This is a genomic window from Alteromonas sp. ABH4_454 (genome assembly GCF_056311775.1).
In genome coordinates, this window is the sequence record NZ_CM149972.1 from 2,479,870 (window position 1) to 2,710,555 (window position 230,686).

General features: G+C 44.6%; 178 protein-coding genes, 7 tRNA genes and 5 pseudogenes (2 of these 190 running past the window's edge). 101 read left to right on the forward strand and 89 right to left on the reverse strand.

The annotated features are described in order from the left end of the window. The 4 genes from ACYX4W_RS10885 to ACYX4W_RS10900 form a co-directional block, all read right to left on the reverse strand. On the reverse strand, positions 1–2,435 hold the 5' portion of the coding sequence (locus ACYX4W_RS10885; protein WP_476073189.1) for an efflux RND transporter permease subunit. 613 nt of this gene lie to the left of the window's left edge; the window shows 2,435 of its 3,048 coding nt (coding positions 1–2,435); it begins with the start codon at positions 2,433–2,435; the stop codon falls past the left edge of the window. A 3-nt stretch (positions 2,436–2,438) separates the two neighbouring features. Further along, a complete protein-coding gene (locus ACYX4W_RS10890; RefSeq protein ID WP_476073190.1) occupies positions 2,439–3,572 on the reverse strand; it encodes an efflux RND transporter periplasmic adaptor subunit in 1,134 nt (377 codons plus the stop codon). Between the two features lie 268 nt (positions 3,573–3,840). Next, the gene (locus ACYX4W_RS10895) at positions 3,841–5,778 is read right to left on the reverse strand and encodes a monovalent cation:proton antiporter-2 (CPA2) family protein (protein WP_476073191.1); all 1,938 of its coding nucleotides are present in this window, start codon (positions 5,776–5,778) and stop codon (positions 3,841–3,843) included. Position 5,779: 1 nt separating this feature from the next. After that, a complete protein-coding gene (locus tag ACYX4W_RS10900) occupies positions 5,780–6,430 on the reverse strand; it encodes an NAD(P)H-dependent oxidoreductase (protein WP_476073192.1) in 651 nt (216 codons plus the stop codon). A 291-nt stretch (positions 6,431–6,721) separates the two neighbouring features. Here ACYX4W_RS10900 and ACYX4W_RS10905 point away from each other — a divergent pair, with 291 nt between their 5' ends. After that, the gene (locus ACYX4W_RS10905; protein ID WP_476073193.1) at positions 6,722–7,216 is read left to right on the forward strand and encodes an acyloxyacyl hydrolase; all 495 of its coding nucleotides are present in this window, start codon (positions 6,722–6,724) and stop codon (positions 7,214–7,216) included. A 143-nt stretch (positions 7,217–7,359) separates the two neighbouring features. Here ACYX4W_RS10905 and ACYX4W_RS10910 read toward each other — a convergent pair whose 3' ends face one another. Both ACYX4W_RS10910 and ACYX4W_RS10915 read right to left on the reverse strand, forming a co-directional pair. Beyond that, positions 7,360–9,657, reverse strand: coding sequence for a xanthine dehydrogenase family protein molybdopterin-binding subunit (locus ACYX4W_RS10910; protein ID WP_476073194.1), 2,298 nt, complete (start codon positions 9,655–9,657; stop codon positions 7,360–7,362). Next, positions 9,654–10,145, reverse strand: a complete 492-nt coding sequence (locus ACYX4W_RS10915; protein WP_474855821.1) for a (2Fe-2S)-binding protein — start codon at positions 10,143–10,145, stop codon at positions 9,654–9,656. The genes ACYX4W_RS10910 and ACYX4W_RS10915 overlap by 4 nt, the downstream gene beginning before the upstream one ends. A gap of 285 nt (positions 10,146–10,430) precedes the next feature. On the opposite strand from ACYX4W_RS10915, the gene ACYX4W_RS10920 reads away from it, so the two are divergent. Continuing rightward, complete coding sequence (locus ACYX4W_RS10920; protein ID WP_474855823.1) at positions 10,431–10,790, forward strand: winged helix-turn-helix transcriptional regulator; 360 nt, start codon at positions 10,431–10,433, stop codon at positions 10,788–10,790. Between the two features lie 83 nt (positions 10,791–10,873). Here ACYX4W_RS10920 and ACYX4W_RS10925 read toward each other — a convergent pair whose 3' ends face one another. Further along, the gene (locus tag ACYX4W_RS10925; protein ID WP_476073195.1) at positions 10,874–11,149 is read right to left on the reverse strand and encodes a putative quinol monooxygenase; all 276 of its coding nucleotides are present in this window, start codon (positions 11,147–11,149) and stop codon (positions 10,874–10,876) included. Positions 11,150–11,509: 360 nt separating this feature from the next. Here ACYX4W_RS10925 and ACYX4W_RS10930 point away from each other — a divergent pair, with 360 nt between their 5' ends. Next, a complete protein-coding gene (locus ACYX4W_RS10930) occupies positions 11,510–12,799 on the forward strand; it encodes a diguanylate cyclase (protein ID WP_476073196.1) in 1,290 nt (429 codons plus the stop codon). Between the two features lie 28 nt (positions 12,800–12,827). Here ACYX4W_RS10930 and ACYX4W_RS10935 read toward each other — a convergent pair whose 3' ends face one another. The 7 genes and pseudogenes from ACYX4W_RS10935 to xdhA all read right to left on the reverse strand — a co-directional run bounded on the left by ACYX4W_RS10935 (position 12,828) and on the right by xdhA (position 21,109). Beyond that, entirely contained in the window at positions 12,828–14,108 is a 1,281-nt protein-coding gene (locus tag ACYX4W_RS10935) for a urate hydroxylase PuuD (RefSeq protein WP_476073197.1), read from the reverse strand. A gap of 44 nt (positions 14,109–14,152) precedes the next feature. Continuing rightward, a complete protein-coding gene (gene guaD / locus ACYX4W_RS10940; protein WP_476073198.1) occupies positions 14,153–15,448 on the reverse strand; it encodes a guanine deaminase in 1,296 nt (431 codons plus the stop codon). A 5-nt stretch (positions 15,449–15,453) separates the two neighbouring features. Next, the gene (gene uraH, locus ACYX4W_RS10945; protein WP_476073199.1) at positions 15,454–15,780 is read right to left on the reverse strand and encodes a hydroxyisourate hydrolase; all 327 of its coding nucleotides are present in this window, start codon (positions 15,778–15,780) and stop codon (positions 15,454–15,456) included. Between the two features lie 81 nt (positions 15,781–15,861). Beyond that, positions 15,862–16,365: a 2-oxo-4-hydroxy-4-carboxy-5-ureidoimidazoline decarboxylase gene (uraD, locus tag ACYX4W_RS10950; protein ID WP_476073200.1), complete on the reverse strand. Its 504-nt coding sequence runs from the start codon at positions 16,363–16,365 to the stop codon at positions 15,862–15,864. A 30-nt stretch (positions 16,366–16,395) separates the two neighbouring features. Beyond that, positions 16,396–17,295, reverse strand: a complete 900-nt coding sequence (xdhC, locus tag ACYX4W_RS10955; protein ID WP_476073201.1) for a xanthine dehydrogenase accessory protein XdhC — start codon at positions 17,293–17,295, stop codon at positions 16,396–16,398. Then, entirely contained in the window at positions 17,292–19,670 is a 2,379-nt protein-coding gene (gene xdhB / locus ACYX4W_RS10960; RefSeq protein ID WP_476073202.1) for a xanthine dehydrogenase molybdopterin binding subunit, read from the reverse strand. The genes xdhC and xdhB overlap by 4 nt, the downstream gene beginning before the upstream one ends. Then, positions 19,663–21,109, reverse strand: a pseudogene (xdhA, locus tag ACYX4W_RS10965) (xanthine dehydrogenase small subunit). Before xdhA ends, xdhB begins: the two are co-directional and overlap by 8 nt. 417 nt (positions 21,110–21,526) lie before the next feature. Between xdhA and ACYX4W_RS10970 the strand changes: the two are divergent. The 3 genes from ACYX4W_RS10970 (at position 21,527) to ACYX4W_RS10980 (ending at position 23,460) form a co-directional block, all read left to right on the forward strand. Next, the gene (locus ACYX4W_RS10970; protein ID WP_476054411.1) at positions 21,527–22,171 is read left to right on the forward strand and encodes a TetR family transcriptional regulator C-terminal domain-containing protein; all 645 of its coding nucleotides are present in this window, start codon (positions 21,527–21,529) and stop codon (positions 22,169–22,171) included. A gap of 1 nt (position 22,172) precedes the next feature. Further along, on the forward strand, positions 22,173–23,102 hold the full coding sequence (gene puuE / locus ACYX4W_RS10975; protein WP_476073203.1) for an allantoinase PuuE: 930 nt from the start codon (positions 22,173–22,175) through the stop codon (positions 23,100–23,102). 100 nt (positions 23,103–23,202) lie between these two features. Beyond that, a complete protein-coding gene (locus ACYX4W_RS10980) occupies positions 23,203–23,460 on the forward strand; it encodes a DUF3862 domain-containing protein (protein WP_476073204.1) in 258 nt (85 codons plus the stop codon). A gap of 109 nt (positions 23,461–23,569) precedes the next feature. On the opposite strand, the gene ACYX4W_RS10985 is transcribed toward ACYX4W_RS10980, so the two are convergent. Then, complete coding sequence (locus tag ACYX4W_RS10985) at positions 23,570–24,901, reverse strand: NCS2 family permease (RefSeq protein ID WP_476073205.1); 1,332 nt, start codon at positions 24,899–24,901, stop codon at positions 23,570–23,572. Between the two features lie 324 nt (positions 24,902–25,225). Between ACYX4W_RS10985 and ACYX4W_RS10990 the strand changes: the two genes are divergently transcribed. Next, positions 25,226–26,227 (forward strand): adenosine deaminase, encoded by a 1,002-nt coding sequence (locus ACYX4W_RS10990; RefSeq protein WP_476073206.1) that lies wholly within the window; start codon positions 25,226–25,228, stop codon positions 26,225–26,227. Positions 26,228–26,288: 61 nt separating this feature from the next. On the opposite strand, the gene ACYX4W_RS10995 is transcribed toward ACYX4W_RS10990, so the two are convergent. Beyond that, entirely contained in the window at positions 26,289–26,651 is a 363-nt protein-coding gene (locus ACYX4W_RS10995) for an Hpt domain-containing protein (RefSeq protein WP_474807492.1), read from the reverse strand. A 187-nt stretch (positions 26,652–26,838) separates the two neighbouring features. On the opposite strand from ACYX4W_RS10995, the gene ACYX4W_RS11000 reads away from it, so the two are divergent. From ACYX4W_RS11000 to ACYX4W_RS11010, 3 genes are all read left to right on the forward strand, one after another. Further along, on the forward strand, positions 26,839–28,944 hold the full coding sequence (locus ACYX4W_RS11000; RefSeq protein ID WP_476073207.1) for a two-component system response regulator: 2,106 nt from the start codon (positions 26,839–26,841) through the stop codon (positions 28,942–28,944). A gap of 188 nt (positions 28,945–29,132) precedes the next feature. Then, positions 29,133–30,053 carry a diguanylate cyclase gene (locus tag ACYX4W_RS11005; RefSeq protein WP_476073208.1) on the forward strand — a complete coding sequence of 307 codons (921 nt, stop codon included), beginning with the start codon at positions 29,133–29,135 and terminating at the stop codon, positions 30,051–30,053. Positions 30,054–30,207: 154 nt separating this feature from the next. Then, positions 30,208–32,211 (forward strand): hybrid sensor histidine kinase/response regulator, encoded by a 2,004-nt coding sequence (locus ACYX4W_RS11010; RefSeq protein ID WP_476073209.1) that lies wholly within the window; start codon positions 30,208–30,210, stop codon positions 32,209–32,211. A gap of 134 nt (positions 32,212–32,345) precedes the next feature. Here the strand turns inward: ACYX4W_RS11010 and ACYX4W_RS11015 are convergent, their stop codons facing one another. The 11 genes from ACYX4W_RS11015 to ACYX4W_RS11065 all read right to left on the reverse strand — a co-directional run bounded on the left by ACYX4W_RS11015 (position 32,346) and on the right by ACYX4W_RS11065 (position 46,979). Further along, the gene (locus tag ACYX4W_RS11015; protein ID WP_476073210.1) at positions 32,346–33,512 is read right to left on the reverse strand and encodes a purine nucleoside permease; all 1,167 of its coding nucleotides are present in this window, start codon (positions 33,510–33,512) and stop codon (positions 32,346–32,348) included. A 128-nt stretch (positions 33,513–33,640) separates the two neighbouring features. After that, on the reverse strand, positions 33,641–36,067 hold the full coding sequence (locus tag ACYX4W_RS11020; RefSeq protein ID WP_476073211.1) for a TonB-dependent siderophore receptor: 2,427 nt from the start codon (positions 36,065–36,067) through the stop codon (positions 33,641–33,643). Positions 36,068–36,310: 243 nt separating this feature from the next. Beyond that, positions 36,311–37,864 carry a uracil-xanthine permease family protein gene (locus tag ACYX4W_RS11025; RefSeq protein ID WP_476073212.1) on the reverse strand — a complete coding sequence of 518 codons (1,554 nt, stop codon included), beginning with the start codon at positions 37,862–37,864 and terminating at the stop codon, positions 36,311–36,313. Positions 37,865–38,082: 218 nt separating this feature from the next. Continuing rightward, positions 38,083–38,448 carry an AraC family ligand binding domain-containing protein gene (locus tag ACYX4W_RS11030; RefSeq protein WP_476073213.1) on the reverse strand — a complete coding sequence of 122 codons (366 nt, stop codon included), beginning with the start codon at positions 38,446–38,448 and terminating at the stop codon, positions 38,083–38,085. Positions 38,449–38,484: 36 nt separating this feature from the next. Beyond that, positions 38,485–39,729 (reverse strand): allantoate amidohydrolase, encoded by a 1,245-nt coding sequence (locus ACYX4W_RS11035; protein ID WP_476073214.1) that lies wholly within the window; start codon positions 39,727–39,729, stop codon positions 38,485–38,487. After that, the gene (locus ACYX4W_RS11040; protein WP_476073215.1) at positions 39,722–40,990 is read right to left on the reverse strand and encodes a pyridoxal-phosphate-dependent aminotransferase family protein; all 1,269 of its coding nucleotides are present in this window, start codon (positions 40,988–40,990) and stop codon (positions 39,722–39,724) included. Before ACYX4W_RS11040 ends, ACYX4W_RS11035 begins: the two co-directional genes overlap by 8 nt. A 10-nt stretch (positions 40,991–41,000) precedes the next feature. Beyond that, on the reverse strand, positions 41,001–41,819 hold the full coding sequence (locus ACYX4W_RS11045) for a sulfite exporter TauE/SafE family protein (RefSeq protein WP_179983038.1): 819 nt from the start codon (positions 41,817–41,819) through the stop codon (positions 41,001–41,003). A 195-nt stretch (positions 41,820–42,014) separates the two neighbouring features. Next, complete coding sequence (locus tag ACYX4W_RS11050) at positions 42,015–43,592, reverse strand: gamma-glutamyltransferase family protein (protein WP_476073216.1); 1,578 nt, start codon at positions 43,590–43,592, stop codon at positions 42,015–42,017. A gap of 204 nt (positions 43,593–43,796) precedes the next feature. Next, the gene (locus ACYX4W_RS11055; RefSeq protein WP_476073217.1) at positions 43,797–45,080 is read right to left on the reverse strand and encodes an amidase; all 1,284 of its coding nucleotides are present in this window, start codon (positions 45,078–45,080) and stop codon (positions 43,797–43,799) included. Between the two features lie 346 nt (positions 45,081–45,426). Further along, entirely contained in the window at positions 45,427–45,990 is a 564-nt protein-coding gene (locus tag ACYX4W_RS11060) for a DUF924 family protein (RefSeq protein WP_476073218.1), read from the reverse strand. A gap of 155 nt (positions 45,991–46,145) precedes the next feature. Continuing rightward, positions 46,146–46,979: a MurR/RpiR family transcriptional regulator gene (locus ACYX4W_RS11065; RefSeq protein ID WP_476073219.1), complete on the reverse strand. Its 834-nt coding sequence runs from the start codon at positions 46,977–46,979 to the stop codon at positions 46,146–46,148. Positions 46,980–47,406: 427 nt separating this feature from the next. Here ACYX4W_RS11065 and ACYX4W_RS11070 point away from each other — a divergent pair, with 427 nt between their 5' ends. Both ACYX4W_RS11070 and ACYX4W_RS11075 read left to right on the forward strand, forming a co-directional pair. Further along, positions 47,407–48,033: a CPBP family intramembrane glutamic endopeptidase gene (locus ACYX4W_RS11070; RefSeq protein WP_476073220.1), complete on the forward strand. Its 627-nt coding sequence runs from the start codon at positions 47,407–47,409 to the stop codon at positions 48,031–48,033. Positions 48,034–48,080: 47 nt separating this feature from the next. Then, entirely contained in the window at positions 48,081–49,466 is a 1,386-nt protein-coding gene (locus ACYX4W_RS11075; RefSeq protein ID WP_476073221.1) for a mechanosensitive ion channel family protein, read from the forward strand. 46 nt (positions 49,467–49,512) lie between these two features. Here the strand turns inward: ACYX4W_RS11075 and ACYX4W_RS11080 are convergent, their stop codons facing one another. The 3 genes from ACYX4W_RS11080 to ACYX4W_RS11090 form a co-directional block, all read right to left on the reverse strand. Next, a complete protein-coding gene (locus ACYX4W_RS11080; RefSeq protein ID WP_476073222.1) occupies positions 49,513–50,910 on the reverse strand; it encodes a DUF3080 family protein in 1,398 nt (465 codons plus the stop codon). Continuing rightward, positions 50,907–51,668 carry a pteridine reductase gene (locus tag ACYX4W_RS11085; protein WP_476073223.1) on the reverse strand — a complete coding sequence of 254 codons (762 nt, stop codon included), beginning with the start codon at positions 51,666–51,668 and terminating at the stop codon, positions 50,907–50,909. The genes ACYX4W_RS11080 and ACYX4W_RS11085 overlap by 4 nt, the downstream gene beginning before the upstream one ends. A gap of 63 nt (positions 51,669–51,731) precedes the next feature. Next, positions 51,732–52,616 carry a fructosamine kinase family protein gene (locus ACYX4W_RS11090; RefSeq protein ID WP_476073224.1) on the reverse strand — a complete coding sequence of 295 codons (885 nt, stop codon included), beginning with the start codon at positions 52,614–52,616 and terminating at the stop codon, positions 51,732–51,734. Between the two features lie 449 nt (positions 52,617–53,065). Between ACYX4W_RS11090 and thrS the strand changes: the two genes are divergently transcribed. From thrS to ACYX4W_RS11135, 9 genes are all read left to right on the forward strand, one after another. Then, entirely contained in the window at positions 53,066–54,982 is a 1,917-nt protein-coding gene (gene thrS, locus ACYX4W_RS11095; protein WP_476073225.1) for a threonine--tRNA ligase, read from the forward strand. Positions 54,983–55,094: 112 nt separating this feature from the next. Continuing rightward, complete coding sequence (gene infC / locus ACYX4W_RS11100) at positions 55,095–55,634, forward strand: translation initiation factor IF-3 (RefSeq protein ID WP_179985174.1); 540 nt, start codon at positions 55,095–55,097, stop codon at positions 55,632–55,634. 118 nt (positions 55,635–55,752) lie between these two features. Next, entirely contained in the window at positions 55,753–55,950 is a 198-nt protein-coding gene (rpmI, locus tag ACYX4W_RS11105; protein ID WP_012518091.1) for a 50S ribosomal protein L35, read from the forward strand. A gap of 18 nt (positions 55,951–55,968) precedes the next feature. Beyond that, complete coding sequence (gene rplT, locus ACYX4W_RS11110; protein ID WP_012518092.1) at positions 55,969–56,325, forward strand: 50S ribosomal protein L20; 357 nt, start codon at positions 55,969–55,971, stop codon at positions 56,323–56,325. Between the two features lie 271 nt (positions 56,326–56,596). Beyond that, complete coding sequence (pheS, locus tag ACYX4W_RS11115; RefSeq protein ID WP_015066912.1) at positions 56,597–57,577, forward strand: phenylalanine--tRNA ligase subunit alpha; 981 nt, start codon at positions 56,597–56,599, stop codon at positions 57,575–57,577. A 14-nt stretch (positions 57,578–57,591) separates the two neighbouring features. Further along, positions 57,592–59,979: a phenylalanine--tRNA ligase subunit beta gene (gene pheT, locus ACYX4W_RS11120; protein ID WP_476073226.1), complete on the forward strand. Its 2,388-nt coding sequence runs from the start codon at positions 57,592–57,594 to the stop codon at positions 59,977–59,979. Positions 59,980–59,982: 3 nt separating this feature from the next. Continuing rightward, positions 59,983–60,282 (forward strand): integration host factor subunit alpha, encoded by a 300-nt coding sequence (gene ihfA, locus ACYX4W_RS11125; RefSeq protein WP_012518129.1) that lies wholly within the window; start codon positions 59,983–59,985, stop codon positions 60,280–60,282. A gap of 113 nt (positions 60,283–60,395) precedes the next feature. Further along, entirely contained in the window at positions 60,396–60,941 is a 546-nt protein-coding gene (locus ACYX4W_RS11130) for a hypothetical protein (protein WP_476073227.1), read from the forward strand. Positions 60,942–61,403: 462 nt separating this feature from the next. Further along, on the forward strand, positions 61,404–61,997 hold the full coding sequence (locus ACYX4W_RS11135; RefSeq protein WP_476073228.1) for a hypothetical protein: 594 nt from the start codon (positions 61,404–61,406) through the stop codon (positions 61,995–61,997). Positions 61,998–62,057: 60 nt separating this feature from the next. Here the strand turns inward: ACYX4W_RS11135 and ybaK are convergent, their stop codons facing one another. Together ybaK and ACYX4W_RS11145 are read right to left on the reverse strand one after the other, a co-directional pair. Further along, positions 62,058–62,528, reverse strand: a complete 471-nt coding sequence (gene ybaK, locus ACYX4W_RS11140; protein ID WP_476073229.1) for a Cys-tRNA(Pro) deacylase — start codon at positions 62,526–62,528, stop codon at positions 62,058–62,060. Continuing rightward, positions 62,525–64,996, reverse strand: coding sequence for a penicillin acylase family protein (locus ACYX4W_RS11145; RefSeq protein WP_476073230.1), 2,472 nt, complete (start codon positions 64,994–64,996; stop codon positions 62,525–62,527). The genes ybaK and ACYX4W_RS11145 overlap by 4 nt, the downstream gene beginning before the upstream one ends. Before the next feature lie 98 nt (positions 64,997–65,094). Here ACYX4W_RS11145 and nagZ point away from each other — a divergent pair, with 98 nt between their 5' ends. Next, a complete protein-coding gene (gene nagZ, locus ACYX4W_RS11150) occupies positions 65,095–66,105 on the forward strand; it encodes a beta-N-acetylhexosaminidase (protein ID WP_476075466.1) in 1,011 nt (336 codons plus the stop codon). Between the two features lie 134 nt (positions 66,106–66,239). Here nagZ and ACYX4W_RS11155 read toward each other — a convergent pair whose 3' ends face one another. From ACYX4W_RS11155 to ACYX4W_RS11170, 4 genes are all read right to left on the reverse strand, one after another. Next, entirely contained in the window at positions 66,240–66,755 is a 516-nt protein-coding gene (locus ACYX4W_RS11155; RefSeq protein ID WP_476073231.1) for a cob(I)yrinic acid a,c-diamide adenosyltransferase, read from the reverse strand. A 160-nt stretch (positions 66,756–66,915) separates the two neighbouring features. After that, positions 66,916–68,640 (reverse strand): CsiV family protein, encoded by a 1,725-nt coding sequence (locus tag ACYX4W_RS11160; RefSeq protein WP_476073232.1) that lies wholly within the window; start codon positions 68,638–68,640, stop codon positions 66,916–66,918. Between the two features lies 1 nt (position 68,641). Then, positions 68,642–72,139 carry a transcription-repair coupling factor gene (gene mfd, locus ACYX4W_RS11165; protein WP_476073233.1) on the reverse strand — a complete coding sequence of 1,166 codons (3,498 nt, stop codon included), beginning with the start codon at positions 72,137–72,139 and terminating at the stop codon, positions 68,642–68,644. A 58-nt stretch (positions 72,140–72,197) separates the two neighbouring features. Then, entirely contained in the window at positions 72,198–72,800 is a 603-nt protein-coding gene (locus ACYX4W_RS11170; protein ID WP_474855933.1) for a PilZ domain-containing protein, read from the reverse strand. A gap of 190 nt (positions 72,801–72,990) precedes the next feature. Here ACYX4W_RS11170 and ACYX4W_RS11175 point away from each other — a divergent pair, with 190 nt between their 5' ends. Next, positions 72,991–74,382 carry an FtsX-like permease family protein gene (locus ACYX4W_RS11175; protein WP_476073234.1) on the forward strand — a complete coding sequence of 464 codons (1,392 nt, stop codon included), beginning with the start codon at positions 72,991–72,993 and terminating at the stop codon, positions 74,380–74,382. A 77-nt stretch (positions 74,383–74,459) separates the two neighbouring features. After that, entirely contained in the window at positions 74,460–75,023 is a 564-nt protein-coding gene (locus ACYX4W_RS11180) for a phosphoribosyltransferase (RefSeq protein ID WP_118489551.1), read from the forward strand. 23 nt (positions 75,024–75,046) lie between these two features. Here ACYX4W_RS11180 and ACYX4W_RS11185 read toward each other — a convergent pair whose 3' ends face one another. From ACYX4W_RS11185 to ACYX4W_RS11210, 6 genes are all read right to left on the reverse strand, one after another. Further along, positions 75,047–76,489, reverse strand: coding sequence for a sensor histidine kinase (locus ACYX4W_RS11185; RefSeq protein ID WP_476073235.1), 1,443 nt, complete (start codon positions 76,487–76,489; stop codon positions 75,047–75,049). Beyond that, on the reverse strand, positions 76,486–77,661 hold the full coding sequence (locus ACYX4W_RS11190; protein ID WP_476073236.1) for an FIST signal transduction protein: 1,176 nt from the start codon (positions 77,659–77,661) through the stop codon (positions 76,486–76,488). The genes ACYX4W_RS11185 and ACYX4W_RS11190 overlap by 4 nt, the downstream gene beginning before the upstream one ends. 103 nt (positions 77,662–77,764) lie before the next feature. After that, positions 77,765–78,406, reverse strand: a complete 642-nt coding sequence (locus ACYX4W_RS11195) for an energy-coupling factor ABC transporter permease (RefSeq protein ID WP_476073237.1) — start codon at positions 78,404–78,406, stop codon at positions 77,765–77,767. Between the two features lie 42 nt (positions 78,407–78,448). Then, positions 78,449–79,255 (reverse strand): exodeoxyribonuclease III, encoded by an 807-nt coding sequence (xthA, locus tag ACYX4W_RS11200; protein ID WP_476073238.1) that lies wholly within the window; start codon positions 79,253–79,255, stop codon positions 78,449–78,451. Positions 79,256–79,485: 230 nt separating this feature from the next. After that, positions 79,486–79,653 carry a hypothetical protein gene (locus ACYX4W_RS11205; protein ID WP_476073239.1) on the reverse strand — a complete coding sequence of 56 codons (168 nt, stop codon included), beginning with the start codon at positions 79,651–79,653 and terminating at the stop codon, positions 79,486–79,488. After that, the gene (locus ACYX4W_RS11210) at positions 79,616–80,173 is read right to left on the reverse strand and encodes a heme oxygenase-like domain-containing protein (RefSeq protein WP_476073240.1); all 558 of its coding nucleotides are present in this window, start codon (positions 80,171–80,173) and stop codon (positions 79,616–79,618) included. The genes ACYX4W_RS11205 and ACYX4W_RS11210 overlap by 38 nt, the downstream gene beginning before the upstream one ends. A 271-nt stretch (positions 80,174–80,444) precedes the next feature. On the opposite strand from ACYX4W_RS11210, the gene ACYX4W_RS11215 reads away from it, so the two are divergent. Both ACYX4W_RS11215 and ACYX4W_RS11220 read left to right on the forward strand, forming a co-directional pair. Continuing rightward, the gene (locus tag ACYX4W_RS11215) at positions 80,445–80,840 is read left to right on the forward strand and encodes a DUF2750 domain-containing protein (protein WP_476073241.1); all 396 of its coding nucleotides are present in this window, start codon (positions 80,445–80,447) and stop codon (positions 80,838–80,840) included. A gap of 16 nt (positions 80,841–80,856) precedes the next feature. Continuing rightward, positions 80,857–81,249 carry a SufE family protein gene (locus ACYX4W_RS11220; RefSeq protein WP_476073242.1) on the forward strand — a complete coding sequence of 131 codons (393 nt, stop codon included), beginning with the start codon at positions 80,857–80,859 and terminating at the stop codon, positions 81,247–81,249. Positions 81,250–81,268: 19 nt separating this feature from the next. On the opposite strand, the gene ACYX4W_RS11225 is transcribed toward ACYX4W_RS11220, so the two are convergent. Further along, a complete protein-coding gene (locus ACYX4W_RS11225) occupies positions 81,269–82,567 on the reverse strand; it encodes a glycosyltransferase (RefSeq protein WP_476073243.1) in 1,299 nt (432 codons plus the stop codon). Between the two features lie 492 nt (positions 82,568–83,059). Between ACYX4W_RS11225 and ACYX4W_RS11230 the strand changes: the two genes are divergently transcribed. Then, on the forward strand, positions 83,060–83,905 hold the full coding sequence (locus ACYX4W_RS11230; protein WP_476073244.1) for an HDOD domain-containing protein: 846 nt from the start codon (positions 83,060–83,062) through the stop codon (positions 83,903–83,905). A 37-nt stretch (positions 83,906–83,942) separates the two neighbouring features. Here the strand turns inward: ACYX4W_RS11230 and ACYX4W_RS11235 are convergent. After that, positions 83,943–84,759: pseudogene (locus tag ACYX4W_RS11235) on the reverse strand (acyl-CoA thioesterase). 169 nt (positions 84,760–84,928) lie between these two features. On the opposite strand from ACYX4W_RS11235, the gene ACYX4W_RS11240 reads away from it, so the two are divergent. After that, a complete protein-coding gene (locus ACYX4W_RS11240; protein WP_476073245.1) occupies positions 84,929–86,251 on the forward strand; it encodes a spinster family MFS transporter in 1,323 nt (440 codons plus the stop codon). Between the two features lie 71 nt (positions 86,252–86,322). After that, positions 86,323–87,135, forward strand: coding sequence for an alpha/beta fold hydrolase (locus ACYX4W_RS11245; RefSeq protein ID WP_476073246.1), 813 nt, complete (start codon positions 86,323–86,325; stop codon positions 87,133–87,135). Between the two features lie 123 nt (positions 87,136–87,258). Here ACYX4W_RS11245 and glgC read toward each other — a convergent pair whose 3' ends face one another. Then, positions 87,259–88,545: a glucose-1-phosphate adenylyltransferase gene (gene glgC, locus ACYX4W_RS11250; protein ID WP_476054341.1), complete on the reverse strand. Its 1,287-nt coding sequence runs from the start codon at positions 88,543–88,545 to the stop codon at positions 87,259–87,261. Between the two features lie 626 nt (positions 88,546–89,171). On the opposite strand from glgC, the gene ACYX4W_RS11255 reads away from it, so the two are divergent. Further along, positions 89,172–89,705: an SRPBCC family protein gene (locus ACYX4W_RS11255; RefSeq protein ID WP_476073247.1), complete on the forward strand. Its 534-nt coding sequence runs from the start codon at positions 89,172–89,174 to the stop codon at positions 89,703–89,705. Positions 89,706–89,780: 75 nt separating this feature from the next. After that, positions 89,781–90,935: an MFS transporter gene (locus tag ACYX4W_RS11260; RefSeq protein WP_476073248.1), complete on the forward strand. Its 1,155-nt coding sequence runs from the start codon at positions 89,781–89,783 to the stop codon at positions 90,933–90,935. On the opposite strand, the gene ACYX4W_RS11265 is transcribed toward ACYX4W_RS11260, so the two are convergent. From ACYX4W_RS11265 to ACYX4W_RS11295, 7 genes are all read right to left on the reverse strand, one after another. Further along, complete coding sequence (locus ACYX4W_RS11265) at positions 90,904–91,917, reverse strand: transposase (RefSeq protein WP_476073249.1); 1,014 nt, start codon at positions 91,915–91,917, stop codon at positions 90,904–90,906. The genes ACYX4W_RS11260 and ACYX4W_RS11265 overlap by 32 nt on opposite strands. A 279-nt stretch (positions 91,918–92,196) precedes the next feature. Then, positions 92,197–93,150, reverse strand: a complete 954-nt coding sequence (locus tag ACYX4W_RS11270) for a hydroxymethylglutaryl-CoA lyase (protein WP_474855966.1) — start codon at positions 93,148–93,150, stop codon at positions 92,197–92,199. Continuing rightward, positions 93,098–95,104, reverse strand: coding sequence for an acetyl/propionyl/methylcrotonyl-CoA carboxylase subunit alpha (locus ACYX4W_RS11275; protein WP_476073250.1), 2,007 nt, complete (start codon positions 95,102–95,104; stop codon positions 93,098–93,100). The genes ACYX4W_RS11270 and ACYX4W_RS11275 overlap by 53 nt, the downstream gene beginning before the upstream one ends. Beyond that, positions 95,094–95,894 (reverse strand): enoyl-CoA hydratase/isomerase family protein, encoded by an 801-nt coding sequence (locus ACYX4W_RS11280; protein WP_476073251.1) that lies wholly within the window; start codon positions 95,892–95,894, stop codon positions 95,094–95,096. The genes ACYX4W_RS11275 and ACYX4W_RS11280 overlap by 11 nt, the downstream gene beginning before the upstream one ends. 11 nt (positions 95,895–95,905) lie before the next feature. After that, positions 95,906–97,513, reverse strand: a complete 1,608-nt coding sequence (locus ACYX4W_RS11285) for a carboxyl transferase domain-containing protein (RefSeq protein WP_476073252.1) — start codon at positions 97,511–97,513, stop codon at positions 95,906–95,908. A 253-nt stretch (positions 97,514–97,766) separates the two neighbouring features. Beyond that, positions 97,767–98,936 carry an isovaleryl-CoA dehydrogenase gene (locus ACYX4W_RS11290; RefSeq protein ID WP_476073253.1) on the reverse strand — a complete coding sequence of 390 codons (1,170 nt, stop codon included), beginning with the start codon at positions 98,934–98,936 and terminating at the stop codon, positions 97,767–97,769. Beyond that, positions 98,933–99,340 carry a MerR family transcriptional regulator gene (locus tag ACYX4W_RS11295; RefSeq protein ID WP_179983106.1) on the reverse strand — a complete coding sequence of 136 codons (408 nt, stop codon included), beginning with the start codon at positions 99,338–99,340 and terminating at the stop codon, positions 98,933–98,935. Before ACYX4W_RS11295 ends, ACYX4W_RS11290 begins: the two co-directional genes overlap by 4 nt. Before the next feature lie 351 nt (positions 99,341–99,691). Between ACYX4W_RS11295 and ACYX4W_RS11300 the strand changes: the two genes are divergently transcribed. The 4 genes from ACYX4W_RS11300 (at position 99,692) to ACYX4W_RS11315 (ending at position 104,894) form a co-directional block, all read left to right on the forward strand. Beyond that, a complete protein-coding gene (locus tag ACYX4W_RS11300; RefSeq protein WP_476073254.1) occupies positions 99,692–100,867 on the forward strand; it encodes a thiolase family protein in 1,176 nt (391 codons plus the stop codon). Positions 100,868–100,960: 93 nt separating this feature from the next. Further along, complete coding sequence (locus ACYX4W_RS11305; protein WP_476073255.1) at positions 100,961–102,121, forward strand: alpha/beta hydrolase family protein; 1,161 nt, start codon at positions 100,961–100,963, stop codon at positions 102,119–102,121. Beyond that, positions 102,111–103,346: a kynureninase gene (kynU, locus tag ACYX4W_RS11310; protein WP_476073256.1), complete on the forward strand. Its 1,236-nt coding sequence runs from the start codon at positions 102,111–102,113 to the stop codon at positions 103,344–103,346. Before ACYX4W_RS11305 ends, kynU begins: the two co-directional genes overlap by 11 nt. A 114-nt stretch (positions 103,347–103,460) precedes the next feature. Beyond that, on the forward strand, positions 103,461–104,894 hold the full coding sequence (locus ACYX4W_RS11315; protein WP_476073257.1) for a diguanylate cyclase: 1,434 nt from the start codon (positions 103,461–103,463) through the stop codon (positions 104,892–104,894). A gap of 78 nt (positions 104,895–104,972) precedes the next feature. Here the strand turns inward: ACYX4W_RS11315 and ACYX4W_RS11320 are convergent, their stop codons facing one another. Then, a complete protein-coding gene (locus ACYX4W_RS11320) occupies positions 104,973–106,628 on the reverse strand; it encodes a FapA family protein (protein WP_474855986.1) in 1,656 nt (551 codons plus the stop codon). Positions 106,629–106,753: 125 nt separating this feature from the next. Next, positions 106,754–108,184: an exodeoxyribonuclease I gene (sbcB, locus tag ACYX4W_RS11325; protein WP_476073258.1), complete on the reverse strand. Its 1,431-nt coding sequence runs from the start codon at positions 108,182–108,184 to the stop codon at positions 106,754–106,756. A gap of 233 nt (positions 108,185–108,417) precedes the next feature. Here sbcB and ACYX4W_RS11330 point away from each other — a divergent pair, with 233 nt between their 5' ends. From ACYX4W_RS11330 to ACYX4W_RS11340, 3 genes are all read left to right on the forward strand, one after another. Beyond that, positions 108,418–112,185: an ATP-binding protein gene (locus ACYX4W_RS11330; RefSeq protein WP_476073259.1), complete on the forward strand. Its 3,768-nt coding sequence runs from the start codon at positions 108,418–108,420 to the stop codon at positions 112,183–112,185. A 124-nt stretch (positions 112,186–112,309) separates the two neighbouring features. Next, entirely contained in the window at positions 112,310–113,374 is a 1,065-nt protein-coding gene (locus tag ACYX4W_RS11335) for an isoaspartyl peptidase/L-asparaginase family protein (protein ID WP_476073260.1), read from the forward strand. Positions 113,375–113,555: 181 nt separating this feature from the next. Beyond that, positions 113,556–113,975 carry a CBS domain-containing protein gene (locus tag ACYX4W_RS11340; protein WP_476073261.1) on the forward strand — a complete coding sequence of 140 codons (420 nt, stop codon included), beginning with the start codon at positions 113,556–113,558 and terminating at the stop codon, positions 113,973–113,975. A 227-nt stretch (positions 113,976–114,202) separates the two neighbouring features. On the opposite strand, the gene ACYX4W_RS11345 is transcribed toward ACYX4W_RS11340, so the two are convergent. From ACYX4W_RS11345 to ACYX4W_RS11365, 5 genes are all read right to left on the reverse strand, one after another. Continuing rightward, the gene (locus ACYX4W_RS11345; RefSeq protein ID WP_476073262.1) at positions 114,203–115,165 is read right to left on the reverse strand and encodes a phytase; all 963 of its coding nucleotides are present in this window, start codon (positions 115,163–115,165) and stop codon (positions 114,203–114,205) included. Next, positions 115,149–116,435, reverse strand: a complete 1,287-nt coding sequence (locus ACYX4W_RS11350; protein WP_476073263.1) for a hypothetical protein — start codon at positions 116,433–116,435, stop codon at positions 115,149–115,151. The genes ACYX4W_RS11345 and ACYX4W_RS11350 overlap by 17 nt, the downstream gene beginning before the upstream one ends. Positions 116,436–116,443: 8 nt before the next feature. Then, positions 116,444–116,977: a metallophosphoesterase gene (locus tag ACYX4W_RS11355; RefSeq protein ID WP_476073264.1), complete on the reverse strand. Its 534-nt coding sequence runs from the start codon at positions 116,975–116,977 to the stop codon at positions 116,444–116,446. Beyond that, a complete protein-coding gene (locus tag ACYX4W_RS11360) occupies positions 116,907–117,560 on the reverse strand; it encodes a metallophosphoesterase (protein WP_476073265.1) in 654 nt (217 codons plus the stop codon). The genes ACYX4W_RS11355 and ACYX4W_RS11360 overlap by 71 nt, the downstream gene beginning before the upstream one ends. A gap of 81 nt (positions 117,561–117,641) precedes the next feature. Beyond that, a complete protein-coding gene (locus ACYX4W_RS11365; protein ID WP_476073266.1) occupies positions 117,642–120,347 on the reverse strand; it encodes a TonB-dependent receptor in 2,706 nt (901 codons plus the stop codon). 374 nt (positions 120,348–120,721) lie between these two features. On the opposite strand from ACYX4W_RS11365, the gene ACYX4W_RS11370 reads away from it, so the two are divergent. The 6 genes from ACYX4W_RS11370 to ACYX4W_RS11395 all read left to right on the forward strand — a co-directional run bounded on the left by ACYX4W_RS11370 (position 120,722) and on the right by ACYX4W_RS11395 (position 129,927). Further along, entirely contained in the window at positions 120,722–121,633 is a 912-nt protein-coding gene (locus tag ACYX4W_RS11370) for a diguanylate cyclase domain-containing protein (protein ID WP_476073267.1), read from the forward strand. 162 nt (positions 121,634–121,795) lie between these two features. Beyond that, positions 121,796–122,974, forward strand: coding sequence for a helix-turn-helix domain-containing protein (locus ACYX4W_RS11375; RefSeq protein ID WP_476073268.1), 1,179 nt, complete (start codon positions 121,796–121,798; stop codon positions 122,972–122,974). A 461-nt stretch (positions 122,975–123,435) separates the two neighbouring features. After that, positions 123,436–124,782 (forward strand): Na+/H+ antiporter NhaC family protein, encoded by a 1,347-nt coding sequence (locus ACYX4W_RS11380; RefSeq protein ID WP_474807315.1) that lies wholly within the window; start codon positions 123,436–123,438, stop codon positions 124,780–124,782. A 100-nt stretch (positions 124,783–124,882) separates the two neighbouring features. Next, positions 124,883–128,854, forward strand: a complete 3,972-nt coding sequence (gene hrpA, locus ACYX4W_RS11385; RefSeq protein WP_476073269.1) for an ATP-dependent RNA helicase HrpA — start codon at positions 124,883–124,885, stop codon at positions 128,852–128,854. A gap of 314 nt (positions 128,855–129,168) precedes the next feature. Then, the gene (locus tag ACYX4W_RS11390) at positions 129,169–129,471 is read left to right on the forward strand and encodes a PilZ domain-containing protein (protein WP_118495239.1); all 303 of its coding nucleotides are present in this window, start codon (positions 129,169–129,171) and stop codon (positions 129,469–129,471) included. Positions 129,472–129,672: 201 nt separating this feature from the next. Next, entirely contained in the window at positions 129,673–129,927 is a 255-nt protein-coding gene (locus ACYX4W_RS11395; RefSeq protein ID WP_474856007.1) for a DUF2061 domain-containing protein, read from the forward strand. 109 nt (positions 129,928–130,036) lie between these two features. On the opposite strand, the gene ACYX4W_RS11400 is transcribed toward ACYX4W_RS11395, so the two are convergent. After that, positions 130,037–131,230 carry a class I SAM-dependent rRNA methyltransferase gene (locus ACYX4W_RS11400; RefSeq protein WP_476073270.1) on the reverse strand — a complete coding sequence of 398 codons (1,194 nt, stop codon included), beginning with the start codon at positions 131,228–131,230 and terminating at the stop codon, positions 130,037–130,039. Positions 131,231–131,443: 213 nt separating this feature from the next. Here ACYX4W_RS11400 and ACYX4W_RS11405 point away from each other — a divergent pair, with 213 nt between their 5' ends. Next, a complete protein-coding gene (locus ACYX4W_RS11405) occupies positions 131,444–132,421 on the forward strand; it encodes an NAD(P)H-quinone oxidoreductase (RefSeq protein WP_476073271.1) in 978 nt (325 codons plus the stop codon). A gap of 139 nt (positions 132,422–132,560) precedes the next feature. Here the strand turns inward: ACYX4W_RS11405 and rnhA are convergent, their stop codons facing one another. Then, positions 132,561–133,031, reverse strand: coding sequence for a ribonuclease HI (gene rnhA / locus ACYX4W_RS11410; protein WP_476073272.1), 471 nt, complete (start codon positions 133,029–133,031; stop codon positions 132,561–132,563). A gap of 111 nt (positions 133,032–133,142) precedes the next feature. On the opposite strand from rnhA, the gene dnaQ reads away from it, so the two are divergent. The 9 genes from dnaQ to ACYX4W_RS11455 all read left to right on the forward strand — a co-directional run bounded on the left by dnaQ (position 133,143) and on the right by ACYX4W_RS11455 (position 139,929). After that, positions 133,143–133,862 carry a DNA polymerase III subunit epsilon gene (gene dnaQ, locus ACYX4W_RS11415; protein WP_476073273.1) on the forward strand — a complete coding sequence of 240 codons (720 nt, stop codon included), beginning with the start codon at positions 133,143–133,145 and terminating at the stop codon, positions 133,860–133,862. Between the two features lie 54 nt (positions 133,863–133,916). Beyond that, on the forward strand, positions 133,917–135,413 hold the full coding sequence (locus tag ACYX4W_RS11420; protein WP_476073274.1) for a TIGR03503 family protein: 1,497 nt from the start codon (positions 133,917–133,919) through the stop codon (positions 135,411–135,413). Between the two features lie 216 nt (positions 135,414–135,629). Further along, positions 135,630–135,706 (forward strand) — tRNA-Asp (locus ACYX4W_RS11425). Positions 135,707–135,736: 30 nt separating this feature from the next. Then, positions 135,737–135,813: transfer RNA gene (locus ACYX4W_RS11430), tRNA-Asp, on the forward strand. Positions 135,814–135,843: 30 nt separating this feature from the next. Continuing rightward, a tRNA-Asp gene (locus ACYX4W_RS11435) sits at positions 135,844–135,920 on the forward strand. A gap of 32 nt (positions 135,921–135,952) precedes the next feature. Then, positions 135,953–136,029: transfer RNA gene (locus ACYX4W_RS11440), tRNA-Asp, on the forward strand. Positions 136,030–136,364: 335 nt separating this feature from the next. After that, positions 136,365–137,918: an EAL domain-containing protein gene (locus ACYX4W_RS11445; RefSeq protein WP_476073275.1), complete on the forward strand. Its 1,554-nt coding sequence runs from the start codon at positions 136,365–136,367 to the stop codon at positions 137,916–137,918. Positions 137,919–138,005: 87 nt separating this feature from the next. Then, entirely contained in the window at positions 138,006–138,716 is a 711-nt protein-coding gene (gene lolD / locus ACYX4W_RS11450; protein ID WP_476073276.1) for a lipoprotein-releasing ABC transporter ATP-binding protein LolD, read from the forward strand. Next, positions 138,703–139,929: a lipoprotein-releasing ABC transporter permease subunit gene (locus ACYX4W_RS11455; protein WP_474856019.1), complete on the forward strand. Its 1,227-nt coding sequence runs from the start codon at positions 138,703–138,705 to the stop codon at positions 139,927–139,929. The genes lolD and ACYX4W_RS11455 overlap by 14 nt, the downstream gene beginning before the upstream one ends. Positions 139,930–140,256: 327 nt before the next feature. Here the strand turns inward: ACYX4W_RS11455 and ACYX4W_RS11460 are convergent, their stop codons facing one another. Continuing rightward, positions 140,257–141,603 (reverse strand): dicarboxylate/amino acid:cation symporter, encoded by a 1,347-nt coding sequence (locus tag ACYX4W_RS11460; protein ID WP_476073277.1) that lies wholly within the window; start codon positions 141,601–141,603, stop codon positions 140,257–140,259. Between the two features lie 114 nt (positions 141,604–141,717). Between ACYX4W_RS11460 and ACYX4W_RS11465 the strand changes: the two genes are divergently transcribed. Next, a complete protein-coding gene (locus tag ACYX4W_RS11465; protein WP_476073278.1) occupies positions 141,718–144,267 on the forward strand; it encodes a beta strand repeat-containing protein in 2,550 nt (849 codons plus the stop codon). Positions 144,268–144,359: 92 nt separating this feature from the next. Here the strand turns inward: ACYX4W_RS11465 and astB are convergent, their stop codons facing one another. Continuing rightward, positions 144,360–145,700 carry an N-succinylarginine dihydrolase gene (gene astB / locus ACYX4W_RS11470; protein ID WP_474807293.1) on the reverse strand — a complete coding sequence of 447 codons (1,341 nt, stop codon included), beginning with the start codon at positions 145,698–145,700 and terminating at the stop codon, positions 144,360–144,362. 395 nt (positions 145,701–146,095) lie between these two features. On the opposite strand from astB, the gene topA reads away from it, so the two are divergent. The 4 genes from topA (at position 146,096) to fdhD (ending at position 150,880) form a co-directional block, all read left to right on the forward strand. Further along, entirely contained in the window at positions 146,096–148,756 is a 2,661-nt protein-coding gene (topA, locus tag ACYX4W_RS11475) for a type I DNA topoisomerase (protein ID WP_476073279.1), read from the forward strand. 137 nt (positions 148,757–148,893) lie between these two features. After that, positions 148,894–149,445, forward strand: a complete 552-nt coding sequence (locus ACYX4W_RS11480) for a DUF2058 domain-containing protein (protein WP_334058135.1) — start codon at positions 148,894–148,896, stop codon at positions 149,443–149,445. 39 nt (positions 149,446–149,484) lie between these two features. Next, positions 149,485–150,111 (forward strand): molybdenum cofactor guanylyltransferase, encoded by a 627-nt coding sequence (gene mobA / locus ACYX4W_RS11485; RefSeq protein WP_476073280.1) that lies wholly within the window; start codon positions 149,485–149,487, stop codon positions 150,109–150,111. After that, positions 150,101–150,880, forward strand: coding sequence for a formate dehydrogenase accessory sulfurtransferase FdhD (fdhD, locus tag ACYX4W_RS11490; RefSeq protein ID WP_474807285.1), 780 nt, complete (start codon positions 150,101–150,103; stop codon positions 150,878–150,880). Before mobA ends, fdhD begins: the two co-directional genes overlap by 11 nt. 67 nt (positions 150,881–150,947) lie before the next feature. On the opposite strand, the gene ACYX4W_RS11495 is transcribed toward fdhD, so the two are convergent. Then, positions 150,948–153,272, reverse strand: coding sequence for an FdhF/YdeP family oxidoreductase (locus ACYX4W_RS11495; protein WP_476073281.1), 2,325 nt, complete (start codon positions 153,270–153,272; stop codon positions 150,948–150,950). Between the two features lie 334 nt (positions 153,273–153,606). Here ACYX4W_RS11495 and ACYX4W_RS11500 point away from each other — a divergent pair, with 334 nt between their 5' ends. Continuing rightward, entirely contained in the window at positions 153,607–154,080 is a 474-nt protein-coding gene (locus tag ACYX4W_RS11500) for a GNAT family N-acetyltransferase (protein WP_476073282.1), read from the forward strand. A gap of 143 nt (positions 154,081–154,223) precedes the next feature. On the opposite strand, the pseudogene ACYX4W_RS11505 reads toward ACYX4W_RS11500, so the two are convergent. From ACYX4W_RS11505 to rne, 6 genes and pseudogenes are all read right to left on the reverse strand, one after another. Then, a pseudogene (locus ACYX4W_RS11505) lies at positions 154,224–155,034 on the reverse strand (haloacid dehalogenase type II). An 82-nt stretch (positions 155,035–155,116) separates the two neighbouring features. After that, positions 155,117–155,794: a response regulator transcription factor gene (locus tag ACYX4W_RS11510; protein WP_476073283.1), complete on the reverse strand. Its 678-nt coding sequence runs from the start codon at positions 155,792–155,794 to the stop codon at positions 155,117–155,119. A gap of 27 nt (positions 155,795–155,821) precedes the next feature. Further along, on the reverse strand, positions 155,822–157,408 hold the full coding sequence (locus ACYX4W_RS11515; RefSeq protein ID WP_476075467.1) for a sensor histidine kinase: 1,587 nt from the start codon (positions 157,406–157,408) through the stop codon (positions 155,822–155,824). A gap of 231 nt (positions 157,409–157,639) precedes the next feature. Continuing rightward, positions 157,640–158,773: a phosphotransferase gene (locus ACYX4W_RS11520; RefSeq protein ID WP_476073284.1), complete on the reverse strand. Its 1,134-nt coding sequence runs from the start codon at positions 158,771–158,773 to the stop codon at positions 157,640–157,642. A 74-nt stretch (positions 158,774–158,847) separates the two neighbouring features. Continuing rightward, positions 158,848–160,052, reverse strand: a protein-coding gene (locus ACYX4W_RS11525; protein ID WP_476073285.1) for an IS3 family transposase whose coding sequence is annotated in 2 segments (ribosomal slippage) — positions 158,848–159,680 and positions 159,680–160,052 — 1,206 coding nt in all. Because the reading frame shifts where the segments join, the coding sequence is not laid out codon by codon here. Positions 160,053–160,172: 120 nt separating this feature from the next. Beyond that, positions 160,173–163,631, reverse strand: coding sequence for a ribonuclease E (gene rne, locus ACYX4W_RS11530; protein WP_476073286.1), 3,459 nt, complete (start codon positions 163,629–163,631; stop codon positions 160,173–160,175). 812 nt (positions 163,632–164,443) lie between these two features. Between rne and rluC the strand changes: the two genes are divergently transcribed. Continuing rightward, complete coding sequence (gene rluC, locus ACYX4W_RS11535) at positions 164,444–165,385, forward strand: 23S rRNA pseudouridine(955/2504/2580) synthase RluC (RefSeq protein ID WP_474807273.1); 942 nt, start codon at positions 164,444–164,446, stop codon at positions 165,383–165,385. 3 nt (positions 165,386–165,388) lie between these two features. Further along, a complete protein-coding gene (locus tag ACYX4W_RS11540) occupies positions 165,389–166,096 on the forward strand; it encodes an HAD-IA family hydrolase (RefSeq protein ID WP_476073287.1) in 708 nt (235 codons plus the stop codon). Positions 166,097–166,134: 38 nt separating this feature from the next. On the opposite strand, the gene ACYX4W_RS11545 is transcribed toward ACYX4W_RS11540, so the two are convergent. Further along, on the reverse strand, positions 166,135–166,755 hold the full coding sequence (locus ACYX4W_RS11545) for a Maf family protein (protein WP_476073288.1): 621 nt from the start codon (positions 166,753–166,755) through the stop codon (positions 166,135–166,137). A gap of 153 nt (positions 166,756–166,908) precedes the next feature. Here ACYX4W_RS11545 and yceD point away from each other — a divergent pair, with 153 nt between their 5' ends. The 14 genes from yceD to ACYX4W_RS11615 all read left to right on the forward strand — a co-directional run bounded on the left by yceD (position 166,909) and on the right by ACYX4W_RS11615 (position 178,565). Then, positions 166,909–167,442, forward strand: a complete 534-nt coding sequence (yceD, locus tag ACYX4W_RS11550; protein ID WP_476073289.1) for a 23S rRNA accumulation protein YceD — start codon at positions 166,909–166,911, stop codon at positions 167,440–167,442. Positions 167,443–167,445: 3 nt separating this feature from the next. Further along, positions 167,446–167,616 (forward strand): 50S ribosomal protein L32, encoded by a 171-nt coding sequence (gene rpmF / locus ACYX4W_RS11555; RefSeq protein ID WP_012518206.1) that lies wholly within the window; start codon positions 167,446–167,448, stop codon positions 167,614–167,616. A gap of 15 nt (positions 167,617–167,631) precedes the next feature. Further along, entirely contained in the window at positions 167,632–168,657 is a 1,026-nt protein-coding gene (gene plsX, locus ACYX4W_RS11560; RefSeq protein ID WP_476073290.1) for a phosphate acyltransferase PlsX, read from the forward strand. Continuing rightward, on the forward strand, positions 168,654–169,619 hold the full coding sequence (locus tag ACYX4W_RS11565; RefSeq protein WP_071814538.1) for a beta-ketoacyl-ACP synthase III: 966 nt from the start codon (positions 168,654–168,656) through the stop codon (positions 169,617–169,619). Before plsX ends, ACYX4W_RS11565 begins: the two co-directional genes overlap by 4 nt. Before the next feature lie 99 nt (positions 169,620–169,718). Next, the gene (fabD, locus tag ACYX4W_RS11570) at positions 169,719–170,648 is read left to right on the forward strand and encodes an ACP S-malonyltransferase (RefSeq protein ID WP_476073291.1); all 930 of its coding nucleotides are present in this window, start codon (positions 169,719–169,721) and stop codon (positions 170,646–170,648) included. Positions 170,649–170,657: 9 nt separating this feature from the next. After that, positions 170,658–171,398 (forward strand): 3-oxoacyl-ACP reductase FabG, encoded by a 741-nt coding sequence (gene fabG / locus ACYX4W_RS11575; RefSeq protein WP_474872783.1) that lies wholly within the window; start codon positions 170,658–170,660, stop codon positions 171,396–171,398. A 199-nt stretch (positions 171,399–171,597) separates the two neighbouring features. Next, complete coding sequence (gene acpP, locus ACYX4W_RS11580; protein WP_012518211.1) at positions 171,598–171,837, forward strand: acyl carrier protein; 240 nt, start codon at positions 171,598–171,600, stop codon at positions 171,835–171,837. Positions 171,838–171,917: 80 nt separating this feature from the next. After that, positions 171,918–173,156: a beta-ketoacyl-ACP synthase II gene (gene fabF / locus ACYX4W_RS11585; RefSeq protein WP_476073292.1), complete on the forward strand. Its 1,239-nt coding sequence runs from the start codon at positions 171,918–171,920 to the stop codon at positions 173,154–173,156. Positions 173,157–173,375: 219 nt separating this feature from the next. Then, on the forward strand, positions 173,376–174,233 hold the full coding sequence (gene pabC, locus ACYX4W_RS11590; protein WP_476073293.1) for an aminodeoxychorismate lyase: 858 nt from the start codon (positions 173,376–173,378) through the stop codon (positions 174,231–174,233). A 224-nt stretch (positions 174,234–174,457) separates the two neighbouring features. After that, on the forward strand, positions 174,458–175,477 hold the full coding sequence (gene mltG / locus ACYX4W_RS11595; RefSeq protein WP_476073294.1) for an endolytic transglycosylase MltG: 1,020 nt from the start codon (positions 174,458–174,460) through the stop codon (positions 175,475–175,477). A gap of 81 nt (positions 175,478–175,558) precedes the next feature. After that, entirely contained in the window at positions 175,559–176,248 is a 690-nt protein-coding gene (tmk, locus tag ACYX4W_RS11600; RefSeq protein ID WP_476073295.1) for a dTMP kinase, read from the forward strand. Further along, complete coding sequence (gene holB, locus ACYX4W_RS11605; RefSeq protein WP_476073296.1) at positions 176,248–177,135, forward strand: DNA polymerase III subunit delta'; 888 nt, start codon at positions 176,248–176,250, stop codon at positions 177,133–177,135. Before tmk ends, holB begins: the two co-directional genes overlap by 1 nt. Before the next feature lie 58 nt (positions 177,136–177,193). Next, positions 177,194–177,973 (forward strand): TatD family hydrolase, encoded by a 780-nt coding sequence (locus ACYX4W_RS11610; protein WP_476073297.1) that lies wholly within the window; start codon positions 177,194–177,196, stop codon positions 177,971–177,973. A gap of 34 nt (positions 177,974–178,007) precedes the next feature. Further along, a complete protein-coding gene (locus ACYX4W_RS11615) occupies positions 178,008–178,565 on the forward strand; it encodes a pyridoxamine 5'-phosphate oxidase family protein (RefSeq protein WP_474856066.1) in 558 nt (185 codons plus the stop codon). A 70-nt stretch (positions 178,566–178,635) separates the two neighbouring features. Here ACYX4W_RS11615 and ACYX4W_RS11620 read toward each other — a convergent pair whose 3' ends face one another. The 3 genes from ACYX4W_RS11620 to ACYX4W_RS11630 form a co-directional block, all read right to left on the reverse strand. After that, a complete protein-coding gene (locus ACYX4W_RS11620) occupies positions 178,636–179,268 on the reverse strand; it encodes an SDR family oxidoreductase (protein WP_476073298.1) in 633 nt (210 codons plus the stop codon). Between the two features lie 192 nt (positions 179,269–179,460). Beyond that, positions 179,461–182,415, reverse strand: a complete 2,955-nt coding sequence (locus ACYX4W_RS11625) for a ligand-binding sensor domain-containing diguanylate cyclase (protein WP_476073299.1) — start codon at positions 182,413–182,415, stop codon at positions 179,461–179,463. A 162-nt stretch (positions 182,416–182,577) separates the two neighbouring features. Further along, the gene (locus ACYX4W_RS11630; protein ID WP_476073300.1) at positions 182,578–184,398 is read right to left on the reverse strand and encodes a M2 family metallopeptidase; all 1,821 of its coding nucleotides are present in this window, start codon (positions 184,396–184,398) and stop codon (positions 182,578–182,580) included. Between the two features lie 183 nt (positions 184,399–184,581). Between ACYX4W_RS11630 and ACYX4W_RS11635 the strand changes: the two genes are divergently transcribed. Together ACYX4W_RS11635 and ACYX4W_RS11640 are read left to right on the forward strand one after the other, a co-directional pair. Continuing rightward, a complete protein-coding gene (locus ACYX4W_RS11635; protein ID WP_474856073.1) occupies positions 184,582–184,947 on the forward strand; it encodes a DUF4870 domain-containing protein in 366 nt (121 codons plus the stop codon). Positions 184,948–185,024: 77 nt separating this feature from the next. Next, the gene (locus ACYX4W_RS11640; RefSeq protein ID WP_476073301.1) at positions 185,025–185,366 is read left to right on the forward strand and encodes a CCC motif membrane protein; all 342 of its coding nucleotides are present in this window, start codon (positions 185,025–185,027) and stop codon (positions 185,364–185,366) included. 17 nt (positions 185,367–185,383) lie between these two features. Here ACYX4W_RS11640 and ACYX4W_RS11645 read toward each other — a convergent pair whose 3' ends face one another. The 3 genes from ACYX4W_RS11645 to ACYX4W_RS11655 all read right to left on the reverse strand — a co-directional run bounded on the left by ACYX4W_RS11645 (position 185,384) and on the right by ACYX4W_RS11655 (position 187,583). Beyond that, positions 185,384–185,662, reverse strand: a complete 279-nt coding sequence (locus tag ACYX4W_RS11645) for a hypothetical protein (protein ID WP_476073302.1) — start codon at positions 185,660–185,662, stop codon at positions 185,384–185,386. 180 nt (positions 185,663–185,842) lie between these two features. Then, positions 185,843–186,607 (reverse strand): SDR family NAD(P)-dependent oxidoreductase, encoded by a 765-nt coding sequence (locus tag ACYX4W_RS11650; RefSeq protein WP_474856079.1) that lies wholly within the window; start codon positions 186,605–186,607, stop codon positions 185,843–185,845. A 61-nt stretch (positions 186,608–186,668) separates the two neighbouring features. Beyond that, complete coding sequence (locus ACYX4W_RS11655) at positions 186,669–187,583, reverse strand: haloalkane dehalogenase (protein WP_476073303.1); 915 nt, start codon at positions 187,581–187,583, stop codon at positions 186,669–186,671. A 245-nt stretch (positions 187,584–187,828) separates the two neighbouring features. Here ACYX4W_RS11655 and ACYX4W_RS11660 point away from each other — a divergent pair. The 3 genes and pseudogenes from ACYX4W_RS11660 (at position 187,829) to ACYX4W_RS11670 (ending at position 193,116) form a co-directional block, all read left to right on the forward strand. After that, positions 187,829–189,953: pseudogene (locus ACYX4W_RS11660) on the forward strand (3-hydroxyacyl-CoA dehydrogenase NAD-binding domain-containing protein). A 172-nt stretch (positions 189,954–190,125) separates the two neighbouring features. Continuing rightward, positions 190,126–191,307 (forward strand): acetyl-CoA C-acyltransferase, encoded by a 1,182-nt coding sequence (locus ACYX4W_RS11665; protein ID WP_476073304.1) that lies wholly within the window; start codon positions 190,126–190,128, stop codon positions 191,305–191,307. Between the two features lie 9 nt (positions 191,308–191,316). Next, positions 191,317–193,116, forward strand: a complete 1,800-nt coding sequence (locus tag ACYX4W_RS11670) for an acyl-CoA dehydrogenase C-terminal domain-containing protein (RefSeq protein ID WP_476073305.1) — start codon at positions 191,317–191,319, stop codon at positions 193,114–193,116. A gap of 458 nt (positions 193,117–193,574) precedes the next feature. On the opposite strand, the gene ACYX4W_RS11675 is transcribed toward ACYX4W_RS11670, so the two are convergent. The 4 genes from ACYX4W_RS11675 to ACYX4W_RS11690 form a co-directional block, all read right to left on the reverse strand. Next, positions 193,575–193,973 (reverse strand): DUF3718 domain-containing protein, encoded by a 399-nt coding sequence (locus ACYX4W_RS11675; RefSeq protein ID WP_118495189.1) that lies wholly within the window; start codon positions 193,971–193,973, stop codon positions 193,575–193,577. Positions 193,974–194,283: 310 nt separating this feature from the next. Beyond that, positions 194,284–194,682 (reverse strand): DUF3718 domain-containing protein, encoded by a 399-nt coding sequence (locus tag ACYX4W_RS11680; protein ID WP_476073306.1) that lies wholly within the window; start codon positions 194,680–194,682, stop codon positions 194,284–194,286. A 355-nt stretch (positions 194,683–195,037) separates the two neighbouring features. Continuing rightward, complete coding sequence (locus ACYX4W_RS11685) at positions 195,038–195,994, reverse strand: sugar-binding transcriptional regulator (protein WP_476073307.1); 957 nt, start codon at positions 195,992–195,994, stop codon at positions 195,038–195,040. Then, positions 195,987–196,682, reverse strand: a complete 696-nt coding sequence (locus tag ACYX4W_RS11690; protein WP_476073308.1) for an HAD family hydrolase — start codon at positions 196,680–196,682, stop codon at positions 195,987–195,989. The genes ACYX4W_RS11685 and ACYX4W_RS11690 overlap by 8 nt, the downstream gene beginning before the upstream one ends. A 458-nt stretch (positions 196,683–197,140) precedes the next feature. On the opposite strand from ACYX4W_RS11690, the gene ACYX4W_RS11695 reads away from it, so the two are divergent. After that, complete coding sequence (locus ACYX4W_RS11695; RefSeq protein WP_476073309.1) at positions 197,141–198,856, forward strand: purine-cytosine permease family protein; 1,716 nt, start codon at positions 197,141–197,143, stop codon at positions 198,854–198,856. A gap of 10 nt (positions 198,857–198,866) precedes the next feature. After that, positions 198,867–200,384, forward strand: a complete 1,518-nt coding sequence (locus ACYX4W_RS11700; protein ID WP_476073310.1) for a mannitol dehydrogenase family protein — start codon at positions 198,867–198,869, stop codon at positions 200,382–200,384. Between the two features lie 152 nt (positions 200,385–200,536). On the opposite strand, the gene ACYX4W_RS11705 is transcribed toward ACYX4W_RS11700, so the two are convergent. Further along, entirely contained in the window at positions 200,537–200,929 is a 393-nt protein-coding gene (locus tag ACYX4W_RS11705) for a DUF3718 domain-containing protein (protein WP_474807225.1), read from the reverse strand. Between the two features lie 326 nt (positions 200,930–201,255). On the opposite strand from ACYX4W_RS11705, the gene ACYX4W_RS11710 reads away from it, so the two are divergent. Together ACYX4W_RS11710 and ACYX4W_RS11715 are read left to right on the forward strand one after the other, a co-directional pair. After that, positions 201,256–201,708, forward strand: a complete 453-nt coding sequence (locus tag ACYX4W_RS11710) for a Fur family transcriptional regulator (protein ID WP_474807223.1) — start codon at positions 201,256–201,258, stop codon at positions 201,706–201,708. 34 nt (positions 201,709–201,742) lie between these two features. Beyond that, a complete protein-coding gene (locus ACYX4W_RS11715) occupies positions 201,743–203,074 on the forward strand; it encodes a dihydroorotase (RefSeq protein ID WP_476073311.1) in 1,332 nt (443 codons plus the stop codon). Positions 203,075–203,096: 22 nt separating this feature from the next. Here the strand turns inward: ACYX4W_RS11715 and ACYX4W_RS11720 are convergent, their stop codons facing one another. Beyond that, a complete protein-coding gene (locus tag ACYX4W_RS11720; protein WP_476073312.1) occupies positions 203,097–204,116 on the reverse strand; it encodes a CobW family GTP-binding protein in 1,020 nt (339 codons plus the stop codon). A gap of 185 nt (positions 204,117–204,301) precedes the next feature. Between ACYX4W_RS11720 and ydiJ the strand changes: the two genes are divergently transcribed. Both ydiJ and ACYX4W_RS11730 read left to right on the forward strand, forming a co-directional pair. After that, complete coding sequence (ydiJ, locus tag ACYX4W_RS11725; protein WP_476073313.1) at positions 204,302–207,358, forward strand: D-2-hydroxyglutarate dehydrogenase YdiJ; 3,057 nt, start codon at positions 204,302–204,304, stop codon at positions 207,356–207,358. 17 nt (positions 207,359–207,375) lie between these two features. After that, complete coding sequence (locus ACYX4W_RS11730; RefSeq protein ID WP_476073314.1) at positions 207,376–209,244, forward strand: CocE/NonD family hydrolase; 1,869 nt, start codon at positions 207,376–207,378, stop codon at positions 209,242–209,244. 69 nt (positions 209,245–209,313) lie between these two features. Here the strand turns inward: ACYX4W_RS11730 and ACYX4W_RS11735 are convergent, their stop codons facing one another. After that, the gene (locus ACYX4W_RS11735; protein ID WP_474807214.1) at positions 209,314–210,216 is read right to left on the reverse strand and encodes a LysR family transcriptional regulator; all 903 of its coding nucleotides are present in this window, start codon (positions 210,214–210,216) and stop codon (positions 209,314–209,316) included. A 231-nt stretch (positions 210,217–210,447) separates the two neighbouring features. Between ACYX4W_RS11735 and ACYX4W_RS11740 the strand changes: the two genes are divergently transcribed. Next, positions 210,448–210,903, forward strand: coding sequence for a MaoC family dehydratase (locus ACYX4W_RS11740; RefSeq protein ID WP_476073315.1), 456 nt, complete (start codon positions 210,448–210,450; stop codon positions 210,901–210,903). A 155-nt stretch (positions 210,904–211,058) separates the two neighbouring features. On the opposite strand, the gene ACYX4W_RS11745 is transcribed toward ACYX4W_RS11740, so the two are convergent. Then, positions 211,059–211,223 (reverse strand): entericidin A/B family lipoprotein, encoded by a 165-nt coding sequence (locus ACYX4W_RS11745; RefSeq protein WP_081765829.1) that lies wholly within the window; start codon positions 211,221–211,223, stop codon positions 211,059–211,061. Positions 211,224–211,241: 18 nt separating this feature from the next. Continuing rightward, positions 211,242–212,225, reverse strand: coding sequence for a mechanosensitive ion channel family protein (locus ACYX4W_RS11750; protein ID WP_476075468.1), 984 nt, complete (start codon positions 212,223–212,225; stop codon positions 211,242–211,244). 420 nt (positions 212,226–212,645) lie between these two features. On the opposite strand from ACYX4W_RS11750, the gene ACYX4W_RS11755 reads away from it, so the two are divergent. The 13 genes and pseudogenes from ACYX4W_RS11755 to rpsO all read left to right on the forward strand — a co-directional run bounded on the left by ACYX4W_RS11755 (position 212,646) and on the right by rpsO (position 227,734). Beyond that, positions 212,646–215,351: a TonB-dependent receptor gene (locus ACYX4W_RS11755; RefSeq protein ID WP_476073316.1), complete on the forward strand. Its 2,706-nt coding sequence runs from the start codon at positions 212,646–212,648 to the stop codon at positions 215,349–215,351. A gap of 193 nt (positions 215,352–215,544) precedes the next feature. Then, positions 215,545–215,847 (forward strand): 4a-hydroxytetrahydrobiopterin dehydratase, encoded by a 303-nt coding sequence (locus ACYX4W_RS11760; RefSeq protein WP_476073317.1) that lies wholly within the window; start codon positions 215,545–215,547, stop codon positions 215,845–215,847. A 203-nt stretch (positions 215,848–216,050) separates the two neighbouring features. Continuing rightward, a tRNA-Met gene (locus tag ACYX4W_RS11765) sits at positions 216,051–216,127 on the forward strand. Positions 216,128–216,180: 53 nt separating this feature from the next. Beyond that, positions 216,181–216,257 (forward strand) — tRNA-Met (locus ACYX4W_RS11770). Between the two features lie 53 nt (positions 216,258–216,310). After that, positions 216,311–216,387 (forward strand) — tRNA-Met (locus ACYX4W_RS11775). Between the two features lie 190 nt (positions 216,388–216,577). Further along, positions 216,578–219,904 carry an MHYT domain-containing protein gene (locus tag ACYX4W_RS11780; RefSeq protein WP_476073318.1) on the forward strand — a complete coding sequence of 1,109 codons (3,327 nt, stop codon included), beginning with the start codon at positions 216,578–216,580 and terminating at the stop codon, positions 219,902–219,904. A gap of 14 nt (positions 219,905–219,918) precedes the next feature. Beyond that, on the forward strand, positions 219,919–220,920 hold the full coding sequence (locus tag ACYX4W_RS11785) for a response regulator (protein ID WP_476073319.1): 1,002 nt from the start codon (positions 219,919–219,921) through the stop codon (positions 220,918–220,920). Between the two features lie 301 nt (positions 220,921–221,221). Continuing rightward, positions 221,222–221,680: a ribosome maturation factor RimP gene (rimP, locus tag ACYX4W_RS11790; protein ID WP_118495172.1), complete on the forward strand. Its 459-nt coding sequence runs from the start codon at positions 221,222–221,224 to the stop codon at positions 221,678–221,680. Between the two features lie 45 nt (positions 221,681–221,725). Then, positions 221,726–223,222 carry a transcription termination factor NusA gene (gene nusA / locus ACYX4W_RS11795; RefSeq protein ID WP_474807202.1) on the forward strand — a complete coding sequence of 499 codons (1,497 nt, stop codon included), beginning with the start codon at positions 221,726–221,728 and terminating at the stop codon, positions 223,220–223,222. Positions 223,223–223,246: 24 nt separating this feature from the next. After that, positions 223,247–225,854, forward strand: a pseudogene (infB, locus tag ACYX4W_RS11800) (translation initiation factor IF-2). Positions 225,855–225,967: 113 nt separating this feature from the next. Continuing rightward, positions 225,968–226,369 carry a 30S ribosome-binding factor RbfA gene (gene rbfA, locus ACYX4W_RS11805; RefSeq protein ID WP_118495169.1) on the forward strand — a complete coding sequence of 134 codons (402 nt, stop codon included), beginning with the start codon at positions 225,968–225,970 and terminating at the stop codon, positions 226,367–226,369. Next, positions 226,370–227,341, forward strand: a complete 972-nt coding sequence (gene truB / locus ACYX4W_RS11810; RefSeq protein WP_476073320.1) for a tRNA pseudouridine(55) synthase TruB — start codon at positions 226,370–226,372, stop codon at positions 227,339–227,341. Between the two features lie 123 nt (positions 227,342–227,464). Beyond that, a complete protein-coding gene (gene rpsO, locus ACYX4W_RS11815; protein WP_012518257.1) occupies positions 227,465–227,734 on the forward strand; it encodes a 30S ribosomal protein S15 in 270 nt (89 codons plus the stop codon). Between the two features lie 94 nt (positions 227,735–227,828). Here rpsO and rluF read toward each other — a convergent pair whose 3' ends face one another. From rluF to ACYX4W_RS11830, 3 genes are all read right to left on the reverse strand, one after another. After that, complete coding sequence (gene rluF, locus ACYX4W_RS11820) at positions 227,829–228,587, reverse strand: 23S rRNA pseudouridine(2604) synthase RluF (RefSeq protein WP_474807197.1); 759 nt, start codon at positions 228,585–228,587, stop codon at positions 227,829–227,831. 157 nt (positions 228,588–228,744) lie between these two features. After that, positions 228,745–229,551, reverse strand: coding sequence for a hypothetical protein (locus ACYX4W_RS11825; RefSeq protein ID WP_474807195.1), 807 nt, complete (start codon positions 229,549–229,551; stop codon positions 228,745–228,747). Between the two features lie 206 nt (positions 229,552–229,757). After that, positions 229,758–230,686, reverse strand: the 3' portion of a protein-coding gene (locus ACYX4W_RS11830; RefSeq protein ID WP_118495164.1) for a carbon-nitrogen hydrolase family protein. 628 nt of this gene lie beyond the right edge of the window; 929 of the gene's 1,557 nt are visible here — the last part of the coding sequence; the start codon falls outside the window, past its right edge; the stop codon is at positions 229,758–229,760.

Sequence of the window (230,686 nt, forward strand, 5' to 3'; positions counted from 1 at the left end):
TCTGCATAAACGGCGAGCATGCGCACTCGATTGCGGCGCTTAATGATAGGATTATCAAGGGTCACATCCACGTTGCTGATCACGTCAGCCATGCTGATGTATTTACTTTGTTCCTGGCTCCATACGTTAAGCGAAGCGAGGTTATCAATGTCATAGCGCTGATTAGGGTCGTTGCGCATGATGATAGGTATTAAATCGCTGCCCTCGCGGTAAAGGCCAACAGTTTCACCCTCGTTATTCAGAAGAAACGCAGTGTGCACAGCATCTCGCGTTACACCAATACGCCTGGCTTGTTCTTCCAAGAATACTGGCTCAACAAATGGCACTTTATTACTCCACGACAAACGCACGCTGTCCATGGTTTGTTCTGCTTGGAATATAGCTTCTACGTCACTACTTATCTCACGTAAAACCTCAGGCTCGGGCCCGTATATTCTGGCTTCGATAGCCGCTTTTGCAGAAGGACCTACCTGAAGTGCTTGCACTTTGTACTGCACATTGGGAAAGGTTTCGCGAAGTAACTCAATGATTTCTCGCATTCTAGCATCGCGAGCTTCCACCGTATTGGTTTCTACGATAAGTTGCCCGTAACTTGCGTAGCGGTCTTCAGGTGAGTAAGTCAGGGTAAGACGCTGTGCGCCGCCGCCTATTACGCTGGTGATATTAGCGATGTCAGGCATATCCATCACTTTTTCTTCTAAACGGCGTATCGATTGTTCAGTCGTTAGAATATCGCTACCTTCTGGCAGACGTAAGTCAACAAAAAAGAGCGGAGTAGATGAGTTAGGAAAAAACGCGTTTTTTACGAATTTACCCGATGCAACGCTACCAACTAAGGCAATGACGACAAGTACAATAGTGATATACCTATGATTAATCGCAGCGGTAAGTATTCGTTTATAAACGGTGAAGATAATACCTTTATAAGGGTCATCATCTTCATCATTTGATTGACGCTCTTTATTTGTATTAAACAGCAAGTCGAAAAAGAAAGGCGTAATAGTGAGAGCAGTGATCCAACTTAAAAATAGCGAGAAGCACAGTACCCAAAACAGTGAGCCAACGAACTCACCAGTAGCATCCGGAGAGAGCCCAATAGGTGCGAAAGCGGTAATGGCAATTACGGTGGCGCCTAGAAGAGGTAAGCCGTTTTGAGACACTACGTCTTTCGCCGCCTGAAGCTTAGTTTGTCCTTTTTTAACGCCAATTAACATGCCTTCGGTAACTACGATAGCGTTGTCGACAAGCATGCCGAGGGCGATGATAAGCGCCCCTAAAGAGATTTTTTGTAACTCAATACCTTTGATTGACATCATGATAAAGGTACCAAGAATAGTCAGTACGAGAATAAGCCCCATCAAAACGCCACTGCGCCAGCCCATGAAGAGCAATAGTACAAAAATAACAATGGCCACGGCTTCAACAAGGTTAATCAAAAAGCCGGTTACGGAGTCGTCAACCACCGCTGGCTGGTTGTAAACCGTATTAAGGCTCATGCCGAGGGGCATGCGTTGTTCTAATTCGGCAATTTTAGTATCAAGACGCTTGCCCACATCAACTACATTTACTGCTGACGCAAACGACACGCCAATAGACAGGGCAGGGGTGCCAGAACTATGGTAAAGAAGCGAGGGGGTGTCGTTAAGTTTGCGCTCAATAGTTGCGATATCGGTGAGGCGAATCAGCCCGCTTGCCGGTGAGCCAATAACAACTTGACCTAATGCTTCTAAGTCATCAAATTCGCCGGTGGGCTGTATGGATAAGCGTTTGCCCTGAACTTTAATTGAGCCTGCATTACCCACCACATTTTGCGCAGTTAACAAACCAGCGATTGATTCTGCAGAAACATTGAGGGCTTTCATTTTATCGTGATCTAAAGATACGATAATTTGCTCGCTAACAGTGCCGGCAATGGAGACTTTTTTAACGCCCTCTACAAGTTGGATTTCTCGCTGCATTAGGTCAGCAAAATCTTCTAACTGTTTTAATGAGTAGTCTTCGCTCTGCAAGGTCATTAAAAGTCCATACACATCACCAAAATCGTCATTTACGATAGAGGTGCCAGTGCCCGGAGGCAGGGATGCCTGCGCGTCATTTACTTTACGGCGCAAATTATCCCAGTATTGTTCAAGGTCCTTAGCCTGAACGCTACTTTTAAGCTCCACCGTAATTTGCGATAGCCCTACCATGTTTACAGAACTAATGCGCTTTACGTTGGGTATACGCTGAATAGCCTTTTCAAGCTGTAGCGTGACTTCTTCTTCAACTTGTTCGGGCGTCGCACCTGGATATTGGGTAATAACAAGTGCATTTCTGATAGTAAATTCTGGAAATTCTAGCTGACCCAAGCCAAGAAACGTCACAATACCGCCAACACCTAAAATGATAGCGACCATCCAGCTTATTACTTTTTGACGAAAAAAATACTCGACCATAATTTACAGGCCTCCTTCTTTCGTCCACTCAGTTACAGATTGGCCTTCTTTTACTAAATGAGCACCTGCAGCAACGATTTTATCATCGTCGTTCAACGGACCTTCTACGAGTAAGCCGTTAGAAATTCCCCGTGTGATCATAACTTCTACCGCTTCGACTGTACCTTTTTTTGCATCATTGTTATCTGGTTTGAAGCGCCACACAATGGCTTTGTCTGGCTCTGCATTGTCTGTAACTACAGCGCCAAAAGGGACTAACCAAAGTTTCGCATCAGATTCAATGAGCTTGGTCATATCAAGTAATACGGTAGCGCTCATGCCTGCCAATACATTAATATCGTCTGGTTCTGGCAGGGTAATGGTCACTTCATAGCTAAGTTCACCTTGACGCGTGGTGCTTTCGTGATCCTTGTACATAGCCGAGTAACGCTTTTCTGGCATGCCGGAAAAGGTGACCCACGCCATTTCCGAGGTACGGTTTTCACGGGCTCGAGAGCGATCAATCATGCGCATTTTTTGCTCTGGCAGCTGAAACGTTACGTCAATCGCGCCTGGCATATGAAGCTCGGCGATGGTTTGCTGAGGCACAATGACTTGGTAGTTTTCAACGGGGACAGATGCAATAAGCCCAGCAAAAGGAGCGCGAAGCTCAGTGTAACTGAGTTGGTCTTGTGCATTGGTAAGGCTGGCTTTAGCCGCTAAAAAATTGGCCTTTGCTTCATCAAAAGTAGAGCGGCTTACCGCGCCTTTTTCAACTGACGCTTCCATACGTTCAAACATAGCTGAAGTCACATCAAACTGAGACTGAGCGGTGGCGAGTTGTGCCTTTGCGTCTCTGTCGTCAAGCCGCGCGATAAGCTGGTTTTCTGTCACTTCTTCGCCTGCTTTTACTTTAAGCTCTTGAAGTTTACCGCCAATGCGAAACGAAAGGTTTGAATACTCAGCCGCCTCTACTTGCCCTGGGAATTTGGCGATGGTCTCGTCTGAGTGTTGAACTTTATAAAGCGTTACCGGTGTTGAAGATACAGCTTTAGGTGGAGTAGGGGCGTCTTCGCAAGCACTTAAGCTAGCAAGTGCAGCAAATGCAACCGCAACGCGCACAGCTGCTCGGTTAAAGAGACTCTTTTTAGACAACATGGTAACTCTCCATTTAAATAAACCACTTTCTTATTCCCATTTTGGCGATGGGTTATCTTGTATTACGCGTCTATCCACCATTTTTAAAACGGATGGTATAAAAAACTAATATACGCTAACTTCAATGTACTTAAAGGTTATAGCGTTATTTGTCATTTTCGATCAGATTTTTCGTTCACAAATTCAAGTGCTAACCAGCGAGTTTACGTTAACATCTTCGACCCGTAGTGCGAATGTGCAACAGAGTTATCGCTAAGTTACGCGCTAATTACTTGTCTTCTTTATCTGGATTTTCATCGGGCGCTAGCTTTTCTGCGTACCCTTTAGGCGGCGGAGTCCAACCACGCATTTTCGAATGTTTGTCGTGTAAATCTGCTTTAAGCGCACCTTCGATTAGTGACTCCAGTTCAATAAAGAGCTTAAGGTAATTATTATCAACCCGTTCGCCACTGGCTTCATCCACCCACGCGTGATAAAGCACATCGTTTTGTTGCGTCTCAATATTTTTATAGGCCATCTTTTGTCGTTCAACCTGGAAGGGGTGAATATTGAGTGAGCGTAATGCTTCTGCGCCCATTTCAAGAGCGCTGTGGTACGTTTCTGATACCACAAAATCTGCACCCAACTGGCGCAAGCGATACCCATGACCGCGGTCAAAGGCACGCGCAAGCACTTTAATGTTAGGAAATGCGTGCTTGGCGTATTTCACCATTTCGGCAGCGGTTTCTTTATCGTCTATAGCAATAACTAGTAACGATGCTTCATGGGCGCCAGCAGTATGCAAAATGTCTGGTTTGGATGCATCGCCAAAATAGGCTTTGGTGCCAATCCGTCTGATAAGGTCTATTTGCTCAGAGCGAATATCAAGCACAACGGTATTTACATCGTTGGCCACTAAAAGACGGTTAATGATTTGTCCAAAGCGCCCAATTCCTGCAATAACCACGGTACCTTTTTCGTCGATAACATCTTCGTCACGTTGTGATTTAGCGTTTTTATAGTGAGGAATTATGGCTTTGTCGAATAGGATGAAAAGCCCTGGCGTTAAAAACATAGAAATTGCCACGACTAACGAAAGTACTGAAATGATGTCGCTAGGCAACACGTAGTTTTGCGAGGCGAAACTTAACAGTACGAAGCCAAACTCCCCCGCCTGTGCTAGGCTGAGTGTAAACAGCCATTTGTTCTTACCCTTTATTTTAAATAATAAGGCAATAACAAATAGAACTATGGCTTTAATCAGCATAACAGCAAGGGTTAACCCTGCGATTAACATCGGGTTTTCTGAAAGCACAGAAAAGTTAATACCAGCACCTACCGTAATGAAAAATAGGCCCAGCAATAATCCTTTAAAGGGTTCGATATTGGCTTCAAGTTCATGTCTGAACTCACTGTTGGCCAAAACCACGCCCGCTAAAAAAGCGCCAAGGGCAGGAGAAAGCCCTACTAGCCCCATTAAGGCGGCAATCCCGATAATGAGCATAAGCGCGGTGGCCGTAAAAATTTCCCGTAAACCTGATGCAGCAACAAACTTAAACAAAGGACGGCTTAAGTAGTGCCCGCCAATGGTAAGAAAGGCAATTGAGCTAATGATCACCAGGCCAGAGGCCCAAGGGGCGAGTCCTTCCACTAAATTGAAGCTATCGTGCGAACCTGTGTCGCCGCCTTGCGCGTTGCCTGCTTCTACCAACTCGGGTATGGCAAGTAGAGGAATAAGCGCCAGCATGGGAATAACGGCGATGTCTTGAAACAGCAAAACGGAAAAGGCGCTCTTGCCTCCTTCCGTTTTCTGAAGCCCTTTTTCTTGAAGTGTTTGTAACACAATGGCGGTGGAAGAAAGGGCAAAAATAAGGCCTATTGTAAGAGCAATGCCAAAGGGCTGCTCAAGAAATAAGGCAACGCCGGTGATAAGGGCTGTGGTTAGCGATAATTGCAGGCCGCCTAAGCCTACTAGTTTAGACTTCATGGCCCAAAGCGAACGAGGCTCTAGCTCTAGCCCAACTAAAAACAGCATCATGACTACACCAAATTCAGCAAAATGCTGAATTGCGACAGTTTCGTCACCAACAAGGCCGAATATGGGGCCAATCACTAGCCCTGCTATTAAATAGCCTAATACAGACCCTAAACCAAGGCGCTTCGCAATGGGCACTGCAATTACGGCGGCGACCAGATAGATAAATGCATATAGAAAATAGCCAGTCACATTAATCTCCTTGAGGTGTACAAAGGTCTGCGAGATTCTCGATGCGCTTTGCCTTTTCTAAATCGAGGGTGTTCGACGTTAATTTATTAAGCAGGGTCGTCCACTTACCTCTATGTTCGGCTACCCGGTGTTCTTCTTGCGCAGTACGCGAGCCAAATATTGCAAATGGAGCGATGTAGGTCATATGCGTGATTTGCGCCATTTGCTCTAATGGCTGAAGTAGCTGCCTAATGGTGTAGTGATTGAAACCTTCAGTTTGATAGGCTTCTTCTTTACCGCCTGCACTTAACGCACAGAGAAACAATTTGTCTTTAAGTGCAGTACCTTCATGACCGTAGGCGAACCCGTATTCCAAAACCAAATCTTGCCACTCTTTTAGGATTGAAGGCGTTGAATACCAGTAAAGCGGGAACAAAAAAACGATAACATCGTGATCGATCAAACGTTGCTGCTCCCGTTCTATATCAATATTGAAATCGGGATACTCTGCGTAAAGGTCAATGGCGGTAACGTGTTTATTTAACCTGGCTTCATGAAAAAGCGGCACGTTCACTTCGGAGTGCGTTTGTGCAGGGTGAGCAAACAAAACCAGTACTTTTTTACTGCTCTTAGTGCTTTCAATAGCATGTGCAATGGAGTTTTCGTCGGTCATACATCTCTACTCAGTGTTACAGCCAATGTTTTTTAGCCAATTAGGTTTTGCCTATATTGACAATATTCCCAATCGTCAGCGAGTACCAGTCTAATTCTTAATGCAATATCTACGTTTAGAGCAAATAAGAATGTGTGTTTCCTCAAAGTTATAAGGTTACCAATCTTTAGTAGGTTGAAAAAAGTAACCTAATTACCATTATGAACTAACGAATGGAAATAGTCCCGCCAATAGCTAAAAAAAAGCTTCGACGGTACGCAATTATTAACTTTTACGTAAATCAGTATAACCATGAAAACACCAGTAAAAACTCTCGCACTTGCATTATCTTTACTTTCACCTTTTGCATCGCTTTCCACTTATGCTCTACCTCAAGGCACAGAACTCAAAGCTGGGGCTGCGGTTTGGAATCTGTTTGATGACGCAGACCGTTACGCTTTACATGTGGCCTATGTTCACAAACCGCTTGAATCATTCTATGGCGTGCGACCTACAGTACTTCTGGTAAACGCAGATCAAGGTCAACACTACTTCGCGGCGGGTTTGGCAAAAGACGTCTACCAACACAACGATTTTTCTGTACGCGTTGCTTTTCATGCCGGTATTGTTGATGAGTCTGAAAATTTAGGTGACACCATTGAGTTCTATTCATCACTTTCTGGTTTATACAAGATTTCTGACACCTTTTCGCTAGAGGCTGAAGTTGGTCATATTTCTAACGGTGGGCTAGGGGACACCAACCCAGGTTCGGAGTCGTTTGTATTAAGTGCTCACTATCTCTTTTAGTAAGTAGTTTATATATCCTAAGCGTTCAAAACGCACTTCCATTGAATAAAAAACAACCCGCAAAAGTGCGGGTTGTTTTTACTTTTCTCATCTATTCCATACTTAGTATCAACTTTTTAGTATTAATACTAAATAGCTAGACCCTAAGCGTTCAGCGCCTTTTTAACGTCGCTTGATAACATGGGGAGATGTCGTAACCTTACGCCCACTGCATCATAAACAGCATTACCTACAGCCGGCGCGACGCCAATAACGCCTGGCTCGCCTAGTCCTACTGGAAATTCGTTACTCTCAATGAACTCGATGTCCATATCGGGTACGTCATTCATTCTAAGCGGCTGGTAAGTGGTTAGGTTTTTCTTTGCTACGTAGCCGTCTTTTATCTCATTGTGTTCAAATAGCGCAAGACTAGTTCCCCATAGTAAAGACCCTTCCATTTGCGCCATAGCGCCATCTGGATGAACGACGATTCCCGCGTCAGCCACTACCCACAATTTCTTAAGCGTGATCTTACCGCTACTTTTATCTACGTGAACATGTGCGGCAGTAGCAAGCCATGCCGGCATGGTGCGTTCTTGGCCCGCAGTAACGCTATAGCCAATGCCTTCGTTTTCACCAAGCGCAACATTAGCCGTCTTGTCTTTAAGCTTTTTCAAAGCGTGAGCTAGACGAGTTGCTCCGCCTACGCTTTCAGGCGCCTTACCCGCTTGCTTGCCTTTGCCGTCTAGCATAGACAGTCTAAAGTCTACGGGGTTTTGGTTAGCTTTATGTGCCACTTCGTCGATAAAGCTTTCAAGCCCCCACACTATCCACCCTTGACCTACAGAGCGAAGCCATCCTGGTGTAAAGGTTTCTTGCGCGACTTTGTTGTTTATCACGCGGGCGCGGTGGTGTTGCATGGTATACCAGTGGTCAGCCCCTGAAGCAGAAAATGGGTCAACCTTGCCTTTACCATCAACACCGTCAGGCATAAAACCAGGTGCCATCGCTAGCGTTGGCCAGCCCGCAGCAAGTGCGTGCTCCATACCAGTGAAATTCCCAGCGTCGTCGAAATAGGCGTTAAATAACGACGTCGACGCTGAGCGAGGTTGGTCGAACATGGCATCGTCAGGGCGCATAAAGAGCATTTTAACCGGCTGTCCGGCCGCTTTCGCGGTAAGCACTGCTGGAATAATCCAGTCACCAAACAAACGGCGTCCAAAGCCTCCGCCAAGGTAATATTGGTGAAGAACAACGTCAGAATCAGGAACTTCTGCGGCTTTTGCTACTGCCGGCAGCGTAAGTCCTTGCCATTGATTGCCCGTATGGACATGCCATTTTTCGTCTTTAAACTCAGCAATCGCGTTTACTGGTTCAAGTTGGAAATGACTAGCTGTTGCCGTGGTATACAATGCTTCAATTGATTCAGCCGCCTGCTTTTCGGCATCTAGGATACTTCCTTCATCGACAAATAATGTGCCTTCACTTCGGTCGCGGCAGATTCGCTCGCCTTCTTTTTGAATATCAGCTTCATTAACGTTAACAGTCTTACCTGCGTTATAGCTGACTTTCACCTTATCGATAGCTTTAATTGCCGTGGGATAATCAGAGGCGAGAACCGCAACCCATCCTTCAATGGTACCCGACGGGTCGCTGAGAACTTTGTAGCCTTTATAGCCTGGCAGTGTTTTCGCTTGGCTGTCATCTACCTTGGTGACTTTACTGCCATAACGAGTAGGTGGAAGGATGGGGCGTGCGTACAGCATGTTGTCTACTTCAACATCAATACCGTAAACGGCAGTACCATCTGTTTTAGGAGGTATATCGAGTGCCTTATATTGGTTACCCAGCCCAATAAGATGTTTCTTATTTCCGGGTTTAATCGGTAAGCTCTCTAATTCGTCGGCCGAATAAACCTTATCAATATTGCCGTTCGCAACAATGTCGCCGTAGCTGATTTTCTTGTTGCCAGACACGACGAAGCCCGCGTTAGCTTCACAATCTGATACCGGTACGCCTAATAACTTAGCACCGGCACTAAGTAGCACTTGGCGACCAGCAGCCCCAGCTTGCGACATAGGTTTGTAGGTTTGGAAAACAGACCATGAACCGCCCGTCACCATGTAACCCCATTTGGGGTCAGTATCAACGTGCACAATCGAAACTTTGTCCCATTCGCACTCTAATTCGTCCGCTAAAATACGCGCTAAAGCCGTGCCTACATGCTGCCCCATTTCAGCTTTAGCAATATTCACCGTCACATGACCCTGGGTGTCCATTTCAAACCAGACGTTAGGTGAAAATGTTTTGTTTTTTATGGCTTCTTTAGCTGATAACACGGATGGAATTGCCGAAGCGCCAAACGCCATGAAAAGTGATGTCTTCAAAGAACCCGCCATAAATGAGCGACGAGACAAGTTGATTGTGTCTTTTTTCTCTCTAGATAGGTCTTTAATGCTCATGCGTTTTCACCTTCTGATGAAGCCTTAGGGTCGTAATGCTGTACCGTAGAGTTTGCGGCGCGCTTGATCGCTTTTTTTATTCTTGTGTAAGCCATACAACGACAATAATTACCATTCATGTGATTAACGATGTCTTGGTCACTAGGATTCGGGTTACTATCCAGTAGTGTAGCTGCCTGCATAATTTGACCAGACTGGCAGTAGCCACACTGTGGTACTTGCTCCTCAACCCAAGCTGACTGCAAAGGATGCTCACCATTTAAACTTTCGATTGTATTGACCTTCTTTCCATTAACGAGAGAGACAGGGTAAGAGCATGAACGAATAGCATTGCCATCGATATGAACGGTGCATACGCCGCACATGGCCACACCGCATCCGAATTTAGTACCTTTTAAGCCAAATTCATCGCGAATCACCCAAACAAGGGGCGTATCTGAGGCAGCATCCGTCTGCACTGTTTTTCCATTTAACGTAAATTCAATCATGGTAATCATCACCGTGAAGTTAGAGTCTAAATGCTCTCACCAAGGTAAGACTTGGTTTGAACGGTCTGTTTTGCCTGTGTTTTTTGCCCAACATTATTGTTTACTCGTAACAGTCTTTTGCTTTGGGCTTTAGTACTTTGTGAACCTTTTATTTATAAAGTAGACTAATTGACGAGAGTTATACGACTGTCAGCCAAAATGGTTTATGTGGTATAGTTTAGTTACCTTGTTCAACTAAGCAATTAGTTTACTTTTAGTTACTAGGTGCTTTTTTAAAGGACATTAATGAAAACTGAAATAAAAACAGATGCTAAGGGTAGGAAAACCGTTCTGAATACCTGTACAGAGCCTTGCGCGATTGAGCGCGGCATGCGCTTGATTGGTGGTAAATGGACAGGCTCTATTATTTATCATTTAAAAGATGAGCCAGTTAGGTTTAACGACTTATGTAGAATGCTAGGTGGCGCCAGCCGCAAGATGGTAGATCAGCGCCTTAAAGAGCTTGAAAACAACGGTATGGTGATCCGCAACGTTATCGACTCTCGCCCAATTGCGGTTGCTTATAGTCTCACCGAGTTTGGGCGCTCAGCGCTAGATATTCTTGAACAGTTAAGAGTCTGGTCTGAAAGTCACACTAACGATTAAGCCGTAACGTGCAGATTATAAAATAGTGGAAACGGTGAGCGTTGCTGTTCACCGTTTTAAAACTATCGCTTAAGATAGTTATACTAAATTGATACCAGCGGCAATCTTAGTACCTTCTCAACAAGCGCCCCCGCTTTATCCTGAAAGCCTTTAAAGTGCGCTGTCGCTTCATGAGCATCAAGCGCAGTTTGAGATTCCCATTTCTCGGTTATAACAAATACACCGTCGCCAGATGAATGTAGGTCATACATTATTGCGCCGGTCTCTTCACGGCTAGCTTCAACTAGCGGTGTTAAAGTTTCTAACAGCCTGCTTGGCTGATCAGGTTTAGAATAAATTATGACGGAGAATTCGATCATAACATTGTCCCTTCAAAAAGAGTTAAACATAAGCACCTCAAGAATTTTAGGTTAGCGTTTAAAGCCAAGTCACCACTTTTTTAAGACAAAATGCACCTTTTTGAATTTTGTGCTCTAGATAATGCTGACGCGCACGTAACTTCTTCTATCTAAGCCTTTTTCTTAGTTATATTCATTAGCTAATACAAAAAACTAATCTATACTCACTTATACTTAAGTATAAGTAGCGAGCTTGTTTTTAACGTCCTGATTTTCAAAGGCGCGAAATTAAAGAAAAATAAACACGCTATAAACTAACCTAATGAATTAATCATTATTTTTAAGGCGACGGAATGCACCTATTTAGCGGGGCGATGCCCTATGTTTGAAGAAACTTTTTACTCTTGTCCAATAGGGCTTGCTCATGTAAGTGTGGATGGCAGCTTCATCCGGGTGAACAAACCGCTGTGTGATTTCTTGGGGTACTCAAATGAAGAACTCACCAAACTTACTTTTCAAGAATTAACCTCACCAGACTATTTAGACCGAGATCTGGGTTATTTAGAAAGCCTTTTAAAAGGCGATATTGAGAGCTATACGCTTGAAAAACGCTATCTAAAAAAAGACGGAGAGCAGGTATGGGCCCAATTAACGGTTTCCCTCGTCAGAGACCAGCGGGGTAACCCAGACTACTTTATTTCTGTGGTCGAGGATATCGACGAGAAAAAGCGTATTCAGTCTGAGCTTTTCCAGATCGACGCTTTGTTCAGTAAGATCGTAAGCGCATTTTCGGACAGAACTTTCATTTGGGTTGCAACACCAGACTTTAAAAAACTGCACTACGTTAATGATGGATATGCAAATATTCTCGGTCGCAACGAATACGAACTCTACTGTAATCCTATGAGCTTTATCGACCATGTCCATGAAGATGATAAGGCCCGGGTGCTAAAACAGTTTAGTCAGCGTCCTTTACAAAATTGGGATATTCAATATCGTATTTATGATGCGAAAGGTGAGGTGAAATACCTTCATGACCGAGGCAGTTTAATCTATGACGATAGAGAGATGCAGTCGCTTATTTTAGGCACCGCAGACGATGTAACAAAAGAGAAAACACAGCAGCAAGCTTTGATGAGCGCTGTAACTAAATTAGAACATCTTTCTAAAACCGATTCGCTCACCGGGCTTGCCAACAGAAGAGAGATCTTCAGTCAGTTAAACGATGAGATTGCTCGCATGGGACGAGGTCAAAAAGCGTCTACCCTTGTTTATGTCGACCTCAATAAATTTAAAAAAATAAACGACAAATATGGGCACAAGATAGGCGATAAAGCGTTAGTTGAGTTCTCTAATAAAATGGGTTCGCTTTTGCGAGATAGCGACCGGTTTGGTCGCATCGGTGGCGATGAGTTTGTCATTTTACTCTACGGTACTAATGAGGACGAAACAGCTGTATTTTTTGACAGAATAAAAAACAGTAAATTTGAAATTGATATCGATGGTAAAGATGTCGTTCCTATCAGCTTTAGCGTTGGCTGGGTGCAGTGGAACGAAGGTATCGACTCTGTGCAGGAGTGGCTAGACCGAGCTGATGAGGTAATGTACGAAAAAAAGCAACGTGGGCAAGCTATAGCAGCGAAAAGTAGCGAGTGGAATAAAGCGATGTAGCGCAACCTGCTACATCGCTCATCGTATTTTATTGCTGACGCTGTGCAAACCAGAGAGCTATAACTTGCCTTTCTTCTTCGGTCATTTTTGTCTTGTTCAAAAATGGCATGTCTTTAGTCACAGTGGTTCTTCGTACCACTTGTGGCGCGAACCTCTCAATATCTTCCCATGAATCTAAGACTACGCCTAAAGGTGCCACTTTGAATATCTCGTCGGTGGGTGTGCGCGAATGGCAGCTTACACAATGAGTTGTGATTAAACTTGCCACACGTTCGTCACTAACTACCGATGAAGTTTCGTTTACTATCCCGCTTGTCGGCGGGCTTAATTCAGATTGGTTCGCCAACTGCGAGTTCATAGTTGAAGAAGATAGTGCGTCATCATGACTTAACGGTTGAATTGAAGGTGCTTGTGGCCAAGATACCCATAGCGCGATTGCAAGCATGGCCACAGCGCCAGAGACTAAAATACTTGGTTTAGTGGTACCCACGTGACGCAGGTTAAAGAAATGACGTATCCACGCGGCAGCGGCCATAATGGCAATAAGTACGAGCCAATTTTGCGGATGCTGATAGGTCATAGGGTAGTGATTTGAAATCATAATAAACAGCAAGGGCAGCGTGAAGTAGTTATTGTGCACTGAGCGAAGTTTTGCGCTGGCGCCCCACGCTGGGTCTATATCTTTCTTGTCAGCTACCGCAGCTACCATTTTGCGCTGGTTAGGCATAATATTAAAAAACACGTTACCTGCCATAATAGTGCCAACAAGGGCTCCTACGTGAATATAGGCGCCACGACCGCTAAACCACTGGGTAGACAGATAGCTAACAACACACACTAGAGCAACTAACCCAATACCAAAAGCAAGAGGGTATTTGGCCAATGGGCTACGACATGCAAATTCGTATATGGCAAGCCCACCAAAGATTAACCCCAAACCTAACGATATTGCCGTAGCTGGCGACATGGCGTTGACAGATGGATCAATAAGGTAAGCGCTGGCACCGAAGTAATAAACAATAATCAAAAGGGCAAAGCCTGATAACCAAGTTGTATAGGCTTCCCATTTGAACCAATGTAATGTTTCGGGCATTTTCTCTGGTCCGTAGGCGTATTTGGCTACCTCGTAGAAGCCACCCCCATGAATGGCCCATAAATCGCCTTTGATACCTTTGTCTTGTTTCCACTTAGGTGGCGTTCGCAAGTTGTTGTCTAGCCATATGAAGTAAAACGACGCACCAATCCAAGCTACACCGGCCACAACGTGAAACCAACGTACAAATAAACTTATCCAATCTAGCCACGGCATTATTATTCTCCTTATTTAGGGCCGGCTGGCCCTACAGTAGCTTGTTACTCTTTATCTTCTTTGATGTAGCGGCAGTTACCGCTTATCCACGTCTGCTCAATAGCGCGGTCATCACCTAAAATACTTAGCGCGAAAAACACATCATCGAAGTGTGCATCTTCTTTTATTCTCAACCGTGTTAATTCATCGAACCTTGGCTCTACAACGATAAAGTCTGCGGTAGAACCTGGGTTTAAGTTACCAATTTCATGGTCAAGCGCATGGGCCACTGCTGCGCCTTGGGTCATAAGATAAAACCCTTCCAACGGGCTAATGGGCTCGTTGCGCAACTGACTGACCTTGTATGCATCGCCATAGGTCTTAAACATGTTAAACGTGGTTCCTGCGCCCACATCGGTAGCCATAGCAACATGTACTTTATTAGCACGCGCTGCGGTCATATCAAAAAGCCCGCTGCCTAAAAACAAGTTAGACGTAGGGCAAAACGCAACCGTAGCGCCGCTCTCGCCAAGGCGCGCCCATTCGTTAGGCGTAAGGTGGATACCGTGGCCAAACACTGCGCGCTCCCGCACCAAATTGTAGCTGTCGTAAACATCTAGATAGCCGTCAGCGTTAGGGAATAAGCTTTTTACCCATGCAATCTCGTCTAAATTTTCAGACAGGTGGGTTTGAATGAATACGTCGGGATATTGCTGGGCAAGTTCGCCTAGTGCGGCAAGCTGGGCTTCTGTGCTGGTGGGGGCAAAACGAGGCGTAAGCGCATAGCGATTACGACCCTTGTTGTGCCAAGTCTCAATCAACTCTGCACTATCAGCTTGCGCTGTGTCAGGGCAATCGTTCAGAGCACTTGGGCAGTTTCTGTCCATACACACTTTACCAGCCACTATCGCCATATCAATCTCGCTGGCGGCACTAAATAGTGCTTGGCTACTGCTTTTATGAACGGTTGTAAAAACAAACCCCGTTGTGGTGCCGTTTTTTAGCAGCTGGTTTAAAAATACTTTAGCGATGGTGTCGGCGTGTTCGCTATCGGCAAACTGCATTTCAGTGGGAAACGTGTAGTTTTCTAGCCAACTCAAAAGTTGCTCACCATAGTGGGCAATACTTTGGGTTTGCGGATAATGCAGGTGGCTGTCTATTAAGCCTGGTAAAATCCACTTGCCCGAAAAATCAGTGACAGTGGCGGCAGGGTAACGTTCAGCTAGGTCACTAAACGGGCCAATGTCTTTTATTTCTTTGTTATCTACCAGCAAACCACCGTCTTTAAAAACGGCAATATCATTATCAAATTGTGTGGTTTGTTTAGGAAAGTGCGCAATGCTTGCACGAAAAAGCTGCATGTTTGTTAGCTGCCCCTGTAGCTGCTGAAACCGAATGGAGAGATAAGAAGTGGTACGTGATAGTGACCGCCATTCTCAACAAGTTCAAACGTAATATCAATGTGTGGATAGAAACTGCTGCCATGAGTTTGTGTTAGGTATGGCTTGCAGTGAAATCGCAAGGTATAAACCCCTGCAGCAAAACCATCCTCAACGCCCCAGTTTTTAAAGCGGCCATCACTGTCTGTTTCACCAGAAAGGGTACTGCCGTCAGGTAATGTAAGGGTAAGTCCAATGCCTTGTGCAGGCTTACCTAATGTGGTGTCGAGTACGTGGCTTGAAAGCGTATTCATACTGTATTCCTTAAATAATTTTCAATTCGTATTACTGCTGCATATAGCGTAAGCGTTTTGGCTCTTCTATAACGCAGGGCATTAATCTAATGCTTTATTAATACGCAAAAGGGTTATCTTTATTTGCTCTGCAGCTGCATTTGAAACCTCTAGCTGCGTCGTATTTGGCAGCCTTGCTTGCAAAGCTTCTAGCATGGTTTGCGCAGAAAGCCCGGTAGCGCAGATAATAAAAATAAATCCATGTTTGTCTAAATAGGCGTGATTAGCTTCTTTTAGTTGATGTAAAACGGCCTCAGACGCACTAGCCGCACCTGATTGTTCGCCGGCAGCAATAGCTTTAGTGTTGGCAAACTTTTTACGTAAAGAGTCTACGTCACCAATCATAGGGTGCGCCGTAAAGGCTTCTAGGTAGTCATCATCACTACATTTTGCCCAGGAATCTTTCGCTTGATTAACTATGGCATCGTGATCGCTGTAAGGGCGTGCTTCTACCATTTGGTAGATCCATGCTTTCGCCGCGCAACATTGCTCAAACCAAGAAAATGCTTCGTCAGCGCTTAGTGTATTTAGTTCAGTAAGTGTCACTACTGGTATCCTTTTCTTTTAACTGCACTTTTACTGAGCATTTGCGGGGATCTTCGCGTGCTCGCCCGTATATTTGTCAGTATATGACTCAGTGTTTTTCTCTAAAGTCGCTGCTGCGTCAGTTGCATGAAGACGCTCAATGATTTGCGCTGATATAGAAACAGCAACTTCAATAGGCCGCTTTCCAGGAATATCTCTATTGCCAATAGGCGTGAACAGCCTTGCGAGCGCACTGTCGTCAAACCCGCGCTGGGTTAGCTTGGTAATAAAACGCTTTGCTTTAGTGTCTGAACCTATTAACCCAACGAAAGGCAGGGAAGGCTGCTTTAATGCCTGCTCGGTAATACGGTAGTCCAATTGATGATCGTGGGTGAGAATAATCAACCAGCTATTTTCAGCAAGATGCCTTACCTCGCTCTCGGGCGCTTCTTCCACTACTTTTTGAACGTTGGCTGGTAGCGTCGATGGGAACAAATCTTCTCGATTATCTATCCATGAAATTCGCACAGGCAATTGTGTCAAAATAGGCACCAGCGCTTTTGCGACATGGCCAGCGCCGAAAATGGCGATATGCTGCTGATGAACATTGCACACGTCAAATAGGACCTTTACCGCACCGCCACAGCACTGCCCTAAAGAACTACTTAACGGGTAGCTATGAAGCTCAGTGCATGTTTTGCCCTTAGCAAGATATTCACGGGCGCGAGTAATGGCATCAAACTCAAGGTGTCCGCCACCAATAGTATCAATACTATGTGAAGCGGTGACCACCATTTTACTGCCCGGCTCACGGGGAGTTGAGCCCGCTGTACCTACAACGGTAACCAAAACATAGCCCTCATTACGCTCCTGGCACTCGGCTACAGCCTCGTGCCAATGCGTCGCGCGAAATGAATGCGTTGCACTAAATGAATGGGGGGCGCGACTCATACAGCAGTACCCCGTGGATCGGCTTGTTGATCTGCCTGTTGGATTGCGGCGACAGCATTTAACACGCGTTCGGGTGTGGCTGGCGTATCTAGCTGAGGGTCAACGGTGTAGCCAGATAGACTAGATATCGCATCCTTTAAGGCGCACCATACTGAAATTGCTAGCATAAACGGTGGCTCACCCACGGCTTTTGAGTGGTATATGCTGTCTTCAGCATTTTCTCTACCAAAAAGCTTCACGTTAAACTCCTTGGGCGTATCGCCGATGGCAGGAATTTTGTAGGTTGCCATGTTTTCACTTATTAGCTTGCCTGCTTCATTCCATTTTAGGTCTTCGGTGGTAAGCCAGCCCATACCTTGAATAAACGCGCCTTCAATTTGGCCAATATCAATTGCTGGGTTAAGGCTGTTGCCCACATCGTGAATAACGTTAACCTTATCTACGGTGTATTCACCGGTCAGCGTATCTACAGACACCTCACTCATCGAAACGCCGTAAGCAAAATAGAAAAACGGGCGGCCTTCGCCTGTGTCACGGTTGTACTGCAATTTAGGGGTTTTATAAAAACCGCTTGAAGACAGCGACACGCGATCAAAATACGCTTGCTGAACAAGTTCAGTAAAGGCAATGCTGTTTTCGTCTAGTACAACGTGTTGATTAATAAACTGTACATCACTAGCGCGGTCTTCTAACCCTAAGCTTTTGGCGTAGCATTCAGCCAAGCGGGTTTTTAAAGTAATACACGCGTTTTGTACGGCTTTTCCGTTCAAGTCAGTACCACTTGATGCCGCTGTTGGCGAAGTGTTCGGCACTTTATCCGTACGCGTAGCGGTGACTTCAATCATATCCAAATTTAGACCAAATTCATTAGCCGCAATTTGGCCTATTTTTGTATGTAGCCCTTGGCCCATTTCAGTACCACCATGGTTCACCTGAATACTACCGTCGGTGTATATGTGGACTAGAGCGCCTGCTTGATTTAAGTGCTTTGCGGTGAATGATATACCAAATTTAACCGGCGTTAGCGCTAGGCCCTTCTTGATAACTGGGCTTTCGCGATTAAACGCTGCAATCGCATCTCGGCGCTGCCAATACTGTGCGCTTTCTTCTAACTCGGCAATCATATCGGGTAAAAGGTTGTGCTCTACTTTCATGCCATAGGGAGTAGAACACCCGGTTGTCGGGCCGTATAAGTTACGTTTCCTGACCGATAACGGGTCGCTACCGATAGCTCGTGCAATTTTGTCAATCATGGCTTCGGCCATGATCATGCCTTGCGGGCCGCCAAATCCTCGATAAGCGGTGTGCGATACCATATTGGTTTGCAGTCTGTGACCGACAATATCACTATCGCCTAGGAAGTAGCCGTTATCAGCGTGGAACATGGCCCTATCTACAATAGCGTCTGACAAGTCAGGCGAGTGCCCACAAATGCCATTAATGATCATGCGAGTAGCTTCAATTTTACCTGTTTTGTCAAATGCCACATCAAATTCATTTTCAAACGGGTGGCGTTTACCCGTAACGTGCATATCGGTGAAGCGCGGCAAACGAAGCTTAACTGCGCACTGATTGCGCGAGGCCAGTAAAGCAGCGATACAGGCCCACTGCGCTGCTTGGGTTTCTTTACCGCCAAAGCCGCCGCCCATACGCCTCATGTCTACCATTACGCGATGTAATTTAACGTCTAGCACTTCTGCAACTAGCTTCTGCACCTCACTGGGATGCTGACTAGAGGTGTAAATTTTTATGCGATCTTCTTCATCGGGGATCGCAAGGCTCACTTGACCTTCTAAGTACATGTGCTCCTGACCGCCAATGCTTAGCGAACCGTGAGCTTGGTATTTAGCTTTTTCAATAGTACTGTCAACGCGGGCCGCATGTTGGCCAAATCTATGTAAAGGACGAACGAATGTTTGCTGCTGGTGGGCGGCTTTAGCATCAAGTACAGGTGTAACTTTGTCTACTTCTATTTTGCCTTTTAGTGCAGCTTGTCGGGCAAGGTTTACTGAAGTGGCAAGTACTGCAAACACCGGTTGACCGAAGAACTTGATTTCGCCGTTCGCAAGTAGTGGGTCGCCTTCAAACACAGGGCCAATGTCTTTATGGCCAGGTACGTCATCAATGGTGATGACATCAATAACGCCTTCGCTTTGACGCACGGCGTCAAGGTCTACCGAGTTGATAGTACCTTTGGCGCACTGACTTACACCGACTGCCGCATAAAGCGTACCCAGAGGTTCAACTACGTCATCAACGTAGTTGGCGCTACCTTGTACCTGACGTGTCGCACTTTCGTGCTTTTTAGAAACGTGAACAACACCTTGTTTGCCATTTGTTTCTGAAGGATTTGGGGCATCAATTAACTTACGCATGCTGCACCACCCGAGTTTCAATATGGTTAACTGTTTGGTTTTCTAACCAGAAGCGGTGCCACAAGTTAGCTAACACGGTTTTGCGGTATTGTGCTGTTGCGCGCACATCATCAATAGGCGCAAACGCATCAAATAAGATTTGCTTGCCTAAGGTTAAGCATTCTTTGCTAGCGAACTGTTTACCTTTCAGTGCATTTTCCAATGCTTCACAGGTTGACGGCACAGCAGCCACACCACCAAAGCCACTGGTAATTGCCTCGACCTTGCCATCTTCTAAAGTAACGTTAAATACCGCACATACTGCCGATATATCATCTTCAAAACGTTTTGATATTTTATAGGCGGCCAGTGCTTGATTAGGCTGTTTAAGCGGTATTTCTATTGCGCTTATCCATTCATCATTAGCGAGTGCCGTTTCGCGATAACCCGAGAAGAAAGTGCTAATTGGGACCGTGCGAATACGCTCTCCATTATCTAAATGCAGTATAGCGTTCAGCGCAAGTAGTAAGGGAGGCATATCACCAATAGGTGATGCGTTGGCCACATTCCCACCAATTGTCGCCTGGTTGCGAATAGGCAAAGACGCAAAGCGCGTTACCAGTTCAGCTATTTGTGGAAATGCGTTTAGTAAAAGCGGTGCCGCATCATTGAGTGGGACTGCTGCACCAATAACAAGAGAATGCTCGTTTTTGGTGCATTGCTTAAGTGCATCGATATGTGTGACGCTGATAAGCGTTTCTACGTTTTTTAACTGTTGAGTGAACTGCAAACTTAAATCAGTGCTGCCCGCCACTAAGCTGTGCGTTAGGGTTCGCTTTAATAAGCGCTTTCAATTCTTCGCGCGAGGTTGGCGTATGTACATTGCCTGTACCAGAAGGCTTTTCACCTGACAAAGTGTGTAATGTCGCAAGGGTCTGTTCTTGGCGCTTGGAAAACTGATCATCTGGTGCTTGCTCACATACCGCAAGCGTGGCATCGATAATAGGGCGGTATCCAGTACAGCGGCACAGGTTGCCAGATAAAGCATTCAACACATGGTCGCGATTAGGTTTTGAATTGCTATGGTACAAAGCGAACATCGACATGATAAACCCCGGTGTACAAAAGCCGCACTGTGAACCATGGTGGTCGACTAGCGCCTGTTGCACGGGGTGTAAGTGTTTACCATCGCTTAAATGTTCAACGAACAATAGCTGCTTACCGTGAACTGCGCTCATCAGCGTGATACAGCTATTCACTGTTCGATAGTTTAGTTTTGTAGCGTTATCAGATGATGCTGGTTCTACAAGTACTACCGTGCATGCGCCACAGTCGCCTGCTGCACAGCCTTCTTTAGTGCCTGTTTTCTTACGATGTTCCCGTATAAACTGTAGAAGGGTGAGGTCGGCTCGCGCTTCATTTAACTCAACAACATCGTTATTTATTAGAAAGCGAATCATACTCACACCTTCTTGTTATATTCATTCTTGTATTCATTAATATAGCTGTATTTTTCTAATAAAAGTAGACCATTTGGTCAATTTATTGCTTATAAAAAATGGCCGCGTTATAAAAGGCCATGATTTTGTGCAGATTTATTGGAAAGTTATGTAACGCCTTTCCATGTTTTCTTTAACAAGCAATGTATCAGTTAGTAAAAAGAATAAGGCAAGATTCGTGCTAGGTTTTAAGTTGAATGCAGAATAAATGCTTTCTGGATGGCTCATCTCATTAGTGAGGGCCGCAGGTGATGGGTAACTCTGAACTTTAAGAGCATAGCAACACCTTGGTAATAAATGCTAACCTATCGGAAAGGCATGCAGCATTTATCCTGCCTGTGCGCTTGCAAAGTAGATTGCAAAGGAATTTAGATAATAATGATGAAGGTAAAAAGTGCTGACGCAGGTGTTGGCGCTATGAATAGAAGAAAAATACTCCAAGCCGCAGAAAAATGTTTTGCGCAGTTTGGTTTTAAAGGTACGGCGGTACAGAAGATTGCTGACGAAGCAGGGCTTCCAAAAACCAACGTTCTGTATTACTTCAAAACGAAACAAGAACTCTACGTAGCGGTATTAGAAGAAACGCTTTCATTATGGAATTCTCGTTTTGACAAAGCAACTGTAGAAGATGACCCCGCCGAAGTGCTTGCCAATTACATAGCAGAAAAAATGGAAGTGTCACGCACTCACCCGATGGCTTCAAAGATTTTCGCCATGGAAATTATCAACGGGGCGCAGAACTTAAGCGGATACTTCGATGAAGAGCACGCACTATGGATGAAAGGTCGTCTTGAGGTCATCGAAGCGTGGGTACAAGCAGGAAAGCTTCCTCCCGTTGAAGGCGAATACTTGCTCTATACCATTTGGGCCAGCACTCAACACTATGCTGATTTCTCAGCGCAAATTACCCGACTACGGGGTAAGAAAATGACAAAGGCAGATTTTGAAGACGCCACTAAGCAAGTGGTTAAGCTTGTGCTAGGCGGCTGCGGGCTTGCGGTACCTGAAAGTTTCGAGGTGTAGTATGACGGAATCTGTTTATCCTCGAGATCTAATTGGCTACGGTGAACATGTGCCCCATGCGAACTGGCCGAATAATGCCAAAATAGCTATTCAGTTTGTCTTAAACTACGAAGAGGGTGGCGAGAACTGTGTGCTTCATGGTGATGAAGCATCCGAAATATTTCTATCTGAAATTATCGGCGCACAAGCCTATAAAGACCGTCACCTTAGCATGGAGTCGATTTACGAATACGGCAGTCGCGCAGGGTTTTGGCGTTTACATCGCTTACTTAATAAGTACGACATTCCCGTGACTGTATTTGGCGTTACCATGGCCATGCAGCGCCATCCTGACGCTGTTAAAGCTATGATGGAGTCAGGTTGGGAAATAGCCAGTCACGCCATGCGCTGGGTACACTATCAGGATATGAGTGAAGATGATGAGCGCAAACAAATAGACGAAGCGATTATTCTGCACGAGCAGTTAACGGGTAAGAAACCCGTAGGATGGTACACGGGAAGAACAAGTCCTAATACGCTTAAACTCATAGCAGAGCGTGACGATATCTTATATTGCGCTGATTCTTACGCAGACGATTTGCCATATTACGACTGCCATTACAGCAAGCCGCTACTTATAGTGCCTTACACGTTAGACACAAACGATATGCGCTTTGCTACGCCGCAAGGTTTTAACAGCGGTGAACAATTCTTTACATATTTAAAAGACGCGTTTGACGTACTGTACGAGGAAGGGGAAGAGGCGCCTAAAATGCTTTCTATTGGTCTTCACAATCGCATTATAGGAAGGCCAGTTAGGCTTGCTGCGCTTAAGCGTTTTATCGAGTACGTGAAATCACACGACAAAGTGTGGTTAGCCACGCGAGAGCAGATTGCTCGCCACTGGTTAGCCACTCATCCTAAAGATGGTAGTGACAAGGCGCGTATGTAGCATTTACAGTACGCCTTAGATATTTAAAGTACAGTAAAGTGAAGAGACGAAAGTGAAACAAATGGGGCACTACCGCCTTCACTTAATAAAGGACAAAACCATGAAAACAAAACTAGCCATTATTGCCCTTGGGGCGCTAGCGCTGACCGCATGCTCGAAGTTGACAAAAGAGAATTACGATAAGCTAGAAATGGGCATGTCTCAGGACGAAGTTGAAGCTATTCTAGGTTCAGCCGACAACTGTGGTAAAACAATGGGCACTATGGCGTGTACATGGGGCGCGGAAGACAGTAAACATGTGAAAATCGTATTTATGGGTGATAAAGCAGTTACCTTCACTTACGACGGATTAAAGTAAACCATCAGCATGGTTATACCAGACCCCATAAAAGAAAGGTGGCATTTAAGCCACCTTTTTTATCCAAATTAAGGGCTTGCGCGCAATATCATCTACACGCAACGACAAATTATTTTAAATCTAGCAAGTATCTTAGTAAGAAAACGATAGCTAGTGCATAAGTAAGTGGCGTTACTTCTTTAAACTTACCGGTACCCACCTTAATACCCACATAGGTAATGAAACCAAGGGCAATGCCTTCACTAATACTAAAGGTAAGTGGCATAGCGATAAGTGCAACAGACGCAGTAGCCAAAGCCCCTAAGTCATCGAAATCTACATGTCGAATCGAATCCATCATTAAAATGCCTACCATTAGTAGTGCTGGAGTAGTGGCCATTAGCGGAATGACTTTCATCAGTGGCGTAAGGAAAAGCGACAACAGGAAGCATGCAGACACGACCACAGCGGTGAGGCCTGTTCGTCCTCCCGCTGATACGCCAGTGGCGGACTCAACATAGCTTGTCACTGGCGATGTACCTACCATTGCGCCAGCAATACTCGCAGATGCGTCAGCAGTCATGGCCGGGCCAATTTTCGGTAGCTTGCCTTTTGAGTCCAGCAAGTTAGCTTTGCGAGAAACACCAATTAACGTGCCTATAGTGTCGAACATGTTCACGAACATAAGCGCGAAAATAAGGTCCCATGTCTCGGCGATATGGTCGATAGCGTACCAGAAGTCCATTGCCATAAAAGTATTCGACATAGATTCCGGCATGCCTACAACAGCAGTTGGTGTGGCAGTTAGCATTCCGTTTTCGGTAGGAATAAAGGCACCTATCAAAGTAAGGGTAACGATAGAAATTAATATGGCGCCAGTAACGCGCTTAACCATAAGAACAATAGTAAAAATAATACCAACAAGAGCAAGCATAACTGCAGGCTCAGAAAGATCACCAAGCTGAACAAAGGTTGCAGGGTTATCAACAATAAGTTCTGCATTCTTAAGGCCGATAAAGGCAATAAATAAGCCTATACCGCACTGAACGCCTATCTTGAGAGAAGGCGGGATAGATTCAGCTATTTTGGTTCGCACGCCGGTGAGAGAGAGTATTAAGAAGAGAATACCGTTCCAAAACACAATGCCGAGGGCAGCTTCCCATGGAATTTCGCGGCCAAGGCAGATAGTGAAAGCGAAAAAAGCATTCAAACCCATGCCTGGTGCGAGTGCAATAGGGTAGTTAGTCATCAACGCCATCATCAATGTGCCGATGCAGGCTGCGACTGCTGTCACTGTAATTAGACCTTCTACCGGCATGCCGCTAAGGCCCAAAATACCTGGGTTAACCACAAGGATATAAGACATAGCCGCAAACGTAGTAAGACCTGCAATAATCTCAGTTCTTACCGTTGTACCGTGCTCCTGCAGCTTAAATAGCCGTTCAATAACGTTGTTGGACATCTAGAGTTCTCTGTTTGTGTATTATGTAGTGTTTTGTGCGTTTGAAAGCAATAAACTGACCAATTAGTCAACTTGTTGGTGTGTTTTGTGCTAACTTACTTTTCAGTACAATGATTAAATAACAATCATTGCGTGACTCAAGGTCACTAGCTAGGCAGCACAAAGCCAGCCAAACGGTTAGTAAACAACATAGATGATGTTAAAAAAACCGCAAACAAAAACCTAAATGAGCAATAGAACTCGTTTACAGATAGCATTAAAGATAAACTATTACGCACCAATTAAATGCTATTGCATTATTATGGTGCAAATAAGTGAGGGGCCATGTCGCTGTCATCAATAATTAAAAACATACCAAAGGCCGAACTGCATCTGCACATAGAAGGTAGCTTAACGCCTGAACTCATGTGGCGCCTAGCTGAAAAGCACAGTGTATCACTTCCTTACGCAAGCGTGGAAGAGATTGAAGCCGCTTATAACTTCAAAGATTTACAAAGCTTTCTTGACCTCTATTACGCAGGAGCAGGAGTATTAAGAGATGAAGAAGATTTCTTTACGTTGATGTGGGAATACTTATCTCGGTGCGCTGAAGAAAATATCGTTCATACCGAAATCATGTTTGACCCTCAAACCCATACTGAGCGGGGTATAGGTTTTGATGTGTTTATGCCTGGCTTTTTACGTGCTATACAAAAAGCAGAAAGTGAATTTGGTATAAGTAGCTACCTTATCATGTCTTTCCTAAGACATTTGCCAGAAAGCGAAGCTTTCGAAACACTAGAAGCAGCGAAACCTTACTATCAGCACATCACGGCGGTGGGCCTCGATAGCTCTGAACTAGGGCACCCCCCGTCCAAATTCGAGCGGGTTTTCAAAAAAGCGAAGTCTCTAGGCTTTAAGATTGTTGCCCATGCAGGGGAAGAGGGGCCGGCGTCTTATATTTGGGAAGCGATTGAACTGCTTGACGTGGACCGCATTGATCATGGCGTACGCTGCCAGGAAGACCAAGCGCTCATGGCGCTCTTAAAAGAAAAGCAAATACCGCTTACCGTATGTCCATTGAGTAACTTAAAGCTCTGCGTAATTGACGATATGAAAGAGCACAATATCGTGCAACTGCTAGATGCTGGCTTATTAGTAACGGTTAATTCTGACGACCCCACCTATTTTGGTGGTTTTTTGAATGAAAATTTTGAAGCACTTCACACGTCGCTAAACATAGGTGAGGATACAATTCGCGTGCTGGCCGCAAACAGTTTTAAGGCAAGTTTCTTACCCGAAGAAAAGAAAAACGCATTTGTTAAGCAAGTAACTCGGGCTATGTAAGCGACTTGCAAAAGCAATAGCGCGAGCTTATTAAAGTAAATCTCAATAAGCTCGCTTCGCCCTAAGATTGCATAATAATAAGCGTTTGCTCGATTAAGCTTTTTAGTTCTTCTATGTCTGAAGCTATCTCTGTTAAATCACCTTGCTTGGCTTTATTTTCAATAGATGACGCTTTTTCTCGAATAGCATCAGCCCCTACATCCCCTGATACACCCTTCATTGCATGACTTGTAAACTTGACGGCATCGACGTCTAACTCAGTTGCGGCCTTTTGCAAGGCTTCTTCTTTCTGCGCTATTTGACCTAAAAACATTTCAACGATGCGGTTTAACAATCCTTCGTTGCCGCCGAGCCTGCTTAGCGCAGCGTCTCTATTCCATAATTGTTCTTTGGGAAGCGCGGTATGCGTATGTAACGTATCCATTCTTATCACCAAGCAGTTAACACAGGGTTTGGTAGTATAATAATTGTGCGTCACCAACAGCATAATAGTCAATGAGTTACCCTAAAGTTTGTACTTAAAATAACCAATATAGACTAAAGGTTAATGTTTTTTTGCGTATGTAGGACGATACTACATAAGGAGTTTATAATGTAGTGTGGTAATTCTCATGGAAAATGAGACGAAAAAAGTAGTCATCATTGACGATGAACCAACAACACTCTTGCTACTGGAAAATGCGGTAGAATCTTTAGCAGAAGTCGTTACGGTTTCACAAAGTGCAACAGCATTCTCTGTAGTACAGTCACATCAGCCTGATTTGATAGTCTTAGACATCAGCATGCCTGAGCTTTCAGGTTTTGATGTATGTCAGCAACTTAAAGTATGTCCAAGCACAGCTTCAATTCCTGTTATCTTTGTCACTTCTCACAGCGATACTGAAAACGAGCATCGTGCGCTGTCGCTTGGGGCGATTGACTTTATCCCAAAGCCTATCGATATAGAAATGTGTCGAATGAGGGTGAGAAACCATCTCACGATTCAATCTCAAAAAGCCTTGTTGAAAAAAGTTAACCAAGAGCTTGAGGCTGAAAAAAAACAGCTTGCCATAACATTAAAATCTATAGCTGACGGCGTAATCTCGATTAACGCTGCCGGAGATATCACATTCATAAACCCCGTGGCACAAAGGCTTACCGGACATAGTGTGCAGGATGCTTTAGGCAAGCCTATTGATGAAGTAATGAACCTGCGTGATGCATCAAGCCATGAACCACTGTTAAACCCAGCGCTTTACGCGCTTGAGGTAAAACGCCCCGTAGCTATGTCTTATAACGCAACCCTCGTTAGTAGGCACAACCAGATTTTTAGGGTTGAAGATACCGCATCACCGATTATCGACGATGAGGGCAAAATAAACGGGGCCGTCATGGTGTTTCAGGATGTTTCTGAAGCCGTAGAAATGGCGGTGAAGATGACGCACTTAACCAACCATGATCAGCTTACAGGTTTGCCCAACCGTGTGTTACTTCACGACCGCATCGTCCAGGCTATAGCGCGAAGTTTTACCAGTAAGCAAAGCATCGCGCTACTGTTAATTGATATCGATAACTTTAAATATCTCAACGATAGCCTAGGGCATCAGGTCGGCGATTTCGTTATAGCAACCGTAGCCAAGCGCCTTGCAAACACGTTAGGTCAAAGCGCCACACTCGCTCGAGTAGGCGGAGACGAGTTTGCTTGCCTTTTATCGGATATAGGATCTGGATTCAGTGCAGATAGTATTGCTATGGCCTGTCTTCAGGCGGGTAGAGAACCGATTGAGATAGATGGGAAGTCTCATAGGTTGAGTTTAAGCATAGGAATAAGCTTGTACCCACAGGATGCAGTGAATGCAGAAGAAATGATGCGCCATGCTGACTCCGCAATGTATCGGTCGAAATCGAAAGGTAAAGACACTTTCAGCTTTTTCTCAAAAGACTTACAGCACGCCATGCATCATAGGGTCGAAATGGAGATTAAGCTTAGACAAGCAATTGAAAACAACAGTTTAGCTATCTATCTCCAGCCAAAATACGACTTTAATAGCGGCGAAGTATTCAGCGCTGAAAGTTTAGTTAGAATGTTCGATGAAAACGGCAATGTAATCGGGCCAGACGAATTCATTCCCCTCGCCGAAGAAACCGGACTTATACACCAGCTCGGTAAACAGGTGCTTCAGAAAAGTTGTGAGTTCATTGCTCGTTGTAATGAACAAGGCAAGCACTTTAAAGTAGCGGTGAACGTGGCTGCCAAACAGCTAGCAAACCCCGGGTTTGCGGATGAAGTTGCAGAAATCATTCACGCAACGGGCATTGAAGCCAGTTCAATAGAGCTTGAAGTGACAGAGTCGGCGCTAATGCACGATTTTGAACAAACACGTGATATCCTCAACAAGCTGACCTCGCTAGGCGTTACCATAGCCCTTGATGACTTTGGTACGGGATATTCAAGTTTATCTTATCTACGTCAGTTTCCACTGAACGTTCTAAAAATAGACAGGTCTTTTGTTATTGATATGGACAAGGAGCAGCAAGCTCACGATATTGTCACCGCTATCGTGCATCTAGCCTTAAGCTTGGAGCTGACTATCGTAGCAGAGGGGATTGAAACCCAATCACACTTCAACGGGTTAAAAGCACTAGGCTGCCATCAAGGTCAAGGCTATTTTATGTGTCGTCCCATAGCCATTAACGATTTTTTCGCACAGTTTATCGGTAGTGAGGAAGTCGCCTAACTTATTTCAATAATTCTTAGGTCGTTAGGTGTTTTTCCTAATACCTATAGCGTATCTAAATTCAACCTTTTCAATATACATCTTTCTTTAAGGTGTTAGACTGTAAAGCAAGACTATAATTATTAAAAAAGCTTTATGTTACAATGCGAAATCGCTTGTATGGCTAGCAGGCCGCATTAGAATAAACGATGGACAGAAAAGAAATTAAACCCTATTCACAGTGCAATGTGCTTATTGTCGACGACGAGCCAATGAGTCGATTGCTATTACAATCGATACTTGAAGATGAGTTTCATTGCAAGACGGTCGAATCTGGCAGCGATGCCAATTCCCACTGTGCCGAAGCGCTGCCCGATCTAGTTTTACTCGACATGAATATGCCTGATATAAGCGGATTGGAGGTGTGTGCAACATTAAAAGCTTCTCCTGAAACCAAAGATATCCCAGTTATATTCGTCACATCTACCATGGATATTGAAAGTGAAAACGCGTGCTGGGAAGTAGGTGCATCTGATTTTGTGATGAAACCAGTGAATGCGTCAACGCTAACTCACCGAGTAAAAACACACCTTCAAAACAAGCTGCGTACTGAGTTTCTTGAAATGATGACATTTCACGACCAGCTAACTGGCCTTTACAATAGAATGTACCTGACCAAGGAAATTCCTTTATTGATAAAGCAGGTAGCCAGAGACAAGGGATCGGTAGGGGCAATAATGCTCGACATTGATTACTTCAAACTCTTTAACGATACCTATGGGCACCTTGAAGGTGACTTGTGTCTTCAAAAAGTGGCGCAGATAGTCTCTGATACAGTGAAACGACCCAAAGATGCTGTGATACGTTTTGGCGGTGAAGAGTTTTTAATTATCCTGCCTTATATCGACCGTCAAGGGGCAAAGCTCGTGGCAAATCAGCTTGTAGATGCAGTAGCCGAAGCGAAAATACCTCATGGAAAAGGCATCGAAAATCGTGTTTCTATCAGCGCAGGTTTTGCGGTTTGGAAGGCAACGGAAGTTGTGCAAGACAACCTTGCAGCCTTAATTGAAGACGCTGACGTATCCTTGTTTGAAGCTAAGGAATTAGGCCGAAATCTTGCAAAAGGTTAAACATCGTTAGAGGCCGTATAAACTAGCCTATTGTTTAATGTCGAAAGTGTTGCTTGCACGCTATCATCTAGTGTAATGACGTACTATTCGCTAAATTTGTGATGGCAATGAATGGTACCCCCCTAGTACACGTTTGAGGCTTAGGTAACGAGCAATGGTTTATTTCGACGAGCAATCGAGTTTGAATGTGAAGCTGGAAGAGCAGCTAAAAGCATCGCTTACTCAGTTATTAAATCGTGGTTGTGACTCACTTGGGATATTCCAAGCGCTGCTTTTGCACCTCGAAGAGGATACCGTCAACATCCTTGTTAAAGCCTCATCTGCTTATCCTCCCGGTTTTAAATCTATTCCCTCGTTTGCAAGCTGCACGCCGGTAGACAATTGTTTTCCCGTAAGCAGTGCTAAGTGTTCTCTAGCATTTAAGCAGTGGTTTACGACCTACTTCAGTGCGGAAAAATACATCAGGGGCCAGGTCCACAAGCTTGATGGCGGATACGTCTGTTTAGTGTTCATCAATGCATGCCCAGACCAGCCAAGTAACCTGGATAAAGTGGCGTTGCTCGATGAATGGTTGTCCGTTACTTTGGACAAGTTTCATATAGAAAAAGCTGAATCAACACAAAACACGCTGTATGAAAAGCTACAAAACGTAGCGAATGTTGGTACGTGGGAAGTCGACCTTATTACCAACGAGTTAATCTGGTCGTCTCAAACTCGCCGTATTCACGAGGTGGATGATAGCTACATGCCCACGCTAGATACGGCAATCAGCTTCTACAAAGAAGGGTTTGATAGAAATGAAATAAGCCGTATCGTTTCTCACACTATCGAGACCGGTGAGCCATGGAGCGCAACACTTGAACTTATTACTGCTGAAGGTAATTCGGTGTGGATAGAAACCCACGGCATGGCGGAGATGAAGCATGGGAAGTGCGTTCGCTTGTTTGGGACGTGTCAAAACGTGAATAAATCGGTTCAGCTCAGGTTAGAGTTGGATGCGCGACGCAAAGAGGCAGAAGCCGCGTCGAAAGAGCGTGGCATGTTGCTGTCTAGAATTAGCCACGAGCTAAAAACGCCTTTAAACGGCATTACCGGCATGCTTCAGGCTATAAAGTTTGAAACAAAAGACAACGTAAGAATTACAAAGGCTGACATTGCGTTACACAGTGCCGATCGTTTGTTATCGCTTATAAACGATGTGCTTGATTACACATCAATTATCAATGGGGAATTTAGCCTTAAGCACAGCGATTTTTGTGTTCGCTCTTTGTGCGAAGACATCGTCGATGTGTTTAAAACTAAATGTGCTGAAAAAGGCGTACGGCTTTACGCTGTACTGTCTTTTGATGAAAAGACCTACGTGCATGGCGATGCCGCAAGAATAAGTCAGGTAATAACCAACCTGTTGTCAAATGCCGTAAAGTTCACTGTGAAAGGCTATATTTCAGTGCAGGTTACGCTAAAACATCAAGGCGAGGTTCCCATTCTACTTGCTTCAGTTGAAGACACCGGCGTAGGCATGAACGACGATATTTTGTCACGGATTTTCAGACCGTTTCAGAATGATACCGACAGCGCGTCAGAAGAGCTAAACGGCAATGGGTTAGGTCTATCTATTGTAAACCAACTTGTTGGCAAGATGGGTGGTGAGCTTGAAGTGCGCTCAAATGTGGGTAAGGGAACTTGTTTTGACGTGGCTATTCCCATTGAAATGGCGTTGTTAGATGAAAAAGCCAGTGGCGATGTGGAATTGTCCTCTGAGCTTTTAAGTGTACCTTTAAACATATTAGTAGTTGACGATAACGACATAAACCGCCTGGTCTTAGGGTCTATGCTAGAGAAGTTTAATTACCTACCCGATGAAGCGGAAAACGGAGAAGTCGCAGTACAAATGGCAAGAGCCAAAAAGTACGATATCATTTTTATGGACTGTGCTATGCCGGTATTAGATGGCGTAAGTGCAACGAAAATAATACTGCAAGAAAACCTAATGCCTAAGCATGGCCGAATTATTGCGGTTACCGCCAACACGACAGCCGAAGATAAAGCTAGCTGCAGCGAAGCAGGCATGCAGGATTTTATGGCCAAGCCCGTCGTGCAAAATGATGTAACTTCACAGCTTAAGTTAGCGCTAAATGCAAGATCAGTAGCGGCTTAGGGGCTTGTAATTGTATTAAAATGCAAAGCCCCTCGTTTATTGAAGTTACATGTGCTGCTGCAAATATTTGTAGTAACAGTGACAAATAAATTTGGCTGTTGACAAAAATATTAATGATAATCAGTATTTTGCGTTTATTTAGCGCTAGGTATGTTGCCTTCTACGGAATCCCAGTTTCCAGTGATATAGTCGACAACACGCGAACCTACGTTATACGCCGCTTCAATTGCTGCTCCCATTGCAGCATAACCCTCACCCGAGCTTTCAAGTTTCAAATTTTCTGATGCGCTTAGCGATGGTGGCTGCATAGTAAAATTACTCGCAGTTCTTAAAATCATTACGCGGTTTTTATCTACCAAACCGGCATTATCTAAATAGGTCAAACTTTGAAGCGTAGCCGAGTCTTCCATGCCCGATGTGACAAAGTCTCCTTTGCCCTGCGTCCAATATTCAACCCATTTGTTTGCCCACGTGTTTAGTTTCTCTCCATGCCAAAAAGTAGAGGCAGATAAATGGGCACCCATAGACACATTAGGAAGTACCCTCGCATTAGGTGAGTGGGTGTATTTTGTTCGTAGTGCATCCATTGCCTCGTTGTTTAAAAGTTTGGTGTCTTTGGTCATCGAATAAGCCCATTTTGCCAAAGGAAGGTTAAGCGCGTAAACCTCGCCGTTCGGGCTATTATTCACATTCACTGATTCGGCATTGTCATAAGGCGCGTGAGTAAACAGAGGAAAATAACCTGTACTCCACGTTGAAGGGATTTCTCTTGCATCAATCTGATGTGCCAAGTCACCATCTACAACATAATCGGTCCAAATAGCGCTGCCAATAGTGTTATCGGCAGGGTCGACACCAGCAATGCCAGCTACAAGCCAATAGGCTTTTGACAAGTCGAAACGAGGGTCGAGCCCTAGGGCCATTATAGCCGCTGAAGCACGCGCAATGCCCATACCCGTTACTATGCCAATTACGCCCGTTTCAGTGTTTGCATACACATCGTGAAAGCCGTGGGGCAGTGGGTATTTTGTTGTGAGTTTTTGACGGGCTTTCCATAATTGAAATTCGCCGGGTGCGTCACCTTCATCATCGCCAATTTCAAACATACTCACCACTACCACTTTAACTTCCATAGGCTTTTCTTCGTTGTTGGCGTGAGCTTTGGTAGATAAAACAGTTATTACTAAGCTTATGAATACAGCCAATGCCGCTGGCTTATAAAAAATTGTATTGAGGTTGTGTTTACCAATACGCAATAGCGGAAACTGTAAAAAATGTCGAATGAAGTGGGATAGAGACATAAGATACTCCTAAAAAAAGAGCTCAAGTTTTAAAAAAAACTGAGCTCTTTAGTGAATGTGATGCAGTGAATTAAATCGTCGAACTTCTATCTTGGATAGAAGTTCGACAACACTACAACTAAGCATACTTAGAATGAATAAGTAAATTTAGCATTCCAGTGACGCGGTAGTTCAGGTAGAACAACTTGGCTACCAAACAGATCTGGGAAGTTAGAACGGAAATAACGCTCATCGGTTAAGTTTTTAACGGTTAGGTTAAATGACCAGTCTTCAGCCTGATAAGATAAGCCAGCATTAACTAGCGTGTAAGCCGGTAGTGTTACAGCAGCAGAGAAGCCTGATGCTACTTCTTCAACATCTACAACACTAACGTTAGCGGCATAACCATTTTGGAAATCGTAAGTTGCTGTTACTGTGTAAACGTTTTCAGGAATACCTGCTTTGCGTGCATCTGTGTTAGCGAAGCCTTCACCAATTAAGTTCAAGCCAATTACGTTACCACCAAATATTAACGAAGGATCGGTAAGGCTAGATAAGTCTTCAGCGCCTAAGAAACCAAACTGGCTTCCGTTTTCACGTGCAGTAAGATTGATAACTTTAATGTTAGTGTAGCCCGCAGATACGACTAAGTTTTCGTTCACAACCCAACGAAGTTCAAATTCAGTCCCTTTGTTGTTCGTAGTGTTGTTCGTTACGGTATTCTGACTGCTGAAATCAGTTCTTTCCATCTCGAACGATGAAAGTGCAAAGTAAAGCGTGTCATCTAGCAGTGAACCTTTCACACCAAACTCAAATAGCTCAGAAGTATCGAACGCACCGTCTTCAAGTTGCTCTACACCAATCTCGGCACCTTGACCAGCAATAATGGTCGCTTGTTCAGCGGCAGTGATGTAAGGAATTAAGCCAAATGGTAGTTCATAAGAGATACTGGCATTCCAAGACCATCCACCTACCGTATCTTCCGCAGAAACTGGTGTACCCTCGTTACCTTCAATGCGAGCGCTTGGCAATATAAGGTCTTGACGTGAAGTGGTTTCAATATCAATGGTGTCATAACGTGCTCCAAGAACAAGGTTTAAGCCCCAATCCCAAGTAAGGTCGGTCATTACACCTAAACCTATATCAAGGTAGTTACCATCATCGTAGTTATCATAATTCATGCCTGAACGAGTTGACAGTAATCTTCTGTCTAATGCCGATGAAGGCATAGTCAAATCACGGCGGTTAAAATATTCATACGTAAAGTCATCACCGTGTAAGAAGTCGGTGTAACGAATTGACGGAGAAATTTGGAGTTGTGCTAACAAGCTGTCGTTTTCATACTCTGTAGCGAAAACTAGTTTGTCTTCAACAACCCAGCTATCGTGGAACTGAGAGAAACCATACGCATTTTCATTGATGTTATCGTATGAATCGTAAAAGAACTGGTTACGAATTTCCCAGTTATCTGAGTAGTAAATAGTATCGAAGTAGAACGTTATCGCTTCGTTACCAAGTTGGTCATCTGGTGCAACTAATACTTGGCTGCCGCTTAACGTGGTAGTACCAACATTTTCTAGCGCCATTAATGGAGTAGCTTCATCATCGGTAAATGTTGACCCAGGCACGTAGAAGAAACTGTTACCCGCAATGTTTACTGCACCATATTCTTCATGGCTAATTGAACCGTCGCCATCCGTATCTAAAGACTGGGCAGTACCTGTAATATAAGTACCGTCGTCAATAAGTTCTTGGGTTAAGCGGTTCCAACCAGCAACTTGGTTGCCATCGTAATCATGGTACATACCACCGAATTCGAAGCGAAGGTTGTCGGTAACATCTATGTTGAAAGCGGCTTGTAAAATAGTTTGGTCGGTTTGTGTGTTTTCGTAGTAGCTATCTGAGTTTTCTAGCTCACCGTAAATGTAGTAGCCCATATCTTTGCCAGCAACGCTAGTAGGTCCGCCAACCTCTGCGGTTAAAATGCTTTTATCCCAAGAACCAGTGGTGTATGACAAGGCGCCAGTAGGTGCATCTAGATACTGACCGCCAGAAGCACGGGCAGATTTAGGATTAAAGTTTAGATAACCACCAATTTTAGACGGGCCATAAATGGGAGATGCAGGGCCGCGTACGATATCGATACGGCTAGATGCGCCGATAGGGGTAGGGTAGTTACCCGGGTTATCTAGACGCTTAACGCCACGAAAATATGTCTCACCCGGTGTACCACGTACGTCAAGTGAACCCGCAACACCAAAGAAAGACTGGGTGAACGTACCCGGTGCAAATGCTACTAATTCATCAATATCAGAGACGTTAAAACGTTCCATCTGCTCCTGAGAAATAGTAGATGCTGAACGGGGTGTTTCAAGAATAGATTTACCAAAGCCAAATACCGATTCAACGTCTTGGCCAGGCAAGCTGCCTAGTGACCCAGTTACCTGAATCTTTTCGACATCTTTCTCTTTTACCTCTGTCTCTTCTTGTGCAAATGCTTGAGATGACAAGGCTACCGCCGTTGTCATCGCTAAGGCTTTTGCTAGAGGAGATAATGCGAATGTAGTGTTTTTCATGGTTTCCTCGTTATTTTTAGTTGCCCTTTTTTAGGGCTTTATCAACGCACTATTTCTATTGCGCCTTGCTGTATACAAGAGGTTTAGCAGGATGGGTGCCAACTTCCTAACCAGTTGGTCAACTTTTAACCTGCTCTTAAGTTGCTGAATTATATGGATTTAAAAATATAATGTTGTTCTTATATTGTTATCATTATGTTAACGAATAAGGTTTTTCTTATTTTTGCACCTTCGCAGTGATTTCTATCGTGGTTTTGCACTATAAAGAGCAGGGCGCAGTACTTGGCGCTGCTTTATACCTAATATCGCTTTACGGGGTGAAGTTACTGAGCTGCTGCAATTCTCTTTAGTACGCTTTTTTATCTCTGGGGAAGCGGTTTTGACCGAGTCATCCAAAGCTTCACTAGCATTACCTTCTGAAAGTTGATTGCCGGTGGCGGCTAAAATTTCTGACTTCTCATTTGCGGCTTTTTTCCCGGGTAGCGTTAAATCTAAAATGACCGCCGTAAGTCCTGCTGATGTAACCGGGGAAAGCAGAACATTTTCAAGCCAATTAGGGAGTTCGGCTAAGGCTTCGGGTACCATCATTACACCAATTGCCATGCCGAGAGCGCACGCCGTAACTAAACTGCTGCGTCTATCCAAGGCATAGCTGGCAAGAAGTTTAAGGCCGCCTACTGCAACCATGGCAAACATTACTAATGTTGCACCGCCTAAAACCGGCTTAGGGATGGCCTGAAGCACACCACCCACAATTGGAAAGCAGCCAATAAGTACAAACAGCGCAGAAACAAAGAAGCCCACTTTACGACTTGCAATGCCGGTTAGCTGGATAACTCCATTATTTTGGCCAAAGGTAGTGTTCGGAAACGTGTTAAACATACCGGCCAGTAGCGAATTCACGCCGTCGCCTAAAATACCGCCCTTTATTCTAGTTAAGTAAATTGGACCGCTCACCGGCTGCTTGCAGAAAAGGCTGTTGGCCGTAAGATCGCCCGCTGTTTCTATAGCGCTGAATAAGTAAATTAGCGCAATAGGCAAAAACAGATTGATATCAAATGAGATGCCAAACGCAAATGGCGTAGGAATAGCGACAATAGATAAAGAGGCAAGGCCGCTAAAATCAAGACCTTTTGTGAACCCAACATAAGTTGCACCAATGGCCATGCCAATAAAAATAGCACTTAAGCGTAGCCAATGATTGTGAGATGCGTTTAAAAATACAATAACAAGCAACACGCCAAGACCTACCGCTAGGTTGTCAGTACTCGCAAAGTCTGCTGCATGAAACCCGCCTGCAAGGTCGGTCATGCCCACGTTAATTAAACTAAGCCCTATGGCTGTGATCACAATGCCCGTAGTTAAAGGGGTAATGATACGCTTAAGCTTATCTACAAATAGACTGAATACGACCTCAACAAGCGCACCCGCCATAGTGAGTCCAAACAGCAGTGCTAAGATATCTTCGGGCGTACCGCCATTCGCTTTAACTTGGTTTCCCGCCAAAATCAGCGCGCTAATAAACGCAAAGCTGGTGCCTTGAATAGCGACCAAACCGCTACCTACCGGCCCAATACGCTTTGTTTGTATTGCAGTACCTAGGCCACTAACAAACAGTGCCATGCTGATAAGGTAAGGCGTATATTCGGTAAGTCCTAGTGTAGAGGTAACGATGAGTGTTGGGGTAATAACGCCAACAAAGCTGGCTAATAAATGCTGGAACGCCGCGGTAAGAGAAGGAAGAAATGCCGGGCTATCATGAAGATCGTAAAGTAATTCGCTGTGATTTGAAGACATGAGCAATATTTCTTAATAACAGTTGGTCAATAACTGCAAGATATTGACCAATTGGTCTGCTTGTAATTGCCGCTGTATCACACTGTTTTTAATAGTGAATTTTTAATTCCTATATCTTGATGGATAAGAAGGATGAATGGGTAAGCCCCAATTTGGTGCTTAAACAAAAAAATGCGCTAAATTAGCGCATTTTTTCAAGAGAGATTCGAAGGTTTAATTTAAAGCGTAACGCCTTCATCTAGCGTGACAAAAATTGAGTGACGTACTTCATTGTACATCGCGCGAGAGCAGTGACCTTCACCCTCGGTATCTTCTAGCAGCAGTACATCGCCTGCTCCAAATACATGGCGCTCTCCGTTTGATACTGTAAATTCCGCACGTCCTTTTAAAATGAAAAGCAGTTGTCGTGCTGGGGCAGGGTGCCATTTGAAGTCATAGTCGGCAGGTGTCTCGCGAAAGATAATTTTATCTGCACCAAATTTCTCTGAAAGCATACCGATAGGACCGCCGTCTTTTAGCGCTATTTCAACCTCGCCAAAGTGGCTCTTGCCCGCTTCATCGTTGTAAATCCTTGTTATTTTCATTATCGACCCTTGTTTAAGACTGTACTGATTTGAACATTACACGTGCTTGAGTTTGCTTATGGTTTTATAAAGCACCGACAAACTGGCAGCCACATCCTCATGGGTAATAGACTCAGCTGGGTGATGGCTTATGCCACCCTTACAGCGCGTGAAAAGCATGGCTACAGGGCAAATATCTGCTATAGCCATGGCATCGTGACCCGCACCTGAAGCAAGAATTCGCGGTGCTATACCGCTTTCTTGAACACCGCGTACGAGCGCTTGCTTTAACTGACTATCGCAATGTACCGCAGGCGCACTATGGGTTTGCTCGCGGGTAAGTGTTAACTGCCTAGCTTGCGCAATGTCATCAAATTTTTGCAATATTTCTGCCAATACTGAATCGCGTAAATCGTCATCTTCGCTTCTGATATCAAGGGAAAATCGCGTGCGACCAGATATAACATTTACGCCGTTTGGTGCATTCTCAATCTTACCTACGGTGGCCACTACGCCGGGGCGTTGTAAGCTTATGCTCTCTACCGCTAGTAACATTTCTGCACTAGCGCACAGGGCGTCACGACGCATAGACATGGGCACAGTGCCGGCGTGTCCCGCCATTCCTTCTACGGTAAAGTTAAAACGCTTGGCACCTGCAATAGCACTTACGACACCTACAGGCAGGTTTTCTTGCTCTAAAACAGGGCCTTGTTCAATGTGAAGCTCTAGGTAGCCCAGAATATCGGTGGGGGAAATAGCCGCGCTGTTAACCGCATCGAAACTAAGCCCAAAGTTAGCCATGGCTTGTTCTAGGCTTACACCGTTTTCATCTTTTAAGTGACGCCACTGCTCTTGCCATTTGCCGGTTAGCGCGCGGCTACCTAATAGCGTGGTGCCAAAACGCGTGCCTTCTTCATCACAAAAGCCCACAATGTCGATGTGGAACGGGAACTTAGTTTGGGTGCCGTCGAACATAGCAACCATTGAGATAGCAGCCACTACGCCCAGCATTCCGTCGTACTTACCGCCGTTGGGCACGGTGTCCAGGTGACTTCCTAGAATTAATCGCGGTGCATTGGGCACACTGGAGGTATAGCGCCCCCAAATGTTGCCCACGGCATCTTGCCAAGTGGTCATGCCCGCCTCAATCATCCAGCCAGACGCCAGTTGATTGGCAAGCTTGTGCTGCTCGGTTAAATAGCGCCTGTCTAGGCAAGTGGGATCTTGGCTTAAGGTGCCTAACGTCTCACACCTTGCCATAACTTGGGTCGCTAGTTCAGTAAATTCTACGAATTCACCCATTCGCAACTCCCGTTGCTTTAGCCTCAGCATAAACGCTAAGCGCAGCGTCTACTCCTTTGCCCGCAGGTAGCGCAAACCCTTGCATGCGAAGTACGGTTTCAAGCGATTGGAGTGTATGCAGTACGGCATCTTCTCTGGCGTTGTAGCCCATAGTCCCTATGCGCCAAATCTTACCTTTTAATGGCCCAAAGCTGGTGCCAATTTCAATATTAAAGCGTAGCAGAAGGGTTTCGCGTACTTCTTCGCCGTGAACACCATCTGGAATATGAACACCTACCACGTTGTACATTTTGTGCTTAAGGTTGCCGAATGGTTCAAGCCCCATAGCCTGAATACCGGCAAGCATGGCGTCACCAGCCACTTTGTGACGAGCAATAACGTTTTGCTGACCTTCTTCTAAATGCACGCGTGCACATTCACGCGCACAGTAAAGCATACTGGCCGCTTCGGTATGATGATTTAAGCGCTCTTCACCCCAATAATCCATGATCATGGGTAAATCGAAGTAGTTAGAGCGAATTTTAGGGCCGCGTGCCGCCTCGTGATGGGCATCGCGAATACCGGCTTCAACGTGATGGCGGGTACGTACGGTCTTAACGAACTTGTCGCTAAGGGTAATAGGCGCACTACCTGACGGACCACCCAAACACTTTTGAAGGCCAACCGATACCGCATCTAATTTCCATGCATCAACATCCAGTGGATTTCCACCTACTGACGCGGTTGCATCGCAGTAAAACAAAACGTCGTTCGCCTCACAAATTTCGCCAATATGCTCAAGCGGTTGAAGCATTGTGGTAGATGTATCGCCCTGTACTATGGCAAGCAACTTAGGCTTTACTTCTTTTACTGCTGCTTCTATTCGCTCAGGCGTAAATACTTCACCCCAAGGCACTTCAATGGTGTGTACTTCTGCATCGGCACGCTCTGCAATTTCAGCAAGTAAATGACCGAAGCGCCCGAAAATAGGCACAAGGACTTTGTCGCCTGGCTCTATTGCCGATACTAAAACCGCCTCGATACCCGCGCGCGATGTACCGTCGACCAAAAAGGTTTGCTGGTTTTTAGTATTAAACACATTGCGATAAAGCTGCATTGTCTCATTCATGTAGCCTGTCATTACCGGGTCATACTGGCCCACCAATTGTGTAGACATAGCGCTTAACACACGTGGGTAGCAGTTAATAGGGCCTGGGCCCATTAACAACCGAGGTGGTGGATTAAGTGGCGCGAAAGTACTTGTAGACGCTTCTTTAAACATGTGGGCACTCCTAGATAAGTACTTGCGCTAGCATGCGCAAGCCAGTGATGATAAGAACAACAGCGAAGATTTTCTTAAGTAAACCTGCGTCTAGCTTGTTGGCAATGGTCGCGCCGACTGGTGCAAATAAGACCGTTAGCGGAACAATACAGGCAAAACCTAGCAAGTTTACATAGCCGTATGTTGCAAAGGGGGCGTCAGCAGGTGTGGTTCCTACGAATAACAACGTAAGTGCTGCGGGTAGCGAAATAATTAAGCCTACCGCCGCAGCAGTTCCCACAGCTTTGTGCGCTGGGTAATTACAAAAAGTGAGTGTAGGCACGGTTAGCGTACCGCCGCCAATACCCACCATAGAGCTAAACAAACCAATACAGGTTGCCATTACTGACTGACCTGCACGGCCCGGTAGCCCTTTAAATAGCGCATCTTTTTTGCCAATAAGCATATTAATGGCTGATAAGGTTGCGATAACGCCAAATAACAAAGTAAGGAACGTTGGGTTAACCACGGTTACCGCATAGCTTCCCGCGAGTACCCCAATTAAAATAAATACTGCCCATGCTTTTAGCAGCGCAAAGTCAACGTTGCCTTTACTGTGGTGAGCGCGAATAGAGCTAACTGAAGTAGGGACGATAGTGGCAAGCGACGTGGCCGTGGCAATAACCATGGCACTTTCAGGCGACACGCCAAGCGCTTGAAATAAGAAAAACAGTACCGGCACAATTACAATGCCGCCACCTACGCCAAGCATACCTGCTAGTATGCCGGCAAATACGCCCGTTCCTGCGAGCGATAATATAACCGTGAGGTTATCCATTAAAAACTGCATGTGATTTCTTTCTCTCTAACAATTGTTGCTTTAGCGAATTTGTAAGCGTCGAGCTGTTGCAGATGCGCCCATGTAGGCGCATCCCAGTTAACGCGGTTTAGACAACGCCCCAGTTTGAGGGCGTTAATTGACGCAGATTAGCCTGTGCGTGCTAATGAACGCGTCTTAACGTTATATTTAGCTGTAAGCACGAATCTAGCGATGACCTAAGTAGGCTTTGCCGTCACTTCGAGGGTCGCTCGCGCCGCTAACCGTGCCTTCTGTGTCGCGAATAATGGCACCCGCATGACCCATAAGTTCGTTGCAAGGGTCTACCGTTACCATATCGTGCCCTCTGGCCAGTAAGCTCTCGCCCACGTATTCAACTAGGTCACGCTCTGCTTTTAAGTTGTGGCTTTGATCGCCCCAAGTTCTGCCAAGTAACCATCGACCAAGGGAAATGGCTTTACCAATAGGCTGTCCGTGGTAAATATGGCGGGCAAATAGCGCCGCTTGGGTTTGAGGTTGACCCTCACCGCCCATGGTGCCGTAACTCATACGACGTCCGTCGATAAGCTCGGCAAACGCTGGGTTTAACGTATGAAATGGCTTTAAGCCAGGCGCTAAATATTGGTTACTGTTTGGGTCTAGCGAGAATGAAGTACCTCGGTTATTCCATACAATGCCGGTTTGTGGGCTAACTATGCCTGAACCGAACTCCCAATAAAGAGATTGAATGTAGCTCACCATACGACCTTCTGAGTCGCAGCATCCCATCCATATGGTGTCGCCATGTTTAGCTTCGTGTGGCCACGGCAATGCTTTATCCAGTGAAATGTTTTTTACCATTTCATCAAGCGCGTCGTCACTTAACAGGCTTTGTAAATTTACCGGTGTACGCGACGGGTCGGTTACATTTGCATTGCGAGCAATGAAAGCTTGCTTGGTGCACTCAATCAGTAAATGCACCATGTCTGCATCGGTATTGCCTAAATGCTGAACTTTGTCATAAAGTGCCAAAATAATAAGCGAGGCTACACCTTGCGTTGGTGCAGGCAGGTTATAAAGCTTGCCTTTGCTGGTAGATACTGACAATGGCTCAACAATCGTTGCTTTGTAATTGTTGAAATCTTCAAGGCGAATAGGGGAGCCAGCCACTTCTAAGTCTTCAGCCAGTTTTGCAGCTAATTCACCGTGGTAAAAATCATCAAGCCCTTTATCTGCCAAATGTTTCAAGGTTTCTGAAAGCTTTGTTAGCTTTAAAATTTTGCCTTTTTTAAGCGCCTTGCCTTTAATTAAAAACTGCGCGAAGTTCTCGTCAGCGCTTAGTTCGTCGAAGGTTTTATTACTGGCATCAACTAGGCTTTGAGTAACTTCAATACCCCAGTTAGCTTGGCTTATCGCCGTATCGAATAATGTGTTTAGCGGTAAACCGCTTTGCCATTCATGGCTTATGTCAAGGGCAGCTTTCCAACCGGCTACGGCGCCTGCCATGGTCAATGCAGACTTCCCGCCTCGACTAGGTATAGCATCAGACCCTTCGTAAAATGCAGGCGTTGCGCCTTTTGCTGCTACGCCAGATGCATCAATACCAATAGGTTTTTTGCCCGGCTCACTGATAAGCCAAAACCCGTCACCACCCATGCCGTTCATATGTGGGTATTCAACGGCAATAGAGGCTGCAGCGGCTACCATAGCTTCAATAGCGGTACCGCCTTTTTCTAGTATGTTTAAGCCCACTTGTGATGCTGCGAAGTGAGGGGCTGTAAACGCAATATTAGGTTTTTCACTCATAATTAATTCCTTCAAAAACTCAGCAACCACGCCATCGTGTTTAGCCCTTGTTGGTCTAGAGCTAGGTAAATAGACGCGCGTTCTAGTCTTACTTTCTCTTCTTACTTTCAACTTGAATGCGATAGTGCGCTCTGTGCTTTACTTTAGTGCGGCATAACCGTCACTTAAATGAAGTTAAACAGATACGTTGCGCGCTTTACACCTTTAGCGAGTGGTTAGCGTTTTAGCTAACGCGAGAAGTGCAAGATCGTTGCCTTTTTTGCCCACAAGCGATAATCCGCACGGGGCATTGTGTAGGGTAAACAACGGTAAATGAAGCTGGGGTAAACCCGCAAGCCCGGCTACTGCAGTAAGTGCGAGCAGAGCGTTTCTATCATTTGCCAGAGTCGTATCGTCGGCGTCACATCGAGGTGCAACACCAGGTGTTGTGGGAATAACCAAAACGTCTATTTCTTCAAACAGCCTAGTTAAATGGTTTATTACCACGGTTTGCTGCGCTTTTGCTTGTTCTACATCTTGTGTTGTTATGGTTTTACACCAATCCAAGCGCAACATAATATCGTTAGCGATGTCGGGTTGAGTACTTTCAATCCATTCGCCATGCTGCTGCCAAATTTCACTGCCTTGTAACGTGCGAAATGTAGCGGCGGTTTGTAACTTGTTTAAATCAAGCTGTGCTTCTGATAGCGCAATACAATTATTGCTGTCTTCAAGGGCGTTAAGCCAAGTTTGACAAAGCGATTTGTGAGCTGTTTGCTCAAATAAGTGTGCCGCTATACCCAAGCGAGGTTCGTCAGATATGTCACTTTGCGTAGCGCTATCAAGACAAACATTGGCTACCTTTGTCAGCGTATCTAAATCCCTTGTCATCCATCCCACGGTATCGAACGATGGCGCAAGGGCTACCATGTTGTCGCAAGCGACGGCACCATGGGTGGTGCGAAGCCCCCATAACCCTTGATAGCTAGACGGTACGCGTATAGAGCCACCTGTATCAGTGCCAAGACCGATATCGGCAAGGTGTGCGCTAACGGCAACCGCAGAGCCCGACGAAGAACCGCCAGGTATATGAGCTGGCGCTACCGGGTTCACAAGCGTTTCATAATGCTTATTTTGCCCGTGTAAGCTGTAAGCAAGTTCGTCGGTAATGGTTTTACCTTTAAACGCGGCACCTGCTTTAAGCGTGTTCGCCACGCAGCTATTCGTACTTTTTGGTACGGGGTGCGTAGCCAACCAATCCGGGTTGCCCGCTGCTGTTGGTAAACCTTCCATATCGAATAAGTCTTTTACCGCAAGCCCTAAACCGCTAAGTGGTTTGACTGGGTTACGCGCTTTTTTTGAATCTTCGGTTAACCCTTGGCTTGCCCCGTTATTTAAAGAAGACGTGTCGTCATCACCGTTATTAATGCCATTAAAGGTTGCTTCTAAGTTTTCAATTGCCTGCGTGAACTTTGCATCACAGGGCTTTAGTACAAAAGGAGAACTCACAGCGCGTTACTTATTAGTTATTGTTTCTTTATTAGTCTTTCTATCATGAAACAACTGTTTCACTTTAAAGTCAAGAGAAACGATCGTTGCTTTTCGCTTCAACAGAAATAAATTCCTGACAGGAAATAGAAGAAGGCGTAAGCAAAAACGCAAAGAAAGGCACGGTTATGGCCTATTTTGGCTGATCACGGCTGATTACCGCTAAGCACGTTTACAGAGTTATATGATTTTCTGAGTCTTACACTTCACCTATCTGTCTGCGTTTTTGCTGGATTAACTGACGATAGGTTAATAGGAGTAGGTTAAAGGTATACGTACCCCCATTAGATCGTGGCTGCGGTTATAGCTAAAAGCCTTGAGGGTTTTTCTTTAGAAAGGCAGCTTCTTCGGCTGTCGATTCACGGCCTAACACCGAGTTTCGGTGAGGGTAGCGTCCAAACCTTTCAATAGTCGCCTGATGGCGTTTCTCAAACGTATATTCCCGCTCAAGCCCTTCTTGAGAGAAGAGTTCCATTGCAACATCGTGAATAGCTAACGATTCGCTGTGCATAAAAGGCATATAAAGAAATGCCCGCTGTTGCGGGGTAAGCATTTTATCAGCCTCTACGCTTACCGCTTCTTGAGCCAATATTAGCGCTATATTGTCAGCACTAAACGCATCCGGCTGATTGCGATAAATATTTCGGGAAAATTGATCAAGAAGAATAATTTCGGCAAGTCTACCCGTGGCCGTAGCGCGCCAAGGCCAAAGCTCACCACGCACAGCCGCTGCGCGCAACGAAGAAAACCGTGAAGCAATGGTTTTATCTAGTGCAGAATCTTCCTTAAACCATTGTTCAGGTGACAGTTCACCAAACCAAAAGTCTAGTACACCGTTAGCCTCTTCCATGACTACTCGCGTTTTATCCATATTCACCTCAACTACACGCTTACTGCAGTAAAATTAAAGTCATTAAGACTTATACCTTCTTTTTATCGAAAAAGTTCCATTTTCGCTTGCGAAATCGTAATTGTGTGCTACGACCGCCTTTACAGTATTGCTTAAAAAGTGTGCTATGGGAAGAGTTAACGTTTAGGACTTTCTAGTTCATCCATTTGAATGTAGATATCTGTAATAGCATCAACACGGTCTGCGGCCTTGCTGCCTAAGGCATCATAGGTAAGGTTACATAGGGATGCGACTAAGCTCATCGGCGCGGCGTAGCTATCGAAAGGAGAGTCGCTGCCAATGTGGGTTACAAGGAGGTGGTCTACATCTTGGCGGTAACCTTGGCCTGTAGGGTCGGTTATAAGCACAGTTTTGCAGTGTTTAATGCTGTTCAGAACAAACTTGAACTGGCGGGTCCTGCGGCGAAAGCCGAAAAGCACCACAAGATCGTTCTCAGTGAGATCAATTAGATCTTCACTAAGGGTCTGCCCGGGTTGGGGCAGTACGCGAACCGACGCCCTAATTTGTTTAAGCTGCTGCCTGAAATGAAGAGCAATAGGGTAAGCGTTACGAAACCCAATTAACGTAACCTGACCTGCTGAGGCAAGCAATGTCGCGATATCTCTTAATGCCTCAGACGATGTACCTTCGAATGTATTAGCTAAATTCTTACTATCACTTTCATGCTGTAAAACGCTGCTTGAGGGGTTTACCACAGGTACGCCTTGCTCTCGCAGTTGTACCAATGCGTCTTTGGCTTGTTGGTGCGACTCGAAGCCTAACTGGCGAAAAAAGCGACTTACGGTAGCTTTCGAAGTTCCTGTTTTTTCTGCAATAAATGAGGTGGACTGGCTTAGTACGGCGATTGGATTTTGCTGAATGTAATGCGCGATAGATTTGCCCGAAGGGGACAACGCGGCATAGTGTTTTTCAATCTGTTGTAAAACGTCGCTAGGGCTATTTTTTGTCATTTGTATCGCCTTATACATCTTGTGCAATTATTTCACGACTTTTGTTCGATATACAAACACAACGTGAAATCTACTAGCCAATTCCACTGAAAATCACCAAGGGTTACGATGATAGGAGCGATAAGAACGGATAAATACACTATTAAACGCGGCTCTTCACACTTTATTTTTCGAAACCAAATTTAAAAACTTTAAAGCCAATAATGGTTTACCTAAACGAAGCGCTGTATTGGGCTAAAGTTGCATCTAATTATTTGTTCAGACCATACATTTTGGCACTACACTTTCATAAATACTAACGGTAAAAATTCACGAAAGTGTCATCAGTTGGTAATTATTTTGTTGGCTTAGCTGTTTTTTCAGGTACACCAGATTAACTGGAAAGTTCTACAGCGAGTTCAGCGTGGTCTAAAGAAAGAGGTGAGTTGTGGCAAAGCTGTGGTCTGAATTGATCTTGCTATTTGTAGCAGTTCCTTTTGCCGTTCTTTACTGGATTAAGCATTTTGCAGATTATCTCATGCCTATTTTAGGGGGAATGGGGCTGTGCTGTTTGGCTGTCTTGTTAGCAGATAAACAATTTAAACGTTTTAAATTGTGGCATTGGGAAGATTATCGAATACATTTTAAAAGTACGCTCAGGCTATTTTTGCCGTGGGCGAGCTTATTGGCGCTGGTAGTTTATTTTTTAAAACCCGAGCTGTTTTTACACTGGCCTATGAATCAGCCTTGGATGTGGGTGGCGACTTTGCTGATTTACCCCATAGTGTCAGTTATCCCGCAAGAGATTATTTTTCGTACCTATTTCTTTCACCGTTACAAACGTATTTTGCCTTCCAAATACGCGAGGTGGGCGCTAAGTACCTTTCTATTTGGGCTAGCCCATTTGGTATATGGTAACTGGATTGCAGTAGTAGTTTCTTGGGTTGGCGGTGCTATTTTTGGCTACAGGTACATGCATACAAACTCAACTCCCGTTGTGGTTATTGAGCATGCCATCTGGGGTAGCTTCTTGTTCACTATTGGGTTGGGATCTTATTTAGTTATTGCTTCGTAACAACTTTTGTAAATAGCAATCACACATGAACACCAAGGAGTAGGGTTATGTTCAGTGCTTTTCAAACTCTGGTTCAACAAGATAATGAGACAGACGCGATAGGCAGTTTATCCAGCGCTCAGTCGTTACTCTCGCAGCTATGGGATAGCTTTATTAATCGTTTGCCGGGTATGGCGCTAGGCATAGTTATTATGGTGGCGTTCATCTTATTAGCGCCACATGTTGCAAAAGTTTTAGTTAACCCGCTAACCCGAACTACTACATCTCCGCTTCTACGCTCGGTAATTCAACGAAGCGTTAGCCTACTTTTAATGCTATTTGGTATTTATCTTTTTCTATTTTTGGCTGGGCTTACCGGCTTTGCCATTGCGGTTGTGAGCGGCACTGGTGTAGTTGGGCTTATTCTTGGCTTTGCATTTCGCGATATTGCAGAGAACTTTATTTCAAGTCTTTTGCTTACCATTCAGCGCCCGTTCCGCATAGGCGATATCGTACAAATTAATGACTTCACCGGCATTATTCAGAAAGTGACGGCACGAGCGACAACGCTGGTGGACTTTGACGGTAACCATATTCAAATACCCAACGCGACTATTTATAAAGGTGTGATTAAAAACTTAACGGCTAACCCCCTTATGCGAGGCCACTTTGTTATTGGCGTAGGTTACGACGCTGACATACAAAACGCACAGCGAATTGCCCGAGAAGTTACGGCAGAGCAAGCCAATGTGTTAAGCGACCCTGAACCGCAAATTCTTATTGATGAATTAGGAGCTTCTACCTACAACGTAAAGGTTTACTTTTGGGTGGATGTAGAAAAAACCAGCGTGTTGAAAATGGCTTCTGTGCTAATGCGTAATATCACACAAGCGTTCTTAGACGCGAATATTAGCATGCCGGATGATGCTCGAGAGCGGATATTCCCACAGGGTATGCACCTTAGTGTTGAGAGAAGCGAGGTAGGCTCTCAACGTCGCGAAGAAAACTCAGAAGACAGCCCAGAGCTGAGCCCAGAACCAAAGCCTGAACCAGGTACAGAAGGCAGGGAAAGCGTGTCTACAGGCTTTTCTGGTGGAAAAGAATCGGCCCAAGAAGATGCGGTTGAGCATGCAAGTGATAAAAGTGATAGAGCTAAAAGCAGTAAAAGCACTGACAACTTGAAGAACCAGAGTCGAAATACGAGCCAGAGCAAGAACCCGTTAGGTCACAGCGCGGCTGGTGATTATACTGTTGAGCCCTCAGGTACTTCAGAGCACAGTAACGAGCAGCAAAAAAATAGTAGCCGCAAAGATGATAGCCATAAAAATAATAAGCAACCAGAAACTCGCCAACGGCCGACATCAGCTCAAGATGACGTATCATCAGAAGCGCACGAAATAAGAGAGCAGGCTCGCAAGTCTAGAGACCCAGAAGCTGGGGAAAACATTTTGTAGCAATGCAATTATGTTGGTTTAAGGGGGAAGTGTGTAGCTCTGCCCGTTAAACCGGTGGTACAGGTGAAAGGTTACACCTGCCAAGAAACCCTTGCCACAGGTTAACATGAGCTTTCATAGCGCGACTGTACTCATCAAAACCGTCTTGAGATTGCTGCCTGATATAGTTTTTGAATTCTTCATGCAACGAAGGCTGTTTAAGCCAGTCTTCCCACAAGGGAGCTAGCTTGTAATGGTATTGGTTTACCAAGCTTCCTACAGGCTGTACTTCTTCAATAAAAAATAAATAAAACACGTTGCGCAGTATCTTGGCTTTATCACTAGCGCGGCCTTCCGGGCAGCTTACGGCATCCAGCTCAGTGGTTAGCATGTTAGTAAGTAAAGAAAGGTTTTGCGTTAACGTCTGCTGTGTATGCCACAGCGTAGCGGGTAAACGAGCTGAGCGTATAATTTGCAGCTGTTGTTCTAATTCGCTACTGTCGATAGGGCTTTCGTCGCTGTTTATTGAGTTCTCATTAATAACCTTGTCACTGGTGCTACCATTATCGCCTCCAGAAGCCTTGCCTACGCGGTTCTGGTTGGTGCTTAACGTTTTAGCGCTATGCTTTGATGCCGTTTCGCCAGAAGAAAATGACATCTTGTTCAAGCTGCTTAGGTAAAACAGTGCATTAACACTTGAAAGGGCGTCTTTATTATTTTCAACGGAAAACAGACGCTCAGGTGTATTTAGCGCCAATCGTAATTCTTGGCTCCCTTGAATAAGGTTCGCCCACGTTTTGCTGTAATCTTGTGACTTTTGTTCACGCCAAGAAGCAATAGTTTCGGCCAGTGCCTGATTGTGTTTAGCCACGTTTTTATTTACGCTTTCATTTGGGCTTTTACTTGCACTATCTCTTGCACTGCCACCTGTGCTAACACTTGCACTGCCACCTACCGATAGCGCTGCTTCACAGCTTTTCAATACGCTAAGCAGCTTGCTTTCATAAGCTAGTCTTTGGGACGGCAACTGGCTTTTTCCTAACGATGTATTGCGCTCGGCAACCACAGTGCCTAACTCACAATCTTGCAGCGCATAAAACTCGCGCAAGTTAATGCTAACACCCTCTATAGTATGTTTTAGCGTGGCTGAGTCGGCCAGTTTAGGAAGTGGTGTAGTGATCTTGTCGTTAAATGTATCGGGTAGGGGAGTGTCTAGTACTCTAGAAAGTCGTTCTGCATAATCTTCAATACTCTGCTTTACCGTATCGCCTCCAAAGCATCCGAACAAGGTTACTAAGCTAGCACCGACTATGCTTATACGGCAGAGTTTTATGAATTTACCGCCGCCGTATACATTTGTATCTTGGACGCCGCGTGCGCTGTTATTCTTATAGCCGCGGGCGTTGTTACTCTTGTCGCCGCAGGCGCTTTTTAATCGGAAAGGCAGGTTGCGTAAAGCCTTCATGCTGATGCACCAGTATGAAGGCCGCGACCACCGTCAACATAGATAATTTGCCCAGTAATGTAGGGTGCCGACACTAAAAACGACAGTGTATTAGCAATGTCTTCAGGTGTACCTAATTCGCCCAATGGTATGCTTGATAGCAGTTTGTCTTTTTCTGCATCATCCATTTCCCGCTCTGGCCATAAAATGGCACCGGGGGCGATACCATTTACACGTATGTTAGGGGCTAAGTCTATAGCTAATGATTGGGTAAGCGAAGCTAACCCAGATTTAGCGATTAAATAAACGCTATGTTTTGGAAGCGGCCGGTCAATATGCATATCGACCATATTGATAATGCAGCCTTTATTAGCTTTTAAAGCGGGGGCTAGCGCTTGTGATAAAAACAGGGGGCCTTTTAGGTTGCTTCCTACTAGAGAATCCCAATCATCTTCTAAAATATCGCCTATGGGCGTAGGGTAAAAGCTTGAAGCATTGTTTACTAACACGTCTAGCTGACCCCATACATCTAGCGCCTTTTGGCCTAGTGCATTTACTTCGTCCGAATTGCAAAGGTTGGCTTGTAGGCAGGTGGCAGAATCCGCTCGCTGACTATTTAACTTTTCAGCCAGCGCAAAAGCATCGTCTTTAGAGTGCCCATAATGAATAATAATGCGATAGCCTTCATTGTGTAGCTTACACGCCATGGCTGCGCCTATTCGTTTTGCTGCCCCAGTTATAAGCGCAACAGGAAGTGCCACAGGGCCTGAATTCGTCATAATAAAAGCTACTCTCTATTTTAAATCGTTTGGCGGTTATAAGGCTTGTGTACTGCGCTTTTTTTAATGCCTATAGATGTCTTCTAATATTTGTTCGGCTTGCGCAATATAATGTGCGCCGAATAATAACCCGTGATTTAAAATATGGTAAAGCTGGTAAATTGGTTTTCTTAACGCGTAATTTTTTTCAATTGGCGTGTGCTGGTGGTAGCCATCAAAGAAGGTATTGGGGAAACCACCAAACAGTTCAGCCATAGCAAGGTCAGTTTCACCGTCGCCAACATACACGGCAGGGTCGAACAAAACAGGCCCTTTTTTATTAAAGCCCGCATTACCCGCCCATAAATCGCCGTGAAGCAGAGAAGGGTGGGGTTGATGCAAGCTTAATAAGTGCCTTACCTTTGTGACGATATTATCAATATCACCGTTTTGCTTTGTCCAGAGACCATGCAATGCTAGGCGTTCTAACATACTGCCTATGCGTTTTTCTGCAAAAAAGTCGGCCCACGATGCCATGCGCCCGTTGGTTTGTACGCTGGCGCCAATATAGTTGTCGTGGGGCCACCCATAGCTGGTGTAGGCGTTGACGCTATGTAGCGCAGCAAGCTGCTGCCCTAGTGTAAAATAATCGCTTACGGCAGGCTCTAAGAATCGAATATGAGAAAGTACTAAATACTCCATATTGGGCGATTCGTTAGCCGTGATACCGTGACAAATAACCTGGGGTGTACAAATGGTTTGTGTGTTGGCAATAGCAGTAAGCCCTTCCGCTTCATGGGAAAGTTGCTGGGTGTCGTCGTAGCGCCTCGTTTTTACAAAATACCTGTGGGTCTCATCTTTTATGATGTAGCTTTCGTGAGTGTCGCCACCGCTTACGCGCTCAGCCTTCTGGCAGCTAAAAAATTGCTGGGTTTCATCTGAAATATGTTCGCTAATAAAATGCCACATATTACACACTCTGCTTGGTTTAATGCTTAAGCTCAAAAAGGCAGAAAGGGTGATGTGCAACAATTGGGCTAATGCAATTTAATGTGCATACAAGGGGGCTTGCTTATTCACCGTTATCGCCTTCAACTAAAGTATGGGTTAAAAATGGTGAAATGCATAAATTACGACATCAAATCTCACTAAAAACCTATTAGATATAAACAAAGACTCACTAATTAGTGAATAAAGGCTTTTCAATATTGAAGTTGACCATACACTAGTTATAATCCACCACTTACTTTAATGCTGCTTGTTTAACAAAAGCTAAGTAAACAAGTGCAGCGCGGGTATCTTATTGTTACGCCAACGCGATTAATGTAAAGCAAGTTTCGAGTGCTAAAAAGCACGATTAATTTATTAAATAAATGCATGTGGCGCAGAGTAGGCGTCACCACTGTAAAGGAATTAAAATGCCTGTAATTACCCTTCCTGATGGAAGCCAACGCGCTTTCGATAACGCTGTTTCTGTATTAGACGTTGCAAACGACATTGGCCCTGGTTTAGCCAAAGCAACCATTGCAGGGAAAGTAAACGGTGAATTAGTTGACGCCGTTGATATGATTGACGCGGACGCACAACTTCAAATTATTACTGCAAAAGACGATGAAGGGTTAGAAATTCTTCGTCACAGTTGCGCGCACTTGTTAGGTCACGCTATTAAGCAACTTTGGCCTAACACCAAAATGGCTATCGGCCCAGTTATCGACAACGGTTTCTATTACGACGTTGATATGGAAGAAAGCCTAACCCAGGAAGACTTAGCCAAACTAGAAAAGCGTATGCTTGAACTGGCTAAAACCAATTACAACGTGGTTAAAAACAAAGTGAGCTGGCAAGAAGCACGCGATGCATTTGAAGCACGCGGTGAAAGCTACAAAATGGAAATTCTTGATGAGAACATCGGTAAGGACGACCGCCCAGCACTTTATCACCACGAAGAATACACAGACATGTGTCGTGGACCTCACGTACCAAACATGAAGTTCTGTCACCACTTCAAACTAATGAAAGTGGCAGGCGCTTACTGGCGTGGCGACAGCGACAACAAAATGCTTCAGCGTATTTACGGTACTGCATGGGCTGACAAAAAGCAGCTTAAGTCTTACCTACAGCGCCTAGAAGAGGCAGAAAAGCGCGATCACCGTAAAATTGGTAAAGCACTTAACCTTTTCCATTGGCAAGAAGAAGCGCCAGGTATGGTGTTTTGGCACAACGATGGTTGGTCAATTTATACCGAACTAGAAAGCTTTGTGCGTAAGAAGCTTCGCGAATACGGCTACGACGAAGTAAAAGGCCCATTAATGATGGACCGTACGCTTTGGGAAAAATCGGGTCACTGGGACAAGTACGCTGAAAACATGTTCACCACAGAATCTGAAAAGCGTGAATATGCCGTTAAGCCAATGAACTGCCCAGGCCACGTACAAATTTTCAACCAAGGTTTGAAATCGTACCGCGACCTACCGCTTCGTATGGCTGAGTTCGGCTGCTGTCACCGTAATGAACCATCGGGCGCACTACACGGCCTAATGCGTGTTCGTGGCTTTACCCAAGACGATGCTCACATTTTCTGTACTGAAGAACAGATCCTAGAAGAGGTGAGTGGCTGTATTAAGATGGTGTACGAGACATACGCTGCGTTTGGTTTCGAAAATATCAAAGTTAAGCTGTCTACTCGCCCAGAAAAGCGCGTAGGTGCTGACGAGATTTGGGACAAATCAGAAGCTGCGCTTGCAGATGCACTTAAAGCCAATGATATCGAATTCGATTATCAGCCTGGCGAAGGTGCGTTCTACGGGCCGAAAATTGAGTTTACGCTGCACGATTGCTTAGACCGTGCATGGCAGTGCGGAACCGTACAGCTAGACTTCTCAATGCCAGGTCGTTTAGGCTCTACCTATGTAGCTGAAGATGGCGAGCGCAAAGTACCGGTAATGATTCACCGCGCTATTTTGGGTTCACTAGAACGCTTCATTGGTATTTTGACCGAAGAATTTGCAGGTTTCTTCCCACTTTGGTTAGCGCCTCAGCAGGTTGTAGTAATGAACATTACTGACAAACAAGCTGATTACGCATCAAATTGTGTAAAAAAACTGCAAGATTTAGGGTTTAGAGCAAAGTCTGACTTGCGAAATGAGAAGATCGGCTTTAAAATCCGCGAGCACACACTTAAGCGTATTCCATATATGCTAGTTGTGGGCGATAAAGAAATGGAAGCGGGCGAAGTAGCAGTGCGCTCTCGTCGCGGTGACGACCTAGGCAAAATGCGCCTGGAAGACTTTATTGCCATGGCTCAACAAGAAGTTGTAGAAAAGACAATTAAATAGTTGAGCAATTTGTGTATAATGCACAAGTAAGGTGTCTGCTTTTGGTTTTACTTTAGGTCAATCGACCAACCCAGAAGCAGACAAAAGAATTAAATGTTTGGAGGAATAGCACATTAAAGGCGCTAACAACAAGGCTCAGGGCGACAAAGCCCGCATTAACGATGAGATTAAAGCCAGAGAAGTAAGATTAATTGGCAAAGACGGTGAACAGGTTGGTGTGGTTTCGCTAGCAGATGCTACGCGTGCCGCTGAAGAAGCGAGCCTAGATCTAGTAGAAATCAGTCCGAATGCCGAGCCGCCAGTCTGTAAAGTTATGGACTATGGCAAATTCCTCTTCGAAAAAAGTAAAGCTCAGAAAGAGCAGAAGAAAAAACAGAAGCAAATTCAGGTCAAGGAGATTAAATTTCGCCCTGGCACTGATGAAGGCGATTACCAGGTAAAACTGCGCAACCTGCGTCGCTTTCTTGAAGGTGGTGATAAAGCCAAAGTTACGATCCGCTTCCGCGGTCGTGAAATGGCGCACCAAGACATCGGTATCGATCTACTAAATCGCGTTAAAGGTGATTTGGAAGATATCGCTACCTGCGAGTCTTTCCCACGTCGTGTGGAAGGCCGTCAGATGATCATGGTGCTAGCCCCAAATAAGAAGTAGTAACGGTCTAAAGTTTTAAGGAATCTGCACCCTTAAACACCTTGCTGCTAAACATTAGCCGGTATGAAGTGACTGCAACACGAAAAATACCGATATTAAACAATGCGGAGTTTTAGCAATGCCTAAAATGAAAACTGTAAGCGGTGCCGCCAAACGTTTCAAGAAAACGGGTTCTGGCCGCTTTAAAAGCAAACAGTCTCACTTACGTCACATTCTGACTAAGAAGAGCTCTAAGCGTAAACGTCACCTTCGTGGCAAAAAACTGGTTCATGATTCTGATACCAAATTGGTTCAGCGCATGTTGCCTTACGTATAAGACTTAGGAGACTGATTAATGGCTAGAGTAAAACGCGGCACTATCGCACGTGCTCGTCACAAAAAAGTCCTCAAGCAGGCAAAAGGTTATTACGGCGCACGTTCACGTGTATATCGCGTAGCGGTACAAGCTGTAACTAAAGCTGGTCAATATGCTTACCGTGACCGTCGTCAGCGCAAGCGTCAATTCCGTCAACTATGGATTGCACGTATCAATGCTGCTGCTCGTCAAAATGGTATGTCATACAGCCGTTTCATTAACGGTTTGAAGAAAGCGTCTGTTGAAATCGATCGTAAGATCCTTGCCGACATCGCAGTACATGACAAAGCAGCTTTCAGCGCACTAGTCGAAGCGGCTAAAGGCGCATTAGCTTAATTATTAACTAATTAAGTTTAAGTTCTTTCGGAAAAAGGCGAGCAGGATGCTCGCCTTTTTTCGTTTTTGTGTCCCTAAAATTGCATTGCAAACATAGTCTCACCCAAAAAAACTTATATTTGCTAGAAAATTTGTCAATATCTGCTATCTAGGCTAGCCCTTATATCTGTCACTCGTGTAAACTACCGCTTTTATTTCAGGCAAGCCTTAGCGCACAGAAAAATTCTTCCTATGCTTTGGCCATGCAGTCATCATGTAAATTGAGGAAAACATGGAGCTTGACGCTATTATCAATCAGGCACAAAGCCAGATTGACGCTGCACAAGATGCAGCCACATTAGACCAAGTTAGGGTCGAATTCATGGGTAAGAAAGGTAAACTTACCGACTTACTTAAAGGGCTTGGAAAGTTATCTAACGAAGAACGTCCTGCCGCAGGCCAAAAGATTAACCAAGCTAAGCAGGTTATTCAGCAAGCTATTTCTGCAAAAGGTGAGTTTTTACGCACTGAAGAGCTTAACAAAAAGCTAGCCGAAGAAGCCATTGATGTAACTTTGCCAGGCCGTACTGAAAAGCCAGGTAACTTGCACCCGGTTAGCCGCACAATTGCGCGTATTGAATCTTTCTTTGGCGAGCTTGGTTTCTCGGTAAAGACCGGCCCTGAAATTGAAGATGGTTTTCACAATTTCGACGCTCTGAACATTCCAGCGAATCACCCAGCGCGTGCCGATCACGATACCTTTTATTTCAACCCAGACATGATGCTTCGTACGCAAACCTCTGGTGTTCAAATTCGTACTATGGAAGCGGAAAAGCCACCATTGCGTATTATCTCGCCAGGGCGCGTGTATCGTAACGACTACGATCAAACTCACACGCCAATGTTCCACCAGGTGGAAGGTTTGATGGTTGATAAGAACGTTAGCTTTACCGACCTTAAAGGTATTTTGCACGACTTCTTACATCACTTCTTTGAAGAGTCGCTAGAAATTCGTTTCCGTCCGTCTTACTTCCCGTTTACTGAGCCTTCAGCAGAAGTAGACGTTATGGGTAAAAACGGTCAGTGGCTTGAAGTACTAGGCTGCGGCATGGTGCACCCAAATGTACTTAAAGCTGTGGGTATCGACCCAGAAGAATACACAGGTTTTGCCTTTGGTATGGGCGTAGAGCGCTTAACTATGCTTCGTTACGGTGTTAACGACTTGCGCGCGTTCTTTGAAAACGATCTTCGTTTCCTTAAGCAGTTCAACTAAGGCAGAGAGTACACATGAAATTCAGTGAAAAATGGTTAAGAGAGTGGGTTAACCCGTCGCTGTCGGCACATGAGCTGTCTGAACAGTTGAGCATGGCTGGCCTAGAAGTAGACGGCGTTGAGCCAGTAGCAGGCGATTTTAAAGGCGTGCTAGTAGGTGAAGTGGTTGAGTGCGGTCAACACCCGAATGCCGATAAACTGCGCGTAACTAAAATTAACGTAGGTGGCGATGAGCTACTAGATATCGTTTGTGGTGCACCTAACTGTCGTCAGGGCATTAAAGTAGCAGTAGCGGTTGTTGGCGCTGTATTGCCAGGCGACTTCAAAATTAAGAAAGCGAAGCTTCGCGGCGAGCCGTCTTTCGGCATGCTATGTAGCTTCTCTGAGCTAGGTATTAGCGACGACCACGACGGTATTATCGAGCTTCCAGCCGATGCACCTATTGGCGCAGACATTCGCGATTACCTTGGTCTTGATGACAACGCAATTGAAGTAGACCTTACACCAAACCGTGCAGACTGTTTGGGTATTCGCGGTATTGCCCGTGAAGTAGGCGTGCTTAATAACCTTGACGTGTGCGAGCCTGAAGTAGTAGCGGTAGACGCAACAATTGAAGATAAATTATCAATTACGTTAAGCGCGGATGACGCATGCCCACGTTATTTAGGTCGTGTGGTTAAAGGCGTTAACGTAAAAGCAGCATCGCCACTGTGGTTAGTTGAAAAGCTTCGTCGTTGCGGTATTCGCAACATCGACCCCATTGTAGATGTGACTAACTTTGTATTGCTAGAGCTTGGCCAGCCAATGCACGCATTTAACCTTGCCAGCATTGAAGGCAACATTAACGTGCGTATGGCGAATGAAGGCGAAGCCCTTACGCTACTTGACGAAACCGAAGCTAAGCTGCAAAGCAATACGTTAGTTATTGCTGATGACAACAAAGCGCTAGCAATGGCGGGTATTTTCGGTGGCCTACACTCTGGTGTAACTACAGAAACGCAAGATATTTTGCTTGAAAGTGCGTTCTTTAGCCGTGATGCCATTATGGGCCGTGCCCGTCAGTATGGTTTACATACCGATGCCTCGCACCGCTATGAGCGTGGCGTAGACCCGCTACTTCAGCGTAAAGCCATGGAGCGCGCTACTGCACTAGTTCTTGAAATTTGTGGTGGTGAAGCTGGCCCTGTGGTCGAAGCTGTGGCTGAAGACAAGCTACCTAAGCAGGCAACGGTTACGCTTCGTCGTGATCGCTTAGCTCGTGTACTTGGCATTAGCATTGATGATGCAAAAGTAACGGAAATGCTTAACCGCCTTGGTTTAGACGTTACGCAAACTGAAGCAGGCTGGGAAGCGGTTGCGCCAAGCTATCGTTTCGATATTTCAATTGAAGAAGATTTGATTGAAGAGATTGCCCGTGTTTACGGCTACAACAACATTCCAAACGTGGCGCCAAAAGCTACGCTGGCAATGCTACCTTCGCAAGAAGCTAAGTTGCCGCTAAACACTATGAAGTCGTTGCTACTTAGCCGCGGCTACAATGAAGCAATTACTTACTCGTTTGTAGATCCTAAAATTCAAAACGCATTATTCCCAGACGTGAAAGGCATGGTGTTACCACACCCAATCTCTTCTGATATGTCGGTAATGCGCGTAAGTTTATGGCCGGGGTTGCTAGGTGCTACTGCTTATAATCAGAAGCGTCAGCAACAACGTGTTCGCATGTTTGAAACCGGATTACGCTTTATTCCTCAACAAGATGCGCCTAATGGTGTATTGCAACAGCAAGTAATTGGTGGTGTAGTAGCAGGGCGTCGTAATGAAGAACATTGGGACTTGGGCGACAGCCCGGTTGATTTCTTTGATGCGAAAGCTGACGTTGAGGCGTTGTTGGCACTTACGGGTAAAACCGGCGAGTTCCAGTTCGTTACAGGGCAACATAGTGCGTTGCACCCTGGTATGACGGCAAAAATTTTGCTTAATGATGAAGAAGTTGGCTATATTGGTGCTATACACCCGCAGTTTACTAAATTGCTTGGTGTTAACGGTCGCGTATTTGTGTTCGAACTAGTGGTAGATGCCATTACCGATCGTAAATTACCGTCAGCCGTACCAGTATCGCGCTTCCCATCGAATCGCCGTGATATTGCTATTACGGTTAAAGATGAAGTGCGTGTAGGAAATGTGCTTTCTTACATAGAAAATATTGGCGTAAATCAACTAGTTGCTCTAAACTTGTTCGATGAGTACAAAGGCAAGGGAATTGAGCCTGGCTATAAGAGCCTTGCTTTGTCACTTCATTTACAAGATCCGGATAAAACCTTGGAAGAAGCTGAGATTCAGCAAGCTGTAGATACTGTGGTTAAAGGTCTGGAATCTGAGTTTGGGGCCGCGTTAAGAGAGTAAACTATGGCATTGACCAAAGCCGAGATGGCTGAACACCTATTCGAGAAACTAGGCATTAACAAGCGTGATGCGAAGGATCTGGTAGAGCTTTTTTTCGAAGAGATTAAAGGCGCTCTGGAATCTGGTGAGCAAGTAAAACTGTCGGGTTTTGGTAACTTTGACTTGCGTGATAAAAACGAACGTCCTGGCCGTAATCCCAAAACCGGTGAAGACATTCCAATCAAAGCGCGCCGCGTGGTTACATTCCGCCCGGGTCAAAAACTGAAAAGCCGAGTTGAAAACTCAGAGCCTGTCGACCAATAATCTTTAGGTCGTTACAATACTGAAAAAGAGCGAGATCTCTCGCTCTTTTTGTATTGCTTCTTTTTTACAGTGCACCCGCACTGATTTCTATATGCATGTCTTTGGAGGAAAGTGTGAAAAAAGCACTTGTCGTTCTTGCTATTATTATTGCCGCTATCTTTGCTTGGTTCGCTTATTTGTCGCTAGATGCAGACAATCGAGACCAGAGCGCAGCACAAGTTCCGCTTATTACAGTGATGGAAATTCTTCACGCCAGCGATTTGCAGCAGGGTGTAAAGCAGGCTGTTAAAAATGATGACGCCGAAGCTGTTGATTCATGGATGGTGCAGGCTCGTGAAGTAGGGCAAGCTGCCAGTTTATCTTCAGAAGATATGGATTATCTTAATTCAGAGACTGCGAAAGACTACGTAATTTTTAATGCCAAACGCCAGCTGTATAACGAAGCCTTTGAAGCGCGCTATTACGCACTAGAAGATGTAGATGTACTTAAAGAGCAATACCCTGAAGCTAAAGACTTGTTTGCTCGCACTGATGCTTTGATTAAAAAGCGCGATGACATTATTCAGCAAATTGCTGTAGCTATTTCGGGTAACGAACAGCCTGATGAAGCAGCGCTTGAAGAAGCGCGAAAGCAATGGTTAGCGCAGGCGGGCAATTAGGCTATGTCTTAGGCTATTGCTCGCGCTGCACTTAAACACTCATCAGAAACCTATACCACAGACCAGCTTCATACTCCTTTCTACTTTTCATACTATAAATTTATTGAAAGTTTAATTTGAAAGTGTACGCAATTTGGCGTACATTTGGGGTGCTCAATGGGTTACAAGGAAATAAAGCGACAAATCATTGATTGTCTAAATAAAGGATACGTTTCCCATGAGCAGAGAAACGATATTGATGTTAAAAATCTATTGGCAATTGGGCAAGTGTCGCTAGAGGAGGTTGCCGAAATTATAGGTCGAAGTCGAGGAAACGATTATTCTTCCAGCCTTCATCATTTCGATAGCAGCATTACAGTACATGTAATTAAGACAAGGCTAGCCGGCCATAATTGGTATGTTAAATGGTATTTCGTAGAGCCGAATAGCGTTTTTATTAGCGTCCATCATTAAGGAAAAGATATGAAAATTTTCAAAGTAGGCGAGTCGCAGAAAGCGGCATGTAATAAGTGCCAATCATTTGAAAATGCGACATTTCAATTAAGAGATGTTCCTTTCAGTGATGGTACGGGTGTGGTTAAAAAGGTCTTGGTGGGGGTATGTGATAAGTGTGAAAGTGTGACTGTGTTACCTCACCAATCTACACCTGCGGTTAAACGTCAATATGAAGCAAAGCGAAAGCCAGTGGAAGGACGTTTACCTGCGCACCTAATCGATATTCTCAATTTAGCGACAATGGAAATCGGTGCAACTACAGACTTTGTTCCAAGCATGATGAAGTACTACATTCACTCATTGTCTGAAGATGAAAAGTCAGCGAAAAAGATAGCGAGTTATCTTCAAAATGACTTGGCAAAAGGTAGATCAGAAAAGCGCCTATCGCTAAAAGGGCGTAAGATTTTCGAAGACATAGAGCATCTTAAGTCAATATCACATATAGAAAACACTACTGATTTATTGAAAGGTATAATCCTCAAGATAAACGAAGATGTGCTGCTTAAAAAAAGGCTTAAACCAATCGAAAACCTTAAAAACATAATGGCTGCAGTTGCATAACCAAATACCGCGTAGTTAGTTTTTGCTAGCGCAGTTAACGAGGTTCTAAATTGCGCTAAGTTAACTTACCGAAATATCAGCAAATTGAGCACCGGTCAGCAAAGCCAAATCGGCAGGGGAAAGCGCCACTTCTAACCCTCGCTTTCCTGCGCTTACGTGAATAGCTTGCAGATTTTCAGCGCTTTTATGAATAACGCTTGGTAAGCGTTTTTTTTGCCCCAACGGGCTAACCCCACCTAATACATAGCCTGTGGCAACCATTACCGCGTTTGCCTGCGCCATTTCTACCTTTTTCACACCTAATGCTTTCGCCATTTTCTTTTCGCTTAGCTTGGTGTTTACCGGTACTACAGCAACAGCCAGTTTGTTGGTGTCTGTACTCACCACTAAGGTTTTAAATACGGTATCGGCGTCTAGGTTTAGCTTTTCGACCGCTTCTAGCCCATAGGATGCTGCATTTGCATCATGGTCATACTTTAATACCTTATGGGCTATACGCTTTTTTGTAAGTAGTGTGATTGCAGGTGTCATTCAGCCTCTTTTTTATAGAATGTCCGACTATGGATAGGTTTGCCGGGAAGCAGGGGCGTTGCCGCGTGAGTAGCATAGTCGTTAAAACCTGCTGTAAAAAAATCTGACAGCGGGTGACCGCTCTGCGCACCAGGTAAGGTTAAAATGGCATCTTCTAAATGGCCAGGGCTCACAAAGAATCGCTCAGAAGCACCAAAGCTAGGCGCTTGAACCGCAGGCATGTAGGTATCGCCAAAGCCTTCCACTTGTTGCATATTTAACATGCTTCCTACTAATGGAATTTGACTAGCGAAAGGGTGCTCTACAGATAAAGCGTTGACCTTACCCCAAGCTAAGGTTTCCATGTCAGCTTCTACCGGCGAATACTTATCTAGTAATTTGTGTTTAGCGCGTCTGTAAGCATCTACCAGTAACTCGTCGAAACTTTCGGTGTCGGCAGGCAGCCAGGAATCAGGTTGGCTATGAATAAGCTGCCAAGTGGCAGGCTCAATACCCCTAAGCAGAGTGCGGCTGTTTACGCCTTGTTGGTCTAAGTGTGAAAGCATGCCACCAAAAAGGGTTTGTATTACCTCGCGCCTAAAATGCTTAACTAGGGTGTAGCCCACCGAGTCTTCACACGCGCATTCTTTCCACGCGTTTAAATAAGCAAGGTCTGGTTTGAACTCAATGTCCTGCATGTTGAGCAAGCCGTATAACAGGTGTTGCCACGGAATAAGAAAGCGAGCGTGATTATCTAGCTGAATAGCGTAAAAGTCGGTTTCACTGAAGGTGTCTTTTTCAAAAAGCCTGTCTCTTATTTGTTGCCCGCGAGCGCCAAGGGCATAGCCACCGTCGCCCCAGACTTTGAAATCTTCAGCTGATATTACTCTGGCATTGGCTGTCCATATTCTTCCCATTTCAGGGTTTAATAACATTGGAAGTTGTGTAGCACGTTTTGGCTCTATTGCATCTTGCTGTTTTATTGCCGTGAATGAGGCTTGTTGCCTGTCCATAACCGCGCCACCAGGTAGCCACGCGGCATTGCCGGTTTCATCTACAACAACTAAGTTCTGTGTTGGGATGGCGATGCGTTTGCCTATAGTAATCGCTTTTTGAATGTTCTTTGCTGCGCCGAAATTTATGATACCCAAATTAGCCGCAAATGGATGGTGCGCAACCCAGTTCAGCGCGTAACGTTTGCCGTTAAGTTCTTTTACAGGACCGTATTTGCTTACTTCAAATGTGTATTCATGTTCGCCATCGGGCAGGGGAATACGCTCTGTTACAGTATCGGTAGGCGTTGTTTCCTCTAATTCAATCCAGTCCACATTATCTAGATTTGCGTTAGTGAAACCCCACGCAATATGACCGTTGGTACCCACTACAATTCCAGGTATGCCTGGTAAAGAAACGCCAGTTACCTGAACCTTGTTACCCGATTCTTGGTAGTTAAGTTGGGCGCGATACCAGATGATAGTGACGCGCAAGCCTAAGTGCATGTCGTTAGCTAAAAGGCCTGCACCCGTTGCTGTGTGACTTCCTGTAACAGCCCAGTTATTACTGCCAATGTCAGGAAGCTCAGTGCCGTTATATTGGGCACGAGCAATGGCTGTGTTGTTGCTTTTATCTGGTGTAGGTTCAGATGTGCCATATTTATTGGGTGAAAATTCGATAGATGCTGAATTTTCACTTTGAATGTCGCTTATGGGCTCAACGGTTTTGTTGTCTGAGCCCTGTTCAGCGGGCTCGTCGATACTACTAGCTGGTGCAGTGGTGTCTGTACGAAGAGAGGCAGGGTAGTCAGGTATTTCAGCCTCAAGTAGGGGTATTTCACTGGCGTCTAACGCTGCTTGATAGTTGCTTGGCTGGGTAATAAAGCTATATATATCATTTCCGAAAGTTGAAAGTAGTGCTTCTCTTGCTAAATCTAGCTCTACCTGAGTACCTTGTAGGTCTAAATACATACTGTAAATAACAAGAATACTGTCGGTAGGTTGCCATTGCTTTATATCAACGCCTGCGGCCAGGTATTCAAAAGGCGGCAAGGTGTATTCATCTAGTGCGTCATTAACACCGTGAGCATAGCGTACTAACAATTCTTGTTGTGTTGAAGGCAGGTTCTTGAATACGGCTTTTGCTCGTTTTTCGAATTGGTGAAAGCGGGCGTTCTTATCAATGTCTAGGGCTACATCGCCCACCCATTGCGACAAACTTCCGGAAGCGGCGCGACGCTGTAAGTCCATTTGAAAGAACCGGTCTTGTGCGTGAGCAAAACCTAAAGCGTACGCGGCGTCGAAAATATCGCTGGCGTTAACGACGGCATGACCTAAGCTATCGCGGCTTAACTCAGTAGGTGCGTTTACGTGATAGGTGGCACTATTGCCATCAAGTGCGGGTAAGCTTAGCCGAAGCGATATATAAACCCCCAAAGCCGCTATTAGAAGCAGTGTTAAAACACTTAAAACCAACCACTTGAACCAATTTATCACGTGTAAAACTCCCTATTTTTCTCTATCCTAACCACAGAACTAGCAAAATTGAAGTGATGTTTTATGACACATACAAAGGCGGTGCTGTGGGACCATTAATGTTGGATTGTCAGGCCGAAGAACTTGCGCCTGAAGAAAAGGAAAAGTTAGCCCATCCTGTTGTGGGGGGCGTAATTTTATTTAGTCGTAATTATCATGATAAACGCCAGCTTTCTGCGCTTGTTCAAGATATAAGACGCTATGCCAAGAGACCTGTATTGATAGCGGTTGATCACGAAGGGGGGCGCGTTCAGCGCTTTCGCGAGGGCTTTACCGCAATACCTGCTATGGGCAGTATTTTAAAGCAGTCAGAACATCAGGATGAAAGTGCAGCGTATGCTAAGGCGTGTGGGCTAGTATTGGCACACGAGCTTAAAACCTTAGATATTGATTTTAGTTTTGCGCCTGTGCTGGATATTAACGGTGTATCGCAAGTTATTGGCGATAGAGCATTTGCTGATAATGCAAACGAGGTGATACGTCTTGCTACCCACCTTATACAAGGGTTAAAAACCGTCAATATGCCCGCTATTGGAAAACATTTCCCTGGGCATGGCAGTGTTGCCCCCGATTCTCATGTGGCGCTTCCGGTAGATGAGCGTGATTTCGATGAGATAAGAAGCACTGACATGGTGGTGTTTGAGCGCTTAGTTGAGCGGGCTATGCTTGATGGCGTTATGCCTGCCCATGTTATTTATAACCAAGTGTGCGATAAGCCCGCTGGTTTTTCTCCGAAATGGCTGCAAGATGTGCTTAAGCGTGATTTGGGCTTTGGTGGCGCTGTATTTTCCGACGATTTGTCGATGCATGGCGCGAGTGTTGCCGGAAGCTACGTGGAGCGCGCTGAAGCTGCGCTAGATGCTGGCTGCGATATGGTACTTGCCTGTAACAACCCCGAAGGGGCAGAGAGTATTCTGGATGGATTAGAGATGCGCTTTTCTAACTTAAGTGAGGGCGATTCACAGAAGCAAGAGCGGGTTATGGCGTTATACGGGCGGGTTATGCCGGCAGGGCTTAATGATAAGTACGACAGTGCCGTTAAGCTGGTGAAGCAATTAAGCGAACGGTAGGTTTTTTTAACTCTACCGTTTTGCTCACCAGTTATTCTTGCTGGTTTTTTTCAATGTGCTTTTGCTTGCTCTTTCACTGGTTATGTCGACGACTATTTCTTTACGTTAGTCGTTGGCAAATTAAGACCAGCGTTTTAGACCGCAGTTTCGTCTATTCCAGCTTCTACATTCATAAAGCGCGCAAAGGTGAAAAGGAAATCACTTAAGCGGTTCAAATACGCGTTTACCACTTCTGGTACGTCGTAATGCTTAGATAAGCTAATAACGGCACGCTCAGCGCGACGACATACGGCTCGGCATACGTGAGCCTGGGCTGCCGCTTTACATCCGCCAGGCAGTACGAACGAAGTATTGGGCGGCATTTTGCTTGTAATGGTGTCTATCAGGCTCTCTAAGCTTTCAACGTCGGCTTGCTTCAATGTAGAGCTTGCAGAAATGGCAAAGCCAGCTTGGAACAGGTTACGCTGAATATCGTGCAGCATGGGCTTATGTTCGTTAGCAACATAAGCGGCTAGTAAACCAATGTGGCTATTGAGTTCGTCCATGTCACCGTAGCTTTGTACGACCAAATCGTCTTTATCAACACGTACGGCTTTGTCAGCATAAATCTGCGTACTGCCTTTATCGCCAGTGCGAGTGTAAATTTTCATAAAAACCTTATTTTCTTAACTCATTTCTTGTTCTGCTTTTACGCGCTAAGTCATTAGATGCTGCAAACTAGCAACTAGCAACTAGCAACCAGCGATCAGAAACCAGCGGTTAGCAACCGCAAAGCTGGACGCGCTAATGCTGTAGCTGGCGCGAAAAACGCTACTCGCTAACGTTAGGGCGGTTGTAACGGCGAACCTGAACTACAAACCCGAATAAAGGATGATCGAAGTAGTGCAGTTGAGTACTGATCACTCGGCGCTGCTCGGCTAACGGAACCGATACCAACTTGTATTCGGTTGGTGTTGCTTGGTTAGCTGATGCAGCGTTACTTTCTTCACTGCTAAAGTAGCTTAGCGGCACTGGCTGGCGATAAAACATTTCACCATCTACATGAAGATACGGTACGCGATTAATGTATTTAAGAAATACCTTTATTGTGCCGTCTATCTCCCAAATGGGTGTTCTTAACGCTGCGTCTGATCCGTTATCTTCGTCTTGTTGCACAATCATAGCGGTATCTAGCGCTTTAAGCGCTTCATACTTTATAGCTTGTGGGTTTGAAAGCCGGCGGTCTAAGTCAGCAAAAATATCAGACACGCTAGCTAACTCACCATCACCTAACGATGAAGTATTGTATGTGCTATTCGCATCTTCGCTTGTGCTTACGGGGCTAAATGCGTCGTCGTTTGGCGTATTTGATGTGTTATTAGCGCTTAAACCTGCGGTTGCACCATATCCAAATTCCGACTTGCCATTTTGCGATTGGCCAATATCAGCGGTGGGCTGCACTTGCTCTCGCATATCGCCGTTTAAATCGAACTGCTGTGCATAGTTTTGACCGCCATATAGGCGCACATCAAAAGCCTTATTTTTGCCAAACATAACGGGCTGACGCCAGGTAGCATGAAATAAGCGTTCTAACTGTCGGTTCGAGCGAATTTGACGCGAGATAGATGATAGCGCTTGTTGCTCACTAGTAAGCAGGTGAGCTTTTGAGGCCAATGGCCAATCGTGCCCATCAACAACAATGGGTAAACTTGCAGGGGCAGGGAGCCTGTTGTCTGGCTTGTTTACCTTCCATACTATGGCCGGCTTCAGTGCAGACTGAATTGCCCCCGTGTTATCTGAAATAGCGCTTGTTATTGTATTACTGTTCACGTCGCTCTCTGTCGAGGCCATAACGTTTAGTACAGTGGTAATTTCTGCGCTAAGCCAAGGTTTTGCTTCTTCGCAATATTTAAACTTGGGAACAGCAACGGGCGTAGTTTGTTTTACCCCAAAAAACGATGTCCAGTAGCTAGCGATAGTTTCTGCATCTGGTGCGTTACCTGCAGCTGCTTCATCTGCATAGCTAGGAGCGTTGGTATAACCCGCCGATGAATAAGCCAGGTTACCTTGATTAGAGGTAAATGCGTCGTTCGGCTGCGTGTTAGTATTTTCCGCTTGGCTAGCGGTATTGTTATAGGCGCTGCCAGCGTCGTCAGAATACGATGTTGGTGGCACATCGGTGTGCGGATTTGTGCTTTGCTCGCTATTTGGAATTGATAGCGATAGGAAGTCCACATCTTTTGACGGAATTTTAAAAAGAGAGTCGTTAGGCCACTTTATCGCAGTGTCTGCACCGCATACGGCTAAGCCTTGTTTTAAATGGCTGATATCAGGGGCAATTACATCGCTGATGATGTCTGCCTGAGCGCGAGGGGCGTTTAAGTTGTCGGCTAGCGTAAACTGCTCTTCTAATTCAGACAGTGCCACGTTGCGCTTAAACGCAATCACTTCCACATCGAACCACCAGTTATCGTTGGCATAAGCTGTGGTCGAAATTGTAGTTAAAAATAAGGCGCTAATTGATGCGACTAACGGGCACCAGCGAGATAACTTCATGTTATCGCGACTCCTTTGCAAAATCGGCAATAATATCGCTAATAAACGCGATGCGTTCTTTAGCTGTTTCGGTCTTTTTCACCAAACGCAGTTTTTGGCTTCCTTCAAACTTAAAGGTGTTGGGTTTGGTTTGTACCAAGCTGATTATAAAGCCTGGGTTGACCTTGGTAGTTTCTTTAAACTCTATGGTACCGCCTTGGGCCGACAAGTCTAGTTTTAGAATGCCTAAGTCTTGGGCTTTTAGTTTAATTTCAGCCACTTCTATCAAGTTTTTAGCAGGCTCTGGTAACAGGCCAAAACGGTCGATACATTCTACCTGGAATTCGTCAATGTCGTCCTGCGTTGTGCAGCTTGCCAAGCGTTTGTATAACGATAGGCGAGTGTTAACGTCGGCAATGTAGTCTTCAGGCAACAGGGCTGGAATACGTAATTCAACCTCGGTGTGGCCTGATGTTGCATCGTCTAATGATGGCTCACGGCCATCTTTAAGGGCGTTAACCGCTTTATCGAGCATATCCATATAAAGGCTAAATCCAATACTGGCGATTTGCCCTGATTGGTCGTCTCCTAAAAGCTCACCTGCACCACGAATTTCCAAGTCGTGGGTAGCAAGGGCGAAACCTGCACCTAAATCTTCAAGTTGAGATATAGCTTCTAAACGTTTTACTGCATCTTTGGTCATGCGCTTTGGATGCGGTGTTAACAGGTAAGCGTAGGCCTGGTGGTGCGAACGACCCACACGGCCACGAAGTTGGTGAAGCTGTGCTAATCCTAAATGGTCGGCCCTGTCCATAATAATGGTGTTTGCGCTTGGTACGTCGATACCGGTTTCAATGATAGTGGTACAAACTAGTACGTTGTAGCGCTGGTGGTAGAAGTCGCTCATTACGCCTTCTAGTTCGCGCTCGCGCATTTGACCGTGCCCCATTGCAATGCGTGCCTCTGGAACAATTTCGGCAATCTCTTCTACCGTTCGTGCAATGCTTTCTACTTCATTGTGAAGGAAGTAAACCTGACCACCACGCAGAATTTCACGCATGATGGCTTCGCGAATAACGGCTTTATTACGCTGCTGTACAAAGGTTTTGATTGATAAACGGCGAGCCGGCGCTGTAGCGATAATAGATAAGTCGCGCATGCCAGATAACGCCATGTTCAGCGTACGAGGAATAGGCGTAGCGGTAAGGGTTAGAATATCGACATCGGCTCGTAACGATTTTAGCTTCTCTTTTTGACGCACGCCAAAGCGGTGTTCTTCGTCGATGATCACAAGGCCTAAGTCTTTGTACTTAATATCGCTAGATAGCAACTTGTGCGTGCCTACCACGATATCGACTTTACCTTCGCCAATACGCTCCACCACAGACTTTTGCGCTTTACCGCTGACAAAGCGGCTCATTACTTCAATTTCAAACGGCCAGGCGGCGAAGCGGTCTTTGAAGTTCTCGTAATGTTGCTGAGCCAGTAGGGTAGTAGGCACTAATATAGCTACCTGTTTACCAGCATTTGCGGCAAGGAATGCCGCGCGCATGGCAACTTCAGTTTTACCGAAGCCTACGTCGCCGCATACTAAGCGATCCATAGCGGATGGGCTGCCCATATCATGCATAACGGCAGCGATAGCTTGCGCTTGATCGGGCGTTTCTTCAAAGGGGAAACTGTCTGAGAAGGCTTGATAGTCATCCCAGTTTATATTGTAAGCAAAACCTGGTTTAGCGGCACGGCGTGCATATACATCGAGTAATTCCGCGGCAACGTCACGGACTTTTTCAGCGGCTTTTTGCTTCGCTTTTGTCCAGGCGTCAGAACCTAAAGCGCTTACTGGCGCGCTGTCTGCGTCTCCGCCTGTGTAGCGCGAAATTAAATGGAGTGACGCAACGGGTACGTACAATTTTGATTGTTTGGCGTATTCAATACACAAGTATTCGGTGGCAACGCCGCCCGCATCTAGCGTTTGTAAGCCTAGGTAACGGCCTACGCCGTGGTCTAAATGCACTACAGGTTGGCCAATAGAAAGTTCTGCCAAGTTGCGAATAATGGCACTTTCGTCGGTGGCAGTGCGCTTATCGCGTAAACGGCGCTGGCTTACTTTTTGACCTAGTAACTCTGTTTCCGTAATAAAAAGCAGTTCGCCTTCTTGGGTTTGCCAGCGAAAGCTGTTATCAACCATACCCACCGTAATACCAATAGTTTCGTGGCTTGCGATGAAGTCGCTAAAGCTATCAACAATTGTTGGTTTTATGCCAGCTTTGGCTAGTACGGTTAGCAAGCCCTCTCGGCGACCTTGGGTTTCAGCACAAAACAGTACTTTAGCCCCGTTGTCAGTAGCCTGATTTACGGTTTTAATAAGTCGTTCAGCAGGTACTTTTTTCTGCGAGTTAATCGCAATGTCATCAAGTTTTTCGCACTGAAGGTTGGTAGAACCTTGTTTTTCTTCAAGTACCTTGCTGGAAAGCGACGCACGAGGCCACTGTTTAATGGCACCGAATAGCTCGTTAATGGGTAAAAAGAGTTCGTCTGGCGCAAGTAACGGGCGAGCTAAGTTATAGCGATACTGCTCGTAACGTTCTTGTACATCAGCCCAGAAGAACTCGCTGGCATCTTGCACGTCACCGTGAAGCAACAGCAGGCTTTTCGGGTGAAGGTAGTCAAAAAGCGTAGCGGTTTTTTCGAAGAAAAGGGGGAGGTAATACTCTACACCGCTTGGCATGGTACCCTTGCTTACTTGCGAAAATACGCTTTCAGAGGCGTTGTTGGCGTCGAATTTTTCTAAAAACTGCTGGCGAAAAAGGGTTATCGCTTCTTTATCTGTTGGGAATTCGCGAGCCGGCAACAGGCGAATTTTATTTACCGCTTCGCCAGAGCGCTGGGTTTCAGTATCGAAATAGCGAATAGAGTCGATTTCATCGTCGAATAAGTCTATTCGAAACGGCTGGTCACTACCCATTGGGAAGAGGTCGATAATGCTGCCGCGTACCGAGAATTCGCTATGGCTCATCACCTGGCTAACGTGAAGATAGCCTGCTTGCTCTAAGTTGCGTCTAAATTGGTCTCTGTCTAAAGTGTCGCCTTTATTTAGCATCAGTAGGTACTTTGCTAAATAGTCGGTAGGCGCAAGGCGCTGCATTAGCGTGTTAACAGGAACAATAAAAACGCCTTCGACTTGTTGGGTAAAGCGAAACAGGGTTTCTAATCTTTGCGAAACAATGTCTTGGTGAGGCGAAAAGGAATCGTATGGCAGCGTTTCCCAGTCTGGAAACAGGGTAATGGGCGTATTTTTTTGATTATCGCTTAAGAAAAATGCTATTTCTTTTTCAAGCTTCATTGCCGATGGCGTATCGGCGGTGATTAATACAATAGGGCCTTTGTATTGGTTTAGCGTTTGGCTGATACATAGCGCGGCGCTGCTACCTTGAAGCTGGCCCCATTGTTTGTGATCTTGTGATGAGGCTTCTTTTTTAGGCGCAGGTAATGGAAGCGATAATAAAGTGGCTGTCATGACGTCCTGTTTTTTAAATGCAAGATGAGTTTTACGGCTTATATACTGTTGTTAGGGGCTATTCAGATCCCGCTTTTTTTTCTTTCGCCCGTTTTCTTAGTTGCTGGGTTTGAATATGCAAACTGGCGCGAACTAAAAGCTCCTGGTCTTGCTCTCGAATGGTATTAAAAATAAAGGCGATATGGTAACTATCTTCAACTTGCTCGCAAGTAATTACTTCACCAAAACAAAAAATTGCTGCGGCTTCGGCATCAAGAAAAAGCTTTAGCTCTGCTCTAGTACCTACGTCCAGCGCATCAGACGATTCAATAATTACACCACCACCACCGAGCTTTACGGTTTTGAAACGGTATTCGGGCTCATCTTGTTGATGCAATACAAACGACATCATCAGGTCAATTTTTCGCGACTGATGATTTAAGTATTCCGCCAAGGTTTCGGCGTGATCGCCTAAATTCCTTAAAGGTCTGATTGCCTGCGCTTCTAACGCGGCCATTTCGCTGGCAATGCGAAATGCATAGGGCATCGAGTCTTCAAGGTTGTCCTCATCAGGTACTTTTTCATTGTCACCTAACGGGCGCACATTGGCATTTATGCTGTGCGCAATAGAAAAATACTCATCGAATTGGGCTTTTTTTTGTTCTAGGCTAAGTTCGCTCACATCATTCCTCTGCCACTATTTCTTGTGCCGCTAGTAACTTATAAGTAGTATACCGACCACGTAGTATACCCACTTTACTATTTTGGGGTTAACCCGTCATCTCGCCTTTGGGCTACTTATCTGAATTATTTATTCACTAAGCATAGCTAAATGTAAGGCAGATTACCGTATTACTGAAAAGCAAGGCGCTATGTTTTATCCTCTTTCTGCATTCATTGCTTATCGTTATGCCAAGTCTAACAAAGCAAGCCAAACCAGTTTTGTCTCATTTATAAACCGATTTTCAGTGGCGGGCATCGCGCTAGGGCTAATGGCGCTTATTATCGTAGTATCCGTAATGAATGGCCTAGAAGGGCAGCTAAAACAGCGCATACTAGGCATAGTCCCTCATATCGAAATTACAAAGACTGAAATTACAAAGACACCCATCGCAAGCAACAGCCTTAGCAAGACACCCACTCAAAAAGAAGTTACAGAGACATCCATTGCAAGCAACAGTCTTAGCAAGACACCCACGTTAAAGATGCAAAAAAGTCTTAGCGAGACACCCACCCAAAAAGTTACTTCCCCTAATCCTTTAACGTTAGATGAAATTAGCATGACACCCATTGAAGGCGTTGTTGCCAGTATGGACTACAGGGAGGCAGAAGCCGTAGTGCAGTCGCGCTCAGACTTGCGCGGCGTGCAGGTTCACGGTGTTCAGCCAGATGTGATGCTTGAGCACACCTTAGTTGCAAACCATATGGAGCAAGGTCGATTCAGTGACCTTGCTAGAGGTAGTTTCGCAGCCATCATTGGGCGTTCGCTGGCTATAAAGCTTGAAGCGCGTGTGGGTGACAGATTGCGAGTTATGGTTGCAGGGGCCAGTGTTTATACGCCGTTTGGAAGAATGCCAAGTCAGAGGCTTGTGACTGTAGTGGGTGTCTTCGATATGGGCTCGCAAATGGATGACAAGGTGATGTATATGAACCTTGATGATGTGAATCGCTTAATGAGAGACCCCAAAGGCAGTAAACAATCATTGCGTCTCTTTCTGAATGATGCATTCAATTACCAAGCGGTGGTTGATGAGTTAACAGATAGGGTGGGTGTCTCTGCAAATAATATTAGAACGTGGCGGGAGCGCCAGGGGCCGCTGTTTGATGCTGTAAAAATGGAAAAGAACATGATGACACTCATGTTGCTACTTATTATCGCTGTAGCTGCATTTAACATAGTGTCTGCATTGGTAATGGTAGTAACCGAAAAGCAGGGCGATATTGCGGTACTTCAAACTCAAGGCATGTTGCCCAGTACGGTAATGTGGATTTTTGTATTGAATGGCTTATTTAATGGTATAAAAGGCGCAGGTATCGGGCTTATCTTGGGTGTCTTTATAACTCTTCAGTTAAATAATATTTTAGATGCGATAGGTTCACCGTTGGCGCTAGCGGCTGACGGAAGAGGGCTGCCTATTGAAATGGACGTAGTGCAGATTATCAGCATTACTTTGCTGTCGTTATTGTTGTGCGTTTTAGCCAGCGTTTATCCTGCACGCAAAGCGATGAAAATTGCACCGTCTCAGGCCCTTCAAAATGAATAAATAGTTGAATTTACCGTGCAAAAGACCGTGAAATTCACTATACTCGCGGTCTTTTAAAATTTGCTCAGTGAGACGTCATGAACAAGAATTTTATCACCTCGCAATCGCTTCTACAGGATTCCTTTCGCTTAGCGGCAAAGGTGTATGAAGACGGCTTCCGCCCTGACTTTATTATCGGTATTTGGCGTGGTGGTGCTCCAATTGGTATCGCAGTTCAAGAATTCTTTGAATTTAAAGATACGTCAACCGACCACATCGCGGTACGTACTTCGTCTTACTATGGAATCAATAAACAGTCGAAAGAAATCCGTGTGCACGGGTTACACTACTTGGTTGAAAATGCCAACGCTGACGACAAGTTATTGATTGTTGATGATGTTTTTGACTCAGGCCGAAGTGTTGACGCGCTTATCAAGCAAATTAACAAGCTTATGCGCTTGAACATGCCAAAAGATATTCGCATAGCGTGCCCTTGGTATAAGCCTCAGAATAACACTACTGATATCGTGCCAGATTACTACGTAAACGAAAGTGATGAGTGGTTAGTGTTTCCTCACGAAATCGCAGGCTTGTCAGAAGAAGAGATCCGCGAAGGAAAAGGCGAGTTGGCTGACGTTATGGACATCTTATTCCAAAAGTAACAGCCATATAGCTTTAATAGCGATTACGAATCGCTATCGAACGTATCTAAACCGCACGATTGTGCGGTTTTTTTATTGGCTAAATTCGTTGGAAACGAGAGCGTAAACGTAGTGCCCACGTTAACCTCGCTATCTACGGCAATAGTGCCACCCATGGCCTCAACAATAGAAAAAGAAATATAAAGTCCTAAACCAGTTCCTTTACCTGTAGGCTTAGTGGTGTAAAACGGCTCGAAAAGTTTTTGCAGAGCGTGTTTTTCTATACCACAACCCGTGTCTTTAATGGTGATAACGGTATGGTTATCTTCTTCAAAGGAAGAGACGGTTAACTTGCCTCCATCATCCATCGCTTGCGCAGCATTGACAAAAAGGTTCACCAACACCTGATTCAACTTTCCGGTTTTCCCTTTTATTAGAGGGACTTCCGTTAAGTGCTGTTGAATTTTAATGCGGTGCTTTAATTCGCTATTTACTAACCTCAAGGCATGCGCAATACAGTCATTTACATTAATAGTTTCATCATCAAGCATGTCGGCGTCATGAGAAAATGAACGAAGGCTGGTGATTATGTCAGTGACTCTGTTTAAACCTTCTTCGGATTCTCCACAAATATCAGCAATTTCATCACTTAGTGAATCAATCTTATTGCGCGATTGCCACCGTATTGCTTTTTGCGCTATTTCTAACCTTTTTTTATCGCTAGTACTTGATGCCAATTGCAACACTATGTCCTGCATCTGAGATAGAGCAGGCAATACGTTTCTTAAAAAGTGAATGTTACTATTGATAAACGCTATCGGATTATTTATTTCGTGGGCTACACCTGCTGCTAATAACCCTAGAGAAGCCATTTTTTCAGAATCGATAAGGCTCTTTTCAACTTTGGCTTTTTCTTCTTTCAGCCTCACCGTTTCCAGCGCCATTAACTTGGCCTGCATCCCCATTGCCATTTGTTCCGTAAAGGTGCGATATCTATTGGCCATATCTACGTATTCTTGGGTGTAGTAACCCAGTGATTGATGACAAAAAACAATAACGGCCTGCTGCTGATGTACGTTAAACGGACAATAAAGCACCGATGTGACTGAAGTTTCAAATAATGTCAAGTGCTGTTGCCAAGTAGGCTGTTGTTGAACGTTAAACAATGCAACGGGTTCACTTTTGACCGCTCTAGAAAGGGTATCGTCTATCTCCCAAACAGTATCGAGTAAAGCGTCATGTGTACTATTTATACATTTCATTTTGCCCGCGCTTTCATTTTCTAGCACAAAGCATACTTCGTAGTTGTAAAGCCCCTTAAAAACGCTAAACATCTTCTTGTAAAGATCTATTTCATCCTCAGCGGTAAGCAGCACCCGGGTGCCTTCTAGCAAAGCATCGCTTTCTTTTTTATGAGCCTCAGCTTGTTGTTTCAAGCGGTAAACAAGGGCCAGATCTTCTAAAACGTTTTCGTAATCTTTATTCATTGGGAAAACACTACCGCTGATATCATGAGGTTACCGTGTCTGTTTTTGCCGTCTAAAAATCGCCCTTGTTCGCCAAACGTAAACGGGCCACAAATAGGTAGAGACGGAAACGTTTTTTGTAACGAATTCAACATAGCATTTATCTCATCGCCAACCATTAATCGGCATCCGGCGCAATAAATCATCAATACGCCAACGGGCGTTTTGTTTTCCGGAAGCAGCATAATTGCATTATTAATAACACGCTCTGCACGAGAGGTGAGACTAGTAACATTGCCTTCCATCAAAACCAGCTCTTCGCCTTCTCGGACTTCGGAAAAAACATGAAGGGTCCCATCTTCGTCCACCGAGTCGGGATGGCAGAGAAGATAGTTTACTGCGCCATTGTCCAGCTCAACTGGCTTGCCCAAAGGCGCCGATGAAGTAAGTCCTAATATTTGTCCGCCGTTAAGCTGTTGTGCAATCAAGCCATTAGTCGCATTATTGTAGACAGTGCTGGCTTTACCATTATCGAGTTGTTGAAGTTGTCGGCCTTGAGCTGTAGTGGCTTTAAATACCGTCTCAGTTGGTTTGTAACCAGAGCTATAGCTTAAGCCCAAAGGTGTTGAAGGGTATAGAACTGCTACGGCAACGGTTTGAGGCCCTGAGGAAGTCGTTGTTACTGTGCACCAATTACCTGAAACCGTATTGTCTGCCATTGAGCCCCCAAAGATAGGAACCTTTGTTCCTACGACGCTAGCAAAACCCTCGAGTATGCTTTCTTCATTGCCTGGGGGAAGCGAGCACCAGATAAGTGCTGGACTCTCATAGGGTCTTTCTGCATTTGCCAATGCTTTTTGCAGCGATACTGCTCCCGCTTTAAATGGGCTGCATTCAGTAATGTCGGCACTGCCTACACCGTAAGCCCCGTTTTCATCGTTAATACAGAACAAGGCTAAGTCACAGTTAGGCGAGGCTATGTTGTTATCGCAAAGCAACGCGCCTAAGCAAGAACTAGAGATGAAAAATGGTAGCGCTGTGTCGGTTATAGTTCTTGTAAGTGTATCTAATGATAAATCGGTATTGCCGTAACCGATGAGTAGTGAAGGCCTTTCATTGGCTAAAATACTCTCTAGTTGCGATGTTACGCTTGCAATACCGTCGCACTGTAATGCAAATGTCTGAATTTTCATTTAGCTCTACCACTCGACTTCACTCTTTAATCATAGATTGAAATTAGAAAAAGCTTATTAACTTTTAGTTTAATAAGTGAAGTGATTTGAAGAGGTAAAGGGTTTAATTATCCAGGTAAAATTTGTCGTGGAAGGTATACACCCAAGTTGGCTGGTAAATAACGAGTAGAGTAATAGCCATTCCGTTTAGAAGTGCTTCTGGAAACACTAATAGCGGGATTAGTAAAATATAGTTATCGAAAACGATGTCCCAAGTATATGTACCTTCAAAATAATAGAAGGCGCCTAGCGATAAGGTTTTAAGAGCGATTGATAGTGCGGCAGGAAAAAAGGCACATACAAAGATATATACAAACAGTTGTCTGGGGATATGGTGGAAAGACAACATGTAGAAAAGGTAGGTTGTTCCAATTGGCAAAATAGTTCCAAGCAGACCATTCACACCAAAGTTTTCCCACGTGCCGTAACCTATGAGGTTTGCCCCCAAAAGCGCGATAAACGAGGCAGTAATTGCATTTCTAAAGCCCAACATCAGGGTGAGAACAGAAAGGCCTAGAAAATGAACATCTAAGCCTTCAAAAATCCCTGCCTTAAACAACCAAAGCACAAATAGAGAGGCTGCAGTACCGAATATAAGGTGTTGCTGCTGTTTGTTGCGAGCAAAGTGAGTAAAGTCGATGTGCTTAGCCGCGCCCAGCAAAAACGCGCCATAGATTAGCAATGCCAACAACTGTAATGAACTCACTGGTACTCCTTATATGGGGCTACTTTATTCGCTATCGGCCAACTAGTTATATTCGGCCCAAATTGGGGCGTGGTCGGACGGCTTTTCAATGCCTCTTAATTCATAATCAATGCCAGCATCGTGCAGGCGTGAATGCAAAGTTTTTGTAGCCAGTATTAGGTCAATGCGAAGGCCGCGGTTGTCGTTAAACCCTTTTGAGCGATAGTCGAACCACGAAAACTTGTCATTAGTTTCAGGATTAAGTGTTCTAAAGCTATCCTCAAAGCCCCAATCGATAAGTGTGTTCAACCATTCACGCTCTTCCGGTAAAAAACTACACTTGCCTGTTCTCAGCCAGCGCTTCTTGTTTTCTTCACCAATGCCTATGTCTAGATCTGTATGGGAGATGTTCACATCGCCCATTACAATGACGTTCTCATCCGGCGTATGGTTATCGTTCAAATACGTCATTAAGTCTTTATAAAACTTGCGCTTAGCTGGGTACTTTGTTTCGTGCTTTTCGTTTTCACCTTGAGGAAAGTAACCGTTAAGGATAGTTACGGGTTCGCCAGATTCATCAGTGGTTTTTAAGATGATCATTCTACGCTGGGCATCTTCCTCGTCGGTAGGAAAACCCATAGACACGGAAAGGGCTTCTTTCTTTGCTAAAAACGCTACGCCGTAGTGACTTTTCTGCCCGTGGAAATAAACGTGATAGCCCATGGCTTCCACGGCTTCTACCGGAAACTGCTCGTTGTGAACCTTAATTTCTTGCAAGCCAATAATATCTGGTTGGTGAGCGTCAATAACTGCTTGTAGTTGGTGCAAGCGGGCGCGTATGCCGTTTATATTAAATGAGATTACTTTCATGCTTATGTTTTTGTTGTTTCAACGTTGCGTTAAGTCTACCAGAAACTAAGCAAGCGCTTAACGAAGAACTACCGATATATTAATGCATTCAGTCGATTGGATGGATTAAGTTTATTTATAGCAATGAAGCTTGCGTGCCGCTGGGTAACGTAGGTTTGGCGAGAGCGAAACGAATTACCGCGCGATTTTTGCCTATGGCGGAAATAGCTTTTGTTTTTAACTACGCTATGCTAACTAACTTCAACCGCCTGACTAGTGCTGTCTTGTACGTCAGCATCAGCTAATGTAATCAGATATTCAAACCATGCATTCGCATCTTTTACTGCATCTGCAACAACGCTTTCACTTTCTAAATCGAGTTCAGGGAGTAGCTTTTCGACTTCTTGTTTGAATGACACCCATGCTTTCGCACACCCAGCCATGGCTTGGTAATAGTTTGTAGGTATATCGCGCTCCATGGCGTTTAGCCTTCGAACAATGATATTCGCACCCATCGATGAGCCTAACCATACGTATATAGCTGAAATAGCTTGGCTGGTGGGCGAGACTGCTGTCTGGCATAGATAGTTTGTCGTGGTGGGTGTCTTTGTAAGCCTGCTCTGTGTATGTTTCTGAAGCGTGGATGTCTTTGTTAATTGAATCTTTGGCAAGCGCAAGAATATCTTGATTTAGCGCATCTTGAATTGCATCACTGTTTATCATCGAAGCCACCGATGAGAGGGCTGGAACTTTGAGTTCAGCTCGTTGAACGGCGTTTGCCGCGGCTTGGTGGAACATACTCATGATTTTTAAAATAGCGAGGTATGCCTTTTCATCGAACAAACTGTCTTTGTGATAGATAGAAAATGGGAAAGTATTTTCCAAAATATCGTGGTTTGCATGGGTGTCTTGCTTAAGAGCAGTGAAAAGGTTGCGCATGGTATAAGTATCTTGGCGTTGTTACTGAGTAGTCATTATCGATTGGGCTTTACTTTAGCATGGGTGTCTCTGTAACCGGTAGTGAATTGAAGAAAAGCTAAATAATTTCAAATTAGCTTGGTTGATTGCTGGTTTGGGTGGGTGTCTTTGTAAGGATGGTTTGTTGTTTTTAGCGTGGGTGTCTTTGTAAGAGAGGTTTTGGTGACTATTGCATTGCGCCTTTTGCTGGTGCGGGTATACTTGCCCCAAATTTTGAGATAGGTGAATAAGCGTGTTTCCAGAAACAATTGCAGACAAGTTGAACGATGCGGTCATTGAGCAGGCAATGAAGCTAAGTGCTGAAGAACGACAAGAACTTGTTGTTAGCTATATAGCGAAAGCAAAAGAAATATGGATGATACAGGGCAGTGAAGGCTTTGTTATGTTCGAAGGCGGCGAGAGTGTTCAATTACCCGTATTCCCACATCGCGACTTGGCGCAAAAGTTCGTAGACATAAATGAACTAGAAGGCCAATGCGTAAGCGTTGAATTGGCTGAATTTACAGAAACTTGGCTGCCTGGTCTCACAAAAAATGGTGTGGAACTGGTTATGTTTCCAACAACAAGCGACGTTGAAAACTTAGTTATGACCGCAGAAGATTTAGCTGCCGAACTAAACGGCAACTAAACTGGGCTTATAGCAGATGAATTCGGATGAAACTTTGCTTCCTTTAGCTTCATCGCTTGCCGCTTCGAAAGGGTGGGATGATTTCACTCGCACGCTTATGTTAGCGGGTAAATCTTTAACGCCACTCCCTTTAGACGAACGTTCTTCAAACACAGCTGTTGAAGGGTGTGAGAGCCCTGTGTGGATGGCATATTCAACGGAACAAGGCGGCATAATGGCGTACTCACCAAGTAAGGTGATTCGGGGTGTACTTGCAGTATTACTTGAAAAAGCCAATACCTTGTCCGAAGCGCAGCGTGAAAGTTTTGACTTCGAAAGTTACTTGTCTCGCTGCCACTTAGAGCGATATCTAAGTCAGTCGCGAGGCAACGGAATAAAGTCAGTGATAGCAAAGTTGAAGGGCGTATAGGCGCTTCTTTCTCGCCCCTCTACTTGTTTTTTGCTTCAATCCACTGGCTCATATATTTACTTGCTGCAAGCGTTTGATGCCACAACAAACCTTGCATAAACAAAGCATCCCTATGTTTATCTAGTCCTTGTTTTAACTCACTTATTCTTTCAATAAGCGTCACCTCTGGCTGCTGCTGTTTAAATTCGCTTAGCAAACTAGCCGTATTTTTATTGGCTAAACTCCATATCTTCTCATCTTCATACAGCGCTACGGCTCTTTCAACGTAATCTTGAATAACCGCCAAATTAGAAGTATCAGCATCGCATAGAGCACCAGGCCATTGTGCCGATTGCAGATTTTTAACCTCGTGTTCGACTTTGGCGCTCATCTCGCTATTTACATTAACGCTATCTTCAACAATACCTTCTGCGCCAACCCAGGTTGTGACGCTTGGCGTGCCGCAGCGCATCGCATCAAGCAACTTTCCTTTTATCCCCGCGCCGAATCGCAAGGGAGCGATAAGGGCTCTAGCATTCATCATTACAGACTCAACATCGTTGGCCCAGCCCTTTACTAAGAAGCCTTGTTTCTCGTTGTGAAGTTGCGTTGCTTTCTTAGGTGGGTAAGCGCCGTAAATATGCAATTCAGCATGAGGCAATGCTTTTTTGATTGAAGGCCACAGATGCTGCTTTAATTGCAAAACCGCGTCCCAATTTGGCGCATGGCGAAAGTTACCAATATGGATAAAATGCGAGCGTTGCTCAAAAGATGGGGCAGGGCTAATAGAACGGCCAACTACGAGAGGATGATACTGAAGTTGCGCTGAAGGTACACCGTAGTGTTCAGTCAATAAGGCCATTTCTTTTTTTGAAATAACCAAGGTTAGATCGCTTCGAATAATCGACGCAATTTCTCTTTGGGCCAGTTCGCTATGTAGATGCGCTAGGCTTGCATCGCCATGCTTTTTTACCGCTTCATGTCGTGCTTGGCGAAGGCTATGTAAATCTTCAGTATTAAGCACTCTTAGCGCATTCGGGCAAACTTCTTTTACTCGCCAAGAAAACTGTTCTTCAGTCATATAGCGATCAAAAATAACGACGTCTGGGGCTATCTCTGCAATAAGAGTGTTAAATGAACTGCAGTTTAGCGCCACAGGCTGAACATTTACCCCCATGGCTAGAAGATCGGCTTTGTGCTCGCTGTCGGTGGCGGCTGTTAAGAAAGTCACGTTGAAGTTAGCGGCTAAGCAACGCTCAATAATAGAGAGCATGTTCTGCCCAGCGGCTGAGGAATTTGGCTCGGGCCACACATAGCCGACTACAACAACATTTAACATGGTATGGGTTACAACTCTTATTCAAAAATGTGCCTGAACTGCACCGTTATTTTGCGGCAAATGCTATCACAAAACTACGCACGTCATTAATAAAAGGGGCTCTGCCTTAGAAATTCTAATTCTTATAGGTAATTACCCTAAGTTTTTCTTTGAAAAAGAATTTTAGGTTTGTAAAAACAAGCTGCTCGTTATAATACGCGACGTTCCGGCATGTTAAAGGAACTCCAAAGGTGTATCGTAGTCTAGGGTATTACCTAAATTGATAATGCTCAGGGTTGGAAAAACAGCCTATAATTACAAAGAAACATTAATTAATAGTTACCCTTTTAAGAGTTTTTTTAACTGCCTGATTAGTAAAGAAATCATACTTTTTTACTAGGCGATATTAATTGACCTCTTTAGTTTTAACGCCTATACCTTAATTAAGCTCATGGCGAATGGAGGTGCCTTGAACACGACAATGACAAAGACTGCATTGAAGAGAGTGCACGAATGAATTTAGATGAATTAGTTTCGAAAGCGGAAGACCTCTTTGTTTTACCAGACTCGGTAACGCGACTTAAAGCTTGTATGGACGATGAAGCTTCAAGCATTGACGATATTGGCGATATCATTGCTTTCGACCCGTCATTGGCTACCCAGCTGCTTAGAGTGGCAAACTCAGCACTCTATCGTTTTCCCAATAAGATTGACACCATAACAAGGGCTATCCAGGTGGTGGGGACCCGTTCGACCTACGACTTGGCGCTTGCCTATGGTGTAAGTCAGGCATTTAGCGAAGTAAATGGCCAAGCAATAGACTTAGACAAGTTCTGGGAACAAAGTGTTTCTTGCGGATTATTGGCCAAGTATTTTGCCGATATGCGCAATATTAGAGAGCCCGAAAGACTTTTCGTTTCCGGGCTGCTTCACAATATTGGAGAGCTAGTTACCGTTTCGCTTTTGCCTGAGTCGGCAACCCGTTGTCAGGCGTTTAATGCACGGGTAAGTCCCGCAGAGCTTCAATTTGGCGTATTAGGGTTTACTTACGCAGACCTGTCGGCAAGACTGATTGAAAAATGGGAAATCCCTAGTTCAATTTATACGCCTATTGCCAGTATTCACAAAGGCGAAGATGTAGAGACAAATGTAGAAGATAAAATTCTACAGCTTTCTTACGTGTTAGCACTAGATAACGTAAACCCAGAAATTTATCCAAGCTATCACAATTTAAAACCTGAGATGCACGAGGCGTTGTCGCTAAATCGCGAGGATCTGGAAGACGCGCTAGATATAACTAACCTTCAATGTATTTCGGTTATTTCCTTGTTTAATCCTAACGCGTTTATGCTCTATTAAGGCTAAACGCCTTTAGCCACAGCTAATGCCGTAGCGATTAGTCAAAAATCGCTACGGTTTGTCTGCTTATTGCAATGACTTCGTTATCTTTATCCCAAATTGTCGCTTCCGTGTGACCATAACCGTCAACTTGCCTGTCTAGTATGGGCTTTGTAGCCGAACCAATCGGTAGGGCTCACCGGCTTATGCGGGTGGATAAATTCTAAATTCCAGCTAACCGTGCTAGCAGGTGCCGGCAATTTCATCATTTGCAATAGCGTAGGCGGCCAGGCATCAATCATGGTAATGATGTGTGCATCAGTTATCGCCGCAGGTGCTTGTTTAAACCGCATGAATCCGTGGTAGTGGCTTGTTTTTCTTCGCGTAAAAGGAATACCGCCATCTTCAATGGCTAAGTCGAAGTAACGTAAAAACTTTGGCGTAACTTTAGGTATTTGTGGGATAAATTTCGCCTTGTTAGGCAAAGGCATATCATGCCTTTCGTTATTTTCTACCTTAATACCAGATTCTCTAGCGACCCCGAAACACGCTTGGGAAAAGACGCAGCTTTTGCCGTCTTGAATGGCATGCGCGGTATACTGTGAAACATTTTTACCCGTTCTTAATAGGGTAACTTCGATAGAGAAGGGGGCTTCGAGGGACAAAGGGCCAACAAAGTTAGTAGTAAAAGAGCGTAACACCCGATTATCAGTTACTTGTTGTTTCACAGCGGTATACAGCATACCGGCAGAAATGCCGCCAAACGCCGTTCGTCCTTGACCCCAAGTTTTAGAAATGACGAGCCCGTCAACTTTCCAGGTATTTTCCGATGTTTGTGATAGTTGGGGAATATTGAGCAATTCATCTACTGTCATATTGGCTTGTCTGGTCTGATGAGTTAAGTGGGTGTCATCGTACATTAAGCGCTGTGGAACGAAAAGCCTGAGTTAGAAATTTTCGTTATGTTAACAAATAAGTAACAATTAGTTGTGTATTTTTTTACCAGCTGCGTAGACTGGGATATCGTCACTCAAAAGGACTGTTATGGCCCATACGCACGTTGAAGGTATTCCCGCTAACGAAGCTGGAACATCTAGAAGTTACCGCAATTACGTTCTGTTCATATTAACCTTAGTGTATGCCTTTAACTTTATAGATAGGCAAATTATCGGAATATTATCGCCCTTCATTAAAGCCGATCTGGGGTTAGATGACGCTCAGTTGGGGTGGCTTAAAGGCATCTACTTCGCGTTACTTTATACTGTAATGGGTATCCCAATTGCTTGGCTTGCAGACCGTTATAGCCGGGTAAATATCATCGCAATATCATTAACGCTCTGGAGTGGCTTTACTGCAGCATCTGGATTGGCAGCCAACTACATGCAACTCGCTATTGCTCGTATTGGTGTAGGTATTGGAGAGGCTGGGGGCAGCCCACCATCGCACAGTATTATTTCTGACCTTTTCCCTAAAGAAAAACGCGCTGGAGTTCTGGCTATTTATTCTTTAGGCATTCCATTTGGTGTAATGCTGGCGTTTTTTGCCTCAGCGTTCTTTTTACAGGGCGGATCTGCCGACTGGCGTACGGTAATGTACAGCGTGGGTATACCTGGAGTAATACTGGCTATTTTGCTGAAGTTGACGGTAAAAGAGCCTGCTAGAACAGTTTCTGCGCCAAGTGCAGATGACGCGAATAAGCCAAGTGTTAAATCGTCATTGAAAATGCTGCTAAAAATACCTACGTGGTGGGGGATGGCATTGGGTATTTCATTTGGTTCGTTCGGTAACTATGCAATATCGACTTGGGTCATTGATTATTACGTGCGAGCATTTGCAGGGCTAGATATTACACAACTTCTTATTGTATTTGGCATCATCAACGGTACTGCATACGCATTGGGCGTGTGGTTAGGTGGCTATGTAGCTGACAGGTGGGGCAAGCACAATAAGAAAGCTTATGCCTTACTACCTGCTATCGCGCTTATTATCGGTGTGCCTGCCTTCTATGCATCTTTACAAGTTCAAGATTTGTGGTTGTCGGTTGGGCTTATGGCGTTGCTGTTATTTACAAGTGGCTCTTACTTAGGGCCTAGTTTTGCGATGGCACAAACCCTTGCGCCGATAAACGTAAGGGCGATGTCGACGGCACTCTTCTTCTTTGTTTTAAATATAATTGCGCTAGGTGGTGGCCCTACACTTACCGGTATTATAAGCCAAGCGCTGGTGCCGTCTTTAGGCGAGACTGAGGCATTAAGGCAAGCTTTGATTTACCTAGTAGTTCCTTACGCCATTTCAATTGCTGTGTTCTTATGGACAAGCACGAAGATTGTAAAAGATTGGGAAATGGCAGAATCTAGGGGCTTGTAGTATTATCGATATTTCATGGTAAGGGGCTGATTATAGGCCCCTTTATTGTTTGAATGTGAAGGAGTGTATAGGTGTCCTCGTCAGAGTTGAGTTTTCATTTTGCCCATGCGAACGGGTTTCCTGCAGGAAGCTATAGCGCAATGTTTTCGGCGTTACCCAGTCACTTCAACCGTTTGCACGTTGAGCGATTTGGCCACGACCCTCAGCTTCCCGTAAATGGCAACTGGCGAAATCAGGTTCAAGAACTCATCAAACATATTAAGAAAGAAAATAAAGATCCGCGCGGTGTTTACGGTGTAGGGCATTCGTTTGGCGCCGTAATTACCTACATGGCGGCGTGTGAGGCGCCTGAGCTATTTCGGGGCGTTATTTTATTCGACCCGCCGTTAGTGGTTGGCCCACTGAGTTATTTCTTTAAATTCGCTAAACATACGCCTTTAATTAATAAGCTAACGCCTGCAAAACTCGCACAAACGCGTAATACACGTTGGCCAAGCAATACCGATATGGTTGCGTACTTTCATGGCAAAGCACTATTTAGAGATATGGATAAACGATGCGTAAGAGACTACGTGAAGTCTGTTACAGAGACTAAGGGAGACAATATCTCACTTACATTTAGGGCTGACGTAGAAGCTGATTTATTCCGTAATGTGCCTCATAACCTCGGGAAATACAAAGGAAAGCTTAAGTGTCCTGCAGTATTGGCGACGGGTAGCAGCAGTAATGTATGTAAGCCTGAAATGTACTCGCGGCTAATGAAGCATAATGCAATTGAACATGTGGTATTAGATGGTGGTCACATGTTCCCGTTAGAGCATCCTGAAGCGGTAGCGAGCTTTATTGAGCAAACCCTTACAAGGTGGAGCAATGAGGCGGAGTAAGCGGGTGGGGTCGCTTGTTGGTCACATAAATTGGGCTAAGTAATTAAAGGTTTAGCCGGTTTATTTGAGATTGATTTTGGCGTTATGCGCCAAAACCAATCTCATAGGCTCTTGAAAGGTTTATTAACTCTGTTTGCTTGAGGCGCTTAGTCCACCCACTGGTTGGCCTAGCATTTCACGTGTTACAAGTACCACACCTTTTTCTGAGACACGGAAGCCTCGTGCTTTATCTTGTTCGTGGTCGTAACCAATGGTCGTTCCTTCCGGTATAACGCAGCCGCGATCAATAATCACTTTTTTCAACTTACAATGACGTTTGATTTCAACGTCTGGAAGGATGACGGCATCTTCTATTAACCCGTATGAATGTACACGTACGTTAGAAAAACAAATAGAAGAACGAAGGGTAGAGCCAGAGATGATGCAGCCACCGGAGACAACAGAGTTAATAGCTTCACCACGTCTGTCATGATCTTCCCATACAAACTTAGCAGGCGGTAGTTGTTCTTGGTAGGTCCAAATAGGCCATTTTCTATCGTATAGATTAAGCTGAGGTACGGGCGCTACCATCTCCATATTGGCTTCCCAGAACGAATCAATTGTACCTACGTCACGCCAGTAAGCGTTATCTCCGCCACTTTGTTCAAATGGGTAGGCATATACGGGATGGTCAGCAATTATCGATGGAATAATGTCTTTACCAAAATCACGCTGAGACCCCATATTTTCAGAGTCTACTCGCAGTTGTTCAAATAAAAACTCGGTGTCGAATACATAATTGCCCATAGAGGCTAGGCAGCGCGTGGGGTCGTTCGGAAGCGGGGTAGGGTTGGCAGGTTTTTCTTCAAAACCATTAATACGGTAGTTTTCATCTACGGACATCACACCAAAAGCACCCGCTGCTTCTTCTAGAGGTACTGACATACATGAGACGGTCATTTTTGCACCAGACTCTTTGTGCTTAGCGAGCAAATCACCGTAGTCCATACGATAGATATGGTCACCTGATAGGATCATTACGTATTTTGGCAGTTCATCACGGATGATGTCGATGTTTTGAAAAACAGCATCGGCGGTGCCTTCATACCAACTGTCGGAAAAACGTTGAGACGCAGGAAGAATTTCAACTGATTCACCGAGTTCTTTCTTGAAATGCCCCCAACCCCTGACCAAGTGGCGAATTAAGGAGTGAGACTTGTACTGAGTGACGACGCCAATTCTTCGAATGCCTGAGTTAACACAATTTGATAGGGGAAAGTCGATGATTCTAAATTTACCGCCGAAATAAAGCGCGGGTTTGGCTCGCCAAGTAGTGAGCTCGTGTAGTCTTGAACCTTTCCCCCCAGCTAAAATAAGCGCATATGTATCGCGGGTGAGGTTACTGATGTAACGAGAACTTTGATCTGCCATTTCCTAAAAACTCCTGTAAAAAAGCGACAACTGTGTATCGATAGAAATATAAAAAGAAAACGAGGTGTTGCGATGATAGCGCTATGCATGAAAGGCCCTACTGAACAGGCTTTACTGATAACCTAAACCCATATTACACAAGATAATTTATAATAACAGTGCGATTTTCTTGCTTTGTGATGAAATGGTTAAATTTTTGAATTTTTTGTTGCTTTACGGTTTTTCTAAACAAGACATCCATCGTAGGAGTTAAGCAAGGTTAAGCAAGACACCCATCATAAAATTTATACTCATAAAGTTAAGCAAGACACCCATCGTAAAATTTATACTCATAAAGCATAGTCTAGGTATCCACTATCACAAGGGAAAGGCGAAGTAGCCTGTATTAGAAGGATTTAGAAAGACACTCATCTAAAACTACGAATACCTACATATTTAATGAGACATCCAACTAAAATTACGAACACATGAAAGGTACCTGTACGCCGAAAAACCTTTAACTCCGTTAAAAATAGATGGTTGGGTGTCTATCTAACGGTAATTTCGCGAAAGCGTTAAATGCGACACTAAGTGACATTTGTTAATTAGATGTTATATTTGAATAACTGTTTTTTGTGGAGTCACAGATGGGTGCATTAAAGAAAGTTCTAATGATGGTTGGTGTTGTAATTCTATTGTTTGTAATTACAAGTTTTTTTGTTCCAAATGAATATAGTGTGGAAAGAAAAGTTATTATAGACGCCGAGCCTTCTGAGATATATCCGTATGTCGTTGATTTAAAAGAATGGCAGAAGTGGGGAGTGTGGTTTAAACGCGATCCAAACATGAAGCTTGATTATTCTGGTCCAGATAGGGCTATTGGGATGCGTTCGGAATGGATGAGTGAAACGGAAGGGAATGGCGAGATGGAAATCACGCAACTAGAGCACAACAAACGCGTTCTCTATCGTTTATATTTTCCTGATTTTGACATGGGCTCATCTGGTGTGGTCGAAATAGAATCTACAGTCGACGGTTCTATAGTAACTTGGAGAGATGAAGGTTCGGTCGACAATAATCCAGTAAATAAATATTTCGCGCTGATGATGGATAGTATGATTGGCCCAGATTTCGAAATGGGGCTTGAAAACCTTAAGGTGCTGGTTGAAAACAACGGTTGATATGCGTAACATTTTGATCTGAAAATATAAAAGTGCCGTAAGCAGTGAATTGGTTTACGGTACGTGGCATTGTCCATGAAAGAAAAAAATCTCCTTATTGCCGGCCTTTCTCTTAATAAGCTTGCCGACCTATTAATATCAGCTAAGACCACATTGACGGCAGTGCTCCTAAGTGTTGGTGCTCCACTTTGGATGGTGGGATGGTTAGTTCCTATCAGAGAATCAGGAGCGCTTCTACCCCAGGTTCTTATCAGCGTTTATCTTCGAAAACACGCGCAGCGGCATATCGTTTGGCGCATTGGTATGGCAATACAGGCATTTGCTGTACTCGGAATGCTATTTTCGGTCATGTTCTTCTCTAGCTTCACAGCAGGCGCTTTGCTCCTAACCTCTCTTATATTTCTAAGTTTAGGTCGTTCAGCGTGTTCGTTAACTGTTAAAGATATGGAAGCAGATGTTGCGGCAAAAGGAGAACGCGGCAATTTGATAGGGTTGGCGTCTACTATTTCTGGGGTAGTTACACTAGTAATTTCAATACCTCTGGTTATATTAGATGGCAGTCTTTCTTCAAACGTACTTTTGCTAATTTTAAGTGGAAGCTTAATCTCCTTTGTTTTGACCTTGGTATGTGTGTGGCCCATCAAGACAAGTGTGGACACCGGTAGCGACGAAGAGAAAACCTTTAGTATTAACTTTGACTCTACTGTTTATAAATTTATTTTTGTTAGGGGGCTTTTCGTGCATTCGGCGCTCGTGGCTCCTTATTTCATGATTGAAAAAAATGGTGATGCGCAAGAGTTGCTTCCAATTTATATAGGTGCTGAGGCTGCGGCTGCGCTTTTATCTTCAATTATTTGGGGTAGGCTCTCTGATAAAAGTGCAAAATTAACACTACGGTTATCTGGTTTGCTGGCATTGTGTTCATGTGGAGGGCTTCTTTACTTGCAGTCCAGCTCTATTGTCACATCGGCATTTCTATTCTTTTTGCTTTCAATTGCTCATACAGGAGTGCGGACAGGGAGAAAAACATATAGTTTAGATGTTAAAGATGGCCATGAGCGAACAGAGTTAGTCGGTTTTTCTAACACTGCGATAGGAGTAATTCTATTAGCATTTGGCGCTCTTTACGCTGCGCTAACCCCTGTTTTACCATTTTCAGTAGTTTATATTATGGCCGGAGTACTTTTGGTGGCAGTTGTTATGACTGTAATTCTACCCTCTGAGAAGTAGATTTAAGGTCGAAGCAGAGCGATGCTGCTTTCTGTTTGGCCATCCGCTTTCTATGAGTGCGTTCTTTGAATTTCTGCATGGATGCTGTGTCTCCTGCAGCAAAAGAAAAAGTGTTTTCAAAATCATTGATGACTTTGAGCCAATGAGATTTGCCGAGACCTATTAGCTTTATGTCGTTATTGCTTTCTTGAGTAACGGTTTCTTTATTGCTATCAAGGAGTAACTTAATAGAATCATTAAGAAGCTCACAATAGTTGTTTAGGGTGAAATTTAAGCAAAGGTGATTTTTACTTATCCTTTGACTTTTAAAAGGAATTAGTCCTTTAATCGGTTTGCTATTCAATGCGTTTGAAGCTAGCCTGGTATGTATACTTGTGTGATACGAGTTCTGTATGTTTGTTGCAGCCTTTGCACGAATTGGGTTTAAATCGACATAAGTCATACAGGAAAGTAGAGCCTTTTCAGTTAATAAAGCCTGTGAACGAAAGCGCCCCTCCCAAAATCTACCTGTACAGTTGTCCTCTTTGTTGGCTTTTCTTGCAATAAACTCATTTAAATTCCTCATGAACCAACTGATATCAAAGAGACGTTTTCTATAAACTTCTGCTGTAGCTTGAACTGCATCTAATTCACTATCGCTAAGTAATTCGCCCTTCATGTATTTTTGAGTGAGCAGGGTGCCTTTGTGCATTTTATGCCACTGCTGTAAAACAGTCTGTGTCGGCCAGGAAAGTGCTGCGCTTTTGTTTACGCCTAAAACAACATGAACGTGGTTGCTCATGACAGCATAAGCACAAATGTCTATTGAGAAAACTTTACTTAAAAATAGAAGCCTTTTCTCTACCCAAGATTTTCTATGCTCGTAACTAACATTATTATGTCGATCGTACCCGCAAAGGTAGCTGCGTCTTACGCACCGAGATATACAGTGATAGTAAGGTGTGTCTTGAAGACTGATGAGGGACTTTCTGCTTTGTGCCACTTTGTTCCATCCAGCAAGGTCATATTACTTGAACAGACCTTACCATCTGAGGTGCTGCTCTGTGACCTGAACAGAGGAGCGGTTTTCATGATTGCGCATCAATCACAGTGGGACAGCTTAGCTTACAAAAGCTTACAGAGACATCCATTCTAAGAAAGTTTGAAGACGCATCCATTTTCTTGAAGTTTACAAAGACACCCATCCCAATAATTCTCTTGACGCTTATAATGGGTGTCTTTGTTAGATGTGGTCGTGTGCGCACGCCACAATTACGAAAGGTTATTTGGCCATTAGCGCGTTGGCTGATTTTGATACGGGCGAGCGACCCAATACGTCAGAAATATATGACGAGGCTACAAGCAGCTTATTCATGTCCACTTCTGTGGAAATGTCCATGCCATTCAACATATACAGGACATCTTCTGTTGCGACGTTACCGCTGGCCCCTTTGGCATAAGGGCAACCCCCTAGTCCTGCAACAGCCGAATCTATGGTAGAAACTCCATATCCTAGCGCCGTATACAAATTGACTAATGCCTGCCCATAAGTATCGTGAAAGTGAGCTGCAACTTTGCTGACATCGATCTCTTTTAGTACATCATCAAGCATTAAACTAGTTGATTTTGGAGTGCCCACCCCAATAGTATCCCCTAGTGAAACCTCGTAACACCCCATGTCAATCAGCGCCTTACTGACCTGTGTAACAGCAGTAGGTAAGACTTTACCTTCATAAGGACAGCCCATTACACACGAGACATAACCTCTGACTTTTATTTTATTGTGGTTGGCTAGTTCAAACAGTGCTTCGAAACGCTTTAAGCTTTCGCTAATTGAGCAATTGATATTCTTTTGTGAAAACGACTCAGATGCTGCTCCAAATACAGCAACCTCTTTTACTCCTGATTCTATGGCCGCTTCTAGCCCCTTAAGGTTGGGTGTCAACGCAGAATAACGGATATTCGCCTTTAAATTGAGCGCTTTAATAACCTCACCTGAATTCGCCATTTGAGGCACCCATTTGGGCGACACAAAGCTACCAGCCTCTATACGGTTGAGACCAGTTTCTGATAGAAGCTTTATAAGCTCTACCTTTTGTTCGACACTTAAAGTTTGTTTTTCATTCTGAAGGCCGTCTCTAGGGCCGACTTCGACAATACTTACTTCTTTAGGAAACGTCACATTAAACCTCGGTTGCTTCTTCAGTCGAAAACGCCAATAGCGTGGCCCCACCATCCACTAATTCACCTGGGTTGAAGAAGAACTCTTCTACTGAGCCGTTGTGTGGCGCAATAATACTGTGCTCCATCTTCATCGCCTCCATGACTAAAATTGGAGCACCTTTCTTAACCTGCTGACCTTTCTCAACTAAATGCGCGACTATTGTTCCATTCATAGGAGCACTTAAATTGGCATCATCACCATCACTGTTATCATCACCTAACGAGGGCGAAACTACACTAAACTTAGCATGGGTGTCTTTGTTAAAAAGAGTAAACACCCCATCATTGTCTGAAAACGAAAAAGTTGATTTGTATCCATTGATTGTCGCTTTCAGCGTGTTATTTGTGATCTTGCCACTTACTTCGAAGCTTTCGTTAGCTACCGTAAGCTCCCAGACAGGCTGATTCCCGTGTAGTAGATGTCTTACCTCAACACCGACCTCTTCTTGGCCGCAAAGCAATGTTAGAGTTTCTTGGTGATTTCCATTAGACCGCCACGCACCCGCAGTGGACCATACTTCAGGTGTGCGATTACTCAAGGTAACTTTTCTACTTACTAGGGAAAGTAATGCCATTGCTGGGATATTAGAATGGGTGTCTTCGCTAGCTACATGGTTAAACAACGAATCGTTATGCTTTTCAACGAATGTAGTTGTCAACTCAGCAGCACCGAATGCAGGATGGGTAGCGACGCGCTTTAGGAAGTCGATGTTTGTGCTTACACCGTCAATATAGTAATCGCCCAATGCACTAATCAGGCGCTTGAGCGCTATCTCACGGTTCTCTCCCCAAACCACAAGTTTGGCAATCATAGGGTCGTAAAATACGCTTACCTCGTCTCCTTCAACGACACCAGTATCAACGCGAACTACGTCATTTTCTTTTGGTGTACGCAACAAGCACAGCGTGCCGGTGGAAGGTAGGAACTCGTTGTTCGGATCTTCAGCATAAATCCGTGCTTCGAATGCGTGTCCTGTTAGCGTGAGTTCCTTTTGTTGCTTAGGAAGCGGTTTGCCTTCAGCAATAGTTAATTGCCAGTGAACCAAATCCTCACGGGTGATCATTTCTGTCACTGGATGTTCTACTTGCAAGCGTGTGTTCATTTCCATGAAGTAGAATGAATCGTCTTCATCAAGTAAAAACTCAACTGTTCCCGCACCTACGTAGTTAATGGCTTTGGCTGCCAGTAACGCTGCTTCACCCATTTTCTCTCTTACTGACTGAGACATATTGGGAGCAGGAGCTTCTTCAATAATCTTTTGGTGACGGCGTTGAACCGAGCAATCACGCTCGAAAAGATATACACCGTTACCATGGGTGTCACAGAAAACTTGTATTTCAACATGACGAGGGCGAGTTAGGTACTTTTCAACCAGCATATGGTCGTCACCAAAGCTGGCCATAGATTCACGTTTAGCGGCGTTTAAAGCCTGAGAAAATTCTTCCTCGCTCCACACTTGGCGCATGCCTTTACCGCCGCCACCAGCTGCGGCTTTCAAAAGCACCGGGTAGCCCATCTCATCGGCAGCACCTTTCAACACCGCTTCACTTTGTTCGTCGCCATGATAGCCTGGAACCAATGGAACGCCTGCTTTTTCCATGATGTGCTTCGCGGCAGATTTTGAACCCATCGCTTCTATTGCAGACGCGGGTGGGCCTACAAAGATAATATTGTTTTCTGCACACAAATTTGCAAATTCAGCATTTTCAGAGAGAAAGCCATAACCTGGGTGGATTGCATCTACACCAAGTTCTTTTGATTTCTCAATAATGAGTTCACCACGTAAGTAACTATCTTTTGACGGAGATGGCCCCAGATAAACTGCTTCGTCAGCCATTTGTACATGGAGTGCATTCTCATCGGCGTCTGAATAAACAGCTACAGTTTTTATACCTTGTGCGTTGGCTGTCTTTATAACGCGGCAGGCTATTTCGCCACGGTTTGCGATTAGTAATTTATTTATCATTTTGTACCTCCACCCATGACGCACTGCGCTTTTCTAAAAAGGCTGACAGACCTTCTTGACCTTCATCAGAAGTCCTAACTTGTGCAATAAGTTTGCTCGTTTGTGTGAGAAGGACATCATCAATTTCTTGCGTAGACACCCATTGCACCAAGTCTTTAGCTTTCGCCACTGCTTGGGGGCCATTTTTCAGTATGTTTGATACAATGTCATCTATGGTGCTGTCTAGCTCATCTTCGGTAACAGATTCGCTTAATAAACCTAGTCGTCGTGCTCTACGCGCAGAAAACACTTCAGCGGTTTGAAAGTAGCGTCGGCATACACGTGCCCCCATTGCCTCAACAACGTAAGGGCTGATCGTCGCTGGAATAAGGCCTATTTTAACTTCGCTTAAGCAAAACTTGCTGAGCTTACTTCCAATAGCAATATCGCAACAGGCAATTAAACCAACTGCACCCCCAAAAGCTGCGCCTTGTACTCTTGCTATTGTGGGCTTCGGCATTTTATAGAGCGTCTGTAGCATGGTTGCTAATGCAAGAGCATCACTTTCATTTTGTGCTTCTGTATAACTGGCCATTTTTTTCATCCAGTTAAGATCGGCGCCTGCGCTAAAACTCTTACCTTCAGCTCTTAAAATTAGGGCGCGTACGTTCTCGTCTTCGCCCGCTTTTTTAAACAAACGAGTCAGCTCGATTATCATTTCATCGTTGAAGGCATTGTGTTTATCGGCCCTGTTTAAGGTGACAGTGGCAATGTTTTTATCATCTACGCTGTAAATAACTGATTGTTCCATAACCCGAACTCCTACATTCTAAATATGCCAAAATGGGTGTCTTCGATAGGCTTGTTGAGGGTCGCTGACAGCGATAGCCCAAGCACTAATCGCGTATCCGCCGGGTCAATAACGCCATCGTCCCAAAGCCTTGCAGATGCATAGTACGGATGTCCTTGCTTTTCGTAGGTATCAATAACGGGTTGTTTAAATGCATTCTCTTCTTCTGCGCTCCAAGATTCGCCAGAACGCTCTTTTTGGTCGCGCTTTACCTGTGCGAGAACACCTGCAGCTTGCTCTCCGCCCATCACAGAGATGCGAGCATTTGGCCACATGAAAAGAAAGCGTGGATCATAGGCTCTGCCGCACATGCCGTAGTTACCTGCACCAAAACTTCCGCCGATAAGCACAGTGAGTTTTGGTACATTCGCGCACGCTACAGCGGTTACCATTTTGGCACCGTGTTTTGCGATCCCGCCATGCTCGTATTGCTTACCAACCATAAATCCGGTGATGTTTTGCAAAAACACGAGGGGAATTTTTCGCATGGCGCAAAGCTCGACAAAATGAGCACCTTTGAGCGCACTTTCACCGAAAAGTATGCCGTTGTTCGCAACAATGCCGACAGGGAAACCGAATATGCGAGCAAACCCACAAACAAGGGTAGTGCCATAAAGGGGTTTGAATTCATCAAAATCTGAATCATCAACGATTCGACCAATAATTTCCCTCACGTCGTAAGTCTGGCGACTATCGGCAGGCACGATGCCATATATCTCTTTTGTGTCGTAGCGTGGAGGTTTTATCTCGGCCACGTCTAGGTTTTGAGGTTTCTTACGGTTTAACCTTGAGATAGCATTTCGGGCTAGAGAAAGTGCATGATGGTCATTGTTGGCTAACTGATCAGCAACCCCTGAAATTCGAGTGTGGACGTCTCCGCCACCAAGTTCTTCTGCGGTAACCACTTCACCTGTCGCTGCTTTTACAAGTGGTGGCCCACCTAAGAAAATAGTCGCCTGTTCTTTAACGATAATACTTTCATCAGCCATAGCAGGAACATAAGCGCCGCCTGCTGTACAGGAGCCCATAACGACCGCAATTTGAGGAATATTCTTTGCAGACATATTCGCCTGGTTGAAGAATATGCGGCCGAAATGATCCCTGTCGGGGAATACGTCATCTTGGCGAGGTAAGTTAGCACCACCTGAATCCACTAGATAAATACAAGGTAAGTTATTCTGTTCTGCAATTGTTTGTGCTCTAAGGTGCTTTTTAACGGTTAGCGGGTAGTAAGTACCGCCTTTCACAGTAGCATCATTAGCTACAATCATGCACTCGATGCCAGCAACAATTCCTATACCCGCAACAACTCCTGCACAGGGCACATAGTCGTCATACACTTCCCATGCGGCCAACTGGCCTATTTCTAGAAAAGGTGTGTCTGGGTCAATCAGTGCATTGATTCGGTCACGAGGTAGAAGTTTTCCCCGTGACACGTGGCGTTCAGCCGCTTTCTCACCGCCACCTTTGCAAATTTGTTCTATTTTTTCGACAAGATCATTTACCTGAGCCTGCATATGCTCGGCGTTTGCGATAAATGTTTCGGACTTCGTATTTATACTTGAGCGAAGAACGGGCATAACCCCTCCTTGTGTTGGGCATAGGCGATCGTTGTCGCTTAGCCACTAGTTAGCATGACGATTAGCAAGACACCCATGCCAAGCATTTTCGTTGCGATGGGTGTCTTTGTAATTCATTGGCCTGTAAATAAAGTTCAGCTTTCGTAAATGTCCTAATAAATCTTAGGGTGGGTGTCTTGCTAATTTCTATAAAACAAACAGCGTTTAATCTTTCTTTGTTCAGTAGAATTTGCCTTCCACCCGTAATCCCGATTTACTTCGATTCGTTGAATAGCTCGCGGCCTATTAGCATACGGCGGATTTCAGACGTTCCCGCGCCAATTTCGTATAGCTTGGCATCACGTAATAGGCGCCCCGTCGGGTATTCGTTGATATAACCGTTACCGCCAAGCAGCTGAATGGCATCTAATGCCATTTTTGTGGCGAGTTCTGCTGAGTATAGAATCGCGCCAGCCGCATCTTTGCGCGTTGTCTCACCGCGACCGCATGACTGTGCAACGGTGTAAACATACGCGCGCGCAGCATTCATTTGCGTGTACATATCAGCGACTTTGCCCTGTACCAGTTGGAATTGACCAATTGATTGACCAAACTGCTGGCGGTCGTGAATATAAGGAACAACAATATCCATACATGATTGCATAATGCCGAGTGGGCCGCCGGATAAAACAAGACGTTCGTAATCTAAGCCGCTCATTAGTACACGAACGCCTTCGCCTTCTTTGCCAAGAATATTTTCGGCAGGTACTTCGCAATCTTCGAACACTAACTCGCAAGTGTTAGACGAGCGCATACCAAGTTTGTCTAGTTTCTGTGCGCGGCTGAAGCCAGGAAAATCGCGCTCTACGATAAACGCTGTGATCCCTCTCGGCCCCGCGTTAGGGTCAGTCTTAGCGTAGATAACAAAAGTATGTGCATCAGGACCGTTTGTAATCCACATTTTGTTACCGTTGAGAATGTACTTGTCGCCGCGCTTTTCAGCTTTTAATTTCATACTAACGACGTCAGAACCTGCGTTAGGCTCACTCATTGCTAACGCGCCGATGTGTTCACCGCTTACTAGCCTAGGCAAGTACTTTTCACGCTGAGCGTCGTTACCGTTTTTGAAAATTTGATTAACGCATAGGTTTGAGTGTGCGCCGTAGCTCAATCCGATTCCACCTGAAGCGCGGCTAACCTCTTCCATAGCAATAGTGTGGGCGAGATAGCCCATGTCAGAACCACCGTACTGCTCTGAAACAGTTACACCCAATAAACCCATATCACCAAGCTTAGTCCACAGTTGATTTGGGAATTGGTTATCTGCGTCTGCTTGTTCAGCAAGAGGAGCAATCTCATTTTGTGCAAATTGGTAGACCTGGTCACGTAACATCTCGATGTCTTCACCAAGTCCAAAATTCAAAGTAGGGTAGGAGGTGTTCATGCGATATTTCCTCGTTTTAATTCTGCGAGTTCTTCACGGCAGCGTGCTTCAACATCATCCAGTTCTGTCATTAGCATCTGAATATCTTCTAATTGTTGTTTAAGCACTGCTCTTTTTTGCTCAGTCATTTCAAGCATGGCCTCTAGCTGAATGGCCGAGTTGGGGTTAGTGTCGTACATGTCGAACAGTGTTTTGACTTCAGCAAGGGAAAAACCTAAACGTTTTCCGCGCAAGATAAGCTTTAAGCGCACTCTGTCTTTGTTTAAATAAACACGATTCTGCCCAGTTCTGGACGGGGACATTAGCCCTTGCTCTTCATAAAAACGAATTGAACGAGGAGTAATGTCAAACTCTCGCGCGAGTTCACCTATTGCATATGTTGTTTCGTCTTCGTACTTGCTCATTACACGTACCTTGTTTTTAGCGCTGTTAACACCCTTTATCTTAGCGTGGGTGTCTTTGTAATTAATTTCTCTGTAGTAGGTTGGGTGTCTTCGCAATCGCACTATTGTTTTAAAGCAGCATATTTTTCATACCACTATATTAAAACGTAGTGTTTGGTTGACACATACTTAGTACAGGTTTACGTTAACGTTAATTACATTTTACGTTAAGGTAAAGTAACATTTTGCTAACGTCAATTTTTCATGGTGAAGGTAAAGCATAGTCGCTATTAGAGGTGTTTACTTTTGTATACATCTGTGCGGCCTTCTTCACTTAACTCTATAATTTAAATGAATTTTAAGGGCACGGTTATGAGTAACGAATCAGTAGTCATTGTCGCAGCTAAGCGCACACCAATGGGTGGTTTTAACGGTAATTTGTCTTCGCTTGCTGCGACCAAATTAGGAGAAGTTGCGATTAAAGCAGCTTGTGAAGCGGTGGATGTCTCTGTAATTGATGAAGTCATTATGGGGTGTGTATTACCTGCTGGTGTAGGTCAATCACCTGCACGACAAGCTTCACTGGGAGCGGGGCTTCCCTTAAGCGCAGGAGTAACAACCATTAATAAAGTATGTGGCTCGGGCTTAAAAGCGGTAATGATGGCGCATGACTTAATCAAAGCAGGCAGTGCGACAGCAGTTGTAGCGGGTGGAATGGAAAGCATGAGTAATGCACCCTACATGTTGCCTAAAGCAAGAACGGGTTATCGTATGGGCCATGGTCAAGTGCTAGATCACATGATGCTTGATGGGCTAGAAAATGCTTATGATGGCAAAGCAATGGGATGTTTCGCGCAAGATACGGCCGATGAAGAAAATATATCTCGCGGAGAAATGGATGAATTTGCACTAAGCTCGCTTTCAAAAGCACATGAAGCAATAAATAGCGGTACATTCGTTGATGAAATAGTGCCTGTAACAATTTCGTCTAGAAAGGGCGACACCGTGGTCGATACCGATGAAGGCCCGGGTTCAGCACGTCCTGAGAAAATACCAACTTTAAGGCCTGCTTTCAAAAAAGACGGTACAGTCACTGCGGCGAACTCAAGCTCAATCTCCGATGGTGCTGCAGCACTGGTTGTTATGAGTGAGAGTAAAGCGAAAGAGCTTGGTCTAGCGCCACTGGCACGTGTAGTTGCTCACGCTACAAATTCTATTGAACCTGAAAACTTTACTGTGGCACCTGTAGGGGCAATGGAAAAAGTGTTGGATAAAGCAGGCTGGACTAAAGAAGTAGTTGATCTTTTCGAAATAAACGAAGCTTTTGCAATGGTAACTATGCTGGCAGTCAAGAAACTTGGGCTTGATGAAAGTAAAGTGAACGTGAAAGGTGGTGCATGTGCATTGGGCCACCCAATCGGTGCATCAGGTGCACGTATTTTGGTAACTCTGCTGCATGCGCTTAAGCAACGTGGCGGGAAAAAAGGTATTGCTTCCTTATGTATTGGTGGCGGTGAAGGCGTAGCATTGGCTGTTGAAATGATCTAAACAAAGACCGGCGATAAGATGTCAAAAAATTAATCATAGAGTGCCACCATTTACTTGGTACTCTATGATTTAATTGAAATAAAAACTATCAATATGAAATCTTCTATCAAAGCTTCCTATCCAATCACATTAGCTGTGTTAGCGGCACTCTTGTTCGCGGTAAATACTCAAGCGTCTTCACTTCCGAATGAGGCTAGTGTTGTAAATAACAACGTAACTTACGATGACACCCATGCGAGTGAACGACATTTAGCATCTAATGCCGCTTCGAGGGTGCCTTCGAATGACACCCATGCTAACTCGAAGTTTCATGCAGACCCGCAAGAGTTATTATTTACGTTGGGTGTCACCCAAACAACACCGAATTACAAAGACACCCACGATAATGTACAGAATCTTTCCCCGAAAAACGCTTCGGATGACACCCATGCAAATATTGATGTAAACGCCCATACGAATGAAATACCTCGCGCTCTGACCCAAGTGCCATATTCTGCGTTGGGTGTCTTGCCAACATCAGAGCGTGACAGCCAATTCAGCTATGGGAGTGACCCACTTCAGACTGTGTATGTATGGCATGGCCGTGGTGGGGATGAAAATGAGTTTGCTGGGTACGCCGTTATCTTCGTTCATGGTGGGTGTTGGCTTAATGCATACGGCTATGACCATGCTAAAGGGTTTTATCATGCCTTGGCAGAGCTAGGGATGGGTGTCTATGCAATGGAGTATCGGCGAGTAGGCGATGAAGGCGGTGGTTGGCCCGGTAGTTTGGAAGATGTAACAAGTGCTGTGAAAGCATCTATCGAGAATATTGAAGCTACAGGCGATAGTGGCAATATATATTTGGTAGGGCACTCTGCAGGCGGGCACCTTGGCTTACTTGCCGCACAGCAACTATCGAGTAGCGATGCAGGTACAGGCATTAAACAAGTAATAGGCCTTGCCGCTATAACGAATGTGCAAAGTTATGCCCTTGGTGAAAATAGCTGTCAGACAGCCACGCCACAGTTTATGGGTGGCATGCCAGCTGAAAACGAACGTGAATACCAAATGGCTACGCCAGAAGCAGCTAAAATCAAGCCCTCGGTAATACTAATGCAAGGCAACGAAGATAGTATTGTACCCGAACACCACGCTACAATGCCCGGCGCAAAAAATAGAATAATAACAAACGGTGGTCATTTCGACTGGCTACATCCAGAATCTACGTCCTTTGATGCTTTACTTGAGGTTATGAGTCAACATGATGAATAAGGTTTTTTCTGCTGAGCAACTTGATAAAAAAGATCCGCTTTTTAGCAAGGCGGTCGAATTCTCGTTGCCAAACAATACTATCTATCTTGACGGTAACTCTCTTGGCCCCTTACCCAAGAAAGCGGAAGAGCGCGCCAGTGAGGTAGTAAAAAATCAGTGGGGTGAGGGCCTTATCACAAGCTGGAACAAGCATCACTGGATTTCATTACCACAGCAGGTGGGAGATAAAATTGGTACCATTATCGGCGCAAAGCAAGGCCAAGTAATATGCTGCGACTCGATATCAATCAATTTGTTTAAGGTGCTTAGTGCTGCCTTAAAAATGCACCCTGAAAGAAAAGTCATCGCCACAACAAGAAACAATTTCCCCACCGATATTTATATGGTTCAAGGTTTGCTCGATTTACTCGGCAGTGAATACAGTATTCGGTACGTAGATGAAAACAGTGTTGGTGCCCGACTTGACGAAGATATCGCAGTGCTGATGCTGACTCAGGTAAACTTCAGAAGTGGTTTGAAGCTTGATATGAAGGGTATTACCGAGCAAGCGCATAATAAAGGAATACTTACGCTGTGGGACTTGGCACACAGCGCGGGCGCGTTTCCTGTAGCACTAGATGAATGCAATGTAGATTTTGCCGTGGGTTGTACCTATAAATATTTGAACGGCGGCCCTGGTGCACCTGCATTTATTTATGTTGCCCGACGACATCAAGACGCTTATAAACAGCCTTTATCAGGTTGGATGGGCCATAGCTCGCCATTTTCATTCTCTCCCGATTACACCCCCGATAGCTCGATAAAGCAAAACTTGTGCGGTACGCCAGGTATCATTGGTATGAGCATTTTAGATGCCGCTCTTGACGTGTACGAAGGCGTTTCGATTAAAGCCATTGATGAAAAATCTAAAAAACTGCAAGCCTATTTTATCGCTGAAGCTAAAAGGGCTGGGTTATTAGACGAGCTTAAGGTGGTAAGCCCGTCGCTAGATAATCGAGGTAGCCAGATCGCTTTCGCACACGATGATGCTTATGCCATTTGCCAAGCGTGGATAGCAGAAGGCGTCATCGCCGATTTTCGTGCACCAAATATACTTCGTGTTGGCTTTGCGCCACTGTATTTAAGTTTTGCTGATGTCGAAAAAGCGGTAACGGCGTTGGCTGCTATCATGAGTGAAAAGCGCTATGATCGGGAAGAATTCAAGCAACAGCATAGTGTTACATAGCTAACACATAGCTAAATAGTGACTAAATAGTCGAATTTATTGCATTTTTTGTGTTTAACCTTAATACTTCGCGATTGACTTGTTATTGATGTAACTATTCTTTTGGGTGTGCAGTTGAGAAAAATAAGAAAAGGTCTGCTTCGCACAGTGTTGTTTGTAGGAGCCGCTTTTAGCGCGTTGTTGCAAGCAGCACCTGAGCAACCATTAGCATCTCAAAATTCAATTGAAGTAACCTATTGTATCGACCCTAACTGGGCGCCTTATGAAGCGATAAGAAATGGCATCCACGTAGGTATTTCAGCCCAGTACATGCAGCTTATTGCTGAACTCAGCGATCTTAAGTTTAAGCTTGTTTCTACACAGAGCTGGCAGGAAAGCCTAGAGTTTGTTCAACAAGGCAAATGCCAAGTCATCCCCATGATGAACACCTCTGATTATCGCAAGCAGTTTTTAGACTTTAGTGTGCCGTATTTTGAGGCGCCAAATGTATTGGTTGCTCGAACAGGGATGCCCATGCTGCAGGGCTATTCAGGAATTGGAAATCGTACAGTAGGTATTGTGCAGGGTTACCGCCAAGTCGAATATATTTCACGTCATTACCCTGGATTGCGTCTAAAACTCATCCCGTCCGAGGAAGAGGGCCTTAAGCAACTCGCAAATGGTGAATTTGACGTAATGGTAGGTTCACTAATGAGTGTGAACATGCACATTAATAACCTTGAACTCGAAGATTTACACATAGTGGGTTACGCTGAACCCTTTGACTCTCTCGCATTTGGCGTTAATAAGTCGTTCGGTCATTTAATCGATAAACTTAATGTCGCAATAGAGCGAATTCCAGAGACAAAGAAAGTAGAAATCTATAAGCAATGGAACAACGTGCAAATCCGTTACAGCCGCAACTATACTGCGATGATATTAAGTTCAGCGATTGTATTATTGGGCTTGTTGTGGCTAATTTCTAGAAACCGCCATGTGGGTGGCTACAAGCGCATAATCCAACAAAAAAATGAAGAAATAAGTGCGCTTCAAGCCACGTTGTTAGAGAAAAACAAAACATTAGGTTTTCTTTCGGCTCACGATACGATCACCGGTCTATATAATCGTAATCACATGATACAGCGGGCGGAAGAAGAGATATCGCGCTTTCATCGATTTCATACTACCGCTACATTAATCGCCATCGATTTAACGCCTGTTGATGAAGAGCTATTTTCTCACGACCCTTCTATTCGAGAAGAGATGTTAAAGACCGCAGCTCAAAACTGCCTTAATACTGTACGAGAGGTTGATGTTGTTTCAAGGTTCACTGGGGAGCAGTTCGTCGTACTTTGTCCTCAGACCCAGTTAGACTCAGCAAAAATTCTTGCAGATAGGTTGTTAGAGTGCATGGATACTCATTATCTTCTAAGTGACAAATATAAAACTGCGATTGGTATGGCCGAATTGCGAGACTCAGAAGAGTTCCCAGATTGGCTTGAACGCACTATAAAGGCACTTTATCAGTCTAAGCGGCAAGGCTACGGCAATGTGACCATTGCTCAGTAAAATTGGATTATCCTGTAGCTAAATAAAAAGGCAGATGTGCGAAGCCTGAAATGCCGGCTTCGCTAGCCTAAACATCATCTAAATAATTGGCTCATAATGCCATTGGTGCGAGTCGTAGTGAATTTGAGCGCGATCGTATTCTCTCTCAGAACGCCAGTTTCTATTATTTAATTTAGCAGATACACCCGGATAGAGCCTTTTATTTGCAATAAGCTTTATATCTGTTTGATAGTTTTCTTTTGCGGCTTTAACGTCGTTAGCTTTATTCTCTAACCACTCTAGAAGGGCGCTTTCGTTGTTAAAAAGCTCAAGCGCTTCCGCTGCCTTGCGCTGCAGCTCTTTAGGAATCTTTTTACCCTGAATAAGGTCGATTTTTTCTTTGTGCTTTAGGTTATTCTCGCGAATCTGCCTTAATAACTCATCAAGAGAATCTTTGCGCTCTAGCAGCTGATTAAAACCAGGGCTGAAATCAACTTTTAACGTACTTCCAGAAACAGCGCCGAGTGTTCCCGCTTCAACCCTATCTTGACTGATTATGTCACACGCAAACAAATTGCCCATTGGTTTATCAATTTGCCCAACGATTACCGCACCACCGCAGCGCAGACGACTGTAAGCAAGCTGTCTACCGACAGTTATATTCCCAGCGCACTGGATATCGATGCCTTGGCCATGCTGTACGTGAATACTTCCTGCGGCAACGAGTTTGCACTGGTAGTCACCTTGCTTATCGTTTACCTTGCCCATTGCTCCTTCAGTGATAATGATGTCGCCGCCCGACTCAATGTAAGCCGACTCTACGAAACCGTTAATAGTAACGTCTCCGGCCGCCTTAATTTGCATTTTCTCGGTGACATCGCCATTGACTAGTACAGCGCCTTCATAATTTACATGCCCTGACCCAACGTTAACGCCATTACAAATAAAGGTATCATCTATATTCATAATTTGGTCACGGTATTTAGGCATCCCTGAAATGGATGACATTAATAGGTTTGCGTCGCTATCAGACACCACCGTCCCTGTACCCATTTTAAAGTCCACCCATTCACCAGGGGCGGCAGAGATTGTGTTTCCTTTCACGTCAAAGCCAGAACGACCTTTTGTAGGTGGAGTACGGCGCAGAACAGGCGTGTTTATTTTCACGCATATCACTTCGCCTAAGTTGCGCATGTCAACGCGTTCACCTTCGTTCGTTTGCGGTCTTAGTATTCGTTCAAGTGCGTTCGGAACAAGGGGAATAAATTTGGAGTTTTTTCCATTTCGGGCAGGAAGCCCTTTAGCTATGGTTTCCTCTAATACAGTGCCAGGCGCAGCATTTCTTGCGGCTTTTAGCATGGCGTCTATTTTTTTAGTGCTAACGCCTCGAATCACTCTATTTTTGACCGCTAATGATTTTACGGTCGCAAGGGATGGGAGTTTACCGCCATAGGGGGTAGTGAGGACCAAATTCGCAATCATGCCGTCTTCAGGTACCCGAAATTCAACTTCGGCGTTTTTGCGTTCGCCAATGCGTTCTTGAACCACAGTACCATCACCTGTTTTAAAGTAATGGTTGGCCGTTTCACAGGCTGATTTTAACGCTTTTTCTGACACATACAGACGCTTGGTTTCGCCACTTTCCAACTGCTGTCTAACATCACGAATATCCACCTCTGATGTAAATTCAGAAGGATTGAGCATAATGTTTATATAGGTTCTTGATTTGTCGAAGCTTATTGTAACGCCATTCATGACTACTTATTCCCTTACGCGCGTGTATTGTTATTATCGGCGGAGGTCATCAATTCCTTGACTACATTTTATCCTTTACCGCCTTAGTTCAGCTATCATTAATTTATGATGTTATAAAACCTCCGTCAAAGGTTTTTAGCATACTGATACAGGGCGCGCAGTATGGCCTGCTTGTCGGGGTTGTCGCTGTGCTCGTGAGTTAACGCTTCAAGCCGCATCATGTAATTTTCTAGTGTAATCGAGCCGCCAAATGCGGAGTCTGTTAGTCGAGCCTGACGGTGATACTGCCATTTCGTCATCTCATCAGCGGTAAGTGTATTGGGGTAGTTGCGCGCACGATAACGAAACAGTTGTTTGCGCAATCTTTCGTGCTGTGTTTCATCGCTCAAGGTGGCAAGGTCGTCAGGGGCTGCATCAATAACACGCTCACACCAACGTCTATCTTCGTCATTTAAGAAACCACCGCTATACAAGGCATGGTCTACGTCATGCTCTGTACTTTCACGTTCTTCATCATATACGCCCACAAGTTTAGCAGCTAGATCCTTGGTGTTTGCGAGTGTTTTATAATTGTCTAGGCAACGTTCGCGATCAAGACCTAACCTAGCGGCGTTTTCCTCAGTCATTGCTTTGGCTGTGGTAATAAAAGGGGAGCGATTAATGTGGATAAGTTTAAGACCAGGTCGTTCTTTTGTATCTGAATACGTATCCGCTGGCGCGTAAAGCGCCTGTCTTATTTCTTCGGCTGAGTCGTTTACCACGCTGTCTATATTATGGGATAAATCTATCGCTATAAACGCATTTGAATTGGTTGGATGTTTAGCAATTGGCATTACCCATGTGCAACACCCCTGAGAGGCAGGCAATTTAGAAGATATATGCAAAAGTACCGAAGGTTTGCTTAGGTCAATTTGCTGCATAACCGTATGTTTATTGCGAAGCGACAATGCATACTCAAATAAACGAGGCTGCTTTTCTTTAATAAGCTTTGCCAAAGCAATGGTTGCGTAGACATCGCTAAGCGCATCGTGTGCATTTTCGTGACCAATGTTATTAGCTGCAGTGAGCGATTCTAATTTGAAGCTAGGCGTACCATCTTCTCGTTCTGGCCAATTGATTCCTTCCGGTCTAAGCGCATAACACGCTCTTGCTACATCAATAATATCCCAGCGACTGTTCCCGTTTCGCCACTCCCGTGAATAGGGGTCGTAAAAATTACGGTAAAACATATAGCGCGACACTTCATCGTCAAAGCGAATACTATTAAATCCTACACTACAGGTGTTTGGGGTAGACATCTCTTGGTAAATTCGCGCTGCAAAATCTGCCTCGTTTGACCCATCTCTTATGGTTTGCTGTGGCGTAATGCCGGTAACCAAGCATGCCTCTGGGTGAGGCAGATAATCATTAGCAATGGCGCTCATAATGTTGATGGGTTTTCCAACAACATTTAAATCCATATCTGTTCTGACCGCGGCAAATTGGCAGGGGAGATCTTTTTGTGGGCTGGTGCCAAATGTTTCAAAATCGTGCCACAAAAATGTAGGTGCGTGCATAACCACCATTGCTTATTAATAAAAACCTTGCACGCAGTGTACACCGCGATAATTTTAATACCAAATGCTGTTGGTTTTATACCCAATAATTCAGACATTCGGAAGGCTAGAGTGACGTTGTAACTTACGGTTTTATCGTTTGTTTTTATATAAAAATTTTAGACTGTAAACTTGCGAAACAAACCATCTCTGACTAGTTTTAGGTTATTACAAGTTATACGGAAATTATTGGCTTGTCAGTCCTTCCATCTAAACCAGCGTTTAACGAAGCTAAAAGTACCTTTATATTGGCTACTGTGCTTGCTACCTTACTGATTGTGTTGGTTGTTAGTTTGTTTGAAAGCAGTATAAAAGCGACGGCGGAGAGTCAGGCGTTTGAGGCCTTAGAGAAAAGCGCATTAAGCGTGGAAAATGTCGCCGAAACACAGCTAGTCAAACATCTCAACGCCCTTAATTTTTTGCACCAAACGCCGCCGATAAGCGGAATAGTTAGAGCTACGCAGAACAATAAGTTAGACCCTAAAGATGGCACTACGCTTGAACAGTGGAAGCATCGCTTAGAAACTATATTTGTCGCTTTTATCGAAAATAACACAGAAATCGATCAGTTAAGGGTCATTAAGGTAGACGAAGAAGGGAACGAGTTCTTAAGGGTCGAGCGCGAGGGCGGGAGTGTTTTAATCGCCAGCAATACTGATTTACAGACGAAAGCAACACGCAATTATTTCATTGAAAGCGCTAAAAGTAATAAAGGACAATTTTACATTTCCGATATCAACTTGAATCGGGAATATGGAAAATTAGAATACCCCTACAAAAGCGTCATTCGGCTTTCCTTACCAATCTTTAGTGAAAGTGGCGAGCGTTACGGAATGTTAATTATGAACGTTAACGCGCAGTACATGCTTTCTCAAATGACCCAATCCTTAACGAGCAACCAGTCGCTCTATGTCACTGACCGTGATGGCTATTTTGTAGTACATCCCGATAGCCAAAAATCCTTTTCTAAAGACTTAAACCCGTCTGTAACGTGGCAAAGCGAATTCTCAGTATCTCAATTCAACGGGCGCGGAAAGATTACCTCCAAAAATGAAAGCCAGAGCGTACATTACGCTGTTTCAAGGGCGTTCACACTAGGAGCGAAAGGTCAGGGCTCAGGCTTTTACTTGCACATTTTACTACCGCAATCTCAAGTGAGTGCGCTGATAAATGAAAAGCGGCTGAGCGTTTACAGCGTGATTGGTGTCATCTCTATCATCTTTGTAAGCATTCTGCTTTTTGTTTATCGCAGTAATAAAAAGAATATTGAGCTAGCCAAAGTGCGTGGTGAATCAGCTGCTATTGTGGATATTTCAAAAGATGCCATTTTTAGTGTGGATTCTACGGGTATTGTCAAAAGTTGGAACAAAGCTGCGGAGTCCCTTTTTGGGATCCCCTCCCAGATAATCCTCAATCAGCATTATTCATCTTTCGAACCACTATCCTTATCAGGGTTAGAGGACGAGCTTGTTAAAGGTGGCAAGCAAGTTACTTTCACCACGCCTTATGTCGATGATGATAAAAATGCGCGTTCACTATTGATAACTACCTCAACGATATGGGGAGAGCATTCACAGTTTTCTGGCGTAGCTGTAGTAATTAGAGACATTACGGATGAACAAAAAGCGAAAGATGCCATTGAGCGAGTCAACTTAAAACTTGAAGAGAAAGTGGTAAGTAGAACAAAAGAGTTGGTTGAGGCAACACAAGAAGCGCGTAAAGCAAGTAAGGTGAAGAGTTCATTCATTTCTAATATCAGTCATGAAATGCGCACGCCCCTCAACGGGGTAGTGGGCTCTTTAGCTTTATTAAAACGCCAACCGCTTAACGAGAAGGCTGAGCAACTGGTCTCCATGATGGAAATCAGCTGTAACAACTTAAACGTGCTTATAAATGATGTACTAGATCTTTCAAAAATAGAGGCGGGTAAACTGGATATTAACCAGCAAAATTTCGAAATACTCTCTCTTATCGAGTCTATTGCTAAAGTGTTCGCTATTAAAGCGGCAAGCAAAGGACTAGAGTTACTGGTGGATACCTCAGAAGTACCCAGGATAGAAATTAACTCAGATCCTCACAGAATTAACCAAGTATTGAGTAACCTACTTAACAATGCGATTAAGTTTACCAAAACAGGGCACGTTAAACTTACTCTGTTTTTAAGCGAATCGGTGTCTGACGTTCTGCAGTTACATTTCAGTGTTGAAGATACAGGTGTTGGTATAGCAAAAGACAATCAGCCCAAGCTTTTTTCAGCGTTCACCCAGGCCGATGCCTCAGTGGCGACACAATACGGCGGTACAGGGCTAGGACTATCTATTTGCAAGCAGTTATGCCAATTATTAGGTGGGGATATTACCTTTGAGTCGGAGTTAGGAACGGGGAGTAAGTTTTCGTTTTACATTTCACTTCCCGATACTACATCGGACAATGAAGCAAGTTCTGACAAAATTGAACAAGACGAGAAGTCACTTCTTAGTAACGTTAAAGTTGGCGTTTCATCTGCTTATTTACCGCTGCAAGCGCACATATGTAAACTTGCTGAGTATGTAGGCGCTACTTCTGAAGTCTTAGATGGGCCCGCTAGTGCTATTCAGTGGCAAGATTACAATGTACTTTTACTTGATGAATCCAGCGCTTTAATTGGTGAAATAGACAGAGAATGGGAGCGAAATGAAAAGGGCGGAAAGGTTAGCAAAATGCCCGTGGTTTATATTCTTCAAAAGCTAGAGGGGGCACCCCATGCGTTTACGCATTTGACGCCTTTGTACCTACCTAAACCCCTTTTCCGCTCTACGTTTATAACGGTAAAGCAAGGGTTAGATGTTGTTAAGTATGGTGGTTTGATTAAAAAAGTCACCACTGAAGACAGCCTTAGTCGTGCACCAGAAGCCGAAAATTGGGCTGAAGACCATATTAAATCACACATTTCAATTGAAAATACTCGCTTACTTATCGTTGATGACAATATGATAAATAGGGAAGTGGCTAAGGGCGTACTAGAGTGTTTACCTTGTAAATTATATACCTGCGCAGACGGTGAAGAAGTCGTTGCTTTTCTGCGTAAATGCGATGAAAAAGGGCGTCGTATTCACAGTGTTTTAATGGATTGCCAAATGCCTAAAATGAATGGTTACGAGGCGACTCGTGCTATTCGAGAGGGAAAAGCTGGAGCAATGCATGCCGATGTCCCCATCATAGCGATGACAGCAAACGCTATGCTGGGCGAGAAGGAAAAGTGCTTAGGAGCAGGGATGGATGACTTTGCCACTAAACCGGTTATTGCAGATGTACTTATCCCAAAAGTCAGGCAGTGGCTAGTAAATCAAGTTACCAAGGTGGCTGGCACCGAGCTTGAAAATTCAGATATTGATTCCCAGAGCGCTGAGCGCACCAAAACTTCTTATGCAGAACCCGCCAATAGCACAAGTAATAGCGCGTCGTTGCCCCCCTTAGTAGACAGCTTGCTTGGCGCTATTGATAGAGATTTAGCGCATAGTACTGAGTCTATGCGCTTAATAGACGATTCACAGGAACACAATGCTAGTGATGATGTTCTTGTTCACTCTGAGCCTACCGACGCATTAGGTAAGCCTGAAGTTATTTCTAACGAGCAGGCGAATACAGTAAGTGACGGCTGTTGGGAAAAAGAGGATGCTATAGCTCGCATTATGGGAGATAAAGCTTTGTTCTCTCGGGTTTGTGAGCTCTATTCTCAAAGCGCACCTGAAAAATTTAAACTTTTAGAAAGGGCTGTAGAGAATCAAGACTTTTCACAAATACAAATTCTGTCGCTTAAACTCAAAGGAATGTCTGCTGATATTGGTGCCGTGCAGCTGAGAAAAGATTTTGAATCACTTTGGGAGTTATCAAAAGTAGCTGATTGGGAGAAAGTAAAGGCGTTGCTTCCATCTATCGGCGACGATCTTAATACCTTTTTAGAACTTCTTGAAGTAGCCTAGATTATCATCTTTTAGTGTGTCATCTTAATTCGCTATAAATACGATAATCACATCGCTCGTTTGTGTTGGTTTCATCTGCCACGGAACTAAGCGGTGTTTTATAACTTTTAAAGGAGTTAACCGTTTGAACCTTCCTCGCATTTTTCATCAGTCCAATAAAGCTCGAAATACCTTATGTGTAATTAGTGCCTTAGTAGCTTCGCTAACGCTCGTTAGTGCTAACGCATCAGCGGCTGATACTCACCAAGAAAGCTCACGGGTTGCCATCGCCATTCATGGCGGAGCCGGCACTATTTTAAAGTCTTCGATGACGGCTGAAAAAGAGGCGGCGTATAAAAAGGTGTTAACGCAAGCAGTACAGCACGGTTATACCTTGCTGCAAGACGGTGTAAAAGGTGAAGTCGCGGTGGTAGAAACCATTAAAATTCTTGAAAGCTCACCTTTGTTTAACGCGGGCATTGGTGCTGTGTATACCTTTGACGGCGAGCATGAACTTGACGCGTCTATCATGCATGGCGGCAATAAAAATGCTGGCGCTGTTGCGGGTGTTAAGACAATTCGAAGCCCAATAGAGGCAGCGCTGCTGGTAATGAATGAATCTCCACACGTTATGCTTTCCGGTGAAGGGGCTGAAGATTATGCCAAAGAGAATGGCCTTGAGCAGGTGGACAATTCGGTTTTCGACACTGAGTTTCGCAAACAGGCATTAGATAAAGCGAAAGCTCGTATGGAGCAGGCTTCAAATGGTTATGGCTTACAGCAGGGCAACGAGCGCTTTGGAACCGTAGGGGCAGTGGTACTAGATGGCGAGGGCAACATTGTGGCCGGAACATCCACCGGCGGAATGACGGCTAAACGATACGGGCGTATTGGTGATTCACCGGTGATTGGTGCTGGCACCTATGCCGACAATGAAAGCTGTGCTGTATCGGCGACCGGACATGGTGAGTATTTTATACGATACAACGTAGCAGCAGATATCTGCGCGCGGATGAAGTATCAAGGGTTAACACTAAACGACGCTGCAAATACAGTGGTGAACGATGTGTTAGTTGAAGCTGGTGGTGATGGCGGTGTAATTGCCATTGACGCAAAAGGTAACGTTGCAATGCCGTTTAATTCAGCGGGAATGTACCGCGCGAGCATTGATGTAAATGGCAATGTGAAAGTCGCAATCTACAAAGACTAACCACTGCAAAAAACATTTGTTGTTTTAATGTTAAATGTACTGGCTTGTAGGCAACGAAAGGTCTAATCTTAAAGTGTGGGGGAAAATTGCTTTCACATGTGGTTAATAATAATTGAAGTGCCGTAACGCCCAATAAGTCGCAGTATCGGTCACATTAGGCGCCACGGCTGGAGAATTGAAAATGGAATCGTTGCAAGTCAGTGATTATATGAATACTCACCCAGTGAAGCTTAATGTCGATATGCCCGTTGCGCAGGCTGTCGAAGCGTTGTTAGTCAGTGGGCAAAGTGGTGGGCCAGTGCTTGATGTAAAGGGAAAGGTCGTGGGCTTTTTATCCGAGCAAGACTGTATCGCTCAAATGATAGCCTCAAGCTACTATCGCGAACAAATTTGTAGGGTCGGGGAAATCATGAAAACGCCGGTGGTTTCGGTTAAGCCTTACATGTCAGTGATAGAGCTAGCGCAATTGCTGCTTAAAGAGAAGCCGCGGGTCTACCCGGTAGTAGATGATGATGGTGTGCTTTTAGGCTCAATTAACCGAACGGCCGTGCTTCGTGCCATTGACGTTCAATTAAATGATGGCTATCAGCGAGCAGGCTAGTTGATATTAGATTTTGCGCTGCCTATGTAAGCTTGTCTGCAAAACCTAGGGCTGTCTGCAAAATCTAAGGTGGTATTTGCGATGTTTTAGCTAATGCAACCTTGAGCGCAATTAAACTACAGCGATAAGTCAGCAAGTTTTGAGAGTAAAGGGAGAGGTTAAGCTTTAAACTTCCCCCTTTCTCTATTATCGGCGTGGGTGTTGATGGTTACTCACACCATGTGCCTTTAACCTTGTCTGTTTACTAAATCTCTTATTGCGTTTTTTAGCGTCGTACCTGCGACAAGTTTAAAGTTTTGCTTTTGGCTTGGCATTACGTTTCGGCCATCTTGTACTACCCACAGTCCTTCAGTAAAAGCACCGCCAAGGTTGGCATTTGTTGCTTCTAGCCCGTCAGTTTCCGATACCCCGTCAATTTGTTTTGCCTTGTCAGCAGCAATTTTAACTAGCCCCATAAGTGTTAACGCTTCAGGGTTTTCTTCATTTATGTGATAGATGGCGTAGCTGTTATTGCCCTGACTTGATGCTATGAGGTATTTTTTGTCATCAACGGTAAATAGGGCCAAGCCCTCTACATCAGCTTCAACCGGTGGTGTTATTGCTGAAACAAATGTAGGTGTATTATCGGTAGAGCTGATATCCAGCGCCCAGATGCCTGTGGCCTCTTCACCAAGGTAAGCGGTATTGGTGTGGATATCTACCACGCAGCCTTCAGGCTGTGAGGGAAGAGAGAAGCTCTGACTTAACTTTGCTTCGACTGCTTTGCCTTGGTTGATTGATAATTCATATCGCTCGAAGCGACCACTGGTATCGTTCGCAAATACATGAGCTATACCGTTATTGACAAAAAGGCACATACCATAAATGTCGCTAAGCGTTGTTTTAATCTCACCTAAATGGGCGAGGTTGCCGTTATGATCTATCTCCAAAACAGACAAGCTGTTATGTGTTCGGTTTGAAGCAACGGCAATATCAGTAAATTCTTTTTTACCGTCGATGTTCACAGTGTTTACTGCAACCCGGTACCCAACATCTACGTTATTAACTCTTCCTATCGGCAGGCTCTGATGTTGCTTGCCGGTAAGGTCGTAGGTATTCAATGCGCCTTTTTTGTCGGTGCCAACAATGCGACTTTCTGAAGGAGTCTGTGAGTTAACCCAAATAGCAGGGTCGTCAGACTGCATCACCATAGTTTTGCACAGGCTGAGTTTGCGCTAAGGGTAAAACAGTGGCCACCTTATGTTGGGCAGAAGTATCGGAACCGTTTTGAGTATCATCGTCTTTTTTAGCAAGACACCCATCGTTAAAATATGCGGCGGCCAAACTAGCCGGCAGTTCTACAGAATAAACCCTGCCCGATGCGTCATCATCTACTACCACAGAGATTCCTTGCCCTTCTTTATTTGCAAAAGTAGCTAACTGAATAAATTCAGGTTCTATGCTTTCTGCGGTCCCATCTTCATCGCGCATCAAAGTTACGAACTCAACATGACATTGACTTTGAAGCCATACGCCGCTTTTATCTGGGCTTACCCAACCGACAAGGCGGCTATTTGAATTTAGGGTTGTAGAGGGTAAGACGCTCACGCCTTCTACTGGTGTATCTGCGTCATGAAAGATAAGCGTTTTCTCTAACTCACTTTCTATATGGGCGTTAATCTTCCATGCCCCGGCGAACTCGTCCGCCAAATAGATGTTTTGTGTATCGAGGTCAACACTGCAACTTTTGATGCCAGGGCCTATGGCGAAACTGCGTAGCGATAAAAACTGATCATGGTGCAGTTCATATTGATTGAGAGTGCCTGTGGCATCCACATTGATAATGTGAGGGTGTCCTTGCGCACTCATTGCTGCGCAAATGGCCTCAGAGCCTTTGGCGGGTTGGCTGAGCTGCTGTTGCACTGCCAGGGTGTCAACAGATATGCGATACGCTTCAATATGTTGCGTGTTGTTATTAAACACTACCAAAGACACCCATTGTTTGTTCGTAGAGTTAGCTACTTCAGCGTGGGCAAACGCGTAGCTGCCTTCAATAAATTGAGTTTTACCTTGGCTGTTAGTAAGTGAAATGCCTTTATGCTCGTTTATTTGAAGGTTAATAGCATGGGTGTCTTCGTAAGAGTGACCTTTCTTTGACGACGCTACCTTGAGCGTTTGATTGCCATGGGTGTCATTGTAAGACGCTGTTGGCATGGGTGTCTTTGTAAGCGCTGTGTTTTTTGCGCTGTTAGCATGGGTGTCTTTGTAAGCGTTAGCTTGATCACCTTTTTGGTAATAGAGCGTTTGCTCAAAACCTTTTTTAAGATGTGTAAGCGTAAGTACAGTGCCTGTAGCCGTGCCTTCAGTTTTTGAGGCTGTTGCATTTTGAGCTGCACAGCTAAAGAGTGTGGCTAGAGCACCGGTAAAAACTACGGTCTTTGCTACTGCTCGGTGTAGCCCTTTTGTTTTTTGGTTATCCATTGTCATCATTAATCCTGAATCGTGTTCGGCGAAGATACTGTGCGGGCATTATTCATTGTGTGGGTGTAAATCGTCTTCCCTTTGTGATCGATGTAATGAAGGAAGATGTTTTTAGCTGTCATGCTCACACTGACAAAGCCGCCAGTCGATTTTGCGAATTGTGTAAAGTCGTAGTTACTTACAGGGCGCACTTCTGAGCCGCCACCGGACACTACGTGCACTAGGTCATCCCCGGGTAATTGGTTGTGTTGTAGATCGTGTTCGTGCCCGGCAATGTAAAGGTTCACGCCATGTTCGTGGAAAAGGGGTTCTAACACGTCTTTGATAGCGTCTGTTTTACCGTAGCGTTTACCACTTGAATAAAGTGGATGATGGCCTATGACAACTTTCCAGGTGTGTTGATCGTTGCCTAACATAGTATTTATCCAATCAAGCTGTTTAGATGCCCCTTGTGAGTAAGCTTCTTGGTATTTAGCTTCGCCTGCATAGTCGGGGTTTAGCGGAGACGTATCGATAAACAACAAGAGAGTCTGAGCTTCCATCGTCAAGCTTTAACGTCTTACTGTAATACTGCGCCGGCATTTCCCAACGTCGACTCTTAGTGCTGTAATCTATTTGCGCCTGCCAGTTTCCTCGATAGTCATGGTTTCCCAACACAGGGTACCAGTCGATGAATAAATGAGGTTGATGATAAATGTTTTCGTAAGAAGACAGCCAGTAAGGGTCGTCAACTGAGGCAACACCGTTGTCGTAGAAGTTATCGCCGGTGGTTGCGATAAATTCGGCATCTAGTTGGTAACTTGCAATATCTAGCCATTTAGCAACGTGTTTTTGATAAAAGTGACCGTTGCGGCCCCAATCACCTAACGTTAAAAAAGAAACCGCGTCATCCGGTACCGATAAACCTTCAACAGTGGTGTGCGCATAATAATTATGTGAATACTGCTCGTTGGTAGCCTTCGTATTAATGCTAGCTACGTTAGTTATTGCCGCGGAATAAGCGGGGCTTGTTTGCTCTGCCTCTACAAACTCTGAAGTAAGGCAGCAGGTGAAACAAAACGCAACCGCAAACAAGGTTGCGAATGTTGGCTTTGTGGTAGGGAGAAATGTGGGTAAACCGTGCATGAAAGACTCTCAAAAGCAGATGATGCAAGCTCCACGTTAGAAGCTTGCGAGCATCTGAGCATTAACAACAAATAAAAGTGATTAATTTAGCTGCCAAGTAAAACCTAGCTCAAAGGTACGGCCATACTCTTCGTACTGCGCGTTTTGACTGCGCGTATCAAAGTAATTATAGAAAGGCTCGTCACCTAGGTTAATGCCGTTGAAATACACCTGCATGCTGTCGTTAATGTAATAACGGGCCATGAAATCAATTTGTACATGGTCATCTTCAAACCTCAGCATGTCACCGTCAATTTCTTCGAAGTTTTCACTTTTATACGTGGTAGCAAGTCGTACACTGAAATCATTCGCTTCGTAACCAATGGTTAAGTTGCCAATGCGATCTGACTGGTTAGGTAACTGAGTTTCGAAAGTTTCACCGTCTAAGAATGTGGTGGCTTCAGAGTCCGTGAACGTTGCGTTCGCAGATACAATAAACCCGTTGTTAAAGGCTTTGACCCAAGACAGTTCTAAGCCCGTCAAATCAGCAGAGTCACCATTTATTGGCTGAATAACTTCTTCAAAACCTTCCCAGCCAGTGGTACCTGCAACATCTGCATACACAACAAAGTTGTCGATATTCTTATAGAACAATCCTGCTGAAATTACGCCAATGTCACCGGGGTAGTATTCAACGGACAAATCGACGTTTTGCGCTTCATAAGGTTGAAGCTCTGGATTGCCCACTTCTGCCTCACGTTCAGTTACAAATACGCCGTCGTCTTCTTCGGTTTTACTTTCGATAATTTGAAACGCAGCCACATCTTCAAATTTTGGACGTGAAATGGTTTGCGTGTAGGCGGCACGAAGCTGTAGCTTGTCAGAAAACGTATATCTGGCGTTTACACTCGGTAGCCAGTAGTCATAGTCGCGTTCAGCTTCCCATGGTGTGTTGACCACTTCTTCTACATCAGTTTGTTCGTTTTCAACTAGCTCTACGCGCATGCCTGACGTTGAAAAGTCGGTACGCTCGTAGCGAACACCGGCGACTAAGTGAAGCTTTTCAATGTCAACGCTGCCCATTACGTAGGCGGCAAAAATATCTTCTTCATTTACATAGGTGGCACCGCGAGATTCAACTTCTGAATTAAGGCTGTCTACTTCAAGGCTTGAACGGTTATCGTTAAAGTAACTGCGCATTACGCCGCGATTAAGCCCTGGACCGAAGTCACCGAGTGCATACTCTGGCCTAGCAGTACCAAACTGAGAGGCATCTAGCCCGTCAAAGTCACCATCAAAAATCGTGATGCTGCTGTCTCTATCTTTTTCTCGGCTGCGGTATTTTGAACCGAATTTGAATTCACCAATGTATCCACCCAGGTTAATAGGGCGTGATGCGTCAAATTTAATACTGGTTTCGGTATCTTTGGTGTAGTTATCTTCAAAACTGATTTCATCTACCTCGTAGGTAGATAAGTCCATGGCATCAGCGTTTTGCGACACTGTTGGGCGCATGGTATTTAAATCAGCGTCAATGCTGTCGTTTTCCGTTTTAAATACATAATACAAAGCGTCTGGTTCGTCTTCATCAGACTTTGCATAACCAAGTTGCCAGTTTGCTCTCCATGTTTCTAACTGGTGCTCACCACCTAGTGCCACAGTAAAGATGCTTTGGCTTTCGTAACGATCTTTACTTTCTCTTTCTATTTCCGAGTCTTCACCGTCGAAAGTGAAAATGTTGCCTTGACGGTATTCGTCATCAGAAAATTCGCTGTAAAGTGTGCGAAGGAAATACTGGTTGTTGAAGTCGGGGCGAAAATCAATGTTCAGCGCACTACCTAAACGCTCGCGAGTGATCGTGTAGTCACGTTGCTCCAGTTCGTCATCACCGTTACTTTCAACGTTATCTGAACCAAAGTCTCTGTCAAAGTAAGAGATAGCGCCGGCCACACCCCATTCAGATGAAAGCTTTTTAGTAAAGGTGCCGGACAGTTTAGGACTGGTTTTATCCACTAAATCATTCTGACTTGCTTGTACAGTAACGCTTGCGGTATCACGGGCTTTATCAAAGGCACTTACGCTTTTTACCGCCACAGAGCCACCAATGGCGTCGCCATCCATATCTGGGGTTACAGATTTCGATACTTCTAATGTTTGAATAAGTTCAGAAGGAATAACGTCAAGTGCAACAGAGCGTACGCCTGACTCCGGCGAGGGAATATTTAGCCCGTTGATGGTTACGTTATTAAGGTTTGGGTCGATACCGCGAATTCCTACAAAGCGACCTTCGCCTTGGTCACGTTCTATAGAAAGACCGGGCAGACGTTGTAGCGATTCCGCAGCATTCTGATCAGGAAATTGACCAATAGCGTCTGCCGAAACAATAGACGAGATACGGTCAGATACGCGTTGCTGGTTAATGGCGCTTGCCTGTCCGCTTCGTTGGCCGCGCACCAGAATCTCATCGATGGTATCGCCGCTACCAAATTCGACGGCAGCGCGGGCAATACCATTGTCTGTCACGTTAATCGTTTGCGTGACGGTATCTTCACCAAGATAAGAGATTTCTAGTGTGTAGGAACCTTCAGGAATAGAAGGGAAGCGAAACGTGCCGTCTCTGCCAGCTTCGGTCACAAGTCCTAGCTCAACAATTCTAATTTGTGCGCCTGTATAGCTGCGTGCTTTGGCGGCGTCTTTTACTGAACCAATAATGACACCATCCGCCGCTAAAGCAGGCGACGCAACGCTAAGGCCTAGCGCCGCTACGCAGGCAAGTGTAAGAGAAGAGTACGCGGTTTTAATTTTCATTTATTTTCCAATCAATTAAGCAGTCAATAGGAGTGTGAAGTAAGTGCTAAGTTAATGACTAAGTACCCTAAGAATGCTCCATGACAGTTATATGACGATTGAGTGGAACATGGGGCTTACTTTCGGCAAATGTCGCTAATTCTCAAATCGGTGAGCTAAATTGACCCTGGCCTAAGTTTATGATTTTGTATGGTTTTATCTTGTTTTTTCGCGTTCTTTGAATAGGTTGCCATCAATATGTCACATTGATGAGCCAAACTGACCCTCGACAGTTTCATCAAATTTGGGCAAGACTCTCGTTTTGTTTTAAGCGCTGGAAGCCGCTGGACTGGCGCGTGATGTATTCAATATTAGAGATTTCCAAAGAGAGCATTATGTTTACCTTTACAAATTCAACACAATTTAGACATCACAAGCTTTGGCTGGTATTTACGTTGTGCGTGGTAACTTTGGCGGTTTGCCTAGCTTTTATGTTTGGCAATGCAAAAGAAAGCACCGTGATATCTGGCCTAGATATTGTGGGGGAGGGGAGCATCGCTTTTTTAACGCTTGCGTGGATGCTAGCAGCGCTCGCTAGCCGTCCTCCTGGAAAAGTAACTAGCCTTCTTATTATAGGGCTAGGCTGTTTCTTGTTTTCTGTCAGTTTAGATTTTTTAGACGAATTTTTTCATTACCCCGAAGCCGCTTACTGGATAAGTATGATTGAGTCTTACCCTGCTGCGGTGGGGATGGTAGTGATGACCGCGGCACTTTATCAATGGCACTTAGAGCAGCGTGCGTTAAATTTGCAATTACGACGTCGTGAGTGGGACGTTCGGGATCACGATGCTATCGATCCTATTACTCAACTTTACCGTGCAGAGTATTGGAAAGCACAAATAAGTAAATTACAGCAATCCGGGAAGTCGGCTGTAATTGCCATCATTGATATCAATAACTTCTCTTTGTTCAATCAAAAGCACGGGTATACAGAAGGCGACAGGTATCTGCACGACATTGCGCAATTGGTGATCATGAATTTGCGCCAGCAAGATCTAGCGTGCCGTTACGCTGGTGATAGGTTTGCTATTTTGATGCCAGACGTCTCGCCCATGCAGGCCGATGTTATCTTGAATGATATCAAAGTAAGTATTCAGCATCTGGCTTTTAGACATAGCCTCAATGCCAACGCTATTTACACCACCGCACGCAGTGCTCAAGTGACTTTGTTACCTAATCAGCGCCTTGCGACTGTGCTTAACACCATGCTGTTAGAGCTTGAGCGTTCTCATGACAGTGCAGCGTAGTTTGGACAGTTTGGTGAGACTAGTTGGTGTATGTGCACGAAGATACCTGCGGTGAATATCTAATGGATTTAACACTACCACGGCTCAACGCACTACGAGATTCTGCAAACGAAGATACAGTCTGCAGGTGCTGAACGGTGTCACTCAACACGTGTATCTAGCATGGGTGTCTCTGTAAAGAGTGATGTTGATGGGTTAGCGGTGGGTGTCTCTGTAAATGGTGATGCTGATGGGCTTAGCATGGATGTCACCGGTAGTGATAGTGATGGTAGCTATCATGTAGTGATGTCTAGCCAAGATAAAGTGATCGCTGGGTATTGGCTGATACAGGCAGTACTCAATGTGGCGCTCTCTCGTGGCGGTAATAAGAATAAGCTCTTGCGCGGTACAGGTATTTTTGAGGAGTCGTTACAACACAATTCGTTAGTAAGCATAAACCAATATTCATCGCTGTTAGTCAATGTTCATAGCCAAACCAAAGGTAACGATGTCAGTTTTTTACTGGGTGGTGCTTTAGCCTCGCAGTGGCTTACTAGTCCGCTACATGTGCTTAATACATGTGAAAATATTGAGCAGCTACTTTTACACCTTACTCAACGCCAAACATTTAGGTGGTGTAGCTTACCGCTATGTCAGTTTCAGCGGTTTGAAAGTGCCGACAAAATAATACTAGTGCCTCAGTTTACAGGCATGAGCAGCAAACAGCTTCAGTTCACTCTTGAAGTGGCATTTGCAACGCTGGTGGCGCTCATTAAAAATATTGCGAATAAGCGAATACCTTTGTCTTTTACCTTCACAGGCAGTCGACCGAAAAATATTGCTGATTATGAAACGCACCTTGGGCTTAAATTATCGTTTAATAGCCGCTTTAACAGTATTTGCATTGAAAAAAGGGTAACAAGCCAACCCTTAGGGCTGACGGCTCGGCCTACAGACTCTGTTAAATCGCACGTTTCTTTAGAAAGTTTATCGAGTAACAGCGCAACGCAAACGAAGAAACGGACGTCTATTGAACAGCAAAACAGTTTGTCTTTACCTGATTTTGTGAGGCGTTACGTTTGTACATCCTCCAATACGCAGTCGCCAAATATCGGGTTGCCTGAATTGGCGGAAACCCTAGACGTCAGCGTAGCTACGCTAAAACGGAAATTAAAAGAGTTCGGCACTAGCTATCGCGCTCTGTCTGAAGAAGTTCAACGCAATCATGCGCTTTTACTTTTAACGGTGCACAAGGTGAGTAACGAGGCTGCGGCCAACGCAATGGGTATTAACGATTTGCCCAACTTTCGTCGTACGGTAAAACGACTAACAGGGAAAACCCCTAGCGAACTTAGAAGTTGAACAGAAACCGTAAAACGTGTTCGCCCCTTATTTGTTGAGCATAAGACCTCTGTAATTGACATCTCAGTGCACTATTAATCCTACGATATAATTATGTGACGCTGGCCCTTAACAACAAGATGGCTGTAGTCTCTCTTTAAACAACGCAATACTCTTTGTCGCGTCAGCTTAACGCAGAACTACTATACCTGCCGTAATACGACGCAATTACAAACTTTGTAAGTCTCATTGAGAGGGTAATAATCTGTTAGGCCTGAAATGACATAGTCACTGGAAAGTAAATGTCTTTTCAATATCCTTAAAACCTTTTATCCTTTGCAGCTTTAGCTTTGCATCGTCAAAGACCAAAAAGATATGGTCTTGTTGAAGCTTGTTTTACGCACTCGCACCCTCAAGGTGGCTGTTCAGCGTAGCCTTTAAACTTTTGCTGTTACGCAATTAAAACCAAAAGAGAGTTTTCTGTGCACGAAAATAACGACATTGCACCAAATTCTATCGCACCCAATCCGTTAGGTTTAACGCCTATTTTGCTTTTTGTAATTCTTGTTGTAGTGACAGGAATTACCACAAACGATATTACTGCGATGCCTATTTTGGTGGCGTTTTTTATCAGCGCTGGGTATGGCCTATGTTTAAATCCGAAAGGTAAAAAGGTCAGCTTCTCTGAAAAGGTACAAACCTTTTGTAAAGGTGGTGGTGATAAAAACATTATTCTTTTGGTGCTTATATTCCTGTTAGCCGGTGCATTCTATGCCGTGACTATTGATATTGGTGCTAGGGATGCCACGGTTAACATGGCGCTACAATTTGTGCCTTCCGCACTGATATTGCCGGGCCTGTTTTTGATTTGCTGTTTCATATCATTTTCCATGGGTACCTCCATGGGCACCATTACCGCGCTCTCACCCATAGGTGCAGGCCTTGCCACAAGTTTAGGGCTGCCGGTGGAAATGGCGCTGGGTATTGTAGTGGGGGGCGCTATGTTCGGTGACAACCTTTCGTTTGTTTCAGACACCACCATTGCCGCAACACGAACGCAGGGCGTGCAGTTAAAAGACAAATTCAAAGCAAACTTAATGGTGGCCGTGCCAGCCTGCATCGTAACCATGGCATTACTGCTTATGGTCGATGTTGATACTTCTGGCATTGTTGAAGGCGGCAGCTATGATTTTTGGCGCATAGTGCCGTACTTGTGCATCATTGCTTTCGCGCTAACAGGGTTTAACGTCATCAGCGTACTTGCAGTGGGTATTGCCAGTGCCTGCGCAGTGGGTCTGGTTCAGGGTAGCTTTACGCCACTTTCTATGATGCAAAGCATTCAAAAAGGGATGGGCTGGATGCAGGACTTGGCGATGATTGCCATAACCATAGGCGGCATTGTGGCATTAATGCACGCTAACGGCGGTATAACTTGGTTAATCGAACGCTTAACCCGTAAAGTCACGTCTAAGAAAGGCGCGGAATTTAGTATTGCTGGCTTGGTCAGCTTTTTAGACATTACGACAGCAAACAATACCATTGCGATTGTTACCGCAGGCCCAATTGCTAAAGACCTGAACGAAAAATACGGCGTAGACCCACGCCGTACCGCGTCATTACTGGATATCTTTTCGTGCAGCTTTCAAGGCTTAGTACCTTACGGTGCGCAGCTTTTGAGTGCAGCGGCCGTAGTGGGCATTTCACCTTTGGCCATTACGCCTTATTGCTGGTACCCCATGCTTATTTTTGTGTTTGGTGTGGCGGCCATTTGGTTCGGTTTTCCCCGTTTTAAAACGGCGCAAGACGATGAATTAACCCAAAGCGCTTAAATTCTCGTAACGCTTAACACACTGGCTTTTTAGGGCGGTATCTTCTAGGATCACCGCCCGAATTTTATTGATGATTAGAAACTCGCTTTAGGATGTCACTTTGTCTTCACCACTTGCTATAAAACCTCTTTACAACAAACTAGACGATTGTTTAAGCGCAGATAAGTTTCGTTTGAAGCGCAGGATCACGCAGCTTGCACAAAAAGCTAATGACGCATCTGGCGGTAAAGAAAATGGGAAAAAAGAAGAGACAAAGCATTCAGTAAGCGAAGAAAGCCTTAGAAAGCAGTTCGAGAAGCTAGAAAGCGACATCAACACATCAATAGAAAAGCGCAATTGGCGTCAAAACAACCTTCCTAAGGTTGAGTACCCACCGCTGCCGGTTAGCGATAAAAAAGAAGACATTAAAGAAGCGATTGCGAATAACCAAGTGGTTATCGTTGCAGGTGAGACTGGGTCGGGTAAAACGACACAGCTTCCTAAGATATGCTTAGAGTTAGGCCGCGGTGTAAACGGTATGATAGCCCACACCCAGCCAAGACGATTAGCGGCGCGAAGTGTAGCTACGCGTATAGCCGAAGAGCTAAATACGCCCCTTGGTGAAAAGGTGGGTTTTAAGATTCGCTTTAGCGATCAGGTAAGCGAACGAAGCTACGTTAAGCTTATGACCGACGGTATGCTGCTAGCTGAAATGCAGCAAGACCGCTTTTTAAATCAGTACGATACTATCATCATCGATGAAGCTCACGAGCGAAGCCTCAATATCGACTTCTTGTTAGGCTATCTGCGTCAGCTGTTAGATAAGCGCCCTGATTTAAAGCTTATCATTACCTCTGCCACCATTGACCCAGAACGATTCTCTAAGCATTTTAATAATGCGCCGATTATCGAAGTGAGCGGTCGTACTTATCCGGTAGAAATTCGTTATCACGCGCCAGAAGATAATGATGACGATATTGATCAAAGCGACGCCATCGTAAATGCTGTCGACGAGCTAATGCGCGAAGCGCCGGGCGATATCTTAGTGTTCTTAAGCGGCGAGCGCGAGATACGCGACACCCAAGATGCCTTGAGCAAACAGCATTATCGCAACACTGAAATCGTACCGCTTTACGCTAGGTTATCGGCAGCAGAGCAAAACCGCATTTTTCAGTCTCACAGCGGCAGACGCATTGTTCTTGCCACTAACGTGGCAGAGACCTCATTAACCGTACCCGGTATCAAATACGTAATAGATCCGGGGTTTGCCCGTATTTCACGCTATAGTGCTAGAAGTAAAGTACAGCGACTGCCCATTGAACCAATATCTCAAGCCTCAGCGAATCAGAGGGCAGGGCGATGCGGCCGTGTGTCTGATGGTATCTGTATTCGCCTATACAGCGAAGACGACTATTTAGGGCGTCCGGAATTTACTGACCCTGAAATACTTCGCACTAATTTAGCGTCGGTTATTTTGCAAATGCTTGCTTTAGGGCTAGGCGACATCGCTGCTTTTCCATTTGTTCAGCCGCCTGATAACCGCAATATCAACGACGGTTTTCGCTTACTTGAAGAAATCCAAGCTATTGCGAAAGGCAAAGCTAATAGAAAAACGAAGCAAAGCGGCATGATGCAGCTTACCCCGCTAGGTCGTCAGGTAGCACGATTGCCCATCGACCCACGCTATGCACGCATGGTGATAGAAGCCGAGCGCACAAACGCGCTCAGCGAAGTTATGGTGATTGCGGCGGGGCTTTCAATTCAAGACCCACGAGAGCGACCTCAAGAAAAACGCCAGCAGGCAGACGAGAAACACAGCGAATATCACGATAAAGATTCAGATTTCATAAGCCTTTACAACTTGTGGGTGACGTTTAGAGAACAGCAAAACGCACTAAGCCAAAATCAGCTCCGCAAATGGTGTAAGCAGAATTTCATCAACTATTTACGTATGCGCGAGTGGCAAGACATTGTAAGCCAACTTAAAAAGTCTATTGCTGAACTGGGCTTTGGTATTTCTAAGCAAGAAGCCGACTATCAGGCTATTCACCAAGCTATTGCTAGCGGCTTGCTGTCGCACATGGGCTTTAAAGATAAAGATCGTGAGTATATGGGGTCACGCAATTCACGCTTCTTAATTTTTCCAGGCTCAGGGTTATCAAAGTCTCAGCCAAAATGGGTAATGGCAGCCGAACTGGTAGAAACGTCTAAACTTTTTGCCCGTATGGTGGCAAAAATAGACCCAGCGTGGGTAGAGCCTTTAGCTGAACACGTTGTACAAAGAAGCTATTCAGAGCCCCATTGGTCTAAAAAGCGCGGCGCGGTTATCGCGTTTGAAAAGGTTACTCTGTTTGGGCTGCCCATAGTGATGAAGCGTGCGAAGGTTTATAGCCTTATTGACCCGCCAATCTGCCACGAGCTATTCATCCGCGAAGCCTTGGTAGAGGGCAATACTAAGCTCAATTACAGCTTCTTACAGGAAAATCAGGCACTGCTGGAACAAGCTGACGAATTTGAACAAAAGACTCGACGTCGCGACTTGATTGTAGATGATGAAGAGCTTGTAAGCTTCTACGCTAAACGTATCCCGGTTGAAGCCAATAATGATGCAGCGTTTAAGAAATGGTTTAGGCAGCACGGAAGCAACGACAGTTTAACCTTTAAAGAAGAAGACGTGTATCGTCAGCAGCCTGGGCAGTCGGTAGCGAACGCGTTCCCTGATGTATGGCGTCAGGGCAATATTACGCTGCCGCTACGCTATAACTTTGAACCCAACGCTGAAGATGACGGTGTAACGGCAGTGATCCCGCTACCAGTGCTTAACCAAGTAGACAATGTAGGTTTTGATTGGTTAGTACCTGGGCTAAGGCACGACCTCATAGTAGGCTTAATTAAAACCTTACCTAAGCGTTTGCGACGTAATTTTGTGCCTGCGCCTAACTTTGCGGATGCCTGCCTTGCTGATATCAGTGAAACGGACAAAAACAATCGCCCTGTGCCTTTGCTTGAAGCGGTTAGCGATAAACTTCGTAAAATGACTGGCGTTGTTATTGAAAGCGAAGAGTGGAATTTAGCTCAGCTTGATAAGCATTTAAAAATGCACTTTGCGGTAGTGAACGACAACGGTGATGATATTGCCAAAGGTGACGATCTTCACGCGCTTAAGCAACAGTGCGCAGGACAGGTTAAGCAAACCTTTGAAAAAGCTGCGACACCGGAATTAGAGCGCAATAACATCGAACAGTGGGATTTCGAAAGCTTGCCAGAAACCTTTGTGCAAAAGGTAGGCGGGTTTGAAGTTCAGGCATTCCCAGCACTTGTGCAAAAGGGCGATAAAGTAGATATTGCGCTCATTGAAGAAGCCGATAAAGCGCAGGTGCTACATAAGCAAGGCGTAAATGTCTTGATTAAAAATGCCATGCCGTCACCGCTTAACTATTTGCAAAGCAAATTACCGAACAAAGCCAAGCTGGGTTTGTATTTCAATCCATTTGGGCAAGTGAAAGCGCTGATCGATGACTGTATTTTTGCGGGTATCGACGCCATTGTTAGTGACTATTGCAAAACTAACGACACTGACATTCGAAATAAAGCTGATTTTGAGGCCTGTTTAGAGATCACACGAGCGAATATTAATGACAGAGTGTTAGAAATCGCCAAGCAGGTAGAGCAGGGGCTTACTCTTGCCCATCAGTGCCAAAAGCAAATGAAAGGTAATGTGCCGCTAACCATGATAAACGCCTTAGGTGACTGTAAAGCACATCTTGCGTCATTGGTGTTCCCTGGCTTTGTCTCTCAAATTGGTGAAAGTAGGCTGGACAATTGGAACCGCTATATTAAAGGCTTGGCCCGTCGCCTTGAGAAGCTACCTATTGACCCCAACAAAGACAGAATGCATCAGGTAACCGTAGAAAAGTCGATTAAGGAATGGGAAAAAGCGTGCAGCAAGTATCCTAAAGGTAAAGTGCCACAAGCCCTTATCGATGTGCGCTGGATGATAGAAGAGTTGCGTGTTTCTCTGTTTGCGCAGCAACTTGGTACGGCATACCCCATATCAGCGAAGCGTATAACCCTCTATTTAGCAGACTTTTGATGACGTTCTCGATATAGACAATGTGTAACGCATAGCTTTTCAAGCGCGAAGCGCTTCTACATAGGCTGGTTAATTATATTAAAGCCCCGCAATGCAGCGTATTGTGGGGCCTAATTATTTATACCTAGTAAGCATAGAGCCGTTCTGTTTTATCGATAGTAAAAGATATTCGTCGACTCATTGAGGTAAGACCAATACTACTTTTGCAGCATTGTTGAATAAAAACTAGACAGTTCGATTGACAAGTTATCGCCATCAACCTATAACAACAATTGTAGTCGTCAGCGTAATGCTAAAAATCAGGAGAAGTAGACATGTTGGGATACGACGATAAGCGAAATTTTTTCAGGATGATGGTAAATTCGCCGTGTCAGTTGCAAATTACTGACGATGAGTCGAGCCGCACCATGCAGGCAATGTGCAAAGATATAAGCGCCACAGGAATGTCGTTAGAAGTTGACGAACCCTCAATTGAAGTGGGAACACAGGTGAGTGTTGCTATAGAATCGTCTAGCTCGCAAATCCCTTCTTTGGCAGCGTTAGCTACGGTCGTACGCTGTGAACCAGAATCTGATTCAAGCTGTATTATAGGCGTTGAAATTTCTCAGATGAAATAGGTTATTCCTAGGTAAAAAGGCGAAATTAACCTCGCCTTTCCATCGCTATTACAAGTGTTACAAGTATTCGGTCGTCGCTTATCATTCAATAAATCGAATAAGCCGTTCAGTTTTTTCTATTTTAATCTTTTCTCTCAATTGATAATAATTCTCATTAATGCGAAAGCAAACAGAATCTAAACTTTTGAGAGAGCGATAATTATGAAAAAGACAATTACCTTTGCTGTTATGCACTTTTCAGTAGCCTTTACTGTAGCCTACCTACTTACGGGCAGCTTAGTAGTAGGCGGTGCGGTAGCATTAGTTGAGCCAGCAATTAATACTGTGGCCTTCTATTTCCACGAAATGGTATGGAAAAAATTAGAGGACAAAGAGGCGGTTACTGAAGGGCAAACAAGTGAGTCTTCACAGCAACTATCGAATAGCTTTTCAAATAATATAAGCTTTGCTTCTTAAAATGTAAGGTTTATTGCTCGCTTTCTAAGCTATTTGCATAACCTATCGTTAATTCAATAAGTGAAAGCAGCGCCCAAGTTTCTATAACAACGAGGGCGCTTTTTCATTTCTAATCGTCGGTGACTTCACAAACTAGACCTTTCAAATAGTAGCCTTCAGGGTAGCTACCAATAATAGGGTGGTCAGACGCTTGATTTAGCCTTGCAATGATTTTTATAGTACGGCCAGCATCAAGGGCAGCATCGGCCACAACCTTCTGGAATAAATCGGCAGGCATAAGACCTGAACAGCTGAAAGTTAGCAGCAATCCGCCAGATTTAACAGCATGTATGCCGTACATATTAATGTCTTTATAGCCGCGGGCAGCACGGTTTAGTGTAGCTTTACTGTCAACAAACTTTGGTGGGTCGAGTATGACCATATCGAACTGTTTGCCCTTTTCGTGATATTCACGCAACGCTTTAAATACATCCTTGTTTACATAGTGCGCCTTATCTTCATCTAATCCGTTAATTGCCACATGATGTTTAGCTAAATCTAAAGCTGGTTGAGACACATCAACGTTAGTCACCGACTTGGCACCGCCCGAAAGGGCATAGCAAGAAAATGTGCCTGTGTAGCTGAAACAGTTTAGTACGTCAGCATCTTTTGCGTAGTGTGCTGAGGCGGCACGGCTATCACGCTGGTCGAGGTAAAAACCGGTTTTATGACCATGTTCAATATCAACAACGATATTAATGCCGTTTTCTTTTACCGTAACCTGCATGGGTGGCTCGCCGTGAAGCACGCCTGTTATCGGCTCTAATCCCTCTTTTTTGCGTACATCAACGTCACTGCGCTCATAGACGTGAACATCAGGCATTAGCTTGGTGATTGCCCATACTATCTTATCTCGGTGCTTTTCACCGCCAGCGCTTAGAAGCTGCACCACGGCAACATTGTCGTACAGATCTATAGTAATACCAGGAAGACCATCACTTTCAGACGCTATCCAACGAAACGCATTCGTTTTGGTAGGGTCAAACAAGCGCTTACGCAGCGTTAGCGCAGTTTCTAACCTGCGCAAGAAAAAGCCGTTATCAATGCTTTCGTCTTTTTTAAACGTCCACATGCGAACGCGAATTTTAGAGTTTGGAGAATAAGCGCCTCGACCTAACCAATCGCCTTCAGAGTCAAATACGTCTACCGTATCGCCAACCCGCGCACGGCCTTTTAGCTCAGCCACGGCGCTCTCGAAAATCCAAGGGTGTTTACGGCGAAGTGATTTATCTCTGGAGGGTTGTAATATGACCTGTGCTGACATGTAGGCTCTCGTGGTAGTTTAAACAATATATATCTGTTGTAAGCGACATTAGGCGCTCACGGTAATGGCCGCGATTATACGCATTTAATAGGTTCTGTGTTGAATATTATCTATGCCGACTGGTATAAACTTAGAAGAAACCCAAACTGATTGATAGAGAAGTACATAGACAAATTACGAATAAAATTTTGAAACTAGGATTGGATGCAGAGTATGCGCTATGTGGATTTTGAAAAGGGATGCGGCCCAAGCGAACTGGTTGTAAAGGAATGTGATGGGTTATCGCTAACATCAGGAAAAGTAAAAGTAGAGGTAAAAGCCTTCGGTGTAAATCGAGCAGATACATTGCAGCGTCAAGGTAGTTATCCACCACCGCCAGGGGAAAGTGAAATCCTTGGGTTAGAGGTAGCAGGTGTTGTAACAGAAGTTGCCAGCGATGTTAGTACCTTTAAAGAAGGCGATGAAGTATTTGGTTTGGTCGCAGGTGGTGGCTATGCCACTGAAGTCATTGTTAATCCTGCCCATTTAATGATTATCCCCAAGGGTATGCCATTTTTTGAAGCAGCAGGTCTTGCCGAAGTTTTCCTTACCGCATTTCAGTGTTTACGCACCATTGCTCATATTAAGCCAGCTGAACGTGTCTTAATACATGGGGGCGCAAGTGGTGTAGGGTTGGCGGCCACTCAGCTATGTCGGTATTGGGGCGTATACAGCGCAGTAACAGCGTCAAGCCAAGACAAGCTTAACCTTTGTGAAAACAATGGTGCAGAACATCTAATTAACTACAAACAGCAGCAGTTTGATGACGTTCTGAAAAAAGTATGGCCTGAAGGCGTTGATATGGTACTTGATATGGTCGGTGGCGATTACCTTAACCGAAACCTTAAAGTGCTGAAGCAAGACGGCAAAGTGGTTTACCTAGCCATGTTAGCAGGACGGTATGCTGATAATCTTGATATGGCTTTGCTTTTAGGAAAGAGAGCTACCATTATTGGTACAACACTGAGAAATCGAAGCGACGAGTATAAAGCGGACTTGATACGTGATTTCTCTAACGTATGTTTGCCCGCTTTTGAAAACAAAGAGCTAAATGTAAACATTGATACTCATTACAATATTGATGATATCGACAAGCCTCATGCGCGACTAGAGAACAACGACACACAGGGCAAGTTGGTCATTTCTTGGTAATAGTTCGTGGTAAAAAGCTCTTGGTGATAGTTCGTGGTAGGAAGCCCTTAGTAAAAGCGCGTGTTAAACGTGTTTAGTAAAAGCCACGAGCGAGAGCTTCTAGTGAAGGCTCTCACTAAAGACGCTTTGCTAAGTTATTTTACTTCCCAACAAAGCCTTCATCTGGCTTTGTTGGGTTCGCTTCTGCAGCACCGCGTGCAAGGTCATCACAACGCTCATTTTCTGGGTGTCCTGAATGGCCTTTCACCCAATGCCAGTTTATCTTGTGCCTTTTCACTGCTTCATCTAAACGTTGCCACAAATCTGCGTTTTTAACTGGCTTTTTATCAGCAGTGCGCCAGCCGTTTTTTCGCCAGTTATGGATCCACTGATTAATACCATTTTTTACATACTGACTGTCGGTAGTCAGTTCAACGTTGCAAGACTCGTTTAAGCTATTGAGTGCTTCAATCGGGGCTAACAGTTCCATACGATTGTTCGTGGTGTGGGCAAAGCCATTGCTCAACTCTTTTCTATGCTGTTTATAAATTAGTACAGCACCGTACCCGCCCGGGCCAGGGTTACCTAGACACGAGCCGTCGGTATAAATGTGAATGGTCTTTTGAGCCACAGCGTTTCCTTTAGGTTAACTCGCTTAATTTATCTTGTGTTTTCCCTTAGCGGATTGCAAAGGGGTTGATATACTATCAAAAAATGAAAGTGTAATTATAGTAGAGGTTCCATGCGCCAAATTGTTCTCGATACTGAAACCACAGGTATTGACCCCAAAGAAGGCCACCGCATTATCGAAATAGGGTGTGTTGAAGTTGTTAACCGCCGTTTGACGGGGAATCACTTTCACGTTTACATCAACCCGGGCCGCCATATTGAACAAGAGGCAATTGAAGTTCACGGCATAACCAATGAATTTCTTGCCGACAAGCCTACGTTTTCTCAAGTTGCCCAGGAGTTTGTTAGCTTTATCAAAGGGGCACAGCTCGTTATTCACAACGCACCCTTCGACGTGGGCTTCATGGATCACGAGTTTGGAATGGAAGGTTCAACGAAGGGCGTCATTACCAATCAAATCTGTGATGTACTTGATACGCTGACCCTTGCGCGCCAAATGCACCCTGGCCAGAAAAACAACCTAGACGCCTTGTGTAAGCGCTATGGTATAGACAACAGTCATCGAACTCTTCACGGCGCTTTGCTGGATGCGGAAATTCTGGCAGATGTTTACCTGTTAATGACCGGTGGGCAGACCAAACTTAAACTAGCATCTAGTTCTGGTAGTGATGCTGACTCCACCGCGATAAGAAGAGTTAAGCGAAGCTCAAATAAATTAAAGGTTATTAAAGCTACCGCCGATGAAATAACACAGCATGAAGCTCGCTTGGACATTGTAGAAAAAGCAGGTGGCAAATGCTTATGGCGTCCTCAGCCAGAAGAGGTGTCTTAGCCAAACACATTTAAATAGAAATAAAATAGCCAAACAGTGCAGGAGCAGCGTAGCGTGAGAGTGTGGTTTTCTTGGGGAATTATTTTATCGCTTTTTATACACTTGAGCGCTGGCGCTCAGTCGCAAGAAGACGAGCGCGATGCCGCTAGGCAGCTCGCAGATAGCGCAATTCAAAACCCTCAGTCAAATAATCAAGATGTTGATACCTCGCCCCTTACTGACTTGGGCGACAGCTATACAAACTCAATAAAGCTTTTACAAAACCGATTTCGGGTTGATTACAACGTTGAAGAAATCACCATGGTCTTTTTCAGAGAGTATGGCTCTGCCCCGGTTGTACTTGTGAGACCAGATGGATCTAAGCTGTTTCAGGGGCGAGTGGACGAAGAAAAAGTAGAGTGGTTCGATGCCGATACCTTCGACATGATAACCATTAAAAATCCGGTCCCCGGGCCTTGGCAAGCAGTGGGCCAAGTACTGCCAGAAAGCCGTGTGATGGTTATATCAAATATAGAGTTACATGCCGACCCTTTACCTGATGTTCTATTTGCCGGTGAAATTCTAAAATCTACGGCCTACCTTACAAATAATGGCGAGCCAATTGACAACAAGCAGTTTAGAGATGTAGTCGAGCTTGATATTGAATTTAAGAGCACAAACAACCCTAACTTCGGAAACTTTGGCACAGGCGATCAAAATATTGCTACGTTTCAAGACGACGGCCGAGGAATGGACGAGCGCCCTGGAGATGGTGTCTTTACCGGTCAATTTAATTTAAAAATAGCGGCGGGCGAGTGGAAGCCGGTTTTTCGTGTCATTACCCCCATGTATACCCGCGAGCAAGAAAATCAACCTATTGTCTTACATGACAACCCTGTTTCTATTGACGTAGAAATGAATGGCGGCGGTGACGGCTACCATAAGATCATAATTGATGTTGATCGAGAGCTAGTGGACATCGAATCCTTGCTTGTGGACGGAAAGGTAAAGTTCCCTAATGCAGACATGCAGAACTTTTCTTTGACCGAAGGGGGCAATGAGCCTCGCGAGCATTTAATTGTTGCCTATGAAGAAGGCATTTTTAGAGTAAAGATTACAGCATATGGAACAACAACGAATGGCAGAGATTTTATTTTAGATGTGCCTGAATTTAGTTTTGTTGCTGAGGGGCCGCAAGAGCCTGAAGTTGAAGACCCATTAATAGATGGAAAAGACCCGATTGTTGATGGAAGTGCACCATTAGTTGCGCCACCTGATCTAAACCCTGCCGCTATGACGCAAAATGAAGAGTCCTCGCTAGAAGAAATGGATAGTGGAACGTTGACCATTATCTTGATAGCGGTTAATGGGTCAATTGTACTTATCGGTGTTATTGCTGCGGCGGTTATCATTTTTATGCGTAAAAAGCGTACGTCTCCTAAACCGTTGTCTTCACCGGCAAAGCAATCTCCAGCTACGACTGATGCCGATCTTTCTATGGAAGAAAAGCCGAAAGGTTTGAAAAAGTTATTCGGGATGTTTAAAAAAGAAAGCAAACCGGAAAAATCCTAATGCATGTTTTGTCACAGTTGTGATTATGCGATGTTAAATTGTTCACTTTGAATTTTATTTCGACATAATGTCTATTTAACAGGCAAACAAACCGCAGATGACAATTTTATTAATAAAAAGCGTTGACTCCACATGGGGGAATACGTATTATCTGCGCCGCAGTCAGGGGACAGGGCAACAACACCCAAGTCAACTCACTGATAACATTGAAGATGTGGAGCGGTAGTTCAGTTGGTTAGAATACCGGCCTGTCACGCCGGGGGTCGCGGGTTCGAGTCCCGTCCGCTCCGCCACTCTTTCAATGGTATAACTAAAAGGTCTTCGGAGCGGTAGTTCAGTTGGTTAGAATACCGGCCTGTCACGCCGGGGGTCGCGGGTTCGAGTCCCGTCCGCTCCGCCATTTAGTTATACAGCGCAATCTCGATTATGTGGAGCGGTAGTTCAGTTGGTTAGAATACCGGCCTGTCACGCCGGGGGTCGCGGGTTCGAGTCCCGTCCGCTCCGCCATTAATCGAACAATGCGCGCTTTTCATTATTGCGGAGCGGTAGTTCAGTTGGTTAGAATACCGGCCTGTCACGCCGGGGGTCGCGGGTTCGAGTCCCGTCCGCTCCGCCATTAATGATAAAGAGACATAACAAGTTTTCATTTAAGTTAGTTTCTCTCCCCCTAATCCAAGAAAATAAAGCTTTAATTCTTATTAGCATCCTCTTTAGTTATTTTTCCCGCAAAAGCATTTTTCGCATCACGCATAATAGCCGTTATTAAAACGCGCCAGAAAAATTTCATATCTGTATTTCCTTAGCTTTTAAACCTTTCATTTTTATTTTCAAGAACCACACGTTAAGCATTAAAACTATCTAACAAACAGTAACATGTGCCCTAAAGTCGTAGTGTGTTTTTTTGAATCTGTACTACAGTTAGGACGTTAGCGTTTTACAACAACGGAAATTATGAATAAAAGCGATCAAAAACGGTATTTTCTGGCTGATAATTTAAAAGCGATTGGCGTCTCTCTGTTAAGCGTGGCCTTAGTTACATTTGTTCTTGCCATAGTTATGTTTGTGTTTGTTAGAGAACAAGAGGAAAGCCGTGCTAAAGAGATTTTAGATAATGTACGCGTTGTCTTTAGAGATGCAGAAATTACTCTCGATTATCTCAACGCACTGCCGTATCAGTCTTGTGAACTCGAAAACTTGGCAGAAATGCGCAAAACTCTTTTTCGCTCCCGTTTCGTAAAAGAAATTGGTTTCTATGAAAACGGCGCATTGTTGTGTAGTACCTATCTGGGTATTCTTGAAGAGCCCATACAAGAGGCAACCCCCGATTTTTACACCCAGCTTGGGGATGCATTCTGGATAAATACGCCGTTGCAACTTTTCGATAAGCAAGCGACCGGAACAATAGTTAAACGTGGGCGCTATAACGCTGTGCTTGATATGGATAGCGTTATTGGCTACAGCTTTACCCAAGATTGGCAGCTTTTTTACAATGGTGATCATTTTTACCATATGGCAGGTAACCCAGGGCTTGTGGATACCACGCTTAGCCAAGATGACATGGAAGCGCGTACAGGGTATTTCTCATTGCAATTCATCTTGTGCGATGAGCGCTACAATAACACCTGTTTAAAAGTTAAATCTGACCACGGAAGGGTATTAGATTTACACACGGGTAAGATTGTCTTGTTCGTTTTCGCTATGCTGTTGACGGCCGCGCTCACGCACATGCTGGTGTTTAATTATCTACGTCGTCGACGCTCTTTGGAGTCCAGAGTAAGTAAAGGCTTAAAAGAGCATAAATTTTATAGTCTTTATCAGCCATTTGTCGATTTGGAAACGGGCAAAGTGATTGGTTGCGAAGTGCTAAGTCGCTTTGAAGACGAGTTTGGGCCTATTTATCCTGATGAGTTTATTCCGCAAGTTAAAGAGCAAGAAATGACCTGGGAATTTACTGTCGATATGATTACCACTGCGATGAAGGAGCTTAATGAGAATCCTGATATCCCAAATGGGTTTAAAGTGTCCTTTAACTTGTTTCCTTTCGACTTTACAAGAGAAGACTGTTTAGACTTAGATTTTGCTCTGGAAATGAATGTTAAAAACTTCAAGTTGGTGCTGGAAATTACCGAAGATGAACAGATAGCAACTCATAGTGCGGTTAAGCATATTAAATCGTTAAAAAGTAAAGGGTTCTTATTTGCTATTGATGACTTTGGCGTGGGGTACTCTAACCTAAGCCAGCTAAAAACCTTGAACTGTGACTATCTTAAAATTGACCGAAGTTTTGTAATGGATATGGAGGACAACAGTATTCGTTCTTCGCTTATTCCACATATTGTTAGCATTGCCGAAGGGCTTAATGTCGACCTGATTGCAGAAGGCGTTGAGAATATTGACCAATCTAATGAATTAAAAGGTTTAACAATCGGCTACGGTCAAGGATGGTTGTTTGGCAAGCCTCAGTCTACCGACGCACTCGCTAAAAGTGTCCAAGACACACAATAACGCGTTTTAGCGCTGTTATTTTTCAGTTGGTGTTGGTAGTGTTTAGCGCTACCATTCACCGTCTGGAAACTATAGAAGAACAGTCGCATGCAAGATGTGCTAATTTGCAGCAATATTAATAAAACCTATCAAGAAGGCAGTAATGCCACCCCCGTATTACACGATGTTTCTCTTTCGATAAAAGCTGGTGAACACGTAGCCATTTTAGGCAGTTCTGGTTCAGGGAAAAGTACGCTGCTACATATACTAGGCGGGTTAGATAAACCCTCCAGCGGCGATGTCGAATTTAACGGGAAATCTCTTGGCAAACTATCTGGCAATGCGCTAGCTAAACTTCGCAATGACGAAATGGGGTTTATTTACCAGTTTCATCACCTACTTGGTGAGTTCACGGCCTTAGAAAACGTTGCGATGCCGCTTATAATAAGAGGGCTATCCACAAAAGCGGCCCATACTAAAGCTCAAGCTATGTTAGAAGAAGTAGGGCTTTCCCATCGAATGGATCATTTACCTTCAACCATGTCGGGAGGCGAGCGACAGCGTGTGGCAATAGCCCGTGCGTTGGTTACCGAACCTTCTGTGGTGCTTGCCGATGAACCTACAGGGAATTTGGATGATTCTACAGGGCAACAAATTTATAAGCTTTTGAAAAGCTTAAGCGAGAAAAAGGGGACAGCCTTTGTAGTGGTTACCCACGACACTACCCTTGCTGCGAAAATGGATAGGGTACTGAAGATTAAAGACGGCCGGTTAGCTAGCGAAGCATTGCCTGTGGAGGGTCAAGATGCTCGCCCTTGAATTGGCCAAGAGATTTAGAAAAACACGTTCCGAACAGCGCTTTATTTCGTTTATATCAATGTCGTCGACTATTGGTATTGGGCTTGGGTGCTTTGTTCTTATCGTGCTGCTAAGTGTTATGAACGGTTTTGAAAAAGAGCTAACGAGTCGCATTTTAAGCGTGGTTCCACACGGCGAACTATACAGTAAAAGCGAAAGTGGAATAGAGAATTTAGATGCTCAGCTTTACCGTTTTTCACAAGATAGCCGTATTGCATCGGTAACCCCTTACACAGGGCTAACAGGCATGCTGCAGTCAAAAGGCGAGTTAAAGGCTATTAGCGTTACCGGTATCCCAGTAAATCAGGTTGGTGATAAATACGCTGAAAGAGTAGCTAGTCAAGATTGGCTAAACTTTTCCAAGCAATCTAATGGATTGCTTGTTGGTAAAGGTATTATGTCTTCAATGGCGCTAGATGTGGGTGACACAGTTCAGCTATTGATACCTCAAACCACCCATGATTTAACCTTTAAGGCGCCACGTTCTATTACGCTGACTATTGCAGGGGTGCTATCTGTTGGTGGTGAGCTAGACAATCAGCTTGGGCTGATGCATTTAGCGACTGCGTCGGAAGCTATTGGTATTACCTCTAAAGCCCAGGGTATTCAGTTCACCCTTAACGATCCTTTTTCAGCATACGATACCATGCGAGATATTGGCTATAGCTATCCTCAAGCTGTTTATATGTCTGACTGGACACGTACTCAAGGGCATTTATATAACGACATTCAGCTTGTACGGTCAGTGGTTTATATTGCGCTTACATTAGTGATTGCCGTTGCTTGTTTTAATATAGTGTCATCATTAGTAATGGCGGTAAGAGACAAACAGGCTGCTATTGCGATATTAAAGACAATGGGAGCCACTGACCGTCTAATTCGCAATACCTTTGTACTTCAGGGGGTTATTAACGGGGTTGTCGGCATTACCGTTGGCGTTGCGCTTGCCTTGCTGGTAGCACCAAACTTGTCAGATATTGTGCGTTTTATTGAAACGTTGTTAAATGTAGAAATACTCTCTGGCGATATCTATTTTATTGATTTTCTACCATCAAGCTTACACTGGCAGGACGTGGTAGTAACGGTTGTTGTAGCTATGTTTTTAAGTGTTGGGGCTACGTTGTATCCAGCGCAAAAAGCTGCAAAAGTGTCGCCATCTTCTGCGCTTCACTAACTAATTAAAAAATGAACTATTACGGGTCGATGATAGTTAACTCATGCTTCACCGACCTGTTTCACCGACCCGTTACGCTTGGCAGAGTTGTGGTTTTAGTAACATAGGCGAGGGATCCGAAAGATATAGATGTTTATCGGAGCATTGTTCTAAGGACGGTGGTTCACGGGGTCAATCTACAAGGCTAGTGTTCACGGTTAGGTGGCTAGAAACAGGACAATCAACAAAAAGGCCAGCAAATTATGCTGGCCTTGTTTGTATTTAACGGCTGTTCCTGTGCGCCACTTACATTATGTTGAGAGCGCACTCAGTGGGCTTGAACCTATGCTATTTATTTTTTTCGAAGTGTTCGAAATCCACATCTTCTTGTTTCAAACCTGCTTTAGGGTCGTTATAAACATTCTCATCTAACGCGCCCTCGCTCTTAGCAACAACGCACGACACCATACAATCACCGGTAATATTTACCGCAGTACGGGTCATATCAAGTAGTCTGTCTACGCCGATAATAAGTGCTATACCCTCAACGGGTAAGTTTACCTGCTGTAAAACCATCGCCAGCATAATAAGGCCAACGCCAGGTACACCAGCGGTTCCGATAGAAGCAAGCGTGGCGGTCAACACTACCATCATATAGTCGCCAAGGCTCAAATCAACAGCGTAAACCTGGGCGATAAATACTGTTGCCACACCTTGCATAATGGCGGTACCGTCCATGTTAATTGTTGCGCCTAATGGTAGGGTGAACGATGAAACTGAGTTACCCACGCCAAGTTTGTTTTTCGCTGTTTCCATGGTCACAGGCAGGGTGGCGCTGCTACTTGACGTACTAAACGCAAATAGGGCTGCGTCTCGCATTTTTTTCAACAGAATGACCGGGTTTAAACCTGCCAAAACTTTGAGTAAAACAGAGTAGGTAACTAAGCCGTGAAGGATCAGAACGCCAAATACTAAAAAGAAGTACTTCGCCAAACTCAATATGGTTTCGCCGCCAATGGTTGAGAAGAGCTTCGCCATTAGTACGTAAACACCGTATGGCGCTAGGTTCATGATGATTGTCACTAAGCGCATGATTACCGTATTGATATCTTCAAAGATAGCGGTAAGACGTTTGCCTGCATCACCTGTCATCGCCATTGCTATACCGAACAGTACAGCAAAAACAATGATTTGAAGCATGTTGCCCTGTGCCATAGAGTTTATGGGGTTGCTAGGGAACATATTCACAATAACGTCTGACAGGCTAGGCGCTTCTTTCGCTTGGAACGAGGTTTCCGTGGTTAAATTCAGTCCGTCACCGGGAGAAACCACCAAAGCTATACTCATGGCTAGTGTTATGGCGATTGCGGTTGTGACAACATATAGCCCTACCGATTTTGCACCCAGTCTTCCCAACTTGCTCGGGTCTGATAAGGTACTAGTTCCACAAATAAGAGAAACAAAAACGAGGGGAACCACCAGCATTTTTAAGCTAGCGATAAATATTTGGCCGAGAGTGGAAAATATACCTTCAACAAGAATGTTATACGTTGAGAACTCAAAACCGAATACCGAAAAAGTAAAATCTCCGCTATCATCAAACAATAATTGGAGAAAGACACCAGTCAAGATACCGGCAGCCATGCCGATAAATATGCGGGCAGTTAAACTATACTTATGTGCAGATGAAGACATTAATGTTTCCTGTGCATTTTTATATTTTTAATCTTCCGTAGTGTGCCAGATTCAGTTGATTTTTAAACATAAAAAACGACGCAATTGTCAATAAAAGAGGTTCAGGAACGAATTATGTCGACATTAGCGAGAGCGCTAAGCCTAATTAGCGCAATATTTATGCTAACAGCATGTGGTGGAGGCGGTTCTGCAGTCTCTCGGGATAACACGGATAATGGAAGCGGAGACGACGGTACAACCACACCTACCTATTCGATAGCTTTAACATTAGAAAATGAAAGTGGGGCAAGCGACAACAACTTATCAGAAAACAATAGCTTGTTTGCAGTAGCAACGGTGACGGATGACCAAGGCAACCCGTACTCAGATGCACTGTTAACTTTCACGCTTAGTAACGATGAACTTGCAGAGTTCGGCAACGACACAGGTACTGCGCGCACCAACTCAAGCGGTGTTGCTAGAATTCGCTTGAACGCCAGTACGGCTTCGGGTGATGGTGAAATTACCGCAGCGTTAAGTAGTGGTGAAACAGGGAGTACGACGTTCTCTGCCACAGCGGCAAGCGCCATAGAACCTACTACTATTAGTGTTGCATTATCATTGCAAAATGAAAGTGGAGAGGCCGATAATAACCTTTCATCAAGCAATGGTTTAACGGCAGTGGCAACAGTAACTAATTCATTGGGTGAGCCTCAGGCCGATCTTCTGCTCACCTTCTCATTAAGTAATGATGAGCTTGCTACCTTCTCAAACGATACGGCGACGGCATTAACAAATACCGAAGGTGTTGCGACAATAGGCATGTCGGTTGGAAGCGCCTCTGGCGACGGCGAAGTAACGGCTACTCTAGCTACAGGCGAGAAAGACTCTACTACCTTCAGTTCTGAAGGTAGTACCACGGTAAGTGAAGAGCCTGCTTCTCTTGAGCTTTTCGCTGACAGTATTCAACTGGCATCTAGCGGTAGTGATGAAGTCGAACTTATAGCGTTAGTAAAAAATGAGCAAAGCGTGTTGATGGAAGGGGTCGAAGTGAGCTTTTCTGCAGCAACAGGTGATGGCGTTGAACTTCAGTTAACACAGCCAGAAACCGCTGCCGATGGCACGGCTCGCGCAGTATTGACATCACAGAATGACAAATCAAACCGTACTATTACTATCACTGCTGGAGCAGGTAGCCTTACTGAATCTGTTGATATCACCATTACTGGGACAGAAGTAACTATTAATGGAGCGTCGTCGGTCATTTTAAACGATACCGTTGAATACACAATTCGTCTTCAAGACTCCGATGGCGAGACTATCAAAAACGAAGATGTTGTCTTATCTGCAACCAACGGCACACTTGGCAGTACCACGGTCAATACCGGGGCTAATGGTCAAGCAACGGTATCCTATACAGCCTCCGCTTCTGGAGAAAATACCATTACGGCATCAGCACTTAATGCTGAAACAAGTTTTACGGTACAGGTTCAGCAAGACGAATTTAACTTCGTTAACTTGCCTACTGAAGAAGTGCCGCTGGGCCAAGCACAGACAATCACTGTGCAGTGGCGTCAAAACAACACGCCAGTAGTGGGTCAAGAAGTTACTTTTAGCGCCTCACGTGGCGTAATTGACGGCAACTCAACCGTACAAACCGATGCAGAAGGACAGGCAAGTATCGATATCAGCGCCAACAATGCTGGTATTTCTTCAATTACGGCAACGGCTAGTGACGGAAGCGGTAATGTGTTGGTTTCGGCACTTACTCAAATTGAGTTTGTAGCTACTACACCGCACACACTTATTGCTGATGCATCGCCTGACATTTTGGGTCCTGACGGACAAACCAGCACTATTAGCGCGGTGGTTCGCGATGTGGATGGTAATTTGGTAAAAAACAGCGTGGTCAATTTTACTGTCTCTGATGTATCTACCGGATTTGTATCACCGTCTCAAGCAACCACGGATAGCAAGGGGATAGCGACAACAGTCTTTACGTCTGGCTCAGTTTCGACCCTAGAGTCCGTAGTGATTACCGCGTTTGTTGCTGATGATTCAGCGATTGATGATCAAGTCACCTTGACTGTGGGTGCTCGTGCATTCGATATTTCTTTGGGCACGGGTAATGAGCTAGAAGAACCTACCTCTACATCTTACTTGAAGCGATTCAGTGTATTTGTCTCTGACTCTGCAGGTCAGCCAGTTAGCGGTGTAAGCCTAACTGCGTCTGTCGGCCCTGCAAAATATGTCAACGATGGTGAGTATCGTACAGGGTTCTGGGTCTATGATGACGATGAATCACAATGGATAGCAATAATTAATCAGAACTGTCTGACAGAAGATGTTAACGATAATGGCATCTTGGATACAACTCCAACTAATGAAGACACTAATGGCGACGAGATGCTTACGCCTGGGTTAGTGGGCACCATAACCTTCGCTAACGGCAACGCTGAAACAGATGAAAATGGTTATGCCGAATTAGAGTACCGTTATCCAAGCAGCTATGCGGTTTGGTACGATGCAGTTATTTCCGTTTTTGGTCAGTCTACAGGAAGCGAGGCTCAGGCTTCGATGAACTACACATTGAGTATTTCTGCTGACGATGTAACCGATGAAGGGGCGTCTCCGCCAGCAAACCCGTTTGGTGTGTCTGACCAGTGCACGCTTGTGACACCGTAAGGGTACGGACTCATCTAAGTATTAAAAAATACTTAGAATAAAAAAGCCGGCTGATAGCCGGCTTTCTTTTTAGTTTTCTGCACGTTAAAGCGCTAACCCTGCTGGAACGGATAAACCGAACCAATCTTCAGAATCTGTGTAAGCTCATCGAGAGCCGTGCGTGACTCAATTAGTAGCTGAGGATCGCGTAAGTCATCTTCGCTTAGTTCATCGCGATAATGTTTATCGACCCACGCGTTCAAGCGCGTAAACTGTATATCGTTGATTAACGTGTTTTGATTTACTGCTTCAAGCTCTTGGTCGTTCATAGCAACACGCAGGCGTAAGCAAGCAGGACCGCCGCCATTGCGCATACTTTGTTTAACATCAAAATAGTTAACAGACTTAATTGGCGTACCTAGTGTAACTAGCTTGTCTAAGTAACGTTTAACCGCTTCGTTTTCCTGACATTCAGTTGGCGCGATAATGGTCATATCACCACTAGGAAGCGTTATAATTTGCGTGTTAAACAAGTAGGTTTTAACCGCATCCTGAACAGACACTTCCGCGGTTGGAACTTCAATAAAGTGAAGTGGCTCGCTACCAAATTTTGCTTGCAGCTCTTTAAAGCCCGCTTCTTTTTTATAAAACGCCTGCTCGTGGAAAAACAACACGTTTTGGTTACCTACGGCGATTACGTCGTTGTGAAATACACCTTGGTCGATAACATCAGGGTTTTGCTGCATGTAAACCACTCCATCGTCGTCTAAGCCATGCAGACGCGCTACGGCTTGACACGCTTCTAGTGTTTGGCGAGCCGGGTATTTTGTTGGCGCAGGTTTGCTGGTATCAAAAGCATGGCGACCATAAACAAACAACTCCACGCCAGCCTGACCATAATTGCTGCAAAGTCGAGTGTGGTTAGCTGCACCCTCGTCACCAAAATGCTCGTTATCTGGCAAGTGCTGGTGATGGGCGAAGTGTTTTTCATTGGCGAATGTACCGCGCAGAATATTGCCGGTTACCTGAGGCTCTAATGAGCGATGAAACTTGTTTGTTAGGTTTGCAGGGGTAAAGTGCACACGACCATCGGCAGTATCGGCGCTAGGAGACACAGTGGCGGCATTTGCAGTCCACATGCTACTAGCAGAGCAACATGCTAAGAAAATCTCGCGAGACTGCTTTGCAGCGCTTTCTAGCACACGAGCATCGGAGCCGGTAAAACCTAACCGACGCAGTGCAGCGATATCAGGGCGTTCTTGCGGAGCTAACACACCTTGAACCATTCCCATATCGGCCAACGCTTTTGCTTTTGCAAGACCCTGCTTTGCAGCCTGCTTAGGGCTGCTTTTTGCATTCGCATTGTTTAGGGAAGCGACATTGCCAAACGATAAGCCGGCATAGTTATGGGTAGGCCCAACAAGACCATCAAAGTTAACTTCAAACTGCTTCATACTTTCCCTCATTCTTGTAGTTTTTGCTGTTGACCCCATATGCTACATTCTTATAGACACTGCCATTAAATTGGTAGCAGCTGCAGCGCTTTCGCTTTTGTACAGGGGCAAACGCAGCACTTCTTTAAACCTGAGCGCGTCGTTAGGTCAGGTTGGAATGGCTGGCATTATACGGCTTTTAAGGCCGTTGCCAATCGCACTGCTTATTTAATGTACAGTTTTTGTGCGCGTTTAGAGCGGTGGGAAGAATAAGTATGAAGAAGATCTTGTTTTCCATTCACTTTGTAGATATATGTTAAAAAAGAGCGAGTACCCTATATATAGTGTCGGGCTGCTCCAATTTTCAGAATTTGACGTAAATAGTCATTAAAAATCAATAGGTTTAGTTCAATTATATGGCAAAATCACTGGTCATAGTCGAGTCACCAGCCAAAGCAAAAACGATAAATAAATATCTTGGTAAAGATTTTATCGTAAAAAGTTCGGTTGGCCATGTGCGAGATCTTCCAACGAAGGCGTTAGGCAAAGTAGAGCCTAAAAAACCGGCTAAAGAACTCAAAACTTTAGGCGAAGAAGAGCGTCAAGAATATCTTCGTCGTCACGAATACTTGAAGCTTGTAGACAGAATGGGCGTTGATCCAGAAAAAGACTGGAAGGCTCACTATCAGGTGCTGCAGGGCAAAGAAAAGGTAGTCAACGAACTTAAAAAGCTCGCAAAAGACGCCGACACTATCTATCTCGCAACGGATTTGGACCGCGAGGGAGAGGCGATTGCTTGGCACTTACAAGAACTGTTAGGCAAAAAAGATAAGACTTATCAGCGAGTCGTTTTCAACGAAATTACGAAAAATGCCATTCAAGACGCGTTTTCAGACCCGGGTGAGCTAAATATATCTCGCGTTAATGCGCAGCAAGCACGCCGTTTCCTAGACAGAGTTGTGGGCTTTATGGTGTCGCCACTGCTGTGGAAAAAGATTGCGCGCGGTCTTTCAGCTGGGCGTGTTCAATCGGTAGCGGTTAGGCTTGTTGTCGAGCGAGAGCGCGAAATCAAAGCTTTCGTACCAGAAGAGTTCTGGGACGTTCACGCAGATTTGACCAGCCAGCAAAAAGCTGCGCTTCGCATGTTGGTTGCCAAGCACCAGGGCAATGCGTTTAAGCCTAAAAACAAGGCCGAAACAGATAAGGCACTCGCTGACCTAGAGGGCGCTAATTACACGGTAGAAAGCCGCGAGTCGAAGCCAACGCAGAGTCGTCCTTCTGCGCCATTTATTACCTCTACGCTGCAACAAGCAGCGAGCACGCGATTGGGCTTTGGTGTTAAGAAAACCATGATGATGGCTCAGCGTCTCTATGAAGCGGGTTACATCACCTATATGCGTACCGACTCGACCAATTTGAGCCAAGAAGCAGTAGACAGCGCGCGAGCATATATCTCAGATAATTTTGGTGGAAAATACCTACCAGATTCGCCAATTCGCTATGGGAGCAAAGAAGGCGCGCAAGAAGCGCACGAAGCGATTCGTCCTTCAAATGTGAGCATTAGTGCGGCGAGTCTGGGGGATATGGAGCGTGATGCACAACGTCTTTATGAGCTTATTTGGCGCCAGTTCTTAGCTTGTCAAATGACACCGGCTAAGTACGATGCCACTACGATTAAAGTGGCGGCAGGAGACTATGAACTTACAGCAAAAGGCCGAGTACTTAAGTTTGACGGTTGGACGCGTGTGCAGCCACAGCTTCGCAAAAAAGGCGACGAAGAGCTTATGTTGCCGGATGTGCAGAAAGGCGATGTGCTTGACTTAAAAGCCCTTGATCCTAAGCAGCACTTCACTAAGCCTGTGGCGCGATTCAATGAAGCGTCTTTGGTAAAAGAGCTTGAAAAACGCGGTATTGGTCGTCCTTCAACCTATGCGAGCATCATTTCAACCATACAAGATCGCGGCTATGTGCGTTTAGAAAACAAACGTTTTTACGCCGAGAAAATGGGAGAGATAGTAAACGATCGCCTGATGGAAAACTTCGACGATCTCATGAGCTATGACTTCACGGCTAACATGGAGCAACATCTTGATGATATTGCTGAAGGCAATAAAGATTGGAAAGATGTTCTTAATGAGTTCTACAGCGGCTTCTACGGAAAACTGCTAAATGCAGAGAAAGATCCTGAAGAGGGCGGTATGCGCCTAAATCAGGCAATACCTGCGGGCATTGAATGCGACAAGTGCGGTCGTGAGATGAATGTGAGAACCGCCTCAACTGGCGTTTTCTTGGGATGTTCAGGTTATAATTTACCGCCTAAAGAGCGATGCACCAACACCATGAACCTCACGCCTGGTGATGAAGTGGTGAAGGTGGATGACGAAGAAGAGCTTGAAACAGAAGCACTTCGCTCTAAAAAGCGTTGCCCTAAGTGCGGTACAGCTATGGACAGTTACCTGGTAGACGAGACGCGGAAGCTTCACGTTTGTGGTAATACACCTACCTGTGATGGAACCCTAGTTGAGTCGGGCACATTCAAAATCAAAGGCTACGACGGCCCTATTATCGAATGCGATAAATGCGGCAGTGATATGGAACTTAAGAACGGGCGATTTGGTAAATACTTCGGTTGTACCAACGAGGAATGTAAGAATACCCGTAAGCTGCTTAGAAACGGCGAAGCTGCGCCACCAAAAGAAGATCCAGTCGATTTGCCGGAACTTCCGTGTGAAAAGTCTGACGCGCACTTCATGCTACGGGATGGAGCGTCGGGCATCTTCTTGGCAGCCCATAATTTCCCTAAATCTCGTGAGACTCGTGCGCCGAAAGTGGAAGAACTTGCACGCTTTAGGGATAGAATTTCGCCGAAATTCTATTATCTTGCTGATGCGCCAAAAACAGACCCTGACGGTAATCCTGCGATAGTTCGCTACAGCAGAAAGACTAAACAGCAGTATGTGATGTCTGAAAATGACAGCGGAAAAGCAACCGGATGGTCGGCATGGTATGACAACGGTAAATGGCAGGAGCAAGCAGCGAAAAAGCCTGCGGCTAAGTCAAAAGCCAAGAAAAAGTAATTCAAAGCTAATATAATACTCTTAAGCCTAAACAATAAGCCCGATTTTATTCGGGCTTATTACGTTTTAAGACACACAATGAAGACTTGCAACACGCTTCATGCAAGGTTTATTACTACATTAATAGAGAGTGAATTATGGCCTCTTTACAAGATCAACTTTTAAAAGCCGGATTGGCTGATAAAGCTACGGCAAAACAAGCACGCGCTGATAAACGCAAAAAGCAAAAACAAAAAAATAAGCAAAAACAGCCAGTGGTAGACGAGGCGACGTTAGCGGCTCAAAAAGCGGCGGAAGAGAAAAAAGCCCGCTCTCGTGAGCTAAACCAATTGCAGCAGGAAGAACGTGAAAAACGTTCGATTGCGGCTCAAGTAAGGCAGCTTATTAACGTTAATAAACAGCCTCGTAAGGGTGAAACTGTACTCAATTTTACTCACGATAACGTGGTAAAGCGCATGTATGTGAGCGAAGAAATGCACAAGCAAGTGACAAAAGGTCGTTTGACTGTGGTATTACTTGACGATGCTTACGAACTGGTTCCAACGCCGGTTGCTGACAAGATTGCTCAGCGTGATGAGTCTTCAATTATATATCGCGCCGATCTAGATAAAAGTGGCAGCGATGGAAAAGACGAGGATGAAGACGACTGGTATGCCGACTACGAAATCCCAGACGATTTAACCTGGTAATCTCTTAAAACTCACCACCTTAAGGTTGCCACAATAATAGTGAATAAAACTCTTATCGGACTCGTGTTAGCGGGTGGCCAATCGCGCAGAATGGGGCAAGATAAAGCCCTTATGCGTTATCAGGGAAGTACGCTTATTGAGCGAGCGTCATCGCTATTAAAGGCTGCAGGGTGTGATGAGGTGTTAATTAGCCGTAATGCGCCAAATTTTTTAAATGATAAAATTGATGATGCAGGACCACTGGGTGGTGTGCATGCAGCTCTGGATGTTTTATGTAATTCAAACGAAGGCAAAGGTAGGCCTATTGAATTGCTTGTCCTTCCCGTGGATATGCCCCAGATGACGCCTCAGCTTTTGAAAACGCTAGTATCAGCAGGGCGGGAATCCCAGCGGTCGGTTTACGTGAAAAAACGCTTTTTGCCTTTTTATTTGTCTGTTATGCCCAAAACTAAATCAATGCTAACTCACTACTTGGTTGACCAATACAAACGGCGTGTGGTGGGGTTCTTAGAAAGCCTAGACGCCATTGCTCTTGAGGAAGCTAATCTTGCGCGCTCCAAAAAGGTAAATGGCGATCAAGAAAAACAGAACGAAAAAGTAGCTCGTATGGATGAGGCACAATGGCTTAATGTTAACACGCCAGGTGATTGGCCTGATGACAAATAACGCCGAATACCACGCATTAGTTTTAGATGGCACACCTGAAACTCAACGTTTTACGCTTGCTGAAGAGGTCGCATTAAGCATCAGTTACAACGGTATCAACTATGCAGTAATGCTTGTTACGCCTAAAGACATTGAAGACTTTATTATTGGCTTTAGTTTAAGTAACGACATTATTGAGCACCCCCGCCAGCTTTATGGTATTGAGTTGACATACCACAAAGAGCACATTAATGCTGAAGTGGATATTGCTAACCAGGCTTTTTGGAAGTTAAAAGAAAATAAACGGCAATTGGCAGGTGCTTCGGGCTGTGGGCTTTGTGGTGTCGAAGCGCTGGATAACGCTTTGCCTCAACTCCAACCTGTAGAACCATTGCCCCTACCAGAAGCAAGCTGGTTTAAAGGGTTGCGAGACCTGATATCGCAAGCGCAAGCATTAGCGCAGCAAAGTGGGGCAATGCACGGCGCACTCTATATTGATGCCAAACGCAATGTACTGGCATGTCGTGAAGATATAGGAAGGCATAACGCATTTGATAAGTTAATTGGAGCCATTGCGGCTAATAAGCTTTATCAGAAGGATTGCCTTGTCGTGTTAACCAGTCGCTGTAGCTTAGAACTAGTACAAAAAGCGATAAGAGCAAAATTACCTTTGCTTGTGACACTTTCAGCACCTACGGCATTATCAGTTAAGTGGGCTAACCGCTATGGCGTATCCCTTATCCACGTGCCTAAATATGACTCACCGAGAGCGTACTCACCACAAGTTTAACGGGGCGCGAAGCTAGAGAGTATAGAGCATTTAAGCGGCCCCGCGTTCGGGGCCAAATTCGATAAGCTTAAACTGCAGAGACCGCAATTCGTCCATCCGACTCGGACTTTGAAAGTTTGATCGCAATAAATTTCGACGTTGGCGTGAAGGTTCCGTCGCCGTAGCTTTCTAGAGGTACTAGCGGATTGGTTTCGGGGTAATACGCCGCAGCTTGGCCCGGCGGAATGTCGTAAGCTACCAACATAAACTGTTTAATTTGGCGGGTCTTGCCATCGTTCCACATTGACGTAATATCCACTTTATCACCGTCTTTAAATCCCAGTTTTTCGATATCGCGTTCATTAACAAAAAGGACATCACGGACGCCAAACACGTTTCTGTAACGGTCATCCATACCATAGATAGTTGTGTTGTACTGGTCGTGGGAACGCAGAGTTTGTAAAATAAGGTCGGGCTTTTCACCTTGAGCAACTAGGTCGGCATTTAACAGCGAATCTGGCAGCGAGTTAACAGCAAATTCAGCCTTGCCTGAAGGTGTTAACCAGTGCCTTTCACTTGCTGCGTTACCTAGGTGAAAGCCGCCTGGCTGTGCAAGTTTGGTATTAAAGTCTTTAAAACCGTCTATCGTATCGGCAATGAGTTCACGAATATTATCGTAGTCGCTAATTAAGGCATCCCAGTCTACCGGTGTGTTGCCCAGCGTCGCTTTGGCGATACCCGCGATTATGGCTGGTTCTGAGCGAAGTTCAGGCGAACTCGGCGGTAGTTGACCATAGGAGATATGAACCATAGAAAACGTATCTTCAACGGTTACACCTTGTTGTCCATTGGCCTGCATGTCCACTTCAGTTCTACCCAGACAAGGTAAAATAAGTGCATCCTTACCTGTAGTTAGGTGAGAGCGGTTTAGTTTGGTAGCGATATGTACCGTTAAATCGCATTTTGATAACGCAGCGTGAGTACGGGGTGTATCTGGTGTTGCCTGCGCAAAATTACCGCCTAAGCCGATGAATACTTTAGATTCGCCACTTTCCATAGCCTGAATCGCTTGAATGGTATTGTGACCCTGTTCTCGTGGGACTGCGAAGTTAAACTTGCTTTCCAACGCATCGAGTAAGGTTTCAGGCGGTGCTTCGTTAATACCCACCGTTCTATCACCCTGCACATTACTGTGGCCTCTAACGGGCGAAAGGCCGGCGCCTGGCTTGCCAACGTTTCCTCGCAATAGCTGTACATTTACAATTTCTTGAACTGTAGCAACAGAATGTTTGTGCTGTGTAATTCCCATAGCCCAGCACATGATCACCCGTTCTCCGCGCTTGTACATAGTAGCTGCGTGGCGGATGTCGTCTTTCGATAAACCGCTTTGTGCTTCAATATGTTCCCAACTTGTATTGTCAACTACCGCTAAATAGTCGTCCATGCCGTTGGTATGTGTATTGATAAAATCATGATCGAAGACGGGAGTGTCATTGTTTGCTATTGCTTCCTTCTCCCAGATTAGCAACCATTTCGCAATACCGCGCATTACTGCCATATCGCCGCCAAGGGCAGGTCTGAAGTAAGCGGTATTGGTTGGCGTTGAGCCATTGGTTAGCATTTCAATGGGGTGTTGAGGATGCTGGAACTTTTCTAGTCCGCGCTCTTTAAGCGGGTTTAAACAAATTACTTGCGCCCCTCTACGTACAGCGTCGCGTAGTGGCTCTAACATGCGTGGGTGGTTAGTGCCCGGGTTTTGCCCGATAACAAATATAGTATCTGCTTTTTCAAAATCGTTGAACGTAACCGTGCCTTTACCTACACCAATGGTGGGCTTCATACCTTGCCCTGAGGCTTCATGACACATATTCGAGCAATCGGGAAAATTATTGGTGCCAAACGCGCGTACAAAAAGTTGATATAGGTAAGCGGCTTCGTTGCTTGCGCGTCCTGAAGTATAGAATTCGGCTTGATGTGGTGAACTCAGAGCATTTAAATGTTTAGCGATAAGTGCAAAGGCATCGTCCCATGATATAGGTTCATAATGATCAGTCTGAGCATTGAAGCGCATTGGGTGTGTAAGTCTACCTTGTGATTCTAACCAATAGTCAGTGTGCTTCTTTAGCGAACTTACTGAATGGTTTGAGAAAAACGCTGGGTCGACATAACGGCCGGTAGACTCCCAATTCACCGCTTTAGCACCGTTTTCACAAAACTTCACTAATCCGCTTTCAGGTGACTCGCCCCAAGCACAGCCCGGGCAGTCAAAACCCTTATCTTGATTGGTTTTAAGCATGGCTCGTAAATTTTTAAGCGGCTTCTCACTTTGGATCCAATTTTTAGTCACGCTTTTTAGCGCACCCCATCCGCCAGCGGGTTTGTCGTAAACTTTGATGTTGCGCTTATCACTCATATTTTGCCCCTGTGCCCGCGCGGGTGTTTGCTCATGTATACAAGACCTAGTAGCAAAGCACCTTAACTATTTTTAAATGGTGTTCCAATTAATTACGCCGACTAAATTATAGGGTTCATCAATTAAACGCTTATTTCCAGTCGCCAGTCTTTACAGGAAAGGTGCTACGACGGTTATATTCTTAAGGTAAAGTAGGAGCTTGAGCTTTGTGAGTAAAACGCTATGCGTTACACTAGCAAGTAGGTAACAAGTTGTAGCCTTTTACTTTTAGGTTTTACAGCACCAGTAATAGCGCACTATTTAAACGTTAATAATAAAAACTCATCGGGACAACATGGTTTCTTGGCAATCACTTACATTTAATGAACTTACTAATCATCAACTTTTCGACCTGCTCAAGCTGCGAGTCGATGTTTTTGTTGTTGAGCAAAACTGCCCCTATCCGGAGCTTGATGAAAAAGACCGCCATCCGCAAACCCATCACTTAATGGGTTTTGAAAATGATAAACTTGTGGCGTGTGCACGATTAATTGGTGAAGGCGTCAGTTATCCATCGGTAAGCATAGGCCGTGTGGCTACCAGTAAAGCCTTTCGGGGGAAAGGGGCAGGTAAAGCGCTTATGCGTGAAGCCATTAATCATTGTGAGGCAATATGGCCGGGGTGTGATATTGAAATTGGTGCACAAGAATATTTAAAACGCTTTTATGAGAGCTTTGGTTTTGAAGCCACATCAACCATGTACTTGGAGGATGACATCCCTCATATAGATATGAAGAGACAAGGCACGGCAAAAAGTATAGATCTGTGACTAGCTCAAAAAATCGGTTGGCATAACCTTATAGCTTTGGAACAGGCGTATAGTCAAAGTATTAACTGACCTTGTTCACTCATGCCAACCGATAAGCGGTGCTTTTACGTGCACCTAGAGCCCATCAATCAAGACCCAAATGCTTATTTCGCCTTCGGTAGTTGAGATACCAATTCATCTAGCCCGCTCACTACAGTGTCAGGCGATAGCGCTAGAGGATAGAGTACTTTGCCCGGTCGAGCGATAAACACAGCTTGCCAGACCGGCCTGTTTCGCCCCAGCAATATCCCAACCGTGAGCCGCAACTAACATAGCGTCTTCTGCTGCTATGCCCATTTTTTCAATAGCCCATTCATAAGTGCGTGTATCTGGCTTGTACAAGTTAATATCTTCAACGCTGAGTCGTTCATCGAAATAAGACAGTAGGTCTGCATTTTTAAACTGGGTATACACGCCTTTATTAGAGGAATTGGTAAGGCTTACCAGTTTATAGCCCTTGTCTTTTAGTGCCTGCAAGCCATCACGTACGTCTGGGTGTGGGGGAAGGCTTCGCAAAGGCGTGACAATTGCCGTTTTAGCCTGCTCTTTGGTTAATTCGATACCTTCAATTTCAGCGACCATCAATAGTGAGGCAACGCCAATCTCTCCAAAGGTATGGAAGCGGCCAGTAGTTGAGTCGACCAGCGAGTGATGCAGCATGGTAGAGAACCAAAGCGGTAACAAATCGTCTCGCCCTCCTAATGCTTCACCCACCGAACTGCGCATGGCGGTAAGGTCAAGAAGGGTCTCGTTTACATCAAAAAAGATAACTTTGGGCGCGCGCAATTCTTTCTTTTCGACCTGCATTGCATCGGTATTTCCTGTTTGCGCAAAAACAGGTGATGACAGCAGACCTAGGCCTAAAGCGGTTGCACAGCATATCCGTGATAGTAATGATGAAGGTGAACGAGCCATGATTATCCTTAATTAAGATTTGAACGAGTGTTCAAAATAGGATGGATAAGGTTTTAATGCAATAGCTGATGAGACGAAATGGCTATTTTCGAATGGTTAATCGATATCCATTCCCGCGTAAGGTTTCAATAAATATGGCATCACTGCTATGAAGCTTTTGACGTAGCCTACTGATGTACACGTCAACCACATTGGTCAACGGGTCGCTGTGGCTTCGCCATACTCGGCTTAATATACGCTCTCGAGAAAGGACTTTTTCAGTATTTTCCGCAAAATAATAGAGCATGTCGTATTCTAGTTTAGTGAGTGTAATTTCTTCTCCTGACAGTGTCGCAATGCGAGATTCATCATCGATGTTTAACGGTCCGACGGTTAAGCCTGATAGAGTAACAGGCGTGTTGGTCACTCTTCGGCTTAAGGCCGTTATACGCGCTAGCAGTTCGTCAAAGTCAAAAGGCTTACATAGATAATCGTCTGCGCCTTGTTTTAAACCATTCACGCGCTCCCGTACCTCATCTACAGCTGTAAGTAGCAAAACCATAGGAGCATGAGGGAGAGATTTAATGGCGGGCAACAGCTCTACGCTATCTTCGTCGCCAAACATGCGATCGAGTACGATGATGGCAGGGGACTCGTGTCGAATGCGCGTGACTAAATTGTGCAATGCCGACTCTTCGATACACTCAAAACCTTCCGCGTTTAAGCCTCGCGATAAAAATCGTAGTAAGGGGGCTTCGTCATCAGCAATAAGAATCTTCATTATTGGTATAATCCTAATTCGTCTATGTCATTCAGGGCTAGGTAAATCTGATTGATTTGCTTGGCTTTCTATCATAGGAAGTGTCAAGGTAAACTGAGAGCCTTTACCTAACGTAGAGTGTGCAGTTAGTGCGCCGTGGTGGGCTTCTGCAATGGCTTTTGCGATAGACAAACCTAACCCCATTCCATTGCCTTTGCGTTTTAACCTAACGAAGCGTTCAAACACGTGCTGCAAATCACTTGAAGAAATGCCTTCACCGCAATCAATGACTGATACGTTGATATTCTGGTCTTCGCTTTCAACTCGCAGCGAAATGGGCGTATCTGGATAGGAGTATTTGTGTGCGTTTTCAATAAGAATGGTTAGTGCCTGCGAAATTCTGTCACGGTCGATAAGCACTTGCGCTTTTTCTTTAGCAAGCCATTTAATATCTAGATCTCTGGGCTTTGTAAGTTTTTGCCACGATGGCATGTTTTGAGTAAGCAGGCTGTGTAAGTCCGATTTAACCAAATCCACCGTGAATTCGTGCATCTCGGCCCGCGCCAGTAGCAGTAAGTCATCCACTAACTTACTCAAGTTAACCGCTTGCTCAAGTATGGTCTCCAGCGTTTCTTTGTAAATCTCATTGCTCGCTGCTGCTTGTCTGAGGGTTACCTGCGCTTCGCCGCGTATAATAGTTAGCGGCGTACGCAATTCGTGACTAACATCGGCCATAAACTGACGACGCTTTGCGTCTTGCTTAGTTAGTTTGTCATTTGCTTCTTTTAGCGCGCGAGTGCGGCTCTCCACTTCAAACTCTAAATGCTTGCGATGGGCATCTGCCTGATCTTCATGCTCCTGTAGTCGCGCAATCATAGAGTTAAGCGCTTTCACCAAGTCAGTAAATTCGCTGTCTAGGGTTTCAGGCAAGCGATAGTGATAATTTCCTGATGCGATAGCATCAGTACCAGTACGAATGACTGTAAGGGGTGAATAAAGGGCATTGAATAGCCAGTAGCAACCCAGCAAAATGAAGGGGCAGGTGATAAGACCCAAACTAATTGTAAACCATACAATGCTGGTGTTAAGTGTTTCGATGCTAGCGTTAATACGCGATACCACGCCTGTTTGTCTATTTACAGCAGAGTTAATAGCTTCTCTAAACTGATTGTCGATGGTGACTTCTAATAATGTTTGAAGGCGCTGCTGCTGGTTGAGTGGAGTGCTATCGTTAGAAAGCGCAATAGCCCTAAATTCTGCCACTATGCTTTGAATGAGTGCTTCGAGTTCGTCAGTGTCCTCTACGCTGCCAAGCGTTGCTTCAACTCCTAAGGCTTCACGCTGCGCGAGTTCTAGCGATGTTATCCGATTTAATGCGTTTTCTATTTGCTGTTGCTTGTTTCTAACTTTGGCTTGGTTCGCATTTTTTCCAAATATAAGCTCGTCTGTCAGCTGTTTAAAAAGCCTGTAGGAAACACTGGATAGCTGTTGATGCTCTGACAGTAGCGACTGGGCAAGCTGTGCCTGGGTGAGATTAGTACGGGTTAAATGTGCCGAAATTGCGGCACTTGCCAAGGCTATTAACAAGATAAAAGTAGATAACAACCCAAAAAGATAAAGTTTGCGTTTGTACATGGCAACGACATTGTATTTGTTTGCCACTATATACGCCTAATATAATGTAATGGTGCAGTTTTATTGGTTTTAAAGGCAAAGAGCTGTCGCGTGAACTCTTTAAGGCTCCACTTTAGACAATTGCATTAAAACCATTAGAACAACCATGAAAAGTCGTAAAGTGAGTTTTTGCGAACTTTTGCGAGTGCAGTACTTACGTGATTTTGTATTCAGGGCTGTGCTTTAATCTTTTTACTTTAAGGCGGCTAGGGCGACATTAGTTTGGCCCTTAAGCTCAGCATCTATTTTCCAGTGCTCTGGGCTCCAACCAGATAAGAACCGATAAAAGTCAGCGCAGGCAAAAGGGTACAGCTTTTTCCATTCGGCAATGACGTGCTCAATATCACTGTTTTTGAAATAAAAAGGGCTATCATGGTTTGACGAGCGAGCTTGTAGTGCGTCTTCTAGTGCAAGGAAATACGTATTAAGTAAAGCGTCCCGATGGGCTATATGGGTTTCAGTGGGTAATGCGCTTCCCAAAAAGTAAGCCACATCTTTTATGCCGACACCAAAACCGACATACTGAAAGTCGACGGCGGCACAGGCGGAAAAATCTTCAGTAAAACAGAAGTTAGCCACTTTAGCATCGCCATGTACTAACGTTTGATAGTTAGCACTATCTAAAGTTCTAGAAATGGCCAGAGCGTTTTGTTTTAACAGACCCTCGGGCATGGCTTGAAACTCATCTTCACGTGTAGCTAAGTGCCAATAAGTACCTTCGCTCCACAGCTGTATATTTCGGTTTTCAAATTCACTTCTTACATTAAGAAAGCGCGCGTGAAAGTGAGCTAACCATTTGAGAACGGTTTCGCATCGCGCTGGGGTAAGTGAAGAGGCTGTACGTGAGTAGCCAGCGTGCGCTAAATCTTCCATAACCAGAAGGGAGGCTTCGCCCTGCTGGCTGTGTGCTATGTATTTGGCTGTTGGAAAGCAGGCATCAGTTTGCGGGTGTACTTGGCTATAAAAACAGTTCTCTACGGCAAAAGATTGGCATTTTCGGTTGTGGCTTGCCTCGCCGTTCCAACCTTTGGGGTGTGAAAGGGTGTTTGGCGGTGTGGCGCATTTTACTACAACCTTAGTAACTGGTTGGTAGTTGGCTTTGTGTAGGGTAGTTGAGCTATCTTGTACTTGCTGGATTTCATTTGTACGAGTAGCGCTAACTTTGTTACTGGATTTTGCGGTACCGTCACTAGAGTAGTCTAGTGTGGCACGAAAGCAGGCACCGTAGCCACTCCAAAGAGGCTGGATTAGTTGCGTATCCAATACCCTGGCATTACACACTTGGCTTAACCAATCTATATATTGCTGGTCTACCGTATCTGACATTTCATTCTCAATTCGAACTAAATTTCAAAAGTACACTAATGACTAGTCCTGAAATAGGTTGACACTTATTTCGGTTAAAACGCCCGATGTATTTCATCGGGCGTTTTGTATTTAAGAGCCAAATGTGGCCTCCTACCATTATAGATTGTTACTGACTCTGCAACCATCTTTCTCGCTTCTTCTAAATCTCTTGGCTTATGGAGTAAGTATTCATTTTTAAGAATACCGTTTATCCGCTCTGCAAGGGCGTTTTGATAGCAGTCGTAACCATCTGTCATTGAGCACTGTACATCATGTTTTCTATGGAGTTTTTGATACTCTTCTGAGCAATACTGTATACCTCTGTCAGAATGATGTACGAGTTTTTCGTTTGTACTTTTTTGTTTAAGCGCTCGAGTAAATGCTTGCTTTACTGACTGCGTTCGCATGTTATCGTCGACCTGATAGCCCACAATCTTCCGCGAATAAGCATCTGTAATGAGACTCACATAACTCTCTCCAGTTCGCGTCGGTAAGTACGTGATATCCGCCACCCATAGCTGATTGGGTTTATCCGCTTTTAACCCCGCTTTAATAAGGTTGGGATGACAGCGGAACCGATGATGACTGTTCGTTGTTTTGTGATAGGCACGCTTTGTAGGCACTAATAGACGCCTTTCTCTTAGTAAATTAAAGAGATGATCCCTACCAATATCTATTTTTACGAGCGCAAGAAGATACTGTAATTTCCTAGTGCCGATGCGAGGTTGAATCATTCGCTCATGACGTACGAATTGAATGACTCTAGCCTCATGCGCTTCGCGCTTGATTGAACGAGCACAATGTTGGTAATAGGCCTGGCGAGAAATATTCAGATAACGACAAGCTTTGGCTACGGAAACCCCGTCTATCACTTTTTCCTGGATGACTTTCTTTTGCGCTTTTTTACAACGCTTACTCCATAATCAGTTTCAAGAACATTCACGACGGCTTCAAAGAAATCAGCTTTCATTTTCGTATCAGCAAGCTCTTTCTCCAGTGCCTTAATACGCTGTTCTGGAGTGAACTCTACTTTGGACTTATCCACGCAGTTACCTCGTTTAAGAAACTCAGGTGTACCATCCGTCCAATTTAGACGACCATGCTTACGAAGCCAAACTAAAACCGTTGAACACCCCTGAATCCCGTAGTGGTCTTGTGCTTGTTTATATGTGAATTCGCCTTTTTCAACTTGGTCTACAACGGCCAGTTTAAAAGCGAGGGAATAATCGCGTTGAGTTCTTTTGCTATTTGATTTCATTACACTCTCCAAATTAAGTTTGAAAAGTGTCAACGCTATTTAGGATGGGTCATAACAAACAAAAAAGCCGCTCGAAAGCGGCTTTTATTCATGGGCTAGTCAACCACTAGCAACTGAGATTTATTCAGCCGCTGCTGGCGCTTCAGCAACGTCACTTACTGCTTGAGGAAGTGTTGTAGTTGCTGATGCTCGCGAGTTGGCGTACGACATGGCCGCAGTTTTACCCGATACTGCTAGTGCAGGTCGTGTATCGTCAGCTTTTGCAGTAAGCGCAACATCAACAAAGGTATCGTTCACTTGCGCTGGCAATGCCATAGGGTGAGATGCGCCACGCTTACCTTTACCGCTAGCAGCTAGACTATTTAAAGCTGGAGCTGCCTTTACAGTACGTTGCTCTTTAGCCGTCGTATCCGATGCTTTTGCTTCAGGTTCTGATGGCACATCTGCCAAGTTAATTTCAACTTGTTCTGGCGATGCTGATTCATCTTTAGCTCCTAACGCTGCGCTTGAACTGTCAGTATCAGCAGCCTCAACTGAAGATTCAGCGTCTGCTTCCGACACGGACTCTTCAGATTCACTTGATTGTTCAGTGTTTTGAGTTGCTTTGACCTGCTCAGCTTGAGTGGTAGCGTTATCTTCTGATGCAGTTTCTACAGTCGTAGAAGGCTTATCTTCTGAAGGCTGCTTCTCTTCTGAAGGTTTATTTTCAGCTGAAGGTTTATTTTCAGCTGAAGGCTCTTCATCCGCTGAAGCTTCATTACCTGCTGAAGGTTCATTACCCGCTGAAGGCTCATTACCCGCTGAAGGCTCTGCATCAAACTGAAGTTCGTCCTGAACGGCTTCAACATCAAGCTTGGCTTTTTCTTGCTGGCCTTGGTTAGAAACAGGCTGTTCGTCAGCTGGTGCTAGTTGACCAGGCTCCTGTGCTTGCGTTTCTTCAACAATAGGTGCTTCAGCTTTAGCGGTCGCTTCAACTTCAGCCTCTGGAGCTTGCGGTGAAAGCTCGCCAGGTTGCTTAGCTTGAGTGTCTGCATCGTCAACTTGCTGCGCTTCTTTCTTACGACGTTGGCCTGCGGCACGAACATGGCGAGGTGAACGGCGTGAACGACCACGACCTTCTCGTTTTTGACCTTGTTCTTCACTGTTGGCTTCACTGTTCGCATCAGTAGTCGCTTCAACAGCGTCATTAGCTACTGAAGTTCGACTATCAACTTTATCCGCATCCGATTGAGCCGCTACCGGCTTTGCGTCTACAGATTTTTCAGCTACTTGCTGTTCCGCTTGCGGCGCTGGTTTATTAGCGTCCTGCTTAGACTCAATATTACTTTCAGCTGGCGCCTGTGCTTTCTCTACTTTAGACGACTTAGGTTTTGTATCAGCTTTAGGCTTCTGCTGTACCTGTGCTTCTTTCGGCGCAGGGGCTGTTTGAGCGTCATTTTGTTCTGCAGTATTTACGGCATCATCTTTTTTCACACGAACGCTACGGCGCTTGTCACGACGTTTTCTGCGTTCAGCCACTTCACGCTTCTTCTGCGCTTGGTTTTCTTGCTGCTCGCCATCTTGCTTTTCGTGCTTAGGCTTTTGCTGTTCATCGCGAGGCTGTTGTGCTTTACGCGGCTTACGGCCTTTGTTATTGCGTTTGTCGTCTTGGTCCTGACGCTGGTCTTTTCGCTGATCGCCGCGCGGTTTGCGATTATCCTTCTGGTCACTATCGCGGTTTTGATCTTTGTCTTGGTCACGGCCTTTAGACTGGCTGCCACGACGGTTGTTTTTATTGCGCGGCTTGCGACGACGGTCGTCGTTATTGCGAGTGCGGTTGTTTCTATTTTGGTTACCAGACTGTGCTTTCTTGTCTTTATTGGTTTCTTCTTCGCTTTCGCTACCAAATAAATCGCTAATCCATTTGCCAAAGCGTGCAAACAGCGAAGGCACATCGTCAGCTTTCTTTGCCGGCTCTTCTTTCGGCGCCACAACAGGAGCAGCTGTAGGCGCAACAAGCCCTTTAAGTGCTGGTTCTTCACGTTTGACGGGGGCCGTGGTCGTCGTTTCTGTTTCAGCTTCTACTGCAGGCATTAGCTCTACGTCGTAGCTCGCTTCAGATACAACGTCGTCTGGACGTCGACGCAACACCTGGTAATGAGGTGTATCCAAGTTTGCATTAGGAATAAGCAGTAAATCTACGCCGTGACGCTTTTCAAGAAGCTGAATTGACTTACGCTTTTCGTTAAGTAGATAGGTCGCAACTGGAACAGGCAACTGTGCTTCAATTTGCCCTGTGTTTTCTTTGATGCTTTCTTCTTCCAAAATACGAAGAATAGACAGTGCTAAAGATTCGGTTCCGCGAATAGTGCCGTGACCAGAGCATCGTGGACACACGTGGTGCGCTGATTCACCTAGAGAAGGGCGTAAACGCTGGCGAGACATTTCTAAAAGACCAAAGCGAGAAATGCGACCAAGCTGTACACGGGCTCTGTCACTTCTAACCGCGTCTTTCATACGGTTTTCAACTTCACGTTGGTGACGTACTGGTGTCATGTCGATGAAGTCAATAACTACCAAACCACCTAAATCGCGAAGACGCAACTGACGAGCAATTTCATCTGCCGCTTCTAAGTTAGTATTAAGCGCAGTCTCTTCAATATCACCGCCCTTGGTTGCGCGGGCAGAGTTGATATCAATAGAGGTTAGTGCTTCAGTAGGGTCGATAACAATTGAGCCGCCAGATGGTAAACGCACTTCGCGTTGGAACGCAGACTCAATTTGGCTTTCGATTTGGTAGTGGCTGAATAATGGTACTTCACCACGATAAAGCTTTACACGATTTGCAAAGTCAGGGCGCACTAGCTGAATGTGCTGTAGCGCTTGCTCATAAATGCTGGTTTTATCGATAAGGATTTCGCCGATATCGCGACGTAGATAATCACGAATAGCGCGCACAATAACGTTACTTTCTTGGTGAATTAAGAAAGGAGCTTCGCGCTCTTCAGCTACCTCTGAAATCGCTTCCCAGTGTTTAAGCAGAACTTTTAAATCCCACTCTAATTCTTCGTACGACTTACCTACACCAGCAGTACGCACAATTAGGCCCATACCTTCAGGAAGGTCTAATTTGCTTAGTGATTCTTTAAGCTCAGTACGCTCGTCGCCTTCAATACGACGAGAGATGCCGCCAGCGCGTGGGTTATTCGGCATTAGCACCAAATAGCTACCTGCAAGCGATAGGAACGTAGTTAAAGCCGCGCCTTTTTGGCCACGCTCTTCTTTGTCGATTTGAATAATAACTTCTTGGCCTTCCTTAATCACATCTTTGATGTTTGGACGGCCTTCGAATTTGTAACCTTTAGGGAAATAAGTGCGGGCAATTTCTTTTAGAGGGAGGAAACCGTGACGCTCTGCGCCGTAGTCGACAAAAGCGGCTTCTAAGCTTGGTTCAACGCGGGTAATTTTACCTTTGTAGATGTTCGCTTTTTTCTGTTCGTGCCCTGGGCTTTCAATATCTAAATCGTACAACCGTTGCCCATCAACAAGGGCAACGCGCAACTCTTCTTGCTGAGTTGCATTAATTAACATTCTTTTCATTGTATCTAACTCTGTTTTAGTACAGCCGTTAAGACACAAAATTAAAGTGACATGTGCAAACCCTCACCGCGCAACCTCACGGCTGGACGGGGACCTTGTTGTTGCGTCGCATTATCCCTGGTGGTTGGCCATGTTAGCACCGTTTTTAGCGCTTAATTTTAACTGTTTTCACTTGTGTCTTATTTTTAGACAAAATCGCAAGCGAATTGCAATGGCCACACTGCTTTAGGGATGTCGGGAGCGACTAGCCCTTATTACTGTATTCTTTTTTACGAGCATTTTTATATGCTCGCTAGTCATTTAATTCTGTTAGTTAACGGCAAACTTATTTTATGTTCGCAAGCAATGGCGGTTGCTTTATCACGGCAGTGTAGTCGTTGCCTCTCTAGCTTGGTTGGTCTGAAAAATATTTTTTCATTGCGGATGCTACCAACGCGAACGCCATACTTTTTCGTTTTACAAGTGTGAGTAGCATCGTCGTTCTTTATAGATTGCTATCTCGTTCTCGTTTGTTGTTTTTATAACGCTGAGTTTCACGTTTCTGAAAGGGCGTTTTTTTACCACTTACTATCAAAAACTAAATTGTGAATATTACCGTTCAAAAAACGTCGTTAATTATCGCACCAAAACTGCAAATTTAGCAAGGAAAGCAAGTGAATAAATTGTGTATATCTCAATAAGTAGGCTGTGTACTGAGTACAGACGAATGGCAAAAAAATGTCTTTGGTTAAAATTGCGTCGATAAATGCTTTTTTCAATTATTTATCACTTTCAATTAGCCCAGAGAAATACCAATGAGGTATACTCTGGGCATGAAAGAAGAAGCCCCCAAAAAAGTACGTTTTGTAACGGTTGAAGCCGACTTGGCTGGTCAACGAATCGATAACTTTTTGCGTACGCAGTTAAAAGGCGTGCCTAAAAGTATGATCTATCGCATTTTACGCAAAGGTGAAGTGCGAGTGAACAAAGGCCGTGTTAAACCTGAATACAAACTACAAGCCGACGATTTAGTCAGAATTCCACCTGTTCGTGTGTCGGAAGGCGCACCGGCGCCATCGCCTAAACTCGATAAAATTGCAGCGCTTGAGTCGCACATTCTATTTGAAGACGATCGCATACTTGTTATAAACAAGCCCTCTGGAATGGCAGTTCATGGTGGCAGTGGTTTAAGCTTTGGTTTGATTGAGGGCTTAAGAGCCTTGCGCCCCGATGCCAAGTTTATGGAACTGGTACATAGACTTGACCGCGATACCTCTGGCTGTATTTTAATTGCTAAGAAGCGCTCAGCCCTTCGTCACATGCACGAGCAACTTCGTACGGGTAAAATGGACAAGCGTTATAATGCGCTTGTTGCAGGTGAGTGGCCTAAAACTCGATTTAAAGTAAAAGCCCCACTTCGTAAGAATGTACTCCAATCGGGCGAGCGAATGGTGAGTGTAAGTGATGATGGTAAACCGTCAGAAACTCGCTATCGCATATTAGAAGAATACGCAGGGGCGACCTTAGTTGAGGCATCGCCTATCACAGGTAGAACTCACCAAATTCGTGTTCACTGTTTGCACGCCGGTCATCCTATTGCTTGCGACCCAAAATACGGTGATGCGGATTTTGATGCATCAATGCGCCAGAAAGGGCTTAACAGACTGTTTCTTCACGCTCGCAGTATTTCACTTATACATCCTGCGACAGAAGAGCGTGTGACCTTTACCGCACCCTTAGACAATACACTCACAAATACACTTAAAGCGCTGTAAGTTATGCACTCAAAGAATCAGGCTGTGGCAGCACAGCCTTTCACTTCGTTAGATAAAAAACTGCCTAAGTACAAACTTGTTATCTTTGATTGGGATGGCACGTTGATGGACTCGGCTGCGAAAATCGTCAGTTGCATGCAGCTTGCGGCAAAACAGTGTGATATGCCAATACCTACCTATGACGAAGTGGGTCACATTATTGGCATAAGTTTAAAGCCCGCCATAAAGCAGCTTTTTAAAATTGAAGATGATGCGTTAGCTGAACGTTTAGTCGCAGCGTATAAAGAGGCATTTGTCACCCGCGATACAACGCCGTGTCCTTTGTTTGATGGCGTTGAACAGTTACTTAGCAATTTGAAAGAAGCAGGATGCACATTGGCCGTTGCGACAGGTAAAGCGCGCCGCGGTCTTGACCGAGCTTGGTTACAAACAGAAACGGGCGTTTTTTTCAGTACGTCGCGCACTGCTGACGAGGCAGAATCAAAACCATCGCCGGATATGCTGTTGCAGATTCTCGATGAGCTCGGCTTTGAAATTGAAGATGCCGTGATGATAGGTGACACAACCTATGACATGCAAATGGCCAAAACCATTGGGATGGATAGAATAGGTGTGTCATACGGTGTTCATGCACAGGTTCATTTAGAAGCGTTGTCACCTGTGGCTCTTGTACACTCTGTAAGTGAACTAGAAACAGCGCTATTTAAATAGCGCTGATTTAATAGAGCAGTTCTGATAGAATTAGTGGCTTACTGTGCAGCCATTGCTAATAAATCGACATCGAAGTGTGCGCCCAGTAATTCATTTAGCAGCATTATCGGAAGACCGATTAAACTGTTAGGGTCGCGGCTTTCTATTTTATCGAACAGTAATACACCCAAACCTTCGCTTTTAAAACTGCCAGCGCAATCAAGTGGTTGCTCTTTATCTACATAGGCGCGAATGGCAGCTTCACTGTTATGGCGAAAGAAAACGCGTGTTTCATCTACCTGTGTTATCGTTTTATTAGCGCTAGGTTGGTGAAGGCAAAGTGCAGTATAAAATGACACTTGCTTACCTTGGCACGCGATTAGTTGCTTTACTGCATTTTCAGACGTACCCGGTTTGCCAAGTAACTGAGGCCCTGTGTCGGTTTGTACCAAAGCCACTTGATCGCTACCAATAATAATAGTGTCGTTATTTACTTTTTCTAATTCAGCGGCAACCTTTTGTGCCTTTTGCTCAGCCAAACGTAAACTCAACGCAGTAGGGCTTTCGTTCTCAAAGGGCGTTTCGTCAATATCTGGTGCGTGGGTGTTTACTTGAATTCCAATGTTGGCGAGCAACATTTTTCGGTATTGCGATGATGAGGCGAGAACAAGGGAGGCCACAAATACTCCTTTTATAAAATCAATATGTTGCATAGTTTCAGTTAGTAGTACAATGTTACTTTATCACTGCGCACTACATACAGTGTTTTATTATAGGTTAAAACGTAATTTTGCTTTGACAGGAAGGGGTTGACCCTATATCATGCGCGCCCTATGCAGAAAGTGAAACTCCCTCATTCGGTTGAACCGACTAAAAGTGCCATGAAACGTTCCGATTACCGGGGCGTGATTGTGTCTAAAGATATGGAACGATTGAGTGAAGCAGTTGTCCGATGCAATGACTATGTGGACGCAGAAGTACAGTTCGAAAAAGACGCGCAGGGTCTTACTGTCTTTCACGGCCACTTAGCCACGCAGGTAACACTTATCTGTCAAAGGTGTAATGGTGAACTCGATTATCCCGTGGAAGCGGAATTCTGTTTTACTCCAGTGCAGGGAGAAGAACAGGAAAACGATGACATCATTCCCGAGGCTTACGAACCGGTAGAGGTCAACGACCACGGAGAAGTTAATCTGCTTCAGATTTTTGAAGACGAGCTACTGTTATCTTTGCCAATTGTGCCCCTTCATGCAGAGTCGGAGTGTACAGTGAAGCAGGACGATATGTCGTTTGGAAAGATTGAACCGGAACAAGAGCGACAAAACCCTTTCGCGGTTTTGAAAGAACTTAAGCGAGACCAGGAGTAAGTTATGGCAGTACAACAAAATCGTAAAACGCGTTCTAAGCGCGGTATGCGTCGCTCACACGATGCATTGACAGGCGCGACTTTGTCTGTCGATTCAACGTCGGGCGAAACTCACCGTCGTCACCACGTGACCGCTGACGGTTATTATAAAGGCAAGAAAGTAATCGGCGCGTAATACGGCGACTACATTTTGTCTAAACTAACCATCGCGTTAGATATCATGGGGGGCGATCATGGTCCCCCTGTTATCCTTTCCGCAGCCGTAAAGGCTATCCAACTTCATCCCGATGTGCATTTCACATTGTGCGGTGACGAAAAAATTATCAATTCGAGCTTACAACCCCTTACCAATGTTGAACGCAACCGCGTTACCATAAAACATTGTTCACAAGTGGTTGAAATGGGCGAAGCGCCCACATCAGCGTTACGAAATAAAAAAGACTCTTCTATGCGTCGCGTTATCGAACTCGTTGAGAGCGGTGGAGCAGACGCGTGCGTAAGTGCAGGTAATACCGGTGCACTACTTACCTTGTCTTTCTACTTACTAAAAACCTTGTCAGGCATTGATAGGCCCGCGCTTATTAATATGATGCCGACAACAGGGCACCATAATGTTTTTCTTCTAGATTTAGGCGCTAATGTAAACTGTACGCCTGAGATCCTGTTTCAGTATGGCGTTATGGGTTCAGTGCTTGCGCAAGAGGTAGCGGGAATTGAATCACCACGAGTTGCCTTATTAAACGTAGGCGAAGAAGATATTAAAGGTAACGCACAGGTAAAATCTGCCGACCAGCTTTTTAAAGATGCGCCAGGCATAAACTATATTGGTTATGTAGAAGGTGACGACATTTTCACCGATCATGCGGACGTAGTGGTTACAGACGGTTTTACCGGAAATGTAGCCCTCAAATCCAGCGAAGGGCTGGCTAAGCTGGTGATAAATGAAGTAAAACGCCAGTCACAGAAGAACTTTTATACCCGATTATTGGCAAAAATTGCCTTCCCATTACTGAAATCTATCTATAACAGCGTGAACCCCGACCAGTATAACGGTGCGAGTCTGATAGGATTGCGCGGCATTGTTATCAAGAGTCATGGAAATGCACAAAAAGATGCCTTTTATTACGCCATCGTGCAAGCAATGAAAGAAGCAAAAATGCATTTACCTGAGAAGATAAAGACTAAGATAGAAACGGTATTGTTGGAGCAGCTTTGAGCAAATATTCACGCTTTATAGGAACAGGTAGCTATTATCCCAGCGACGTGCGTACAAACGCAGATTTAGAGCAAATGGTGGACACCAGTGACGAATGGATCACTGACCGTACCGGGATAAAAGAGCGACGTATTATTGGAGCAGATGAAACCGCTGCTACCATGGGTGCAGAAGCCAGTAAAAAAGCCATAGAAATGGCAGGCATCGATCCAAAATCTATCGACATGATTGTGTGCGCTACCACAAGTGGTCGCTATGCGCTTCCAAGCACAGCATGTGAAATTCAACGCATTCTTGATTTAGACGGCATTCCGGCATTTGACGTGGCTGCTGCGTGTGCAGGCTATTGTTATGCATTGAGTGTGGCCGATCAGTACATTAAATCGGGAATGGCTAAACGCATTCTTGTAATCGGAACCGACTGCCTAAGCCGTTTGATAGACCCAGAAGACAGAACCATGGTCATTCTGTTTGGTGATGCCGCAGGCGCGACTATTATAGAAGCCAGTGATGAACCTGGTATTTTATCTACACATATTCATGCAGCAGGTTCATATGGAGACTTACTATACGTAGGCAATCCAACTCGTGGTGATGAGCAGTCAGTTCACGAAAATTGGGGTGTGATGCGCGGCAACGAAGTATTCAAAGTTGCGGTCACCAAGCTTTCAGAAGTGGTTGAACAAACCCTTGCCGCGAACGGTATGCAAAAATCTGATCTTGACTGGTTAGTGCCTCACCAAGCAAACTTTAGAATTATTAAAGCGACAGCTAAAAAGCTGAATATGTCTCTTGATCAAGTAGTGCTTACGTTAGAGCAGTATGGTAATACCTCTGCTGCTACAGTGCCTACAGCGCTTGATACCGCTATCAGAGATGGACGCATTCAACGCGGACAGCATTTATTACTAGAAGCATTCGGAGGCGGATTTGCTTGGGCATCAGCGCTTGTTCGCTATTAGCCTTGCAGATATTTGCCTTGGTGGTTTTTGCCTCGATAGGGGCACTCCAACTCCGACGTTTTCTCGCTTCTAGTAAATTAAAAATAATAAGGAATCGACATGACAAAGACAGCCTGTGTATTTCCAGGACAAGGTTCTCAAAGCGTAGGTATGCTAAAGGAACTTGCTGAGACTTCTCCTATTATCGAAGCAACGTTTAAAGAAGCCTCTGACGCACTTGGATACGACCTGTGGGATTTAGTCCAAAACGATGCAGACGGTAAACTTAACGAAACCCATATCACGCAGCCAGCGTTGCTTGCAGCGAGTGTTGCAATTTGGCGTGTTATTCGCGAGCAGGGCATCGATGTAGATTACTTAGCAGGTCACAGCCTTGGTGAGTACTCAGCATTAGTGTGTGGCGGTGCCATGGATTTTGCTGATGCTATCAAGCTTGTAGAAGCTCGTGGTAAATATATGCAAGAGGCTGTACCAGCCGGTGCGGGCGCTATGTATGCCATTATCGGATTAGACGACGCTGCCATTGCTGATATTTGCCAGCAAACTGCGATTGCTACAGGCGATGTGGTTGCACCAGTTAATTTTAACTCTCCAGGCCAAGTCGTTATTGCTGGCGAAAAGAGCGCAGCTGAACAAGCGGCTAATGCATGTAAAGAAGCGGGCGCTAAGCGCGCACTTCCTCTTGCGGTAAGCGTTCCTTCACACTGTGAGCTAATGCGCCCTGCGGCAGACAAATTAGAAGACGCGCTATCGTCATTGAACGTTAATGAGCCTGCAATCAATATTGTGAATAATGTTGATGTCACTATTGAAACCCAAGGTGATGCAATCAAGAACGCATTAGTTAGACAGCTTTATTGCCCCGTTCAATGGACGCGTACTGTTGAATACTTGGCGGCTGCGGGCGTTGAGCGCGTTATTGAAGTGGGTCCAGGTAAAGTACTTACTGGATTGAACAAACGTATCGACAAGAGCCTTGAATCTCTTGCAGTTAATACACCTGATGGTGTCGAAGCATTAAAACAATAAGGAAACGCAATGAGTCAATTAGACGGTAAAATTGCGCTTGTTACCGGCGCAAGCCGAGGTATAGGCAAAGCGATTGCCACGCAGCTTGCTCAGCAAGGTGCTACAGTTATCGGAACGGCGACCAGTGAAAATGGTGCGCAAGCGATCAGCGATTATCTTTCTGAATTCGGCGGCAAGGGTTTTGCGCTAAATGTCACCGACAAAGAAAGTGTAGATACAACATTAAAAGCAATTAACGAAGCTTTTGGTAGCATCGATATATTGGTCAATAATGCAGGTATCACACGTGATAATCTGCTAATGCGCATGAAAGATGACGAGTGGCAGGACATTATCGACACCAACTTAACTTCAATTTTCACACTGTCAAAAGCGGTACTTCGCGGTATGATGAAGAAGCGTTTTGGTCGCATCGTGAATATTGGTTCAGTGGTGGGCAGTGCAGGTAACGCCGGACAGGCAAACTATGCTGCAGCGAAAGCAGGGGTTATTGGTTTTTCTAAATCAATGGCTCGTGAAGTGGCTTCTCGTGGTATTACTATTAACGTTGTAGCGCCTGGTTTTATCGATACCGATATGACAAAAGCGCTAACCGATGACCAAAAAGAGGCCATTTTCAAAGATATTCCGGCGAACCGTTTGGGTGCGCCTGATGAAATTGCAGCCACTGTTGCCTTTTTAGTAAGCGATGGTGCAGCCTATATTACAGGCGAAACTATCCATGTAAATGGTGGTATGTATATGGGGTAAATTCGCAAAATTTGCGAATTTTCCTTAGTTTGGGGTGGTATTTACCCGAACTTGGATGTAAAAATAGTATTTTACGAATTTCGAATGTCGCTGGTTTGACCAGAAAATTTGTTTAAACTGGTGCTTGCAAGGATGCACCTTGCAAAATAAACTAGCGGCACTTTTATTATCTAGTGACGTTTAAGGGAAACCTAGAATTATGAGTAACATTGAAGAACGCGTTAAGAAAATCATCGTTGAACAACTTGGCGTGAAAGAAGAAGAAGTAAAAGCAGAAGCTTCATTCGTTGACGATTTAGGCGCTGATTCACTTGACACTGTTGAGCTAGTAATGGCTTTGGAAGAAGAATTCGACACTGAAATTCCTGACGAAGAAGCTGAAAAAATTACTACTGTTCAGTCTGCAATTGACTACATCAACGCTAACAAAGACGCTTAAGTCTTAAGTAGCGACAAAGCGGCTCTTCTTACAGAGCCGTTTTTGTATCTCCTACCTTAGTTCCAAAGCGAGGGCTTTTTGTGACAAAACGTCGCGTAGTGGTTACTGGTCTTGGAATGCTTTCACCATTAGGTCTTAATAGCGAAGACACATGGCGCAAACTGCTCGCGGGCGAAAGCGGCATTGGTGAAATCACCCATTTCGATTGTAGTAACTATTCAACCCGTTTCGCAGGTCAAATTAACGATTTTGATCCGCAGGAATACATTGAAAAGAAAGAAACCAAGAAAATGGACCGCTTTATCCAATTGGGTATTGCAGCAGGCAAGCAAGCTTTGGTCGATTCTGGTTTAACTGTTTCACAAGATAATGCGCATCGCGTAGGTGTAGCCATTGGTTCAGGTATTGGTGGTTTAGAACAAATTGAACAAAACCATTTAAAACTGACAAATAGTGGACCTAAGCGCGTATCGCCATTCTTTGTACCTTCAACCATTACCAACATGATTTCAGGCTTTTTGTCTATCATGGAAGGGTTGAAAGGACCGAATTTAAACGTTGTGACTGCTTGTACAACAGGGGTTCATAACATTGGTATTGCCGCAAGAACTATTGCTTATGGCGATGCTGATGCCATGCTGGCCGGAGGCGCAGAAGCGTCTATTACTCCGCTAGGTATGGCAGGCTTTGCCGCAGCTCGTGCGTTGTCATCTCGCAACGACAACCCACAAGCAGCAAGCCGCCCATGGGATAAGGACCGCGATGGTTTTGTTATGGGTGAGGGCGCTGGCGTGGTAATGCTGGAAGAATACGAAGCAGCTAAGGCACGTGGTGCAACTATCTATGCTGAGCTAGTTGGTTTTGGTATGAGTGGCGACGCGTACCACATGACATCTCCACCTGAAGATGGTGAAGGCGCGGCCGCATCTATGCAAAACGCAATAAACGACGCGAAGATGGATGCAAGCGAAATTGGCTATGTTAACGCTCACGGTACGTCTACGCCTGCCGGTGACATTGCAGAAGTGGCTGCGGTAAAGCGTGTATTTAACGATCATGCTCACAAATTACTTGTTAGCTCTACTAAATCGATGACAGGGCATTTACTTGGTGCCGCTGGTTCCGTTGAGGCAATTTTCACTATTTTGGCACTGCGTGACAAAATGGCGCCGCCAACCATTAATTTGGATGAGCCAGGTGAGGGCTGTGACTTAGACTTTGTTGCACATAAAGCAAAGGCATTCAGTGAAGACTACGCACTGTGTAATTCATTCGGGTTTGGCGGTACGAACGGCTCATTGATTTTCAAGCGTATGTAACGCGCTCTAGCTAACACAATACGTTTGAGTTTTACTCACATTCAAAAGGCAGCTTCGGCTGCCTTTTGTTGTTTATATGAACAAATGTAATGTCGAAGATTGTGCGCGTCAGGCTTTCTTCATTGGCGAGTCAAATAATTTGTCACAGCTATAAGTTGTTTGACCAATGCAAGTTGGTATACTTCCCTCAAAGATAGTAACGGCGAACAAGAGTAGGCAGTGATAATTATTCCCAGCGCTACGCCTATTTCATCAAGTGATAGGGCGTTTAATTACGGAGATGGCGTGTTTACCACACTGATGGTGAATGAACACAAAGCAGAATTATTGCCTTACCATTTATCACGTTTAGAGCACGATACCGCTGCCATCAAACTGGATATCGATATAGATACTCTCGAAGCCGCAATCGCTGAACAAATTGAGGCAATAAAGAAAGCCCCAGAAGGAAACGCATCGACAAAGTATGTGTTAAAAGTTCACGTTTCTGGTGGTCAAGCAGGTAGAGGATACGCGCGAAGTGAAGACAGTGAAGCGCTTATAAGATTTAGTCAGCACCCGTACCCGAGCCATTACGATAGTTTGGCTAATAAAGGTGTTAGTGTGATATGTGCTCAAACAAGGTTAGCTATTCAGCCATTGCTTGCTGGTGTGAAGCATATGAATAGGCTAGAGCAAGTACTTGTAAAACACGAGGTAGATGAAGCTGGCGCTCACGACGCTATCGTTTGCGATACCCAAGATAGTATTATCGAAGCAAGCGCAGGTAATCTGTTTTTTTATCTTAATGACGAATGGTATACCCCCTCTCTAAAAGGGAGCGGGGTAAATGGTGTTGTAAGGCAGTGTCTCATTGATTCGCTGTTAAACGATAACAGTGTACTTCACGTTGGGAATTACGACCTTTCTTTTTTACGAAAAGCCAGCGCAGTAGTCATTACTAATGCGTTAATGGGGGTAATGCCGGTGAAACAAGTACGAATGACTGATTTTTCTGTGGTTAATTTTGATGTTAAAAGCGATGCAATTGCTCGCCTAAAGGCACGTCTTACTATTGCAGTGAAAAATGGGCAGTAAAAGAGGTCAGTGAGAAGTCGGCAGTAACAAGTGCACAGTAGAAAATGGGCAGTAAAAAAGCGATCAAAAATAAAGAGTAAAGGCAGCTAGCGAAACAAGCTGGCGCTTAAATTAACATTATAGATGCATACAAGAGAGCTTATGCATTCTAAGTGATTTGAAGAATTAGTCGTAGAACGAAGTAGAATGGAATATAAAACAATGTACAAAAGGGAAGCCCAAGTATGAAACGGGCTGTCATTATTTTACTGTCCCTTGTTATGGTTGCAGTGATTGGTGCTGCATGTGGCATTATGTATGTGTCTGGAAAGGTCACTTCTGAATTAACGCTAGAAAATGAAAGCTTATTTACCATAGAAAGCGGTAGTAATGCTTATCGCACGGTGAAGTTATTGCGTGAAGCAGAAATAACTGATGTGCCACCGTTTGTGGCAAAAGTATGGCTTAAATTTTTTGCAGGCAGCACCTCGGTTAAATCAGGTACATACATGTTGCGCCCCGACCAGTCGTTGGCGGATGTATTTACGCTTTTTACTCAAGGTGACGAGCATTTCTTTGCGGTAAGCTTAGTTGAAGGGCTAACCCTCTCACAATGGATTGAAACACTAAAGCAAAACCCCAATCTTGTTTTCGATTTAGACGAGAATAAATTAGGACAGTTAACTCAAGGTAACGGTGTTGATTGGTGTTGCGAACAGGTATCTCAGACCGAAGGGATGTATTTGGCTGATACTTACTTTTTTACTAAAGGTACAACAGCCAGTGAACTATTGAAGCGAGCTCACCATGCGCTTATTGAGTTTGTCTCTGTTGAGTGGGAACAACGGAAAACGGATCTTCCATTAGCCACACCCTATGAAGCACTTGTATTGGCGAGTATCATCGAAAAAGAAACGGCAGTACCTGAAGAACGTGACATGATTTCCGGAGTATTTGTTAATAGACTCAACAAAAACATGCGCCTTCAAACCGACCCGACGGTGATTTATGGTATTGGCCCCAAATTTGATGGAAATATTACGCGTAAACACCTTCGAACGGCAACGCCTTACAACACTTATGTTATTAAAGGGTTACCGCCAACGCCAATAGCCATGGCTGGCAAAGCGGCGATTCATGCGGCGTTACACCCGCTATCCACTGATGCTTTATATTTTGTAGCGAAAGGTGACGGAAGCCATCAATTCTCTACCTCGCTAGCTGAACACAATGCAGCTGTGCGAAAATACCAGTTAAAACGATAACCCTGCTGTTATAGCTACATAGTACGTAGCAGTGATCTAGCCAGTAGGTTATAGCTAAATGAAAACAGAGTTTAAAAAGTAATGCGCGGAAAATTTATTGTAGTTGAAGGCCTTGAAGGGGCAGGAAAAAGCTCTGTAATAGGGCTAATTGTTCAAGCATTAAAGGGTGCTGGAAAGCGCGTTGAGCAGACTCGTGAACCAGGTGGTACACCTATGGCGGAAGCCATACGAGAATGTGTAAAGCACGACTGGGATGAAGCCGTTAGTGAAGAAACTGAGCTGCTTCTTATGTACGCCGCTCGCGTACAACTGCTTACTAATAAAATATTTCCATCACTCGACGCAGGAGCATGGGTAGTAGGAGATCGACACGATTTATCCTCACAAGCCTACCAAGGTGGCGGTAGAGGGGTAAGTGAAGCAACCATGTCCGCCATTAGCGATATTGCACTAAAAGGGTTTAAGCCAGATTTAACCCTATACCTAGACGTTGAGCCAGCAGTAGGGCTAGAGCGGGCTCGCGGACGTGGCGAGCTTGACCGCATTGAGCAAGCCGGGCTCGCCTTTTTCGAGCGTACCCGTGCTAAATACCTGTCGTTGGCCGAGCAAGATGAATCGATAGTAGTAATTAGCGCAATGCAGCCTATGGAAAAGGTTCATCAAGATGTTATTGCCACTATCACCGATTATGTGACCAACCAAGAATACACTGGCACCGTAAGTGAAAGTAGCAATTCAGTGCAAAACGAAAGTCAGCAGGAGAGAGGGTAATGCAAATGCTGCCCTGGTTTGCTGCAACGTTTTCGACTTTGCTAACGCGATATATGGCAAAGAAACTGCACCATGGCCTACTGCTAACTGGCCCAAAGGGCATCGGCAAAAATCAACTCGCAGTGGGCTTAAGCAACGCGTTATTGTGCAAGCAACCTAGTACCGACGGACCATGCGAGCAGTGTCAAAGCTGCCATTTAAGACAGGCGGGAAATCACCCAGACTTTCACGTGTTGGAAAGTGAAAAGCAGCTAGGCGTGGACAAAATTCGCGAAGGTATTGCCAAGCTCTCTGGTACTGCGCAAATGGGGGGAAACAAAGTGTTGCTGATCCCCCGAGCCGACACCATGACAGAGGCGGCGGCTAATGCGCTATTGAAAACCTTAGAAGAGCCCACAGATAATACTTTCTTACTGCTGATTACTGACAGTATCAACAAGATCATGCCGACCATATTGAGCCGGTGTGAACGACAGATACTTGCGCTTCCGTCTGTACCAGAAAGTTTGAACTACCTTAAGGCTAAAGGCGTAGAAGATGCTAGCGAAGCATTACTGGCGGCCTATGGTTATGCGCCCCTTCGCGTGGAAGAAGCGCTCTCTGGTGACGAAGATATTAGTTATCGCAATTTCAGTGATGGTATGCAGGCGCTTTTAGCAGGTGATGCCAACATGCAGGTGCAAACACTTGCAAATAAGTGGCAGAGCAATGCGCAGCAAATCGCATTGTGGTGCCAACAACTGGCCCGTGACGAATACATGAAACGTCAACAGGCCGTCGACTTTAATCGCTATGTAGCGTGTGTAGAGGCAGTAAAAACGCTCGAACATGCTGGGGTGAATAAATCGATGGTACTTTTTGGGCTGTTAAAACAGTTTCAACGTTAACAGATAAAAAGGTTTTATTTCCTTTTGTCTGAAAGCAATTTATTAATACAGGTGTAGTTTGTTCGTAGATTCTCATTGTCACTTAGACCGACTTAAGCAAGGGCCAGAAGAACTGGCTGAAACGTTAAATTTTGCTAGAACACGAGGTGTAGAGCACTTTCTTTGCGTGTGCGTATCGGTTGGCGATTACGACAGCATGTTAGACGCAGTTAGCCAGTTTGATGACGTTTCAGTATCTTGTGGTGTGCACCCGCTGCATCAAGATGAAGCGTGCAGTTATGAGGAACTGCTAGAGAAGGCGCAGCGTGAAGAAGTTGTGGCGATTGGTGAAACAGGGCTGGACTATTTTTATAGCCCAGAAAGCAAAGATATTCAGTTAACGTCATTCGTCGATCACATCAAAGTAGCTAACGAAACCAGAAAGCCGCTTATTATCCACACGCGAGATGCAAGAGAAGATACCATCAACTTACTCCGTGAACACAAAGCAGCGCATACCAAAGGCGTTTTACATTGTTTTACTGAGTCATTAGAGATGGCACAGGCCGCTATAGAGATGGACTTCTACATCTCTATTTCCGGCATTGTGACTTTTAATTCTGCTGATGAATTACGTGAAGTGGTAAAAGCTATACCTTTAGAGCGGCTGCTTATTGAGACTGACTCTCCTTGGCTTGCGCCTGTACCTCATCGGGGTAAGCAAAACCAACCTGGTTATGTAGTGGAAGTGGCTGAGTTTATAGCAGAGCTCAAAGGTGTATCGGTAAAAGAGCTAGCTGACATCACTACACGCAACTTTTACACATTGTTTTCTTTGGCTGATAAGAAAGCAGCGTAACTAAAAAGCAGTTGGCTTACATGAGGAGGTGGGTATGCCCCAATGGCGACAGGGATTGACAAAAAGTCTACACCAAACCCGCAGTATGCCCGAAAGTCGATATTTTCAGTTAGCTACGGTCGATGGCAGCGGTACTCCGTTTTGCCGAACTGTAGTATTTAGAGGGATGACCGACGAAAATCAGCTAGTTGTTATCTCTGATACCCGAACAGAAAAGTACAGCCAGCTAGAGCAAAACGCTCAAGCACAAATATGTTGGTATTTTTCTAAAAGCAGAGAGCAATACCGTTTCTCTTGCCTCGCTACAATAATCACTGCGAGTCAGGATGTTGACTTAGTTAAACAGCACTGGAATAAGTTGTCGGACGCGGGGAAAAAGCAGTTTCTATGGGGCGAGCCGGGTACGCCTCGTAATGATGGCACAGCGCTTCAAATAGAAGGCGATTTCGATGAAGTGCCGCCTCATTTCTGTGTAATATTATTGGCTATTGAAAGCGTAGATTACCTGAATTTAAGAGGAAACCCACAAAGCCGAGAATGGCATCAAAAAGACGCCAATGGCAACTGGGTGAGCCAATCTCTAATCCCCTAAGGTGCTTTAGGTATATGAATAACCCTCCCGCTGTTGTAATGTTATTAAACAGGGGAGGGATAAATAGCCTTTATAAAACTTGCGAGATAGGCGTGTCGCCCTTAAATAGGTAAGTAGTAATATTTTCACTACTTTCTCTTGCAACACTTTCAACAATAGCCGTTGCCACATCTTCTCTAGGAATTACAGCATCATCTTTATTGCTTGGCATATCAGTGCGTACCAAATGGGTACCTGGTTCGTTTAATAGAGTGCCAGGGCGTAAAATAATATGGTGCAAACCACTGTTAATTAAGTGCTCATCTGCCATGTGCTTGGCAACTAAATAGGGCTTGATTGCCGAATCTACGCTATCAGGGTCGCCTGCACCGATAGAGCTCACCATGATGAATTTAGGTGTACCTGCCGCTTTGGCATAGTTTACTGCGTTACGTGCAGCCCATAGATCGATCATGAGTGTTTTATCTGCACCCGTGTTACCACCCGAGCCCGCGGTGAATACCACCACATCAATTCCTTCAAAATGAGAAGAAAAATCTTTCTCTAGATCTTGCTTTACAACACTAAGATTATCATTTTGTATGTCAGATAGTTTGTCAGGACTTCTCACCGGTGCTAAGACCTTGTGCCCTGCATCTAAAAGCTTTACGGTAGCTTGTTTGCCAATTTGTCCTGAAGCGCCAATCACTAATACATTAGCCATAATGGTATCCTCCTTGCATTTGAAAAGTATTTATCGTTTATCGTTACAAGGTTGCATAGGAAACAATGGCAATATGCGATCATTAACTGCGATGGAATGCTGCCCTAAAGAGATTGGCTGCATTAATTGATACGTGGGGGCAGTTAGCGGAACGAGTCAGATGCTCGACGTTAAAGGGACATAAAACTACAATTATTTAACAACGGCGTTTCGACCAGACTCTTTACCTAGGTAGAGTTTTTTATCTACAGCGTGAATACAGGCATCTACACTGTCATAGTCTTTTATATCTGCGACACCACATGTGATGGTAACGCTGACCGAATGCGGCGGTGCCTCGACAACTTGTTCCGCTACACTTTTACGTAACTTCTCAGCGACCCAATAGGCCTCTTGTACATTTAGTGAAGGCAATAAAATTAGAAATTCTTCTCCACCCCAACGTGCAATAACATCACTTTCCCGTAGGTTATTTTCCAGAGTGTTAGCTATTTTAACCAAAACGGCATCGCCCACGTGGTGGCCATACTCGTCATTAATTCTTTTGAAAAAGTCGATATCAACGATTAGTAACGAAAAAGCGCGGTTGTGTCGTTTAAATTCGTGCCACTCAACTTTGGCTCGTTGGGTGAAATAGCGTCTGTTTTTTAGCCCAGTCAATGAGTCTTGAGAAGATAAAAGCGTCAATTTCTCAACCATGGCTTCGAGGTCTCGCGTTTTTTCTTCTACTTTCAGTGAGAGCTCTGCTGAACGTGCTTTTAGTGCTGAAATTCTCAGCCAAACTATCGTAGTAATGAACAATAAGATAGAGAGTAACAATACACCACGCCAAACTGGCTTATCCCACCATGGCGGTATAACTATAATTTCGAGTTGGGCCTCATCGCTGCTCCAGACGTTTTCTTGGTTTATCGCTTTTACTGTAAAACGGTAGTGACCGGGCTCTAAATTTGTATAGGTCGCCACACGCGCTTTGTAGTCGGTAAATCGCCAGCTATTTTCAAAATCTACCAATTTGTAAGCGTAGCGCAGTTCATTGGCATTCATGTAATCAGTTGCTGCAAATTCAATGGATAGCGCAATATTATTATGGGTAAGTTCTATCTTTTCCCCTAAATTGAGCCGCTGTTGAACGCTAGTGCCATTGTTCTGATCTCTATTTACAGTTTCTACTTTTGTGAGGTGTACGTCAGGAGACCATTTAACGTTGGTAACGTCAGAGGGGTTAAACTGAGTGAGCCCTTCAGCGCCGCCAAAAAGAATCGTGTTATTTTCGGTAGTGGCTACAGAGCCGATGTAGTACCCCGTAGAGAGGGCACCATTTTCTGCACCATAGTAATAAAGAGTATCGAGATCGGGCGCTAGATAAGAAATGCCTACTATTGTTGAAATCCACAATCCATATTCATCATCTTCGACAATGGCACCAATTGAAATCTTACTTAGTCTGCTCTCTGGCTTTATTTGGTTAACGTTGATGGAAGATAAATCATCATTATTTTGAGTGACAAAAAATAAGCCGTCAGCTTGTGTTCCTACCCAGTAGCCACCGCGTTTTGAGCGCGAAATCCACGTCACCACTGTGCTGTCTGTTATTTTGTCCGTGTAGTCACTGATGCTCGTTAACTCACCAGTAAGTTTATTGGCAAAGTGTAAGCCTGTTACCGTGCTGAGCCATGCACTTTCGTTATTTTCAAAAAGGATGCGAGTAGTAAGGGAGAGGGGCCATTGCTTAATAACACGCCCCTCAGACGGGCGATAAACAAATACACCGTCACTATAACCACCAAACCAGATATCACCCTGAGCATCCATGTTTACGCTATAGCCAGATTTACCCTGTAGCGCCACAATTTCAAGCTGTCGTGTTTCATTATTTAATTTTGCCAGCCCACTGCGCGTGGAAACCCAGAGCGTATCGCTAGTTTTATCGTAATAAACACCGGTTAGCTTATCGCTTGCACTATCGTCGGTTGTTCGAGCGTTATCTGGCGTAAATGGCCCCTGGTAAGTTTTATTGAAGGTATCGTAAATCCATAACCCTTTTTCGTTGGTTAGCCATACTTTATTACCCTTGTATTCGGTCATCGAGCCTACAATACGGCCATTTCCCACTTCGGTAGTATAAAAGTTGCTTAGCTCAGGGTTGCTTATTGCAAAACCATCGTCTTTGGTTCCGACGACCACGAGACCCGATTTTGTTTGGTATAGACTTGAAACGCGCTCGTCTCCTGAATCCTTGTCACTGATGGGGAAGCGTAACACTGTGTACGGGCTATGCGCTGTTAAAAGGTTTAAACCTCTTTCAGTTGCTACCCAAACGTCACCATTGCGTTGAAGTAAAATATCCGTAACCGAGTTATCCGACAGGCCCTGTGCTTCACTGGTACACTGTTTGGTAATGACTCCAGGTTCTGAATTGGGGCTAAATAAGCAAATACCATAAGTAGAAGTCCCTAACCAAAATCTTGAACGCTCGGCAGCGACGAGGCGAGTAAAGTTAACACCCTTGTAAGCAACTAATTCTAGCGAGCTTTTAAAAGGGTCGAGCTTATAAAGACCTGAAGTGGAGGTCACATAAAGCGTATTGCCAATGAGCTCTACATCGGTAAGCGTACTCGTAGTATCGGGAAGATAACTGACTAATTCTATGCTGTCGGTTTTCTCGTGGTATCGATACAAATTTCGTTCAGATATTATCCACAGCATGCCGTCGTGCGTGGTTTTCAGTCTATTGATAATCTGTTTGTCGAATGACGATGAAACGGGGAGGGCGTAATGAATAAACTTTTCAGTGTCGACATTTAAGCGGCTCAGGCCACTAAACGTACCAACCCAAATAAACTGACCGTCTAAGCTTGCTTCTAATTGTAGAACACTAAGTGTTTGAAGGCCTGAAGATTCATCCTCGCCCCACATTCCAAAATTTCTAAAGGTATAACCATCAAATTTATCTATACCTGACTGGGATGCTAACCACAAAAAACCGTATTTATCTTCTGCGATGTCAGAAATGGTGACATGGGTGATGCCGCTTTCCATGTCGAATGTATTAAAAGCGGGGGCACCAATTTGTGCGTGTGCAGAAAGGTTCCAGCTAACCAATAAAGTGAGGATAAAGAAGAGGCATGCTGAAGGACAGCGCATATCATTGCAACATTAAGAATTATTCATAAGTGTAAGTTACGCTAATGCCGGGGACTTTCAATAGAACAAAAGTTTAAATCGTACAAAAAAGCCCCATGTTAAAGGGGCTTAATTACTTAGAAATGTTAGCAATAGTGCTGCGATTTAATCTTTATAGAAGCATTACCAACCGCACTGGCGTGTTGCGTTTTGCTCATCCAGCCAGTTTTTAAGTGGCGCAAAGTAATCGGCAATAGTACTTGCATCCATTTGGGGTGAGCCTGTTAGCGTCTCTAGAGCATTCTGCCAAGGTTGGCTCATTCCCATTTCTAACATCTCGTTAAGCGCTTTACCTGCTTCTTCGCTGCCGTAAATAGAGCAGCGGTTTAACGGACCTTCATCACCGGCAATATCACACAGTGCTTTGTGGAATTGGAACTGAAGAATATGCGCAAGGAAGTATCGGGTATAAGGTACATTAGCTGGTACATGATATTTTGCTCCAGGGTCAAAGGCATCAGCACTGCGTTCAACAGGTGCCATTACACCCTGATACTTTTCTCTTAATTCCCACCAAAGCTGATTATATTGTTCAGGTGTAACCTCACCAGACATGACCTTCCAACGCCACTGATCAACCATCAAGCCAAAAGGAATAAAGGCAATTTTATCAAGCGCTACCTGCATCAGCATACCGATATCATTTGATGCGTCAGGGATTTCATCTATCAAATCAATTTGCTTAAGATACTTAGGCGTAATTGACAGGGCTATTGTATCGCCAATGGCTTCATGAAAACCGTCGTTTGCAGAGCCACGGTAAAGCAGAGGCTGGTCTTTATAAGCGCGTTGATAGTAGTTGTGACCTAACTCATGGTGAATAACGTTAAACTCTTCGCCAGTCTTTTGGATACACATTTTTATGCGCAGATCGTCTTTGTCATCCAAATCCCATGCGGAAGCGTGACACTGCACGTCACGTCCTTCAGGTTTTTGAAACATTGAACGTTCCCAAAAAGTGTCTGGTAGTTCTTCAAAGCCAAGGGATGAGAAAAATGACTCGGCCTGTTTAACCATGGCTACTTCGTCATACCCTTGTGCAGCAAGTGCACCGGTTACATCAGGCACTTTCATTTCCTGTTGAGGCTTAACGATGTCGTAGATGTTTCCCCATGATTGCGCCCACATGTTACCCAAAAGATGAGCCGGAATCGGCTGGTCTTGGGGCACTACGTCTTCGCCATAGTGTTCACCTAGCTTAGCGCGAACATGGCAATGTAGTGACTCATAAAAAGGCTCTACTTGCGTCCATAGACGATCTAACTCTTTGGGAAAGTCGTCTGCCGGCATGTCATATTTGCCCCGCCATAGCGCACTTACGTTTTCAAACCCAAGTTCCGCCGCACCTTCATTGGCAAGTGTTACTTGTTCGGCATAAAGTGGTGCCATAGGTTTAGATACTTCACGCCAGCCAGTCCAATACTCTAACAATTTATCGGCATCGCGTAGGGTTGCCATTTCAGCGCTCATTTCGACCAGGCTTTTACACGTACCATCTTCGCTGCAATACTCACCAGAGCCGTACATGGCACTTAAATCAGAACCAATTTTTGCAAGACGCTCAGCTTTTTGTGCATCTGCCGGCGGCGGCATTGTTAAACTATTTTTAAGTAGATCAAGCTGTCTGCGAGTGTCGGTATCTACTTCTACATCGTTAAACTTCGCTGCTTCTTTCGCTAGCTTAGCCACTTTTGTTGATAGCACTTCGTTAAAATAGGCACTAACTGCAGCAGTGTCGAAATTGATATTGGTTGCATAGCTCCATTCTGCATGTGCAGCCGGCACCTGCATTTTCGCAATATCATCCTGCGCTTGCTGTAAGAACTGTTTCGCGTCTTGCGCGGTAAGTTCGGGTTTAGTTTCTGTCTGAGTAGTACTCTCGCCACACCCCATAAGCGATACGCTTACTAATGCTGCTATCAGTGTACGTTTATGATTGAGCATACTTTGTCCTTTAATTATTTTGGTTTTAAAGTGAATCGACGTTCACATAGACATGAGGTAGCATTGTGTAACGCTGCGCAGTTTTTGTAAAACAAATTTGATGTTCGAGTTAAGCTCGCTGCGGCGAAACAATAGACGCTTATATTTATCAAATAAAACCAACTAACTAATAAGGAAGAATTTATGTCAACGGAAGAACCGGTTTATTGGGGGCTTAATGCTCGCAGCTACTGCACACTTATCCACGTGTCGCAATTATCCAGCTTTATTATTCCTGGCTTAGGCATTGTTTTGCCAATTGTGCTTTGGATAGCGCATAAAGATCAAAATGAAGATATTAATCAGCACGGTAGAGTGACGGCAAATTGGCTGCTTAGCCTGCTCGTTTATTCGGTGATTTGTTTTATTCTTACTTTTATCATCATAGGCGCCCTAGGGTTTATCGTACTTGGTTTGATGAACATTATTTTTGCGATAATAGCTGCGGTAAAAGCTAATAAAGGCGAGCTGTGGGTATATCCACTAAGCTTTCAGTTTATAAAACGCTAGCAAAAACGATGAGTTGTCTGTAATTTAAACAATTCATAGGCTGAACATTTAATTATTCATCAAGGAAGAGAAGCACAATGCAAAATCAAACAGATAATAAGATTCCTGGTGCTGCTACTGCTTATTGGACTGCAGTACTGAGCTGTACCCTATTTATTTTCGGTGGGTTTGCAATTGTGTTCTCTTTGCTGTCACTATTTTTGGCTCGCAACGCTAAGAAAAGCCTATCCCTTCCTTACAAGCAATATTCAAACTCATCGACGCTTACCAAAGGGAAAATTATTGCTTACATAGGTTTAGTATTAAACGTTGCTGTTTTAGGTGTCACAATTTGGACTCTGAATACCATTGGCTGGGACGCATGGTCTGATGAATTCGTTCGTAGGTGGAATGAAGGGCTCGAGCAGCATAGTCGTTAACGGCTAGTTATTGAGGTTTATTGTTTACGGTTGAAGCTACCGCTAGGTAAAGCGTCGTGGACTAGATATTGACCTTTCTTTTTGGCGAAAGTTGGCGACGGCAAAATATCAATACGTTTAAAGGTGTTTAGCGCTAGCGATTTGCTTTGACGAATTTTTTTATAACTCTGAGAGGCGGTAGTTACCTTAAGGGTTGATATTGAAGGCGTCGTTTCTTGTGCGAAGCTAAAATTTGAGGCGCTTATAATGGTAAACAGCCCTACAGTGGAAAAAATGTTTTTAATCAGTTTTTTCATCGCACTCTTCTCTTTCACACTAAGAAAAGATCTCGGAGGCGGTTGCACTCGCCTCCTTAATCGACTTTGTTTGTTCCCCTCCATTACACCTAAAGTAGAGAAAAACCTAAAGGCACTGTGTTATACAAAGGTATAGCTTCTTATACTTAGAGCTAGGATATTAATTAGCAATTCTGTTTATCACCATGCGGTTACACCGCCGTCTACGGCTATGGTTTGCCCATTCATATAGCTATTGCCTGGTGACAACATTAGCATCATGGTGTTTACGATTTCTTGCGGCTCGCCCAAACGTTTCATTGGGCTGCCCATGCCAAGCTGTTCCCGTGCCTCAGGGGTATTGTAACCATCCACGTTTAAAATATTAGTTGGGCTATAAAAGGGGCATATGGCATTAACACGAACATTTTTACGGCCATATTCTACAGCTGCGGTACGGGTAATTCCCGACACTGCGTGTTTTGCCGCAGCGTAGGCACCACCTTTAGGCGCTCCGCCTAACCCAGCTAGTGAGCTAACATTGAGAACGTGGCCCTGCTTTTGTGCGAGCATGACTGGAATTTGATATTTCATTCCAAACATCACCCCTTTCACGTTTACAGCAAACTGTGAATCTATAATCTCTTCAGTCATCTGGTGCACAGGCGCTGGATTGTGGGCGATTCCGGCATTATTTACGGCGATATCTAGCCTACCGAAGGTTTCCATAGCTTTATCAACTAGAGTTTTGTTCAGCGATTCGCTTGCTATATTGCCTGCTAGCACCACTACATCTGTTAGCGCTTTTACATCGTTCTGCGTTTCTTCAAGGGCGGTTTGGTTAATATCAGAAAGCACGAGCTTCGCGCCTCTGTTAGCAAGTCCTAAAGACAATAAACGGCCAAAACCACTGCCTGCACCTGTTATCAATACAACTTGCCCGGTAAAGTCGAGTAAAGCGTCCATGGTAAACTCCTAGTGTCTAATATTTATGGAAGTTAAGTCTGTTGATAGTTTCTCGTTGAAACTATTTAAGCTGTGTTTGTTTAACAAACTGAATAAGTAGATTAGCTAGCTCTTCGCCTTTATCTTCTTGAATAAAGTGCCCGCCGTTTTTCACTGTGGTATGGGGCATGCCTTTGCAGCCCGGCACCAGCTTTTGAAATATCTTATCGCCACCTTTAGTGACGGGGTCACTATCACCAAAAGCGGTAACAAAAGGTTTTTGGAAGCCCTTAAGTTTTTCCCAAGCATTTCTGTTCGCTTGCGCCTCTGCATTATCTGGGCTTGTAGGAACAAGTAGGGGGAACATGCGTGCACCAGCCTTATAACTCTCGTCAGGGAAAGGGGCGTCGTAGGCAGCCAGTGTTGCAGCACTTAATTCGGTTGTCGTTGCATTTTGGATAATGGTTGAAGTTGGGAATTGGGGCACGTCCTGAGAGAAACGACGCCATTTGATGAAAGCATCACTTGGTTGGTGGTCACCGGTCGGCAGTCCGGTGTTAGACACCATTACGCCGGAAAAACGGTCTGGCATATCTGCAACGAGTCGCAGTCCTAACAGACCTCCCCAATCTTGGCAAAACAAGGTCACCGGGCCTTTAGTGACCTGTGTAAACCAGTCTTTTGTCCATATCACGTGGCGTGCATAAGAATAGTCTTCTTTTCTTACAGGCTTGTCAGAACGTCCAAAACCAATTAAATCCGGTGCTATCACATTGAACCCTGCGTCAGCTAGCAGTGGCATCATTTTTCGATAAAGGTAGGCCCATGTGGGTTCACCATGCATTAACAGAACTGTATGTCCATCTTGAGGGCCGCACTGATAGTACGCCATCGAAATCACACTACTGATAGTATCAGTGACTTCTACAAACTTAGGGGGGTAGGGAAAATCATCGATATTGTCAAAAGCACTTTCTGGCGTTTTACGGACCTGCATAGATAAACATCCTTTGTAAATAAAATGTAATTTAATGCTCTACGGTTGTTAACAAAAGCATTGGGGAGCGAAGCTGTCAATTAAAGCTTAAGTAAGCTATGTAAGGGGCTACACGGGAAGGTGAGCCTATAAAAGGGGTAGCGGTCATTATTAAAAATTATGATAAATGTCTATAACACCAATAAACTTGGATGATTAACAACACTGCAATAACATCCAGTTAACGTGATAAACAGGACATGGTTATGAGCGAGATGGAAAATAAAGCCGTAGAATATGCAGTACAACAGGGCGTTGCCACACTGACAATGCAGAGCGCGCCTGTAAATGCGCTATCCCGTGCTATTAGAGTAGGGCTAATAGAAGGTATAGATAGCGCACTCAATGACGAAAGTGTCAGTGCAATCGTTATTACATCTTCACTCCCTATTTTTTCGGGTGGCGCTGATATCAGTGAATTTTCTGGCGGCGATCTATCTCCCATGTTGCCTGAAGTGTTAGACAAAATAGAGAATGCGTCTAAACCAGTAATAGCAGTGCTTCCAGGGCCAGCGTTTGGTGGTGGTCTAGAGGTGGCGCTAGCGTGTCACCACCGTATTACTTTTGCCGACAACAAGGTCGGTTTGCCAGAAGTTAACCTTGGCATTCTTCCCGGTGCCGGTGGTACACAGCGTTTGCCACGCCTAAGCTGACGCGCAAACGTCACTGCAAATGATTGTCACAGGTAAACCAACTTCTGTCGTTAAATTACCCGGTGTATTCGACAAAATTTCTGATAAGCCTGAACATTTGCTTGAAGATACCAAAGCGTATTTACAAGGTTTAACACCTGATAAAGCGATAAAGCGTACCAGTGACATTACGCTGACTATGTCAGATGAGACGCAGGCCGTGTTCGATGCAGTTACCGCACAAACTAAGAAAGCGGCTCGAGGTTTCTTTGCGCCATTAAAATGTATTGAAGCTGTGCGCGGTGCATACACGCTAGCGTTTGAAGACGGCCTTAAAAATGAAGGCAAGCTTTTCATGGAATGCATGAACACGCCACAGGCGCGTGCCCAACAGCATTTCTTCTTCGCTGAGCGTGCAGCAGGTCACGTAAGTGATTTTGATAAAAACACCCCAGAGCGCAGCATCGAAAAAGTCGCCATTATCGGTGCAGGCACTATGGGCGGCGGCATTGCTATGAACTTTGCCAACGCGGGTATTCCAGTCACCATGCTAGAGCTTAAAGAAGAAGCGCTAGAGAAAGGTCTGGCCCTTATTCGTAAGAATTACGAAAATTCAGCGAAAAAAGGTAAGTTGACCCAAGAACAAGTAGAAAGTCGAATGGCGCTTCTTTCTGGCACGACGTCATACGACGATCTAGCTGATGTCGACCTGGTAATCGAAGCCGTTTTTGAAAAGATGGAAGTAAAGAAAACCGTATTCTCAACACTTGATAAAGTGTGCAAGTCAGGCGCTATTCTAGCCTCTAACACATCTACTCTAGATATTGACGAAATCGCGACAGCCACCTCTCGCCCTGAAGATGTCATTGGGCTTCATTTCTTCTCGCCAGCCAATGTAATGAAGCTACTTGAAGTGGTTAAAGCTGAGAAGACATCTGCTGAAGTTATTAAAACTTGTATGAAGATGGCTAAGAAAATCAGAAAGGTCGCTGTTTTAGTAGGCGTATGCTTCGGATTTGTGGGCAATCGCATGATTGAACCCTATGGCCGTGAAGCGAACCGATTATTACTTGAAGGGGCAACGCCTGAGCAAGTCGACCGCGTGCTTACCGAGTTTGGCATGCCAATGGGCCCGTTCACCATGGGAGACATGGCAGGTTTAGATATTGGCTATTATGTGCGCCAGTCTCGCCAAGAGCATATCTCTCACGACCCTGCTTATGGTGCTGTAGCAGATCGCCTCGTTGAAATGGGGCGCAACGGTCTAAAAACGGGTCGTGGAGCCTACAACTATGAGCCGGGCAGTCGAGTACCCATTCCAGATCCTGAAGTATTAGAAATTGCTAAGCAGGAAGCTGAACGTTTAGGCGTGGTCCAGCGTTCAGATATTAGCGATGAAGAAATCTTAGTTCGCGTCATGTATTCATTAATAAACGAAGGTGCTGCCATCTTGGAAGAGGGTATAGCGGCTAAATCTAGTGATATTGACGTGATATATGTTTACGGCTATGGCTTCCCTGTGTATCGCGGCGGCCCTATGCAATATGCAGACGAAGTAGGGCTTGGCACTATCTTAGATAAGCTAACGACTTATCGCGATCAGCTAGGTGAGTACGGAAAAACGTGGCTTGAGCCGAGTGACTTACTTGTGAAGTTGGCGCAGGAAGGTGGCACATTTAAAAATTACCAACCCAAGTAGGGATAGGTGAAACGCTGGCGGCGTAAACACTGCGTGTTTTACGCCTGTCGAAACAAATTTTAAATAAAGCTAAGTGGCTGATCTAGGAATCGATGCTAAGAAATTGGCCTTAGATTAAAAGCACTAGCGAAATTTAGGCTGAACATTCAGCCCAACTGAAAGGAACAATACAATGCGTGATGCAGTTATCGTAAGTACAGCACGTACGCCAATAGGCCGCGCCTATAAAGGTGCGCTAAACAATTTGCCGGCCCCTTCTTTAGGTGGTCATGCCATTCAAAACGCAGTAGCTCGCGCAGGTATCGACCCTGCCAGTGTAGACGATGTAGTTATGGGTTCGGCACTTACTCAAGGCAGCGGCGGCATGAATATAGGTCGCTTAGCGGGTCTTGCAGGTGGGTTGCCCGTGACTGTAGCTGGCATGACGTTAGACCGTCAATGTAGCTCTGGTATGTATGCCATTGCTACCGCTGCGAACTCAATTCGCACTGGCGACACCAATATAATGGTTGCAGGCGGTTTAGACTCAATTTCACTTGTGCAAAATAAGAACATGAATATGTTCCGCGCTGTAGACCCTGCACTTGTTGCGAAGCACAAAGATATTTATATGCCTATGCTTCAAACCGCTGAAGTAGTGGGTAAACGCTACAACATCAGCAGAGATGTGCAAGATGAGTACGGTTATCAAAGTCAAATGCGCACCGCAGCAGCCCAAGAAGCAGGTAAATTTAACGACGAAATTGTTCCTATTACTGCAATTCAAGCGGTATTCAATAAAGAAACAGGCGAAACCTCTGAGCGCGAGGTGACCTTGTCGAAAGACGAAGGCAATCGCCCAGAAACAACGTTAGAAGGGCTTAAAGCACTGAACCCTGTTATTGAAGGCGGTTGTATTACTGCAGGTAACGCAAGTCAGCTCTCAGATGGTGCAAGCGCAACAGTAATTATGGATGAACAGTCGGCAGCAAAAGGCAATGCCCAGCCTCTTGGTATTTATAGAGGCATTGCCGTGGCTGGCTGTGAGCCGGATGAAATGGGAATTGGCCCAGTATTCGCCATTCCCAAGCTATTAAAGCAGCATGGATTAACCATGGACGATATCGGTCTATGGGAGCTTAACGAAGCGTTTGCAGTACAGGTTCTGTATTGTCGCGATAAGTTAGGCATTCCAGACGAATTATTAAATGTTAACGGCGGTGCCATTTCTATTGGTCACCCGTACGGCATGAGCGGTGCTCGCATGGTGGGTCACGCACTCATCGAAGGTAAACGACGCGGTGCGAAATATGTTGTTTGCACCATGTGTATCGGTGGCGGCATGGGCGCCGCTGGTCTATTTGAAGTTATATAGGTATTGGGTATGGAAGGTTATAAAGCTCCACAACGTGACGCCATGTTTGTAACACATGAGCTGCTAGATTATCAAAATCACTATCAAAAGCTGGGTTTCGAAGAAGCGTCTGAAGACTTAGTGTCTGCAATTTTTGCTGAAGCAGCTAAGTTTTCTGAAAACACCCTTGCTCCCATTAACGCATCGGGCGATGAAGAAGGGTGTAAGTGGGTTGACGGTGAAGTAACAACGCCAAAAGGGTTTAAAGAAGCTTACCAGACCTACGTTGAGGGTGGTTGGCCAAGTATGTCTCACCCAGAAGAGTTCGGTGGTCAAGCGCTACCTTATTCGTTGTCTTCTATTATCGCTGAGTGGTTCTCTGGTGCTAACCACTCGTGGGCTATGTATCCAGGGCTCAGTCAGGGCTGTATGGAAACGCTTAAGGCTCACGGCACGGAACTACAGCAAAAGATGTTCCTTGAAAAACTGGTTAGCGGTGAGTGGACAGGCACAATGTGCTTAACTGAAGCACACTGTGGCTCTGACTTAGGTATGCTTAAATGCCGTGCCGAGCCTCAAGAAGATGGCAGCTACAGCTTAACGGGCACAAAAATCTTTATCTCTGCCGGTGAGCACGATATGTCTGAGAATATCGTACACATTGTGTTAGCGCGCTTACCTGATGCGCCAGAGGGTACAAAAGGTATTTCGCTGTTTGTTGTACCAAAGTTCAACGTATCTGAAGATGGTGAAAAGCTAGACAGAAACGCGGTAGCCTGTGGCAGTATTGAACATAAGATGGGTATTAAAGCTAGTGCTACCTGTGTTATCAACTTTGATGGTGCTAAGGGCTTCTTAATTGGTCCACCTAACCGTGGCCTAAATTGCATGTTTACCTTCATGAATACCGCGCGTATTGGTACTGGACTAGAAGGTCTTGCTGCATCTGAAGCTTCTTTCCAGGGTGCATTGCGCTACGCGAAAGACCGCATTCAGTTTCGCTCACTAACGGGTCGTAAAAACCCTGATGGCCCTGCTGATCCAATAATTGTGCACCCTGATGTGCGCCGTATGCTACTAACACAAAAAGCGTTTGCTGAAGGCAACCGAGCGTTAGCGGCGTACTGTATGCAAATGGTAGACGTTACGCTCTACGGCGATGATGCAGCAGAAAAGCAGGTCGCAGAAGCTAAACTTGCTTTCTTAACGCCTATTGTTAAAGCGTTTTTGACCGAAACGGCTCAAGAAGCAACTAGCTATGGCATGCAGGTTTACGGCGGTCACGGCTTTATTAAAGAGTGGGGTATGGAGCAGTTGGCGCGGGATACCCGCATTTGCACCATGTACGAAGGGACTACCGGTATTCAAGCGGTAGACTTGCTGGGTCGTAAAGTAATGGGCTCTAACGGCGAGCTTCTGAACGTATTCGTACAAGAAGTCCGTGACTACTGTAATTCACTTCGCGACAACGCGCAGTTTAGCGCTTGGACGAATGCCCTGAATTCTCACCTTGATGAGTGGCAACAAATTACCATGGATATTGGTAAAGCTGCGGCGTCGAACCCTGATGAAATTGGTGCGGCGTCCGTAGATTACTTAATGTATTCAGGTTATGTCACTGTTGCTTACTTCTGGCTTAAAATGGCGGTGAAGGCACAAGAACAACTTGATGCAGGTAGCACTGAAACTGAGTTTTATAAGAGTAAAATTTTAACAACGGGCTTTTACTTTGACCGATTGTTGACACGTACTCGCTCACTGGTTTCTGCAATGCAGTCAGGCGCTGATAACTTAATGTCTATGCCAGAGAGTATGTTTGCCATAGAGTAATTACATAAAATTGAAACAAGTGCGCTAATATATAACGCACTAAAGGCCGAGAAAATTACGTAGCCGAGAAAATGATTGAACCATTGATCATCGGATATGTTGTTTTACTCGGCCTTTTTGTTCTTAAAGTAATTTAGAGGAAGTGAGCACTTTCGTTTTCTCCCAATACACAAAGGTTGATCATTGCCTAACGCTATTGTTATGGGGAGAGCAGGTTGATGCGTTTGATATAAGTGTGTGAGATAGAATTGAACACCATTTCCCACCGATTACAAAGCGGTTTAATTCAAGCGAGTCGCATTGGCTGCAAAGAAAAAAGCCTGAATAGGTATAAAAAGAAGTGATAGATTTTATAGAGACCTAGAAAGGGGTGAGGCCCCTAAAAGGGGCCTCCAGTGCGGCGTCCTGCCGCTACCATGTTGAACCGTTGCATCACATGGTGTGATTAACTTGTTTTATTAGATTCTGCCGTCGAGTTCAGCTGAGATAGGTGAGCTTTGTAGGCCTTGCTCAGCAATCCAAGCTTGGAGTGTTTTGCCGTCAGACTCTGGCTGAGCCAAGTCTTTGCTTGGCATTTTCTTAACAAGAAGTGTACCTACTTCAACTGCATTGTTGGTAATAGCTGTACGGATCAAACTTTGTCCGTTACAAGAGATACCAGAGTAGTAGTCGCGAAGCTTTAATTTGTAGTCTGACTGAACGCTACGCATTTTTTTACGAAGTTCGCCTTTATCATCTGCTTGAACAATAGTGCAAATGTTAGCTAGTGCTTCGTTTATGTCATTAGCTTGCGCTGCGTTAGAGAAAGCTAAAGTAGATGCCGCAATTACTAGAGAAGTTTTAACGATTTTCAACATGGTTAAATTCCTTCGTTTGTTGTTATTAAGATTATGTTTGTTCGTTGAGATGTATTAAACCTGAATCTAAGTTACTGAAAAACATGTTGTAAAATAACAGGGTATACCAAAGTATACCTATGAAAAATAAACTTACTTCCTCGCTCCTTACCTCACTCGATTTTTTAGCTACCAAAGCAGTCGTATTAAACTTTTAAGGGTAAGCTACATAGTAAAAGGCAATAAAAAAGGCCCCGTAGCAGAGGGGCCTTAGTGCAGCATGTGCTGCTACCATGTTGAATTGGTTCACATGGCTTTGTGAAAACGGTATCTAAATTCTGTCGTTAAGCTCTGCTGAGATTGGCGAGCTTTGTAAGCCTTGTTCTGCAATCCATGCTTGTAAGGTTTTACCGTCAGACTCTGGCTGCGTTAGGTCTTTGCTAGGCATTTTTTTCACCAGCAGTGTGCCTACTTCCACAGCGTTACTGGTGAGCGCTGTGCGGATAAGGCTTTGACCGCCGCAAGAAACACCTGCGTAATAGTCGCGTAGCTTCAATTTGAAGTCAGATTGAACGCGACGCATTTTTTTACGCAGTTCGCTTTTATCGTCAGCTTGTACAATAGTACAGATATTTGCCAAAGCCTCATTTACATCGTCAGCATGAGCTGAGTTAGAAAAAGCTAGAGTAGAGGCTGCAATTGCTAGAGAGGTTTTAACGATTTTCAACATGGTTAAATTCCTTCGTTTGTTTTATTAATCGGTTTGTTTGTTCGGGTTTAATTAAAAGACAACCAAAGCGTTTAAAAAATACTCACTGAAATAACTAAGTATGTCGACTAATACCTTATACTAAAGGTGTAAGTGGGTGAGGGGGCGCTATAGCCTTTAGTATATAAGGCATTGGTGAGATAGACGGCGGTTTAGAATTTATTGTTAAAGCACCAAATAAAGTGCAAAAAAACAGCGTTTGATGCCGTTTTTTTGCATTTTAACTATGTCGAAAAGCGAATTAGCGCCCAGTCAGTCTTAGTGGGTTGGCACTAAAAGCACATCAAAGTCCTTTGTTTACTCGGTGGAAGATGTGTTAAATTTCGAGTAATGCTGATGCTGTTCGCTCCGTTGTGATAAGGCCATTTAAAAACTTAGAGCGAAGTGCGCCCCTAATTGCTTTAAATTTACTATCGCCCGCCGCCACGCCAATAACAGGCTTTTCTGGCGTAGCTTTCAATTTAAAGCTCGTTACTTTTTCATTAATATCGCATTTTATGAGTGCACCTTCTTCATTAAAGATCCAACTTATGATTTCGCCACATGCGCCAGAGTCAGACAATACGCCTAATTCGTCGTCGCCGATAAAGCCGTCTTTGTAAAGCGGTGACACGCTACCTAAATTGCCGATACCGACAAAACTAATATCCGCCTGCTCAGCAAGCGCGTGAATGCGTGAAATATGCTGTTGTTGCTGCCACACTTCGCGTTCTGACTTACTTGAGGCTATAACTGGTGTCGGCATGGGGTAATGCTGCGCTTTTACCCTATCAGCAACGTGAACGGCAACATCATATCGTGTTGCTTCGCCGTTATCTGCAATATTGCCTACTAGCGACACTATTTTATGCTGGGGACAATGAAGAATAGATAGTTCATCTGCACATGCTCGAAGAACACGCCCTGTGCCAAAAGCAATGGTTTGTGGCGTATCAAATTTCAGGGCACGCTCTATAGCGGCAGCGCCTGCTTGGCCGAGTCCCTGTGTGGAGTTAGGATCGTCGTCAACGTTGGGTACCACTTCGCAAAATGTAAGCCCGAATTTTTCTTTAATCCCTTGCGCCAATTCCATGCATCTGGCTATGGGATGCTCCAAACGCACCTTGACCAAGCCTTCTGACATAGATAGTGCCACAAGACGCTGAGCGCTCTGACGTGATGTATTAAGGGTCTTTGCAATTTCGTCTTGTGTTTTGCCCCCAACGTAATACATCCATCCTGCTCTTGCTGCTTCGTCTAGTTTGTTGAGTTCGTTTTGTGCTTTCTTACTCATTTATTTTTCTCGCGTCGAAAATGTCAGGGAGAAGAGAATGAAATTCGTCCCATGAATTGAGTGATTTACTGTTATTTGGAATATCAGCTTTTATATCGTTATGTAAATGTGCACCACCGGTAAAATGAAGGCAGGGCATATTGGCGGCTACTGCTGCGGCTAAACCAGGCTGAGAGTCTTCAATAACTAAGCAGTTTTCAGGTTTTATACCCATGGTTGCGGCAGCATGTAAAAACAGGTCGGGTGCTGGTTTACCATTCTTTACCATAGAGCGCGTGAAAATACGTCCCTCAAAATAAGCGAAAAGGCCGGTGCTTTTTAACGCTTTAGTCGTTCTTTCGGGAGAACTGCTTGTGGCAACACAATAGGGAATGTGGCGGGCATCAAGGTTTGTTAATACGTTATTGATGCCTGGTGTCCTTCGCAATGAGTGCTCAAACTTTTCATAGAGCAGAGCGTGAAAGTCCTTTTTAACCACGTCAGTTAACTCAAAGCAAAAGTCCGTTTTTAGTATCTTTTCTACGTGTTCTACGCTTTTACCAAGAAAGTGAGCGATAAAGAACTGCTTCGATAAAGAAATGTTATAGACCGCTAGAATTTCCTGCCACGCTTCCATAGACAGCACTTCGCTATCAATGAGTACACCGTCACAATCAAAGATCACTAACTTTACGGTAGTTGTTTGCAAAGGTTACTTTCCCTCATATCAAAAACACCAGTTATACGAAGACTTCACTACCAAAAGGAAAAGAACATACCATCAAGTTGGTAATGACATAATATAACGGCGTGTACATTTGCCTAAGTGTAAAGTAATTGGTGCTTTGCTTTCTACCTTTTAAAACACTTTAGTAAAGAGCATATCGAAAGCTTATCTTTAATATTCAATTTATTAACAATTGCTGCTTCGCCAATATCCCGTAAGTTCAAAGGATTAGCGTTTTAATAGCGCTTTATTGGCGAAAAAATAGCAAATAATATTGTGTTAAATTTGTACTTACATCGCACTTTGTTTTGTTAATAGGTATTTACAATTCCATTTCCATGTGCAAATATCTACCGAAATGAGATATGTCCCATATAGTGAGCGAATGCTCAAAAGTGATTTTTAATAAGGGACGGCCACCTACAACAAGAGATTTGAAGATGAAGTCAACGTCGAGCGATATTGATATTTCACAAGTAAGCGATGAGCAACTCCCTGTCGCTAAACATAAATTAAAGGGATGGAAGCATTTCATGGGCTTATATGCCGGTGAACATGTTGCCGCAACAGAATTTGTTTTCGGTGCAACGTTTGTCGCCCTAGGCGCCACCATGACCGACATATTGTTAGGCTTACTTATCGGTAACCTACTGGCGGTTTTAAGCTGGACACTAATCACTACACCTATCGCTGTTGAAACCCGTCTAAGCTTGTACTCCTATCTTCAGAAGATAGCGGGCGATTCGATGACAAAACTCTATAACTGGGCGAATGTGATCATATTCACTGTAATATCTGCTGCGATGATCACAGTGTCGGCAACGGCGGTGCGCTTTGCGTTAAATATTCCTGCACAGTTGAACTGGTACCCAACTAATTTAGCCTTTGTCGCTGTAGTGCTAGCAGTAGGGGTTATCGTTGTGTTTGTTGCCATGTATGGGTTTAACGCCGTATCTGACTTTTCTCGCATTTGTGCACCTTGGCTGTTCACTATGTTCATCTGTGGTCCACTTATTCTTATGCCTGCACTAGCAGAATCTGTAATAGGGCAAACGTTTTTAACATCGTGGAACGACTTTATGCACATTGGCAGTACGTCGGTGTGGACGGGGTTAACACAAAGCGGTGAGCCAGGGATTGGTTTATTAGAAGTTATTGGCTTCTCTTGGGCAGCGAATACCATTACGCATTTTGGTCTTATTGATATGGCGCTACTTCGATTTGCAAAGCGTAAGCGCTACGGCCTTTGCACATCAGCAGGTATGTTGTTCGGTCATTATATCGCATGGATTTCAGCGGGTATTATGGGCGCTGGAACCGCGGTTATCGTTCAAAAATCGATAGTTGAACTCGACCCAGGCGATGTTGCTTTCCACGCGCTAGGTCTATCAGGTCTTGTTATTGTTATCGTTGCAGGTTGGACTACCGCAAATGCTAACCTTTATCGTGCCGGGCTTGCTGCACAAGCCATTTTCAAAGATAAGTCACGTACCAAAACCACTGCCGTTGTTGGTATGGTAACGGTGGCCATTGCTTGCTTCCCATTTGTATTTACCAAGTTACTACCGCTGCTAACTTATGCTGGGCTACTTGTTGTTCCAGTGGGTGCAATAGTATTCGCTGAGCATATGATTTTCCCTCGAATTGGGTATACACGCTACTGGGCACATTATCAAAGTCTTACTCATAGCACGCCAGCGGTTGCAAGCTGGGGCTTAGGACTTGTGTTCGGCTTTGGTTTAAATGCTTTAGATGTAATTTCATTCTATTACCTGTTTATACCAACCTGGTTCTTTACTATTGCGGTATATACTGCGCTTGCAGCCAGGTACGGCGCAAAACAGTCATACCCAGAGCAGGAAGCGCAGGTAGAGGCTTTCGATGCACGCGTTGAAGCGCATCAACAACAAGAAGCCGCGTTAGAAAACGACCACGTTGAAGATATCAGCGCTGTAACCAAATTATTGCGCCTTACTTCTGTAGCTAGCCTACTTGTGTCCATCGCGCTAGCAATTAAAACTTTTTCACTTAGTGACACGCTTGCCGTGTACGAATCGAACCGAGATCTATTTTTCAATATTGGGTTCGCGTGCACCGTTATCTATTTCGTTACTGCGTATTGGGCGATGCGTCGCCAAAAAGCGCTTCAAAGCTAATAAGGTTTTTATGCAATCTCAAACGTCTATTTTATTAAACAAAGCTAATTTACCGTCGTTGCCGGCAGGTATTCAGCGCCCAGCCTACGATGTGGAGAATGTTCAAACAGGTATCGTTCACATTGGGGTAGGCGGCTTTCATCGTGCACATGAAGCTATGTACGTAGACAGGCTGATGGCAAAAACCGGCGATTTGTCTTGGGGCATTTGTGGCGTGGGTCTTCGCGAGAACGACCGCGCAATGAAAAAAGTGTTCGATGAGCAAGATAACCTGTACACCTTAGTTGAAAAACATAACGACGGCTCACGCGTTGCGTCAGTTATAGGAGCAATGACAGGGTTTATGATGGCAACGGATAATCCTCAAGCTGTCATTGATAAAATGTCTGAGCCTGAAGTGCGCATTGTTTCTTTAACTATCACAGAAGGTGGTTATAACTTCGATGCGTCTACAGGGGAGTTTATTACCACTAACCCAGACGTTATTCATGACATTGAAAACCCCAAAAATCCAAAACTAGTGTTTGGTTATTTGGTTGCTGCTATTAAAAAGCGTAAAGAAAACAATGTTAAGCCATTTACTGTTATGTCGTGCGACAACATTCAGCATAATGGCCATGTGCTGAAAAAAATGTTGCTCGCTTACATCGAGTTATTTGACCAAGCGTTAGCCCAATGGGTTAACGAGAATGTTAGCTTCCCTAACTCTATGGTAGACAGAATTACGCCTGCTACGACAAACGAAGATATTGTTTCGTTAAAAGCGCAGGGTATTGAAGATAGCTGGCCGGTGGTATGTGAGCCTTTTGATCAGTGGGTTATTGAAGATGACTTTTGCAACACTAAGCCACAGTTTGACGAAGTGGGCGCACAGTTTGTTAGCGATGTAGCCCCTTATGAAAAGCTGAAGCTACGTATGCTAAACGCCGGGCATTCAGTACTAGGGCTAGTGGGTTCAGTTGCCGGTCTTGATACTATCCATGAGAGTGTAGAAGCTGCGCAGTTAAAGCAGCTATTGTCTATCTTTATGGAAAAAGAGGTAATGCCAACCCTAGATCAAGTTGAAGGCATTGATGTATTTGATTATCGCGACACGTTAATCTCTCGTTTTTCAAATCCGTTTATCAAGGATACCTTGGCACGTATTTGCTTAGAAAGTTCAGCCAAACTGCCAGTATTCTTGCTGCCTACGGTACGCGACAACTTAGTAGCAGGTCGCGATGTAAGTATTAGTGCCTTCGTCGTTGCGTGTTGGTCGTATTATTCAGATAAACACGCGTCTCAAGATGGAAAGCCGCTAGAAATCAACGATGTATTGTCTGATACACTTCATCAAGCTGCTCAACAAAACGAAACGGACAGCTTAAGTTTCTTGAAGGTAGAAGAAGTGTTTGGTGAGCTTGCTCAGCAAGAAAAATTTGCTGATGTTTACAAGGTATTCCTTGAGCGTGTCTATCAAAATGAGCCTGTACTTTCGATAAGCGAAGCAATTTCTGAAGAAAAGCTAGCGGTGGCTAAGGCCAGTTAGGTATTAGTTACTCATAAATAAACAAAAGGAGAGTTAATATTAACTCTCCTTTTTTTTAAACTTAAAAAGAAAAAAGCGACCCGGAGGTCGCTTCTTAAAGTGCAGATTTCTCTGCAACCATGTTGAAGTGGTTCACATGGCGTGAAATTGTCTTACAGACGCTCTTGAAGTACCGCTGCGATTGGGCTGTCTTGCAAGCCGTTTTCCGCAACCCAAGCCTGTAAGGTTTTGCCGTCTGCTTCAGGAGCTTGCAAATCGCTTTTTGGCATCTTTTTAACCAGCAACTCACCGGCTTCCACTGCGTTATTTAGCATCGCTGTACGGATCAGGCTATTGCCACTACAGCTTACACCCGAATAGTAGTCTTTTAGTTTCATTCGATAGTCAGACTGAACTGCGCGCATCTTCTTTCTTAATTCGCCTTTATCGTCCGCCTGAACAATGGTGCATATATTTGCTAATGCCTCGCTAACGTCAGCGTGTGCTACTGATGACACACCGAAAGTACCAGCGATAACAAGAGAAGCTTTAACTATTTTCAACATGGCTAATTCCTCAAGTAAATTCTAATAGTTGTTTTCGTTGAGAGAATTAAACGATAAAGCTGACTTAAAAAAAATACATTAGCCAATACTTTGGTATATATCTTTATATCAAAAGGGGGCGAAAGCTTTATTTGATAACCCTAGGCGACCTTGAATTGCTAACACAAAAAAACTTAGGTAGTCGTTAACCAAAATACGGACAGTTTCATAGGACTCATTTTACAGTGCATTTGTTATGTTATACTGTAACATGTTGTTTTTGGTTATTTGCATTTAACCATGTGTAAACAGGGAATAACGTTCGTCGCTATTAGATTGAGGATAGAATGGATCAACGATTTCAAAACTTGCTTGCTATAGCTCAGGATAAATGTGATGGAGACGGACTGCGCTTAACACAGAAGCGCAAACAGGTACTTAATATATTAATTGAAGCGTCGTATCCACTGTCGGCCTATGAAATAAAAGATTTGTATGCAAAGCGGCATGACGAAAATATCAAACCAATGACTATTTACCGAGCGCTTGAATTCCTGTCAGAGGCAAACTTAGTTCACAAACTTAATCTCAACAATAAGTATATAGGATGTGCTCGTGCTAAATGCTGTGAACACCACGGGTATTCGCAGTTTTTAATTTGCGTTCGCTGTGGCGCAGTTGAAGAGTCTATTGTAGACCCTGTTGTTTATGAACATCTTGTCAAACAAGCGCAAGCGTTCCAATGCGAGATTATAACGCCTCACCTAGAAGTCGCGTGTATTTGCGCACGCTGCCAATAATCCCCAATTTTAATTGTTTTATACGAAGGGACTTATGAAGATCATAATCAATAACGCTTCAACCACACCCCATCTGTTGGGGCGAAATGGCCACGACCTTATCACTATTTCACTCGCTATCGAGAAGGGTAAAATCGTTCAGATCTCAGAACGCTCATTATCCTCGCCACAAGAAGCTTCTACCGCAAAACCTTCTGACAAAGTAATTGATGCCACTGGTTTATTCCTCTCCCCAGGTTTGCTTGACCCCCAAGTACATTTTAGAGAGCCAGGCATGGAGTACAAAGAAGATATTGCCTCCGGAAGCCGCGCAGCAGTAAAAGGCGGCTTTACTTCGGTAGTATCAATGCCAAATACAACGCCCACCGCTGATAATGAAGATACAGTAGCCTTTATGGTAGAAAAAGCCAGCACGACGGGGCTGTGTAAAGTCTATCCGACAGGGGCGCTCTCAAAGGGATTAGAAGGGAAAGAGATAACAGATTTTGAGACTCTCCAGGCTGCAGGCGCCGTTGCCATTACTGACGATGGTAAAGGCGTTCAAAATAATAGCTTGTTTAAGCAGGCACTTATCAACGCCAAAGCGCTTGGGATGCCAGTACTCGACCATAGCGAAGATGAAAGCTTATCCAACGGCGGCGCTATCCACGAAGGAGACGTATCTAGAAAACATAATGTAAAGGGAATTAAGGCATCCTCAGAGTCGGTACATGTGAAGCGGGGATGTGAATACAGTTTAGAAACAGGTGGGCATTATCACGTTTTACACGTATCTACCGCTGACTCAATAGAAGCTATTAGACAGGCAAAAGCAAAAGGGGCTAATGTAACTGTAGAGGTTTCACCCCATCACTTATTGCTTTGCGATGAAGATATACCCGTTAAGGCCGATGGTACGCTTGACGCGAATTGGAAAATGAACCCGCCTCTTCGTTCTAAACACGATATGCTAGCGTGTCGAGAAGCGTTAACAGAAGGGGTAATAGATGCTATTGCAACTGACCACGCTCCTCACGCGCCGCATGAAAAAGCTTTGCCTATTGAGAAAGCGCCCTTTGGCATTATAGGGTTGGAGACCGCATTTGCGCTTATCTACACGCATTTTGTCAAAACAGGAAAGCTTAATTTAAATACTGCTATTGATCTTATGAGTAAGCAAGCTGGTGCGATATTTAATATTAAATGCGGACGAATTGAAGGAGGCGCAGATGCAGACTTAGCGCTATTTGATTTAAATACGCCGTTTACAGTAACGCCTTCATTTTTTGCTTCAAAGTCACAAAACTCGCCCTTTATCAACGAAACCTTGTATGGCGAAACATACTATACGCTGGTAAACGGAGAGGTAAAATATACAAGGGCTTAAGCCACCCCTGTTAAGCGGATGATTAGCCGGCGTGTACACAGGCGGCTAATTCATCATCCCAATCGGTATAAACGTTAGCAGCAATAATTTCAATTTTACTTTCAGCACATTCACTTAGCTCACTTTCAACTAAGTCGCCGTCTGCAAGGTTATAGCTAAATATGCCTGTGCTTGTGATCATTACCGCTTTTAAGCGTTCTACTTCTAGCTTATTTATCCAGGCTAATAGCGCATCTCTATCGAATTCTATGGAGGGGGAGTAGCGCCATCCCACAGCTTTAAAACCTTCCCCTTCATTTTCGATTTTTAAAAAGCCTGAATCGGGAAAAGGTCGTTCGTTAATTGAAGGTGTAGGCTCGCTATTGTGGTGATGGTGGGCATGTGCATTCATATCTACAAGCGCATCTGATTTTCCCTGTAATACAGAAAACGGTATTTCACCATGTTCGCAAAGTACGATAGGTGTGTTCTGCTTGCCTCTATTAACGGCATAGTGCGTTAAGTTTTCTTCTTCATTTAGCCCGTACAAATCGCATTTATTCCCTACAATGACATCGGCAATATCAATTTGCTGATTAAACGTGGCATGCGTGGTATAGCGAGGATCGGTTAGCTTTCTTGCATCAACTAACGTGATAGTACGTTGAATATCCAGCACGTCTTGATAGTGTTCAGCGCTTAAGGTTTGCATAACTTCTACAGGGTGCCCTAACCCAGTAGGTTCAATCAGTAAACGGTCGGGTTTAGACTGGGCGAGCAATTGATTTAATGCTATTTGCATAGGTAAGCCTGCAGCGCAGCACATGCAGCCGCCGGGCACCTCTTTAATAAATACTTTCTGCGCATTTTCTGTGATGGAAGTAGACTTTCCAGTTTGCATACCTTGCACAAGCGCACCATCAATACCTATCTCGCCGAACTCGTTAATTAGAATGGCCCAACGCTCGTTTGAAGGTTTTTGCTTCAACAAGTGTAGTAGAGCGGATGTTTTTCCCACACCTAGAAAGCCCGTGATGATGTTGGTAGGTACTGCTTTAATCATATTTATGGTTGCTCTTACTATGCGATGCGTTATTGGAATATAGCCCTATAGGCTATCACACCAACAGGCATAGCCCTATGATACAAATTAGATATGTTATATTATAACAATTAAAAGCCGTACATGCCCAGTTTGACATGTTGTTTCGTTATGGGTTTACCTGTTTTAACAAGGAAATTAAGGAAGTGACTCTCCCCGCCCTAAAATCTGATTCAAATTTAGCTATTCAGTACCGCGCATTCATTGAAAACCTAAGAGCTAGCGAGTTTACCGGTGATATTGACACTAGCTATAGTGCCCGCGTAGCGCAAGCCACTGACAATTCCGTTTATTATAAGCTGCCCCAAGCCGTAATTTACCCTAGAAGTAACGAAGACTGTCAGCTTATCGGGCAATTAGCGGCTAAGTACCCTGACGTGTCGTTTGCGCCTCGGGGCGGAGGCACAGGTACCAACGGACAAAGCCTCACCGATGGTATCGTGGTAGATATTCGTCGCTATCTAAATAAAGTGATTGAGCTAAATGTGGAAGAAGGCTGGGTGAGAGTACAAACAGGGATAGTTAAGGACTCCCTTAACGATGTTTTACGCCCCCATGGCCTATTTTTTTCACCAGATCTTTCTACTAGTAACCGAGCCACATTAGGCGGAATGATAAGTACTGATGCATCAGGGCAGGGGTCGCTTGTGTACGGTAAGACAAGCGACCACGTTATTGGACTAAAAGCGATTTTAGTTAACGGTGAGGTCATTGAAACCGAAAAAATACCCACGGAAATAGCAAAGCGAAAAGCCGATGAAAATACTGCTGAAGGGGCTATCTACAAACAGGCTATAGATACCTGCGTAAATTATAAGGACGAGGTGGAGCGTACTTTTCCAAAACTAAATCGTTTTTTAACAGGGTATGACTTAGCGCACGTATACGATGGTCACCACATCGATATAGGAAGGTTGATTACAGGCGCTGAGGGGTCTTTGGCGTTTGTCACTGAAGCCGTATTAACACTAGATAAAATATCGCCGGTTAAGGCACTGATAAATATTTCCTACCGCTCATTCGATGCCGCGCTGAGGCATGCTCCGCAACTGGTTAAGGCGAAGGCGACGAGTGTGGAAACGATTGATAGTACAGTACTTAACTTTGCCAAAACGGACATAGTTTGGCACGACATACAACACTTGATCACCGACGTTCCCGACGAAGCGCTACTGGGTCTAAATCTAGTGGAATATAACGCCAGCTCGATAGAAGAAATGAAGGGCCACATTGATAGCCTTGAAGCCGCTATTGAAGATGCGATAAAACAAGGTGAAGGGAATATTTCAGGCTACAGAATTACTTATGACAAGGCTGATATTCAACGTATTTACGCAATGCGCAAAAAGGCAGTGGGTTTATTAGGTAAGGTTAAGGGTGAACAGAAACCTATCGCTTTTGCTGAAGATACCGCTGTGCCCCCCGAGCATTTAGCTGATTTTATTGCTGAGTTTCGCGCGTTGCTCGACAGTCACAACCTTAACTATGGGATGTTTGGACACGTTGATGCCGGCGTTTTACATGTAAGACCTGCCCTTGATTTAGCCGACCCCGAGCAAGAGACGCTTATGCATAATCTTTCAGATAAGGTGGTAAAGCTTGTATCTAAATATGGCGGTCTAATGTGGGGAGAGCACGGCAAAGGCTTTCGTAGCGAGTATGGTCCTGATTTTTTCGGTGAAACGCTGTTTAATGAAATGCGCAAAATAAAAGCGGCGTTCGACCCTTATAACCAAATGAACCCTGGAAAAATTTGTACGCCGTTGGGCAGTAAGGATAAGTTAGTTTCCGTTAAAGCGGTCAAAAGGGCGAGTATCGAGCGGGTCATTCCTGTAACGGTTAAACGCGACCTTGCGCCAGCTTTCGAATGCAACGGAAATGGTCTTTGCTTTAACTACGAACCTGCGTCCCCCATGTGCCCTTCAAGTAAAGTAACGTCAGACCGGCGTCATACGCCAAAAGGCAGGGCGAGTATGTTAAGAGAGTGGGCGCGACTGCTATCGTTAAGCGGGCAAATGGACGAAAAGGATGGTGATGGATTATCTTACAAGCAGTTTAAAAGTAACGTTTTCTCTCGTTTTAAGAACACGGTATTGACCAAGAACGCTGATTTTTCTCACGAAGTTAAAGCCGTGATGGACGGCTGTTTATCGTGTAAGTCCTGCACTCACCAATGCCCTGTATATATTGATGTTCCTCACTTCAAATCCATCTTTTTATCTATTTACTACCAGCGTTATATGCGCCCGCTAAAAGATTTACTGGTGGCAAATGTAGAAACGCTAGCGCCTTTGAGTGCAAAAGTGCCCAGACTTTACAACACGCTACTTCAACACAAGTGGGTGACATGGTTTTTAAAGAAGAAAGTGGGGTATGTAGATACACCGCTGTTGTCCTACCCAACACTCGTTGACAGAGTAAAGTCGATTGTAGATACAAGAGATATCGCACAATTAGAACGCCTTGATAAAAGTGAGCGGGAAAAGTACGTTGCTGTGGTACAAGACCCTTTTACCAGTTTTTATGATGCTAAAAGTGTAGAAAGCCTAATAAAGGTTATTAGTAAGATGGGCCTTAAGCCATTACTAGTGCCTTTTAGCCCAAACGGCAAGCCCGCCCATGTAAAAGGCTTTCTAAGCAAGTTTGAGAAACAAGCATTAGGTACGGCAAAGCGGCTAAACCAAATACATGAGTTAGGTATTACTATGGTGGGAGCCGACGCATCGTTAGTGTTGTGCTATCGCGACGAATACCAAAAGTTTTTAAAAGATAAGCGCGGAAAGTTTTTCGTTCATACCATTGATGAATGGTTGGAAGATGCGTTGGCAAAAAGTGTAAACGCAGATATTAATAGTAGTAAGGGTTGTGATAAGAATTTCTTTCTGCTTGCTCACTGCAGCGAGAAAACCGCCATGCCGGATACCACAGCGCGTTGGCAGCGCATATTTCAGCATCTAAGTGTGAACCTTACGCACAAGCCTGTTGGCTGCTGTGGTATGGCAGGAACCTATGGCCATGAAGCATCACATTTAGAAAGCTCTAAAGCACTTTATACGCTAAGTTGGGCCCCTGTTTTCGCTCGCGCGCAAAATGAAACACCTAATGAAGTACTTGTGACTGGATTTTCCTGCCGCAGCCAAGTAGCGCGTTTTGAAGGAAGTAAGCCACGACACCCTATAGAAGTGGTAAACGAAATAATCTAACAACAAAAGGACAGATAATGAAAATGGTAATACGCAGCGTGATGCTGCTGATGGTTTTGTTTGCGGTTAATAATGCCTATGCCGAACAAAAAGATGAAAACCCTAGGGAGGCATATATACGGGCTAACTACACCAAGTATGAGTACCAAATTCCGATGCGTGATGGCGTAAAATTATTTACGTCAGTTTATATTCCTATCGACGATACTAAAAAATACCCAATTATGATGCAGCGAACGCCTTATCGCGTTGCGCCTTATGGAGCAGATAAATATAAAGCTAAATTAGGGCCTAGCCAAGCATTCGAGCAGGAAGGGTTTATATTTGTTTTTCAAGATGTGCGAGGAAAATTCCGCTCCGAAGGCGAGTTCGTCAATATGCGTCCGCAGGATGCTTATAAGCGCGGAAAAAAAGCGACGGACGATGCGACAGATACGTACGATACTATCGATTGGCTGATAAAAAATATTGAAGGAAACAACGGTAAAGTAGGGATGTGGGGTACATCCTACCCGGGCTATTACACGTCGGTTGCCTCAATTAATAGTCACCCCGCGTTAAAAGCGATTTCACCACAAGCACCTATTGCTGACTGGTTTTTTGACGACTTTCATAGAAATGGCGCTTTCGTTACCCCTATGGCATTTATCTTCTTTGATACCTTCGATAAACAGCGAGAGGGAGAATTCTCTTATTGGCCTGAAGGAATGAAGTCAGAAACGCCGGATGGCTACCAGTTCTTTAGAAATTTAGGTCCTCTCACCAACGTTAATGACAAGTACTTTCATGGAGAGCGACCGTTTTGGAACGAAGTTATCCAACACCCAAACTATGATGACTATTGGCAGTCTCGCGATGTTTTACAGCATTTGACAAATACCAAGCCAGCTACCTTGGTTGTCGGCGGATGGTACGATACAGAAGACCTATACGGCCCGCTGTATACTTACCAAGCTATGTCAAAAAACAACAAAGAAGACCATGTTAAGCTTGTTATGGGGCCTTGGTATCATGGTCAATGGCAAAGTGAAAAAGGCGGCGCAGAACTTGGCGAAGCACAGTTTGGCTTTGATACTAGTGCTTGGTTTCAAAAAGATGTGTTGCTGCCGTTTTTCAAAACTCATTTAAAAGGGGCGAAAGAAGCAGAAATAGCTACCGCAACTATGTTTGAAACGGGCAGCAATCGCTGGCGTAAATTTGACGTATGGCCTCCTAAAGTTGGGTCACAGCAAACTATGTACTTAGCAAAAAATGAAAAGCTTGTTACTAAGAAAAGCGATAGTGGCAATAGCGAATACATAAGCGATCCTAACAAGCCTGTTCCTCACTCAGCTAAGATTAGCCGTGGCTGGGATAGACCTTATATGGTAGAAGATCAACGTTTTGCTGCCCGAAGACCTGATGTTTTAGTTTTCGAAACAGATACTCTTGAAAGTGATTTAACCATAGCAGGGGCTATCGATCTCGATTTGTGGTTTTCTACAAATAAATCAGCGGCAGATATTGTCGTAAAGGTCGTCGACGTTTTCCCTTCTATCGACGAGAATAGCAATAAGGTTGATAAGGCGCGCGGTAACCGTCATGAATTGGTTCGCTGGGGCGTATTGCGCGGGCGTTTCAGGGAGAGTATGAGTGAACCTAAAGCGTTTGTTCCTAATTCACCAACTAAAATAGAGTTCGAATTGTACGATCTTTTGCACACGTTTAAACGCGGGCATAAGCTACAGATTCAAATTCAAAGCAGTATGTTTCCGTTTATTGATATGAACCCTCAAAACTATGTAGAAAATATATTTGAGGCAAAAGAAAGTGATTTCACTAAAGCGCTTCACACGATTTACCATGACAAAGATCATCAAAGCGCTATTCATTTTAAAACGCTTTAGCTAGTTTCAGCTTAAGAGAAAGCCCTATATAAATAGGGTTTTTTTATGATTTAGCACAAATGCTTGAAGCTAGTGTTGCTTGAAGTTACTTGCCACTTCCATAATTTGCTCACGCATCCACATATGTGCATAGTCGTGGTCTGCACTGACGTGCCAATACAAGTAGTATTCTACCGGTGGCAGGTCAAAAGGAAGTTCGTAAATAGCTAAATCATAGTGCTTTGCCAAATGAAACGGTAAGCAGGCGATTAAATCCGTTTTTACTATGGTGCTCGGCACGGTTAAAAAGTGCTGCCCACGCATAACCTCTTTTCTTCGTTTGCCCATTTTGTCGAGTGCAATATCTATTGGACCCGCACCAGATTTGCGCTGAGATACGTTGATATGCCCCAAACGCAAGAATGTATCTAAATCCAAACCGTTTTTAAGAGCAGGGTGGTTTTTGCGGGCAAGTACCACAAATCGGTCTTGCGCTATCTTCTCTTTACACAGATGGGGGTCAGTGAATGTAGATGCATCGGCGAAGAAATCTAGCGTACCTGCCGCCATCGCCGATACTACTTGGCTTCGAGGGATCTCATAATTAGTTAAGGCGATATTAGGCGCTAAATTCTGTAAACGAGACACTAGGCGAGGCATGATACTGGCCTCTAACAAGTCTCGGCTGGCGAAGTTAAAAGACTTCTCGGCGGTCAATGGGTCGAACGTGTGGCTTTCCTGAACGCTCTTGCGTAACAATGCAAGCGCCTGCCGGGCTGGCACAATAATGTTCTGTGCTACGGGTGTCGGCGTCATACTGTGACCTGTGCGCACGAAAAGTGGATCGTTCAACATTTCTCTTAATCTGGCTAACGAGTTACTAACCGCTGGTTGGGTGATACACAAGACATCAGCAGCCTTGGTTAAACTTCCCGCCGTATAAATAGCGTCGAATACGGCAAACAGGTTTAAATCAATTCTATTGAGATTCATAACTAGTCCTTTACGGGCGACTACCCTATTAAAAAGCCAACAAATGAAGAACCGCTGTTGTTTTCACAGCGAAAAGCGAGCAACTATAGAGACTGTTGCTACATAGCGTCTACGAATAATTTACGTTAGTGTAACAAGAATATTTATAAATACCTATTATTAAAAGTTAATTGAAACATTCAACTGAATAATAGTAGTTTCATCGTTAATAAATGGAGATTGGACTTAGATATGAAGACACTTTTAGATTTATCGGTTGGGGATGTGCTTGAACAAGCTGATTTTTTAACTGTAACTCAAGACATGATTAATCAATTTGCCGATGCCACAGGGGATCATCAATGGATTCATCTAGACACAGATCGCTGCGAAAAAGAGAGCCCATTTAAAACAACCATTGCGCACGGTTTTTTAAGTGCCAGTCTTATGCCCAAAGCTTTTGGTGAGGTACTCGCTCCAAGCGATAAAATTGCCTCAATGATAAACTATGGCATAGATAAACTTCGATTCCTTGAACCAGTCAAATGCAATGACGGGTTAAAATACCAATTTAAACTTGTTGATGTAAGCGATAAGCCTCAAGGTAAGCTTTATAAGGTAGAGGCTAGCTGTGTATTGAAGTCGAGCGGTAACCCTGCACTCGTCGGAAGCTTTTTAATGTTAGCGGTCATGAAACCGCAAAAGTAACTAAGCCATGGTGATGAGACCGGAGATACTAACGCTTAAATTCGAAGGGATAGGGTGTTATATATCTTACGCTCAGTTAATTAACGGTTAGTAATCAAAAAAGGTCAGATAAGGAACTGCCTTATCTGACCTTACAAGGTAGCACGATAATCGGCTTAATTTGACGCCTCTTGTGCACCTTCTTCAACAGCTTCGCCTGCACTTTGAATATCTTCACCAGCGCCTTCGATAGTCGCGCAACCGCCTAAGCTTCCGATACTCGCTGCGAAAATCAGTGCTAAAAACGTATGTTTACGTGTAGTTGAATTTAACATTTCCATTTTGTTTCTCCTTAGGTTTTACTCATCATCGGCATGACTTGAATTGTCTGCCGCTTTTTCGTCACCGTTTGTTTGTGACGATGAATTATTATCAGATGAACTTTTCTCATCGCGCTGCTTAAGCATGGTGTTAAGCTTATCACCACCTTTTGCATTAAAATCTAATGTTCTGATAGGGAATGGGATCAGGATATCGTTGTCTTCAAGCACGGTTTTTACCGTATTGATAGCGTCATGACGCACTACCATAAACCCTGGATCTCCGGGATAACGGATCCAAAACCACAGCAATAAATTAATACTCGAGTCGCCAAATGATTCCGCGTAAACAGCAGTTTCATCTTTTTTGATCACGTAGTCTTTATCGTTCATTGCATCAGTTATAACGTTGGCGGCTGTTTCGATATCGTCGGCATAAGAAATTCCGAAAGGGACTTCTATTCTTCGATATCCCAAGCTAGAGTAATTTGTCAGTATATTGCGGAATAAAATCTTGTTAGGGATAACTTCAAGTTGGCCATAGAAGGTCTCAACAAGAGTATTTCGAAGGTTTATTTCTTTTACATTACCAAAAACCCCTTCCGCTTCTATAACATCGCCTATTTCAAAAGGTTTTCTGATACCCATCGCTATGCCAGCTATGAAATTTTCAGTCATATCTTGGAAAGCAAAACCGATAGCGAGGCCAACAATACCTGCACCTGCAAGAAGTGATGTAACTGTGCCTTTAAGGCCGACAAAATCTAGTGCGATAAATATACCAGCGACAATAACTAGGGCTTTGATAATAGATGTGAGAAGACCGGCTATCTGCCGAGACTCGAAAGTGCGTCGCATCAGTTTGCCTGCAACATTCCCTACCATTTTGGCGATAAGACCAAAAACAATAGCGATGACAAAGGCAACAACAATGTTTGGTAGCAAGGTGATTGCACCTTCCATCCAGCTTTCAAGTTTTTCACTTAAAAGCTTATATACTTCATCTATCTCAGGAAACTCCATTGGCTCCATTACCGTCTTGAATAATTTCTCGAGACGTTTCAAAAACTGTTCCGAATACAGTAATTAAGTAACTAATTGATACAAATGAAATTAATTTGGTTTCTGGGTTACCTTTAAAGATGCGTTAGTGAATAAATTACGCAGTTTGGGCAAGTTCTTCTCACTCTATTTTTACCCTCGCTGTCACGTGATTTTTGCTCGTTAGCCTTAAGTATATCTGGTCTGACCATGTGTAAAATTAATGTAAACATATTATTCACAATAAATTTACAAAAATAAAATTCGGGCATAGTATCAGTGATGTAGGTCAATATTCTGTTGGCCTCTAACAATAACAAACACGAAATCGAACAGCCTGTTGCTAGCGGAAAGTGTGGGTAGTAGTGCCGGTAGTGATAAGCCCAGATTTGGAATCACACTATGAAATTTAAAACGCGTAAGACAGCAGTAGCCGCAATGGTCGGTACTGCGTTATTTTGCTCTCCCTATATCGCATCAGCCCAAGAATCTGACGTTGAATCCGAGCAAGAAGCTAAGAAAGACGTAGAACTCATCCTTGTTACCGGAAGTTTTGTTCGCAGAAGCGAAAACTTTGAATCTCCATCACCGCTAGCTGTTGTTGACAGTGTTGCAATAGACGCCATTGGCGCCAAAAACATCGCCGATATTACACAGACCCTAACCATCAATACAGGTGCAGAAAACAACCCTGACGCTTTCACGCAAAATGCCACCGCAGGTACCTCTAATATCAACCTTCGCGGTTTAGGTGTAGCATCAACATTAGTGCTCCTTAACAATAAACGCCAAGTCGTTACCGCTCAGCCTACTAATGAGGGGCTAAACTTTGTAGACACAAGCTCACTTGTACCTATGATTGCCATCGACAGAATGGAAGTAGTTAAGGACGGTGCATCTGCTTTGTATGGTTCAGATGCCGTTGCAGGCGTGGTTAACTTTATCACTAAACGCAACTATGACGGCGCAATGGTGACTGTGGACTATCAAGACGGTGCACACGGTGACAACAAAGAATATATTTTGCAAGGTTTATGGGGTGCTACAGGTGATAATGGAAGCGTATTAGCGGCTATTAGTTATACAAACCGTTCGCCACTATTTTTAAGTGATAGACGTTTAAGCCGCCCACAAGATGACACGAGTGCATTGGGTAATCCAGGCTCTTTCTTTTTAAATATTCCTGGTGCAGGCCCTCTACCTATTATTGACCCTTATGGATGTGAAGAATTTGGAGGTGCGCCAAACCTGCTTGCCCCTAGCGGCACTATTCCAGGCTTAGAGGTCGGTTTTTGTGGTTTTGACTTTGGTAAGTTTTATTCTTATGTAGCGGATGAAAGTAGAACCAATGCTTACGTTCGCGCAGACTATGAATTTGGTAACGACATTACGTGGACTGCTGAATTTAGTACCGCGAGAAACCGTGCCGAGCGCGGCGGCGCACCAAGTTTCCCCATTCTGACTTCACCTATTGTTCCAGACTATCATCCGCAAAACCCATTTGGTCAGCCAGTGGCATTTTTTGGTCGTGCTGAAGGTAATGGTTTTCCAGGTGATTCAGCCAATACAGAATCAGATACCTTGCGCTTCAGTACTAGCTTGCAGGGCGTAACAGATACTGGCTTCTGGGAAGTCAGCTACACCCGTGCAGTGAACGATTTTGTATTTAGAGTACCCGACGTGCTTAATACGGAGTTCCAACTCGCGCTATACGGACTTGGTGGCTCAAATTGTGACCCAATCGCTGGCTCGCCGGGCGTGGGTGACTGTGAATTCTTCAATCCGTTTGCGAGCTCGTATACGACTGCACCGAATTCTGATTATGTTGTGAGTTCATTTACGGGAACAGAGGTTATAGATTCAAAAGCAGATCTGGAAGTGTTCGAAGCGTTTACCTCGTTTGATGTGTTTGAAATGGGGGGCGGCTTTGCAGCACTAGCCCTTGGCGTCCAATACCGCGAAAATCAGCTTAGCCAAGACTACGATGACTTGGCTAATCAAGACAGCTTTACCTTTGTAATCGGCAACCCCGATATTGACGGTAGTCAAGATGTATGGGCAGCCTTTGGTGAACTTGCATTGCCCATTAATGATGAATTAGATGTGCAATTAGCAGTGCGTTATGAAGATTACGGCGGCTCTATTGGCAGCACAGTTGACCCTAAACTGGCTATATCATGGCGCGCCACTGATGAGTTTTCATTACGCGGTTCAATATCCACGTCGTTTAGAGCGCCAACAGTTTTCCTAGCGCAGGGGGGAGCTACCTCTTTGCAACAGCTTATAGACCCTGTGCAAGGTGCAACTGCTTTCGTGGCAGTTAGAACATCAGGTAATGAAGATTTAAAACCAGAAGAGTCGACAGCTTACAATATCGGCTTCTCTTACGAGCCATTCAGAGATTTTTCTGTTGAAGTTGACTATTGGAACTTTGAGTTTGAAGACCTGATCATTCAAGAAAATGCGCAAGCCGTGCTAAATGAAGATCCGACCAATACGGATCGAGTTGTTCGCGCGGGTGACCCGCTAACAGGGCCAGTCCTCCAAGTAAATAACACCTACGTTAATGCAAGTTCGCTAGAAACGTCAGGTCTCGATTTTGTTACCAGTTATAAAATTGAAACGGATTTTGGTAACTTTACGCCCACATTGAATGCAACTTACATTACCAAATACGATTTGATGGATCCTCAGGCTGGTAACATTGATGGCGCCGGACGTCGTAATTTTAATAACATTGGTGTGTCATCTCCTGAATTGCGCGCTAATTTAGGTTTAGCGTGGCAGAGCGATATTCATGCTGCCAATATCTTTCTACGTTATATTTCGTCTTATGATGACGATCAAAACTGTGCAGACGGCACAGCAAACGTGGGTGGTTGCTCAAATGGCTTTTATGAAGTTGATAGCCACCTAACGGTTGATGCTCAATACAATATTGATTTGGGTGGTTTGTACGATACCGAGCAAAGTTATGTACTAACCTTAGGTGCCATTAACCTGTTCGATGAAGAGCCGCCTCAATTATTTACCAACAGCGGTTTTGATTCTAAGGTTCATGATCCAAGAGGGCGTCAAATTTATGCTCGCTTAGCAATTGAGTTTTAGTTAATCATATAACAAAGCGAAAAGCCTGCCTTTATCATTAATAGTTAAAGGCAGGCTTTTTTGTAAACCATAGTCTCCACTGCACACTTCCTTTTTCGTCTACAGCGTTTTCCATTTATAAACCGATTGATTACATTATTGCGTACTTACCGCATAGTTTACCTATGAACTACGTGAAGCGAAGGAGAGAAGAATGGCGACTAAGCTGTCAGATAAAGAAATCACCGCAAAGTTAGATGCGTTAAACGAGCTAGTATTAGATGACACACCTTGGGAACAAAGTGGAGATAGCATTAAAAAGACGTTTAAGTTTAAAAGTTTTATCCGTGCATTTGGATGGATGTCGCAAATCGCGATTTGGGCGGAAAAACTAAAACATCATCCTGAATGGTTTAACGTATATAACAAAGTAGAAGTGACATTGACTACTCATGATGCTGATGGGCTAACGGAACTCGATTTTTCACTCGCTGAAAAAATGGAAAAATTTAGATAGTTAGGGTAGTTGGCTGGCTAAAATGGGCGTGTTTCGGCCGCAATTTGTATTAACTTTGCACATCTTGGTTAATTAAACCGCTAACAGTCAGAAAAATGAAATATTTCTCGACTTGGCACTTGTGTTGATTAAGTCTCTATGTATAATACGCCCCACGTTGAAGCGAGGCACAAAACGCAGCGGTTACAACGTTAATTTTCTGGCGCGGGATGGAGCAGTCTGGTAGCTCGTCGGGCTCATAACCCGAAGGTCGTAGGTTCAAATCCTGCTCCCGCAACCACAGAAAATAACCAGAATTTCAAAGCACTGCAAATGCAGGCTTTACCGTACAATCGCGGGATGGAGCAGTCTGGTAGCTCGTCGGGCTCATAACCCGAAGGTCGTAGGTTCAAATCCTGCTCCCGCAACCAATTTGTAAAACCAGAACTAAATAATATTGCGCAAGCAATATGTACCGTACAGTCGCGGGATGGAGCAGTCTGGTAGCTCGTCGGGCTCATAACCCGAAGGTCGTAGGTTCAAATCCTGCTCCCGCAACCACTTTTAGAACCCAGCTTTTGCTGGGTTTTTTTCTTTTCTGATTGTGCAGTCCGTAAACATTCTCTCGATTTAACTGGCGGTAATTAAGGTAGTTTCTAAGAAATAATTTCCGCACAACATAGCCTATGTATGCTAAGTTAAAGTCATGCCACCATTGAATAATTAAACTTATAGGTAGTTTGGCCGCGCCATGATTGCTCGCTTTTTTACGTTTGATGAACACGCCGCGTTAATTGAAGGCGCTTATCATTTTCCCCTTGTTGTCCTGTCTTTATTAGTCGCTATTTTTGCTTCATTCATGGCGTTTAACGTTGCAGGGCAAGCAGCCGTCACTGATGACAAGCTAAGACGCAATATTTTACTTAGTACAGGTAGCATAGCCCTAGGGGGCGGTATTTGGTCAATGCATTTTTTAGGCATGACCGCCTTTGACTTGTGTTTACCTATCGATTACGACCCCTTGATAACTGCACTTTCGGCAATTCCGGGCGTAGCTGCAGCTTGGGTAGCGCTGCATCTTTTGATCAAAACCCGTATAAGCGTTGCTGAAGTAATTTTAGGTGGCGTATTGATGGGAGCTGGCATAGGCACCATGCATTATAGTGGTATGGCTGCAATGGAGATGGCGCCGCTTCTTCGCTATGACCTTGGTGTATTTGCACTTTCTATCGTAGTTGCTGTTTGTTTAGCTATGCTGTCGCTATGGATTAAGTTTGGGATTACTGCCGCAACCAAAAGTAGAAAGTTATTGGGTAAGCACGCTGTGCTCGCAAGCACTGTTATGGGGTTGGCTATTGCGGGTATGCACTATACTGGTATGGCTGCGGCAAGATTTGTTTTACCACCGGGTATGGAAACGTCCGGCCAGTCGTCAAATATCGCCGTCTATCTAGCTATTTCTATTGCTATCGTAACACTGGTGCTTATTACGATGGTATTGGGGATTAGCCTTTTATTTAAATATCGCGATGTAATGTTGCGCGCAATAGAAAGTGAACGAATTCAAAGCGCCATCACTGATACTGCTGTCGATGCCATCCTGACCGTAGATGATAAAGGAATTGTTAAAACAGCGAACCCTGCTGTAGAGCAAATTTATGGTTATACCCAGCAAGAAATTGTAGGAATGAAAGCCATTGAGATGGTTCCGCCTGAAAGACGGCATGTATATAACGATGACTTTTTTAGCCAACGCGTTGTGCCAACTGAACAAATTATCGGTGCCGGAAGGGAAGTTGATATAATCCGTAAGGGCGGGGAACGAATTCCGGCTCGTCTAGGCGTTGGCTACACCAAAATAGAAGGTAAGCCTGTATTTGTTTTTTTTGCTTCAGACCTTCGAAAACGAAGAGAAATGGAAGATGCGCTACGCGAAAGTGAAGCCAAGTTTAGAAGCTTAATATCTAACATACCAGGTATGGCTTATCGATGCTTAAATATGCCAGGCTGGCCTATGGTTTTTCTAAGTGATGCTGTGTTAGAGGTGACCGGTTATCCGGCGAGCGACTTTGTTTTACCAGAGCCGAAACGTTCGTTTATAGACCTTTACCATCCTGATGACGTTGAACGACTCTCTAAAATCAATACTGAACAAGATGTATTTTCTTATGAATATCGCATTATAGCTAAATCAGGGGAAGTAAAGTGGGTAACAGAGCATGGTACTCACGTAAAAGACGATAATGGCAATATCCTGTATGTCGACGGTTTTATATCAGATATAACCCAAAGGCGGGTAATGGAAGATGAGTTAAAGGCTGCGAAAGACAAAGCTGAACAAGCGGCTGCAGCACGTACTGCATTCCTTGCCAATATGAGCCACGAAATTCGTACTCCTATGAACGCGATTATTGGTTTTAGCGACTTGATGTTAGGGGAGTCCTTGCGTGAAGAGCAGAAATCCCATCTAACTACGATAAACCGTTCTGCCCGTTCACTGCTGCACCTTCTTAACGACATACTGGATAGCGCAAAGTTAGATAAGGGGAAGCTTGACTTAGATTATCGCGACTTTCTTATTCGAGAAGAATTAGATTTGGTTGTTTCTACGTTTTGGTTAGAAGCGAAGCGTAAAAAGGTTGGGCTAGTCCTAAATGTCGATTCTTCGGTGGCAACTGGTTACAGAGGTGTGCCAGAACGCATGCGGCAAGTGCTTAATAACCTTATTGGTAATGCCGTTAAATTCACTCATGAAGGTGAAGTCTCGGTAAACGTAAGAGGCGACGAAAAGTTTGTCTATTTTAGCGTGTCCGATACCGGCATTGGTATGACGCAAGAACAGGTGGAGCGGGTTTTCGACCCGTTCTCGCAAGCAGACGCATCGATGAGTAGGAAATATGGCGGTACTGGCCTGGGAACTACTATTTCTAAACAGCTTGTTGAACTTATGGGTGGGAACATCTGTGTTACCAGTGAAAAAGGGAAAGGAAGTACCTTTACTTTTAGGTTGCCGCTAGAAACGGTCGAAGTCAGTGACTACACACCTGATACTTTAGAATCGACTTCAACCCAAATACAATCAACATTAAATGTATTAGTGGTTGATGATGTACAACAAAATGTAGAGCTTTTGTCATTGCTCCTTTCTCGAGCAGGGCATCAGGTAGATACTGCTACTGATGGTGTCCAGGCGTTAGAAAAAATGGAATCGGCTTCATTTGACGTCGTTTTAATGGATTTGCAAATGCCCAATCTAGACGGGTTGGAGGCCGCAAAGCAACGACGTAAGTTTGAGAGAGAACATCAGTTACCCCCTACGCCTATTATTGCGCTGACTGCGAGTGTTTTGGTGCAGGATAAGCATGCGGCGCAACAAGCTGGCATGGAAGGGTTTGCAAACAAGCCTGTGGACTTTGGCTTACTTATGGAAGAAGTGGCGCGGGTACTCAAACTCGATACTTTTGTCGCAGGCGACACGCCTATAGAAAATGACTCAGAATCAGCGTTTAAAGCCGATAAAGCTACCTTAGATTTAAAGAAAGCGGTTGGTCTGTGGGGAAGCGTAGAGACGGTATTGCAGGAAGTAGACAAATTCACTTCAACAAGTAGAGAAAAGGTCGATGAGTTGATGAACGCAGCTATTAGAGAAGACTTTAAAGCGGTAGCGTCGCTTTCTCATGGCTTAAAAGGAACGTCGGGTAACCTATGTTTAACTACCTTCTTCCGTATCACTAAAGAGATTGAGGCGCAGGCGCTGAAATTAATTATTGATATTGAACAAGTCAATCAGCTCCGCGACGCTCTAGAGAAGATAGAACTGATGCTAAGTGAATCGCCCTTATATGCAGAAAACGCAATTAATGAAAGTATAGACAATGCTTTGCTCCTTAGTCACCTAAAAGCTATGCTCAATAGTGTAGAGCAGAATATGGTGGATGAAGCGGAGCTGTCATTTTTAAAAGAAATAGGGTGCTCTAATCACAACGAGCAAATTGGTCAAATTCTCTTAGATATAGATGACTTTGAGTTTGAATTGGCGCACGAGCACATTTCTTCATTAATACAAGAATTAGAATAGCCCAGAGACACGGCATGTTAGAGATTGAAGTTAAAAAACCTACTTTATTAGTGGTTGATGATGAGCCCGTAAATTTACGGGTTTTGAAGCAACTTTTAGCATCGGACTACCAGTTTGTTTTCGCGAGAAATGGTGAAGAAGCGTTAAAGCTAACTGAGGCTAGACAGCCAAACTTAATATTACTCGATGTCATGATGCCTGGGCTCACGGGGTTTGAAGTCTGTCGTCAACTTAAGCAGCAGTCGAGTACCAAGCACATCCCTGTTATCTTTGTTACGGCGTTAAACGATGAGCATGAAGAAACCGAGGGGTTCGATGCTGGAGCCGTGGATTACATTACTAAGCCTATATCACCGGCAATCGTGAGAGCACGGGTGAAAACTCATTTGAGTTTAGTACAGGCTGATGAGCTTTTAGATAGCCGATTACAGGTCGTTCAGCGGTTGGGAAGAGCAGCAGAATACAAAGATAATGAGACAGGCATGCATGTTATGCGCATGAGTCATTATGCTAAAGAATTGGCGTTAGCTTATGGCATGACAGAAAAACAAGCAGAAACCTTGCTGCATGCCGCACCTATGCACGACATTGGCAAAATTGGTATCGCTGATAGCATTATGCTTAAGCCAGGTAAGCTTACCGATGAAGAATTTGCCACTATGAAGCACCATCCAGAAATTGGCGCAGAGATCATCGGTGATTGCGGCGATTCTTTACTGCTCAAAGTGGCAAAGTCAGTTTCATTGACCCATCATGAGAAATGGGATGGAACAGGTTACCCCAACGGACTTGCCGGAGAGGATATTCCTATTGAGGGACGCATTTGTGCTATTGCTGATGTGTTTGATGCACTTACCAGTAAACGGCCTTACAAAGACGCGTGGAGTATCGAAAAAACTGTCGATTTTATGGAGAGCCAGAAGGGAAAGCATTTCGAACCAAAACTGGTCGAATTAATGATAGAAATTATGCCTAAAATACTCGACATAAAAGCCAAGTTTAAAGATGAGGACTAACCGCTAAGTCTTTTCGCTGTTGCTTAATGCGCCGCCTATACGTATAATGTGCGCATTAAGTGATGAGAGCGGGCTCCCTCATTAAAGGAAAGTAACGCACTTATCATTAGCAAGCTATCACCTATCGGTGGTTTTACCCATAAGTTTGCAACTGCCTACATTGGCAGGTATGGGTTCAGAATTTTAATAAAAGCCCCGCTAGTCCGGGGCTTTTTGTTGTATTAAAACCTGGAGTCAGCCTCGCTGAGCCGGGTGATGGCAGGTGGGCTTTAGGCCCTTTTTTCGTTTTTGGAGGTTTGCATTGGCAAAACTTGAAGAGAAACTAACCGAAATGCTAGAGCCAGGTGTAGAAGCACTGGGCTTTGAATTGGTTGGTATCGAGTTTGTACGAGCGGGGAAGCATTCAATTCTTCGCGTTTTTATTGATCATGAAAACGGTATTACCGTAGATGATTGTGCAGATGTAAGTCATCAGGTTAGCGCAATTTTGGATGTTGAAGATCCAATTAGCACTGAATATAACCTTGAAGTGTCATCACCAGGTATGGACAGACCGCTTTTCAAAGAAAAGCATTACATCGAGGCTGTGGGTGAAGTGGTTCAAGTTCGTTTGTCTATGCCAATGGACGACAGACGTAATTTTAAAGGCAAAGTACTTGCGTGCGAAAACGGCATCGTAAGTATTGAAGTGGATGGCCAGCAGTTCCAGTTAGCTGTGGCGAATATCGAAAAAGGTAACGTTGTTCCCACGTTCGATTAACGGAACAGCTCTGCTTTCATCGACGAAAGCATAAGAGAGGCGAAAATGAATAAAGAAATTTTGTTAGTGGCGGAAGCCGTTTCAAATGAAAAACAAGTGCCTAGAGAGAAAATTTTTGAAGCGCTAGAGTTTGCGATCGCTAGTGCAACAAAAAAGAAAAACGAAGGCGAAATTGAAGTTCGTGTAAGTATCGACAGAACGTCTGGTGACTTTGATACATTCCGTCGCTGGTTGGTTATCCCGGATGATCAAGAGCAAGAAAATCCATTTGCTGAAATTACGTTTTCTGCGGCGCAAATCGACGAGCCAGAAATACAACTTGGCGATTATGTGGAAGAACAGATTGAATCTATCAAATTCGACCGCATAACTACGCAAACCGCTAAGCAAGTTATCGTACAAAAAGTACGTGAAGCTGAGCGTCAGCAAATGATTGCTGAGTACGAAGACAAAGTGGGTGAGCTGGTTACGGGTACGGTTAAGAAAGTAAACCGTGACAATATCATAATTGATTTGGGTAATAACGCAGAAGGCGTTATCTACCGCGATGATATGCTTCCTCGTGAAACTTTCCGTCCAGGTGACCGTGTACGTGGTCTTCTTTACGTTATTCGTCCGGAAGCACGCGGTGCACAGCTATTTATTAGCCGTACTCACCCAGACATGCTAGTCGAACTATTCCGCTTGGAAGTGCCTGAAATTGCAGAAGAGACGCTAGAAATTAAATCTGCGGCTCGCGATCCAGGTTCACGTGCGAAGATTGCCGTTAAAACTAACGACAAGCGCTTAGACCCAGTGGGTGCGTGTGTGGGTATGCGTGGTTCACGCGTACAAGCTGTATCGGGCGAACTTGGCGGTGAACGTGTTGATATCGTGCTTTGGGACGAGAACCCAGCGCAATTCGTTATCAACGCAATGGCTCCCGCTGAGGTTGCGTCAATTGTTGTTGACGAAGACAGCAACAGCATGGACGTAGCGGTTGAAGCGGACAATCTAGCACAGGCAATTGGCCGTAGTGGTCAAAACGTTCGCCTAGCTAGCCAGCTAACAGGCTGGGAACTTAACGTGATGACGGTTGAAGACCTCAACAAGAAGCACGAAGAAGAAAACGCGAAGGTACTTGATCTATTTACTGCTGGTTTGGACATTGACGAAGAGTTTGCGTCTGTGTTGGTAGATGAAGGCTTTACAACGCTAGAAGAAGTGGCATACGTGCCAGCAAGTGAGCTTCTAGCGGTTGAAGGATTAGATGAAGAAATGGTTGAAGAGCTGCGCAACAGAGCGCGTGCTTTCTTAACCACGCGTGCACTAGCGAATGAAGAATCGCTTGAAGGTGCAGAGCCTACAGAAGCCTTATTAAATCTTGAAGGTATGAGTAAACACGTGGCCTATGTGTTGGCCAGCCGCGGTGTTACCGACCTGGAAGAATTAGCAGAACAAGGTACCGATGATATCAGTGATATCGATGAACTAGACGAAGAGAAAGCCGGTGCGTTAATCATGGCGGCTCGTAATATCGTATGGTTCAGTGAAGAAGAGTAAGGTCAACAGGGGGAAAATTACGTAATGGCAGATGTATCTATTGAAAAGCTCGCCAGCGACATTGGTACGACCGTTGACCGATTGGTTGGCCAGTTTAAAGACGCGGGTATCTCTAAGAGTGCCGGCGAACAGGTAAACGAAGACGAGAAACAGAAACTATTGGATCATTTAAGTAAGCAACACGGCAGCGCAGCTGAACCTACGCGTATGACACTTAAGCGTAAGACAACAAGCACATTAAGTGTTGGTAAGTCTAAAGAAGTGAAAGTGGAAGTACGCAAGAAGCGCACATACGTTAAGCGCAGCGACGTTGAAGAACAACAACGTCAAGCGGAAGAAGAAGCGAAGCGTCTTGAAGAAGAGGCACGTTTGAAGCGCGAAGCAGAAGAGAAAGCAGCAGCAGAAGCAAAGAAAGCCGCTGAAGAAAAAGCGCGTAAAGCAGAAGAAGCGAAAAAAGCCGCTGATGAAGAGCGTGCACGTCGTGCGGAGCAAGCTAAGAAAGAAGCTGAAGCCCGTAAAGCAGACGAGCCAGAGCTAACTGAAGCTGAAAAAGCGGAAGCAGAAGCAGCGCGTCAGGAAGAAGAGCGCCTGCGTAAAGCACAGGAAGAAGAAGCGCAGAAGAAGCTTGAAGAAGACGCGAAGAAGGCGGCTGACGAAGCGCGTAAACTTGCTGAAGAAAACGAGCGTCGCTGGAAAGAAGAAGAAGAGCGTCGTAAGAAAGCAGAAGCTGAAGAAGTTCACTTGCACTCTAACCGCTATGCTCAAGAAGCAGAAGACGAAGAAGACATGCAGGTTGAGCGTTCTTCACGTCGTCGTCGCAAGTCTAAGAAAAACGCTGGTGAGCATCTTAAGCAAGGCTTTAACAAGCCTGCAGCACCAGTAGAGCGCGTTGTTAAGCTTGGCGCAACCATCACAGTTGGTGAGCTGGCAAGTAAACTTGCTATTAAGTCTAACGAAGTTATCAAAACGATGATGAAGATGGGCGAGATGGCTACTATCAACCAAGTACTAGACCAAGACACTGCGGTACTTGTTATCGAAGAGATGGGTCACAAGTACGAGCTTGTAAATGACAATGCGCTTGAAGATGAGTTGCTAGCAGATAGCACAGATGGCGAGAAATCAACACGCGCTCCTGTTGTTACCATCATGGGTCACGTTGACCACGGTAAAACATCATTGCTTGACTACATCCGCCGTGCGAAAGTAGCAGACGGTGAAGCGGGTGGTATTACCCAGCATATTGGTGCTTACAAAGTACAAACAGATAACGGTGAAATCACCTTCCTAGATACGCCTGGACACGCCGCGTTTACTGCAATGCGTGCTCGTGGTGCTACGGCGACGGATATCGTTATTCTTGTTGTTGCTGCAGATGACGGCGTAATGCCGCAAACGAAAGAAGCGGTACAGCACGCCCGAGACTGCTGGCGTACCTCTTATCGTTGCAGTGAACAAAATGGATAAAGAAACAGCTGATCCAGACCGCGTTAAAACTGAGCTATCTCAACTTGAAGTTATCTCAGAAGAGTGGGGCGGTGAACACCAGTTCTGTAACGTTTCTGCGAAAACGGGTATGGGTGTTGATGAGCTTCTTGATGCTATCGTGCTTCAGGCAGAACTACTTGACCTTAAAGCGGTAGCTGAAGGCTCTGGTCGCGGTATTGTTATCGAATCTCGTCTTGATAAAGGTCGTGGTCCGGTAGCGTCAGTACTCGTTCAGGAAGGTCAACTACTTGCTGGTGACATTCTACTTTGTGGTGAAGAGTACGGCCGTGTTCGTGCAATGCGCGACGAAAACGGTAAAGAAATTAAGGTTGCAGGACCTTCAACGCCGGTAGAGGTACTTGGTCTTTCAGGTGTTCCTGTAGCGGGTGAAGATGCCGCAGTTGTTAAAGACGAACGTAAAGCCCGTGAAGTAGCAGCGAAGCGCCATCAGAAGAAACGCGAACTCAAACTTGCTCGTCAGCAAAAAGCGAAACTTGAAAACATGTTTGCGAACATGGAATCAGGTGATGTTAGCGAACTTAACATCGTACTTAAGGCTGACGTACAGGGCTCTGTAGAAGCGATTTCTGAGTCACTGGTTAAGCTTTCAACTTCTGAAGTTAAAGTTAATATTGTAGGTAGTGGTGTAGGTGGAATCACCGAAACTGACGCGACCCTTGCGGCTGCATCAGGCGCTATCGTACTAGGCTTTAACGTTCGTGCCGATGCAACAGCACGTCGCGTACTAGAAGCCGAAGAAATTGACCTACGTTACTACAGCGTTATCTACCACCTAATTGACGAAGTGAAAGCGGCCATGAGCGGTATGCTTGCACCAGAGTTCAAGCAGGAAATCATTGGTCTTGCCGAAGTACGTGACGTATTTAAGTCACCGAAACTTGGCGCAATTGCAGGCTGTATGGTTACAGAAGGTAATGTTAAGCGCAGCAACCCAATCCGTGTACTTCGCGACAACGTAGTAATTTACGAAGGTGAGCTAGAATCACTACGTCGCTTCAAAGACGACGTACAAGAAGTACGTAACGGTATGGAATGTGGTATCGGCGTTAAGAACTATAACGATGTGAAAGTAGGTGACCAAATTGAGGTCTTCGAAATCGTTGAGGTTAAACGCGAAATTTAATTGCCTTAGTTAATTCGGCATGTGAAAAACGGGGGCCGAGTGCTCCCGTTTTTGTCTGTATAAAGTAAACAGCCTTAAGCATGCCCTACGTTGAATAAGGAAAGGAGAGTACAATGGCTCGTGAATTTTCACGTACCGACAGAGTCGCTCAGCAAGTTCATAAAGAAGTAGCGAGCATTCTGCAAAACGAATACAAACACCGCGTAGGCGATATGCCTTTAATCACGGTTTCTGATGTAGATGTATCGCGCGACCTAGCTCACGCTAAAATCTTCGTGACTATCTACAACAGCACTGAAGAAGAAGGCAAAGCGCAAATTAAGCAGCTAGCCGAATACAAAAAGTTCATTCGCAGTATTCTTGCAAAACGTATTCGCATGCGCTCAGTACCTGATCTTCACTTCTTTGAAGATAAGTCGATTGTTGAAGGCATGCGTATTTCTAATCTTGTGTCACAGACTATCGCTAAAGATGAGTCGAAGCGCGATGAAGACGATTCACAAGAGCAGGAGTAGATGGCAAGACGTCGTAAGGGCCGTGATATTAACGGCATAGTATTGCTTGATAAACCACTTGGTGGGTCATCAAATCAGCTATTACAGAAAGTACGTTGGCTGTATAAGGCGGCCAAAGCGGGCCACACCGGTGCACTAGACCCACTAGCTAGCGGTATGCTGCCGCTGTGTTTGGGTGAAGCGACCAAGTTCTCCCAGTTTCTTCTAGACGCGGAAAAGACCTACGAAGTAACTGCTCAACTAGGTGTTCGCACCACCACGTCTGACGCCGACGGTGAAGTGGTAGAAGAGAAGCCCGTTGAAGTCACGGAAGAGCAAGTACGCAATGCTTGCTTAGCGTTTTTAGGTAAAAGTAAGCAGATCCCTTCTATGTTTTCTGCGCTTAAGCATCAAGGTAAGCCGCTTTATCATTATGCGCGTCAAGGCATAGAGATTGAACGTGAACCCCGTGATATTGAAGTGTATGAACTGGACATACTGCGTATCGAACTGCCTTATGTGGATATGCGAATCAAGTGTAGCAAAGGTACTTATATTCGCTCTATCGTAGACGACCTAGGACAGAACCTTGGTTGTGGCGCTTATGTGACCCGCTTACATCGCACCGAAGTTGCTGACTATCCTACCGATAAAATGGTGTCACTGGATAAGTTAATTGAAATTCAGGAGTCGCTAGAAGACGGTGACTTCAAAGCCCTTGATGACTTGCTTATTCCTATGGATACAGCTGTAAGTCGTCTACCGTTTGTCACAATTAACGACGCCGAAAGAAATCGTTTTGACAATGGCCAATCGGTTAAAGGCATGTGCAGTGAAGCAATTTGTGAAGGGACATCCTACCGGGTCTACCACGGCGTTGATACTAATGGTATTTTCCTTGGCGTTGGGGAAGGGGTGCTTGACCCAAAAGACCAAGGCATTCCTAAACAAGAAGTATTTGTTAACCCTAAGCGCCGGGTTGTTTATCCATAGACGTGGCGTCTGTAAATAAAGATGGTTTATGGCTTGCTAAGTGTGTAAACGTCATTATAATACGGCGCTCATTCCGCTTTGCTGAATTAGTGATCGGCGAAGCATAAATTTTAGGAGAATGATATGTCACTAACTAAAGCAGAAACCGCGAAAATCATTGCTGAGTACGGCGTAAAAGAAGGCGACACTGGTTCACCAGAAGTTCAAGTAGCTTTGCTTACTCACAACATCAACAAGCTTCAAGGTCACTTTGCTGATCATAAGAAAGATCACCACTCTCGTCGTGGTCTTCTACGTATGGTTAGCCAACGTCGTAAGCTTCTAGACTACCTTAAAGGCAAGAACGCTGAGCGTTACCTTGACCTTATCAAGCGTCTAGGTCTACGTCGATAAGACTAGGTTTCAAGAAAAGCGCCCAATGGGCGCTTTTTTTTCGTCTGTTTTTGGCCTTGGTAATTCATTGCGCAAGAAGTGTGATGAAGTAGGTCTATTGACGCGAATCGACTTTCTCTGCAGTTTTAGTGGAAGAGCGAACTGCATTTTGCATTATTTTCAGCTCACGCTCAGTTAAGTTTCGCCACTGACCTGGCCTTAAATTGCTAAGTTCCAAATGCATAATACGCGTTCGCTTAAGCTTGGTGACCTCGTAGCCTAAAAACTCGCACATTCTGCGTATTTGGCGATTGAGTCCCTGGGTGAGAATGATAGTAAACTTGTTCTTGCCGGTAGGTTTAACGACACAGGGCTTTGTCACCGTACCTAAGATGGGCACGCCGCGCGCCATACGTTTCACAAACCGTTCACTAATTGGCTGGTTAACCGTTACTTCGTATTCTTTGTCGTGGGCATTTTCTGCGCGCAATATTTTATTTACGATATCGCCATCGCTGGTGAGTATGATGAGTCCTTCAGAAGGCTTATCAAGCCTACCTACGGGAAATATACGTGCTTTATGACCGATAGCGTCAATAATATTGCCTTTAACATGGCGCTCGGTAGTACAGGTTATGCCTATAGGTTTGTTGTATACAATATAGACCCTATCTGATTTGTCCTTCGCTACCGCACCTACCACTTTCCCATCAACTTTGACAATATCGCCGGCACCAATTTTAGTGCCAAGCTCTGGTGGTTTGTTATTTACCGTAACGCGCTTTTGCTCAATGAGTTTATCGGCTTCTCGGCGTGAACATAGGCCAGTGTCACTAATATATTTGTTTAACCGTTTAGGCGCTTGGTCACTCATTGCGCAGTATGTCCTGTCTTAGTTTTGGGAAGGCGGTAATGGTATCACGACAAAAAAGAAAGGGGCGATTAACCCCTTTCTTTTTTCTGTATTTATCTGGTATTGCTATGTCGTACTGTTTGTCTTGAAAACAACACGCCAAACAATGGTGGGTAATTTAACTGCCAGCAGGTGAGGGAGGTGAGCCCGCACCACCACTCGCACTACCACTTGATACTACTTTTGTGGCGATGTCGCGGATCTCGTTTTCTAAACTGGTAATGCGTCCAGATAACGTTGTGTTACGCTGCTCCAATACTGATAGTTTATCGGTAAGATTACGCACACGTTGCTGGGCACTTTGTTTATCGCTTGTGGCTTGTTCTAGTTGAACGTTCACAGCAAGTAGTTCATCGGCTAGTGATGCCAATTGATTTTTAACAGAGCCGATTGCTGCAGCTTGGCTTTTTACGTCGTCAGAAACGGCGCTGACATTTTTATTCAGTGCAGTTTGAACATTACCAACACGATCACCAAGGTCAGCGATTTCTTTTTGATTACGACGCCATGCCGAAGCCCAAAGTTTGTCCATTTGCTCCCAAAGTTCATTGGTTTTATTAGACAACTCAGTAACTTTAACTTGTAAAGCAACCGTAGATTCGCCAATTTCCTCGCCTGTCGCAGAAAGCTTATTTTCTAACTGCATAATGCGCTTTTCGGCTTGCTCAGCCACAGCCTTTTGTTGCTCAAGCATAGTGTACAAGTAGTAACAACCGCCACATGCCGCTAAGGCGATCAAGGCAACTAAAACAACCCAGACTCCGTTACCGCTACCACTATTTGAAGGTTGGCGGTTGGCTGAAGGGGAAGGTGAGGGCGTGGTCGCCTTTGTTGGGGCCGCTTGCCTTTTAGTCTGATAATCTCGACGGTCTTCTTCATCCAATCTAATGGTTGGAAACTCATCGTTTTTCGAATTATTTGCCATAGTAAATTAATAATCTCTTTATGTAGCGCTCTCTTTATGACGTCATAACCTTTTATCTATAAGAGAGCCCATTATTCTTTGCGCGCAGTTTCATGTTATCGCTAAATCGAAGGAAATTCTATGGCTTATGTAGAATGCTAACTTTCCATAAGCCAAAGAAGCTGGAATTTGTCTTACCCCAGCATTTTTCATTGATAGAAACAGGGTTAGTTTTTATCGCCAATCCATTCAACCCGATAAAGATCACGGCGTCGGTCTAGGTAATTTCGCACCGAACCTTCATTTTGCAGTTTGGTGAGTTTGTCGAGGTCTAAATCAACGATAAGCGTCATCTCTGTATTTGGTGTTGTTTCTGACACAATGGCATCGTGGGGGAACGCGAAATCACTGGGTGAAAATACCGCAGTCTGACCATACTGAATATCCACGTTATCTACCTTAGGCAAATTACCGACGCTACCCGCAATAGCTACATAACATTCATTCTCGATGGCCCTTGCCTGTGCACAGCGGCGAACCCGTAAATAACCATTTTTTGTGTCTGTCCAAAATGGCACAAATAAAATCTGCATCTCTTGGTCAGAAAGAATGCGCGCCAGTTCTGGAAATTCCACGTCGTAACAAATTAAAACGCCGATTTTCCCGAAATCGGTATCAAAAGTCTTAAGACTATTTCCACCCTTCATAATCCAGTCTTCTTTTTCATGAGGGGTTGGATGAAGTTTGTATTGGCTTTCAATCGTTCCGTCTCGCTTACATATGTAGCTGACGTTATACAGCTGTTCCTCTTCTACCACCGGCATAGATCCGGCAATAATCGTAATATTGTACGATACGGCTAAATGAGAGACGGCAGTTAAAATTTCATCGGTATAGGTGGCTAAGTGCCAAATGGCGTCAATCGATGAATCGGACGGACTTAGGCCCATAAGCGGCGCGTTGAAAAACTCAGGGAATAAGGCCACATCGCACGAATAGTCAGAAAGTGCGTCAACGAAGTATTCAACCTGCTGAAGCAGCTCTTCTACATTGTTGAAATAGCGCATCTGCCACTGAATACATCCTATGCGCGCACTCGATTTTCTGCTTGCGATTAACGAAGGCGTGCCCGGCTCGTAATAAATGTTATGCCATT

What these genes read in the sequence shown, in the direction of transcription:
- ACYX4W_RS11295 (WP_179983106.1), bottom strand. Translation starts at nt 99,340, where the DNA reads ATGAGCAAGTACGAAGACGAAACAACATATGCAATAGGTGAACTCGCG.
- ACYX4W_RS11040 (WP_476073215.1), bottom strand. Translation starts at nt 40,990, where the DNA reads ATGTTTAAAGAAGCGTCTACAAGTACTTTCGCGCCACTTAATCCACCA.
- ACYX4W_RS11190 (WP_476073236.1), bottom strand. Translation starts at nt 77,661, where the DNA reads ATGAAAATTCAGACATTTGCATTACAGTGCGACGGTATTGCAAGCGTA.
- ACYX4W_RS10910 (WP_476073194.1), bottom strand. Translation starts at nt 9,657, where the DNA reads ATGAGCATTAAAGACCTATCTAGAGAGAAAAAAGACACAATCAACTTG.
- ACYX4W_RS11620 (WP_476073298.1), bottom strand. Translation starts at nt 179,268, where the DNA reads ATGGCTAATGTATTAGTGATTGGCGCTTCAGGACAAATTGGCAAACAA.
- ACYX4W_RS11400 (WP_476073270.1), bottom strand. Translation starts at nt 131,230, where the DNA reads ATGTCAGCACAGGTCATATTACAACCCTCCAGAGATAAATCACTTCGC.
- nagZ (WP_476075466.1), top strand. Translation starts at nt 65,095, where the DNA reads ATGTTGGATTGTCAGGCCGAAGAACTTGCGCCTGAAGAAAAGGAAAAG.
- ACYX4W_RS11735 (WP_474807214.1), bottom strand. Translation starts at nt 210,216, where the DNA reads ATGAATCTCAATAGAATTGATTTAAACCTGTTTGCCGTATTCGACGCT.
- ACYX4W_RS11240 (WP_476073245.1), top strand. Translation starts at nt 84,929, where the DNA reads ATGGCCCATACGCACGTTGAAGGTATTCCCGCTAACGAAGCTGGAACA.
- ACYX4W_RS11155 (WP_476073231.1), bottom strand. Translation starts at nt 66,755, where the DNA reads ATGAAAATTTACACTCGCACTGGCGATAAAGGCAGTACGCAGATTTAT.
- ACYX4W_RS11015 (WP_476073210.1), bottom strand. Translation starts at nt 33,512, where the DNA reads ATGTCTCTATCCCACTTCATTCGACATTTTTTACAGTTTCCGCTATTG.
- ACYX4W_RS11345 (WP_476073262.1), bottom strand. Translation starts at nt 115,165, where the DNA reads ATGGTGATGCAGTCTGACGACCCTGCTATTTGGGTTAACTCACAGACT.
- ACYX4W_RS11030 (WP_476073213.1), bottom strand. Translation starts at nt 38,448, where the DNA reads ATGAAAATAACAAGGATTTACAACGATGAAGCGGGCAAGAGCCACTTT.
- ACYX4W_RS11645 (WP_476073302.1), bottom strand. Translation starts at nt 185,662, where the DNA reads ATGAAAAAACTGATTAAAAACATTTTTTCCACTGTAGGGCTGTTTACC.
- ACYX4W_RS11495 (WP_476073281.1), bottom strand. Translation starts at nt 153,272, where the DNA reads ATGAGTGATAAGCGCAACATCAAAGTTTACGACAAACCCGCTGGCGGA.
- mfd (WP_476073233.1), bottom strand. Translation starts at nt 72,139, where the DNA reads ATGACAGCCACTTTATTATCGCTTCCATTACCTGCGCCTAAAAAAGAA.
- ACYX4W_RS11670 (WP_476073305.1), top strand. Translation starts at nt 191,317, where the DNA reads ATGGAAGGTTATAAAGCTCCACAACGTGACGCCATGTTTGTAACACAT.
- ACYX4W_RS11750 (WP_476075468.1), bottom strand. Translation starts at nt 212,225, where the DNA reads ATGGAGTTTCCTGAGATAGATGAAGTATATAAGCTTTTAAGTGAAAAA.
- ACYX4W_RS11280 (WP_476073251.1), bottom strand. Translation starts at nt 95,894, where the DNA reads ATGGAACAATCAGTTATTTACAGCGTAGATGATAAAAACATTGCCACT.
- ACYX4W_RS11720 (WP_476073312.1), bottom strand. Translation starts at nt 204,116, where the DNA reads ATGATTAAAGCAGTACCTACCAACATCATCACGGGCTTTCTAGGTGTG.
- ACYX4W_RS11025 (WP_476073212.1), bottom strand. Translation starts at nt 37,864, where the DNA reads ATGTCTTCAAATCACAGCGAATTACTTTACGATCTTCATGATAGCCCG.
- ihfA (WP_012518129.1), top strand. Translation starts at nt 59,983, where the DNA reads ATGGCATTGACCAAAGCCGAGATGGCTGAACACCTATTCGAGAAACTA.
- ACYX4W_RS11635 (WP_474856073.1), top strand. Translation starts at nt 184,582, where the DNA reads ATGTCAACGGAAGAACCGGTTTATTGGGGGCTTAATGCTCGCAGCTAC.
- dnaQ (WP_476073273.1), top strand. Translation starts at nt 133,143, where the DNA reads ATGCGCCAAATTGTTCTCGATACTGAAACCACAGGTATTGACCCCAAA.
- ACYX4W_RS10935 (WP_476073197.1), bottom strand. Translation starts at nt 14,108, where the DNA reads ATGCCGTGGCTAGATTGGATAAGTTTATTTGTACGTTGGTTTCACGTT.
- ACYX4W_RS11745 (WP_081765829.1), bottom strand. Translation starts at nt 211,223, where the DNA reads ATGGAAATGTTAAATTCAACTACACGTAAACATACGTTTTTAGCACTG.
- topA (WP_476073279.1), top strand. Translation starts at nt 146,096, where the DNA reads ATGGCAAAATCACTGGTCATAGTCGAGTCACCAGCCAAAGCAAAAACG.
- ACYX4W_RS11500 (WP_476073282.1), top strand. Translation starts at nt 153,607, where the DNA reads ATGGTTTCTTGGCAATCACTTACATTTAATGAACTTACTAATCATCAA.
- ACYX4W_RS11340 (WP_476073261.1), top strand. Translation starts at nt 113,556, where the DNA reads ATGGAATCGTTGCAAGTCAGTGATTATATGAATACTCACCCAGTGAAG.
- ACYX4W_RS11365 (WP_476073266.1), bottom strand. Translation starts at nt 120,347, where the DNA reads ATGAAAATTAAAACCGCGTACTCTTCTCTTACACTTGCCTGCGTAGCG.
- ACYX4W_RS11675 (WP_118495189.1), bottom strand. Translation starts at nt 193,973, where the DNA reads ATGTTGAAAATCGTTAAAACTTCTCTAGTAATTGCGGCATCTACTTTA.
- ACYX4W_RS11685 (WP_476073307.1), bottom strand. Translation starts at nt 195,994, where the DNA reads ATGAGTAAGAAAGCACAAAACGAACTCAACAAACTAGACGAAGCAGCA.
- ACYX4W_RS11320 (WP_474855986.1), bottom strand. Translation starts at nt 106,628, where the DNA reads ATGAATGGCGTTACAATAAGCTTCGACAAATCAAGAACCTATATAAAC.
- ybaK (WP_476073229.1), bottom strand. Translation starts at nt 62,528, where the DNA reads ATGACACCTGCAATCACACTACTTACAAAAAAGCGTATAGCCCATAAG.
- rluF (WP_474807197.1), bottom strand. Translation starts at nt 228,587, where the DNA reads ATGAGTGACCAAGCGCCTAAACGGTTAAACAAATATATTAGTGACACT.
- kynU (WP_476073256.1), top strand. Translation starts at nt 102,111, where the DNA reads ATGATGAATAAGGTTTTTTCTGCTGAGCAACTTGATAAAAAAGATCCG.
- ACYX4W_RS11405 (WP_476073271.1), top strand. Translation starts at nt 131,444, where the DNA reads ATGCGCTATGTGGATTTTGAAAAGGGATGCGGCCCAAGCGAACTGGTT.
- ACYX4W_RS11175 (WP_476073234.1), top strand. Translation starts at nt 72,991, where the DNA reads ATGTTTTATCCTCTTTCTGCATTCATTGCTTATCGTTATGCCAAGTCT.
- ACYX4W_RS11665 (WP_476073304.1), top strand. Translation starts at nt 190,126, where the DNA reads ATGCGTGATGCAGTTATCGTAAGTACAGCACGTACGCCAATAGGCCGC.
- ACYX4W_RS11395 (WP_474856007.1), top strand. Translation starts at nt 129,673, where the DNA reads ATGAAAAAGACAATTACCTTTGCTGTTATGCACTTTTCAGTAGCCTTT.
- ACYX4W_RS11060 (WP_476073218.1), bottom strand. Translation starts at nt 45,990, where the DNA reads ATGGATAAAACGCGAGTAGTCATGGAAGAGGCTAACGGTGTACTAGAC.
- ACYX4W_RS10900 (WP_476073192.1), bottom strand. Translation starts at nt 6,430, where the DNA reads ATGACCGACGAAAACTCCATTGCACATGCTATTGAAAGCACTAAGAGC.
- xdhB (WP_476073202.1), bottom strand. Translation starts at nt 19,670, where the DNA reads ATGCGTAAGTTAATTGATGCCCCAAATCCTTCAGAAACAAATGGCAAA.
- rluC (WP_474807273.1), top strand. Translation starts at nt 164,444, where the DNA reads ATGAAAGAAGAAGCCCCCAAAAAAGTACGTTTTGTAACGGTTGAAGCC.
- ACYX4W_RS11225 (WP_476073243.1), bottom strand. Translation starts at nt 82,567, where the DNA reads ATGTTAAATGTTGTTGTAGTCGGCTATGTGTGGCCCGAGCCAAATTCC.
- ACYX4W_RS11520 (WP_476073284.1), bottom strand. Translation starts at nt 158,773, where the DNA reads ATGTCAGATACGGTAGACCAGCAATATATAGATTGGTTAAGCCAAGTG.
- ACYX4W_RS11305 (WP_476073255.1), top strand. Translation starts at nt 100,961, where the DNA reads ATGAAATCTTCTATCAAAGCTTCCTATCCAATCACATTAGCTGTGTTA.
- astB (WP_474807293.1), bottom strand. Translation starts at nt 145,700, where the DNA reads ATGAAGCAGTTTGAAGTTAACTTTGATGGTCTTGTTGGGCCTACCCAT.
- xdhC (WP_476073201.1), bottom strand. Translation starts at nt 17,295, where the DNA reads ATGAGTCGCGCCCCCCATTCATTTAGTGCAACGCATTCATTTCGCGCG.
- ACYX4W_RS11035 (WP_476073214.1), bottom strand. Translation starts at nt 39,729, where the DNA reads ATGGGTGAATTCGTAGAATTTACTGAACTAGCGACCCAAGTTATGGCA.
- ACYX4W_RS11270 (WP_474855966.1), bottom strand. Translation starts at nt 93,150, where the DNA reads ATGGTGGGGCCACGCTATTGGCGTTTTCGACTGAAGAAGCAACCGAGG.
- nusA (WP_474807202.1), top strand. Translation starts at nt 221,726, where the DNA reads ATGAATAAAGAAATTTTGTTAGTGGCGGAAGCCGTTTCAAATGAAAAA.
- ACYX4W_RS11825 (WP_474807195.1), bottom strand. Translation starts at nt 229,551, where the DNA reads ATGGCAAATAATTCGAAAAACGATGAGTTTCCAACCATTAGATTGGAT.
- ACYX4W_RS11085 (WP_476073223.1), bottom strand. Translation starts at nt 51,668, where the DNA reads ATGACGAATTCAGGCCCTGTGGCACTTCCTGTTGCGCTTATAACTGGG.
- ACYX4W_RS11650 (WP_474856079.1), bottom strand. Translation starts at nt 186,607, where the DNA reads ATGGACGCTTTACTCGACTTTACCGGGCAAGTTGTATTGATAACAGGT.
- uraH (WP_476073199.1), bottom strand. Translation starts at nt 15,780, where the DNA reads ATGAATACGCTTTCAAGCCACGTACTCGACACCACATTAGGTAAGCCT.
- ACYX4W_RS11355 (WP_476073264.1), bottom strand. Translation starts at nt 116,977, where the DNA reads ATGGAAGCTCAGACTCTCTTGTTGTTTATCGATACGTCTCCGCTAAAC.
- ACYX4W_RS11640 (WP_476073301.1), top strand. Translation starts at nt 185,025, where the DNA reads ATGCAAAATCAAACAGATAATAAGATTCCTGGTGCTGCTACTGCTTAT.
- rpmI (WP_012518091.1), top strand. Translation starts at nt 55,753, where the DNA reads ATGCCTAAAATGAAAACTGTAAGCGGTGCCGCCAAACGTTTCAAGAAA.
- ACYX4W_RS11730 (WP_476073314.1), top strand. Translation starts at nt 207,376, where the DNA reads ATGAAAATGGTAATACGCAGCGTGATGCTGCTGATGGTTTTGTTTGCG.
- ACYX4W_RS11360 (WP_476073265.1), bottom strand. Translation starts at nt 117,560, where the DNA reads ATGCACGGTTTACCCACATTTCTCCCTACCACAAAGCCAACATTCGCA.
- ACYX4W_RS11445 (WP_476073275.1), top strand. Translation starts at nt 136,365, where the DNA reads ATGAATAAAAGCGATCAAAAACGGTATTTTCTGGCTGATAATTTAAAA.
- ACYX4W_RS11180 (WP_118489551.1), top strand. Translation starts at nt 74,460, where the DNA reads ATGAACAAGAATTTTATCACCTCGCAATCGCTTCTACAGGATTCCTTT.
- ACYX4W_RS11045 (WP_179983038.1), bottom strand. Translation starts at nt 41,819, where the DNA reads ATGCAGTTTTTAATGGATAACCTCACGGTTATATTATCGCTCGCAGGA.
- thrS (WP_476073225.1), top strand. Translation starts at nt 53,066, where the DNA reads ATGCCTGTAATTACCCTTCCTGATGGAAGCCAACGCGCTTTCGATAAC.
- fabD (WP_476073291.1), top strand. Translation starts at nt 169,719, where the DNA reads ATGACAAAGACAGCCTGTGTATTTCCAGGACAAGGTTCTCAAAGCGTA.
- fdhD (WP_474807285.1), top strand. Translation starts at nt 150,101, where the DNA reads ATGACAAATAACGCCGAATACCACGCATTAGTTTTAGATGGCACACCT.
- ACYX4W_RS11780 (WP_476073318.1), top strand. Translation starts at nt 216,578, where the DNA reads ATGATTGCTCGCTTTTTTACGTTTGATGAACACGCCGCGTTAATTGAA.
- ACYX4W_RS11625 (WP_476073299.1), bottom strand. Translation starts at nt 182,415, where the DNA reads ATGCGCTGTCCTTCAGCATGCCTCTTCTTTATCCTCACTTTATTGGTT.
- ACYX4W_RS11615 (WP_474856066.1), top strand. Translation starts at nt 178,008, where the DNA reads ATGCCCCAATGGCGACAGGGATTGACAAAAAGTCTACACCAAACCCGC.
- tmk (WP_476073295.1), top strand. Translation starts at nt 175,559, where the DNA reads ATGCGCGGAAAATTTATTGTAGTTGAAGGCCTTGAAGGGGCAGGAAAA.
- ACYX4W_RS11275 (WP_476073250.1), bottom strand. Translation starts at nt 95,104, where the DNA reads ATGATAAATAAATTACTAATCGCAAACCGTGGCGAAATAGCCTGCCGC.
- ACYX4W_RS10890 (WP_476073190.1), bottom strand. Translation starts at nt 3,572, where the DNA reads ATGTTGTCTAAAAAGAGTCTCTTTAACCGAGCAGCTGTGCGCGTTGCG.
- ACYX4W_RS11370 (WP_476073267.1), top strand. Translation starts at nt 120,722, where the DNA reads ATGTTTACCTTTACAAATTCAACACAATTTAGACATCACAAGCTTTGG.
- ACYX4W_RS11255 (WP_476073247.1), top strand. Translation starts at nt 89,172, where the DNA reads ATGGGTGCATTAAAGAAAGTTCTAATGATGGTTGGTGTTGTAATTCTA.
- rbfA (WP_118495169.1), top strand. Translation starts at nt 225,968, where the DNA reads ATGGCTCGTGAATTTTCACGTACCGACAGAGTCGCTCAGCAAGTTCAT.
- ACYX4W_RS10985 (WP_476073205.1), bottom strand. Translation starts at nt 24,901, where the DNA reads ATGTCCAACAACGTTATTGAACGGCTATTTAAGCTGCAGGAGCACGGT.
- yceD (WP_476073289.1), top strand. Translation starts at nt 166,909, where the DNA reads ATGCAGAAAGTGAAACTCCCTCATTCGGTTGAACCGACTAAAAGTGCC.
- ACYX4W_RS11695 (WP_476073309.1), top strand. Translation starts at nt 197,141, where the DNA reads ATGAAGTCAACGTCGAGCGATATTGATATTTCACAAGTAAGCGATGAG.
- ACYX4W_RS11260 (WP_476073248.1), top strand. Translation starts at nt 89,781, where the DNA reads ATGAAAGAAAAAAATCTCCTTATTGCCGGCCTTTCTCTTAATAAGCTT.
- ACYX4W_RS11755 (WP_476073316.1), top strand. Translation starts at nt 212,646, where the DNA reads ATGAAATTTAAAACGCGTAAGACAGCAGTAGCCGCAATGGTCGGTACT.
- ACYX4W_RS11540 (WP_476073287.1), top strand. Translation starts at nt 165,389, where the DNA reads ATGCACTCAAAGAATCAGGCTGTGGCAGCACAGCCTTTCACTTCGTTA.
- pheT (WP_476073226.1), top strand. Translation starts at nt 57,592, where the DNA reads ATGAAATTCAGTGAAAAATGGTTAAGAGAGTGGGTTAACCCGTCGCTG.
- puuE (WP_476073203.1), top strand. Translation starts at nt 22,173, where the DNA reads ATGACGGAATCTGTTTATCCTCGAGATCTAATTGGCTACGGTGAACAT.
- ACYX4W_RS11160 (WP_476073232.1), bottom strand. Translation starts at nt 68,640, where the DNA reads ATGAAGTTATCTCGCTGGTGCCCGTTAGTCGCATCAATTAGCGCCTTA.
- ACYX4W_RS11135 (WP_476073228.1), top strand. Translation starts at nt 61,404, where the DNA reads ATGAAAATTTTCAAAGTAGGCGAGTCGCAGAAAGCGGCATGTAATAAG.
- fabG (WP_474872783.1), top strand. Translation starts at nt 170,658, where the DNA reads ATGAGTCAATTAGACGGTAAAATTGCGCTTGTTACCGGCGCAAGCCGA.
- ACYX4W_RS11375 (WP_476073268.1), top strand. Translation starts at nt 121,796, where the DNA reads ATGGGTGTCTCTGTAAAGAGTGATGTTGATGGGTTAGCGGTGGGTGTC.
- ACYX4W_RS10930 (WP_476073196.1), top strand. Translation starts at nt 11,510, where the DNA reads ATGTTTGAAGAAACTTTTTACTCTTGTCCAATAGGGCTTGCTCATGTA.
- ACYX4W_RS11350 (WP_476073263.1), bottom strand. Translation starts at nt 116,435, where the DNA reads ATGGATAACCAAAAAACAAAAGGGCTACACCGAGCAGTAGCAAAGACC.
- ACYX4W_RS11075 (WP_476073221.1), top strand. Translation starts at nt 48,081, where the DNA reads ATGTTCAGTGCTTTTCAAACTCTGGTTCAACAAGATAATGAGACAGAC.
- ACYX4W_RS11715 (WP_476073311.1), top strand. Translation starts at nt 201,743, where the DNA reads ATGAAGATCATAATCAATAACGCTTCAACCACACCCCATCTGTTGGGG.
- ACYX4W_RS11080 (WP_476073222.1), bottom strand. Translation starts at nt 50,910, where the DNA reads ATGAAGGCTTTACGCAACCTGCCTTTCCGATTAAAAAGCGCCTGCGGC.
- ACYX4W_RS11710 (WP_474807223.1), top strand. Translation starts at nt 201,256, where the DNA reads ATGGATCAACGATTTCAAAACTTGCTTGCTATAGCTCAGGATAAATGT.
- ACYX4W_RS11680 (WP_476073306.1), bottom strand. Translation starts at nt 194,682, where the DNA reads ATGTTGAAAATCGTTAAAACCTCTCTAGCAATTGCAGCCTCTACTCTA.
- ACYX4W_RS11630 (WP_476073300.1), bottom strand. Translation starts at nt 184,398, where the DNA reads ATGCTCAATCATAAACGTACACTGATAGCAGCATTAGTAAGCGTATCG.
- ACYX4W_RS11785 (WP_476073319.1), top strand. Translation starts at nt 219,919, where the DNA reads ATGTTAGAGATTGAAGTTAAAAAACCTACTTTATTAGTGGTTGATGAT.
- ACYX4W_RS11760 (WP_476073317.1), top strand. Translation starts at nt 215,545, where the DNA reads ATGGCGACTAAGCTGTCAGATAAAGAAATCACCGCAAAGTTAGATGCG.
- ACYX4W_RS11010 (WP_476073209.1), top strand. Translation starts at nt 30,208, where the DNA reads ATGGTTTATTTCGACGAGCAATCGAGTTTGAATGTGAAGCTGGAAGAG.
- ACYX4W_RS11705 (WP_474807225.1), bottom strand. Translation starts at nt 200,929, where the DNA reads ATGTTGAAAATAGTTAAAGCTTCTCTTGTTATCGCTGGTACTTTCGGT.
- ACYX4W_RS11460 (WP_476073277.1), bottom strand. Translation starts at nt 141,603, where the DNA reads ATGTCTTCATCTGCACATAAGTATAGTTTAACTGCCCGCATATTTATC.
- rpsO (WP_012518257.1), top strand. Translation starts at nt 227,465, where the DNA reads ATGTCACTAACTAAAGCAGAAACCGCGAAAATCATTGCTGAGTACGGC.
- rpmF (WP_012518206.1), top strand. Translation starts at nt 167,446, where the DNA reads ATGGCAGTACAACAAAATCGTAAAACGCGTTCTAAGCGCGGTATGCGT.
- ACYX4W_RS11390 (WP_118495239.1), top strand. Translation starts at nt 129,169, where the DNA reads ATGTTGGGATACGACGATAAGCGAAATTTTTTCAGGATGATGGTAAAT.
- rne (WP_476073286.1), bottom strand. Translation starts at nt 163,631, where the DNA reads ATGAAAAGAATGTTAATTAATGCAACTCAGCAAGAAGAGTTGCGCGTT.
- ACYX4W_RS11230 (WP_476073244.1), top strand. Translation starts at nt 83,060, where the DNA reads ATGAATTTAGATGAATTAGTTTCGAAAGCGGAAGACCTCTTTGTTTTA.
- ACYX4W_RS11210 (WP_476073240.1), bottom strand. Translation starts at nt 80,173, where the DNA reads ATGCGCAACCTTTTCACTGCTCTTAAGCAAGACACCCATGCAAACCAC.
- ACYX4W_RS11510 (WP_476073283.1), bottom strand. Translation starts at nt 155,794, where the DNA reads ATGAAGATTCTTATTGCTGATGACGAAGCCCCCTTACTACGATTTTTA.
- guaD (WP_476073198.1), bottom strand. Translation starts at nt 15,448, where the DNA reads ATGCAGCTTTTTCGTGCAAGCATTGCGCACTTTCCTAAACAAACCACA.
- ACYX4W_RS11740 (WP_476073315.1), top strand. Translation starts at nt 210,448, where the DNA reads ATGAAGACACTTTTAGATTTATCGGTTGGGGATGTGCTTGAACAAGCT.
- ACYX4W_RS11290 (WP_476073253.1), bottom strand. Translation starts at nt 98,936, where the DNA reads ATGAACACCTCCTACCCTACTTTGAATTTTGGACTTGGTGAAGACATC.
- ACYX4W_RS11220 (WP_476073242.1), top strand. Translation starts at nt 80,857, where the DNA reads ATGAATTCGGATGAAACTTTGCTTCCTTTAGCTTCATCGCTTGCCGCT.
- pheS (WP_015066912.1), top strand. Translation starts at nt 56,597, where the DNA reads ATGGAGCTTGACGCTATTATCAATCAGGCACAAAGCCAGATTGACGCT.
- ACYX4W_RS11515 (WP_476075467.1), bottom strand. Translation starts at nt 157,408, where the DNA reads ATGTACAAACGCAAACTTTATCTTTTTGGGTTGTTATCTACTTTTATC.
- ACYX4W_RS10925 (WP_476073195.1), bottom strand. Translation starts at nt 11,149, where the DNA reads ATGATCGAATTCTCCGTCATAATTTATTCTAAACCTGATCAGCCAAGC.
- ACYX4W_RS11285 (WP_476073252.1), bottom strand. Translation starts at nt 97,513, where the DNA reads ATGCCCGTTCTTCGCTCAAGTATAAATACGAAGTCCGAAACATTTATC.
- ACYX4W_RS11455 (WP_474856019.1), top strand. Translation starts at nt 138,703, where the DNA reads ATGCTCGCCCTTGAATTGGCCAAGAGATTTAGAAAAACACGTTCCGAA.
- ACYX4W_RS11020 (WP_476073211.1), bottom strand. Translation starts at nt 36,067, where the DNA reads ATGAAAAACACTACATTCGCATTATCTCCTCTAGCAAAAGCCTTAGCG.
- ACYX4W_RS10995 (WP_474807492.1), bottom strand. Translation starts at nt 26,651, where the DNA reads ATGGATACGTTACATACGCATACCGCGCTTCCCAAAGAACAATTATGG.
- mltG (WP_476073294.1), top strand. Translation starts at nt 174,458, where the DNA reads ATGAAACGGGCTGTCATTATTTTACTGTCCCTTGTTATGGTTGCAGTG.
- ACYX4W_RS11465 (WP_476073278.1), top strand. Translation starts at nt 141,718, where the DNA reads ATGTCGACATTAGCGAGAGCGCTAAGCCTAATTAGCGCAATATTTATG.
- rplT (WP_012518092.1), top strand. Translation starts at nt 55,969, where the DNA reads ATGGCTAGAGTAAAACGCGGCACTATCGCACGTGCTCGTCACAAAAAA.
- ACYX4W_RS11090 (WP_476073224.1), bottom strand. Translation starts at nt 52,616, where the DNA reads ATGTGGCATTTTATTAGCGAACATATTTCAGATGAAACCCAGCAATTT.
- xthA (WP_476073238.1), bottom strand. Translation starts at nt 79,255, where the DNA reads ATGAAAGTAATCTCATTTAATATAAACGGCATACGCGCCCGCTTGCAC.
- ACYX4W_RS10990 (WP_476073206.1), top strand. Translation starts at nt 25,226, where the DNA reads ATGTCGCTGTCATCAATAATTAAAAACATACCAAAGGCCGAACTGCAT.
- ACYX4W_RS11050 (WP_476073216.1), bottom strand. Translation starts at nt 43,592, where the DNA reads ATGAGTGAAAAACCTAATATTGCGTTTACAGCCCCTCACTTCGCAGCA.
- holB (WP_476073296.1), top strand. Translation starts at nt 176,248, where the DNA reads ATGCAAATGCTGCCCTGGTTTGCTGCAACGTTTTCGACTTTGCTAACG.
- acpP (WP_012518211.1), top strand. Translation starts at nt 171,598, where the DNA reads ATGAGTAACATTGAAGAACGCGTTAAGAAAATCATCGTTGAACAACTT.
- ACYX4W_RS10920 (WP_474855823.1), top strand. Translation starts at nt 10,431, where the DNA reads ATGAAAACTGAAATAAAAACAGATGCTAAGGGTAGGAAAACCGTTCTG.
- ACYX4W_RS10905 (WP_476073193.1), top strand. Translation starts at nt 6,722, where the DNA reads ATGAAAACACCAGTAAAAACTCTCGCACTTGCATTATCTTTACTTTCA.
- ACYX4W_RS11480 (WP_334058135.1), top strand. Translation starts at nt 148,894, where the DNA reads ATGGCCTCTTTACAAGATCAACTTTTAAAAGCCGGATTGGCTGATAAA.
- truB (WP_476073320.1), top strand. Translation starts at nt 226,370, where the DNA reads ATGGCAAGACGTCGTAAGGGCCGTGATATTAACGGCATAGTATTGCTT.
- ACYX4W_RS10970 (WP_476054411.1), top strand. Translation starts at nt 21,527, where the DNA reads ATGATGAAGGTAAAAAGTGCTGACGCAGGTGTTGGCGCTATGAATAGA.
- ACYX4W_RS10980 (WP_476073204.1), top strand. Translation starts at nt 23,203, where the DNA reads ATGAAAACAAAACTAGCCATTATTGCCCTTGGGGCGCTAGCGCTGACC.
- sbcB (WP_476073258.1), bottom strand. Translation starts at nt 108,184, where the DNA reads ATGCACGCACCTACATTTTTGTGGCACGATTTTGAAACATTTGGCACC.
- lolD (WP_476073276.1), top strand. Translation starts at nt 138,006, where the DNA reads ATGCAAGATGTGCTAATTTGCAGCAATATTAATAAAACCTATCAAGAA.
- ACYX4W_RS11185 (WP_476073235.1), bottom strand. Translation starts at nt 76,489, where the DNA reads ATGAATAAAGATTACGAAAACGTTTTAGAAGATCTGGCCCTTGTTTAC.
- ACYX4W_RS11655 (WP_476073303.1), bottom strand. Translation starts at nt 187,583, where the DNA reads ATGCAGGTCCGTAAAACGCCAGAAAGTGCTTTTGACAATATCGATGAT.
- ACYX4W_RS11700 (WP_476073310.1), top strand. Translation starts at nt 198,867, where the DNA reads ATGCAATCTCAAACGTCTATTTTATTAAACAAAGCTAATTTACCGTCG.
- ACYX4W_RS11000 (WP_476073207.1), top strand. Translation starts at nt 26,839, where the DNA reads ATGGAAAATGAGACGAAAAAAGTAGTCATCATTGACGATGAACCAACA.
- glgC (WP_476054341.1), bottom strand. Translation starts at nt 88,545, where the DNA reads ATGGCAGATCAAAGTTCTCGTTACATCAGTAACCTCACCCGCGATACA.
- ACYX4W_RS11005 (WP_476073208.1), top strand. Translation starts at nt 29,133, where the DNA reads ATGGACAGAAAAGAAATTAAACCCTATTCACAGTGCAATGTGCTTATT.
- ACYX4W_RS11300 (WP_476073254.1), top strand. Translation starts at nt 99,692, where the DNA reads ATGAGTAACGAATCAGTAGTCATTGTCGCAGCTAAGCGCACACCAATG.
- ACYX4W_RS11065 (WP_476073219.1), bottom strand. Translation starts at nt 46,979, where the DNA reads ATGACAAAAAATAGCCCTAGCGACGTTTTACAACAGATTGAAAAACAC.
- ACYX4W_RS10915 (WP_474855821.1), bottom strand. Translation starts at nt 10,145, where the DNA reads ATGATTGAATTTACGTTAAATGGAAAAACAGTGCAGACGGATGCTGCC.